A 229,787-nucleotide genomic window follows, 5' to 3' on the forward strand; every position below is an offset into this window, starting at 1 on the left:
CCACCTGCACCTTGCCTAATGGCCAGGAAATTGAAAGCTGGGAACTGTTCCGTCGTGACCACCCGGTGAAGAAATAAGCGCTCGGGTTAAAACTCACGATCGCTGATCGGCTGGAGCCGCACGCTGCCGTCCGTTTGCGTATTGAGCGGCAGCCGCCAGTCCAGATGGCTGCTGAGGGTGAAGGGCCTGGAACGGAAGTTACAGCCGCTTTTGATGTTTCTGATCTTCATGATGTATTCGCCGGCCGGATTGGTTTTGATATTGAAACTGCCGGCAGCGGGAATAAACACTTCAGCCAGCTGTTGTGGCTGGCCGGGCGTTTCCAGTTTGACCAGCACCGGAAAATCGTTGTTTTGATTGTCCAGTGTCAGCTGCTGCAAGCGACCGCTGTTTTTGTGCTCTGGTTGATGCAGGTAACCGGCCGACGCGGGCCAGGGTTGTCCGGCATTGTCATGCAGCGGGCCTCCGCACTGTTCGCGAGCCTCGCGCAGCGGCATTTCACGCTGGATGGCCCGGTTGTAATCCGTGGGGGTGATCGAGACAAACTCATCGTCATTTTGATGGGCACGCAGATAGCGCTTGGTGCTGAACACCCCAACGGCAATCAGCATAAAGAAGATAAAAATCGTCAGGCGACTCCTGAATATCCCGCCAAACAGCCTGCCCGGCAATTGAAACAGCCACTTCACTAATTTTGACAGCATCTTTTTCCCTTAGCGCCCAAGCCGTTACGTTCTGCGGTAACGTTGCCTGCCTCAGTATAGCCAAATCGTTCGCCAAGAGGTGAGCGTCTCATGAAATTCCCGTGTTTACCCGCTTCCTTCTTCCAGCAACAGCAGCAGTAAATGCCCACAACGACGGCAACCACAAAACTCAGCAGCCCAGCCCTGTTCTCGAATTATTTGTACGTTTTTGCACGTTTGTGTACATTGGTGATCACTTGTTCGCCAGCGAGAGGCAAAATGTCCAAACTGTTACCCAACCAACGTCATGAGGCGATCCTCACCACGCTGCAACAGCAGGGGCGTGTGCTGGCGGTTGAAATGGCGGAGCGTCTGAATACCACCGAAGCGACCATTCGGCGCGATCTGCGCCAGTTGGCGGCACAAAACCTGTGTAAACGCATCTATGGCGGAGCACTGGCCCCCACACCGGCAACCGGGCCGATCGGGGATCGGCTGCATTTGAGCGGTGATGAGAAACAGGCTTTGGCGCTGGCCGCACTGGCGCTAATCGAGGAAGGGCAGGTGATTTTCCTCGATGCCGGTAGCACCCATCTTTATCTGGCCGATCTGTTGCCCCCTGACCAGCGGCTGACGGTGGTGACTAACGCGCTGAGTATCGCCGCTAAAATGCTGGAAAGGCCGGGGATCCGCGCTATTTTAATTGGCGGTGAACTGGATGCCGACATCGGCGGCTGTGTCGATGCCAAAGCGGTGCAGGAAATTGACGGTTTTCATTTCGACATCGCTTTCACCGGCATCTGCGCTTACGACCCGGCCAGCGGTTTCTCGGCGTTGAATTATCAGGATGCCCAGTTCAAGAAACGCCTGTTGACGCGATCCGGTAACGTAGCGGTGCTCTGTACCGGCGACAAATTGAATACCTACGCCCCCTACAGCTTCCTGCCTGCCAACCGCGTCGATTATTTGGTGACGCCGCCTGGCCGACATCCACAGCTCGAACAGCAGGTGACCCACAGCGGTGGCAAGGTGCTGTACAGCGACTCATCAATTGGAGAGTGAAATGAAAATAGCCCATGTTGCCCTGTGGACCCGCGATATTGATGCCCAGGTGGCGTTCTGGCAGCGTTACTTTAACGGCGTGGCCGGAGAATTGTACGTTAGCAAAAACCGCCCGGGTTTTGTTTCCCGTTTTGTCAGCCTGGCTAGCGGTCCGACGCTGGAGATCATGGGTTTACCGGCGTTGCTACCGGCGGATCAGGCCGAGGAACGTGTGGGTTGGGCGCACATTGCGCTGTCGTTAGGCGACGAGGACCTTGTCGACCAGTTAGCGCAGCGTGCGCAGCAGGAGGGGATCCTGCAGGCGCCGCCGCGCTGGACCGGCGATGGTTTTTACGAAGCGATCATCCGCGATCCGGACGGCAACGCCATCGAAATCACCGGCTGATCACTCTTCTTCAATGATGGCGAACTGCTGCGCCAGATAGTCGAGCAGCAGCCGCACCGCCGGCAGTAACCCACGGCGTGACGGGTAAACCGCGTGCACCACGCCGCCCTGTGGCTGCCAGCCGGGTAACAGTTGCACCAGTTCCCCACGCAGGATGTTATCGCGCATCATCATCGAGGGCAGTTGCACAATACCGGCACCGGCAATCGCGGCAGTACGCAGCATCAGCATGTCGTCAGTCACCAGCCGTGGCGTGTGTTCCCACTCCACTTTTTCACCGTCCGGCCCGGTCAATTGCCACAGGTGCTGCGCGCGTGCGGGACCAAGATCGAGCGTGGGATATTTATGCAGATCCTCTGGCCGTTGTACCGGCCCGAGGGTGCGCACCAGTGCCGGGCTGGCAGCGACGCACCAGGTACGCTGCGCCAGGATCTTCAGCACCAGATCGCTGTCTTCCAGCGGCGGCGGCCGCACGCGGATCGCCAGATCCAACCCTTCTCCCACCACATCTACCCGGCGGTTGGTGGCATCCAGATGCACCGTGACTTTCGGGTAATCGGCCATAAAGGCCGCCACCATACTGCCGACCCGGGTATGCAAGATCGCTACAGGACAGGACATACGCACCGTACCGCAGGGTTCGGCGCGGGTTTGTTCGATCGCCTGCTGCGCCGCATCGGCTTCCACCAGCATCGCCTTACAGTGTGTGTAGTAGTTCTGGCCGACGTCAGTGACGGAGAAACGTCGCGTAGAGCGCTGGATCAGGCGCACACCCAGACGTTCTTCCAGCAGCGCCACGCGGCGGCTCAGTTTGGACTTCGGGATGCCCAGCGCACGACTGGCGGGGGCGAATCCCTGATGATCGACCACGCTGGCGAAATAAAACAGATCGTTCAAGTCGGTGAACATCGCCCGTCCTTATCGTTCTATAAATAGAACGCTGAGTGTACATCTTGCCTACTACTGCAGCAAATGGCGTTGGATTAAACTTCTGGCATCAACCTAAGGTCGTGAGACCTGAAACAGGAGTTCAAGATGAAAAAGATCCTCGGTATTTACAACAGCCCTGAAGCCCACTGGGTCGGCAACGGCTTCCTGGTGAATTCGCTGTTCTCCTATAACGATCTGGGGGCGGAAATGAGCCCGTTCCTGCTGTTGGATCATGCGGCGCCAACCAAGTTCCGCTCTGCTTCCGGCACCCGTGGCGTTGGCCAGCACCCGCATCGCGGGTTTGAAACGGTGACCATCGTCTACCAAGGGGAAGTCGAGCACCGCGATTCCACCGGCAGCGGCGGGGTGATTGGCCCTGGTGATGTGCAGTGGATGACCGCCGCCTCAGGTATTTTGCACGAAGAGTTCCATTCCCGGGATTTCTCGCGCAATGGCGGCACCATGGAAATGGTCCAGCTGTGGGTGAACCTGCCGGACAAGGACAAAATGGCTGAGCCGGGTTACCAGACGCTGTTGAATGCGGATATCCCGGTGGTTCCACTGGCAGACGGCGCAGGGCAGGTTCGGGTGATCGCCGGTAGCTTCGGCGATGCAGCCGGCCCGGCACGCACCTTCAGCCCGCTCAATGTCTGGGACATGAAGCTGAACGCCGGTCATACCACCACGTTGACAGTGCAAGAAGGCCATACGCTGGCGCTGGTAATGCTGCACGGGGCTATTCATGTTAACGGCGAGGAAGTGGTGCGTGAAACCCAAATGGTCAGGTTTGACCGGGCGGGGGATTCAATCACCATCGAAGCCAACAACGACGTCAGCTTGCTGGTACTGAGCGGTGAGCCAATCGACGAGCCTATCGTCGGCTATGGCCCGTTTGTCATGAACAGCGACGCGGAAATCCAGCAGGCTTTCCATGACTTCAACGGTGGCAAGTTCGGCAGCATGGCGGCAGAGCACGACGTCGGCTAAACCCATCCATACCCGAGAACCGATCCGGTAAAATAATGCCGGATCCGGTTCTACACTTTAAGACAACCTCTGCGCTCTGGCTTAACGGCCAAGGGCACTTTTAACCGCAATAATCAAAACCCCACAGGAGTAAACCATGACTGCAAATTACAAACGCCTCGACAAGGATCAGGCCGCCGTATTGCTGGTGGATCATCAGGCAGGGCTGCTTTCACTGGTACGAGATATCGATCCCGATCGTTTTAAAAATAACGTACTGGCACTGGGGGATTTAGCGAAGTATTTCAACCTGCCGACCATTCTGACCACCAGTTTTGAAGACGGCCCCAACGGCCCGCTGGTACCGGAGCTAAAAGCTCAATTCCCCGATGCGCCCTTTATTCCTCGCCCTGGACAGATTAATGCCTGGGACAACGATGACTTCGTCAAGGCAGTGAAAGCGACCGGGCGTAAGCAGTTGATTATTGCCGGGGTAGTCACCGAGGTGTGCGTGGCCTTCCCGGCGCTGTCTGCCCTCAGCGAAGGTTTTGAGGTGTTTGTAGTCACCGACGCCTCCGGCACCTTTAATGAACTGACGCGCCAATCCGCCTGGAGCCGCATGGAAGCCGAAGGCGCACAGCTGATGACCTGGTTCGGCGTCGCCTGCGAACTGCATCGCGACTGGCGCAATGATGTCGAAGGGCTGGGTGCACTGTTTGCCAACCATATCCCCGACTACCGCAACCTGATGACCAGCTACAGCACGCTGACCAGCGGTAAGTAATGCGATACAGGAAATACACGCCGATGAGTCTTTATATAATCCTTAAGTTTTCATCAGGTTAGCGGTGGGGTGTAAGCAAAGATCATCGGGGTGAAAAGGTCGTGAAAAGCGACTTTCTCATGTGCCGGGGGCGGGGTAGGTTAAGCCCAATCCCGGCCAGTACGGCCAAGCATTATGAAGTCCGCGTTTCGGTAGTGGCATTGCCGGATAAACCCCTGGCTCCTTCGGTGCCTTAAACGGGTCTGCTGGCTCTGAGGGGGAATGCGCGCTAGTCTGGTGGCATTCCCTCAGGAGGCCAAATGAATCGGTCAACGCTCCCCCCTTATCTGCGGCCTGGTGATCGGGTGTTGTTATTCGATGGCGAATGCAACCTGTGTCACGGGCTGGTGCGATTTTTGATCCGTGCCGATCGGCAGGGCAAGATCTTGCTGGCCACGGTGCAATCCGAGGAAGGGCAGGCGATCCTGCGTTGGCTGGCGTTACCCACCGACCGTTTTGACTCCATTGTTTACCTGCAACAAGACCAGCACTGGTTACGTTCAGCAGCATTTTTTCAGGCACTGCGCCAGCTTGGCTGGCCATTTCGCCTGCTGGCATGGGCCCGCTTTCTGCCGCAGCGGCTGGCGGACGCGCTTTACAATGCGGTTGCGAGCAACCGCTACCGATTGTTTGGCCGCAATCAGGGCACCGCCTTGCCCGGTGAGCATTTACCAGGGCGTTATTTGCATCATCGCAGTGAGTAAATCTGCTGAGCTTTACGCTTCTTTACCCTTTAATCGATTGAAATATCAGCACTCCGGCCCCATATAATGGAATGTTCAGTCAATCAGGAGAGGGTATGGGAATCAGTGAAGAAGAGCACATTCGCCGTTTAAGCCAGGAAAAGAATGCGGTGGGAAATACGGCGAAATGGGTGGCGATGGTGTCTGCCATTTACTTCGCCATGATGGTGTTTTATGGCCATCCGATTGGCGTACTGACTATGTCCGGGCTGATTTTTATCGTCGCCACCACCACCTGGCTGAAGAAGCGCCAAAAGGTGAGGTCCTATCGCCGGGAACTGGCGAAAATCAATGATGATCCGCCGTCTCAGCAGCTCTGATACTCGCTGCGCAGCAGGCTGTAAACCAGGCTTGGCCTATCGCCAGGCACGTCATCCAGGGTATCCACCAAACGTAAACCCGCTTTTTCCAGCACGCGGCACGAGGCCAGATTTTTTTCACGTACAATCGCGGAAATTTCTGCCAGCCGTAGCTGTTCAAAACCATATTCCAGTGAAGCTTGCGCCAGTTCCGTCGCCAATCCACGGCCCCAAACCTGCGTATCAAAGCGATAGCCCAGATTCACCGTGCGCTGTGCCCCCAGTGGCCGCCAGGAAATCCCGCCAAATCCAATAATCCACTCCGGCCGTTCATGTAATGCAATCGCCCAGGAACCATAGCCGTGCTGCTGCCAGTTTTCGATCCGTTCAGTCAGTGCCTGCCGTGCCAACTGTTCACTGGCGACAGGTCCGGCGGGGTTAAAGCGTTGAGTTTCCGGATCGCCAAAAATAGCGTAAAAGCGAGCAACATCGTCGGCCACCGGCGGACGCATCAGCATACGGGCGCTAACAAAAAGGGGCGTAGGGGGAATTTGCGGCATGGCTTCTCGTCACCTGCAGTCATTGGGCAGGGTTAACTGTAGACCAGGATGCGGGGAACAAGAAACACTAAACCCCTCCCCGGACGGAGAGGGGGGCTGCATCAGATAAACGAATCGTCGTCGTTGTAGTCGTCATCCGAGAAGTCGGTGTTATCGTCGTTTTGATAATCCGCGTTCTGGAAGCCGTTGTCCTGATTGAGGAAGCGACTATCGCCACCGTTGAAGGTGTCGAGGTTGTTGGAGGCGTCGAAATTATTCATCGCGCTTTCATCCACCGGTGTCACCGGTGCTGCTGGGGTCTCGTCGATGATGTTCACAATCTCTTGCGGCTGCGAATGGCGGAACATGCCGGTCAGCATATCGGCCAGCACCACACCGCCCGCCACGCCGGCTGCGGTCTGTAATGCCCCACCGAGGAACCCGCCGGCGCGTGAAGGTGCTGCCTGCTGAGGTTGACTGTAGGTCGGCTGCTGCTGTTGCTGTTGCGGAGCATAGCCCGGCTGCGGCTGATTGTTCCAGGCCGCGTTATTCTGCTGTTGTGCCTGATACTGCTCGCGCGGGCTTGGCGTACTGCGGTTACCGCCGCCGAACAGCCCGGCCAGAAAACCGCCGCTGCTTGGCGGGTTGGCACTATTTTGCTGCTGTTGGGCAATCTGGCTTTCCAGATCTTTCACCCGTTGGTCCAACTGCTTCAGTGCCGCTTCCTGAATGATCATCACCTGCGCCATGTAATAGGGGGCGGAAGGTTGTTCACGAATGTGCTGATTGATTTGCTGTTCTGCCTGGAGATCCCTCTGGCCCGTCTTGGTCTCGGCTTCTTTCAAGCGGCCAAACAGACCATCGATAAGACGTTGTTCTTCGGATTGCATAGGATTACCTCAAGGAGATTAATAACGTTACTGGATGATGACTATCATCGGTAACTATCACCCTAGCGCGTTTATATGAACCAATAAATAAATGGCAGGTAAACCTGTTCATGAATTTGTTACCAGTTACGGCAAAGGGATCAGCATCACCAGCTTCAGCCCGCTATTTTCCGCCGGATTAAACGTCAGTTGCCGATAGCGCAACGCCCCCTGCTGCAAATGGGTGAATGCTCGCTCGCCTCCCTCCCGCGCCAGCACGTCCTGCTGTTTCCACCAGTGGTGAAAGGCCTCGCTGTTGTGCGTCATGTTGCGCACGAAAGCGCGTATCTCTTCGGTGTTCTGGTGGTGGCTGGTTTCGGCACGGAACTCGGCGACCACGCGCCGTGCACGATCGTCCCAGTCGCTGACCAACGTTTTTGCCAACGGGTGGAAAAACATAAAGTGCAGCAGATTGGGGCTGCCGGCCTGATCCAGCCAGCCGCTGAACAGGCTCTCCGCCTGTGGGTTCCAGGCGACGACATTCCAGGTGATATCCAGCAGGTAGCAAGGCACGGTCACCTGGTGAACACTTTGCAAAACGGCACTGTTGGCCGTTTCCTGATGATGCTCCTGCTCGGGATCGGCTACGCGCGCCAGGGTAAACAGGTAGTGACGTTCGGCTGGCCCCAGCCGCAGTGCCTTGGCGATGCGAGCCAGCGTATGGGGTGATATGGAAACCTCGCGCCCCTGTTCTATCCAGGTATACCAGGTGGCGCTGATACCGCTGATTTGAGCCAGCTCTTCACGACGCAGGCCGCTGGTGCGACGGCGCGGGGCGCTGGGTAACCCCAGCATTTCCGGTGTGATACGTTCACGGTGCGCACGCAGGAAGGCACCCAGGGCTTTAGGGCCGGACAAGGCTTCTGATTGCATAGACTGGTACCTTCTGATACTAGGATAACTGCTTATATTGTACCCGTATAATAAGGCGATTATAGTCATTAAAAGCCATCCGGCACAGGCGAAAGCCATACAATAATAAGGGAGCACCTATGAGCATCAGCAATAGCCATAAAAATGCGGTTGACCGTCAGTTTGGTGAGCAAGCCAGCGCCTATCTGACTAGCGCAGTGCATGCACAGGGAAAGGATTTACAGCGGCTGGCACGATTGTTGGAACCTCACACCAACGCCAGATTACTGGATCTGGGTTGCGGCGCTGGGCACGCCAGCTTTACCGCAGCAGCCAAAGTGGCGCAGGTGGTAGCCTATGATTTGTCGGCGCAGATGCTGGCAGTGGTAAGCCAGGCGGCGATAGATAAAGGTTTCAACAACATTCAGGTACAGCAGGGCGTGGCGGAATCCTTGCCGTTTGACGATGCGAGCTTTGATCTGGTGATCAGCCGCTACTCGGCACACCATTGGCATGACGTCGGCCAGGCATTGCGTGAAGTTCGACGGGTGCTGAAACCGGGTGGCAGAGCGATTTTTATGGATGTGGTTTCACCGGGGCATCCGCTGCTGGATATCTATCTGCAAACCGTTGAGGTGCTTCGCGATACTTCACATGTGCGTGACTATGCGCCGGGTGAATGGTTGGGCCTGCTGACCGAAGCCGGTCTGCTGGTACAGGAAGTGACGTCGGACCGGCTGCATCTGAAGTTCAGCAGTTGGGTAGAGCGGATGCGTACGCCGGAGCATTTCGTTACCGCGATCCGTGCTTATCAGCAGGGGGTTTCTGAAGAGGTGATACAGCATTTTGCCATCGAACCGGACGGAACATTCACCAGCGATATTATGATGTTTGAGGTAGTCAGAGGATAAATAACATCAGGGCAGTCAATAGACCCTTTATTTTTCCGATTGCAGCGGGTTGGCTGCAATCGGAAATTCATGGGATATAGCGACTGCCCTGACCGATCATTACCGGATAGAAATTACTTTTTGTCTTCCAGCAGGCAGCGATAAATCAGGCCGCCGATAACACCGCCCACTAATGGCACCAGCCAGAATACCCAAAGCTGTTGCAATGCCCAGGTTCCCTGGAATATTGCCACGCCGGTACTGCGCGCCGGGTTAACGGAAGTATTGGTTACCGGAATACTGATCAGGTGAATCAGGGTTAACGTCAAACCAATGGCCAGCGGAGCAAAGCCCGCAGGCGCACGTTTATCGGTCACACCATGAATAACGATCAGGAAGAATGCGGTCAGCACCAGTTCAATTACGATAGCCGACTGCAGAGAATAGCCACCCGGCGAGTGCTCGCCGTAACCGTTGGAGGCAAAGCCGCCGCCGGTAGCGTCAAAACCAGCTTTACCGCTGGCGATCAAATACAACACCGCTGCTGCAGCGATCCCGCCAATAACCTGAGCAATCACATAGGGAATCACGTCTTTGGCAGCGAAACGGCCACCGGCAAATAATCCTACGGTAATGGCCGGGTTAAAGTGCCCGCCAGAAATATGGCCAACGGCATAAGCCATGGTGACCACGGTCAGACCAAAAGCGAGTGCCACACCAAGAAAACCAATACCCAGCTGTGGAAATGCTGCTGCTAATACTGCGCTACCACAACCACCAAACACCAACCAAAATGTGCCAAAAAATTCGGCAAAAAGTCGCTTTGACATAGACTCCATCCTACGGAAAATACTAACGGGCGTTAGCACTAAAAACTATAGAACACCTTTTTCATTTAATGCAGGTTTCTATCAGGATTATTCTTAATGCAGCTTGAATAACAGCAGATATTAAATCCCCGTCAATTAACTTTGTCTATGCGAATACGGCTATATTTGGGGTGTTGCGGTGTGTTTGCTGGTTTTTTTATCGCTGTTATAAGAATTTACCCTAAGCTTAGCGGTATAAGTATTTCTGGCGGGAAATAGCTACGGTTAAATTCAATTTTTCATATGATTTTCCCATTCGATTTGTCCGTGTTAATTGTTAATTCCTATTTGCCATATTTAATTTTCACGAAAATTCAGAGTATTAGACCGGTTTGTCATCAAACTGTCATGCCGGGCTAATACCTTAGCAAGCTGCCAACTTCACACCCTTAACTCTGAGCCATAATCATGAAAATAAAATCGGTTTCGCTGTTAATCAGTTCGTTGTTTCCTCTGTTCTCCTATGCTGCCACTGACGTTGAGGTGGCGCGCTATGTGGTCAGCTTTCCCGGCGGCGAACATGTAAGTTATCAGGGCGCTTTTGCCAAGAATTTCCCACAGGGATTGCCGGTGGGTATTGGTTCTGGCCTGGTATTCAATGGCCGTGAAGGCAATGATCTGCTGTTGACTACCCTGACCGATCGCGGCCCCAATGCCGATGCGCCTGCGGTCGGTGAACAGGAAGCGAAAATCTTCGCCAACCCTGAGTTTGTTCCGCTGTTGATGGATATTCGCGTCGGCGGTGGCAAAGCGGTCGCCAGCAATTCACGCCCGCTGCATGACCAGCAAGGGCCGATCAGCGGGTTGCCGTTGCCAGCAGGCCTGATTGGTTCAACCAACGAAGTGGCGCTGAGCGATACGCTGAAAACGTTACAGGGCGATCGCCGTGGGTTGGATACCGAAGGCATTACGGCGGATGGTAAGGGTGGCTACTGGCTGTGTGACGAATACGGCCCGTTCCTGATCCACATCGACAACCAGGGCAAGATCCTCGCCAAATACGGCCCAACGCCGGAGCAGGGCGAGCAGGCGGTGGCCGGTGGGTTGCCGAATATAATCAAGTGGCGTCAGCCGAACCGGGGTTTTGAAGGCATCACCCGTTTGCCGGACGGACGCATTCTGGCAGCGGTGCAGAGCACGCTCGACGTTGAGGGTAAAAGCAAGAACAAGGCGCAGTTCACCCGTCTGGTCAGTTTTGATCCGGCCAGCGGAAAAACGGCAATGTACGGCTATCCGATCGATATCGACAGCTATAAAAAGGCTAAAGACGCCAAGGTGGGCGACATCGTGGCGGTGGACAATCAACACATCCTGCTGGTCGAACAGGGTAGCGATAAAGACAAGCAGATGATCAACAAGATCTACCTGGTTGATCTCAGCCAGGCGACCGATCTGACGGCCTTTGACGGTAAGGGAAAAGCGCTGGAGTTTGATGATGCAAAAGATCTCGCTAAACGCGGCGTGAAGCTGGCGCAGAAGCGGGAAGTGGTGGATCTGCGTAAATTAGGCTGGCAGCAGGAGAAGGTCGAAGGTCTGTCGCTGATTGACGATCGCACGTTGGCGGTGATTAACGATAACGATTTTGGTCTGCAGGCCAAGCTGGTGGACGCACAACCGAAGGCGAAGAAAGTCGGCGATTACCAGTTGGATCAACAGGGTAACCTGAGCCTGGAGGGCAAAGCCGTATCGACTCGTATCGAACTGCGCCCGCTGGATAAACCGGAATCGCTCAGCGAGCTGTGGGTACTGACGCTGCCACAACCGCTGAAGTAAGCATCACGGCCGGGGGCGTGGCCCCCGGTCTCCCTTCTTTATTTATTAGATGGCCTCACTGTTGGCTTGCGGCGCTCTGCCGCGCGAAATGCTCTCCCACACGGCCACTGCCACCATAATCAGGGTGGTCAGGGCATTTACCATCAGCAAATCGGTGAGAAAAGCGATCGGTGCCAGCACCGCCAGCGCGATCAGCCCCAATAAATGCGACAGCGGGAAACGGCGATATACCAGCCGCTTGTACAGCGCATTGGCGAGCAGATAAATCGCCGGGCCGAGCAGCAGCACCGCCGCTGTCACGTTGTTGATATGGCCGTCAGGGTGGGCGATCACCAGCTCATTGGCGACGGCGCAGACGATGATCGCGCCAACCAGTACCACATGAACATAATGGAAGTTGGCACCCAGTTGGCCAGGGTTTTCCGCCTGGCTGATGGCATGGCTACCGGCTTTGCTGCTGGTATCGAAATACACCCACCACATCGCCAGGCTGCCGAGAAAGGCCACCAACGATGCAATCAGTACCGGCGCGCGCCAGGACTCCATTTCGCTGAGGGTGGAGCCGGTGATCAGAATGGTTTCCCCCAATGCCACTATCACGAACAGTTGGCAGCGTTCCGCCAGATGGTGGCCTTCGATGGTCCATTCACTGCTGCTGTCGGAGCGACCAAGCACCGGCAGGCGGAAACCGAACATCGGTGAAACATATTCGCACAGCACCGCGATGGCCCACAGCAACAGCCGGTGATGGCCTTCCGCCAGCCCGCCGAGGATCCAGAACACCGCCGAAATGCACATCCAGCCGAGAATGCGCCGAAAGTTTTGTTTCAGTGGATGGTGGGCGGGGAGCAGCTTCAGCACCACCAGCGAGCGGCCAACCTGAATGGCTACATAGAACAGCGCGAACATCAGCCCGCGTTCACCAAACGCCTGGGGTAGCGCGGAGGAGGCGAATAGCCCCAGCAGCATGATGGCGAAGAGCAGGATACGGATAGGGCGGGTATCCGGGTTAAACCAGTTGGTGACCCAGGCGGTGTATTGCCACGCCAGCCAGACCGCAAACCACAACAACAGGGTTTCCAGCGCACCGCTCAGCGTCAGATGGTGCAGCAGGTAATGGGACAGTTGGGTCACGGCAAAAACGTAGATCAGGTCGAATAACAGTTCCGAGAACGAAACCGAGGCGCCACGACCATCACGCACACGAAGCAAGGTTTGCGACATAGGGGATCCTTCCAAAATGATAACCTTCAGCAATAGCGTAGTTCAGCCACCTGCGGGTGGGAGAGAAATCTTAAAAGTGAGGATTTTTATCTTTCCCTGGCCAAACGGACTTTTAATTGTCATCTGCCGGGAGTAGAGTCACTGCGTAGCCCGCTATTATTCCCTGTAAGACATATCTGCATGCACCTCCTCCTTATTTTCATCACAATGATTGATGTTCTTTACATTGGATTACGTCTATTTTCATTGCCTGGCGGATAATTAACTCCATTGATACGAGAAAATAAACAAAAACACCTGGAGTTAATCATGAAACTATTACCTGGCATCGCAGCAGTTCTATTGGCAGCCGCTTCGTTCTCTTCCTTTGCAGCGCCGCTGTCGTCGGTAAAACAGGTCAGCACAGAGCAGGCCAGCGGCCTACAGAGCCTTGGCGTAGTATCGGTTTCCGGCGTCAGTGGTTCACCGGGTGATGCGGTTCACGCGCTGAAAGAAAAAGCTCAGGCCGATGGTGCCAGCCACCTGCGTATTATCGGGCTGGACACCCCAGGAGATTCCAGCAACTGGCGTGGTAATGCGGAAATATACCGCTAATAATCCGGCAATAAATACAATTCGGCCACTGTAACAGGTGGCCGATAAAATAAACGGTTGTGGATAATAATCTGACCGGTAATGCCATTCCTGGCTTACCCGATGATGATGACCACAACCTTTTTTTTGCCTGTGGTCAGTCGCATTTTATTACAACTGTGTCGGTGGTTTTAGGAAACATGTTAATGAATACTTAAGGAATTGAGTTCAGATTGGTGGCTACTCAACCTAAGGAGGCCCCCAATGTTAAATGCGACACGGCTGCAACTGAAGAACCACTTTTCCTACCTCCAGCAGTTTATGGCTTCGCCGCGAACCATTGGCACACTGGCGCCTTCTTCTCCCTGGCTGTGCCAGGCGATGCTCAATCAGATTGAATGGACCGGCGCGCTGTCGATCGCGGAGCTGGGTGCGGCGGACGGCGTGTTGACCAAGCGGATACTGGGGCGCATGCGTGCCGATGCTTCGCTTGAGGCCTTCGAAATCCAATCCCATTTTGTTCATCAGCTGCGGAAAATTGACGATCGTCGCCTGCAGGTGATGGACCGTTCGGCGGAACAGATGGCCCGTGATTACGACGTGGTGTTTTCCTGCCTGCCGCTGCTGTCGATCCCGCTTAAAATCAGCATGCGTATTTTGCAGCAGGCGCAGCAATGCTTGCGTGCACGCAACGGGACCCTGGTGTTGTTCCAGTACAGCCATCTGTCGGAAAAGCTGCTGTCCCGCTATTTCCACTGGAAACGGCTGCGGGTGGTGCGTAACTTCCCGCCGGCGCTGGTGTATGTCTGTACGCCGCGTTAGCTAAAGCCTTTTTTCCATCACCACCACTTGATCCTCATATTGCTGCCGACGTTCGATGGTTTGCCAGCCCCAGCCCGTATACAGCGCCTCGGATTGATCGGTGATCAGGTGTAATACCGGGTGGTTGCGTTGGCGCGCCAATTGTACGATGGCGGCCTCCAGGCGCTGTGCAATCCCCTGACGACGGTGGTCAGGATGAACAAACACCCCCGCCAGCCAGGGGGAAAGGTCCATCCGGTGATGATCATCGCTCGGCCACAGGCTGGCCATTCCCAGTGGGCGCTCACCCTCAAGCATCAACAACGTGGTGTAGTCTTCACTCGGCTGGGTACACAGCGCAAAGCGCTGACGCGTGCGTTCCAGCGAACCACCGCGTTGCGAGCCCCATTGCCCAAATGCCCATGCGGCACAGACGTCGCTGAACTCTGGGCACTCCGTCAGGGGAATAATACGTTGGGTCATCTCTGTACCTCCTGAATCTTCAGCCAATCTGGCTGTTCCATAATCGGGTTATCGACCAAATTTTTAACTTTATAAAACCGTATTTACAGCGGTTTTGCACGCATCAGCGTCGAAATAGCGCAATTCAGCGGATTTGACCCGCTCCGAGCGTGTTGGGATTGAAAGTGTTAATGAGAGTGATTATCATGCGCGCATAATTTAGCTAATCCGGCTTACTGATGCGCAATTCCCTCATTTTTCTGCTGCTTTCCCTGCTACTCGGCGCTTTTGGCGTTCAGGCTAAAATGGTCACCGACATCATTGGCCGTCAGGTGAAAGTGCCAGACAACCCACAGCGCATCGTGCTGGGCGAGAGCCGAATGTTGTATACCCTGGCGCTGCTGGAGCCGGGTAACCCTGCCCAACGTATCGTCGGCTGGCCGGAAGACATGGCGCGTTTCGATGCGCAAAGCTGGCAGCTCTATACGCAGAAATTCCCACAGATCACAGCGATACCTTCTATCAGCAAGGGCAATTTTCGCCAGGTTAATATTGAAAACCTGATCCGGTTGAAGCCGGATCTGGTGATCCTTGCGCGCTATGCACGGGAAGAGGGCGACAGCGATCTGGTGCTGAGCACGTTGAGCAAGGCCGGCATTGCGGTGATCTACGTCGATTTGCGGGTCGATTTGCTGAATAACACCGTGCCGAGCGTCCGCCTGTTGGGTGAGGTGCTTAACCGTCAGCAGCGTGCAGAGCAATTCATCAGCTTCTATCAGCAGCATATGACGGTGATCCAGCAGCGGCTGGCTGGCTACCAGGGGCCGAAACCCAAGGTGATGCTGCACCTGCACCTCGGGCGGCGCGAAACCTGCTGCACCACGGCGGCCCATGGCAACCTCGGCGACCTGCTGGCCTTTGCCGGCGGCGACAATATTGCCAGCGCCAGCATCAAGGGCGTCTACGGTGAGCTGAACCCGGAAACCATCCTGACCGCCAATCCTGACATCTACATTGCCACCGGCATGGCCGGGCCGCAGGGCAAGCATTTCTCCGATCTACGCCTTGGGCCACTGGTCACCCAGCAGGAAGCCGATGAGAGCTTCCGTAGGGTTATGCAAAAACAGCCGATGCTCGCCAACCTGAAAGCAATAAAAAACCACCAGGCCTGGAGCATCTGGCACAACTTCTATCTCAGCCCTTACCACGTGGTGGCGGTTGAGATGTTCGCCAAAGCCTTCTATCCGGATCTGTTTGCAGACATCAACCCGCAGCAGACCTTTAAGCAGTTATATCAACAATTTTTGCCGTTACCTTTTTCAGGGACCTATTGGAGTCAGTTAAATAATGAATAACACTCAGCGTGGCTGGTGGTGTGCACTGCCTTTGGCAGCCTGTGCTTCTGCACCGGCGATCGGTGCCGACAAAACCGCACAGAAGGGCGAGACCCTGGTGGTGGTCGGCCAGGCGCAGACCGATGGCGTGCAAAGCTATCAGCCGCTGACCAGCGTGACCGGTACCCGCACGGAAACCAGCTTGCTGAACGTGCCGCAGGCTATCGACGTGGTGCCGCAGCAGGTGATTACCGATCAGGCGGTCAGCAGCCTGGATGAGGCTTTGTATAACGTCAGCGGTATCACCCAGGCGAATACCTTGGGCGGAACTCAGGACGCGGTGATGAAGCGTGGCTTTGGCGATAACCGCGACGGCTCAATTCTGCGTGACGGTGTGCGCTCGGTGCAGGCACACAACTTTACCCCCACCACCGAACGGGTTGAGGTGCTGAAAGGCCCGGCCTCGATGTTGTACGGCATGGGTGAGCCGGGCGGGATGATCAATATGATCACCAAGAAACCGCAGTTGCAGCAACACACCCATGTGGAAGGCTGGGGCAGCAGTTTCAAGGGCGGTGGCGGCCAGTTGGACGTTACCGGACCGTTGGGGACTTCCGGATTCGCCTATCGGATGATTGTCGATCATGACGAAACCGACTACTGGCGCAACTTCGGGCGTAATCGCCAGACGGTGATCGCGCCGTCGTTGATGTGGTACGGCGAGAGCACCACGGTGCGCGTTGCCTACGAGCATATGGAATATCTGGTGCCGTTCGATCGCGGCACCATCATCGATTCGCGTACCGGCAAGCCGGTGAATACGCCGCGCGACCGCCGCTTCGACGAAGGTTATAACGCCACGCGTGGCGATCAGGATAGCGTTACTTTACAGGTCGATCAGGTGCTAAATGAGAGCTGGAAAAGCTCGCTGACTTACGCCTACAGCCGCAACAGCTACAGTGACAATCAGGCGCGTGCGCTGGCTTTGGATCCTGAAACCGGCGTGCTGTCGCGGCAGGCCGACTCCACCGCCCACGCCGTTAGCCATGCCAATGCGGTGCAGCTGACGCTCAACGGTGACGTCGATTGGGGCAGTATCAACCACCAGATGCTGTTCGGCTTTGATTTTGAAGATAACCGCACCTACCGTGGCGATATGATCCGCGGTAAAAAGAACAGCGATTTCAATATCTACAATCCGGTGTACGGCCAGATGCCCACCTCGAACGCCGTCAGTGCCAAAGACAGCGATCAGCGTGAAAACCTCACCAGCTACGGCTGGTTTATGCAGGACTCCGTGCAACTGACCGATAAATGGCTGGTGATGGGCGGATTGCGCTACGACGCTTTTGACGTGTTTGCCGGCAAGGGGCGCCCGTTTGTCACTAATACCGACAGTTCCGACGGCAAACTGGTACCGCGTGCCGGGGTGGTTTACAAGCTGACGCCGTATGTGTCGCTGTACAGCAGCTACACCGAGTCTTTCAAGCCGAACTCTTCCATCGCCAGCCAGATTGGTTCGTTGCCGCCGGAACAGGGCAAGGCCTGGGAAGTGGGCAGCAAGCTTGAGTTGCCGAATGGCATTACCGGTACGCTGGCGCTGTTTGACATCACCAAACGCAACGTGATGGTCAGCGAGTTGGTGAATGGGGAAACCGTCACCCGCACCGCTGGGCGTGTGCGCTCGCAGGGTGTGGAGTTGGATGTCGCCGGAAATCTTACCGACTCCCTGAGCCTGATCGGGTCTTACGCCTATACCGATGCGCGGGTGGTGGATGATCCTGACAACAAAGGCAAAGAAATGACCAACGTAGCGCGTCATTCTGCCTCATTGTTCCTGACGCAGGATCTGGGTTCCCCAGGATTGTACAGCGGGGACCACGTGCGAATGGGGGCCGGTGCGCGTTACGTAGGGCGCCGTCCGGGTGATGCTGCCAACAGCTTTAATCTTGATAACTACACCGTCGCCGACGCCTTTGCCGCTTACACCATGCCGGTGAATGGTTACCGGGTGAAATGGCAGTTGAATGTAAAAAACCTGTTCGACAAAACCTATTACCCCTCCAGCGGCGGCAATTTACGTGTGGCGGTGGGGGAACCGCGGGAAGTGGTGCTGCGTGCCAGCGTTGATTTCTGATTTGGCGGTTAAAAAGCTGGCCCGGTGGCAGGTATCTGCCGCCGGGGAAATTTGGTTAAATACCCGGCCCTGTTGTTGAGGAGAACCCGATGAGCCTGAAGATCCGTCTGGCGCAGCCACAGGATATTGCTCAGTTGATTGCCGTTGAACGATCGGCGGCGCAACTGTTCCATCAATATCCGGCCTGGCGTTATATCGCCGAAGGTCCGGTGATGAGCTCAGAGCAGCATGCCGATTTTATTCAGCGGCAGGGAGAATGGCTGGCGGAGAGCGCCGCGGGTGAGGCGGTCGGATTTATCGCCGTGGTGCCGCAACCGCAGGATTGGCATATCGCCGAACTGTCGGTTGCTGCCGACTGGCAACGCCTGGGGATTGGGCGTCGATTGATCGCCGAAGTGGCCGCTCAGGCCCGATTGCAAGGGGTGCAGCGCCTGACGCTGACCACCTTTATTGATGTGCCCTGGAATGCACCTTATTACCAACGGCTGGGGTTCCGGCCGGTAGCCGTCGAACGGCTCAGTGCGTCACTGAGCCATCACCTGGCGGAAGAACGGGTACAGGGCTTTGCCGCAGGCAGTCGCTGTGCCATGGAATTTACACTATCGTAAATATTGAAATACAGGCGGATGGCGGTATGATGCAGCAACCACGCCATCGCAGGATCTGCACGCCGGTTTCTGGCGGGCAAAAATGTATTCAAGTCACCGTATAAGGGACAACCCGTAATGACACAAACCATTTTCATGGTAGGCGCGCGCGGAGCCGGTAAAACCACGGTGGGTAGCGCACTGGCGTTGGCGCTGGGCTATCAATTTATCGATACCGATCTGTTTATGCAGCAGACTACGCAGATGAGCGTGGCGGAAATGGTCGAAAAAGAAGGCTGGCTGGGATTCCGCCGCCGTGAAAGCATTGCGCTGCAAACGGTGACTCAACCGTCAACTGTAGTTGCCACCGGTGGTGGCGCGATCCTGGCGGAAGAGAACCGCCGCTTTATGCGTCAGCACGGCACCGTTATTTATCTGCGCTCCCCGGCCGAAGTGTTGGCACAGCGGCTGGAAGAGTACCCACAAGACACGCAGCGCCCCACGTTGACCGGCCGTCCGATTACCGAAGAGATGCTGGAAGTGCTGGCGGCGCGCGAAGCCTTGTATCAGGAGGCCGCACACTACGTGATGGACGGCACCGGCAACCCGCAGCAGGTGGTAGAGCAGATCCTGGCCGCCCTGCAGTTGGAAACGGTAAAGTAACCCGCCTTTTGCTTTTCCTTCGGGCACCGCCACTGGTGCCCGAATCTCTGCTATTGCTCTCTTTTTTCCTCACTCTCGATAGATTGCCCCGTAGCCGTGCTGCCCCTCGGTGATTTTTTGGATGAAGGTCATCATCTATTGAGCGCCGTTCGGGGATGGCCTAAGATGGTGTCTGATTGATAAGGGGAAACGCCATGGCACGGGTATCAAAGCAACAGATGGAGCGCAATCGCGAGGCGATTGAGCAGGTGTCCTCACAACTGTTTCGCGAACGCGGCCTGAATGGCGTCAGCGTCAACGATCTGATGGCGGCTGTGGGGCTGACACACGGTGGTTTCTATGGCCATTTTGCCTCCAAGGACGAATTGGCCGCGGTAGCCAGTCGCAGGGCGGCAGAAGAGTCCGCTCAGCGCTGGGAAGCGATGAGCCGTCAACCTGGTCAACACAATTTGCAGGCCCTGATTGACGGCTATCTGAATGTTAAGCATCGCGACTGCCCGGCCGAAGGCTGTGTGGTGACTGCCCTGGCCAGCGATGTGGCGCGAGAGGGCGTGGATAAACCGGTACATCAGGCTTACCTGAATGGCGTGAAATCCATGCTGGCGCGGCTGGAGTCGCTGTCCGCGGTGGAAGATGAGCAACAACGGCAGCAGCAGGCACTGGCGCAGATGGCGATGCTGGTGGGCGCGCTAACGCTGGCGAGGGCAACCCAGGGTGATGCTGTGTCGGAACAGTTTCTCAACGCGGCGCGTCAGGCATTGCTGCCGGCGGACGCTGAGTAAAATACAGCCCTGGGGTAGTGCCAAAGCGCTGGCGGAAAGCGGCAATATAGGCGCTGACATTGTCATAACCACAGTCACCGGCAATCTGATTGACGGCTTCACCGCGTGATAGCGGCTCCAGCGAGCGGATCACCCGGGCTTGCTGGCGCCAGCGGGCGAAAGTCACGCCGGTTTCGCTGAGAAAATGCCGGCTCAGGGTGCGGACGCTCAACCCGGCCCAGGCGGCCCATTCACTCTGGCTGCGTTTGCTGGCCGGCTCATTGAGTAGCGCCCGGGCGATTTTCAGCAGTCGGGCATCCTGCGGCAACGGCAGTTGCAACGGCGTGTTTTCCTGCGCGCGCATCTCATCCAACAATACTTGTAGTAGTCGCCGTTGCGGCGCGTTCAGCCTTTGGCCTGCGAATTGTGCAATGCGTTCCATTAACGCCAGAATCAACCCGGATGCGCTGCTCAGATGCGGCTGTTCCGGCAGCGCTGCACATTGGGATCCGGGCAGATACAGGCTCCAGCCGGCGACGTTGCCACAGGCCAATGCCTGGTGCGCGCAGTTCGGTGGCAGCCAGCCGATGCTACCGGCGGTCATAGCCCATTGCTGCTCCTGGGTTTCCAGCGCGATCATGCCGTGGGTTAATAAATAGACCTGTCCGCTGGCGTGTTGATGCCAGGGCGTTAAGTGTTTTTTCTCATGCCAAAGTCGCTCGCTTTGCAGGATCATGATGATTGGCCGATTTTCCGTATAGAAAGTCCAGTTGCGGTTATTATGCCACCTTCTGCCTGATCTATGATCTCCACATCATTCAATTTTGGAGATAAATGATGAGCCTGAAAACCCCAACCGCCCTCGTGCTCGAGGCCTTGCAACGGGTCGTCGCGGCACCTCAACACCAGCCGGTGCTGATCGCTGAGTTTTTCAGTGAGGATTACCAGCAGCAGGTGGACGGCAATACGCTGGATTACGTCCATTTTATCCAGCATATGGCGTTACTGAAACAACTCACCCGCAGCATGACGTTGGAGATCGTCGCCGTGGCCGGGCAGGGAGATTCGGTACTGACCCACCACCGGGTACGGGTGGAAAAACGTGACGGTGCCCGCAGCCTGATCAAGGTGTTGGCGCATTTCACCGTACGCGACGGCAAGATCTGCGCCTGCGATGAGCTGACGCAACTGCTGGAAGGTGAGCACGACGATCGTGATTTGGGGTCGCGCGTGTCGGTATAAATACCGCTGCTATACTTAACTCTGTGTAAACGACAGGGGAGATCAGCATGCGCGAAAATAATCGGCCTGGCTATCCGAGAACTGCCCGAGTGGTCGCCGTTGACCGGGGCGATCCGAGCTTGAATATGCACCGTTTTGAGGTGCGCACCGATGACATTGAGCCCAATACGCTACTCAGTGAACACCCTACCGAGCAGGAAGCGCTCGATGCCAAGCACCGCTATGAAGATCCGGCGCTGGAAGATTAATTAGCTCGCCTCAGAAACCGGCGTCAGGTCGGTTTCTTTATTTATTCCGCTTACCACTTTCACTAATTACCTCGCAACGCCGTGCCAAATTAGCATGACATGCTGGTTTATAACGGTACAGTCGAATAACCACGCGGTAATTGACCTGTTTTATCAGCGTTCTCTGTTGTATTTAATTTAGCGAAGCATCATCCGCTGCTATTAACCTACAGGATAGAAAATAAACTGCTTGACGATAAGTTGTACGAGTTTTAGTTTCTTATTATCAAACAGGAACTAAGTTCCATATAGTGGAACAAGGCGCATCATGACAACACTGGAAAATGCTGCTGCGGTATTAAAGTTATTTTCACAACAGCGAATGATGCACGGCCAGTCCGGTATTTCATTCAGTGATGTGGTGAATCAATTGGCGTTGCCAAAAAGCACCGCATCACGCCTGCTGCAGACTATGGAAATCCAGGGCATGCTGGAACGGGATGCTGACAGCAAGCTGTATAAAATTGGCCGTTTGTTGTTATCAGTCTCCAGTCACTATCTGTCGACGCCGTTGGTCGACAGCGTGGCAGCCAACATGGTGCAGCTCAGTCAACAGACCCACTGCACGGGTTATGTCTCGGTGCTGGAGGCGCAGGAAATCATGGTGATGCGCATGTTCCCTGGCCGCCATTTCCTCCAGGTGGTGACGCCGGCAGGCAGCCGTTCACCGGTGGCGGAAACCTCGGTGGGCCGGGCGATATTGGCGCGTGACAGCGATGAACAGGTGATAGCGCGTTTTACGGCCGGCTACCGTGCGGCTTCACCTAACGCTCCGCAAACGCTGGAGGCGTTATTGAATAAGCTGGCGCAGATCCGGCGGCAGGGCTGGTCCCTGGCGCGCAACGAAACCCTGCAGGGCATCAGTTCGCTGGCGACTGCGGTGACCAACAAACACCGCAATGAAACGGTCGGTCTGTGCTTGTCTTTCCCCACGCAGGCGGAAGAACAGCCGTATTCACCCGGCGTGCTGGAGGCATTAATGACAGTATCCCGGCAATTGGCGGAAAAACTCGGTGATGATTATTGGCAACAGATCAAATAACACACCGAAACAGTTCGTCAGCACCCGATAATTAAAGAAAACCAACACCAGGGAATTTCTTAATTATCTCACTTAGCGTTATGGGTAATAACTCTTTAATTTCATTCGCAGTTCCAATATTTGGAACTGCGATGGCCGCTTTATGCCGAAATTAACGTGGTCAAACGCCAGGGAATATTCAGGGGAATTAAAACGATGAAACCAAATAGCAGCATCAATCCGTTGAAAGATATTGGCACCCTGCTGGTGATGGTGCTGCTGTCCATCGTCGGCGCAATTATCGGCGTGCAGTTGATCACCACGCTGGGGGTTACGCCCAACACGTCGATCATTGGCGCGTTACTCGCCATGTTGTTGGCGCGTATTCCGCTGCAAATGTTCCAGCGTTACCGCTCGGTGCATACGCAAAACCTGGCGCAGACGGTGATCTCCTCCGCTACCTTTGGCGCTGCCAACTCATTACTGATGCCGATTGCCGTGCCTTATGTGATGGGACAACCGCAGTTGATCCTGCCGATGTTTTGCGGGGTGGCTGCGGCGATGTTGCTGGACGCCTACCTGCTGTATCGCATGTTTGACACCAAAATCTTTCCTGCGGCCAATGCCTGGCCACCGGGCGTCGCGGCGGCGGAAGCCATTAAGGCCGGTGACCGGGGCGGTAAACAGGCCTGGCTGTTGGTGGTAGGCGTGGCGGTAGGTATCGCCGGTTCGATGCTTAAAATCCCGATGGCGGCGTTTGGTACCGCGTTTATCGGCAATATCTGGGCATTGGGTATGTTTGGTGTTGGCCTGTTGTTGCGAGCCTACGCAGAACCGATGGCGGGTTTCGACATCAATGCGAATTTCATCCCTCACGGAGTGATGGTCGGTGCCGGGCTGGTGGCGTTGATCCAGGTGGTGCAGGTGATCCGCAGCAAACGCACGGACACCGCCGGTTTCAGCCGGGACGACAACGAAGTCCGCAAGGCGCTGGGGTTGGGCGCGGTGGGTTATATCGTTATTGCCGCGCTGCTGGCATTGGCCGCTGGGCTGTACAGCGAGATGTCGCTGGGCATGCTGGTGTTGTTTGTGATTTACGCCGCGTTTGCCGCCTTCGTGCATGAGTTGATCGTCGGCATTGCCGCGATGCATTCCGGCTGGTTCCCGGCCTTTGCGGTGGCGCTGATTACCCTGATTATCGGCATTCTGATTGGTTTCCCACCGCTGGCGCTGTGCGTGCTGACCGGGTTTACCGCCGCCACCGGCCCGGCGTTTGCCGACATGGGTTTTGATCTGAAAGCCGGCTTCATTCTGCGCGGCTACGGCAAAGACCTGCAGCAGGAGCTGCTGGGACGTCGCATTCAGTTGTTTGCCGCATTGATCGCCTTTGTCGTCGCCATCCCGGTGGTGTACTTCGCTTACACCAGCTACTTCCTGCAGGACCTGATCCCGCCGGTTGCACGGGTGTATGCCAAAACCATCGAGGCGGGTGCCCAGCCGGGCATTGCCTACAGCCTGCTTATCTGGGCGATCCCCGGAGCCATCGTACAGTGGATTGGCGGACCCAAGCGTCAGCTCGGTGTGCTGTTGGCCACCGGCCTGTTGATCAATAACGCGTTGGCGGGTTGGGCCGTGCTCGTCGGTATTGCGCTGCGCATCCTGATTATTCGCCGCTGGGGTGACAAGGGCCGCACGCCGATGGAGATCATGGCAGCCGGTTTTATCGCCGGTGACGCGCTGTACAGCTTCTTCAATTCCATTTTTTCCAGCAAAGGGAAATAACCCATGCCCAAGATAATTGGAGTTGCATCGCGGCGGCAAGTTTGTAAGTCCCCAGGAGCATAGTCCGCTATGTAACTGGGGCGAGCAAATGCCGCCAACAAAGATGCAGCTTCAAGTATGAAGGGGATACTCGGTTAAATTGTGAGGTCAACCCATTATGAGTTTGCAACAAACGCTGCAGGTCTTTGAATTAATTGATAGTGCTTACGCGAGCGGTCAGGAGGTCGTCGATCTGTTCACGTCATATCCCGGTATCCGCGCCATCACGCTGCGCGCCAGCGGGCCGAAAGGTGCGACCGACTTCGTGCGCATTGAGATCCCCGGCAGCGCCGGTAAAAGTCAGGGTGGCGATGCGCCGACGTTGGGCATCATCGGCCGATTGGGTGGTATCGGTGCGAGGCCAACGCGTATTGGCCTGGTATCCGACGGTGACGGGGCGATCGCTGCGATTGCCAGTGCGCTAAAACTGGCGGAAATGCAGCGCAAGGGCGATGTGCTGGCGGGCGATGTGATCATTACCACCCATATTTGTCCAGATGCGCCCACCCGTCCGCATGATCCGGTCGATTTTATGGATTCACCGATCGATGACGTGACGATGAACGATAATGAAGTGGTGGCGGAGGTCGATGCGATTTTGTCCATCGACACCACCAAGGGCAATCGCATCATCAACCACAAAGGTTATGCGTTGTCGCCGACGGTGAAGGAAGGCTACATCCTGCGGGTGGCGGAAGATCTGCTGCGGATTATGGAGATGACCAGCGGTCGCCCGGCGGTGACCTTCCCGATCACCACTCAGGACATTACGCCGTACGGCAACGGGGTGCACCATCTGAACAGCATTCTGCAGCCTTCTACCGCGACCTCTGCACCGGTGGTTGGCGTGGCGATTTGTACCGAGTCGGTGGTGCCGGGCTGCGGTACCGGTGCCAGCCATGAAGTGGATATTGCGCTAACCGTTAAGTTTGCGGTGGAAGTGGCGAAAGAGTTCGGGCGTGGTACCTGTCATTTTTATCAGGCCGACGAATATGCGCAGCTGCTGGCGCTGTACGGCAGCCTGAGCCACCTGCAAAAAAGGAAATAACCGGATGAATGCCTCATTTGCCACGCTGACTATCGGCCAGGCGCCGCGCAACGACATCATGCCGTTGCTGTCTGCCTATCTGCCCGCGGAGCAGGTGAGGCACGTTGGGTTGCTGGACGGGCTGAATACCCGCCAGATTGATGAAGGTTACGCACCGCAGGCCGGAGAGAAGGTGTTGGTTTCACGCCTGCTGGACGGCACACAGGTGAGATTGGCGGCCTCGCGGGTTGAGCAGGGGTTGCAGCAGAAAATCAATGTGCTGGAAGCGGAGGGTTGCGAGGTGATCCTGCTGTTGTGCACCGGAGAGTTTGGTCAGTTGCATGCAGAACAGGCGCTGTTACTGGAGCCGGATCGCATTATTCCACCGCTGATTTCTGCCATCGTCAGCCAGCATCGGGTTGGCATTGTGGTGCCGGTGGCGGAGCAAATCAGCCAGCAGGCAGGCAAGTGGCAGTTACTGGCGACGCCGCCCTGTTTCGCCGTTGCCAGCCCTTATCTGGCGGATGACGCGGTACTGGAGTTGGCCGCGTGCGAGCTGCAGCGGCAGGGGGCGCAGGTAGTGGTGCTCGACTGTATCGGTTATCACCGCCAGCATCGTGATTTCCTGCAGGCACGGCTTGAAATACCGGTGCTGTTGTCCAACGCGCTGGTGGCCAAGCTGGCTGCAGAGCTAATCGACTGATTAAAAAAGCTAATAAAATCTTATCTCGCGGTCCGTCGGGGGCGCCGCTGCGTGCTTTTGGCCGTGGATCCAGAACGGCGGGCTGACGGTCAACTGCTCGGCAGAGTTTTACTCTGCGCCACGATCGCATTTCGTGAGAAAAACCAGTGACAGATCAACCGCAATCCCCCAATATGGATTTCCCATAAAGTTGATTACGCGGGTGTCAGTCTATGCTGAAAGTGAACGAGTATTTTGCCGGAAAAGTGAAGTCTATCGGTTTCGATAGTAGCAGCATCGGCCTTACCAGCGTCGGTGTTATGGAAGAGGGAGAGTACACCTTTACCACCGCCCAGCCGGAAGAAATGACCGTGATTACCGGAGCGTTGAAAGTGTTGCTGCCGGGCTCGCCGGACTGGCAGGTGTTTATGCCGGGTGAGAAATTCTTCGTGCCGGCCCACAGTGAGTTCAACCTGCAGGTGGCTGACGCTACCGCCTACCTGTGCCGTTACTTAAGTAAATAATTTTCACCCTTCGGTGATAAATCAGGGCTCTGCATGCAGAGCCCTTGGTGCCATATTTCAGGCCAGGAAAACCATTCTATTTTCCCGCCAATGCTATTTTCTGAATAACTGCTAGCCGTTTTTAATTATCTTTTCTCAACACGTATTGAGACCATTTATAAATAGCATTAAAAATAATTTCATATTTATACTAATTAAATCATGAAAAGGAATTGTTTATGATGCAGGAAGATAGATTACAATCTCTCAGACTACTGTCAAAGCTTGTTATTAGGGAGAGCGTGCCGAAGGGGTCGTAGCGGCTTGCCCGCCGGAGTGCCCCTCGGTGCGCTAGGCCCGAGTATCTCGGGTTCAAAGGCAACTTTGCCATCAAACTCAGAGATTGCAATATCTCCGCTTAAGCAAAAGGAGTGAGTTGTGAAACAGGAAAGAATAAAACGATTAATGTTCGTTTCAGGAGTTTCTTTTTCAACCTACTTAATCGTACACATAAGAGAACTTTCCTTCCCAAGCTCGTTAATCAAAGCTTTTTTAGCGTCTATTATCTTCACATTGATTTATGCATTTCTTTCCAGCCGCTTCTGGAAAAAGTATGTTCTAAAAATAAAAGATGAAGAATAACCCTGGGGTTCAGCACCACGTTGTACCCAATATCCCAGGTCGCAAATGTCTGAGGGCTCTGCATGCAGAGCCCTTGGTATTTTCAGGCAGGATTAACGTTGGGCTTCGCCACCCAGGGCTTCGATGGTGTTCTTGATTAACGCCGCCAGTTCGCTGGTCATCAGGATAAAGTCGGCGTCAAAACGCTGGGCGAAGTCGTCACGATCGATATCGTCATTCTGTTCACGCAAGGTATCGGCGAACTTCAAACGCTTCAGTGAGCCGTCATCTGCCAGCACCAGCTGAATACGCTCTTGCCAGTCCACTGCCAGCTTGGTCACCAGCTTGCCGGCTTCGATATGCACCGCAATCTCATCGCTGATCAGGTTCTGTTTTTTGCAGCGGATCACGCCGCCGTCTTCCAGAATTGCTTTCAACTCTGCTTCGTCCTGAATGATAAAACCGGCCGGCAGTTCGCCGGAACGCACCCATTCGGTCAGCGTCAGTTCGATTGGGCTTTCCATGGTCAACGGCACCACCGGCAGTGAGCCCAGGCTCTTGCGCAGCAGCGCCAGAGTGTCTTCCGCGCGTTTGGCGCTGGCGGCATCAACCATGATCAGATCGTTAACCGTGTCGATCCACATAAAGGTCTGGTTAAAGCGGCTGAAGGCGCGTGGCAACAGGCTGTGCAGCACTTCATCTTTCAGCGCATCTTTCTCGGTTTTCTTCAGCTTGCGGTGCTGTTCGCCTTCCAGGCGTTCAATCTTGGCCTGCAACTCTTGTTTGATGACCGGCGACGGCAGGATTTTTTCTTCCTTGCGCGCGCAGATAACGATCTGGCCGTTAACCGCATGCGTCAGTGACTCGCTGTGTGAGCCCATCGGGGAAACCCAGCCGGTTTTCGCCATGTCCTGGCTGCCGCACGGGGTGAAAGCAAAAGCGCTGAGCTGTTTTTCCATTTCATCCGCGTTTAACGCCACTTCGCGGCTCAAACGGTAAACCATCAAATTCTTAAACCACAGCATAATGTTATCCCTGGCTGGGCGTGCGTCTGGCACGCTGATTCATCAAAAGCAGGGCGGCATAATAACGAATCAGAGGCGAAAAATCGCCTCATTCCCTCCTAATTGCGTCGCCGGCCGCGTTTGAATGGCGTGCCCGTTGCAGTGCCAGCGCCAGTTGCCGCTGGCTGAAAGGCTTGCGCAGCAGTTCCACATTGGGCAGTGTGTCTTCGTGGTGGCGGCGTATATCCTGACCGCTGATCAGCAGCGCGGTGATATGCGGATTAATCTCCCGCGCCAGGCCAATCACCTGCACGCCATCCAGTTCACCCGGCAACATCAGATCGCTGATCAATACCCCAATATCCGGCGTCTGGCGCAGCAGGGCCAGCGCCTCATGGCTCTCCGCGCAGTCCAGCGTCAGGTAGCCGAGCTGGTGCAGGTGCTCACACAGCGTATGACGCACGTCGTTTTCATCTTCCAGCACCAGCACCAGATTGTCGGTGCCGTCGTTTTCCTCTGGCGGTAGTGTTGGCGCTTGCGCGACGGCCGGTGTAGGGGCTCGCGGCAGTTGCAGACGCACCAGCGTACCTTCGCCCGGAGCGGTCTCAATCTGCACCCGACCGCCGGACTGGCGGACAAAACCGTACACCATCGACAACCCCAGCCCGCTGCCACTGCCGACGGCCTTGGTGGTGAAGAAAGGCTCGAACACCTGTGCCTTCACCTCTTCCGACATACCGCAGCCGGTGTCGATCACCTCCAGCGCCACCATGTCCTGCTTTTTGCCGCCGCTGCGTTGTACCCGCTGGTTGTAGATGCGGATCTTCACCACGCCGCTACGGCCTTCCATGGCATCCCGGGCGTTGACCACCAGGTTGATCAGCGCGTTTTCCAACTGATTGGCATCGACCCACGCCGGCCAGCCGGGCCGCTGAGACTCAATGCTCAGCGACAGCGTGGTAGGCAGAGAGTGACGCAGCAGCTCCTGCAGATTCTCCACCAGTGACTGCAGCGTGACGGCCTGCGGGTGCAGTGCCTGTTTACGCGAGAAGGCCAGTAACCGCTGGGTAAGCTGTGCACCGCGTTCGGCGGCCTTCAGCGCGCGGGCGATGCGCTGCTCGGTCTGCGCATCCTGAGTCTGTTGGGTGGTCAGTTCCAGGCTGCCGATGATCACCGCCAGCAGGTTGTTAAAATCATGCGCCAGACCGCCGGTGAGCTGGCCGACCGCCTTCATTTTTTGGCTGTGCAGCAGCGCCTCTTCCAGCGCCTTGCGCTCGGTGCGCTCCAGCACCACGTTGACCACCCCACGGTTAGGCACCGGGCTGAAGCGCAGTTCGACGGTGCGGCCATCGCTCAGGCGCAGCTCCTGTGGCTGCGGCAGTTCGCTGGACAGGTTAGCCAGTACCGCTTCCCAACGCTGGCCCGCCGGTGGCGTCACGTGTTGCAGCAACTCACGGTAGTGCTGACCACGGTGTAACTGGTGTTCGTTGAGCCCCAGCAACAACGGATACTGCGGGTTCCACACCACCAATTGGCCGTCGTTATCGAACAGCGCAAAGCCGTCGCGCATCGCCAAAAAGGTGGTTTCAAGTTGGGTGCTTTTCTCTTTCAGCAGGCGGGAGGTCTGTTCCAGCGAAGCGGTGTTGCGCGCAAAGACGTTGAATGCTCGCGCCAATTCGCCCAGTTCGTCACGCCGTTGCAACGCCGGTACGCTGACGTCACGCTCACCGCGCGCCAGCCGCGTCATGGCACCGGCGATCGCCGTCAGGTTCGAACCGAGGTTGCGGTAGATATACAGCCCGGCGAAGCCGGTAATCACCAGCGCCAACAGTGCGAACAGACCGATAAACCAGCTGATGGAGCTGAGTTCACGATGCGTTTGGTGGGTGCGCAGCTCCGACTCGTCCGCCACCTTCTGCACGTAAAGGTTGATGTCGTCGTTGAGCATCGCCACCAGGGCTTTGATATGGTAGGTGTAATAGGCCAGCGCCAGATCGCTTTGCTCCAGCTCCAGCGTTTCGGGCAGCAGGCGCTGCTCACTGTCGCGAAACTGCCGCATTTTCTCGTCTACCAGGGCATCCGGGCTGCGCTGCGGCCAGTAGGCCATCACGCTGTCGAGCTGTTGGGCGGCGGCCTTGGGCGTTGGGGTTTGAATGGCGATCGCCAGCAGTCGGTCAATCTGGCTCAGCAGCGGCAGCGAAGGCTGGTCCAGGTTATTACGCTGATTGAGGCTGGCGATATGCCGCAGTGTGCTCTGTGACTGATACAGCCCACTGAGCAGGATATTGCGTTGCAGATGCCGCGCATGGCCGAGATCCAGCATACGGGTCACGCTGGTTTCCAGCGCGTTGCTGCGGCTGATGATGCGCTGGACCAGTTCCGGCTCGCTGTGTGCCAACGGAGCGTCCGCCAGTCGGCTGAGCGAGGCCTGCAGCGCCAACTGGGTCTGCTTCAGGCGGGCCGATTCGCTCTGGTACTCCAGCGCGCCCACCACCTGCGAAAGCCGGATGGCGGCGGTCGCTACGTTCGAAGTATCCCGGCTCAGCGCCATGCTGCCGTTCATCTCTTTCAGCGTCTGCGCCTGCACCTGTTCCTGCAGCTTGCCCGCATGGTTAAAACCGACGATCGCCACGCCGCTGACCATCAGCGTCACTGCCACCACCAGCAGGTTGAACATCAGCAGGCGCCCACGTGCACCGGCAAGGAAAGGCAGTCTGCGCATCGTATCCCCCGTAACTGACTGTTCGCAGTATAAATCCTCGTTCCATTAACAATATGACAAAGATGAACGGCCGCTGACATTTTGCATTTATTTATGCGTGGTTAACTGCACTCAATCCGAACCGCAACCTGAGGTATGACGATGAGCGCAACCCCGATTCTGGAAATGCACAACATCGCCAAGAGTTTTGGTCAGTTCTATGCGCTGAAAGGCGTCAACCTGACGGTTTATAGCGGTGAGATCCACGCGCTGATGGGTGAAAACGGCGCGGGTAAAAGCACGTTAATGAAAATATTGGCCGGCGCTTATATCGCCAGCAGCGGGGAAATTTTTATCGATGGGCAGCCGTTTGCCATTAAAGGGCCAAAAGATGCCCTGGCCGCAGGCATCACGCTGATTTACCAGGAAATGAATCTGGCGCCGAATCTGACGGTGGCGGAAAACATTTTTCTGGGCAGCGAGATCCAGCGCGGTGGCCTGGTGAAGCGCCAGCAGATGTTGCTGGAAGCACAGAAGGTGATCGATCGTTTGGGCGCGCAGTTCAGCGCCGGCGATCGGGTGATGAAATTAACCATCGCCGAACAGCAGCAGGTGGAAATCGCCCGCGCGCTGCACCGCAACAGCCGTATTCTGGTGATGGACGAACCGACGGCGGCGCTCTCTTCGCGTGAGACACATCGGCTGTTTGAGTTGATCAAACGTCTGCGCGATGAGGGGATGGCGATCATTTACATCAGTCACCGCATGGCGGAAGTGTACGAGCTGTCGGATCGCGTTAGCGTGCTGCGCGACGGCCAGTACGTCGGCAGCCTGATGCGCGACAAACTGTCTGCCAGCGAATTGGTGCGCATGATGGTGGGCCGTCCACTGAGCGATTTGTTCAACAAGGAACAAGGTATTGCCGTGGGTGAGCCGCGCCTGACGCTACACGGGCTGACCGACGGCAAGAAAGTGAAACCGGTCAGCCTGCAGGTCCGTGCCGGAGAGATCGTCGGTCTTGCCGGGCTGGTGGGGGCAGGGCGTTCCGAACTGGCGCAGTTGATTTTCGGCGTGCGCAAGCCGATCGGCGGTACGGTAGAAATTGACGGCAAACCGGCCAATATCCATTCACCGCGCGACGCCATTGCGCTGGGCATCGGTTTTCTCACCGAAAACCGCAAAGAGCAGGGCTTGTTCCTCGATCTGGCGGCGCATGAAAATATCGTTATGGCGACGCTGGAGCGCGACGGGCGCTATGGCCTGCTTAATCGCCGCAAGGCACAGCGTATTTCCAGCGATGCCATCGGCCTGCTGAATATCCGCGTGCCGCATGCTCAGGTACGGGCCGGTGGGCTGTCCGGCGGCAACCAGCAAAAGCTGCTGATTTCACGCTGGGTGGCGATCGGCCCGCGAATTCTGATCCTCGATGAACCGACACGCGGCGTTGACGTCGGCGCCAAAAGCGAAATTTACCGCATTATGAGCCAGATGGCGCAGCAGGGAGTGGCGATCCTGATGATATCCAGTGAACTGCCCGAGGTGGTCGGCATGAGTGACCGGGTCTACGTGATGCACGAAGGCAGCATTGCCGGGGAGCTGAGCGGCGGCGAGATCAGTCAGGAGAGCATTATGACGCTGGCTACCGGCGTCGAACCTGTTCTGGAGGCGGCCAGCCATGAATAATTCTATCCCTACGCTCAAGGAGCCTGTCATGACTTCAAATCCGCTGCCACCGGCCGCAAAAAATCCGACGCTGAAACGGGCATTTTTGGGCGATATGATGCAAACCGTCGGGATCTTGCCGATCTTGATCCTGATCGTCGCGGTTTTCGGCTTTGTCGCGCCCAATTTCTTTACCGACGCCAACCTGCTGAATATTGCCCGGCAGGCGTCGATTAACATCGTATTGGCGGCGGGTATGACCTTCATCATCCTGACCGGCGGTATCGATCTCTCGGTGGGCTCGATGCTGGGTACCACCGCGGTGGTGGCGATGGCGGTCTCACTGATGCCGGGCCTGGCCGGGTTGTCGATCCCCCTGGCGCTGCTGGCCGGTTTGGGCATGGGGCTGTTTAACGGTTTTCTGGTGGCCTATGCCGGGCTGCCGCCGTTTATTGTCACGCTGGGGACCTATACCGCCCTGCGCGGTGCGGCTTATTTGCTGGCCGACGGTACCACCATCATCAATTCCGATATCAGTTTTGAATGGATCGGCAACTCTTATCTGGGACCGATCCCCTGGCTGGTGATTATCGCTTTCGCGGTGATCGCGCTGTGCTGGTTCATCCTGCGCCGCACTACCCTGGGCGTCCATATCTATGCGGTGGGCGGTAATATCCAGGCGGCGCGCCTGACCGGGATCAAGGTCGGTGCGGTACTGCTGTTCGTCTACGGCATGAGCGGCTTGTTGTCAGGGTTGGGGGGGATAATGAGTGCCTCACGCTTGTACAGCGCCAACGGCAACCTCGGCATGGGCTATGAACTGGACGCGATCGCTGCGGTGATCCTGGGCGGCACCAGCTTTGTCGGCGGCATTGGCACCATTACCGGCACGCTGGTGGGGGCGCTGATTATCGCCACCCTGAACAACGGCATGACGCTGATGGGCGTCTCATACTTCTGGCAATTGGTGATCAAGGGGGCGGTGATCATCATAGCTGTGCTGATAGACAAGTACCGCACCCGCAATTACCAGCACTAGCTTACCCGTCGTCTTTCAAGCCGCAGCGTTGTTACCTGCACTAGCCCACTCCAGTTACTTACTCAAGTAAGCGCCTGGGGATGAACTAGCTGGCCGCCTGGCTGCAATTTGAAATCCATAGGGTAGGTTGGGTGATAAAGAAAGGTTGGTTGGCGCCCACCGGGGCAGATTTTTCGTAGATCGGAAAATAATGAGGAAAACACTATGCGTTTCAAGCCATTGATTACCGCGTTACTGGTTACCGCCGCGCTCGGCAGTGCCTCGTTGGTGCAGGCAAAAGAGTTGAAATCGATTGGGGTGACGGTAGGCGATTTGGCCAACCCGTTCTTTGTCCAGATCACCAAGGGTGCGGAAATGAAAGCGCGTGAGTTGGCCGGCGACAAGGTCAACGTGACGCTGGTGTCGAGCGGTTACGATCTTGGCCAGCAGGTGGCGCAGATCGACAACTTTATCGCTGCCAAGGTCGATATGATCATCCTGAACGCCGCAGACTCCAAGGGCATCGGCCCGGCGGTAAAACGCGCCAAGGATGCCGGTATCGTGGTGGTGGCGGTTGACGTGGCGGCCGAAGGGGCCGATGCCACGATCACCTCGGACAACACCCAGGCCGGGGCGATGGCCTGTAAATACATCAGCGATCGCCTGAAAGAGAAAGGCAACGTGGTGATCATCAACGGGCCGCCGGTGTCTGCCGTGCAAAACCGGGTAGAAGGTTGCATGACCGAGCTGAAGAAACACCCGGAGATCAAACTGCTGTCTTATAACCAAAACGCCAAGGGCAGCCGTGAAGGTGGGCTGGAGATCATGACCGCGCTGTTGGCGGCCAATCCGAAGATCGACGGCGTGTTCGCGATTAACGATCCTACGGCGATCGGTGCCGATCTGGCCGCCAAGCAGGCGCAGCGTAGCGAATTCTTTATCGTTGGCGTAGATGGATCGCCGGACGGTGAAGAGGCGCTCAAACGCGGCGGAAAATCGCTGTTTGTCGCGACGCCGGCGCAGGATCCTCAGGTGATGGCGGCCAAGGCGGTCGAGATCGGTTACGACATTCTGCAGGGTAAACCCGCGCCAACCGGCCCGGTGCTGATCCCGGTAACCATGATCGATAAAAACAATATCGGCAGCTACAAAGGCTGGACGGTGAAATAACCTGTTATCGGCGGGGCCTGCCCGATCGGGCCCCTCATTCCCTTACTGCTTCCGGAGGCACCATGAACCGTTCCGCCGTGAACCAAATCCTGCAGCAAACCCAGCATTTTTTTGCCCGCTTCGACGTCCATCTGCCGCCGTTTGCCCATTTTAGCCCAGCGGTCTGGCAGCAGCTCGATCGCCAGCCTTGGCAGGAAGTGTTTGACCTGAAACTGGGTTGGGACGTCACGGCATTTGGCGACGATGATTTCGCCCGCAAAGGGTTAACGCTATTTACCCTGCGTAACGGTTCACCCGGTGGGCAACCTTACGCCAAAGGCTACGCGGAGAAAATCATGCATTGTCGCGAAGCGCAGGTGACGCCGATGCATTTCCACTGGCGCAAGCGGGAAGACATTATCAACCGTGGTGGTGGCAACCTGATCGTCGAGCTGTATAACGCAGACCTTCAGGAAGGGCTGGCCGATAGCGCGGTGACCGTGACGCTGGATGGCTGCCGACAGACCCACGCCGCCGGTTCGCGCCTGCGGCTGGCACCGGGAGAAAGCATCTGCCTGACGCCGGGTATCTATCACAGCTTCTGGGGCGAGGAGGGGTTTGGTGACGTATTGGTGGGCGAGGTGTCGACGGTAAACGATGACGACAACGACAACCGTTTCCTGCTGCCGCTCAGTCGTTTTAGCCAGCTTGAAGAAGACCAGCCGCCACAGTGGTTGCTGTGTCACGAATACTTGCGCTTTATCGCTTAAGGAGAACCAGCATGGCATTGATTTCACTGGCGCAGGGGTTGGCGCAGGCACGTCAGCACGGCTATGCGCTGGGCGCGTTCAACGTGCTCGACAGCCACTTTCTGCGTGCCTTGTTTGCCGCGGCGCAGGCGGCGCGATCGCCCTTTATTATCAATATTGCCGAAGTGCACTTTAAGTACGTCTCGCTGGAATCCCTGGTGGCGGCGATTAAAAGTGAAGTGGCGCAGCACGATATTCCGGTGGTGTTGAACCTGGATCACGGCCTGCATTTCGAAGCGGTGGTGCAGGCGCTGCGACTGGGGTTCAGCTCGGTGATGTTCGACGGCTCCGGCCTGAGCTACGAAGAGAACGTACGTCAGACGCAGGAAGTGGTACGCATGTGCCACGCGGTCGGCGTCTCGGTGGAGGCGGAACTGGGGGCGGTCGGCGGTGACGAAGGGGGAGCGCTGTACGGCGAGGCGGACAGCAACAAATTTACCGATCCGCAGCGGGCGCGCGAGTTTGTCGAATTGACCGGCATTGATGCGCTGGCGGTGGCGATTGGCAATGCGCATGGCAAATACAAAGGCGAGCCGAAGCTCGATTTTGAGCGGCTGGCGGCGATCCAGCAGCAGGCCGGTATCCCGCTGGTGCTGCACGGCGGGTCCGGCATCAGCGATGCCGATTTCAAACGTGCGATCGGCCTGGGCATTCACAAAATCAACTTCTATACCGGCATGTCGCAGGCAGCGCTGGGGGCGGTTGAACAGCGCATCACGCAGCGCCACGCGATTTACGATGAATTTGCCGAAGTGCTGCTGGCGGTGGAGCAGTCGATCAGCGAAGTGGTGCAGCAGCAGATGCATATTTTCGGCAGCGCCGGACGGTTGTGATGACCCGACGTGGCATTGTTTCGGCCGGCAATATGCTGGTGGATCATGTGCATCAAATTGCTCACTGGCCGCAGCCGGGCTGGTTGGTGGAGATTGAGCACAGCCAACGGGCCACCGGCGGTGCCCCACTGAATGTGCTGCTGACATTGGCACGCATGGAGACCGGGTTGCCGCTGGCGGCGCTCGGGTTGATCGGCTGCGATGCGGATGGTGACTACATCCTGCAGATGCTGGCGCAGCATCGGGTCGACAGTGACCTGGTGCGGCGCAGCGAAACGGCCATGACCGCCATGTCGCAGGTGATGACCGAACCGGGCGGGCAACGGACGTTCTTTCACGCACCGGGTGCCAATCGCTGTCTGGATCTGACCGATTTTGACGGACTGGACAGCGAGCATAAAATTTTCCATCTGGGTTATCTGCTGCTGCTCGACAGCCTGGATCGCCCGGATGAGGAATTCGGCACTCGCAGCGCGCGCCTGCTGGCACAGATGCAGCAGCGCGGTTACCAGACTTCATTGGATCTGGTGTCGCGCCAGGGGGATCCACGCTATCGCCCGCTGGTGTTACCGGCACTGCGCTGGCTGGATTATCTGGTGATCAACGAACTGGAGGCCGGTGAGTTTACCGGGCTGGCATTGCGTGCGGCTAATGGTGAGGTGCAGCCGCAGTTGATGGCCGAGGCGGCAGAACAGTTATTGCAGGCCGGTGTGCGGCGACGAGTGGTGATCCACTGCCCGGAAGGCGCATACGGTGTCGAGCAAGGGGGAGAGGCGCGCTGGCAGCCGTCTTGGCGTGTCAGTGAAAGCGAAATTGTCGGCAGCGTCGGTGCCGGGGATGCTTTCTGCGCCGGTGTGTTGTACGCCAGCCATGAAGACTGGCCGTTGGTAGCGACGTTGCAGTTGGCACATGCCTGTGCGCGGTTCAATTTACTGTGCGCCAACGCGATCGATGGCGCACGATCCTTGCCGGAACTGCAGGATTATATCAGGCGACAGCCACCGGTTGGCTGACGTCGGCGGCAAAAACATAGCCCAGCCCGCGAATGGTACGGATCAATTCGGGCTGATGCGGATTGCTCTCGATCTTGCGTCGTAACCGCATGATCAGCACGTCGATGGTGCGATCGAACACCTCCAGCGTTTCGCTGTGGGTTAGTTCCAACAGGCGGTCGCGGGTCAGTACTTTGCGCGCATGTTGCACCAGCGCCAGCAGCAGGCCGTATTCGCCCTGGGTCAGATCGACCGGTTGTCGCTGCGGGTTGTGCAAGGTGCAGCGGGCAGTATCCAGACACCAGCCGTTAAACTGCCAGCCTTCGGGTTTGTTGTGACCGGCGGCGGCCGGTTCCAGCGCCAAGGCACCGGTACGACGTAATACCGCCTTGGCGCGGGCGACCACCACGCGTGGGTTAAAGGGTTTGGCGATGTAGTCGTCGGCTCCCATCTCCAGACCGACCACGACGTCGGACTCGGAACCCAGGCCGGTCAACATCACCACCGGCAGATCCGGTCGTAGCCGGTGGATCTGCTGCAACACCAGCAGGCCGTTGGTGTCCGGCAGGATCAGATCAAGCAGCACCAGCGCAATGTCAGGCTGCTGGTTGAGTAGTGTCAGCGCCTCGCTGCCCCGGTGGCAGGCATGCACGGTAAATACGTGCTCATTGAGCACGTCGCAGAGCAGATCACAGATAGCGGGGTCGTCATCGACAATCAATATGGCAGGTTTCATCGCTGCTCTCCGGATTTTATGATGCGGAAAATGTTATCAATAAGTTAACTGGCTAACTGCAGTGTACCCGATGGCTAATTAATAAACGGTAGTCGGTGTGGATCTGATGCGGAAATTGCCATCACCGTCACACTCGGCGCTGATTGAGTGATCCTGGCAACTGAATATATTAGGCTGTGGCAACGTTGTGGTGCATTGAGGAGAAAAATCGTGCGCATTGGTATCGACCTGGGTGGCACCAAAATTGAAGTGATCGCGTTGGCTAACGATGGGCAGGAACTGTTCCGCCATCGTATCGCCACGCCGCGCCATGACTACCAGCAAACGCTGGATGCGATTACCGGTCTGGTGAAGTTGGCAGAAGAAAATACCGGCCAGCAGGGCTCGGTCGGCGTGGGCATTCCCGGCACGCTGTCGCCCTATACCGGGCTGGTCAAAAACGCCAACTCGGTGTGGCTCAACGGCCAACCGCTGGATAAAGACCTGTCAGCGATGCTGGCGCGTGAAGTCCGTATTGCCAACGATGCCAACTGTCTGGCGGTATCGGAAGCCACCGATGGCGCTGCCGCCGGCAAGCAAACCGTGTTTGCGGTGATTATCGGCACCGGCTGCGGTGCTGGAGTGGCGATCAACGGCCAGGTACACTCGGGCGGGAATGGGATCTCTGGCGAGTGGGGGCATAACCCGCTGCCGTGGTTGGATGAGGACGAGCTGCGTTTTCGCGCAGAGGTCCCTTGTTACTGTGGGAAGCAGGGCTGCATTGAAACCTTTATCTCCGGTACCGGTTTTGCCACCGACTATGCACGTTTGAGCGGCAACCCGCTGAAAGGGCATGAAATCATGACGTTGGTGGGGCAAGGGGACAGGTTGGCGGAGCAAGCCATCAGCCGTTACGAGCTGCGGTTGGCGAAGTCGCTGGCGCACGTGATCAATATTTTTGATCCGGACGTGGTGGTGTTGGGCGGCGGGATGAGCAATGTGGATCGTCTGTATCAGCGGGTACCGCAGTTAGTGAAATCCTGGGTATTCGGCGGCGAATGTGAAACCCCGATCCGCAAGGCCGTCCACGGCGACTCCAGCGGCGTGCGCGGCGCGGCCTGGTTGTGGCCACAGCTGTAACTGTTGCAAAAAAGCGCGGGCCCGCTCGCGCTTTAATCAATTATCTGTACAAAAATTAGACTCCCCTCTATGCTTTAGCTAACTTAGCTAAGGAGATCGCGTATGCCTATCCAGGCCAATATGCACGAAGCCAAATCCAACCTGAGCCAACTGGCGGATAAAGCCGCACAGGGAGAGACCGTGATTATAGCGAAAGCAGGGAAGCCGTATGTTCAACTGATAGCCATCAAGGGGCAAACCCGTAAGCCTGGTGCCGCCAAGGGCAAATTTACCGTGCCGGACAATTTTAATGATGGCGATGCAGATATCACCGCGCTGTTTGAGGGCGATGAATGAAACGTCTGCTGCTGGATACCCATGCGTTGCTGTGGTGGCTGATCGATGACGCCAGCCTGGGGGAGAACGCCAGAAGGCAGATCGCCGATCCCGGTAATGTGGTGTACGTCAGCGCGGCCAGCATTTGGGAGATTTCGATTAAGCGGGCGTTGGGCAAGCTGGCGCTGCCGGAGGACATTTTCGAGGTAATTGATGCCGAAGATTTTCTGCCGTTGCCGATGGCCGCCTTTCATGGTCAGCAGGCGGGCCAATTGCCGCCGCATCATCAGGATCCTTTTGATCGCATGCTGATCGCCCAGGCGCAGGCCGAAGGGCTGACGTTGATTTCCGCCGATGCCGCTTTCCCGCAGTATGGCATCCGGGTGTTTGACGCCCGGCGCTAGATCTATTTCACTTCGCTCTCGCTGCGTACCCGTTCGATATGAATAGTCAGGAACATCATTTCTTCGCTGGTGAGCTGGTGCTGGTAATTTTTTTCGATGTGTTGGTTAATCTTGCCTGAGCAGGCGAAGGACTCGCGGTACTTTTCTTTCACTACCTGATAGAGCGAATCGTCGTCGCTGTCGACGTAGTTTTTCCCCAGCAGGCGCTGCGCGAAGAACTTCAGATGGGTGACAAAACGGTGATAGCTCAGGGCTTCTTCGTTGTAGTCAAAACGGAAGTGATATTTGACGATGTTCAGGATCTCCTGCATCACCCGGGTGATGTGCAGGGTGTTGTGCATTTCGTCATTCAGTTGGGCGTTGACCAGGTGCAGAGCGATAAACCCGGCCTCATCTTCCGGCAGGGCGGTGCCCAGTCGTTGAGCGATTAGCGCCAGCGCTTCCAGCCCGACGGCAAACTCCGCCGGGTAGAGTTTTTTGATTTCCCACAGCAACACGTTTTTAATGTCTAGCCCTTGCGCGTGGCGCTGCAGCGCAAAGTGGATATGATCGGTCAGCGTGATATAGACGATGTTGTGCAACTTACCCGGCAGACGCTGGCGGGCAAGGGTGATGATCTTGTCGGCGGTGGTCACGCAGGCCAACGGGATCTCCGACAGCAGCGTTTTAAAGCGCTCGGCCATTTCGCTGCCGTTCAGGGTGAAGATCTTCTCGATCAGGCTTTCGTCCAGCGGATCGCCAGCCTTCTTTTTAAAACCAATACCTTTCCCCATGACGACCGTTTCTTCCTGACGATCGTCCAGCGTAATCACCACGTTATTATTGAGTATTTTTTCGATCTTCATGGCTATTCCCGGATGTTTCAGCATGCTGAAAACGAAAAAACCTGACGCACAGGAGCGATCCCGTGCGTCAGGTTTTGCCTGTATTTAAATATCTCTACCCTATGAATTTCAAGCTGCGGCTAGGCGGCCAACTCGCTCATCCCCAGGCGCTTACTTGAGTAAGTAACTGGGGTGAGCGAGTGCAGGTAACAACGCTGCGGCTTGAAAGGCGACGGGTATACAGTAACAATCCTGTTATCAGCCGCATCATAACCCTTGCTAGCGTTGGCTCAATGCTTTTAGCCGGGGACTGCCGCCGCGGTCACATTTCTTAGTCAGTGCAGCATTATTCCAGGCGGAACTGCGGCTCCAGCCGGCTGATGCCGAGACCGTTAACCTTTTTCACCTTAATCTGCACCGGAATGCGTTCTTTCATGGCTTCAACATGGCTGATTACGCCAATGGTTTTCCCGGAGGCGTTCAGGCTGTCGAGCGCGTCCAGCGCGGTATCCAGGGTTTCTGCATCCAGCGTGCCAAAGCCTTCGTCGAGGAACAGCGAGTCGATGCTGGTCTTGTGGCTGACCAGATCGGACAGCGCCAATGCCAGCGCCAGGCTCACCAGGAAGCTTTCACCGCCGGACAGGGTGCGGGTATCGCGCAGCGCATCCGCCTGCCAGGTGTCCACCACCTGCAGCTCCAGCGCGTCGCTGGTTTTGCGTTGCAGCAGGTAACGCCCATGCAGCCGCCCAAGCTGGTTATTTGCCAGATACACCAGATGATCGAGCGTCAGCCCCTGGGCAAACTTGCGGAATTTGTCCCCCTCTTTGGAGCCGATGAGCTGGTTGAGATAGCTCCAGTCGTCGTACTGGCTCTGGCTTTGACTGATTTGCTCAAACAGCGACTGCTGATTGATGCGGCGTGCGGCATCGCTTTCTAACTGATTGCGCACCTCACCCTGGCGTAGCTGCAGGGTTTTTAACTGCTGTGCCAGCGCTTCCAGACTCTGGCTCAGGGTCTGGGGATCGACCTGACTCTCATCCAGCCCTTCAGGGCGCTGTTGTTGGTGCTGCTGCAGGCTATCTGTGGCCTGGGCCAGCAGGGCGCTGGCTTCAACCTGATGCTGTTGCAACTGCTCTTTACGCTGTTGCAATTGCTGGCGCTGGTGGTCATCCAACAGCGCGGCGCTAAAGGCGGCCTCGTCGCTGAATTCACTGGCGGCCAGCGCCTGTAGCCACTCTCGCTCTGCCTGCTGCAACCGCTCGGCCTGTTGCAGCAGTTGCTGCTGTAGTACGGCCAACTGGCCGCTCAGACGATCGCGTTGTTCCTGGGCTTTCTGCCATTGTTCGGCAGCCTGCTGGCTGGCCTGCTCACAGGCCGTCTGGCGGGTGCGCAACTGTTCGCGCACCTGCGTGATTTGCTGTTCACCAAACAGGGCCAGTCGCTGCGCACGTTGCTCACCAAGGGCTTGTTCACCCTCCTGCCACTGCTGCTGCAAGCGCTGCTGTTGCAACTGGGCTTCGGTGTGGTTTCTCTCCAGCAGGGTGAAACGCTCGTCCAGCCGCGCCTTGTCTTGTTGCGCCTGCTGCTGCTGTGTTTGCAGTGCGGCCAATTGGTCCTTGGCCTGTTGTACGGCGTGCGACGCCTGCTCGTGTTGCAGCAGAGCGGCCTGACCCAGACGTTCTTCACTGTCGCAGGCGTTCAGCCACTGGCTCAGACGTTCGGCATCCTGCAGGGCAAAATCAAACGCCAGCGGTGTGCTGAGTGTTTGCCACTGCTGCAGGTGTGCGGCCAGCTGCTGCTCGTCTTGCGCGATGAGTTGCTGTTGGCGCTGTTGCTGTTGTTGCAGGCTATCGTAGCGTGCCCGTAATTCGACGCCTTTCTTTTGTAATGCTTCGGTCTGGATTTTCATTTCTTCCAGACGCTGTGAGGTTTCTGACAGCTTTACCGCTTGGTATTGCTCAACTGCCGGATGCGCATTTGAGCCGCACAACGGGCAAGGCTCACCGGGTTGCAGACGCGCTCGGTCGGCTTCCAACCCCACGATCCGTTTTTCCAGCTCTTCTGTTTTTTCAACGTCGGCTTGATGGGCTTTTTGTTGTTTATATTGTTGACGAGCCAGTTCCAATTGTGGCTCTAACTGAGTTAGCTCGTTTTGGCCGACGTTTAACTCTTGCCACTGCTGCTCCAGCCGTTTGGCAATCTGTTGAGACAGCGAGGAGAGGGCGAATAACTGCTGGCGCACCGGACGCAGCTCGGCCAATTCGGTCTGACGCTGACGCAGCGCCGCCAGCGGGGACTGGGCTTCCAGCGCATTTTGCCGCTGTTGCTGCGTTGCCAGCGCGGCGGTGAGGCCGTTAAGCTTTTCCTGATGCTGTCCGGCCTGTACGGTTAACTGGGCTCGCTGAAGCTCGAGCTTTTCCAGCTCCGCTTTTTGCAGTGCGTATTGCTGGATGGCGTTAGTGCAGGCCTGTTGCAGTTCGGCCTGCGTTTTTTGCCACTGGGCGATCTGGTTATCCAGCGGAACCACTTGCTCGTCGATCACACGCTGCTGAGTCTGCTGGTATTCAACATGCGCCTGCAGTTGCGCGCGCGCTTGTTCTACCGCCTGTTGCAACGGCGCCATCTGGGCAAGCTGTTGCGCCTGCTGCTGCGTCAACTGTGCGATCTGTTGTTGCAGCGCCTGTTGATCGTGGCGGCAGCGGTTACGTTCGTTAAGCAGCGGTCGCAGTTTTTCTGCAGGTTCGCTGCGCGCTAACTGCTGCAGTTGCGGTTCGGCCGCGGCCTGTTCCTGCTGTGCCGCGTTCAGTTGGCGTTGGTATTCCTGCTGCTTGTGCTGCGTCTGTTGCCACTGCTGTAACCAGTTCAGCGCCTGCTGCTGCTGGCGGGTCTGTCCGCTAAGGGTATTTTCCTGCGTCCCCAGTTCAACCAACTGATTTTCCAGTTGCTGACGCTGTTCGTCATTCAGCAGTTCAATGCCGCTGGCACGTTGGTGCAGTGCATCCAGGTCGGCCTTGGCCTGCTTATGCTGTTCGAAAACCCGCTCGGAAAGCTGGCCGTAGATCTCGGTACCGGTCAGCTCTTCCAGCAGTTCGGCGCGATCGTTGGCGTCGGCATTGAGGAAGGCGGCGAACTGCCCCTGGGACAGCATCATCGATTTGGTAAAGCGGCCGAAATCCAAGCCGGTGATCGCGGCGGTCATATCCAGCTTGTCGCGCACTTTGTCTGCCAGGATCTTGCCGTCTTCACGCAGCGCCAGTTCGACCTTTGGTGCCTGCAAATTGCCGTCCGGGGCGTTTTTGGCGCGTCGTTGGCTCCAGAAAGCACGGTAGCCGACGCCTTTAACTTCAAATTCGACCTCAGCCAGCGATTCGGCGGTGTGGCGCGTCATCAGCTCGTTTTGGCTTGGCGTAACGTTAAGGCGCGGCGTTTGGTGGTACAGCGCCAGACAGATGGCGTCCAGCAGGGTAGTTTTGCCCGCGCCGGTGGGCCCGGTGATGGCGAACAACCCATTACTGGCAAAGGGTTCGGCGGTGAAGTCGATCTTCCATTCGCCCTGCAATGAATTGAGGTTCTTTAATCTCAGGCTGAGAATTTTCATTGGCTCGGCTCCTGGTCGTTATGCTGAACGGCCGCGACCACCTGCTGGAACATTTGGCTCATTCGTTGCCGACGTTCTTCAGCCATTTCAGGCTCCTGCGCCAGCCGCCGTTCGAACACCTCATTAACACTCAGTTCGTTTAGCGTTTCTTTGTCCTGCTGTTCAATCGCCTGGCGGCGTTGTTCTTTGCTGCGGCGCAACAGCACCACTTCTACCGGCAGCTGATCGGCCAGGAGCTGGATGCGGCGCTGAATGTCGCTAAGGTAATCCTGCGTTGCCACTTCGATATCCAGCCACACCGGTAATTCACCCTGATAATCGGCGAACTGCTGCAATTGTTGCTCGATCTGCGCCAAATCGCCCTTGATAAGCTGCATGGGCTGGAAGCTGGGGATCTCCAGCGTGCTGACCTGTTGCAGGGCACCCGCGCTGAAATCCACCATAAACACGCTTTTGGCCTTGCCCAACTCGTCAAAACTGAGGGGGATCGGCGAGCCGCTGTAGCGAATATGTTCGGATTTGGCGACGTTTTGTGCACGGTGAATATGCCCCAGCGCGATGTAGTCGGCCGGTGGGAAGGCCTGCGCCGGAAAGGCGTCCAGCGTACCAATATAGATATCGCGCACCGAGTCGGAGGTGGTGACGCCTACGGTGGTCAGGTGGCCGGTGGCAACAATCGGCAGGGGCAAGCCCAGCGCGTCACGGCGTGCACAGGCCGCCTGATACAGCGTTTGATAATGGTCGGCGATGGCCTCTTGCAGCGCCTGCTGTTTTTGTACCCCGGATTCTCCGGCGCGGCTGGTGAGCAAATCGCGCGGGCGCAGGAACGGGATGGCGCACAGCACCGCGCCCGGCTGGCCGTCGCGCTGATTCAGCACCAGGATTTGCTGTTCGGTTTCGCTCTGTGCGTTGGCAATCACGGTGGTATTCAGGCAGGAAAGCAATTCACGCGATTCATTTAAGGTTGCCACAGAGTCGTGATTGCCGCCCAACACCACCAATTGGCAGCCGGTGCGCTGCAGCTCGACTACAAAACGGTTATACAGCTCGCGGGCATAACTTGGCGGCGAGCCGGTATCGAACAGATCCCCGGCGACGATCAGCGCATCCACCTGCTGTTGTTCGATCTGCTCGATCAACCAGCGCAGAAAAGCCTGATGTTCGGCGGCGCGGCTTTTGGTGAAAAAATACTGGCCAAGATGCCAGTCAGAGGTGTGGATCAGGCGCATGACACTCCCAGGGCGATAGAGTAATGGCAGGGATTATAAAGGGAATATGATGTTTCTGCGTGACTAGAAATAATCGCTATGCTTACTGCCTACAACAGGCAGGTTTTTTCATGGCTATTTATTTCATAAATCTGTCACAAAACTGACGCATAATGGCGACCGCAATCAACTGTGATCGCTAACACATTGGCAGGATTGACGATGGCAAGACGCATACTGGTGGTGGAAGACGAAGCGCCGATCCGTGAGATGGTGTGCTTTGTGTTGGAACAGAATGGTTACCAACCGTTGGAAGCTGAGGATTATGACAGCGCAGTGACGCGCCTGTCTGAGCCGTTCCCTGATTTAGTGTTGCTCGACTGGATGTTACCCGGAGGCTCCGGCATTCAGTTTATCAAACATATGAAGCGTGAAGCGCTGACCCGAGATATTCCGGTGATGATGCTGACTGCCCGCGGTGAAGAAGAAGACCGGGTACGTGGTCTGGAAGTCGGGGCGGATGATTACATCACCAAACCCTTCTCGCCAAAGGAACTGGTGGCACGCATCAAGGCGGTCATGCGCCGTATTTCACCGATGGCGGTGGAAGAAGTGATTGAAATGCAAGGGCTGAGCCTGGATCCTTCTTCACACCGGGTGATGGCCAACGAACAGGCGCTGGATATGGGGCCGACCGAGTTCAAATTACTGCACTTCTTTATGACCCATCCTGAGCGTGTTTATAGCCGCGAGCAGTTGCTTAATCACGTCTGGGGCACTAACGTTTATGTGGAAGACCGCACCGTTGACGTGCATATCCGTCGACTCCGTAAGGCGTTAGAGACCAGTGGTCATGACAAAATGGTTCAAACCGTTCGGGGCACCGGCTACCGATTCTCAACGCGCTACTGATCGCGCCGCGCTGGAGAATATGCCGTGCTAGAACGTCTATCCTGGAAGAGGCTGGCCCTGGAGCTGGCCCTTTTCTGCCTGCCTGCCTTACTGCTGGGGCTGATTTTCGGCTATCTGCCCTGGCTGCTGCTGGCCTCCGTGCTGGCGGCGCTGGTATGGAATTTCTACAACCAACTCAAACTTTCCCACTGGCTATGGGTCGATCGCAGCATGACGCCCCCCCCTGGCCGCTGGAGCTGGGAACCGCTGTTTTACGGCCTGTACCAGATGCAGCAGCGCAACCGTCGCCGGCGTCGTGAGCTGGCGCTGTTGATCAAACGTTTCCGCAGCGGGGCGGAATCGCTGCCCGATGCGGTGGTGATGACCACCGTCGAAGGCAATATCTTCTGGTGTAACGGTTTGGCGCAGCATCTGTTGGGTTTCCGCTGGCCGGAAGACAATGGTCAGCACATCCTTAACCTGCTGCGTTACCCGGAGTTCAGCCACTATCTGCAACAGCAGGAGTTCTCCCGGCCGTTAACCTTGCAGTTGAACAATGAACATTACGTCGAATTTCGTGTGATGCCTTATTCCGAAGGGCAGTTGCTGATGGTGGCGCGTGATGTCACCCAGATGCGCCAACTGGAAGGTGCGCGACGCAACTTCTTCGCTAACGTCAGCCACGAGCTTCGCACTCCGTTGACGGTGTTGCAGGGCTATCTGGAGATGATGAGCGACGAAGAGCTGGATGGCTCGCTGCGCGGCAAGGCGCTGGGCACCATGCAGGAGCAGACCCGACGAATGGACGGGCTGGTCAAGCAGTTGCTGACGCTGTCGCGGATTGAGGCAGCGCCTAATGTCGAAATGAACGAACGGGTCGATATCCCGCTGATGCTACGGGTGCTGCAACGCGAAGCTCAGTCGCTGAGCGGGGGCAACCATGAGATTACTTTCCGGGTGAACGAGCAGCTCAAGGTCTTCGGTAACGACGACCAACTGCGCAGTGCGGTATCAAACCTGGTGTATAACGCCGTCAATCATACGCCGAACGGCACCAATATTGAGGTGAGCTGGCAGCAGACGCCAAATGGAGCGCAGTTCCAGGTCAGTGATAATGGGCCGGGCATCGCTGCCGAGCATATTCCGCGCCTGACCGAACGCTTCTATCGCGTCGACAAGGCCCGTTCACGCCAGACCGGCGGCAGTGGGTTGGGGCTGGCGATCGTCAAGCATGCTCTCAGCCACCACGACGCGCGGCTGGAGATCCTCAGTGAGCAGGGCATCGGCACCCGATTCATCTTTACCTTGCCTAACCGGTTGATTGTTCCCGCAGCTTTGTCAGAGAATGCGGTGAAAAATTAACGCGGAGAGGCTGGTATGAACCGAATGACCCGAGGGCTGTTGCTTTGCCTGGCGCTGCTGGCGAGCCGTGGCGCGTTAGCGCAGCCGGATGGCATGCTGTCCGGCAACCTGTCGAGCGTCGGTTCCGATACGCTGGCCAATCTGATGGCGCTGTGGGCGCAGGACTTCAGTCAGCATTACCCCAACGTTAATTTGCAGATCCAGGCCGCAGGTTCCTCGACCGCGCCTACCGCATTGGCGGCAGGTGCCGCGCAGCTTGGCCCCATGAGCCGCCCGATGAAAGCGGCGGAGGTGTCGGCTTTCGAACACCGTTATGGCTATGCACCGCTGGCAGTACCGGTTGCGGTGGATGCGCTGGTGGTGCTGGTGCATCAGGACAACCCGCTGCGTGGTCTTAACCTGCAACAGCTTGACCGGATTTTCTCCGCGACTCTACGCTGTGGCGAAAACCGACCGTTGACGCGCTGGGGAGAACTGGGGCTGAGCGGCGATTGGCAGCAGCGCACTCTACAGCGCTTTGGTCGCAATTCGGCATCCGGTACCTACGGCTATTTCAAACTGCGTGCGCTGTGTGGTGGTGACTTTATGCCACGGGTCAATGAATTGCCCGGCTCGGCCTCGGTGGTACAGGCGGTGGCCGGTTCGTTGAACAGTATCGGCTACGCCAGCATCGGTTTTCGTGCCAGCGGCGTGCGGCTGTTGCCCCTGGCGGAGTCCGGCGAAAACTATGTCATCCCCAATGACACCAACGTGCGCAACGGCAGCTACCCGCTGTCACGCTATCTGTACATTTACATCAACAAAGCCCCCAACCAGCCGTTGGAGCCGCTGACCGCCGCATTTCTCGATCGCGTGCTGTCCGATACCGGACAAAACCTGGTGAACCACGACGGCTATCTGCCGCTGCCGTCGGCCACCCTGAAGAAAACCCGCCTGGCATTAGGCCTGAAATAAACTTCTCCCGGGGTGCGGCCACGCGCCCAACATGAATTTCTCTCACTACCGATGAAATTTCTTCTATTGCTGCCCGGCAGTCGATATGACAGCATGCTGTTTATTGGATTTCTAGACGTCTGGATGTCTATCGTAACCCAGCGTAATAGTTCACACCGTAAATTACTGAGGCAAAGGCCCGATCTTTTGCCTGCCACCGGGAGTCATAAATATGTGCGATTGCAATCACGCTTTTCACGCTGACGTTGTCGGCAGCCTGTTGCGCCCTGAGGCGCTGAAAACTGCTCGCCAACAGTTCCAGCGGGATGAAATTAATGCTGACCAACTGCGTGCGGTTGAAGACGAGCAGATCCGTCTGGCGGTGGCCAAACAGAAAGATCTTGGCCTGGCGGTGGTGACCGACGGCGAATTTCGTCGGGCGTGGTGGCATTTTGATTTTCTGGAAGGGCTGGACGGCGTGGAGGGTTATGACGCGGAGCAGGGGATCCAGTTCAACGGCGTGCAAACCCGGGCGCGCAGTATCAAGGTGGTCGGCAAGCTGGGTTTTAACCCGCAGCACCCGATGCTGGCAGATTTTCGCTTCCTGAAGGCGACCGCCGGTGATGCGGTGCCGAAAATGACCATTCCCAGCCCGAGCGTGCTGCACTTTCGCGGCGGGCGCAAGGCCATAGACAGCCAGGTTTACCCGGATCAGAACGCCTATTTTGACGATCTGGCGCAGACCTACCGCGACGCGATCAAGGCGTTTTATGACGCCGGCTGCCGCTACCTGCAACTGGATGACACCGTTTGGGCCTATCTGTGCTCGGACGATCAACGGCGGCAGATCCGCGAGCGCGGAGAAGATCCTGATCGTCTGGCGCGTATTTACGCGGATGTGTTGAATGCAGCGATCGCCGACAAGCCGGACGATCTGATCATTGGTTTACACGTTTGCCGCGGCAATTTCCGCTCCACCTGGATCTCCGAAGGCGGCTATGAGCCGGTGGCGGAGATCTTGTTTGGTCAGGTGAATATCGATGCCTTCTTCCTGGAGTACGACAATGAGCGCTCCGGCGGGTTCGAGCCGTTACGTTTTATCAAACCGGGTAAACAGCAGGTGGTGCTGGGGTTGATCACCACCAAAAACGGCGAGCTGGAAAATCCTGAACAGGTGAAACAGCGTCTTGAGGAGGCTGCGCAATTTGTCGATCGCCGCCAACTTTGCCTCAGCACCCAGTGCGGTTTTGCCTCGACCGAAGAGGGCAACAGCCTGAGTGAATCACAGCAGTGGAATAAACTGCAAAGCGTGGTGAACATTGCCCGACAGGTTTGGTAGCGGCGAAAATCCCGTCCAGACCGCGCGGAAATTGGCTGTTTATTGGCGTTTTCGCGCGGTCATTCGCTTTAGGCTTCACGTTTTGTGAATGTGTCGCTCAAAAATGATACAAATCATGTATTGTATATTTATTGATAGCCACTATGATCGACTGGCCCTGAAAGATTATCTGGTCTATAACTCTGCTTTTTGTCATGCGCCTTGCCTTTCAACGCTATAAACGTTTAACTTAGCCTCCGTTGTCGGACTAAACCTCCATTTATAACTCTTAAAACTCTGCCCATCATCATGAGTGGTCACTTTCGAATAAGGACAAAACGCCGGACGTTATGCGTTTTCTGCTCTTATTGGTCTCGCGATGAAATGGCAAGCCGGCAACCGGGTGGGGCATAACGCCACCACGTATCGGGCACTTTTTTTCATTTGAACAGGCAACACGACATCGTATGAGTCATCGTTTAACGTCAAAAGATATTATCGCATTGGGTTTTATGACCTTTGCCTTATTCGTCGGCGCCGGGAATATCATTTTCCCGCCGATGGTCGGTTTACAGTCCGGTGATCACGTCTGGACCGCAGCTATCGGCTTCCTGATCACCGCTGTCGGTCTGCCGGTGATGACCGTGATTGCGCTGGCACGCGTCGGTGGCGGTATTGACGCCCTGAGCACGCCGATTGGCCGCCGCGCCGGTCTGCTGCTGGCGACCGTCTGTTATCTGGCTGTTGGCCCGCTGTTCGCTACCCCGCGTACCGCGACCGTCTCCTTCGAAGTGGGGATTGCACCGCTGACCGGTGATGGCGCCATGCCGCTGTTTATTTACAGCCTGGTGTACTTCGCCCTGGTGATCGCCATTTCTCTGTATCCGGGCCGCCTGCTCGATACCGTGGGTCACGTATTGGCACCGCTGAAAATTGTTGCGCTGGGCGCGCTCGGCATCGCCGCGCTGGCCTGGCCTGCAGGTACGCCAATTCCGGCGACCGAGATTTATCAGAACGTTCCATTCTCTACCGGCTTCGTTAACGGCTATCTGACCATGGATACGCTGGGTGCGCTGGTATTCGGCATCGTCATTGTTAACGCCGCGCGTTCCCGTGGCGTGAAGGATGCCAAATTGCTGACGCGTTACACCATTCTGGCGGGATTGATCGCCGGTGTGGGCCTGACGCTGGTTTACCTGAGCCTGTTCAAGCTGGGTTCCGGCAGCGGCGTATTGGTGCCTGATGCAACCAACGGCGCGGTGATCCTGCATGCTTACGTACAGAATACTTTCGGTGGGCTGGGCAGCTTCTTCCTGGCGGCGCTGATCTTCATCGCCTGTATGGTAACTGCGGTCGGCCTGACTTGCGCCTGTGCCGAGTTCTTTGCCCAATACCTGCCGTTCTCTTACAAGACGCTGGTGTTCATCCTTGGGCTGTTCTCGATGCTGGTTTCCAACCTGGGCCTGAGCCATCTGATCCAGATCTCCATCCCGGTGCTGACCGCGATTTATCCGCCGTGCATCGTGCTGGTGGTGCTGAGTTTCACCCTGCGTTGGTGGAACAGCGCACCGCGTATCATTGCGCCGGTGATGTTAGTCAGCCTGTTGTTTGGTATCCTTGACGCGGTGAAAGCGTCTACCTTCCAGCACTTCTTGCCGGAGTGGACCAATCACCTGCCATTGGCGGATCAGGGACTGGCATGGTTGCCGCCGTCGCTGTTGATGCTGGTGCTGGTCGCGATTTATGACCGGGTTTGTACGCGCTCCGAAGTGACCGCGCACTCCTGATCCCCCGGCTAAATTTTGGGCCACGGACTTGTCCGTGGCTTTTTTACGTTTAAAAACCACGGGTTATTTTCATGCAACAACAGTCACCCGCCGCCCCCGCGGCCAATAAGCTGAAACGCGGTCTCAGCACGCGTCACATTCGCTTTATGGCTCTGGGTTCGGCTATCGGCACCGGTCTGTTCTACGGCTCGGCGGACGCGATTAAAATGGCCGGTCCAAGCGTTTTGCTGGCGTACCTGATTGGCGGCATCGTCGCCTTTATCATCATGCGTGCGCTGGGTGAGATGTCGGTCAACAACCCGCAGGCCAGTTCGTTTTCACGCTACGCGCAGGACTACCTTGGCCCGATGGCCGGCTATATCACCGGCTGGACCTACTGTTTTGAGATCCTGATTGTCGCCATTGCCGATGTGACCGCCTTTGGTATCTATATGGGCGTCTGGTTCCCTGAGGTACCGCACTGGATTTGGGTGCTGAGCGTGGTGCTGGTGATTGGTGCCATTAACCTGATGAGCGTGAAGGTGTTCGGTGAGCTGGAGTTCTGGTTCTCGTTCTTTAAAGTGGCCACCATCATCATCATGATTGCTGCCGGTATCGGCATCATCATTTGGGGGATTGGCAACGGCGGTCAGCCGACCGGTATCCATAACCTGTGGTCTAACGGCGGCTTCTTCAGTAACGGCTTTATCGGCATGATCCTGTCGCTGCAGTTGGTGATGTTTGCCTACGGCGGTATCGAAATTATCGGTATCACCGCCGGCGAAGCCAAGGATCCGAAAACCTCGATTCCCAAGGCCATCAACTCAGTACCCTGGCGTATCCTGGTGTTCTACGTCGGTACGCTGTTCGTCATCATGTCGATTTACCCGTGGAACCAGGTGGGCACTAGCGGCAGTCCGTTCGTGCTGACCTTCCAGCACATGGGCATTACCGTGGCGGCGGGTATCCTTAACTTTGTGGTGATTACCGCGTCACTGTCCGCGATTAACAGCGATGTATTTGGCGTTGGCCGCATGCTGCACGGCATGGCCGAACAGGGCCACGCGCCGAAGATATTCAGCAAGGTCTCCAAACGCGGTATTCCGTGGGTCACGGTAGTGGTGATGATGCTGGCACTGCTGCTGGCGGTGTATCTCAACTACATCATGCCGGAAAACGTGTTCCTGGTGATTGCGTCTCTGGCGACCTTCGCCACCGTGTGGGTATGGATCATGATCCTGTTCTCACAGATTGCCTTCCGTCGCAGCCTGAGCAAAGAGCAGGTGAAAAACCTGGCCTTCCCGCTGCGCGGCGGCGTATTTACCTCGGTGGTGGCGATCATCTTCCTGGTGTTTATCATCGGTCTGATTGGCTACTTCCCAACCACCCGCGTATCACTGTACGCCGGTCTGGTCTGGGTCGTGGTGTTGCTGGCGGGTTACTACTTCAAGCTTAACCACCAGAAGAAGCTGGCGGTGCTGGCGCAGCAGCAGGATTAAAAATAAAAACACCGGCCATGCGCCGGTGTTTTTTTATCGTAAGTTCAATCGTGCCCGTTACGCAAAATCCAGCTTACGTAGTTTTGATACATCGATAGTTTGCCTGGCGTGCCAAAGGTCGTAAGCATCCTGCATTCCCATCCATACCCGTTCTGAACTGCCAATGACTATCGACAAACGGATAGCCATCTCTGGGGAAATATCTGATTTGCCGGTAATAAGGCGCTGTACCGTTGATGGCGCTACGTCCAGCGCTTTAGCCAGACCACGAGCGCTGAGGTTTAATGTCTCCATGGTTTCTTTTATCAGCTCTCCGGGATGCGGCGGGTTAAACATTTGAGTCATTAATGGTAATCCTCATAGTTAACGATATAGACCCGTCATCTTTCAAGCCGCAGCGTTGTTACCTGCACTCGCTCACCCCAGTTACTTACTCGAGTAAGCGCCTGGGGATGAGCGAGCTTGGCGCCTAGCTGCAACTTGAAAGCTATAGGGTATAAACGTCACCTTCGAACCATAATCAACTGCTGAGCAGGGCGCAACGATTGTGATTTATTTTCAACCAATGACGTTTAACGTTTTTCCTCGGGCTCATCGTCGCCGGAAGCTCGGGCTTCGATGCGCAGGCTGCCGTCATTCAACTGGTCTTCCTTCTCTTCACCTGCTGCGCGCGCCAGCATCTCGCGGATATCCTGCATGTTGCGGCTCAGGGTACTCAGTGCCGGCTGCAAGGTTTGGCTCATACGGCTTTCGTCCACAGAAGCATTGTGCAAGCAGCCGACAAACATCAGGGCGGCCAACAGGGCGAACAGCCGGTGGCGTAATGGTTTCAGCAATCCTCTTTTCCTTCAGCGAGCGATAATCAATGCATTAACGCTGTTTTTAGGCCGAAAGAAAAGCGGGCCGAGACATCCGTTGCCCCTGGGTTGATAGTCATTACCGGCTGAAACAGTTACGTCAGCCTGCGTCAGGAAATCTCCGCCGTTTGTCGCATTTGGCTAAGCATGCTGCGCATGTCGTTGCCAGTTGGCGTTTGGTGCACCCGCAGATCGAATTCATTAATCACCGCCAGAATATGGTCAAAAATATCCGATTGAATACTTTCGTATTCAGCCCAGACCGTGGTGTTGGTGAAGGCGTAAATCTCCAGTGGCAATCCTTCCGGCAGCGGTGCCAGCTGGCGCACCATCAGCGTCATATTCTGATGAATATTCGGGTGGGCGCGCAGATATGCCACCAGATAAGCGCGCAACGTACCGAGGTTGGTCAGGCGGCGGCCGTTGAGAGGGGAACTGAGATCGACGGCAATCTGCTGGTTATGTTGGCTTAACTCCTGCGTTTTATCGTTCAGATAGCGTTGCAGCAGCGGGTTGCGGTTCAGCCGTTGCTGCTCTTCATCCGACAAGAAATGCACGCTGGTGGTGTCGATATTGATGCTGCGCTTGATGCGACGTCCGCCGGATTCGGACATTGAGCGCCAGTTCTTAAAGGAGTCGGAGATCAGCGCGTAGGTCGGGATGGTGGTGACGGTATTATCCCAGTTGCGTACTTTTACCGTGGTCAGGCCGATGTCGGTGACCGCACCGTCCGCGCCGTATTTCGGCATCTCCAGCCAGTCGCCAATGGTCAACATATCGTTGGCGGAAAGCTGAATGCCGGCCACCAGACCGAGGATCGGATCTTTAAACACCAACATCAGTACGGCGGTCATCGCACCCAGGCCGCTGAGCAGCAGCAGGGGTGACTTACCCATCAGCAGGGAGACGATCATGATGCCAATCAGAATGGCCGCGACCAGCTTCAGCCCCTGGAAAATCCCGCGCAACGGCAACTGGTTTGAAATCGGGCTTTGGCGCAGCATCGCCAACAGCGTATCCAGCAGGGAAAATAACGACAGCAGGGCGAAGCCCATGATCCACACCTGGGCGGCGGTGACGATAATTGCCTGGGTTTGACCGCCGGCGTGCAACCACAGCACCGCCTGCAGATTAATGATCACCCCTTGCAGTAACAGCGCCATGCGCTGGAACAGCTTGTACTGAGTGATTGCCTGTTGCCATACGCGCTGCGATTGCTGACCACGACGTTGGATCGCCTTCAGTACCACGCGGTGCAGCACCAGATGGATCACCACCGAAATCAGGACGATCAGCCCCAGCACCATCAGCAGGGACATCACCCCGCTAAATTCCAGCCCGAACTTCTCCAGCCACAGGGTTATCTGTTGTTGCATTACCGCTCCTTTAAAAAATGTGCAAAAAATATCCAATACACTCAAAACAGGTTAGCCTAATGGCTGCGGGCCATAATGTGCGTCTTTTTACCCTTTTTTACATAGGCTTGCCGCTGACCGACTATCTCCACCCCCCGGCTCCTCCCCGAGTTTACCGGCCAGAGAGGAGGGGGACTGGCACTCAACGTGGCATTGTTCGTGGCATTGAATAACGTCGTCGATTTCGTTTTGTACAGCAGGAGGAAAGTCATGCTTAACGCCTGGCACCAACCGGTCCCGCCCTTCGTGGTGAAGAAGGGGCAGCGCCTTGATATCACGCTGTGGTTACAGGGGGATGATTTACCCGAACGGGTATTTTTACGTGCCGAACCGGATAACGAAGAATGGCTGCTGACGATGAAAGTGCAGCAGATTGACGGGCTGCATCGCTATCAGGCCAGCCTGACGCTGAATGAGGGGGAGCCGAGCCGCCGTTACTGCTTCAAGCTGGTTTGGGCCGAGCGTCAGCAATGGTTCGGCCCCCTGGGCTGGTCGGTGACGCCGCCGGGGCAACTGACACAGTTTGCTGTCGATATGCCCGACAGCAGCCCAGCCTGGGTGGCGGATCAGGTTTTCTATCAAATTTTCCCCGATCGCTTTGCCAGTAGCGGGGGGGAACATGGCATTCAGAGCGGCAGCTATCGTCATCATGCGGCCGGTTGCGATGTAGTGCGCCACGATTGGCAGCATCCGCTGGAAGACCACCATGCCGCGTCCACCTTCTACGGTGGCGATTTGGAGGGGATTAGCCAAAAACTGCCTTATCTACAGCAGCTGGGCGTGACGGCGCTGTATCTGAATCCGATTTTCACCGCACCCAGCGTGCATAAATACGATACCGAAGACTATTACCAGGTCGATCCCTATCTCGGCGGTAACGCCGCCCTGCAGCGTTTGCGAGTGAGTACTCACAAGGTGGGAATGAAACTGGTGCTGGATGGGGTGTTTAACCATACCGGTGATTCGCATCCGTGGTTTGACCGCCACCAGCAAGGTGATAACGGTGCTTGCCATCACCCGGATTCACCGTACCGCGGCTGGTTCAATTTCTACCCCGATGGCCGCGCGCTCGACTGGAAGGGCAATGCCAGCCTGCCGAAGCTCAATTTTGCCGAGCCGCAGGTGGCGGAGGCGATTTATCGCGGCGACGATAGCGTGGTGCGTCACTGGCTGCGGCCGCCGTACAGCATTGACGGTTGGCGGCTGGACGTGGTGCATATGCTGGGTGAAAACGGCGGCGCCACCGGCAACCTGCAACATCTGGCGGGCATTTATCAGGCGGTTAAACAGGAAAACCCGCAGGCTTACGTGCTGGGCGAGCATTTTGGCGATGCGCGTCGTTGGCTGCATGCCGGTGTGGAAGATGGCGCGATGAACTACATGGGCTTCGCTCTGCCGGTGCGGGGATTCCTCGCCGGGCTGGACGTGGCGCACCACCCGGTGCAGATGGATGCGGCGGACTGTGCCCAATGGATGGACGACTACCGGGCCGGGTTGCCGCATGGCCGCCAGTTGATTCAGTTCAACCAGCTGGACAGTCATGACACTGCGCGCTTTCTGACACTGCTGCAGGGCAATCAGGCGCGGATGCGCATGGCGGCGGTGTGGCTGATGAGCTGGATCGGCGTGCCTTGCTTATATTACGGCGACGAGATTGGCCTGGATGGTGCCAACGATCCGTTCTGCCGCAAGCCTTTCCCGTGGGACGAAAGCCAGTGGGATCACAGCCTGTTGGCCCTGTGCCAGCGCATGGCAGCACTGCGTAAACAGAGTCTGGCACTGCGTCGCGGCGGCTGTCAGGTGCTGTATGCTGCGGCAGAAACACTGATATTTGTGCGTCTCTATCAGCAGGAACAGGTGTTGGTGGCGTTACAACGTGGCGGGAGCGGCAAAGTGACGTTGCCGCACAGCCCGCTGCTGGCGGCAGGCCAATGGCAACGTCTGGAAGGGGACGGTGAGTTGAATAATGAGCTGAGCGCGATCTCGCTGCAGTTGGGCGAGGAATCGGTGAGCCTGTGGCGGCGGGTAGGGTAAGGCTGACAGGGGCCGATTTTCCGGCCCCTGGATAAGTTAGTGGGCGTTCACACGCCCAGTCAGATCAATAACCTACGGCGGAACCGGCCGGGCGACGAACGTCGTTGGCACCGTACAGGTAGCCTTCGCGCACCTTGCCGGACACCGCAGAGTCATTGCCTGAGTTAGCCGGGCTGACGCCTGCCGCACCTGGCAGGCCAACCAGAATCAGTTCGGCTGCGCCCCAGGGGGTTTGTTCAACCATTTTGTAACCCATACCGCTGAGGATTTTCAACGTATCGGCAGAAACCCCGCGCTGTTCGTAGTAAACCTCATCCGGCAACCATTGATGGTGAATGCGCGGCGCATCGACAGCTTCCTGCGGTGCCATGCCGTGGTCGATCACGTTCAGTGCGGTCTGCAGCGTGATGGTGATGATGCGTGACCCGCCCGGCGAGCCGAGTACCATAAAGATTTTATTGTCTTTGGTCACCAGCGTCGGGCTCATTGACGATAGTGGGCGCTTACCGGGGGCAATGCTGTTGGCGGTTCCCTGCACCAGCCCGTAGAGGTTTTTCTCACCCACTTTGACGGTAAAGTCGTCCATTTCATCGTTGAGGAAGAAACCTGTGCCTGGGGCGATCACTACCGCGCCAAAACGACCGTTGACGGTATAGGTGGTGGAGACGGCATTACCCTGATGATCGACAATCGAGTAGTGGGTGGTTTCCGGCTTCTCGTGGGGTTCCATGCCGGGCTGCACGTTCTCAGACGGCGTGGCCTTGTCCGCAACGATTTTCTTGCGGATCTCTTCGGCATAGCTCTTGCTGACCAGCCTGTCGATCGGGTTCTTGATGAACTCCGGGTCGCCGAGGTAGGTATTACGGTCCATATAGGCGTGGCGCATGGCTTCGGTCATGGTGTGGATGGCCGCCGCCGAATTAAAGCCCATGCTCTTCAGGTCATAACCTTCAACCACGTTGAGAATTTCGCACAGCGTCACGCCGCCGGAGCTGGGTGGCGGGGCCGAGACAAATTTATAACCGCGATAGCTGCAGGTAATCGGTGGGGTTTCGGTGACTTTGTAATTGGCGAAATCGGCTGCGGTCAGGATGCCGCCGCCCTGTTTGGCGGCTGCCTCAACCGCCTGTGGAATTTTGCCTTTATAGAAGGCATCCGGGCCGTCTTTGGCGATGGCCTCCAGCGTATTGGCCAGGTCGCTCTGCACCAGGCGATCGCCCGGCTGCAACGGCGTGCCGTCCGGGCGCAGGAAGATCCGGGCAGATTCAGGATCCTGTTTAAAGCGTGCGATGGTGGTATCGAGAATATCGGTATCGGCACGGGTCAAAACAAAGCCCTCGCGTGCCAGTTTGATTGCTGGCTCCATCACCTGCTCGCGGCTCAGTTTGCCGTATTTTTTGCGTGCGGTTTCCATGCCCAACACGGTGCCCGGCACGCCCGCAGCCAGATAGCCGTACAGGCTGGCGCCTTTCTTCACGTTGCCTGCGGCATCCAGATACATATTGGCACTGGCCGCTGCCGGCGCGGTTTCACGGAAGTTGATAAAGGTGTCGGTGCCGTCGGCCAGGTGCACCGTCATAAAACCACCGCCGCCAATGTTGCCGCAGCAAGGGTTAACTACTGCCTGTGCATAGCCGACGGCTACGGCGGCATCAATTGCATTGCCGCCCAGTTTCAATATATCCACGCCGACCTGCGAGGCCAGATGTTGCGATGTCACTACCATGCCGTTTTTGGCTTCGACCGCCGGATTGGATGCGGCATACAGGCTGCTGCTGACCAGCAGCGCCGCCATGGTCAGCGGTTTGCTCCATTTTTGTAAAAACATAGTTATTCCTACCCTGTCAGTTTTCTTATTGTGTTTGGCTTGCCTCTCCAGCTGTGCAAAGAGCGGGCCAGCGTTATTGATACTAGTCAGAGTTCAGGGATAGCGCGGAGAACAGCCGGGTAAATGTGAGCGGAAACAAGGAAATGAAGCACACAATGGAGGCGGCTGCCCTAAAAAAGGGCAAAAAAAAACCGGCCGCGAGGGCCGGTTGATACACTTGCAGGCTGAAATTACAGCTTGGAAGCGTTCTCAGACAGGTACTTAGCTACGCCGTCCGGAGATGCGCCCATACCTGCTTTGCCTTTTTCCCACTGAGCCGGGCAAACTTCGCCGTGTTGCTCGTGGAATTGCAGCGCGTCAACGGTACGGATCATTTCGTCGATGTTACGGCCGATTGGCAGGTCGTTAACAACCTGAGCACGAACCACACCGTCTTTGTCGATCAGGAAAGAACCACGCAGGGCAACGCCTGCTTCTGGGTGCTCGATGCCGTAAGCTTTCTGAATTTCACGCTTGATGTCAGCAACCATTGCGTATTTCACTTCCCCGATGCCGCCATTCTCGACTGGGGTTTTACGCCATGCGTTGTGGACAAATTCTGAGTCGAATGAAACGCCAACCACTTCAACGCCACGCTTCTGGAATTCTTCATAGCGGTGATCGAAAGCGATCAGCTCAGAAGGACATACGAAGGTGAAGTCCATCGGCCAGAAGAACAGGACGGCTGGTTTGCCGTTCAGGTGCTTCTTGAAGTTGAAGTTTTCTACGATTTCGCCACTGCCGAGTACGGCAGCTGCAGTGAAGTCAGGGGCTTGACGAGTTACCAGGACCATAATTACTCCTGTAATAGGTGTTAAGGGGTTGATGTAAAAGCAAGGGCCAGTATAGGGGCCACGACTTGGTGAAGAAAGGGTAAAAGACCAATCAATGAGATAGCTTTCACCTATCAAAGTCGATGATTAAATTTAGCAGTCTTTAAAAATAACCTTTTCCCATAAAAGGGCAAGGCTTAAAAAGCAATTTCTTGTAAAGCATCGCATTTTCAATGGCTTTGGCTTGACCTTACAGCTTCTTGTCTTTGGCCTGCTCCATCATCTGCGGGTAAAACTGCCAGAATTGTGTTTCAAGCTGATGATAGTTGCGTTCCACGTCGGCGAAAGAACCGGCCAGTGCGGCAAGGCGCGGACGACGGCTGGCCATGCCTGCCAGCACGTTGCCGATAAACGGCAGCTCGGCGTAGCGCTCCAGCCAGCGTTCCGGCCATAAATAGCCGTTCAAATTCTGAAAACGCGGTGGCGTCAGCGCTAAATGCGGCACGATCTGGCTGCGGGCGTGCTGGGTAAACCCCTGCAGGCTGAGAGAGGGCTCCAGTTGTTGCCAATGGCGCGCCAGGAAGTGATCCCACACCACGTCCAGCGTGATGGGGGCCACGCGCCGGTGCTCATCAGAGAAATACGCGCGGCAGGCCTTTACCTGCGGCAGACTGTCGGTCAGAACATCGATGCGGCGGTGCATCATAATGCCGGCCACCACGGCGGGATCGTACTCGCCTGCGGGGTTGCCGCGCACGAAGTCGGCCAACAGATTGCCCAACAACGAGCTTTCCGCCAGTGAGGCTAAATGGAGATGAGCGAGAAAATTCATCCGGCAACTATACCTGAAGTCATGCAAATCCTCCTTATTTCTTGCCGCTGACCGCCCGCAGCTTTAGACTAGGCCGCCTGTTTTTTACCAACCCGTCCTATATTGAAGAAGTGAATAGAGCCATGCGCGTCGCCGATTTTTCGTTTGAACTTCCCGAGTCCCTGATTGCCCACTACCCTCAACCTGAGCGCAGCGCTTGCCGTCTGCTGCAGTTGGACGGGCCGAGCGGGGAGCTTAAGCATGGCGTATTCACCGATTTGCTGGATAACCTGGAAGCCGGCGATCTGCTGGTGTTCAACAACACCCGGGTGATCCCGGCGCGCATATTTGGCCGCAAGGTCAGCGGCGGCAAGATTGAAGTGCTGGTTGAGCGGGTGCTGGACGATCACCGGGTGCTGGCGCATGTACGCGCCTCGAAGGCTCCCAAGCCGGGCACCGACTTGCTGTTGGGTGACGACGAAAGCATCGCCGCGACTATGGTCGCGCGCCACGATACGCTGTTCGAACTGCGCTTTAATGATGAGCGCGACGTATTCACTATCCTTAATGCCGTCGGCCATATGCCACTGCCACCGTATATCGACCGTCCGGACGAAGACGCCGACCGTGAGCTTTATCAGACGGTCTACAGCGAGAAACCGGGCGCCGTGGCGGCACCGACCGCCGGGCTGCACTTCGATGAGCCGCTGCTGGCTGCACTGCGTGAGAAGGGCATTGAGATGGCGTTTGTCACCCTGCACGTGGGCGCGGGCACCTTCCAGCCGGTACGGGTGGAAACTATCGAAGAACACGTCATGCATGCCGAGTACGCAGAGGTGCCGCAGGACGTGGTTGACGCAGTATTGGCCTGCAAAGCGCGTGGCAAGCGTGTGGTAGCAGTCGGCACCACCTCGGTGCGATCGCTGGAAAGCGCCGCCAACGCCAGCAAAGAGGCATTAATTGCCCCGTTCTTCGGCGATACCAGCATCTTTATTTTCCCGGGTTACCACTATCAGGTGATCGACGCGCTGGTGACCAATTTCCACCTGCCGGAGTCGACGCTGATTATGTTGGTTTCCGCTTTTGCCGGTTATAAAAACACCATGCATGCCTATCAGCAGGCGGTGGCCGAGCAGTACCGTTTCTTTAGCTATGGCGATGCGATGTTCATCAGCCGTAACCCGCAGGCGGAGCAAGAGTCCGTCGGCGCCTGATTTCCTGGGCTGCGCATCTGGCGCAACCCTGTTTTAACGACATCAGACTGTTTCTCTGATGCTGGAGGCTTTGTGAAGTACGAATTAGACACAACCGATGGCCGCGCCCGCCGTGGCCGCCTGATCTTTGAACGTGGCGTGGTGGAAACCCCAGCCTTTATGCCGGTCGGCACCTACGGCACGGTAAAGGGCATGACGCCGGAAGAAGTGAAAGAGACCGGTGCGCAGATCCTGCTGGGCAACACCTTCCACCTGTGGCTGCGCCCAGGGCAGGAGATCATGAAGCTGCATGGCGATCTGCATGATTTCATGCAGTGGCATGGCCCGATCCTCACCGACTCCGGCGGCTTCCAGGTGTTCAGCCTGGGCGCGATGCGCAAGATTAAAGAAGAAGGCGTTCATTTCCGTAATCCGATTAACGGCGATAAAGTGTTCCTCAGCCCGGAAAAATCGATGGAAATCCAGTATGACCTGGGTTCCGACATCGTCATGATCTTCGACGAATGTACGCCGTACCCGGCAGACTGGGACTACGCCAAGAGCTCGATGGAAATGTCCCTGCGCTGGGCGCAGCGCAGCCGTCAGCGTTTTGACGAACTGAATAATAAGAACGCTTTATTCGGCATTATTCAGGGCGGTGTTTACGAAGATTTACGTGATGTATCAGTAAAAGGGCTGGTGGATATCGGTTTTGATGGTTACGCTGTGGGCGGCTTGGCAGTCGGTGAGCCAAAAGAGGATATGCATCGCATTCTTGAACATGTTTGCCCGCAAATTCCGGAAGATAAGCCACGCTACCTGATGGGCGTGGGCAAACCGGAAGATCTGGTTGAAGGCGTGCGTCGCGGTATCGATATGTTCGACTGTGTGATGCCAACGCGTAATGCCCGTAACGGTCATCTGTTCGTGACTGACGGTGTGGTAAAAATCCGTAATGCCAAGCACAAGGATGATACTTCTCCGCTGGATAAAGACTGTGATTGCTACACGTGTCGCAATTACAGCCGCGCCTACTTGCATCATCTCGATCGTTGCAACGAAATACTGGGTGCCCGATTGAACACCATTCATAACCTGCGTCACTACCAACGCCTGATGGCGGGTTTACGCGAGGCCATTGAACAGGGTAAATTAGAGCTGTTTGTTGCGGATTTCTACGGTCGGATCGGTAAACCGATTCCACCTTTAAACGCTTGAATTAATAATTGATAACTTAATGAGGGAATTTCAATGAGCTTTTTCATTTCTGACGCCGTCGCATCCGCAGGAGCTCCGTCTCAGGGAAGCCCGTACTCTCTGATCATTATGCTGGTGGTTTTTGGCCTGATTTTCTATTTCATGATCCTGCGTCCACAGCAGAAACGCGCTAAAGAGCACAAGAAACTGATGGACTCGATCGGCAAGGGTGATGAAGTGCTGACCACCGGTGGCCTGATTGGCCGCGTGACCAAAGTGGCTGACACCGGCATTATCGCTATTGCGCTGAACGACACCACGGAAGTGATGATCAAGCGTGACTTCGTGGCGGCCGTTCTGCCGAAAGGTACCATGAAGGCCCTGTAATTTTGTTTTCCCGAAGGGAATTGCCGTGCTAAACCGTTATCCTTTGTGGAAGTATCTGATGCTGATCGTCGTGATCCTCGTCGGTCTGCTTTATGCGCTTCCCAACCTCTATGGTGAGGATCCGGCTGTACAAATCACTGGCGCGCGCGGTGTCGCCGCCAGTGAAACTACGCTGGACCAAGTCCGTACCGTATTAGAAAAAGACAAGATCGCGAGCAAGTCGATTGCGCTGGAAAATGGCGCCATCCTGGCTCGCTTTAGCAATCCTGATATTCAGCTGCGCGCCCGTGAAGCCTTGATGGCAGAACTGGGCGACAAGTTCGTGGTGGCACTGAACCTGGCCCCGGCAACGCCGACCTGGTTGGCCATGCTGGGCGCCGAACCGATGAAACTCGGTCTGGATCTGCGTGGCGGTGTGCACTTCCTGATGGAAGTGGACATGGACACTGCGCTGAGCAAGCTGCAGGAACAGACCATGGACACCCTGCGCAGTGAACTGCGTGAAAAGGGCATTCCTTATGCGTCTATCCGCAAGCTGGACAACAACGGCGTGGAAGTGCGTTTCCGTGACGATGCTGCCCGCGATCAGGCCATCAGCTACATCAGCTCGCGCCAGCGCGATATGGTGCTCTCGGCCAATGGCACCAATACTCTGAAAGCCAGCTTGACGGATGCCCGCCTGAGCGAAGCGCGTGAGTATGCGGTGCAGCAGAACATCACTATCCTGCGTAACCGCGTTAACCAGCTCGGCGTTGCCGAACCGCTGGTACAACGCCAGGGTTCTGACCGCATCGTGGTCGAACTGCCGGGTATTCAGGATACCGCACGCGCCAAAGAGATCCTGGGTGCCACTGCGACTCTGGAATTCCGTTTGGTTAACACCAACGCGGATACCACTGCGGCAGCCAACGGCCGCGTGCCGGGCGACTCCGAAGTAAAAGACACCCGTGAAGGCCAGCCGGTTGTGCTGTACAAGCGAGTGATCCTGACCGGTGACCACATTACCGACTCCACCTCCAGCACCGACGAATATAACCAGCCGCAGGTTAATATCTCGCTGGACAGTGCCGGCGGTACCGCAATGTCCAACTTCACCAAGGACAATATCGGCAAGCCGATGGCGACCCTGTTTGTGGAGTATAAGGACAGCGGCAAGAAAGACGCTAACGGCCGTGCAGTCCTGGTGAAACAGGAAGAAGTGATCAACGTGGCGAACATTCAGTCGCGTCTGGGCAACAGCTTCCGTATTACCGGTATCGGCAACCCGAACGAAGCACGCCAGCTCTCGCTGCTGCTGCGCGCCGGTGCGCTGATTGCGCCTATCCAGATCGTGGAAGAGCGTACTATCGGTCCGACCCTGGGACAACAGAACATCACCCAAGGTCTGGAAGCCTGCCTGTGGGGCCTGGTGGCATCCATCGTGTTTATGGTGGTTTGGTACCGTAAGTTCGGCATGATCGCGACCACGGCGCTGGTCGCCAACCTGGTGCTGATTGTCGGCGTGATGTCCCTGCTGCCGGGGGCGACGCTGACCATGCCGGGTATTGCCGGTATCGTGCTGACGCTGGCGGTGGCGGTCGACGCCAACGTACTGATCAATGAACGTATCAAGGAAGAGCTGAAGAACGGACGTTCCGTTCAGCAGGCGATCCATGAGGGCTATAAAGGCGCGTTCTCCAGTATCGTTGATGCCAACATCACCACCCTGATCACCGCGATTATTCTGTACGCAGTGGGCACCGGTTCGATCAAAGGCTTTGCGATTACCACCGCAATCGGTGTGGCGACGTCCATGTTCACCGCGATTGTCGGTACCCGTGCCATCGTCAACCTGCTTTACGGCGGCAAACGCATTAACAAGCTGTCTATCTGAGGAGTGCGTTGTGGCACAGGATTATACTGTTGAACAACTCAACTACGGCCGTAAAGTCTATGACTTTATGCGCTGGGATTACGTGGCCTTCGGCATCTCGCTGGTGCTGCTGATCGCGTCAATCGCCATTATGTCGGTGCGTGGTTTTAACTGGGGTCTGGACTTCACTGGCGGTACCGTCATTGAAATCAGCCTGGAACAACCGGCCAACCTCGATCTGATGCGCGATACGCTGGAAAAAGCCGGGTTCCAGGACCCGGTTATTCAGAACTTTGGCAGCAGCCGTGACGTGATGGTGCGTATGCCACCGGCGATCGGCACCGCAGGCCAGGAACTGGGTAACAAAGTGATCGGCGTGATCAACGACTCGGTGGATAAAAACGCCACCGTGAAGAGGATTGAGTTCGTCGGCCCGAGCGTGGGCACCGAACTGGCGCAAAACGGCGGCATGGCGCTGCTGGTGGCGTTGATCTGTATTCTGATCTACGTCGGTTTCCGCTTCGAATGGCGCCTGGCGCTGGGGGCGGTTATCGCGTTGGCGCACGACGTGATTATCACCATGGGCGTGCTGTCGTTGTTCCGTATCGAGATTGACCTGACCATCGTCGCATCATTGATGTCGGTTATCGGTTACTCGTTGAACGACAGCATCGTGGTTTCCGACCGTATTCGTGAGAACTTCCGCAAGATCCGCCGCGGGACGCCTTACGAAATCATGAACGTGTCGTTGACCCAGACGCTGAGCCGTACCTTGATGACTTCCGGTACCACCCTGATGGTGGTTCTGATGCTGTACATCTTCGGCGGCGCGATGCTGCACGGCTTCTCTCTGGCTATGCTGATTGGTGTGTCTATCGGTACCATATCTTCTATCTACGTGGCGTCCGCGCTGGCGTTGAAACTGGGTATGAAACGCGAACACATGCTGCAGCAGAAAGTGGAAAAAGAGGGCGCAGATCAGCCTTCGATTATGCCGTGATTTGCCCGTGAGTTGAAAATATCATGCCGGTCGGTTTATCCCGACCGGCATTTTTTTTGCCTATAGGCGGCTGACTCCGCTCTCCGGGCGCTCGGTTAACGTCAATTGGTTGAGTGAGTTCACCAGCTCCGCCAGGCTGGCGGCCTGCATTTTTTCCATCACTCTGGCCCGATGTACCTCAACGGTACGCACCGCAATGAAGTGACGATCGGCAATCAGCTTATTGGTCATTCCGGCGGCCACGGCGCGTGCTATCTCGCGTTCACGCGGCGTCAGCGCACTGAAACGCTGCTGCAACTGGTAGCGTTCCAATCGGTCTTGAGAATGGGCGATCCCGCGCTCCAATGCTTCGATCAGCGGCGCGGCGGCAATAGGTTTTTGCAAGAAATCCACGGCTCCCAGCTTCATCTCTGCCACGGCCATGGCAATATCGCCGTGACCGGTGACAATCACCACCGCCAGCGTACTTTCCTGTCGGCGCAGTTGCTGATGAACCTGTTGTCCGTCCATTCCCGGCATCCGAATATCCAGCATCACCACACCGCATTGATAAAGACTGACTTGATCGACGAACCTTTGGCTGTCGTGCCAAATCTGCACCCGATAGTTAAGTCCCTCGAGTAAGAAACGACAGGCGTCGGTAACGGCTAAGTCGTCATCGACCAGATGTATTAGCGCCATGGCGGGTTTCCTTTTGGATCACGGGGAAGTGCAGAGTCACGCGCAGCCCCTGTCGTTGAGTGGTGGAAAAGTAATTTTCCAGTGTCAGTTCACCCCCCTGGTTTTTCAGCAGCCGCTGGCAGATCACCAGCCCCAGGCCGAGGCCTTCCTGCTTGCTGCTGCGAAAGGGCACGAACGGCAGTGTCAGTTGTTCGGTGCTCAGACCGCCGCCGTCATCTTCAACCATCAGCCGTTGCTGATGGGAGTCGGTTTCCAGCCGCAGGGTGATGTGTAGGGCACCCGCTTGCAGACTGTTACTCAGTAAATTGGCGAGCACCTGCTCCAATAACGTGGTCTGGCTATACAACTGACTTTGGTCCGGGATAGCCAGGGTTATCTGGCACTGCGGATACTGTTGTTCTATCTGCATCAGTTTAACCAGGTGTTCCACCAGCGGTCGCAATAACAGGGGCTGCGCGTTTTCTTGGTGTGGAGTCTTGCTGGCCCAGCGGCGTAAATTAACAATGCTTTCCGCGCCACGCTGCGCCTGCTGACCAATCTGTTCGAGGATCGGCAGCAGTTCATGCTGTCGATCGCTGCGCTCAAGACGAATGCGGCAGCCCTCCGCATAATGCCGGATCGCCGCCAGCGGTTGGTTGAGTTCATGAGCAAAGCCGGAAGCCATCTCCCCCAGGGTACTGAGGCGTTGCGCCTGGGCCAGAGCGGTTTCCCTGGCGCGCAGCGTCTGATGCATCTGTTCGAGCTGACGCCCGCGACGGCGGACCAGATGACCAATCCACAGATGGTTAGCGCCAAGCAGCAGCATTCCGCCGAAGATGGCACCGAGCAACAACCGGTGTTGCTGCGCCCAAAGGAATACGTCTTGCCAGAGCGATCGCTGGGTTGGGTGGATATTCAAATCGCTCAGTAATTGATTAACCTGGCGGGATGACGCCGGGGCGCCCCAAACCGGCAGGCCGGGAGCCTTTATCTGCAGTAACTGGCGGGTTAACTCATCTGCCAGCCGGTCCGGGACGTGGTTTAAGGCGGCAAATGACCAATTGGGATACAGCTCGGTGCTGGTCAGGCAGCGCTGGTCACTGTGCTTCGCCAACAGGGCGCGGTAATCGCTGGCCTGTAGCAAGCCTTCCGCCTGCATTTTCTCCAACAGACAAACCGGTACTATCACCGCATCCAGCGCCCGATCGCGCAACTGATAAAGCAGGGCATCCGCCGGATAACCGCTGAAGTGCAGTTGCAGGTCTTTCTCCGGCTGCAGGCCGGCACCAAGCAGTTCTTTATACCCCAGCAGGTAGCCGCCAAAGGCGTCAGCGGCGACGGCACCGACCTTTTTACCGAGTAGCTGGCTGGCCGTGGTAATGGGACTGTCGTGGCGCACCAGTATGACGCTGCCGACCACGTTGCCTGAGGCCTGTTGCGGCTGTTGGGCGGATCGCAGTGAAACCAGCCAGCGCAACGGGTAGCGGTTATCCAACTGAACATATTGCGCCGGGTTGGTGAGCAAAAAATCCACGCGTTGGTTACGGACCGCGTCATCCATGCCGGTCAGGCTGAGCGGCGACAGTTGGAAATGGTCGTCGGGAAACTGGCGATTGAGGTGGTCGACGAGGGGTTGCCACTGGGCCAGTGCATGGGCATCGCCGCGCAGCGCCAGCACCGCAATGGTCCATTGTCCTGCCCAGGCCGTATTTAACCAACCGCCCAGCAACAGAATTAGCACTGCTCTTTTCACATCGTCTCCGCTTTTATGATCCACATCACCGGGTTGAATTGTCCTGGATCAAGCCGCCGTCGGGAATGTGGTAAACCACAATATTGGCGGTCGGTCGTCGTTTTTACACTCCTTTGTATCAGTTCCCCGGCGGATACTTATTGGGAGAAATCAATGGACAGTGGGAAACGGCAGTTTTTACAACGACTCGGTGCGCTGACCGCCGGTGCCGCTTTGGTGCCACTGGCGCAGTCAGGGTGGCAGTTGCAACCGGCCCGGCGGGAAGGTGACAGCAAAAAGCGCATGGCGATGTTGATCGACCTGCGCCGTTGCATCGGTTGTCAGGCTTGTACGGTCAGCTGCGCGGTGGAAAACCGGCTGCCACAGGGGCAATTCCGTACCAGTGTACAGCAATATCAGGTCAGCCTGACGGGACAGGATTCGACCACCAACGTGTTGTTACCCCGGCTGTGCAACCACTGTGACAATCCGCCCTGCGTACCGGTCTGCCCGGTGCAGGCGACTTTTCAGCGTCAGGACGGCATCGTGGTGATCGACAACACCCGCTGCGTCGGCTGCGCCTATTGCGTGCAGGCCTGCCCTTATGAGGCGCGGTTTATCAACCACGAAACCCAGACCGCCGACAAATGCACTTTCTGCGTGCACCGGCTGGATGCCGGGCTGCTGCCCGCCTGTGTTGAATCCTGTGTTGGTGGCGCTCGGATGATCGGCGATCTCAACGATCGGCAAGGTGCATTAAGGCGCGCTTTGGATGAGCATCAGGCGCAGCTCAAGGTATTGAAACCCGAACAGGGAACCCACCCTCAGGTGTTCTATCTGGGGCTGGATGAGGCTTTTGTCAGTCACGTCCGGGGACAACCGGCGCTGTGGCAGGAGGTACACTCATGATCCGCGAAATTATAGCCCGCCCGCAGGAGATCGCCTGGTTGCCCTGGGCGGTGCAGTATTTTTTCTTTATCGGTCTGGCCTGCGGCAGCATCATGATCGCCGTTTGGCTGCGCTGGCGCGATCCGCAGAATACGTCACGGCTGGAACTGGCCGCCGTCTCGTTGGCGCTGGTGAGCGGCACCGTGGCACCGATGGCCCTGAGCGCAGATTTACATCAGCCCGCTCGTATCTGGCATTTCTACGCCTACTTTACCCCCTGGTCGTGGATGTCGCTCGGCTCACTGTTTTTACCGCTGTTTACCCTGCTGGTGGTCAGCTATTTCGTCCTGCTGTTACGGGGGCAACTACGCACGAAAAGCCTGCCGTTGTGGGCTCGTTGGCTACAGTTCCGGCCGGCATGGCGTGAAGATAAATGGCTGCGCGGGGTGGCATTGGCCACTTTGCTTTCGGCGTTCAGCATCCTGCTCTATACCGGGCGTGAGGTTTCGGTGCTGCGGGCGCAGCCGCTGTGGTACAGCCTCTGGTTACCCTGGCTATTGTTATTGACCGCTATCCAGGCCGTTGCGCCGCTGTTGGCTTATTGGCTGCGTCAGGAGCCGCAATGGCAGCGGCGCCTGGCTCGCTATCAGGTCATCAGCCTGCTGTTGCTGTGTGTCTCGGCTCTTGGCTGGTGGCTGGATGGCAGCAGGTCTTCCGTCGCATTGCACTCGCTGGCGACTCAGGGGGCCGTCTGGCTCTGGGCAGGTGTCACTTTTGTCGGCTTGACCCTGTTGCTGGTGGCGCTGGCATGGCGAGCACGCACTCAGGCGTTGGGCTCGAATGGGCTACGGGTGCAGTGTGCCGCAGCGCTGCTGCTGTGCTGGGGCGTGCGCTGGATGTTGCTGATGCAAACCCAGACGCTGCCCAAGTTCAACGTATTGACCAATCCTTATGTGTTACCCCTCGGCAGCGAAGGGCTATTGGCGATCCTTGGCACCCTGGGCTTGTGGATAGCTTTAATCATTGGAATTCGTGAACTACAGCATGGGCTGATGGAGAAAAAACACTATGGCTAAGTCAACGCGGCGTCAGTGGTTGAAGGGTGGGCTCGCGCTGGGCGGATTGACCCTGTTTGGTGCCAGTTACAGTGAGATGGTGCAGAAAGTGTTTACCGGCCTGCGCGACGGCAGCAGCGGCAAACTGACGCTCGATCGGATCAGCGCCAACTCGTTACCGACAGAAGGCCGTCGGCACCCGGATGGCTGGCAGGCCAATCCACAGCAGGCGGTCTCCATGACCCAATGTTTTGGCTGCTGGACGCTTTGCGGCCTGCGGGTCAGGGTGGATCGCGACAGCAATCAGATCTTGCGCGTGGCGGGCAACCCTTATCATCCGCTGTCTCACGACCACCACTTTCCCTACTCTTTACCGGTGAGTGATGCACTCAACCGGCTGGGGGGCGATGAAGGTCTTGAACAGCGTTCCACCGCCTGCGCCCGTGGGGCGACCTTGCTGGAAGGGCTGACCAGCCCCTATCGCGTGCTGGAGCCGATGAAGCGGGTAGGGCCACGCGGCAGCGGGCAGTGGCAGCGCATCAGTTTTGAACAGTTGATCCACGAAGTGGTCGAGGGCGGCGATCTGTTTGGCGAGGGGCCGGTTGAGGGGCTGCGAGCGATCCGCGATCTCGAAACGCCGCTCGATCCTGAGCAACCTTCGCTGGGGCCAAAGGCCAATCAGTTGCTGGTCACCAACGCCGGTGATGAAGGGCGGGACGCTTTTATCAAACGTTTTGCGCAAAACGCCTTTGGGACACGTAACTTCGGCCATCATGGCGCTTATTGCGGGCTGGCTTACCGGGCGGGCTCCGGGGCATTAATGGGCGATTTGGAAACCAATGCGCACGTTAAACCGGATTGGGACCATTTACGCTTTGGACTGTTTCTCGGTACCTCGCCGGCGCAGTCCGGCAATCCGTTCAAACGCCAGGGGCGTCAGTTGGCCAACGCCCGTCTGCGCGATGAATTCCGTTACGTGGTAGTGGCTCCGGCATTGCCATTAACCACCACGCTGGCCAACGATCACAACCGTTGGGTCCCGGTGTTGCCGGGTACCGATTCCGCGCTGGTGATGGGCATGATCCGTTGGATCATCGAGCAGGAGCGTTATAACGCTGACTACCTGGCGCTGCCCGGCGAGACGGCCATGCAGGCGGCCGGTGAAAAGAGCTGGACCAATGCCACACATCTGGTGGTGATGAATGACGATCATCCGTTGTGCGGCCAGTTTTTGCGCCAGGTACATTTGGACGGCGGCACAACCGGAGAGGCCGAAAGTCCGCCTTTGGTCTGGGATACGCAGCGGGCTGAACCGGTGTCGGCCAACCAGGCGCTACAGGGCGCGTTGCGGGTGGAGCAACAGCTGCGGCTGGCCGACGGTTCACAGGTCCAGGTTCGTTCGAGCTTTCTCTGTCTGCAGCGGGCGGCTGAGCGCTTCACGCTGGCTGAGTACAGTACCCGCTGTGGCGTCAGTGCCGAGACCATTGCCGCGCTGGCCAGGGAGTTTACTTCCTATCAGCGGCAAGCGGCGGTGATCGCCCATGGCGGCATGATGAGCGGCAATGGCTTCTATAACAGTTGGGCGGTGATGATGCTCAATGCGCTGATCGGTAACCTGAACCTTAAGGGCGGCGTCTCGGTCGGTGGCGGTAAGTTCAAAGAGTTTGCCGATGGGCCTCGCTATAACCTGAAGAGTTTCCCCGGCATGGTGAAACCGAAAGGACTGGTGCTGTCGCGCAGCAAACAGGCGTACGAGCAATCGGACGAATATCGCCGCAAACTTGAGCAAGGTGAAAAACCTTATCCGGCGCGCGGGCCCTGGTACCCGTTTGTCGCGGGGCAATTCACCGAGCAACTGGCTCCGGCGCTGATGGGATACCCCTACCCGCTGAAGGCCTGGATCAGCCATATGGGCAACCCGCTGTACGGCGTTGCCGGTCTGCGCGAGGTAGTTGAAAGCCGGCTGAAAGATCCCCGCCAATTACCGTTGTTTATCGCGATCGACGCTTTTATTAACGAAACCAGCGCTCTGGCGGATTATATCGTGCCGGACACCCATAACTTCGAGAGCTGGGGCTTTACCGCGCCCTGGTCCGGCGTGATGGTGCGGGCAAGCACTGCACGCTGGCCAGTGGTTCCGTCGCGGACTGCGACCACGGCGGACGGTCAGCCGGTGGCACTGGAAAGCTTTGTTATTGCGTTGTCGAAGGCGATGCAGTTGCCGGGGTTTGGCGATGCCGCCTTGCAGGATGCGCAGGGGAATGCCTGCGGCTTGCACAACGCCGAAGATTATTATCTGCGTGCTGCGGCTAACGTGGCCTTTGCCAGTGAGCCATTGCCGGAAGCGACGGAAAGCGAGCTGCGGCTGACCGGGGTGGATCGCCTGCAACCGGCGTTGGATAGGGTCTTGAAAACGGATGAGCGGTTGCGGGTCGGCTATATGCTGGCGCGTGGTGGGCGTTTCGCGCCTTATGAACAGGGCTGGCGAGGACATGAAACCGGGCCGCAGTGGAAGAAAGGGCTGAATATCTGGAACGAAGAGGTGGCGCGCCATCGCCATGCGATGACCGGAGAACGTTATAGCGGCTGTCCGACCTATTATCCGCCACGCTTTGCCGACGGGTCCGACGTTGGGGAACACTATCCAGAGGAGGCATGGCCGTTCCGCCTGATGTCGTTTAAGTCGCACCTGATGAGCAGTTCAACGGCGCCGATCGATCGTCTGCGCGCGGTGAAGCCGGTCAATCTGGTGGCGCTTAATCCGGCCGATGCTGAGCGTTATGCTCTACAGCATGGCGATCGGGTGCGGTTGCAGACCCCGGGCGGCAGCGTTGAGGCGCAGATCAGCTTGCTGGATGGCGTGATGCCCGGCGTGATTGCTATCGAGCATGGTTATGGTCATCGCGAGATGGGGGCGCGAACGCATATGCTGGATGGTCAGCCGCTGGCAGCCGATGCGCGCATTGCCTCCGGCATCAACTTAAACGATCTCGGGTTGCCCGATCCGACCAGAGAAATCAGCAATAGCTGGCTTGACTGGGTCAGCGGGGCGGCGGTGCGCCAGGGGCTACCGGCCAGGCTGCAACGGCTGGGTTAAGCTGATGGCCCACTCTCGCGAAGGGTTGAGTGTGGGCCGGGCCTGGTTAGTTTGCTGCGGCTGCCGCTGCAGTGGGTTCTACGCTGTGCAGTCGAACATAGCCCAGTTGATCTGGCGTCAGGCCACTGAAACGCAGCTCAAAACTGTGCTCCGTTTTGGGTAGCAGCGAGTCCGCACTGGCGATCGGCTGAGAAAGCGCATCGGCCGTCAGTGGCTTGCCGGTGGCCGCATCCAGTTGGCCCCATTCCACTGTGGCCTTGAATGCCGGCAGCGACGCCTGCGAAAGCGTGCGGACGTGCAGCATGGCCTGGGTGCCGTTAGCCTCGCTCTTCACGTGGCTGAGTGACACGCTCAGTTCACCGAGACTGCTGTGCAGGCGAGCGCCGTTATTGGCCGCCGGCAGCAGGTAAACGCCGCTGGTGGAGTTTTGGTTCAACTGGTTTTGCTGTTCCAGCGCCGTGGCCTGGTTAGTCAGGGTGGTTAATTGCTGATTCAGTGCAACCACCTGATTATGCAGTTTTGGCACTTCGCGAGTTTGCGCGCAGCCTGACAGCAGCACCAGTGTGCCGAGCAGGAAAATCTTGGGGTAACGGGTTGTCATGGCGGGGATTTCCTATTCAACTTCTCCTGTTATCAGCTTAGTCCGCCTGGCCGGGAAAGTCATGTTAACCCTCGTTTTGACTGCCGTTGATAACGGGTCTTCGCAACAAATAACCGACGGCCTTTGTTGTAACCGCACTTCGGGGTAAACTGTTCTTAACTATGAAAACGTTTATCAGGACGTGTTATGCATTGCCCTTTCTGCGCCGCCGTTGATACCAAAGTCATTGATTCCCGCCTGGTGGGTGATGGTTCGCAGGTGCGCCGTCGCCGCCAATGTTTGGTTTGTAATGAACGCTTCACCACTTTTGAAGTGGCTGAGCTGGTGATGCCGCGGGTAATCAAAAGCGACGAAGTCCGTGAGCCTTTCAACGAAGACAAGCTGCGTCGCGGCATGCTGAAGGCGTTGGAAAAACGCCCGGTCAGCTCTGACGACGTGGAGAACGCGATCAACCACATTAAATCCCAGCTGCGCGCCACCGGTGAGCGTGAAGTGCCGACTAAACTGGTCGGCAACCTGGTGATGGACGCGTTGAAAAAGTTGGATAAAGTGGCCTATATTCGCTTTGCTTCGGTCTACCGCAGCTTTGAAGATATCCGTGAATTCGGCGAAGAGATCGCCCGTCTGCAGGACTAAGGGACCTTTGATGCATAACGACGAATTGTATATGGCACGTGCTTTTGAACTGGCGCGATTGGGCCGTTTCACTACCGCACCGAATCCCAATGTCGGCTGCGTTATCGTGCGCGATGGCGAAATCGTCGGAGAAGGTTACCATCTGCGCGCCGGTGAACCCCATGCGGAAGTGCATGCGCTGCGCATGGCGGGCGAAAAGGCGCGTGGTGCCACCGCTTATGTCACGCTGGAACCCTGCAGCCATCATGGCCGCACGCCACCCTGTGCCGATGCGCTGGTGGCTGCCAGCGTAGCCCGGGTTGTGGCGGCGATGCAGGATCCCAACCCGGAAGTTGCCGGTCGTGGGCTGTACAAATTGCAGCAGGCGGGGTTGGATGTCCGCCACGGTTTTATGCTGGCGGAGGCCGAAGCGGTGAATCTGGGTTTCCTCAAACGGATGCGCACCGGCTTTCCTTATGTACAACTCAAGCTCGGCGCTTCACTGGATGGCCGCACGGCGATGGCTTCCGGCGAAAGCCAATGGATCACCTCTCCGCAGGCGCGTCAGGATGTACAGCGCCTGCGGGCGCAAAGCGCCGCGATCCTCAGCTCCAGCGCTACCGTGCTGGCGGACGATCCGTCACTGACGGTGCGTTGGGATGAGCTGGACGCCGAGACGCAAAGCATTTACCCGCGTGAAAACCTGCGGCAACCGTTGCGTATTATTCTGGATAGCCAAAATCGTGTCACCCCGCAGCATCGGGTGGTGCAACAGCCGGGGCCTACCTGGCTGGCACGCCTGCAGCCGGATCGGCAAACCTGGCCGCAGGATGTCGAGCAACTGATCTTCCCGGCGCACGGCGGTGGGGTCGATCTGGTGGTGATGATGATGCAACTGGCGAAACGTCAGGTGAATTCCATCTGGGTCGAGGCCGGCGCGCAGTTGGCCGGTGCCTTGCTGCAGGCCGGGTTGGTCGATGAGCTCATTTTGTATATCGCGCCAAAATTGTTGGGTGATAATGGCCGCGGCCTGTGTCACCTGCCGGGCCTCGAGCGCCTGGCTGATACACCGGAGTTCGTCTTCAGCGAAGTACGGCAAATCGGCCCTGATTTACGGCTGCGATTGAAGGCAAAATACTGAATGTAACGTCCGCTTGCCGGGACGGTTGTCGTTTTACAAAACCGCCCGCGCAGGCTGATAAAGAATGTGATAGAATCCGCCCCCCTGCGGGGTATTGAACCCATTTTTAAGGAAAGCCCATGAAAGTTATCGAAGGTGTTGTTGCTACTCCAAATGCCCGTGTGGCGATTGCAATTGCACGTTTTAACAATTTCATCAATGACAGCCTGTTGCAAGGTGCCATCGACGCACTGAAGCGCATTGGTCAGGTTGCTGACGACAACATCACCGTTGTCTGGGTCCCGGGCGCTTACGAGTTGCCGCTGACTGCACGCGTGCTGGCTAACACCGGCAAATACGATGCAGTGATCGCACTGGGCACGGTTATCCGTGGGGGCACCGCGCACTTCGAATTTGTCGCGGGCGAAGCCAGCTCCGGCCTGGGCAGTGTTTCTCTGAACACTGAAATCCCGGTTGCCTTTGGCGTGCTGACGACCGAAAGCATCGAACAGGCTATCGAGCGTGCCGGCACCAAAGCAGGCAACAAAGGTGCTGAAGCGGCTCTGACCGCACTTGAAATGATTAATGTTATCAAAGCTATTAAAGCCTGAATTTAGTTAAGGGGAATTCCGTGAAACCTGCTGCTCGTCGCCGCGCTCGTGAGTGCGCTGTTCAAGCGCTTTACTCTTGGCAGTTGTCTAAAAATGACATTGCCGATGTTGAACACCAGTTCCTGTCGGAGCAAGATGTCAAAGATGCAGACATCGCCTATTTTCGGGAGCTGCTGTCCGGCGTGGCGGTGAATGCAGGTCTGCTGGATAGCCTGATGGCACCTGTCCTGTCGCGTCAGCTCGAAGAGCTGGGCCAGGTAGAAAGGGCCGTTCTGCGCATTGCGCTGTACGAGCTGAAAATGCGTGAGGATGTACCTTACAAGGTGGCAATCAACGAAGCGATCGAGCTGGCGAAAACCTTCGGCGCTGAAGACAGCCACAAGTTTGTGAATGGCGTGCTGGATAAAGTGGCACCAAGCATCCGCAAGAAAAAATAAAAAATTAAGGCCGGTATCCCCGGCCTTAATTTCTTCTATTGGAATATCGACCATGGCATGTGGCGAATTTGACCTCATTGCCCGCTATTTTGACCGGTTTAAGAGTCTGCGCCGGGATGTACAGTTGGGCATTGGAGATGACTGCGCACTTCTGACAGTGGCAGAAAAACAGCTTTTGGCCGTCAGTACCGACACTCTCGTTTCGGGCGTTCACTTCTTGGCGGATATCGATCCCGCCGATCTCGGCTACAAAGCACTGGCAGTTAACCTGAGCGACCTGGCGGCCATGGGCGCCGATCCCGCCTGGCTTTCATTGGCACTAACCCTGCCGGACGTGAATGAGCCCTGGCTGAAGGCGTTCAGCGACAGCCTGTTCGAACAACTTAATTATTACGGCATGCAGTTGATTGGCGGCGATACTACTCGCGGTCCGTTAAGCATGACGTTAACCATTCACGGCCTGATCCCGGCCGGTCGGGCATTGACCCGCAGCGGCGCGCGCATCGGTGACTGGATCTACACCACAGGTACGCTGGGTGACAGCGCCGCGGGCCTGGCTGTGCTGCAGGACCGTTTGCAGGTGACAGATACCGAAGCACGCAATTACCTGCTTGGTCGCCATCTGCGGCCACAGCCACGGGTGTTGCAAGGGCAGGCGTTGCGCGATCTGGCCAGTTCGGCGATTGATATTTCGGATGGCCTGATTTCCGATCTGAAGCACGTGCTGAAAGCTTCTGATTGCGGGGCGCGCATCAATCTGGATGAGCTGCCGTTGTCGCAGGCGTTAAGCAGCCATACGGACGCTGATCAGGCACTGCGCTGGGCGTTGACCGGCGGTGAGGATTACGAACTGTGCTTCACCGTGCCGGAAATCAACCGCGGCGCGCTGGAAGTGGCGTTGAGCCATCTGGGCGCTGACTACACTTGCATCGGCCAAATTGGCCCGCTGTCCGAAGGCATCAAGTTCTACCGCAACGATGAAGTGGTGGAACTGCCATGGCAGGGGTTCGATCACTTCAGTGAAGGGCAGGCGTAACATGGATGAAGCTAAACGCCGCTTGCGGATGAGCAATCCGTGGCACCTGTTGGCCACCGGCTTCGGTAGCGGTTTGTCGCCGGTGATGCCGGGCACCATGGGGTCATTGGCAGCGATCCCGTTCTGGCTGCTGCTGATCCAATTGCCATGGCAACTGTACTCGCTGTTGGTGATGTTCAGCATCTGCATTGGCGTCTACCTGTGCCACCAGACCGCCAAAGACATGAAGGTACACGACCACGGCAGCATCGTCTGGGACGAATTTGTCGGTATGTGGATCACGCTGATGGCGCTGCCGGTCAATGACTGGCAGTGGGTTGCGGCGGGCTTCGTGATTTTCCGTGTTTTGGATATCTGGAAGCCATGGCCAATCCGCTGGTTTGATCGCAACGTGCACGGCGGCATGGGGATCATGGTCGACGACATTGTCGCCGGGGTGTTTTCCGCCGGTATTATCTACCTGGTTGGCCACCACTGGCCGCTTGGGTTGCTCTGATCTTGAGGGCGTAGTTCAATGCTACGCCCTTGAACCCTCTGCGTTATTCAAATCCTGTCACATGGTGCGGTACATAAGCCGTTTCCAGTTCGGCAATCTCTTCCGGTGTTAACTCAAGATCGACGGCGGCGACGGCGTCTTCCAGATGATCATGGCGTGATGCGCCGATAATCGGTGCGCTGACAACCGGCTTGCTCAACAGCCACGCCAGTGCGACTTGCGCACGCGTCACACCGCGTTCTTCAGCAATACTGGCTACGCGTTCGGCAATGATGGCATCGATGCCTTCGGTTTCATCGTACAGATTTTTACCGACCTGATCGGAGACCAGCCGCGCGGTGGTTTCGCCCCAGGGGCGGGTTAATCGACCCCGTGCCAGCGGGCTCCACGGCAGCACCGCAATGCCCTCGGCGGCACACAGTGGCAGCATTTCCCGCTCCTCTTCACGCTGGATCAGGTTGTACTGGTCCTGCATGCTGACGAAGCGCGTCCAACCGTGCAGATCGGCGGTGTACAGCGCCTTGGCGAACTGCCAGGCGTACATTGAGGATGCGCCGATGTAGCGTGCCTTACCGGCTTTCACCACCTCATGCAGCGCTTCCAGTGTTTCCTCCAGCGGCGTTTCATAATCCCAGCGGTGGATCTGCAGCAGGTCAACGTAATCGGTGCCCAGGCGGCGCAGGCTGTCGTCGATGGACTGCATGATTTTGGCGCGCGACAGGCCGCGTTCCAGATTGCTCAGGGGGAAATAGACTTTGGTAGCGATCACCACCTGGTCGCGGCGGGCATAATCGCGCAGTGCCCGGCCGACGATCTCCTCACTGCTGCCATCTGAGTAGCTGTTGGCGGTGTCGAAGAAGTTGATACCGGCATCCAGCGCCTGTTTCAGCAGTGGTCGGCTGCTTTCATCCGGTAACGTCCAGGCATGGTTGCCACGGCTGGGCTCACCGTAGGTCATACAGCCCAGACAGATGCGTGAGACGTTCAGGTCGGTGTTACCCAATTTCAGATACTTCATGCTTGCCTCCCGGTGTCAGCACAGAACTTTAACTGTAGCGGATTTTCGGACGGCAGAAACAAAAACGCCCCCGCAAAGCGGAGGCGTTGATCAACCCGGCGCGAGGATTATTGCGCCAGCCAGGTCTCAATTTGTCGTTGTATACCGGCAGCGTCCAGACCCAGATCGCTACGGACTTCTTCCTGACTACCCTGGGAGACAAAGTAGTCCGGCAGGCCGATATTCAGCACCGGAACTACGCGGCGCTTGGCCATCAGCAGCTCGTTCACGCCACTGCCGGCACCCCCCATAATGGCGTTTTCTTCCAGCGTGACCAGCGTGCCGTGGCTGGCGGCCAGTTCAAGTACCAACTGTTCATCCAGTGGCTTCACGAAGCGCATATCCACCAGCGTGGCGTTGAGGTTTTCTGCTACCTGCGCGGCTTCCGGCAACAGCGTGCCGAAGTTCAGGATCGCCAGCTTTTCGCCTTCACGACGGACAACACCTTTACCGATCGGTAGCGCACTGAGAGGTTCCAGCGACGCCCCGGTACCGTTACCACGCGGATAGCGTACGGCGCTTGGGCCTTCGTTATAGTGATAGCCGGTGTACAGCATTTGGCGGCACTCGTTCTCATCGCTTGGCGTCATGATCACCATGGTTGGGATGCAACGCATGAATGACAGATCGAAGGCTCCCTGGTGAGTCTGGCCGTCAGCGCCGACAATACCGCCGCGATCGATGGCAAACATCACCGGCAGTTTTTGGATGGCGACATCGTGGATCAACTGATCGTAAGCGCGCTGCAGGAAGGTGGAGTAAATTGCTACCACCGGCTTGTAGCCGCCAATCGCCAGGCCGGCGGCAAAGGTCACCGCATGCTGTTCGGCAATCGCCACGTCAAAATACTGCTGTGGATAGTCGCGGGAGAACTGCACCATGCCCGAGCCTTCACGCATGGCCGGGGTGATGGCCATCAGCGAGCTGTCTTTGGCGGCGGTTTCACACAGCCAGTCGCCAAAGATTTTTGAATAGGTCGGCAGACCACCGGCGCTTTTTGGCAGTGTACCGCTGGCCGGATCGAATTTTGGCACCGCGTGGAAGCTGATCGGGTCTTTTTCCGCCGGGGCGTAACCACGGCCTTTTTTGGTCATGATGTGCAGCAGTTGCGGGCCTTTCAGATCACGCATATTTTTCAGCGTGGCGACCAGCCCCTGGACATCGTGGCCGTCGACCGGACCGATGTAGTTAAAGCCCAGCTCTTCGAACAGCGTGCCCGGTACCACCATGCCTTTCAGGTGCTCTTCGGTGCGCTTGACCAACTCTTTGATTGGCGGCAGGCCGGACAACACTTTTTTACCGCCCTCACGCAGGGTGGAGTAGAGCTTGCCGGACAGCAGTTGCGCCAGATGGTTGTTCAGAGCGCCGACGTTTTCCGAAATCGACATTTCGTTATCGTTCAGCACCACCAGCATATCCGGATCGATGTCACCGGCGTGGTTCATGGCTTCAAACGCCATACCGGCGGTGATGGCGCCATCGCCAATCACGCAGACCGTGCGGCGATTTTTGCCTTCACGCGCTGCGGCTACGGCCATGCCGAGACCGGCACTGATCGAGGTGGATGAGTGGCCAACCGACAGAACGTCATATTCACTTTCCGCACGCCACGGGAAAGGGTGCAGGCCATTTTTTTGGCGAATGGTGGCGATTTTATCGCGACGCCCGGTCAGGATTTTATGCGGGTAAGCCTGGTGGCCAACGTCCCAGACCAGATGATCGAAGGGGGTTTGGTACACATAGTGCAACGCCACCGTCAGTTCGACGGTACCCAGCCCGGAGGCAAAGTGGCCGCTGGAGCGGCTAACGCTGTCCAGCAGGTATTGCCGAAGTTCGTCACACAGCTTCGGTAGGCTCTCTTTTGGCAGCGAACGGAGTTCATCGGGATTTTCCGCTAGCGCCAGGGTCGGGTATTTGGCTATATCAAGACTCATTCGATACTCATATCAGAGGAGTTAACGTCACACGTTAATTGTCGCGTTCAATAATGAAGCTGGCTAACGCTTGCAATGGCGCTGTGTTATAAGATTGTGCTGCCAAAGTGTCTAATGCAGCTAAAGCTTCCTGATAGAGATCCCACGCTTTTGCTTTCGCGCTGTCAAGCCCGAGCAAAGCTGGATAGGTACTCTTTCCGTGTTGCTGGTCCGCCCCCTGGCGTTTACCGATTTTTTCGGTTTCGCCGACCACGTCCAAAATATCATCCTGCACCTGGAACGCCAGGCCAATCGCAGCGGCGTAGCGGTCAAGCTGCACCAGTGCGGCACGGCCAGGTTCACCGGCGGCTAACGCTCCCAGACGAACGGCTGCGCGAATTAACGCGCCAGTCTTATGGCGATGGATCTGCTCCAGCGCTTCCAGACCAATCTGCTGGCCCTCGGCTTCGAGATCCAACGACTGGCCGCCACACATGCCGGCAACACCGCTGGCGGTTGCCAGTTCGGAGACCATCGCCAGCCGATCGCGCAGCGCCACGTCGGGCATCTCGGCATCGGCCAGAATGGAAAATGCCAGCGTCTGCAGTGCATCGCCGGCCAAAATGGCGTTGGCCTCACCAAATTTGATGTGGCAGGTCGGCTGACCGCGACGCAGGTCGTCGTCGTCCATGGCCGGCAAGTCGTCATGGATCAGTGAATAGGCGTGAATGCATTCTACCGCAGCGGCGGGCGCATCCAAATTATTCAGTGATACGCCAAACATCTGCCCGGTGGTGTACACCAGGAACGGACGCAGGCGTTTACCGCCCAGCACAGCGCCGTGACGCATTGCCGCCACCATATTGCCATCGTTGAACGGCAGCGGCGCGATAAAATCCAGCAGCGTGCGGTCGGCCCGCTGGCGCAAGGCCTGCAACTGGTCAGAAAAAGCGGTCTGTTGGACAGTTTCGGACATGGTAATTACTCGGCATCCGGTGTGAAAGGCGCCAGCGCGGCATCATCGGCGCTGTCGTTAAGCAAAATCTGTACGCGTTGCTCCGCCTGCTGCAATTTCTGCTGGCCCTGACGCGCCAACTGTACGCCGCGTTCGAATTCATTCAGCGCGTCTTCCAGCGGTAGCTCACCCGATTCCAGACGCGTCACGATGTTTTCCAACTCGCTGAGGGAGTTTTCAAAGCTGACGCTTTGCTCTGTACTGTCTGATTGTGCAGGTTTTTTTGGCATAATTTTCTTTTTACATCATCATGTGAACAGTGGCGCCAGAGCCTATCCTAGCGGATCTTGATTAGCAAATCATGGCGTACCTGTGTGGTTTTGTGCACCGAGCCCCACCAGATAGTGGTATACTCTGCGCCGCAAATGCGATTGATAAAACATTCGGCAACCCCGTTGGTTTTATCAATCGCATATACATTGTAAATCCTTTTCCCTCGTAATTCTGACAATAAAGACCGCCATGAAGTTTATCATTAAATTGTTCCCGGAAATCACCATCAAGAGCCAATCTGTGCGCTTGCGCTTTATCAAGATCCTCTCGACCAGTATTCGCAACGTCCTGAAGCAGTATGATGAAACACTGGCGGTTGTCCGTCACTGGGATCATATCGAAGTTCGCGCCAAAGATGAAAACCAGCGGCCTGTGATTGCCGATGCGCTGACGCGCATTCCTGGCATTCACCACATCCTGGAAGTGGAAGATCGCGACTATACCGATATGCACCACATTTTTGAGCAGACGCTGGAAGCCTATCGCGAGCAACTGGAAGGCAAAACCTTCTGCGTGCGCGTTAAGCGCCGCGGCAAGCAGGACTTCAATTCGCAGGACGTAGAACGTTACGTTGGCGGCGGTCTGAACCAGCACATTGCCAGCGCTCGCGTTAAGCTGTCGCATCCGCAGGTGACGGTCAATCTGGAGATCGAAGACGACAAGTTGATGCTGGTTAAAGCTCGCCGTGAAGGCATCGGCGGTTATCCGGTCGGGACTCAGGAAGACGTGCTGTCGCTGATTTCCGGTGGTTTCGACTCGGGCGTTTCCAGCTATATGCTGATGCGTCGTGGTTGCCGCGTGCATTATTGCTTCTTTAATCTGGGCGGTGCCGCGCATGAAATTGGCGTGCGGCAGGTGGCTCATTACCTGTGGAACCGCTTTGCCAGTTCGCACAAGGTGCGCTTTATCGCTATCGATTTTGAACCTGTGGTTGGCGAGATCCTGGAAAAGGTCGAAGACGGTCAGATGGGCGTGGTGCTTAAACGCATGATGGTACGTGCCGCTTCACAGATAGCCGAACGTTATGGCGTGCAGGCACTGGTGACCGGTGAGGCGTTGGGGCAGGTCTCCAGCCAGACGCTGACTAACCTGCGCTTGATCGACAACGCGTCCGATACGCTGATCCTGCGTCCGCTGATCTCTCACGACAAAGAGCACATCATCAAAGTGGCGCGTGAGATTGGCACCGAAGACTTTGCCAAGACCATGCCGGAATACTGCGGTGTGATCTCGAAAAGCCCGACGGTGAAGGCGATTAAAGCCAAGATCGAAGAGGAAGAAGGGCACTTTGATTTCAGCATTCTTGATCGCGTGGTTAGCGAAGCCAAGAACGTGGATATCCGCACCATCGCCGAACAGGCGCAGGAGCAGGTTGCCGAAGTGGAAACCGTGGCAGAGTTTGACGCTGATCAGGTGATCCTGGATATTCGTTCTAACGATGAGCAGGAAGACAAGCCGCTGAAGCTGGAGCAGGTTGAGGTGAAACCGCTGCCGTTCTACAAGCTCAGCAGCCAGTTTGGCGATTTGGATCAGAGCAAAACCTACCTGCTGTACTGTGAGCGTGGCGTGATGAGCCGCCTGCAGGCGCTATATTTGCTGGAGCAGGGCTATACTAACGTGAAGGTCTACCGCCCATAATTAATCCAGGGGGCGCAGTGCCGCCCCCGTGATTTAATCGCGGAAATCGTACATTCCCGGTATCAACACCAACTGAGCGGCGATCTCCGCCGCTTTGGCTTTACCCAGCAGCAAATCAATCAGCTTCAGCGCAAATTCCATCGAGGTCCCCGGCCCCTGGCTGGTGAGCAGGGTAACGCGCGGATCAAACACCACACGTTTTTCTATCCATTTGTCGGCCGGGATCTGTTCTTTCAGCCCCGGGAACCCGGTCATATTGCCGATGGGGAACAGATCGTGGTGTTGTAGCACCAGCGCCGGTGCTGCGCAGATGGCGGCGACGATATTGCCCTGCAGGTGCATCTGACGTACTTTCTCCACCAGCAGCGGGCTGTCACGGAAGCACTCGGCGCCTTTCAGACCGCCGGGCAGCACGATGGCGTCAAAATGATCGTCCACAATCGACACCAGCGGTGCGTCGGCCAGCAGCTTTACCCCGCGTGAACAGACGATAGTCAGGTCGCCATCGCCGGCAACGCTGGCAGTGGTGACTTTGACACCCGCCCGCACCAGCAGATCGATGGTGGTGACGGCTTCGGTTTCTTCGCTACCAGGTGCCAGGCAGACCAGCGCCGATACGCTCATATTCATTTTCCTTTCGCTTAATCAATTCAAACAGTCGTGCGTTCTCTGGCAGAGTCACGCCGTGGCTACGCGCGCGGCGCAGCAGGTAGCCGGTAATGTAATCGATCTCGGTGTGCCGCTGGGTGCGGATGTCCTGCAGCATCGAAGAGATGTTGTCTGCGGTGCTTTGGATCACCTCCATGACATATTGCTGCAAGGCTTCGCATGAGGTGTGGTAGCCCTCCATTTCCATGATGCTGGCGACCTCGCGGCAGAGGGTCTCGATTTGCTCCGGATAGCGTTGTAAATCGCCATTACGGCAATTATACAGCGCCGTTAGTGGGTTGATCACGCAGTTGACCGCCAGCTTGCGCCAGTTCGCCGAGGCAATGTTGTTGTGCCAGGCGACGTCAGGCAGGGCCTGATGCAGCACTTCCGCCAGGTGGCTAAGGGATTGCGCCGCCGGAGAGGTCGGGCCGATATGGGTGGTGCCACCGGCGACATGGATAATAGTGCTGCCGTCATGGCGCGCCGCATGGGTGGTGGTACCCTGCAGTATCGGTTGGTTGTTCGGCGGCAATTCATCCTGGGTGCCCATGCCGTTATGCAGCAGCAGGATGGCGCAACGCGGGTTCAGCTTTGGCAGCAGCGTGCTGACCGCGCTGGACACCTGCCAGGCCTTCAACGTGACCAGCAGCAGTTCGCTCTGGGCTAAATGTTCGGGATCGTTGGTGGGCAAATTACGGTTGAACGAAGCGCCTTCCGGCTCAATCACGTTCACTGCGCAGAAGGGCTGTGGCACTCGTAGCCACCCCTGAACATCGTGACCCTGCTGATAAAGCCGGGAGAGCCACAGTTGTCCGAGCGCACCGCAACCAAGAATAGTTATTTTCATCCAGACTCCTGGGGGTAACGGGAATATCGCTCAATGACTGTCGTATAATTATAGACTTTTCTGCTGTTCGACGGCTTATTTGCCGGTAGCTTCAGCCGATTTTGCCTGCGACGCTAAAGCGGTTATCATGCTCGGCATCGAAATCGCCTATCGCATTAGGCTCTCATTCAGGAGGAAGAAGTATGCCATCTTTCGACATTGTTTCCGAAATTGATATGCAGGAAGTGCGTAACGCCGTCGAGAACGCCACGCGCGATCTTGGCACCCGTTGGGATTTCCGTAATGTGCCGGCCAGTTTTGAGCTGAACGAAAAAGATGAAAGCATTAAAGTGGCCAGCGAGTCTGATTTTCAGGTGCAGCAGTTGCTCGATATTCTGCGTGAAAAGCTCAGTAAACGCAGCATCGAAGGCAGCGCGCTCGAGATCCCGGACGAACTGACTCACAGCGGTAAAACCTACAGTGTGGACGCCAAGCTGAAGCAGGGGATTGAAAGCGCCCAGGCGAAGAAACTCGTCAAGCTGATCAAAGACAGCAAGCTGAAGGTCCAGGTACAGATTCAGGGTGATGAAGTGCGGGTAACCGGCAAGTCACGCGACGATCTGCAGGGCGTGATGGCGCTGGTGCGCGGTGCCGATCTGGGACAGCCTTTCCAGTTCAAGAACTTCCGCGATTAAGGTTTATCTAACTACTGACAAAGCCAGTTATTAGGGAGAGCGTGCCGAAGGGGTCGTAGCAACTTTAGTTGCCGGAGCGCCCCTCGGTGCGCTAGGCCCGGGTATCGCGGGCTAAAAACAACTTTGTTATCAAACGTGGGCCAGCTTGCTGGCCCTTTTCTTTACAGTGAATTCACCAGCGCTTCCAATTGGCCGCGGTTGGTTTGTTTTGTATCGACCTTGACGTAGGCACTGCGCTCTTCCGGCACCACTATCGCTTCTGCCACGCCCGGCTGGGCTTTTAGGCGGCTTTCCAACGCCGAATCTTTCACCGCCAGTTCCGACAGCGTAATACGCAGGCTGCTGACGTAAGGCGGTTCTTGCATGGTGCTGCTGACCAGGAACCATACGGCAGCTAGTACCGCCCCGGCGATAAACACCAGTCCTGCCCCCTGCAGACCATACAGCAAGCCACCCAGGCTGCCGCCGATCGCCACGCCGATAAACTGACTGGTGGAGTAAACCCCCATCGCCGTCCCTTTGTAGCCGGCCGGAGACTCTTTACTGATCAGCGAAGGCAGTATTGCTTCCATCACGTTAAACGCCATAAAGAACAGCTGCACGCCGGCAATGATGCCCCACAGGTGTGCGCCAGACAGCCACAACAGCACCTCAGCGCAGAACAACACCGCTACGCAACCCATAAAGACCTGCTTCATGCGGCGCTTTTTCTCGGCATAAATGATAAACGGCACCACGGCGGCAAAAGAAACCAGCATAGTGACCAGATAGACAATCCAGTGCTCGCTCGGGGCCAAACCGGCTTTCTCCATCGCCAGCGGCAACGCCACGAAGCTGGACATCAGCAGGATATGCAGACACATGATGCCGAAATTCAGCTTTAGCAGGCGGGAATTGCTCAACACCTTACTGAAGCTGCCGCGCACGATGCTGGATTCACGGTTCAACACGTGGTGGCTGGCGGAAGGGACTACCGCCAGAGTGATCACGATGCCGGCCAATGCCAGTACCGCAATCATCCAAAACAGCGCATGCAGGCCAAAGGCGTGAGTGACGATCGGGCCCACCACCATGGCAATGGCGAAGGTAATACCGAAGCTGACGCCGATAAACGCCATCGCCTTGGTGCGGTTCTGTTCGCGGGTCAGGTCGGACAGCAGCGCCATCACCGCCGCGGCAATAGCGCCAGAGCCCTGTAATGCCCGGCCGAGGATCACGCCCCAGATGGAGTCGGTCGCGGCGGCAATCACGCTACCCAGCGCAAAGATCAGCAGGCCGCCGACAATCAGCGGCTTGCGGCCGATACGATCGGAGATCAGGCCGAAGGGGATCTGGAATACCGCCTGCGCCAGGCCATAAATACCGATGGCGATACCGATCAGCGTTTCGCTGGCGCCGTTCAACGCCATACCGTAGGTGGTCAGTACCGGCAGCACCATAAACATGCCCAGCATGCGCAGTGAGAATACGGTTCCTAATCCCCAGGTCGCTCGTCGTTCCAGCGGGGTCATTGCATTATCGTTCATTAAAACCTCATTAAAAGCCATTCCGTCAGGCTATCGGTGATAGCGCCTGAGGGGATAGCTTCTGTCAAAGCTGCGTCATTTTAGTGTGAAGGGCAGGGGGGGTAAATCTAATGTTGTTTAACAGATATTACAGTTCGTCGGCTTTTTGGCGAGACAAATAAAATGGGCCGCGAAAGCGGCCCATTCACAGACGATTTGGCTTACCAGACGTACGTCATCAGCGCTTCCGGTGCGGCTGTCGCACTGAAGTCGATAGACATCATTACGCTCAGCGAAGTGATGGCAACAATCGAGAACACAAACAGCTTACGTGCCCAGACGCTGTCATTTTCGGTTTTGTAACCACGCAGCGCCATGCCCAGCCACCATACGCTTACTGCCGCAGCGACAATCAGGTATTTGTAGCCGGCGTAGCCGCCCAGGGTCAACATCAGGGTGGCAATCATAAACGCCACAATGTAGACCGTGATGTGGTTCTTCGCCACCGAAATGCCTTTCACAACCGGCAGGACCGGAATGTTGGCTGCCTGGTAATCTTTAAAGCGGAAGATGGCAATCGCATAGGAATGCGGCATCTGCCACAGGCTAAAGATAGCCAGCAGGATCAACGCACCGGCATCGAACTCGTTGGTGACTGCGCAATAACCGATAACCGGTGGCGCAGCGCCCGACAAGCTGCCGATCAGCGTGCCATAGACCGAGTGGCGTTTCATGTACAGGCTGTAGACGCCGACATAAACCACAAAGCCCATCACCGCCAGCCACATGGCCAGCGGGTTGGCGCCGATATACAGCAACGCAAAGCCCGCAATACCCAGAGCGGTAGCGTAAACCAGGCTTACACTCGGCGCGATCAGGCCCTTAACCAGCACCCGATTCTTCGTTCTCTCCATTTTCTTGTCGATGTCGCGGTCAATGTAGTTGTTAAATACACAGCCCGAAGCGACAACCAACGAGACACCCACCAGGGTGGCGAGAAACAGGGGATAGTCGATGCTCCCTTTAGAGGCGAGCAGGAATCCCCCGACGACAGAAATTAAATTGCCGAAAATAATTCCTGGTTTAGTTACTTGCAGGTATTGCTTAATCATCACGTCCAGCTCTGCTCTTAATCGACCATCATATTGATGTTGAGGTTGTACATAATCCAGAGTGAACCCACAACAACGATACCGATGATCATAGCGGTGAACAGCAATGCCACCAGGTTCCAGCGCTCTTCCGATGAGGTATTCATGTGCAGGAAGTAAATCAGGTGAACAACCACCTGAATGACCGCCATGCCGACTACAACCGCCAGGATAGTTGAATGAGAGGCGGTGCCGCTCATCACCATCGCAAATGGAATCACCGTCAGGATGATCGACAGAATAAAGCCGATCAGATAGGTCTTGACGCTACCGTGGCTTGCGCCGCCGTGAGAAGTTTCATGGGATGAATGACTCATGACATAACCCCCAGCAGGTAAACAACGGTGAATACGCAGATCCAAACCACGTCCAGGAAGTGCCAGAACAGGCTCAGGCACATCAGACGGGTTTTATTGGTTGAAGTCAGGCCGCGCTTGCTGACCTGAATCATCATGATAACGATCCAAACCAGACCGGTAGTCACGTGCAGACCGTGGGTAGCAACCAGTGCGAAGAAGCCGGACAGGAACGCACTGCGATCCGGGCCATAGCCTTCAACGATCAGGTGATGGAACTCATAGATTTCCATCGCTACGAAGCCCAGACCAAACAGGAAGGTCAGGAACAGCCAGGTATTCACGCTGCCAACCTTGCCTTTGTTCATGCCGATCATCGCCATACCGTAGGTGATGGAGCTGAACAACAGCAGGAAGGTCTCAACCAGAACAAACTTCAGATCGAAGATGTCTTTGCCAGAGGGACCGCCAGCGGTCCCGTTCACCAGTACTGCATAAGTCGCGAACAAGCTCGCAAACAAAATACAGTCGCTCATCAGGTAGATCCAGAATCCGAAGACTTTGGTCTCTCCTGCGTCGTGGTGCCCATGCTCTGCATGGGCTGCATCATGGTTAGTCAGAGTATCAGTTGACATGTTTCACGCCTGCTTTGCTGATTTGTTCATAGTGTTGGTTTTCAATGCGCTCGATTTCATCAACCTGCACATAGTAATCAACATCTTGATCGAAGCTCTTGGCAATCCAGGTCACGATCATACCTACGAAGGCAGCGATCGCCATCCACCAGATGTCCCAGATCATCGCGAAACCAAATACCAGGCTGAAGCCAGCAATAATCACACCGGCACCGGTATTTTTCGGCATATGAATCGGCTCGTATTTCGCCGGTTTCTTATAAGCGTTGCCTTTTTCTTTCATGTCCCAGAATTCATCACGGTCATGAATCTGTGGCACTACGGCAAAGTTATAGAACGGCGGTGGAGACGAAGTAGACCACTCCAGCGTACGAGCGCCCCATGGGTCACCGGTCAGATCACGGTTCTGCTCACGGTCACGCACACTGACGTAGATCTGAATCAGTTGGCACAGGATACCGCAGGCAATCAGAGCCGCGCCGCCAGCCGCTACCAGCAGCAGTGGGTGGAACTCTGGGTTGATGTTCTGGCTGATACGACGAGTCATACCCATAAAGCCCAGAGCATACAGTGGCATAAAGGCCACGAAGAAACCGATGATCCAGAACCAGAACGCACGGATACCCCAGGTTTCGTTCAGCGTGAAGCCGAAGGATTTAGGGAACCAGTAGGTCAGGCCGGCGAAGCAACCAAACACCACACCACCGATAATCACGTTATGGAAGTGGGCAATCAGGAACAGACTGTTGTGCAGCACGAAGTTCGCGCCCGGTACTGCCAGCAGAACGCCGGTCATCCCACCCACGGAGAAGGTGATGATGAAGCCGATGGTCCACAGCATTGCGGAGTTGAGCTGAATGCGGCCCTGGTACATGGTGAACAGCCAGTTGAAGATTTTCACCCCGGTAGGGATGGAAATGATCATGGTGGCGATACCGAAGAAGGCGTTAACGTTCGCGCCGGACCCCATGGTAAAGAAGTGGTGCAGCCATACGATGAACGACAGAACGGTAATCGCGATGGTTGCCCATACCAGTGAGGTATAGCCGAACAGGCGTTTTCTTGAGAAGGTCGCGGTGACTTCAGAGAACACACCAAACACTGGCAGAACCAGGATATACACCTCTGGGTGACCCCAGGCCCAAATCAGGTTGATGTACATCATCATGTTGCCGCCCATATCATTGGTAAAGAAATGGAAGCCCAGGTAGCGATCCAGGGTCAGCAACGCGATGGTAACAGTCAGAATTGGGAAAGAAACGATGATCAGGACGTTAGTACACAGCGCCGCCCAGGTGAACACCGGCATCTTCATCAGAGGCATGCCAGGAGCACGCATCTTCATGATGGTGGCGAAGAAGTTCACACCGGTCAACAGGGTACCCAGACCGGAAATCTGCAGACTCCAGATCCAGTAATCGACCCCGACGCCAGGACTGTATTCCTTGCCCGACAGCGGCGGATACGCCAACCAACCGGTCTGCGCAAACTCACCGACACCCAGAGAGATGTTGATCAGTACGACACCTACCACGAAGAACCAGAAACTCAGGGAGTTCAGGAACGGGAAGGCAACGTCACGTGCACCGATTTGCAAGGGTACAACCACGTTCATCAGGCCGACCACGAAAGGCATCGCCATGAAGAAGATCATGATTACGCCGTGGGCGGTAAAGATCTGGTCGTAGTGGTGCGGCGGCAGGAATCCGGCCTCGCCGGCGGACGCAAGCGCCTGCTGGCTACGCATCATGATGGCATCGGCAAAACCACGCAGCAACATAACCATTGCCACGATGATGTACATGATACCAATTTTTTTATGGTCGACCGAAGTCAGCCAATCGCTCCATAGCCATTTCCACTTGCCGAAATAGGTTATCAGCGCCAGCAGAGCCAGGCCCCCGATAACAATTGCAGCAACGGTGACCATGATGATCGGTTCGTGGTACGGAACCGCATCAATCGTTAATTTTCCCAACATCAGTTTATTCCTCGGCTCCGGCGTGAGCAGCATGTTCACCCATGTCCATACCCTGGCTCATGTCCATACCTTCGTGCGTGGTAGCGCCCTTGTGCATGTTCATATCGCCCATGAATTTGCCAATAGTTTCTTTGAACAAATTAGGTTTGACACTGGAGAAGTACTCGACCGGGTTATTTTCACTCGGCTCTGCCAGTTTGTTAAAGTCGCTGGTGGCGTTAAGGTTAGTCGACGATGCTTTCACCTTGGCAACCCACTGATCGAAGTCGCCTTCGGTTGGGGTGACAATGGCGGTGAATTTCATGCCGGAGAACCCGCGACCGCTGAAGCTGCTGGAAATACCGTCGTATTTGCCGGCTTCATTGCCGATCAGGTGCAGTTTGGTCTGCATCCCGGCCATCGCATAAATCTGCCCACCTAACTGAGGAATAAAGAACGAGTTCATTACCGAGTTAGAGGTGATTTTGAATTCAACTGGAACATCTTTCGGGAAAGCCAGTTCATTAACCGTTGCGATGCCTTGTTCCGGGTAGATAAACAGCCATTTCCAGTCAAGCGACACCACTTCGATCGTCATCGGCTTCTTGTCAGTGACAATCGGCTTGAACGGATCCAGCTCGTGGGTAGTCTTCCAGGTAATGGTGCCAAGGATGGCGATGATAATGATAGGAATGGTCCAGACGACCGCTTCGATTTTGTTGGAGTGTGACCAGTTCGGACTGTATTTGGCATCTTTGTTGGAAGCACGGTACTTCCAGGCAAAGGCGAACGCCATAAAGATGACTGGTACCACCACGATCAACATCAAGGCGATTGCAGTGATAATCAGTGTCCGTTGCTCAACACCAATTGCTCCTTTGGGATTCATCAATACCATATTGCAACCGCTGAGCATTACAGTGGAAGCAATTAATGACAACATCCCAATACTTTTATTGTATTTCTTAAGTCTCATCTAACGACCCCAATTACAAAGGCTCTATATTGTCGTTTCATGTGTGCGGGCATTTTACGGGAAGGTTGCAGTACTGTAAACATGCTTAAGGGAGTGTCAGCGCCTTGTTGACACTTTCTGTTAAGGGGGTCACAGATGTCACGTTGCGTGACAATTTACTAATGGCAACAAAGCGTTGGCTCGCTGAATCGTGGCGAGCAGACTCTATGTTAAGGAAAACTAAAGGTATGCTGAGTTTGGCAGATTTAGCTGTCGTTTTTAAATACGCAGGAAAGGTTTATTTAATGTAAAATAATTGTGTATTTAAAGTGAATTTAATTTTATTTCCGAGTGCCTTAGTCGGATAAAAAAATAATTCCTCCGCCATTTATGTTCTTTTATCCGAAATAAACTCATCACGCTGATGCATTTTTGCCGACCGGTGTGATCACCGGCCGACGATATCAGGCAAGTTTAGTGCGGCGCAGTGCCAGATAGTCCAGCAAACTGCCCATCACAATACCGACCAGACTTAGCGCGGCACCCAACTGCAACAACCGATCGGCCAGGTTCGGCAAGGCACTCCAGTCGAGCGCGTTGGTGATCAGCAGAATCAGCCACAGCCCCAGCAGTGAACAACCCAGGGTCAGCATACGTAGCGCCCAGCGGTAAAACTGGCGAAATTCAGTGCGTGGCATGAAGTTATCGGTGCGCTGCGTGTATTCCAGCGTCTGTCGGCACAGGCGCAGCAACAGCAGGCCGGGCAAGGCCGCGGCGATCGAGAATAGATAGAACAGCGGCCAGCCGTGTGCTTCGACAAACCAGCCGGCAATGGGGCCAACATAGACGCGACCGACCGCCGACAGCGCTGACAGCAGGGCAAACTGAGTGGCGGAAAATGACCGGTTGCACAGCGTCATCAGCAGCGCGACGAAGGCGGCGGTACCCATGCCGCCGCACAGGTTTTCCAGGAAGATCGCACTGCCCATGGTCATGATGTTTTTATCGGTGACCGCCAGTATCCAGTAACCGAGATTGGAAACCGCCTGCAGGATGCCAAACAGCATCAGGGCACGGAACAGGCTAAGGCGCTGCATCAGCACGCCGCCAAACAGTGCACCGATGATGGTGGCGAACAGGCCGAGGGTTTTATTCACCAGCCCGACTTCCCCAGCATCGAAGCCGACACCGCGGATCAGGAAGGTGGTACTCAGGCTACCGGCAAAGGCATCGCCCATCTTGTACATCACGATCAACAGTAAAATCAGCCAGGCGTTGTTACGCGCGAAGAAATCACGCAGCGGGGCGACAACTGCTTCTTCCATGGTGCGCGGCGCAGGAATGCTGTTGTCCGGCTCCGGTGCCAATAGGGTGGCGACGATACCGATCAGCATCAGCCCGGCCATCAGCCAGTAGGTAGACTGCCAGCCGAAATAGCGATCCGCCAGCCACAGTGCCAGCCCGCCGGACACCAGCATCGCCAGCCGGTAACCCAGAACCGAGACCGCAGCGCCAGTGCCACGTTCTTCAGCGCTCAACAGATCGGTTTTATAGGCGTCGAAAACAATATCCTGCGACGCAGAACAGAACGCCACCAGTACCGCCAGTGCTGCCAACCACCACAGATGCTGTGCCGGTTGCATAAAGCCCATCGCCACAATCGACACCACCAGCAGCAGTTGGCTGATCAGCAACCAGCCGCGCCGCCGCCCAAGGAATGGCGGGGTGTAGCGATCCATGAAGGGTGACCACAGGAATTTGAACACATAGGCCTGACCGACCAGCGAAAAGATGCCGATGGTTTTCAGATCGATGTTTTCGACGGTCATCCAGGCTTGCAGCGTGCCGGAGGTCAATGCCAACGGCAGACCCGACGCAAAGCCCAGCAGCAGGAGGATGGCGGAGTTACGCTGGGTGAAGATATTCAGATAGTTTTTCGACATGAGTTCCCTGTCTGCACCGCCCGATGGTTTGGGCGGCACAAGGCGTTCGTGGCTTAACGCGCGTTTTGCTTGATAAAATCGTTGACGCTGGTGTCTTGTGCCATATCGGCAATGACGTCGCCGAGCACGGTGTTGACCGCGTTGGTGATTTTCTCGTTGGTCGCCGTGAAGGCGCCCTGCACGTTATAGGTTGAGCGGTAGTTTTTCACCTGCTTGTTGCCGTTCTTCGCCTGGGCGGTGATAGAGATATCGGCCTTGGTGGTGATGTTGTAGCGCAGGTTGCCTTCGGAGACGTCTGCATACAGGTTATTGACCACGATTTGCAGGTCAACGGCACCGTCAGCACCGATCATATAGCCGCGCGCGCCCATTTGTTTCTCCAGCACTTCCTGCAGCAGGAAGCGCAGATCGCGGGATGGGGTAAGGGTCACCAACTGACCGTCGCGGTTCACTTTCGCCAGTGCCTGGTCCTGGCGCTGATCCGCACCGTTAATGCTGATGGTCACACCTTGCAGCGTCGGATCCTGTTGTGGCAAGACGATCTTTGGCGTGACGTTCAGGGTGTTGCTGCTGGTAGCACAGCCAGCCAGCAGCAGTGCGGCCAACAGTGGAAGGCAAAGTTTCTTTAACATAGTTACTGTCTCATTCTCGATGGATTTTAAGCCGACGCAAACAGCCCATGACAGAGAGGCCGATTTGAGCAAGCTTTCTGTAATAATCAGAGCGGGATAGCCAACAACAAATTGTCGACATCATAGCATCGCCGCCGGCCGGAGGAAGCGCAGAACGCACCGGAGTGACAAATTTTTACCTGCCGTTGATAAAAACATGCTTTTTTGACCGTCTCAATCAGAAAAACCTCAAGCGACGGCGGATGTTGGCCGTTTTTTGCCCGCAAAGAAGAGAAATTTAGCTGAGGAATGGTCTAAACGGGAAGAAAGCGGCTAATATTGAAATAGATGGGGACGGTCCTCTGCCGGTGTAGTAAGGAGATCCTATGATTCGCGAGCAAATAGAAGCAAAGTTAAGGGCGGCATTTGAGCCCGCGTATCTGGAAGTCGTTGATGAAAGCTATCGTCATAACGTTCCGGCGGGCTCAGAAAGCCATTTCAAGGTGGTGTTGGTCAGCGATCGCTTCGTCGGCGAACGTTTCTTGACGCGGCATCGCTCGATTTACGGCGTTCTGTCGGAAGAGTTATCCGATGGCGTGCATGCGCTGGCACTGCACACCTATACCCTGAAAGAGTGGGAAGGGTTGCAGGATACCGTGCCGGCTTCTCCCCCTTGTCGTGGGGCTGGTACCCTGGCCTGACGGCTAAATTTGCGGTATCAGTGGAACTTTGACCACGATTTGGGGTATTACTACAGACGAATTTTGGAACGGCCTGCGGGCCGTTTCTGTTTTTGACGACGACACAGCCGATGCGCAATGCAGCCAAGGCCGGGTCGGCTTCGGCGGCCTTTTGGCGATCAAATCGGCAAAAGTGTGAGTTTTAGCGCGCCGCCGCCGCCTTGCTTTCCTCGACTCGCTCCGCATGCGCCGCTATAATGTCGCGTCTTATTTTTCCGGAATGGTTTCGGGACGCTTCTGTCATCAGGAAACTCGGTTCTGTAATGTAGCCGTCCTGGTTCTTGGAACGGAGTTGACCGAGCACTGTGATTTTTTTGAGGTAACAAGATGCAAGTTTCAGTAGAAACCACTCAAGGCCTTGGGCGCCGTCTCTCTATTACTGTACCCGCTGATACAATCAAGCAGGCTATTAAAAAAGAGCTGATCAACGCTGCAAAAAGCGTTCGTATCGATGGCTTCCGTAAAGGCCATGTACCGATGAACATCGTTGAGCAACGTTATGGCGCTTCCGTTCGTCAGGACGTACTGGGCGATGCGATGCAACGCAGCTTCGTTGATGCGATCATCAAAGAAAAGATCAATCCGGCTGGCGCACCAAACTACGTGCCGGGCGAGTACAAAGAAGGTGAAGATTTCACTTTCACCGTTGAGTTCGAAGTGTATCCGGAAGTTGAGCTGAAAGGCCTGGATGGCATCGAAGTTGAGAAGCCAGTGGTTGAAGTTAACGACGCTGACGTTGATACCATGCTGGACACCCTGCGCAAGCAGCAGGCGACCTGGAAAGAGACCGACCGCGCAGCTCAGGCTGAAGACCGCGTGACCGTTGACTTCTCAGGCTCTATCGACGGTGAAGAATTCGAAGGCGGCAAAGCCTCTGATTTCGTACTGGCCATGGGCCAGGGCCGCATGATCCCAGGCTTCGAAGAAGGTCTGGTCGGTCATAAAGCCGGTGAAGAATTCGCTATCGACGTTAACTTCCCAGAAGATTATCACGCTGAAAATCTGAAGGGCAAAGCGGCTAAGTTCGACATCGTTCTGAAGAAAGTGGAAGAGCGTGAACTGCCAGAGCTGACTGAAGAATTCATCAAACGTTTCGGCGTGGCTGATGGTTCTACCGAAGGCCTGCGTGCTGAAGTGCGTAAAAACATGGAGCGCGAGCTGAAAGGCGCAGTGCGTAACCGCATCAAGACTCAGGCAATCGACGGCCTGGTCAGCGCTAACGAAATCGACGTTCCTGCTGCGCTGATCGACGGCGAAGTTGACGTTCTGCGCCGTCAGGCTGCACAGCGTTTCGGCGGCAACGAGAAGCAAGCGCTGGAACTGCCACGCGAACTGTTCGAAGAGCAGGCTAAGCGTCGCGTCGTTGTCGGTCTGCTGCTGGGCGAAGTGATCAGCACCAACGATCTGAAAGCTGACGAAGATCGCGTTAAAACGCTGATCGAAGAAATGGCCTCCGCTTACGAAGATCCAAGTGAAGTTGTTGAGTTCTACAGCAAAAACAAAGAGCTGATGAACAACATGCGCAACGTTGCTCTGGAAGAACAAGCGGTTGAAGCCCTGCTGGCAAAAGCGAAAGTGACTGAGAAAGCCACTACCTTCAGCGAGCTGATGAACCAGACTCAACAGGCGTAATGTCTGTACGCCAGGGCGCAACTCGTTGCGCTCTCGGGGCCGCCTGGTCGGTCCCGGCGTTAAAAAAGCCCGTAACCTTCGGTTGCGGGCTTTTCTTTTTGCCACGTTGCTGATTAATCTCAGGTTAAGCGTGACAATATGCACTATATTTACACTGTTGATCTTGCAACAGTCTGGCATGATGGTTATCACCCGCAGCGAAGGTGTGCAGGATAACCGCTAAAAATACGCCGCCGGGCTTGAAATTCTGACAGTGGCCCCAATCTGTAAAATGTATATATTTAGGCTGTTTGCCAGAGTGCGCGGGATGAAAAAAAACCGTCGGGTACGTGTGGCGTGGGTCGAATGCTTGAGCATAGTCATCATGACCGTTCTCAAGTAGAATCGGTGTAATAGGGTGTAACCCTGGCCGCCAAGGCAATTTCTATTAGGAGACGGTAATGTCATACAGTGGCGAACGAGATCAATTTGCACCTAACATGGCCCTGGTGCCGATGGTGGTAGAGCAGACTTCACGCGGGGAGCGTTCTTACGACATTTATTCCCGCCTGCTGAAAGAGCGCATTATTTTCCTGACCGGCCAGGTCGAAGATCACATGGCCAACCTGATTGTGGCGCAGATGCTGTTCCTCGAAGCAGAAAGCCCGGAAAAAGACATTTTCCTCTACATTAACTCCCCGGGTGGCGTGATCACCGCAGGCATGTCAATCTATGACACCATGAAGTTCATCAAGCCGGACGTCAGCACCATTTGTATGGGTCAGGCGTGCTCGATGGGCTCCTTCCTGCTGACTGCCGGTGCCAAGGGCAAGCGCTTCTGTCTGCCGAATTCACGCGTGATGATCCACCAGCCGCTGGGCGGTTATCAGGGCCAGGCGACGGATATCGAAATCCATGCGCGCGAAATCCTGAAGGTGAAGGCGCGTATGAATGAGCTGATGGCAGAACATACCGGCCAGACACTGGAGCAGATCGAACGCGATACCGAGCGCGATCGCTTTATGACCGCGGAAGAAGCGGTAGAATATGGTCTGGTTGACGGTATTCTGACGCACCGCAAGTAACACCACGCGGCTGGCGAGATAATTGTGCGAGCCGATAGACTATAGTAATCAGAGCGGGCGTGGCTCGCTCTGGTGAGCATTATCGGCATTCCCGGTATGAATTCGGGGCGCACGGCCGCCGTGATTTTCCTGCGGGACAAAGACTAAAGAAGAGGTTTACTGATGACAGATAAGCGCAAAGACGGTTCAGGAAAGCTGCTGTACTGCTCTTTCTGCGGCAAAAGCCAGCATGAAGTGCGTAAGCTGATTGCCGGTCCGTCAGTGTATATCTGCGATGAATGTGTTGACCTGTGTAACGACATTATTCGCGAAGAGATTAAAGAAGTTTCACCGCATCGTGAGCGCAGTGCGCTGCCGACGCCGCACGAGATCCGCCATCACCTGGATGACTACGTCATCGGTCAGGAACCGGCGAAAAAAGTGCTGGCAGTCGCGGTGTATAACCACTACAAACGCCTGCGCAACGGCGATACCAGCAACGGTATCGAGTTGGGCAAAAGCAACATTCTGCTGATTGGTCCTACCGGTAGCGGTAAAACCCTGCTGGCGGAAACGCTGGCACGCTTCCTGGATGTGCCTTTCACCATGGCCGATGCCACCACGCTGACCGAAGCCGGTTATGTGGGTGAGGACGTGGAAAACATTATCCAGAAGCTGCTGCAGAAGTGTGACTACGACGTGCAGAAAGCTCAGCGCGGCATCGTCTACATCGATGAAATCGATAAGATTTCTCGTAAGTCAGACAACCCGTCGATTACCCGTGACGTTTCGGGTGAAGGCGTGCAGCAGGCGCTGTTGAAGCTGATCGAAGGCACCATTGCCGCCGTTCCGCCGCAGGGCGGCCGTAAGCATCCGCAGCAGGAATTCCTGCAGGTTGATACCTCGAAAATCCTGTTTATCTGTGGCGGCGCCTTTGCCGGCCTGGATAAGGTGATCGGTCAGCGCGTGAATACCGGTTCCGGTATTGGTTTTGGCGCCACCGTGAAGGGTGAGGCTGAGAAAGCGACCGAAGGCGAACTGCTGCTGCAGGCTGAGCCGGAAGATCTGATCAAGTTTGGTCTGATCCCTGAGTTCATCGGTCGTCTGCCGGTGGTGGCTACGCTGAGTGAGCTGAGCGAAGATGCGCTGATCCAGATCCTGAAAGAGCCGAAAAATGCCCTGACCAAGCAGTATCAGGCATTGTTCAATCTGGAAGGTGTGGAACTGGAATTCCGTGAAGAAGCACTGAACGCCATCGCCAAGAAGGCCATGAAGCGTAAAACCGGTGCTCGCGGTCTGCGTTCCATCGTGGAAGCCGCGCTGCTGGACACCATGTACGACCTGCCATCAATGGACAGCGTCGACAAAGTGGTGATCGACGAGTCGGTCATCGCCGGCCAGTCCAAACCCTTGCTGATTTACGGTAAACCGGAAGCACAGGCTTCAGGCGAATAATTCGCCAGTCAAACCAGAAAGTTAATGTCAAAATGGGGGATTTTATCCCCCATTTTTATTTCCTGCATTCTGCCGTTGAATGTAAGAGATTCATCCCCATATACTCATTAACCAGATTTTATGAAACGTTTGATGCTTGCGTCTCATGAGATTCCCCCTCAACCTGGCGGAAGTTAAACTTAAGAGAGAGCTCTATGAACCCTGAGCGTTCCGAACGCATAGAAATCCCCGTCTTGCCGTTGCGCGACGTGGTGGTTTATCCGCACATGGTGATCCCGTTATTTGTTGGCCGGGAAAAATCAATTCGGTGCCTCGAAGCAGCAATGGATCATGATAAGAAGATCATGCTGGTGGCACAGAAAGAGGCCTCAACGGATGAACCTGGTATTAATGATTTGTTCTCTGTCGGCACCGTAGCGTCGATCCTGCAAATGCTGAAATTGCCTGATGGCACGGTAAAAGTGCTGGTCGAAGGTCTGCAGCGGGCGCGTATTACTACGCTTTCCGACAGCGGAGAGCATTTTGCTGCCCAGGCCGAATATCTTGAGTCACCTGCGATTGATGAGCGTGAACAAGAAGTGCTGGTGCGCACTGCAATCAATCAGTTTGAAGGCTACATCAAACTGAACAAGAAAATTCCACCGGAGGTGCTGACGTCATTGAACAGCATCGACGATGCTGCACGCCTGGCGGATACCATCGCTGCGCACATGCCGCTGAAACTCAGCGACAAGCAGTCGGTACTGGAGATGTTCGATATCACTGAACGTCTTGAATACCTGATGGCGATGATGGAATCGGAAATCGACCTGCTGCAGGTTGAAAAACGCATCCGTAACCGCGTCAAAAAACAGATGGAAAAAAGTCAACGCGAGTACTATCTGAATGAGCAGATGAAGGCGATTCAGAAAGAACTGGGCGAGATGGACGATGCGCCAGACGAGCATGAAGCGCTGAAGCGCAAGATCGAAGCGGCGAAAATGCCGAAAGACGCGCGTGAAAAAACCGAAGCGGAACTGCAAAAGCTGAAAATGATGTCGCCAATGTCTGCGGAAGCCACCGTGGTACGCGGCTACATCGACTGGATGCTGCAGGTGCCGTGGAATGCGCGCAGCAAGGTTAAGAAAGACCTGCTCAAGGCGCAGGAAGTGCTCGATATCGATCACTACGGCCTGGAGCGCGTCAAAGACCGTATTCTTGAGTATCTCGCAGTACAGAGCCGCGTCAGCAAAATCAAAGGGCCTATCCTGTGTCTGGTAGGGCCTCCTGGCGTAGGTAAAACCTCGTTGGGTCAGTCGATCGCCAAAGCGACCGGTCGCCAGTACGTGCGTATGGCGTTGGGTGGCGTGCGTGACGAAGCGGAAATTCGCGGTCACCGTCGTACCTATATCGGTTCCATGCCGGGCAAGCTGATCCAGAAAATGGCCAAGGTTGGGGTGAAAAACCCACTGTTCCTGCTGGACGAGATCGACAAGATGTCTTCCGACATGCGCGGTGACCCAGCCTCTGCACTGCTTGAGGTACTGGATCCGGAACAGAACGTGGCGTTTAACGATCACTATCTGGAAGTGGATTACGATCTGTCCGACGTGATGTTCGTGGCTACCTCGAACTCGATGAACATTCCTGCGCCGCTGCTGGACCGTATGGAAGTGATCCGCCTGTCCGGATACACCGAGGACGAGAAGCTCAACATTGCCAAGCAGCACCTGTTGCCGAAGCAGCTCGAGCGTAACGCCCTGAAGAAAGGTGAGCTGACGGTCGACGATAGCGCCATCACCGGCATTATCCGCTTCTACACCCGTGAAGCTGGGGTGCGTAGCCTGGAGCGTGAAATCTCCAAGTTGTGCCGTAAAGCGGTGAAAACGCTGCTGATGGACAAGAAGATCAAGCATATTGAGATCAACGGCGACAACCTGAAAGACTACCTGGGCGTACAGCGTGTCGACTACGGCCGTGCGGATACCGAAAACCGCGTGGGTGAGGTTACCGGCCTGGCGTGGACGGAAGTGGGTGGCGATCTGCTGACCATCGAAACCGCCTGCGTACCGGGCAAGGGTAAGCTGACCTACACCGGCTCGCTCGGTGAAGTGATGCAGGAGTCGATTCAGGCTGCACTGACCGTAGTGCGTGCGCGCGCGGATAAATTGGGGATTAACCCTGATTTTTACGAGAAGCGTGACATCCACGTGCACGTGCCGGAAGGCGCTACACCGAAGGATGGCCCGAGCGCCGGTATTGCGATGTGTACCGCGCTGGTTTCCTGCCTGACGGGCAACCCGGTTCGCGCCGATGTGGCGATGACCGGCGAGATCACGCTGCGTGGTCAGGTACTGCCGATTGGTGGCCTGAAAGAGAAATTGCTGGCGGCCCATCGCGGCGGTATCAAAACCGTGCTGATCCCGTATGAGAACAAGCGCGATCTGGAAGAGATCCCGGCGAATGTTATCGCCGATCTGGATATTCATCCGGTGCAACGAATTGATGAAGTTTTGGACCTTGCGTTGCTGAATCCGGCCTTCGGTGCACTGCCGGTAGCGGCAAAATAGTGACGTATCGCAAAAACCATTGATAAAACTTATGCTGGCAAGTCATTTCGGACTTGCCAGTCTTTTTTTGTACCGCTAAGTTAGACAGCTGTCGGCCTGCGTTTTGTCACGCTTTCGGTGGCTTGCCAAGGCACGATGGGATTGATATAACAGCTGCGCTGTCGCGCCGTAGGGATTTTTCGGTGCGACGATTGAATTCTAGAGGGGATGATAGAGTGAATAAGTCACAACTGATCGACAAAATTGCCGCAGGTGCTGATATTTCCAAAGCGGCAGCTGGGCGTGCTTTAGATGCAGTGATTGCATCTGTTACTGAATCCTTGAAGGAAGGGGATGATGTGGCCCTGGTAGGTTTCGGTTCCTTCACCGTGCGTGAGCGTTCGGCCCGTACTGGCCGTAATCCGCAAACCGGTAAAGAGATCGCCATCGCGGCAGCCAAAGTTCCGGCCTTCCGTGCAGGGAAAGCGCTGAAAGACGCAGTAAACTGATTGTTTGCGTCTAACCGTTTAGCGTTACAGGGCTTTGTAATAAACAATCACCTGACGCAACGGTGCTGGTAAGGTAAGATATAAGGCGCATCAGATTGATGCGCTTTTTTTATTTTTGTCGCAGGGAACGCGCCTGCGCAAGGGTGTTTTTAATCCACATCACAGCGGAGTGTTGTCACACTATGATGGACAATTTACGCGCGGCAGCTAATAACGTCGTGCTCAAAATCATCCTGGCCCTGATCATCTTGTCATTTATTTTGACCGGGGTGGGTAACTACCTGATCGGCGGTTCCGGCGATTATGCAGCGAAAGTAAATGGTCAGGTGATCGAGCGCGCTCAGCTGGAACAGGCTTTCCAAAGCGAACGCAGCCGCATGCAGCAACAGCTGGGTGACCAGTTCTCCGCACTGGCGGGCAACGAAGGCTATATGCAGCAGATGCGCCACCAGGCATTGTCACAGTTGATCGACAACATGCTGCTGGACCAATATGCCAAGAAATTAGGCCTGAGCGTCAGCGACGATCAGGTAAAAGACGCTATCCGCAAGGCGCCTTACTTCCAGACTGACGGCCAGTTCGATAACGCCAAATATCTCGATCTGATTAGCCGCATGGGTTACACCGCCGATAACTTTGCGCAGTCCATGCGTCAGCAACTGGTTAACCAGCAGGTGATCCAGGCCTTTGGCGATTCAGGCTTCATTCTGCCTGCCGAAGCTCAGGACATGACGGCACTGGTGCTGCAACAGCGCGATGTGCGTCTGGCGACGCTGGATCTGAAAGCGTTGCAGGCCAAGCAGACCGTGACCGACGACGAGCTGAAAGACTACTACAGCCAGAACAAGAACAGCTTCATTGCGCCAGAACAGGTCAAAGTAAGCTACATCCCAATGGATGCCGCTTCCATGCAGGACAAGGTAACGGTAGCCGATGCGGATATCAGCGCCTACTACGACCAGCACAAAAGCAGCTACGGCCAGCCTGAGCGCAAGAACTACAGCGTGATCCAGCTGAAAACCGAGGCGGAAGCCAATGCGGTACTGGACGAACTGAAAAAAGGCGGTGATTTCGCCACGCTGGCGAAAGACAAATCCACCGACATCATCTCACGCCGTACTGGCGGTGAGCTGGGCTGGCTGGAGCCGGACACCACGGCAGACGAACTGAAGCAGGCTAACCTGACCGAAAAAGGCCAGCTTTCCGGCGTCGTGAAGTCCTCAGTAGGGTATCTGGTGATCCGTCTGAACGACATTCAGCCGGAGAAAGTGAAGCCGTTGAGCGAAGTGCGTGACGCCATCGCCAAGCAGGTTAAGCAGGAGAAAGCCGTAGACGCTTATTACGCGCTGCAGCAGAAGGTCAGTGAAGCGGCTACCAGCGATAACGAGTCTCTGGCATCAGCCGAAGAAGCGGCTGGTGTGAAAGCGGCACATACCGACTGGTTTACCCGCGACAATATTCCGGCAGCGCTGAACTTCAAACCGGTCATTCAGTCGATTTTCGACGGCACACTGATTGGCGAGGGCGGTTCTCCGGGCAGCAACTCCGACGTGATCACCGTTGATGGCGACCGTGCCTTCGTGATCCGCGTGTCTGGCCACAAGCCGGAAGGCATTGAACCCTTCGACCAGGTGAAAGATCGCGTGGCGGAGCTGGTCAAACGCAACAAAGCGGAACAGGAAGCGAAACTGCAGGGCGAGAAACTGCTGGTTGAGCTGAAACAGGGTAAGGGCGACGAGGCGATGAAAGCGGCCGGCCTGAGCTTTGGCAGCGTGCAGAAGATGGCTCGTGCACCGGAAGACAGCCAGTTGGTGCAGAGCGTGTTCGCGTTGCCGCATCCGCAGGAAGGCAAGCCGGTTTATGGCATGTCGCAGGATCGTCAGGACAACGTGGTGCTGATTGCGCTGGATGCAGTCAACCCTGGCACCTTGCCGGCAGAAGAAATGAAAACCTTCGTCAGCAAAATGGAAGAAGGTTCGACCGGTGTGTCCTTTGACTCTTTGTTGGCCAGCCTGCGCAAAGAAGCCAAGATCACCATGGGCGCCGCTGAGCAGCAGCAACCTCAGTAAAGCGCCGCAGTTTTCTGCAACGCAATGTAATCCTCAAAGGCCGCTTTCGCGGCCTTTTCCATATCTGAAATCCGCCAATTGCTGAAGTTTGCCCACTGCGGCAAGGTGAGCTTGCTGTTAAACACAAGGAGGACACAGCATGCAACTTACAGAAATAAAAGCGGTAAAGGCTTTCAGCTTCAAAGCGTTGCTGACCGTAGCACTGCTCTCCCTGGCCGGGCTATCGGTGGCCGCGGAAGAGAAAGTGGGGGCTGGGCAACCGGTGCTGTCCGTGCCGGCGGGTAATGCAGGACAAGGTGCAGAGGCCGGAGCGGCTGCCAATGATGAGGCGTCGGTCAGTATCAATCAGGCCGATGCCGAACAACTGGCCAGCATGCTCAAAGGGGTAGGGTTGAAGAAAGCGGAGAGCATTGTGCGCTACCGTGAGCAGAACGGCCCCTTTACGCAGATTGAGCAACTTCAGGAAGTACCGGGCATTGGGCCTGCACTGTTTGAAAGGAATCGCACGCGGCTCAAAATGTGATTTCGATCACGGCTGCGTGGCAAAGTGATAATGCAGCCCTTTTTCCTCTGCTACATTTTACAGGTCTTACCAGTTTGGCATCTTGACCAAATGGGTGAAGGAGTCGCTTGCGGCTCCTTCTTTCTGTAATCACCAGGCAGGAGTGGCCGTTTCCTATGCACCAGACTTTTATCAAAGTTCGTGGTTATCATCTTGATGTTTATCAGCACGTGAATAACGCCCGCTATCTGGAGTTTCTGGAAGAGGCGCGTTGGGATTGGCTGGAGAATCAGGAAGGCTTCCGCTGGATGACGGAAAATAACATCGCTTTCATCGTGGTGAACATCAACATTAACTATCGCACCCCGGCAGTATTGGGCGACAAGCTACGTATTGACAGCCAGATGGTGCAGCTAAACGGCAAAAGTGGCGTGTTGAGCCAGAAGGTATTGCAGGATGCCACGGGGGCTCAGGTGGCGGATGCGCTGCTGACCTTCGTTTGTGTCGATCTGAAAACCCAACGGGCCTTGCCGATTGAGGGACAACTGCGCGAACACCTGCAGGTGCTCACGCCGCCAGAAGATCAGTAAAGCAACGAGCGGCAGCCCGTGCCGCCGTTAACCCCGTCATACTTCAAGCCGCATCCTTGTTGGCCGCACTCACTTACCCGAATCATTTACTTGAGTAAACTCATCGGGATGCGTTTACTTGCCGCCTCGATGCAACTTGAATTATTTAGGGGGATCAATCAGACCAGACCGGTCTTTTGCTTCAGGCTCGCCATCACTTCGGCCTTGTTGATTTGGTATTGCTTCAGCCCGTTGGCGCGCAGATGGCAGGCCGCACATTCACCGCAGCCGTCACCCTTAATACCGTTGTAGCAGGTCAGGGTGTCCTGTTGCACCAGATCCAACTGATGGTAGTAATCCGCCAGTGCCCAGGTTTCTGCCTTGTTCAGCCACATCAGTGGCGTTTCAAAGCGGATATCGCGGGCGATGCCCAGCACTATTGCCTGGTTCAGCGCTTTGACAAACTCGTCACGGCAGTCAGGGTAGCCGGAGAAGTCAGTCTCACAGACGCCGGTGATCACCGCTTCAGCTTCGACCTGATAGGCATAAATCGCTGCCAGCGTCAGGAACAAAATGTTGCGACCTGGCACAAAGGTGCTCGGTAACCCATTGCTCTGCGTGCTGTCGTAGGCGGGAACCGGAATGTTATCACGGGTCAGGCTGCTGATCGCCAGCTCATTGAGCAGGCCTACGTCCAGCAGCTTATGCGCCTTGGCTCCCAGGGCCACCGACAGTTCCTGAGCCACCTCAATCTCGGCACGATGGCGCTGGCCGTAGTCAAAGGTGACGCAGTGAACTTCATCATACTGTTTCAATGCCTGAATCAAGCAGGTCGTGGAATCTTGTCCACCGCTGAAAACGACAACCGCGCGCTTCATAAAATAACCTCAAATTATTGCTGAGACCCTACCCGATACACATTCGGGCGGTAGGATAAAAATGCGTTGCGGCAACAATGGTAGCAGAAATGTCTGGTTACCGCAGAGCCAGCCAGACTTAGTTTGTCGCAGGGGATCCCATGGTGTCCACCGGCGGTGGTAGCCAGGCCTGACAGAAATCGAACCAACCGTGGGCGGTCAGGGTAACGCCATGAATGCGCGGCGGCGCGCTGATTTGATACTGATAGTGAAACAGCGGAGTGATGATCGCTGCCGCCATCAGTTGCTGATAATAGTCTTTCAATTGCTGATATCGCGGCGGCTGTGCCGGGAGCTGCTGGATCTGTTGCAGCGTTTGTTGCTGATGCTGCCAGCGAGCGTCGGGCAGGATACCCCGCCACAGCGTATCCTGCCGCAGCCAGCTTTCCAGCGTCGCTTCCGGTGATTCCCCGATCAGGTTATCCGCCAGTAGCAGATCGGCCTGTTCTATTTGTTCGGTACTCTGCCAACGTTTGCCCGCGTAGTAGCGTAGCTCCAGCTCGCAGCCATGTTGCGCCAACAGTTGCTGCAAGGCCACTGTGACCGTTTCCAGCTCCACCGGTGGCCGATACAACAGCGTCAATTTGGCGGGCAGGGCAATATCCTCGTCGGCCTGATGCTGTGGGATTGCCCAGCCGGGCAGCATTTCGTGGCTGGGGGTGATGACGCTGTTGGGCACCGGCAGATTGGCCAGCAGACCGGATCGCTGGATCAGCATCAGCAGTTTTTTCCCCTGCGCTTCACTGAGTACGCCGTGCTTCAAATTCACCGCCAGATAGCACCAGCCCAGGCTCATGCTGCGCTGTACCGGGCGGGCCAACGCCATCTCTTCCTGCTGACCAAGGGTAATGCGTACCGGATGCTGGCAACTGGTATAAGCATCGCCAACATTCAGTTCGGGAGTGATCCAATACTCAATGCTCTCCAGATAGGGATGCTGCAAATGGTAAAACGGGTGTTGTTCCAGCCGGACCAGGTGCGGTTGGTTCAGCGTCAATTTAAACGGGCCGGCACCCATGCCTGAAGCATCCGGGTGGGTCAGCAGGCAAGGCAACTCCGCCAGCCGGTGCGCCAGCCAGTAGTCCGGATGCTGCAAATCAAACTGCAGGCACAGCGGATGGGGCAGACTGAGGCTGGCAACGTTTGCCAGGCTGGGTTGACTGCGAGGATGCTGCTGCAGTTTTTCCAGAGTTTGCAGCAGTTGCTGGCCGGTCAGTGGTTCACCGTTGTGCCAGCGTAGTTGGCTGCGCAGAAAGAACTGCCAGCGCAGGCCGTCATCGCTGATTTGCCAATGGTGGGCCAGATCTGATTGTGGCTCGGGATTACCGGTAATAAACCGCGTTAACCCGGCATGCAGGGTGGCAACCAAATGCTGTTCGGCGCGGCCGGTAAGGGTCAGCGGATCCAGCGATTCGAGCGTGCGGTAGTAGGGGATACGCAGCGTTGGGCTGCCGGCTTGCCATTGACCACCAAGATGTGGGCTAAGCAGTTCCTGTAAATGTTGCGGATCCAACTGCGCCATTTCCAGCGCACCCTGATGATCGCCCTCCTGCAGTAGCCTCTGAAGATGGGCAGCCCGCAGCTCGTCCGGCGTTTTCAGACAGTGCAAACGCGCACGTTTACCGCGCCCGGGCTGTGACTGCCAGCTCAGCCAACCCTGATCTTGCAGTTGTTGTACCAGAGTGCGGGCGTGGCGCTCGCTGCAATAGAACATCGCTGCCAGCTCACCAATGGTGATGGCGACCGGTGCGCTACCGAGTTGCAGGTACAGGCGTTGATACTGGCTGAGGCGGTGGGTCAGGCGCATGTCAGTAAATCCGGAACAGTTTTCCAGAATTGTTCACTATTACTTCCGCAAATACCATCCCATACTGCAGGGACTGTAATCGCGTTCACATTCACGAGGTCTTTATGTATCGCCTGGCGGCTTTTGATATGGACGGCACGTTGTTGACACCGGATCACCGGGTCGGGCCGGAAACTCTGGCGGTGCTAAAGCAACTCCTCGAGCGGGAGATGATCGTCACTTTCGCCACTGGGCGGCACTACCTTGATGCGCAGCCGATCATGGCGCAGTTAGGCCTGCAGGGCTACCTGATTACCGGTAACGGTACGCGGGTCTATGATAATCAGGGGCAGCAACTGCACGCCACCGACTTGCCGGCCGATATTGCCGAAGAGGTGCTGCATACCCACTGGCAAACCGACGCCAGCATGCACGTCTTCCGTGATGAAGGCTGGATGACCGGGTTTGCGCTGCCGGAGGAAATGTTGCTGGCCCACCATCTGAGCGGCTTCCATTACCAGCTTACCGAACTGCGGCGTTTACCGGCGTTCGGCAACAGCAAGGTTTGTTTTGTTGGTCCGCACGAGGAATTGCTGAAACTTCAGGTGCAGCTGCGCCAGCACTTTACTGCGCGTGTCGATCTTTGTTTCTCGGCCTATGAATGCCTGGAAGTATTGCCACTGGGCTGCAACAAGGGGTCGGCGCTGAATATGCTGAGCCGCCATCTGGGGCTGGAGATGGCGGATTGTATGGCGTTTGGTGATGCGATGAACGACAAGGAAATGCTGGCGGCGGTAGGGCACGGGGTGGTGATGGGCAATGCTCTGCCACAGTTGAAGTCGCTGTTGCCACAGCTACAGGTTATCGGTCACTGCGAACAGCAGGCGGTGGCTCACTATTTGCAACATTGGCTGCGTTCACCTTACCTCACCTATTCCCCCGAATTATGAGGCTTTATTGGCAGCCGCCGGGTAAGACTTACCCGGCTTTTTTTCGTCTGAACCTGCCGATTACAAATCCGCCAGCTGCGCCAGATACGGCGTCAGATCACCGATATTGTTGCTGACCCATTCTGGGTTGTAATAGGTGTCCAGGTAGCGCTCACCGCTGTCGCACAGCAGAGTGACGATGGAACCCTGCTCGCCGTTTTCCCGCATTTGCTTCGCCAACTGCAGCGCGCCCCATACGTTGGTGCCGGTAGAGGCCCCCACCTTGCGCCCGAGAACTGTCTCCAGCCAATGGATGGTGGCGACGCTGGCGGCATCAGGCACGCGGATCATACTGTCGACCACCGACGGGATAAACGAGGGCTCGGCGCGTGGGCGGCCAATGCCCTCGATACGGCTGCCGCAACTACCGATGAGGGTACGGTCGCGCTGGTGGAAGCAATCATAGAACACCGAGTTTTCTGGATCGACCACCGTCAGGCGGGTGTCGTGCCCCTGATAGCGGATATAGCGCCCCAGAGTCGCGGAGGTGCCGCCAGTGCCGGCGCTCATCACGATATGTTTTGGCACCGGGAAGGGTTCACGCGCCATCTGCCGGAAGATGCTGTCGGCGATATTGTTATTGCCGCGCCAGTCGGTTGCCCGCTCGGCGTAGGTGAACTGATCCATATAGTGGCCGTTCAGCTCTTGCGCCAACTGTTCGGAGACGGCGTAAATCTGCGCCGCATGGTCGACGAAGTGGCAACGACCGCCGTAGAACGCGATCTGCTCAACCTTGCGGCGTGCGGTGCAGGAAGGCATTACGGCAATAAACGGCAGGCCAATCAGCCGGGCGAAGTAGGCTTCGGACACCGCCGTACTGCCGGAGGAGGCCTCGATAATCGTGGTGTTTTCGGTGATCCAGCCGTTACACAGGCCGTACAGGAACAGTGAACGCGCCAAGCGGTGCTTCAGGCTGCCGGTCGGGTGAGTGCTTTCGTCTTTCAGGTACAGGCAGATACCGGGAAATTCCGGCAGGTTCAGGCGGATCAGGTGGGTATCGGCGGAGCGTTGAAAATCCGCTTCTATTTCGCCGATAGCATATTTTACCCAAGAATTTGTCATCATCTGGCCTCAGAATAGGGGGCTTGTTTGATGCATAATATAGCCTGCTGTGGGGAAAAAAGGATTGCCATTTTCCCTGTTTAATCGCCTAATGAGAGAAAATTATTCTCCTGGTTGACGATATGCTAGATAAAACAGACCGTAAATTACTGTGCATGCTGCAACAGGACTGTACGCAGCCGCTGCAGGTGCTGGCCGACGCGGTCAATCTGACGTCGACACCCTGTTGGAAAAGGCTCAAGCGACTGGAAGAAGACGGTTATATCCGGGGGCGAGTCGCGCTGCTGGATAACGAAAAGCTCGGCCTGGGCCTGACGGCATTTGTGCTGATCAAAACCCAGCAGCACAGCAGCGAGTGGTATCAACAGTTTGTGCAACTGACCAAGCAGATGCCGGAGGTTCTGGCGTTCTATCGCATGGCCGGAGAATACGACTACCTGATGCAGGTGGAAGTGGCGGATATGAAGAGCTACGACAGCTTTTACAAGCGTCTGGTGAACGGCGTACCGGGGCTGATCGACGTCACTTCCAGCTTCGCAATGGAAAAAATCAAATACACCACTGCACTGCCGATCCCTGAGTGAAAAGTTCACCAAATTGGCAAAGTAACGGTGGTATCCTACTCTGCTGAGGCAGAACAAGAGACAAAACCATTACATCCTGGAATAAAACTGCGTGAGACTATTTGCTCAAATCGGCTGGTATTTCCGCCGCGAGTGGCGTCGCTACCTCGGGGCGGTGGTGCTGCTGATCATCATTGCCATACTGCAACTGTTGCCGCCCAAGCTGGTGGGGATCATTGTGGATGGCGTCACCGAAAAACAGATGTCCGGCGGCGTGCTGATGGCATGGCTGGGGCTGATGCTCGGTACCGCCGTGGTTGTCTACCTGCTGCGCTACGTGTGGCGGGTGCTGTTGTTTGGGGCGTCCTACCAGCTTGCCGTCGAACTGCGTGAAAACTTCTACCGCCAGCTTAGCCGTCAGAATCCGGCCTTCTATTTGCGTCACCGTACCGGTGATCTGATGGCGCGCGCTACCAACGATGTCGATCGGGTGGTTTTCGCCGCCGGTGAAGGGGTGCTGACGCTGGTGGATTCGCTGGTGATGGGATTGGCGGTGCTGGTGGTGATGAGCACCCAAATTAGTTGGCAGCTAACCCTGCTGTCGCTGATCCCGATGCCAATCATGGCGATCGTCATCAAGTACTACGGCGACCAGTTACACCAGCGTTTTAAATCGGCGCAGGCGGCGTTTTCCAGCCTGAACGATCAGGCGCAGGAAAGCATGACCAGCATCCGTATGATCAAGGCGTTCGGTCTGGAAGATCATCAGTCTAATCAGTTTGCCGAAGTCGCTGCCCAGACCGGTGCCAAAAACATGCACGTGGCGCGGGTGGATGCTCGTTTCGACCCAACGATTTATATCGCCATCGGTACCGCCAATCTGCTGGCGATCGGCGGTGGCAGTTGGATGGTGGTGAACGGAACCATGACGCTGGGCCAACTGACCAGCTTCGTGATGTACCTCGGCCTGATGATTTGGCCGATGCTGGCGTTGGCCTGGATGTTCAATATCGTTGAACGCGGCAGCGCGGCCTATAGCCGTATTCGCAGCCTGCTGGATGAAGCCCCGGCAGTGACCGACGGTGAGCAATCGCTGCCGGCCGGGCGTGGCAATCTGGCGGTCGATATCCGCGCATTCCACTACCCGGGCAATAGTCAGCCGACGCTGCATGATGTGGTGCTGAAGCTGGAACCAGGGCAAATGCTCGGCCTGTGTGGCCCGACCGGCGCCGGTAAATCGACGCTGTTGTCACTGATCCAGCGCCAATTTGATGTTGATGACGGCCAGATCAGCTATCAGGGGCTGCCGTTGACCCAGGTCAAACTCGACGATTGGCGCTCACGGCTGTCCGTGGTCAGCCAGACACCGTTCTTGTTCTCGGACAGCGTGGCGAACAACATCGCGCTGGGAAATCCGGGGGCGACGCAGGAACAGATTGAGCGCGCGGCCCGCCTGGCCAGTGTGCATGAGGATATTTTGCGCCTGCCGCAGGGTTATGAAACCGAGGTGGGCGAGCGTGGCGTGATGCTCTCTGGGGGGCAGAAGCAACGTATCTCCATTGCCCGCGCCCTGTTACTGGATGCAGAAATCCTGATCCTCGACGACGCGTTGTCGGCGGTGGATGGCCGTACCGAACACCAGATCCTGCATAACCTGCGCAGCTGGGGGCAAAACCGCACGGTGATTATCAGCGCGCACCGGCTTTCGGCACTGACCGAAGCCAGCGAAATTCTGGTGATCCAGCACGGCGCTGTGGCACAGCGTGGCCAGCATGCGTCCCTGGCCGCTCAACCCGGCTGGTATCGCGATATGTATCGCTATCAGCAACTGGAGGCGGCATTGGATGAGGCCCCGGAAAGCGGCGAGGAGAGTGAAGCCAATGAATAAGATGCAAAAGCTGTGGCCGACGCTGAAGCGCTTGCTGGCTTATGGATCGCCGTACCGAAAGCCGCTGGGGCTGGCGGTAGTGATGCTGTGGGTCGCCGCGGCGGCGGAAGTCGCCGGGCCGATCCTGGTCAGTTATTTTATCGATAACTACGTTGCCAAGGGCCAGTTACCGCTGACTATCGTCTGCGGGCTGGCAGCAGCCTATATCCTGCTGGAGCTGTTGGCGGCGGCGCTGCACTATTTTCAGGCGTTGTTGTTCAACCAGGCGGCGGTCGGGGTGGTTCAACGTCTGCGAACTGACGTGATGGACGCTGCGTTGCGCCAACCACTTAGCGCCTTTGATACCCAACCCGTCGGGCAGTTGATCTCGCGGGTGACCAATGACACCGAGGTGATCAAAGATCTGTACGTGATGGTGGTGTCCACGGTGCTGAAAAGCGCGGCGCTGATCGGTGCCATGCTGGTGGCGATGTTCAGCCTTGACTGGCGTATGGCGCTGGTGGCGATCTGCATCTTCCCGGCGGTATTTGTGGTGATGGGCATTTATCAGTACTACAGCATCCCTATTGTGCGCCGGGTACGTAGCTATCTGGCGGACATCAACGACGGCTTTAACGAAGTGATTAACGGCATGGGCGTGATCCAGCAGTTCCGCCAGCAGATCCGCTTCGGGGAGCGCATGAGCGCCGCCAGCCGTTCCCACTATACCGCGCGTATGCAGACGCTGCGGTTGGACGGTTTCTTGCTGCGTCCGCTGCTCAGCCTGTTCTCGGCGCTGGTACTGTGCGGTCTGCTGATGTTGTTCGGCTTCAGCGGTGAGGGGGCGATCGGCGTTGGTGTGCTGTATGCCTTTATCAACTATCTGGGCCGTCTGAATGAGCCGCTGATTGAGCTGACATCGCAGCAGTCTATCCTGCAGCAGGCGGTGGTGGCCGGTGAGCGTATTTTCGAACTGATGGATCGCAAACAGCAGAGCTACGGGGCGGACGATCGCCCACTGGAGAGCGGCCGTATTGATATTGACGACCTGAGTTTTGCCTACCGTGATGACAAAAAGGTACTGCAGCATATTTCGCTGTCGGTCCCTTCGCGTGGCTTTGTGGCGCTGGTCGGCCATACCGGCAGTGGTAAGAGCACGCTGGCCAACCTGCTGATGGGCTATTACCCGGTTGATCAGGGTGAAGTGCGTCTCGACGGACGTCCCCTGGCCAGCCTTTCACACCGGACTCTGCGCCAGGGTGTCGCGATGGTGCAGCAGGACCCGGTGGTGATCGCCGAGTCAGTGCTGGCCAACGTCACGCTGGGACGCAATATCAGCGAAGAGGCGGTTTGGCAGGCATTGAAAACGGTACAACTGGCCGAGTTGGTGCGCAGTTTCCCGCAGGGCATTCATACCCGGCTGGGCGAACAGGGCAATAATCTGTCGGTGGGCCAGAAGCAGCTATTGGCGATGGCCAGGGTGCTGGTACAGGCACCGCAGATCCTGATCCTCGATGAGGCCACCGCCAACATTGACTCAGGCACGGAACAAGCGATTCAGCGGGCGCTGCGTTTGATCCGCGAACACACCACGCTGGTGGTGATCGCTCACCGTTTGTCGACCATTGTGGATGCCGATTCGATTCTGGTGTTGCACCGGGGTCAGGCGGTCGAGCAGGGCAACCATCAGCAACTGCTGGCGCAGCAGGGGCGTTACTACCAGATGTATCAACTGCAACTGGTGGGTGAAGAGCTGGCTGCCGCAAACCGCGAAGAAACACAAACTGCATAATGTCAGAGGCCGCTTTAGCGGCCTGAGTTTGACGATAAAGCTGTCTTTGAGCCTGAGATACCCGGGCCTAGCGCACCGAGGGGCGCTCCGGCGGACAAGCCGCTACGACCCCTTCGGCACGCTCTCCCTAATAACGGGCTTTGTCAGCGGCCTCTTTCTTTTCCACCACGCACCACAAACTGGCATCGCCGCGTTTTAAATCCCTTTCTCTGCACTTTTTCGACGCGTCACGCACCAAAATAGTGCGCAATATTTAATCAATTCCCTGTGCGATAGCGCGTCGTTGGCTCATCGCAGTGCACCCGATTGCCGTCCTGCCGGTTAATTTGCTGAATTAGCGTACAAAACCATTTGTGGCATAGCCTTTGCTTTATAAGACTCGTACCAGGGGTGAGTTTGGGCTTAATTCGTGGAGGGGCAATATGAAGCTGGTGACCGTGGTGATTAAACCATTCAAGCTGGAGGACGTGCGTGAAGCCCTATCCTCTGTAGGTATTCAGGGGCTGACCGTAAGCGAAGTAAAAGGCTTTGGTCGCCAGAAGGGACATGCTGAGCTCTATCGCGGAGCTGAATACAGCGTCAACTTCTTACCTAAAGTAAAAATCGACATTGCTATCGCTGACGATCAGTTAGATGAAGTGGTTGATGTCATTAGTAAAGCGGCCTACACCGGCAAAATCGGTGACGGCAAAATTTTCGTTGCCGAATTGCAACGTGTCATTCGCATTCGCACCGGCGAAACAGACGAAGCAGCACTGTAATCACTGGCTCAGTAAAGTAATGGGGATGGATTGATAATGAAAAAACTTTTATCCATGTTGGGCCTGAGTACGGTAACCATGGTTCCTTCTTTGGCACTGGCCGCTCCGGCGGTCGCAGACAAGGCGGATAACGCCTTCATGATGATTTGCACCGCTTTGGTGCTGTTCATGACCCTGCCGGGTGTCGCGTTGTTTTACGGTGGTTTGCTACGTTCCAAAAACGTGCTCTCCATGTTGACCCAGGTGACCGTCACCTTTGCACTGGTGTGCGTACTCTGGGTGCTTTATGGCTACAGCCTGGCCTTCAGCGAAGGCAATGCGTTCTTCGGCGGTTTCCAGACGGCGATGCTGAAAGGCATTGGTATCGATAGTGTCACCGGAACCTTTAGCCAGATGATCCACGTGGCGTTCCAGTGTTCATTCGCCTGTATTACCGTGGCGCTGGTCGTGGGCGGCTTTGCCGAGCGCATCCGCTTCTCTGCGGTGGTGATCTTCGCGGCCATCTGGTTCACCATCTCTTACCTGCCGATTGCCCACATGGTGTGGGGCGGCGGCTTCCTGGCCGCTGATGGCGCGCTGGACTTTGCCGGCGGCACCGTTGTGCATATCAACGCCGCAAGCGCCGGTCTGGTGGGGGCTTACCTGTTGGGCAAACGGGCCGGTTTCGGTAAAGAAGCGTTCAAACCGCACAACCTGCCAATGGTGTTTACCGGGGCTTCCATTCTGTACATTGGCTGGTTTGGCTTTAACGCCGGTTCTGCCAGCGCGGCTAACGGCATTGCGGCACTGGCGTTCCTGAACACCGTGGTGGCGACTGCGGGTGCTATCCTCTCCTGGACCTTTGCCGAGTGGATTGTTCGTGGCAAACCTTCACTGTTGGGCGCCTGTTCCGGCATGATCGCCGGGCTGGTTGCCATCACGCCGGCGGCAGGCACCGTGGGCGTGGGCGGGGCGTTGATTATCGGCCTGATTGGCGGTATTGCCGGTCTGTGGGGCGTGGTTACGCTGAAGAAATGGCTGAAGGTAGATGATACCTGTGACGTGTTCGGTGTACATGGCGTGTGCGGTATCGTCGGTTGCTTGCTGACCGGGGTATTCACCTCCACTTCACTGGGTGGCACGGGGTATGCTGAGGGTGTCACCATGGGGCATCAGGTGTGGATCCAGCTGTTAAGCGTGGTAACCACGCTGGTGTGGTCTGGTGTGGCCGCCTTCATTGCCTTCAAAGTGGCGGGCGCCATCGTTGGTCTGCGCGTACCGGAAGAACAGGAACGCGAAGGTCTGGACGTCAACAGCCATGGCGAGAGTGCCTATAACCAATAGGCCTGAAGAAGGGCAGTGCGCTAAATAATTCGAAAAATAATGATGATAGAAAGGGCGATGGAGACATCGCCCTTTTTCTTTGGCTGGCGTTTAAGCTTCGCGCTGGCGGATCACGCCTTCCTGTACCGTGGTGGCAACCAGTACGCCTTCACGGGTATAGAATTGGCCGCGTACAAATCCACGAGCACCGGAAGCGGAAGTGCTTTCCACCACGTATAGCAGCCAGTCATCCATGCGGAATGGGCGGTGGAACCACATTGAGTGATCGATGGTGGCTACCTGCATACCGGGCTCCAGGAAACCGACGCCGTGTGGTTGCAACGCCGTCGGCAGGAAGTTGAAATCAGACGCATAACCCAGCAAATATTGATGGATGCGCAGATCGTCCGGCATGGTACCGTTGGCGCGGAACCACACGTAGCGGTGCGGATCTTCCACACTGCCTTTCAGCGGATTGTGGAATTTGACCGGACGCATCTCAATCGGCTTCTGGCCGATAAACTTCTCACGTACCTTGTCCGGCAGCATATGCGACAGCTTCTGGGCAATGTCTGACTCAGACATCAGACCTTCTGGCGGTGGCACGTCCGGCATGGTGTTCTGATGTTCAAAACCTTCTTCCGGGCTTTGGAAGGACGCGGTCATATAGAAAATGGGTTTGCCGTGCTGAATGGCACTGATGCGTCGGGCACTAAAGCTGTTGCCGTCACGCAGGATTTCCACGTCATAAACAATCGGCTTGCTGCTGTCACCCGGACGCAGAAAATAGCTGTGGAACGAGTGAACGCTGCGCTCCGCCGGTACCGATTGTTTGGCGGCATACAGCGCCTGACCCACCACCTGACCACCGAATACCTGGCGTAACCCCAGATCTTCACTTTGCCCGCGGTACAGCCCTTCTTCAATTTTCTCCAGATCCAGCAGATCGAGGAGGTTTTTCAGTGCCTGGCTCATAAAGTTACTACCCTTTTAATAATCATTTTGCGCAGTGTGCGGAATATCACGGCAAGCCGTCAATATATTGCGTTATGGCACAGAGAAAATTGACTGAATGCTGAGTGTTATTAGAGGGGTAAGTGATTAATAGGCAGGACTAAATGGATTTTTCAGTGTTTTGTGCTAAGTTTAATAGGTGCGGTGGTGAAAGCCACCAACGTGTTGATAATAAAAAAGGAGACCGATCCATGAAACTCTGGCAAATCGTAGGTGGAGCAGCAGCGTTAACCGTTACCCTGGCGGGTTGTGCCCAAAAGAGTGCGGACGTGCCTGTTCCGACAGCGGGAAACCCGGCGATTGCGCAAACGCAGATTCAGGGCCCGGCGGTGACTGGTTCGGTTAACATTCGCCAGCGCATTGCGCTACCACCGGATGCGGTACTGACCGTCACGCTCTCTGATGCCTCGTTGGCGGATGCTCCGTCTAAAGTGATCGCCCAGCGTGCGGTTCGCACCGAGGGCAAGCAGGCGCCGTTTAATTTTGTCCTGCCGTACAATCCGGCCGATATTCAGCCTAATGCACGCATTATCCTGAGTGCGGCAATTACGGTAAATGGTCAGATGACCTTTATTACCGACACTATCCAGGAAGTGGTGAACCGTAACGGCACCCGTGCCGATCTGGTGATGGTTCCGGTGCAGGGTGTTGCCGTTCAGGCCGCCCCGGCGACCATGCCTTAAGCCGGTAACCCTTAAGCAGTAAACCCTTAACAGCCTTTGCGCTCCGGCCAAAGGCTGTTTTGTTGTTACCAGCGCCAACCATAAACCAACAGGTCAACCGTGCTGTGCGTACCGAAGATAATCCCTTCTTCAAGCAATGCCTGCCGCTGGCGTTGGAAGTCCTCCCCCTGCTGCGAAATTTGTCCGTGCCGGTTAATCACCCGATGCCAGGGCAGGCTGCTGCCTTCCGGCAGGCGCCTTAATACGCCACCGACCTGACGCGCGGCGCGCGGTGAACCGGCCAGTTTCGCTATTTCGCCATAGGTCGTGACCTTGCCATAGGGAATGGCGGCCACCACGTGGAACACGCGCTGGCTGAATGAGGCGTCTTCTGGTTCCATTTCTGTTTTCCTGCTGCAGCAAAAACCAATAAGGGAAGTGTGCCACAGCCAAGGTGGGTAAGAAAACAGCGGTTGGCCCCGGTTGGCTTGCTATTTGGTTGGCCATCACCGATACTAGCCACCGCTTCGCAGTCATGTGAAGCCGTCAATGGGGGCCCTGTTGGTTCTCCCGCAACACTAACTTGTGAACTCGGTCAGATCCGGAAGGAAGCAGCCGCAGCAGGTGACGTGTGTGCCGGGATGTAGCTGGCAGGGCCTCCACCAATTTCAGTCACTGAGCAATCTCGGCTCGTCCCCCCCAAGACATTTGCTATCCCTCGATAAAACTAAATCCTTAAATTACCCACTGCAGGCTAAAAGCAAAGCGCAAGGGCAGCATGCCGGCGAATTTCATGATGCCAGAAAGAGACGATGGGCTGTCGGAGGGTTTTAAATGTGGCAGGGCGACAGGGCAATATGCGAACCGTTGGTATTGGCCGGATTTACCCTGCGACGTAGAAAGCCGCAGGGTATTGGGGTTACGGAGTTACAATATTGAACCAGAATTCAAAGTTATCCATATAGCCTAACATTTCGTCCATTTTTGCAGCGTTACCCGTCACCTTCACTTCTCCCTTATCCTCCGCCTGTTTTAGCGTTTCTTCCTTGAGGATAATTTTATTCAAGGTGTCGCGGTTAAGCGTGAGAGTGGCATCGGCATCTTTGGCTTCGGCATTGGCGGTGTGGTTGAGTACTCCATTTTCCAGTTCCAGCTTGTACTTGCCGCCATCGCTGCCCAGATCAATGTTAAACACGGCTTTGGCCTTGCCCGCTTTTTCACCGTTGATATGTACAGCCAGGAAGTCAAAGAACATCTCAGGCGTCATCGCCCGCACGGTATCTGGGCTGGCGGTATTCGGGGTTGGCCCTTTCACCACGCCGTTACGTAGCTCCTGAGCACCGGTGAGATAGAAATTACGCCATGGGCCAGATTCAGCCTGATAGCCCAGTTGTTCCAGCGCATCAGCCTCAAGGTTGCGTGCATCCTGATTGTTCGGATCGGCAAAGACTATTTTGCTGACGACCTGAGCAACCCAACGGTAATTGCCCTGATCAAAGTCGGTTTTGGCTTTCTTGAGGATCGCATCGGCACCGCCCATGTAATCGACAAATTTCTTCGCGGCTTCTTCCGGTGGCAGTTCATCCAGCGTGGCCGGATTGCCGTCAAACCAGCCGAGATAGAGCACATAAGTTGCTTTGACATCATGACTTACAGAACCGTAATAACCCCGGTTGGCCCAGGTTTTCGCCAGGCTGTCCGGCAGTTTGAACTTCGCCGCTATTTCATCACGGGTCAGGCCTTCATTCGCCATTCTCAGAGTCTGGTCGTTAATATAGCGGTAAAGATCACGCTGACTCTTGAGAAGGTTAACGACGTTTTCGTTGCCCCAGGTTGGCCAGTGGTGCTGAGCCATAATGATTTCCGCTTTGTCGCCCCAGCGAACTATCGCTTCGTTGATATATTTTGACCAAGGGAGCGGCTCACGAATTTTTGCGCCACGCAGGGAATAAGTATTATGCAGCGTATGGGTCACATCTTCTGCCGCTTCGATGAGTTTCTTCTCTTCGATAAACCACAGCATTTCTGATGGTGCTTCAGAGCCTGGCGCCAGCATGAAATCATAAGTAAGGCCGTCGATGACCTCTTTTTGACCATCTTTCTCAATGATGTTGGTTGGGGCAATCAGGGTGACGGTACCTGCCGACGTGGTGGTACCCAGGCCTGCACCAACCTGACCTTTGGTTTCTGGTTTCAACAGGTTGCCGTACATGTAGCTGGCGCGGCGACTCATGACGTTACCCGCCATGATATTTTCTGCCACGGCCGCTTCCATAAAGCCGGCGGGCGCATAAACTTTCACTTTACCCGATTTAACATCAGCTTCATCGACTACACCTCGTACGCCACCGTAGTGGTCTACGTGGCTATGAGTGTAGATAACAGCGACAACCGGTTTTTTCCCCCGGTTTTTAAAATAGAGATCCATGCCCACTTTGGCGGTTTCGGCTGAAACCAGAGGGTCAACCACAGTCACACCCTCTTTGCCCTCAATGATGGTCATGTTGGACAGATCCAGGTTACGGATCTGGTAAACACCATCTGTGACCTCAAACAGGCCGCTGATGTTAATCAACTGCGACTGACGCCACAGGCTCGGGTTGACGGTATCCGGCGCTTTCTCGCCTTCCTTGATAAAGGAATACTGCTGTGGGTTCCAAATGACATTACCTTGCTCACCTTTGATAATTTCGGTTGGCAAGGCAGCTATGAAACCTTTATGCGCGTTGGCAAAATCGGTGTTATCTGAGAAAGGGAGCTGATCGTACAGTGCATCATTGGCTTGTTTGGTTGCGGGGGCCGCTTCTTTCGGTGCAACCTCTGCCCAGGATGGAATTGCGAAGGTAGTTAGCACTCCCGCTAACGCTAACCCTCTCATGATGGGTGTTAATTTCATTGGAATCCTCGCTGGATTTTAGATGGCGAAGTTAGGTAGCTTTTACTTCCGTTGTAACGAGTTGTAACTCAAATACTAAATGTAATAGAAGATTGGTATTGAGCAAGTTTAAATAAAAAATATTAAATCACTGGAATCAGACTGAATAGAAATTATCCGAAGTCGATATTGTTAATATAAAACAGCAATCACATCTATTTTTTGACGGTTAAATAGTGGGTTTTAGACGTTAGCGGTGTGTTTATGTCTTTGTTTTTATTGATTTTTTAATTAAATAATGGTGGTGGTGTTTTCTGGGTGATATTTATGAAAAAGTTTATACTTTGTGGTTGGATAATTTAAAATAGCGGAGAGTAAATCATAGCAGAGGATTTGGTGAGTGGAGGTTTTATCGTGAAATATTGTGATTTGTGTTTGTTATCGAATGACTGAAGTGTTGCGCCGACATGTTATCAGCGCAACACTTGCAGATTAATGCCTTACCAAGGTGGCGAAATAGTATGCCAGTGGGATCGCCAGAAAATAGAGGCCGACCGGCACTTCACGCCATTTGCCAGCAATCACTTTGATAATGATGTAGAACAGCAGCCCGCCGGCGATGCCGGTACCGAAGCTGTTGGCGATCAGCGTGATCATGACCATCATCAGCACCGGCAGGCCGTCGGTGAAGTTGGCTAAATCAACTTTGCGCAGTCCGCTAAACATATTCAGGCCGATCAGGATCAGCGCCGGGGCAGTGGCTTCTTTCGGGATCATCAGGGCAATCGGTGTGAACAGCAGCATCAGTAAAAACATTACCGCGGCCGCCAATGCGGTTAACCCGGTTTTACCTCCGGCTTCGGCCGCCGCAGAGGATTCAATCAGCGCGGTGGCGGCAGGAATACCGACTATAGGGCCCAGCGCAGCAGCGATAGAGTCCACCATAAAGGGGCGGTTGATGTGCGGCATATTGCCGTGTTCGTCCAGCAGCCCGGCTTCACCGCCTACGGCCAGCGTAGTGCCCATGGTGGAGAAGAACTCCGAGGCGAAAAAGACGAACAAATAAGGCAGAAAGGCGATATTCAGTGCACCGATCAGATCAACATGGCCGAGCACCGGGGCCAATGAATGCGGCATTGCCATCAGGCTGTCCGGCAGGTGGGTAACGCCGAACGGGATACCCACCAGAGTCGCAAACAGGATCGCCCACAAAATGGCGCCGGGAATGCGTCGGGCTTGCAAGGCAATCGCCAAAAACAGGCCGCACAGGGCGATCAACGCACCGGGTGCGGTGAAATCACCCAGCATCAATGCATTGGATTTAGCGTTGGCCAGCACCAGTCCGGCGTTGCGGAAACCCAGTATCGCCACAAACAGCCCGATAGAGGCCGTCAGCCCCAGCTTGATCGATTGCGGCACCGAGCGGGTCACCACCTCGCGCAGCCCGAGCCGGGTCAGGGCGAAAAACAGAATGCCGGACCAGCAGGCGATGCCCAGACCAATCTGCCAACTGATACCTTCGCTGCCCGCCAACGTGACGCCGACCAGCACCGAACCGCCAATGCCCGGCCCGACGATAAACGGCAGGTTGCCGTAAAACGCCATCAGCAAGGTCCCCAGCACAAACACCAGAATGGTACCTGTAGTCACTGCGCCCTTATCCATGCCGCCGACAGCCAGTAATCCGGGGATCACCACCAGCAGGTAGGCCGCCGCCAGAAAACCGGTGATACCGGCCAGACATTCGGTTTTGACATTACTTTGCCGCGCATGCAGTTGAAAACGCCGTTGCAGCCAGCTCCCTGGTGTAGGAACCGACGCTGAATTATCAGCCATATCAATTATCTCCGTCGCTACCCGTCATATTTCAAGCCGCAGCGTTGTTGGCGGCACTCACTCACCCCAGTAACTTACTTGAGTAAGCGCCTGGGGTGAGTGAGCTGGCCTGCCTAGCCGCAACGTGAAATCCATTGGGTACATATTGTTATTATGATTATTTTTATACCGGGGTTTCCCAGCAGGCGATCAGCGGATCGACAATCTGGCGCGTTGTGCCGTCGGTCAGGCCGAGATCGGTCAGGTGCGGCCCGGCGTTACACGCCAGACAGGTGCCTTCAATGGCCTTGAAAACCCGGTAGGGCGGTTCCCAGTCGGCGATTCGTGCGCTCAGATCGCGCAGGTTTTTAAACTGTCGTGCCAGTTCGGCGGCGGGCAGGTCGGAAAGCATACCGGCTATTGGCATTGCCACCTGCGCCAGGATGGCCCCGTTTTGGCTTAAAGCCATACCTCCGCCACTGGCAATCAGGGCGTTGGCGGCCAGCGCCATGTCTGCGGCATCCCGGCCTAACACCACCAGGTTGTGCGAGTCATGTGAGTAGCTGGTAGCGATAGCGCCCCGGAGTTCACCCCAACCTTCCAGTAGCGCCAGTTGTGGTGTGGCCTGGTGACGGCCATGACGGTGTTGCACCCAGATCAGGCTGAAGCCTGGCGGGATCTGCACTTCGCCATTACGCACCTCGACCGTAGTCTCGTTCCACTGGGTAAAGCGTGCGCCCTTAATGTGGCGCAGAGTGGCTTTGCCGTGGCAGATAGCCGGCACCTTCAATACGAAATCCCCGGCGACCAGGGGTTGCAACTGCAGGGTATCGCGCGGAGCCGTCACGTTCGGGTTAGCGCTGAGCGGTGCCAGCATTTTGCCTTGCTGTGCCACCAGTTTCCCGGCGACGTAGACCTGCTGTGCATTAAGTTGAGTCAGCGAATCAAACACCACCAGATCGGCGATGCGACCTGCGGCAATCAGCCCAAGATCGTTGCGTTGCAAGCGGATGGCGGCATTGAGCGTGGCCATGCGCAGCACGTCAGTCGCCGGCAGCCCCTGTTCGATCAGCATATTGAGTAACGCCACAATCCCGCCTTTTTCCAGCAGCATGTCTGGGGGGACATCGTCGGTGCAGACGGTGATTTGTGATGACAGGTGCGGCAGTGTTTTCAGTGCTGCGACGATTTCCGGCAGCAGGTAAGGGTGGGAACCTCTGATCTCCAGCGTCAGACCGGCGCGTAATTTCTCCAGCGCATCGGCTCCGGAGGTCAGTTCATGGTCAGAGGTGACTCCCGCCGCCAGATAAGCCTGCAGATCGGCACCGCTCAGGCCGCGTGCGTGGCCTTCGATCAACTTGCCGCTGTTCAGCCCGGCATTGAGGATCTCCAGCATGCGTTCGCTGCCGTTCAACACGCCGTGCATGTCCATCACCTCGGCGACGCCGCCGACTTCCGGCCAGGCCAACATGGTTTCCATTTCCTGACCGGCAAAATCGGCACCGGACATTTCCAGTCCCGGCGTGGAGGGGACGCTCGAGGGCGCGGCACAGATCACTCTGAGTGGCAAGCCACGGCTGGCGTCTACCGCATAGCGCACGCCGGCTACGCCGAGTACGTTGGCCAGTTCGTGCGGATCCCAGAAAATGGTGGTGGTGCCTTGAGCGACGACGATCTCGGCATAGCGTTCCGGTGGCAGGTGTGAACTTTCAACATGGACGTGGGTGTCGATCAGTCCGGGGCTCAGATAGGCACCGGCCAGGTCCTGCGTCTGCAGGGCTTCGTTCAGGGCACCACAGGGATGAACGCTGGCGATCAGTGCGCCAACGATGCCGACATCGGCGCTCCGGACTTCACCGGTTGCCATGTCAATCAACGCGGCGTTAGTCAGCAGCAAATCAAAAGGAAGTTGGCCCAGTGCGGCCTTCACCGCACGCTGGCGTTCGCCCGTGCTGATGCAATGAGTGGTCATGGTAATTACCCGGCATGATGACAGGGTTGTTACTCTAGGGGCCCCGGCAGGCTTTGCACAGATGATTTAATTTATCGCCTGATAAGAAACGTTTATGCTGTCGCAAACGTTTACTTTTTAGCGGACGGAAAGCTGATATGTCTGAACCCTGGCGCCGATTGCCGGCGCTTTCTCTTAAGCAGATCCAATATTTCGTCACTCTGGCGCAGCTTCGGCATTTTACCGACACCGCGAACCGTCTGGCGATCAGTCAACCCGCGTTGAGTAGCGCATTGCGGCAGATAGAGTCGGTGCTGGGTGGCAAACTGGTGAACCGTACCGCCTCTGCGGTGACGCTGACGGAGCAGGGCGCCGCTATCTTGCCGCATGCTGAACGGCTGCTGAATGTGGCACAGGTGGCTTTTGACGATATGCAACGTATTATGCTGGCGGGCGGAGACGGCACTTTGCGTATCGGGCTGGTGCCTTCGGTCAGCGGGCTGTTATTTCCTGCCGTGCCGCAATTGCTGGCGGCGAATTTTCCGCGCTTGCGCATAGAATTTCACGATCAAACCAATGACTCGTTGTTATTACAATTAGAGAACGGCCTGATTGATTTTGGCATTGGTGCGCTCGACAGTTCGGTACCGGAGTCACTGGAAATATATCCGCTGCAAGAGGACCCGTTCGTGGTAGTGATGCGCCGTGACGATCCGATGGCTGAATCTCACCATCTGCCATGGCGACAATTAACCCGGAGAGATATCGCGGTTTTTTCCAAGGGGAATATCAGTCGGTTGGTATTGGCATTGGCGGAAAGTCATCGTCTGAATTTAACCGCACGCTACCAGGTGGATTTTCTGGAGACGTTATATGGTTTGGTGCGTTCGAAATTAGCGGTGGCTATTTTACCGCAACTTTATACTACCCATTTGAATGATGATGAATTAACCGTGGTTCAACTGCAGCAACCCATGCTTAGCCGCACCGTGGCGTTAATGCGCAGCGCGCATCGGAACCATCCGGCGTTAATTGAAGATTGTTTCCAATTGCTATTGCAGGATTTTCAGCAGCGAATGAAAGTGTAGTAAGTCAATGAGATAAATACGGGGGCAGGATAAACATTGAGGCCGACGAATGTATCGGCTCAACGCAGTTTAGTCGGAATTATCTTACGAATTTCCAAACGGCCGTTGGGATTTTATCGTACAGCTTATTCATGGTGAGCTCGGCAAGGCGGTGGTCGGCTGCAGAGTAAAACAGCTCCAGCTCGTCATCTGAAAGCTCGTACTTGTTTTTTTCAATAACGCGTTCCAGTGTCTCAATTGTGGTGCATTTACGTAAACGCATCAGATAATCAATTTTAGTCATGATAGCCTTTGGTGTTATAAACCGTAGAATGGAATAAATTGGGGATAATTATCCCCTAAGTTTTCATTGTCGTACAGATGTCCTCTCCTGAGAACATTCTGAATAATCGCGCCTTGGTCTTTTGCCAGCGACGCAGATCGGAATCATTGATACCGTAACTGCTGAACAGCGTGTAGGTATCATCGAGATACTCTTCGACCAGTTCCGATAAATCACTTTCGTCCATGTATTTAATTTTATAACTCATCACAAACGAAGCAATATGTTCTATCAACTCATTAAGCTGGAGGTTGACGGAAGACGTCGGATCGTTCACCCAGCCGTGGTGGCTGTCGCCCAGCGTGGCAATGCCTTCATCATACAGGTTTTCACACAAGAATTTCAGCTGAGCAATATCGTGCCTTTTAGGCGAATACTCATCCATATCATCCCCTCCGTAAGTCTTAATTTCGGTGTTGATAACACTCTGTGAGTAAGCTGATTTACATCATGGCCAGAGGTAGCTTAATGATGATGATAAAATAAACTTTCTGTATAATGAATATAAATCATTTCTCCGCATCTGGCCTGCTGTTATTACGTAAACTTACAATTCATCTGCGGTAGATGGACGGGAGTTATCAATGATGTCAAAGATGAGCCCTGCTTCGGCCAGGCTAAATGTGACACTATCGCTGATGTATTCCTCGGCGCTGATATCCAGACAGGCATTGAAAATTGTCCATTTATAGCGGTAACTCATTGAATAATGGCCGTTGCTCATTTCTTGAATATCAAGTATTTCTAATGAACCTTCAGCATAACGCGCGCTTTCAGAATAAAAACTCAGGCCACTGGTCAATGCCGGTGCCAACTCTGATATTTTTTCGTTAATCACTTTCTTTAGTTTTTTAACAGAAAGTGCTTCCGTCATTGTGTCGCAGCGAAGAGTTACTTGCATTTAATGCCTGACCATATCGCGATCCTATCTATTAATCTTACTCCTTTTTTATCAATTCGTCGGTAAACTTTTCGTTTGTTACCGGCTTTTTTACCCTATCTCAACGTTGTTTACTGATTAATAACCCTGATATTTCTCAGTCTATCTCCAACGGGGTAGTGCCAGCGTTCTGAAGCCGGGGAATAGTCAGTGAAGCATGACGTGCATTGTTACGTTCAGTTGCATTAATCGTTGGGGCAGAGGCTTGAGTCATTGAAGTGTTTGTGATGTTATATTATAACATTTAAATCTCCTTTCGTTTGGCCATGAAACTGACACCGACACCTCAAGATGACGCTGTACCGTCATTAAACTCATTGTTCACCGCCTCTGCAGGGTTGCGCTGCGGTATCGCCGTGATGCTACTGGTCCTACTCTGGCTGGGCATTCACTGGGCGGTAGCACTGCCATGATCACTCTGCAGCAGGCCGTCCTGGGCTACGGCGGGGAGCCCCTTTTTCCCCCACTCAACGGTCACTTTGCCGCGGGTTCTCTGACGGCGGTGGTCGGCGTGAATGGTGCTGGCAAGTCCACATTGTTGAAAGCTTTGGCCGGACTTTTACCGCTGCAAAGTGGCAAGCTGTCTTTCAGCGGTAATAAACCGCCCCGAATGGCTTATTTACCGCAGCAGGCCGAGTTGGATCGCCAGTTCCCGATCGTGGTGAGCGATCTGGTGGCGATGGGCAGTTGGCTGCAGATGGGGATGTTCGGTGGACTGAGCAAGCGCACAGCGCAGCATATTGCCGAGGCGCTGGCTGCCGTCGGTATGACCTCAATGGCCCACAGTCCGGTCGGTGAGCTTTCCGGCGGCCAGCTGCAGCGGGTGCTGTTTGCCCGCCTGCTGGTCCAGCAGGCACCGCTGATTTTATTGGATGAACCCTTTACCGGCATCGACAGCGCGACCACCCAGTTATTGTTGCAAGTGATCGCTCAGTTGCATAAACAGGGGCAGACGGTGATTGCTGTGCTCCATGACATGTCGATGGTAGAGAGGCATTTTCCGCAGGCCTTGTTATTGACGCCGCAGTGCTGCCACTGGGGAGCCGCCGATCGGGTGCTGGACCACATTCCCGCGTTGAATATTGCCAACCCGCCGCTGTGCCGTAGGGCGGTGGCGCAATGATGCTGCTTGAGCCCCTCATCGATCCCTTTGCCTCTTTCGGTTTCATGCGCCGTGCGCTGGTTGCCTGTTTTGCACTGTCGCTCAGTGCTGCGCCGCTGGGGGTTTTTCTGTTGTTACGCCGCATGAGCCTGGTGGGTGATGCGCTGTCCCATGCGGTGCTGCCTGGTGCCGCGATAGGCTATCTGATCTCCGGCATGTCGATGGTGGCAATGGGCGTCGGCGGCTTTATCGCCGGGCTGGCGGTAGCGATGTTATCTGGGCTGGTCAGTCGTCGGACGCCGCTGAAAGAAGACGCCAGTTTCGCCGGTTTTTATCTGGGGTCGCTGGCGCTGGGGGTGACCCTGGTTTCGCTGCGCGGTTCCAGCGTTGATTTGCTGCATGTGCTGTTCGGCTCGATTCTGGCGGTGGATACACACGCCATTGTGATGGTGGGGGCGATAACCAGTTTTTCTCTCCTAGCGTTGGCCGCACTGTACCGTGCCCTGGTGATTGAATCTTTCGACGCCACTTTTTTACGTGTCGGTGCGCCGCGCTGGCTGGCGGTAATACACGGGTTGTTTCTGGCGTTGGTGGTAATCAATCTGGTCGCCGGTTTTCAAATTCTCGGCACCCTGATGTCGGTCGGGCTGATGATGCTGCCGGCCGCCAGCGCACGTTTCTGGGCACGTAATCTGCCGCAAACGCTGGCGGTGGCTATGGGCATCGGCATGCTGTCCAGCCTGATTGGGCTGGAGTGGTCGTACTACGCTTCGTTGCCCGCCGGCCCGGCAATTGTGCTCAGCGCCAGCGTGATCTTCTTTGTATCAATTTTGTTTGGGACGCGTGGGGGGATTTATTCCCTGGCGCGCCGTTGAGAAGTGCTATATGCAAGGAGAAAGTATGAAACGTTTACCTTTATCGCTGGCGGTCGCTGCTCTGCTGTCCAGCCCATTGGCCATGGCCAAGACCGTGGATGCCGTCGCCAGTTTTTCCATCCTCGGCGATATCGTCAAGCAGGTGGGGGGAGAACATGTCAATGTCTCTACGCTGGTAGGGCCGGATGGCGATCCCCACAGCTTCGAGCCTTCACCGAAAGACAGTAAGTTGTTGTCGCAGGCTGATGTGGTGTTCGTTAGCGGCCTGGGGCTGGAAGGATGGATCGATCGCCTGGTCAGTGCGTCGGGTTACAAAGGGCCGGTTATTACCGCTTCGCAAGGGGTTAACTTGCGTCAGATGAACGACGACGGCAAAGAAATCACCGATCCCCATGCCTGGAATAGCATGAAGAATGGCGTGCAGTACGCCACCAACGTGATGAACGCGCTGATTGTCGCCGACCCTGAAGATGCCAACTATTTCCGCCAGCGGGGTGCCGAGTATATTCAGCAGCTGCAGAAGTTGGATCTGTGGGCCAAAACGCAGTTTGCCGCAGTGCCACAGCAAAAACGTAAGGTGCTGACCAGCCACGATGCTTTTGGCTACTTTGGACAAGAATATGGCGTCACCTTCCTTTCCCCGGTCGGCTTCTCTACTGAGGCTGAGGCGAGTGCCAGCGACGTGGCTGGGCTGATCAAACAGATCAAGCAGGAGAAGGTTAATGCTTACTTTATTGAGAACCAAACCGATCCGCGCCTGGTGAAGCAAATTGCCGCGGCTACCGGTGCTAAAGCCGGCGGTGAACTGTACCCAGAGGCGTTGTCCAAACCGCAAGGACCGGCGGCCAGCTATGTGCAGGCATTCAAACACAATGTCGATACCTTGCTGGGTAGCATGAAGTAAACCGTAGCGGCCCTGTCATCATGATGGGGCCACTGTGGGCGTTTCAGTTTCTCCATAAAAAAAGCCCCGTTGAGCAGCAACGGGGCTTTGCGACAGACAGATGGCACTGCTGTTTACTTAACGCTTTTTCTTACGTCCCTGTACCGCTTTGAAGCGTGGGTTAGCTTTACAGATCACATAGATGCGGCCTTTACGGCGCACAATCTTGCAATCCGGATGGCGTTTCTTCGCCGAACGCAATGAACTCAAAACCTGCATGTAGATCCCCTGTTACTTATTGCCAGTAAAGAAGCGACCAAAACGCTGCTGGAAGCGCGCCGTGCTGCCTTCTTTTGAGAAATCTTTCTGCTTGCCGGTGTAATACGGATGCGAAGCGGAAGAGATGTCGAGCGTGACATACGGCCAGTTCTCACCTTCAAGCTCAATGGTGCGATCGGTCTTAATGGTCGATCCCACTTTAAAGTAGGTATCGGCACTCAGATCGTGGAACACCACGGTACGGTAGTCAGGATGGATGCCTGCTTTCATGATGCACTCCAATGTAATGTTATACTATAACAATAATTATGCGCCGCACGGTAGGGCGGATCAAGTACAAAATGCATTTGCAGAGGAATTAATGAGAGTGGTTTGTATTAAGCCGCTGAAGCCAAAGAAAAAGGCCGCATAAGCGGCCTAAGATTACTGACGAAGTTACTTGGGGTTAAAGCAACGACTTGATAGCTACCAGAACCAAAGGATGCTGTCTCTGGTTTAGCCCAAACATCCGAAAACCACGTTTTTCGGGTGTTTGTCGATAAGTTAAAGGCCGCATAAGCGGCCTTTGTATTCAGGGAGAAGCAGTCACTGAGTTATCAGTGATGATCAACCGGATGGCTGTGTTCTACATCGTCAGACTTCTTACTGAAGCGGCGGCGAACCACCACAAAGAAGACCGGAACGAAGAAGATGGCCAAGACGGTCGCGGTAATCATCCCGCCCATAACGCCGGTACCTACCGCGTTCTGTGCGCCGGAGCCTGCACCGCTGCTGATAACCAGCGGCAGAACCCCGAGGATGAATGCCAGAGAAGTCATCAGAATTGGACGCAGACGCATACGGACCGCTTCCAACGTGGCTTCGATCAGACCCTTGCCTTCTTTATCCATCAGGTCCTTGGCGAATTCCACAATCAATATGGCGTTCTTCGCCGACAGGCCGATGGTGGTCAACAGCCCCACCTGGAAGTAAACGTCGTTGTTAAGGCCGCGCATGGTGGCCGCCAATAACGCACCGATAACCCCCAGTGGCAGAACCAGCATGACCGAGAACGGAATTGACCAGCTCTCGTACAATGCTGCCAGACACAGGAATACCACCAGAATCGAGATGGCATACAGTGCTGGAGCCTGGTTACCGGACAGACGTTCCTGATAGGACATACCGGTCCAGTCGTAACCAATGCCGCTCGGCAGCTTGGAGGCCAGTTCTTCCATCAGGTTCATGGCTTCACCGGTACTCTTGCCTGGCGTTGCCTGGCCCAGAATTTCCATCGAAGGCAGACCGTTATAACGTTCCAGACGTGGTGAGCCGTATTCCCATTTCGCCGAGGCGAAGGAGGAGAACGGAACCATCTGGCCGCTGGTGCCGCGGACAAACCATTTATTGATGTCTTCCGGCAACATACGGAACGGCGCATCAGCCTGCACGTACACTTTCTTCACACGGCCGCGGTCGATGAAGTCGTTAACGTACGAGCCACCCAACGCGGTGCTCAGCGTGCTGTTAATGGTGGTAATGCTGACACCCAGCGCCTTGGCTTTTTCCTGGTCGATAATCAGCTTGAACTGCGGCGTATCTTCCAGACCGTTAGGGCGCATGCCCACCAGCAAGTCCGGATGCTTGGCAGCCATGCCCAGCAACTGGTTACGTGCATCGGTCAGTTTTTCATGCCCCAGGCCACCCTGGTCGATCAGCTGGAAGTCAAAACCGGTCGCGGTACCCAATTCGATAATCGCCGGCAGGTTGAACGGGAATACCATGCCGTCTTTAATCTTCGAGAACGCGCCCATTGCACGGCCTGCGATCGCCGGCACTTTATTCTCTTCGCCTTTACGCTCAGACCAGTCTTTCAGGCTGACGAACGACAGGCCGTTGTTCTGGCCATTACCGTTAAAGCCGAAGCCCGCAACGGTAAACACCGAAACCACGTTGTCTTTTTCTTTGGTCATGAAGTAGTCGGTGACTTCTTCCAGAACCTTAGAGGTACGAGCTTCGGTAGCCCCCGCAGGCAACTGCACCATGGTCAGCAAAATGCCCTGGTCTTCGTCCGGCAGGAACGAGGAAGGCAAGCGCAGGAACAACAGCGCCATGCCGACAACGATCAGCAGGTAGATCACCAGATAACGACCGGTACTGCGCAGAATATTGGCTACGCTGTCGGTGTAGTGGTGGGTGCTCTTTTCGAACATGCGGTTAAACCAACCGAAGAAGCCGGTTTTAACCCCGTGGTCGCCTTTTTTCACTGGTTTGAGCATGGTGGCGCACAGCGCCGGCGTCAGAATCAACGCCACCAGTACCGACAGCGCCATCGCGGAAACGATGGTGATGGAGAACTGACGATAGATGGCACCGGTCGAGCCGCCGAAGAACGCCATCGGTACGAATACCGCTGACAGCACCATGGCAATACCGACCAGCGCACCCTGGATCTGTTCCATCGATTTCTTGGTGGCTTCTTTCGGCGGCAGTCCCTCTTCGGACATCACACGCTCGACGTTTTCCACCACCACGATGGCATCATCCACCAACAAGCCTATCGCCAGCACCATGCCGAACATCGTCAGGGTGTTTATCGAGAAGCCGAAGGCCGCCAGAATGGCAAAGGTCCCCAGCAACACTACCGGCACCGCAATGGTTGGGATCAAGGTTGCGCGGAAGTTCTGCAGGAACAAATACATCACCAGGAATACCAGGATGATGGCTTCGATCAGCGTTTTCACCACTTCGTTAATCGAGATCTTAACGAACGGGGTGGTGTCGTACGGATAAACCACTTTCATCCCTTGCGGGAAGAATGGTTGCATCTTGGTCAGCGCGTCTTTAACCCCTTGCGCGGTGTTCAGGGCGTTGGCGCCGGTCGCCAGTTTGATACCCAGACCCGCTGCCGGTTTACCGTTATAACGTGCGGTTACCGCATAGCTTTCAGCACCGCGCTCAATATGAGCCACGTCGCTCAGGCGAACCTGAGAACCGTCCGCATTCACCTTCAGCAGGATCTTGCCGAACTCTTCAGGCGAGGTCAGACGGGTCTGCGCGATGATTGAGGCGTTAAGTTGTTGACCCGGTACCGGTGGCATCCCACCCAATTGCCCTGCGGCGATCTGGTTGTTCTGCTCGGTGATGGCGGACGTCACGTCCGTCGTGGTCAACTGGAAATTGTTCAGCTTGTTCGGATCCAGCCAGACACGCATTGCGTACTGGGCACCAAACAGTTGCACCTCACCCACACCGGATGAACGGCTGATCGGGTCCTTGATGTTGGAGGCCACATAGTCCGCGATATCATCCTGAGTCATGCTCGGGTCATCGGAAATGAAGCCGGCCACCATCAGGAAGCTGCTGCTGGACTTTTCAACTTTCAGGCCCTGTTGCTGCACTTCTTGCGGCAGTAACGGCGTAGCCAATGACAGTTTGTTCTGGACCTGAACCTGAGCGATGTCTGGGTCAGTGCCGGAGTTAAAGGTCAGTGTAATGGTGACGCTACCAGAGGAGTCACTGGTGGAGGACATGTACATCAGATTATCGATACCGTTCATGTTCTGTTCGATAATCTGAGTGACGGTATCCTGCACCGTTTTAGCATCTGCGCCCGGATAGTTTGCGGAAATACTTACCGCCGGTGGTGCAATAGTTGGATACTGCGCAATCGGCAGTTTCATTATTGACAGCACACCCGCCAACATGACGATGATGGCGATTACCCAGGCGAAAATAGGGCGATCTATAAAGAACTTAGCCATGTCTTACCGGCTCCTTTTTATGACTTCTGCGCTTCAGACTGCGGCTGCTTTTGCGCCTGAGTGTCAACTTCCTGCACTTTTACCTGAGCGCCTGGGTGGGCTTTCATCAGGCCGGTGACAATCACGCGGTCGCCGGTTTTCAAGCCGTCGGTAACCAGCCATTTGTCGCCAATAGCCAGATCCGCTTTCAGCGTGCGCAATTCGACTTTGTCGTCAGCACCCACCACCAATGCGGTAGCTTCACCACGCGGGTTACGTGTCACACCCTGTTGTGGCACCAGCAAGGCATCGCTACGCACGCCTTCGTCCAGACGGGCGCGAACGAACATGCCCGGCAACAGCGTATCGTTCGGGTTCGGGAACACCGCACGAATAGTGATGGAACCGGTGGTTTCATCAACGGTGACGTCAGAGAACTCCAGCGTACCTTCCTGAGCGTACTGCGTGCCGTTTTCCAGCAGCAGTGTCACCTTGGCCTTGCCGTTTTCCTGTTTCAGCGCACCGCTGGCCAGTTCTTGTTTCAGGCGCAGGAAATCGTTGCTCGACTGAGTCACGTCGACGTACATCGGATCCAACTGCTGCACGGTGGACAGAGCAGTAGTCTGGCCGTTGGTAACCAGCGCACCTTCAGTCACGGCAGATTTGCCGATGCGACCGGAGATCGGTGAAGTCACTTTGGTGTAAGCCAGGTTGATACGCGCGGTTTCCACTGCGGCTTTAGAGGCCACTACTGCGGCTTCTGCCTGTTGCAGCGTGGAGACAGCAGTATCGTAATCCTGCTTACTGATGTAGCTGGTACCCAGCAATGGTTTGTAGCGGTTTACCGTGACGCGCGCGATCGAGGCACTTGCCTGGGATTTAGCCAGGTCGCCTTTGGCGCTGTCATAGCTTGCCTGATAAGTAGCAGGATCGATCTGATACAGGGAAGACCCTGCCTTGATATCACTGCCTTCAACAAAGTTGCGTTTCAGGATAATACCGCTGACCTGAGGGCGAACTTCGGCGATACGATACGCAGCGGTACGGCCAGGAAGATCGGTAGTCATATTGAGAGGCTCGGCCTTCAACGTCACTACACCCACTTCGGGAGCCGGTGGTTGGGCGCCTTGCTGTTGGGTTTCTTTATCGTTACATCCTGTAAGCATTAAGCTGCCTGAAAGCATCAGAACTGCCGCCAGAGGCGTTAACCCTCTGTTTTTGTTCATAGAAAAACCTCAAGTGTCCGATTTCAAAATGATCAATGGATCACAAGCTTTAAAACCCATTGCTGCGTTAATTATATGTGCGTGCTATGGTACATACATACGCGAATGTATGTAAATCACACTCCCCCGAAAAAACAACGCCATGGCACGAAAAACCAAACAGCAGGCGCTAGAAACTCGACAGCACATACTTGATGCTGCGGTGCAAGAATTTTCTGAACGTGGCGTTTCTGCAACCTCACTGACAGATATTGCCACGGCTGCCGGAGTTACGCGTGGTGCAATTTATTGGCACTTCAAGAACAAGGTAGACCTGTTTAACGAAGTTTGGGAATTATCAGAGTCAAAAATTGGCGATCTCGAACTAGAGTATCAGGCAAAGTACCCCGAGAATCCACTGCGTATTTTACGAGAAATTCTGATTTACATTCTGACGGCTACGGTCGATGACAGCCGTCGGCGAGCCCTGATGGAAATCGTTTTTCACAAGTGCGAATTCGTTGGTGAGATGATGCCGCTGCATGAAGCGCGTAAAGTCTTGTACCTGGCAGGTTACGAACGTATTGAGTCGGTGCTGCGCGACTGTATAGCCCATGGCCAATTGCCCGCTGATTTACATACCCGTCGCTCGGCAATCATTATGCATGCCTATATTACCGGCCTGATGGAAAACTGGCTGTTTATGCCGGAGAGCTTTGATCTGAAAGCCGAAGCGCCGGTGTTGATCGATTCTTTCCTCGAAATGGCCCAATTCAGTCCCACGTTGCGGCTCAGGCCGGAAGAGCTGGCGGCGCAGCCGTGCAGTGTCGAAAGTCATCCTTTATAAGGAGAAATACCATGTCATCGTCCTCCGTTGTGTTGATTGCCAATGGCGCCGCCTATGGTCACGAATCCCTGTTTAACGCCTTGCGTCTGGCGATTACCCTGAAAGAGCAGCAAAGCGATCTCGACCTGAAACTGTTTCTGATGTCCGACGCGGTCGTCGCCGGTCTGGCTGGGCAACAGCCGCGAGAGGGTTATCATTTGCAGCAGATGCTGGAAATTCTCACTGCGCAACAGGTGCCGGTAAAACTGTGCAAGACCTGCGCCGACGCGCGTGGCATCAGTCAACTGCCGCTGGCGGATGGGGTGGAGATTGGTACTCTGGTAGAGTTGGCGCAGTGGACGCTGGCGACCGGGAAAGTGCTGACGTTCTGATCCCGCGATCTCTCTGTACATCACCAGCAACGCTTTTCTTATTCTGTGGCTATCTGCGATCGTGATAATCTTGACGCTTCTTTATTGATTCGAAGCCAAATCATGCATCGCAGGTTAGCTAAACGTTCTTTTCTGGCGTTACCCTCGTTCTTCGGTGTGGGCCTCTCCCGCGCCCTTGCCCTGTTTTTACTGATCGCGGTTTGCGCGGTCTGCCAACCTGCGGCCTATGCGTCCCTGAATGGCGATCTGCCGTCACGCAGCGAAATCCAAAGCCAGCTTGAAGCGCTGAACAAGCAAAAGACGCTGACGCCGGTCAATAAACTCACCCAACAAGATTTGACCCGCACGCTTGAGCTGCTGGATGCCATCGAACGCACCAAACAGGACGGCGCTCAGCTTAAGCAGCAGTTGCAGTTGGCTCCGGGGAAACTGCGTCAGGTCACCGCCGATCTGGATGCGCTGAAGACGCCGGTCGACAGCGCAGCCGCCAGAGCCGAACTGCTGCCGCTTTCCCTGCGTCAGTTGGAAACCCGGCTTTATCAGACACTCGACGATCTGCAAACCGCACAGGAAAACCTGTCGACTTATAACAGCCAACTGGTTTCGCTGCAGACCCAGCCGGAGCGGGTACAGAGCAGCATGTATACCGCTTCGCAGCGCCTGCAGGAGATCCGCAACCAGATCAACGATCAGACACCGGGCCAAAACTCACTGCGCGACAGCCAGTTAGTGATGCTGGCGACTGAACAGACGCTGCTCAATGCGCAAATTGACCTGCAGCGCAAGAGCCTGGAGGCTAACACCACTTTGCAGGATCTGCTGCAAAAGCAGCGTGATTACACCACCGGGCACATTGATGCGCTGGACCACAACGTGCAGTTGCTGCAAGAGGTGGTCAACAGCAAGCGCCTGACGCTGTCGGAAAAAACCGCCAAAGAGGCACAGAACCCGGAAGACGCCACGGATATCCAGCACGATCAGTTGGTCAGTAAAGAGCTGGACGTTAACCGCCAGCTCAGCCAGCGGCTGATTGCCGCCACCGAAGAGAGCAACGTGTTGTTCCAGCAGAATATTCGGGTGAAGAACTGGCTCGATCGCGGCCTGCAGGCGGAACGCAATTTGAAAGAACAAATCCAGGTGCTGAAAGGCAGTCTGGTGCTGTCGCGCATTTTGTATCAGCAACAGCAAAGCCTGCCGCAGGGCACGCTGGTGGCGGACATGGGCACGCGAATCGCCGATCTGCGTCTGGAACAGTTTGATATCAATCAACAGCGCGACGACCTGTTCAAAGGTGACGACTACATCAATAAGCTGGTTGCCGACAGTAAAGAAAAAGCCAGCACGGACGTGCTGGATGCTTTGAGCGAAATCGTCGATATGCGACGTGAACTGCTGGATCAGTTAAACAAACAGCTGAGTAATCAGTTGGCACAGTCGATCAGTCTGCAGATCAACCAACAGCAGCTGACCAGCGTTAACAGCTCGCTACGGGATACGCTGACTCAGCAGATTTTCTGGGTCAACAGCAACAAGCCGGTTGATCTGGCGTGGCTGAAAGCTTTGCCGGGCGCGCTCAGGGATCAGATTGCCACTCTCGACTTCAAGTTAGACATCGGCAAAATGGTGCAGGGCGGGCTGAATTCACTGGTCATCCTGATCCCGTTGCTGCTGTTGCTCGGCCTGCTGCGCTGGCGCTACAAGTTGATCGACAGCCATTTGCAGAAACTGGCTAACGATGTTGGGCAGTTAAAGCGTGATGGCCAACTGCACACGCCAAAGGCCATCATACTGACCTTGCTGAAGGTATTGCCAGGCTCAGCGTTGCTGCTGGGTGCCGGTTTCTGGTGCTATCGTGCTGAAATTGGCCTCAGTGATTTTATTTGGGCGCTGTCGCAACAATTGGCGCTGTTTTGGCTGATTTTCGGTTTCACCTATCGCACCCTGGCGGTGGGGGGCGTTTGCGAGCGGCACTTCAATTTCACTCCTGAGCTTTGTGCACACTACCGCCGGCAGACGGTGCGTCTGGGCTTGGCGCTGCTGCCGTTGATCTTCTGGTCGGTATTGGGCGAGAAAGCGCCGCTGCGGCTGGTGGAGGATGTCATCGGTCAGGTGGTGGTGATGCTGACGTTGGCGCTGCTGGCCGTACTGGTGTTCCCGATGTGCCGTGACAGCTGGCGTGAGAAAGGCTCGCACGCAGTGCGATTGGTGATTGTTACCGCGATTGCCGCCACGCCGCTGATCCTGCTGGGGCTGATGTTTGCCGGTTACTTCTACACCACGCTGCGGCTAGCCGGTCGCTGGATCGACAGCCTGTATCTGTTCTTCCTGTGGAACATTGTTTATCTGACGGCTATTCGCGGCCTGAGCGTGGCGGCGCGGCGTTTGGCCTATCGTCGTGCGTTGGCCCGTCGCCAAAGCCTGGCGAAAGAAAAAGAGGGGGCCGAAGGGCTGGAACCGGTCGAAGAGCCGCCTTTGGCGCTTGACCAGATCAACCAGCAGTCGCTGCGTCTGACCACCATGGCCCTGTTTATTATCTTTGCCAGCGCCTTCTATGCCATTTGGTCCGATCTGGTGACGGTGATTTCGTATCTGGACAGCATCACGCTGTGGCATTACACCAGCACCGTCGCCGGCAGCAGCGTGGCGCAGGCGGTGACGTTGGGCAACATGATGGTGGCGATTGCTGCGGTTATTGTCGCCTACGTCATGACGCGCAACCTGCCGGGCTTACTGGAGGTGGTTGTGCTGTCGCGGTTGCAGTTGCGGCAGGGCACCTCTTACGCCATCACCACCATACTGACCTATCTGATCACCACCGTGGGTGCAGTGACTGCGCTCGGATCGCTGGGCGTATCCTGGGATAAGCTGCAATGGCTGGCCGCCGGTTTGACCGTGGGGCTGGGCTTCGGACTGCAGGAGATTTTCGCCAACTTTGTCTCCGGCCTGATTATCCTGTTTGAACGGCCGATCCGCATCGGCGATACCATTACTATTGGCACTTTCTCCGGCTCGGTCAGTAAAATTCGTATTCGCGCCACCACCATCACCGACTTTGACCGCAAAGAGGTGATCATCCCGAACAAGGCGTTTGTCACCGAGCGGCTGATTAACTGGTCGCTGTCAGACACCATCACCCGCGTATTGATCAAGGTTGGCGTGGCCTACGGCTCCGATCTGGACAAGGTGAAAGCGGTGTTGCTGCAGGCAGCGCGTGATAACCCGCGGGTGATGACCGATCCTGAGCCGCAGGTGTTCTTCCTGAATTTCGGCGCCAGCACGCTGGATCACGAACTGCGCCTGTACGTGCGTGAGTTGCGTGACCGTAGCTATACCGTTGACGAACTGAACCGCTCGATCGAACGCCTGTGCCGCGAGAACGATATCAATATTGCCTTCAACCAGCTTGAGGTGTACTTGCACAATCAGCAGGGCAACGAGGTGCAGGAAGTGAAACGGACGCTATCACCGGATGAAGGCGGCATGTCGGCAGGCTAATGGGATAAGGGTAAGGGTTCAGCGCAGGCTGAACCCTTTTTACTGGTCGACAGGCAGGTAAGGGGAGGTCACACCGTTGCGTTGCAATTTTTCCTGATAGTCCCGTTTGACAATATCCAGCGCCGCCAGCGCGGTAACCGGATCGATCTCATTACATTCCAGCAGATAAATCAGATCTACTGCCAGTTGCAATTCTGCTGAGGCATTTTCCAGAGACATAAAACCCACGTTTAAATTGAGATGAATGAGTGATGCTTCGCTTCGGCTGAGTATAGTGAACAAGATCCGCGGAGGGGAATAATCATTAAAATATTGTGATAAATATTCAAAAACCGTTTTCTTTACGTTCGATACTGCGCTCAATACGGGCCAGCGCCTGACGGCAACGCATCAGTCGACCTTCCAGCGCCGCCAGCTCATGCTGCAGTTTTTGCTGCGCCGCCAGCGTGGTCTGCCTGCCTAACAGACTTTCCCGATCCTGGATCATCGAAATGATCCGACGTTCATAATCCTGATGTTCAGCCAGCTTGTGATACAAATCTACGGCCGTCACTTGCTTGGGCTGATTTTTCCGACGCAACGCCTGGGTCGCCAATTCGCGCTGCAGGGCGGTGATTTGCGCCACCAGTCTCTCGGCCAGAAAGGCCACCTGGGTAGTGCGGCTATCGTTGGCTGCGGTTTGCAACTGGGCAAAGTTCTTTTGTACTTCTGTCAGGTAATCACGCAGCCGGGTACCACGGTTGGAAAATAACGCAGCGTCAAAGCGTGCCTGAGGGATCGGGGCGTCGCCTTGCGGCGTGATTTCACCGGCTAACACGGTGATCTGTTGTTCTAACACTTGTAAAAGACGCTGAGTACTCACGTTGGCTCCATGGCGATGATATTGGGCTCAGCTTGCCTTCGATCACGCCATGAAACAAGCGCTGTGCACATATTCCGGCCGTTGCGGCTGGTGGCGCAGGGGAGGCCGATGATAAAGTGACGGCAGACAGGTTGATGGACAAGGACTCGCATGACGCGTTGGTTATTGATAATCCTCGGTTGGTTAGCGGTGGTGCTGGCGACGCTGGGCGTGGTATTGCCCCTGCTGCCCACCACGCCGTTTCTGCTGTTGGCCGCCTGGTGCTTTGCCCGTTCATCGCCGCGATTCCACGCCTGGCTGCTGTACCGCTCCTGGTTTGGCTCCTATCTGCGCCACTGGCAACAGCACCGGGCATTACCGCCTGGGGCCAAATGGAAGGCGGTGTTGATGATTGTGCTGACGTTTGCGGTTTCTCTGTGGTTGGTGAAAATCTGGTGGGTGCGCGGCTTACTGTTAGTGATGCTGGCCATTCTGCTGATCTTTATGTTGCGTCTGCCGGTTGTTGACCTGTCGCAACAAAAACAGCGTTGATCGCACACCGCCGGTTGCATTTGTCCGCCAGTTTGCATAAATTTGAGCGTTTTCGTGCGCGGGTTGCAGACGACCTGTGCGCAAGTCATCAGGCAGTTTTATCAGGCAACAATTATGACCGCTACTGCGCAGCAGCTTCAGTTTATTAAAGACAGTATCAAAACCATCCCGGATTACCCTAAGCCGGGCATACTGTTCCGTGACGTCACCAGCCTGCTGGAAAACCCGCTGGCCTATGCCGCCAGCATTGAATTACTGGTTGAGCGCTTCCGTGAAGCGGGCGTCACCAAAGTGGTTGGCACCGAAGCGCGCGGCTTCCTGTTTGGCGCTCCGGTTGCGTTGGCACTGGGCGTAGGCTTTGTACCGGTACGTAAACCGGGCAAGCTGCCGCGTGAAACCCTCAGCGAAAGCTATGAGCTGGAATACGGCACCGACCGACTGGAAATCCATACCGACGCTATCAGCGCCGGCGATAAAGTGCTGGTGGTGGACGATCTGCTGGCTACCGGCGGCACCATCGAAGCCACCGCAAAACTGATCCGCCGTCTGGGCGGTGAAGTCACCGACGCCGCCTTTATTATCAACCTGCCGGATCTCGGCGGTGAAGCGCGTTTAAACACCCTGGGTATTGAATGCTACAGCCTGGTCAACTTCTCCGGCCACTGATCTGCATTACCACAACGGCCTCGCGGATTGCCGCGGGGCTGTGTTAGCATGACCCTCCAGATTACTCGACTTTTCCGGTATTAATGAGCTATCAGGTTCTTGCCCGTAAGTGGCGCCCTCAAACGTTTGCAGATGTTGTCGGACAGGAACATGTCCTGACTGCACTGGCTAACGGCCTCTCGCTGGGGCGGATCCATCACGCCTATCTGTTCTCGGGCACGCGTGGCGTGGGTAAAACCACCATTGCGCGCCTGCTGGCCAAAGGCCTGAACTGTGAAACCGGCATCACCGCCACACCGTGCGGTCAATGTGACAACTGCCGCGAGATTGAGCAGGGACGTTTTGTCGATCTGATCGAGATCGACGCCGCGTCCAGAACCAAGGTGGAAGATACCCGCGATTTGCTGGATAACGTCCAGTACGCTCCCGCCCGCGGCCGCTTCAAGGTTTACCTGATTGACGAAGTGCACATGCTTTCGCGTCACAGCTTTAATGCGCTGTTGAAAACGCTGGAAGAGCCGCCTTCGCACGTCAAATTCCTGCTGGCAACCACCGATCCGCAAAAGCTGCCGGTGACCATTCTGTCACGCTGTCTGCAATTTCATCTCAAGGCGCTGGACGTCGATCAGATCCGTGGCCAACTGGAAACGGTGCTGCAGGCGGAACAGATCACCAGCGATCAGCGAGCGTTGCAGCTATTGGCGCGAGCCGCCGATGGCAGCATGCGTGATGCACTGAGCCTTACTGACCAGGCGATTGCCATGGGCCAGGGGCAGGTAACTACCGCCACCGTCAGCCAAATGCTTGGCACGCTTGACGACGAACAGCCGTTGGCGATCCTCGAAGCGCTGGTCAGTGCCGATGGCGAAAAGGTGATGGCGCAGGTTGCGCAGGCCGCTTCGCGCGGTGTCGATTGGGAAAATCTGCTGGTCGAGACGCTGGCGTTGCTGCACCGGATTGCGATGGTGCAACTGCTGCCGTCGGTGTTGGACAATCATTACGCCGCCATTGAACAACGGCTGCGTGAACTGGCGCGTACCTTGCCGCCGACTGACGTACAGCTCTATTACCAAACGCTGTTGGTTGGACGCAAAGAGCTGTCCTTTGCGCCAGATCGCCGCATGGGGGTTGAAATGACTCTGCTGCGCGCGCTGGCGTTTCACCCGAAAGCGGTGATCCCGGAGCCGGTGGCGATGGTGCAAACCGCGATGGCTCAGCCACAGGCTCAAGCGGCCCAGCCGTCACAGTTTCAGGACGCGCCCCCGCCGTTAGGGCAGGTTGCGCCGCAGAACAATCAGCAAGCGAATTTACCGGATGCCACCGCGCAATTATTAAAGGCGCGAACCCAACTGCTGAGGCAGCAGGGAGCATCCACACCAAAAAAGAGTGAACCGGCGGCGCCTGGAAAAGCGCGGCCGGCAAACTCAGCACTGGAGCGGTTAGCTTCCGTGACTGAGCGCAGCCAGCAGCGCCAGGCGGAAAAGATCGTGCAGGAAAAACCGGCCAAGCCGGAGGCTTATCGCTGGCGTGCACTGACCGAGCCGGTGGCCGAACCAGAGCCGCTGGCCACGCCGAAAGCGCAGCGTACCGCGCTCGAGCATGAGAAAACCCCCGAGCTGTCGGCCAAGCTGGTGGTTGAATCGCTGGAACGCGATGCCTGGGCGGCGGAAATCGATAAGCTGAAAATACCGAAACTGGTGCAGCAGTTGGCATTAAACGCGGTTAAACAGCTGCTGGAACCCGGTAAGATTTGTCTCCATCTGCGGTCGTCGCAGCGTCACCTGAACTCGCCTTCGGCGCAGAAGGTGCTGACCGAGGCGCTCAGCGAGCTGTATGGCAGCCCGGTTGAGTTGACCGTGGTGGAAGACGATAATCCGGCGGAGCGGACTCCGCTGGAATGGCGACAAGCCATTTACGAAGAAAAACTGGCGCAGGCGCGCCAGTCGATCGTTGCGGATACCCATATTCAGACGCTGCGCCGGTTCTTCGACGCGGATCTGGATGAAGACAGTATTCGCCCCATTTAAACGCCGCGTAAAGTGCGCGGCCCTAGCGACGAGAGACGACTATGTTTGGTAAAGGCGGTCTGGGCAACCTGATGAAGCAAGCCCAGCAAATGCAAGAAAAAATGCAGCAGATGCAGGAAGAAGTCGCCAAATTGGAAGTGACTGGCGAATCCGGTGCCGGCCTGGTGAAAGTCACCATCAACGGCGCGCACAACTGCCGTCGTGTGGAGATCGATCCGAGCTTGATGGAAGACGATAAAGATATGCTGGAAGATCTGATCGCTGCTGCGATCAACGACGCAGCACGTCGCATCGACGAAACCCAGAAAGAGAAGATGGCGTCTGTGTCCAATGGCATGCAACTGCCACCTGGCTTTAAGATGCCGTTCTGATGCAAACCAGCCCGCTCCTTGAAACATTGATGGAGGCGTTGCGTTGCCTGCCGGGCGTTGGCCCGAAGTCGGCGCAGCGCATGGCATTCCAACTGTTGCAGCGCGATCGCAGCGGTGGCATGCGTTTGGCGCAGGCGCTGACCCGCGCCATGTCGGAAATCGGCCACTGTGCCGATTGCCGCACCTTCACCGAGCAGGACATCTGCACCATCTGCGCCAATCCGCGCCGTCAACAAAACGGCCAGATCTGCGTGGTGGAAAGTCCGGCTGATATTCACGCCATCGAGCAGACCGGCCAGTTCGCCGGGCGCTACTTTGTGCTGATGGGCCACCTGTCGCCGATGGACGGCATTGGCCCTGGTGATATCGGTCTGGATCGGCTGGAGCAACGGCTGGAAAAAGAAAGCGTTACCGAAGTGATCCTGGCAACCAACCCGACGGTGGAAGGCGACGCAACCGCCAACTACATCGCCGAAATGTGTGGTCAGTATGGCGTAGTGGCCAGCCGCATTGCCCACGGCGTGCCGGTGGGTGGTGAGCTGGAGATGGTTGACGGCACCACGCTGTCACATTCCCTGGCCGGTCGCCACGTTATCAAGTTCTGATGCTTTTCTCTGACGGGGCTATCCGGCCCCGTCAGTTATTCTGCAAAAATTTCCCTCCACTCGCTTGAAAAACAATACCCTGACCCCCACTTGATCCTCATTGTCCGATTTTGGTAGTTATTGTCTTTGAGGTAATCAATGAGTATGAAAGGTCAAGAAACCCGTGGTTTCCAGTCTGAAGTAAAACAACTGCTTCATTTGATGATTCATTCGCTGTACTCCAATAAAGAAATTTTCCTGCGCGAGCTGATCTCCAACGCCTCGGACGCCGCCGACAAGCTGCGTTTCCGCGCGCTGTCCACGCCTGAGCTGTATGAAGGTGACGGCGAGCTGCGTGTGCGTCTTTCTTTCGATAAAGACCAGCGTACGCTGACCATTGCCGATAACGGCATTGGCATGAGCCGTGAAGAAGTGATTGAAAACCTCGGTACCATCGCGAAATCAGGGACCAAATCATTCCTGGAATCTATCGGTTCCGATCAGGCCAAAGACAGCCAACTGATCGGCCAGTTCGGCGTGGGCTTCTACTCCGCGTTCATCGTGGCGGATAAAGTCACCGTGCGTACCCGTGCTGCCGGTGCAGCCGCCGATCAGGGCGTGTTCTGGGAATCTGTCGGCGAAGGCGATTACACCATTGCCGATGTCAGCAAAGAAGATCGCGGTACTGAAATCACTCTGCATCTGCGCGAAGGCGAGGATGAATATCTCGACGCCTGGCGTCTGCGTTCGGTGATCGGTAAATACTCCGACCACATCGCACTGCCGGTTGAGATTGAAAGCAAAAACGAAGAAGACGGCACCGTTACCTGGGAAAAAATCAACAAGGCGCAGGCCCTGTGGACCCGTAGCAAGGCCGACGTCACCGACGAAGAATACAAAGAGTTCTACAAGCACATCGCTCACGATTTTACCGATCCGCTGAGCTGGAGCCACAACCGGGTGGAAGGCAAGCAGGAATACACCAGCCTGCTGTATATCCCGGCGCAGGCTCCCTGGGATATGTGGAACCGCGATCACAAGCACGGTCTGAAACTGTATGTACAACGCGTGTTCATCATGGACGACGCTGAACAGTTCATGCCGAACTACCTGCGTTTCGTGCGCGGCCTGATAGATTCCAACGATCTGCCGCTGAACGTCTCGCGTGAAATTCTGCAGGACAGCCGTGTGACGCAAAACCTGCGCGGCGCGCTGACCAAGCGTGTGTTGCAGATGCTGGAAAAACTGGCCAAAGACGACGCGGAAGGCTACCAGAAGTTCTGGCAGCAGTTCGGCCTGGTGTTGAAAGAAGGCCCGGCGGAAGACGCGAACAACAAAGAAACCATTGCCAAGCTGCTGCGTTTCGCTTCTACCCAGAGTGACAGCTCGGCGCAAACCGTCTCGCTGGAAGAGTACGTTGGCCGCATGGCGGAAGGGCAGGAGAAGATTTATTACATCACTGCCGACAGCTATGCCGCCGCCAAGAGCAGTCCGCACCTGGAGCTGTTCCGTAAGAAAGGCATCGAAGTGTTGCTGCTTTCCGATCGCATCGACGAATGGATGATGAGCTATCTGACCGAGTTTGACGACAAGCCGTTCCAGTCGGTCAGCAAGGCGGACGACGCGCTGGACAAGCTGGCGGACGAGACCGAAGAACAGAAGGCCGCAGAGAAGCAACTGGAGCCGTTTGTTGACCGCGTGAAGACCCTGCTGGGCGATCGGGTGAAGGACGTGCGCCTGACGCACCGCCTGACCGATACGCCGGCTATCGTCATCACCGACGCCGATGAAATGAGCACCCAGATGGCGAAACTGTTTGCCGCTGCGGGCCAGGAAGCGCCGGCCGTGCAATACATTTTCGAACTGAATCCGGAGCATGCGCTGGTCAAACGCGCATCCGATGTGGGCGATAACGAACAATTCGCCGAATGGATTGACCTGTTATTGGATCAGGCGCTGCTGGCTGAACGCGGCACGCTGGAAGACCCAAATCAGTTTATCCGCCGCATGAATAAGCTGTTGTCCGCATAACAGTGACTCTATACGCCCCTGGCCTAAAGGTTGGGGGCGTATTTTTTTGCTTTTCTCACTGATTTTCCATGTTTTATCCTCTTTTATGTCCCTTCTGCTCCGCAATCGATTTCCTCGCGTACCTTGAGCCAGCCCCCCCTGAAATGGTATGGTTGAGCGTTTTCGCAATTTTATAAAAACTACATAGCAAGGGGATTTACGCAATGCGTATCATTCTGCTGGGCGCTCCGGGCGCTGGTAAAGGTACTCAGGCTCAATTCATCATGGAGAAATACGGTATTCCGCAAATCTCTACGGGTGATATGTTGCGCGCAGCCGTGAAGGCCGGCAGTGAACTGGGCAAGCAGGCGAAAGAAATCATGGACGCCGGCAAGCTGGTGACCGATGAGCTGGTTATTGCACTGGTTAAAGAACGCATCACTCAGGAAGACTGCCGTAAGGGCTTCCTGCTGGACGGTTTCCCACGCACTATTCCACAGGCTGATGCAATGAAAGAAGCCGGCATCAACGTGGATTACGTGCTGGAATTTGCCGTGCCGGACGAACTGATCGTTGATCGCATCGTTGGTCGTCGCGTACATGCGCCGTCTGGCCGCGTGTATCACGTGAAATTCAATCCGCCGAAGGTGGAAGGCAAAGACGACGCGACCGGTGAAGAACTGACGACTCGTAAAGACGATCAGGAAGAAACCGTGCGTAAGCGTCTGGTGGAATACCATCAGATGACGGCACCACTGATTTCCTACTACAGCAAAGAAGCTGCAGCAGGCAACACCCAATACCGTAAAATCGACGGCACCCGTAAAGTGACCGAAGTGAGCGCTGAACTGGCAACCATCCTCGGCTGATCGGTTTTTCATTGCGGTGTATAGCGCCAGGCCCTATCGGTCTGGCGTTTTTTTTCGCCATTTTCCAGCCGAACTGTGATCGCCGTGGCTTGTTGCGCCCGTGTGCTTTAATCATCTGCGATAAATGGCGTATAACTGCCCCCATGTAACCCTCGGGGATCATCCTCATGCTCAGACCCACCAATTTGCTGGCAGAATCCACCGCGCGCCAGATCGTGCAGCGGGCGATGGGTATCATCAATCATTCCGTCAACGTGATGGACAGCAATGGCGTCATCATCGCCTCCGGCAACCCCTCACGGCTGTTCCAGCGCCATGAGGGCGCGGTACTGGCGCTGACCGAAAATCGGGTGGTGGAAATCGATGCGGTCACCGCTGCGCACCTGAAGGGCGTGCGTCCAGGTATCAATCTGCCGTTCAGTTTTCGTAGCCAGCAGGTAGGGGTGATCGGCATTTCCGGTGAGCCAACCCAAGTGCGCGCCTATGCCGAGCTGGTAAAAATGGCGGCTGAGCTGATGGTGGAGCAGGCGGCACTGCTGAGCCAAAACCAGTGGGAAAAGCGCTACCGCGAGGAGCTGGCAAACCAGTTGCTGCAGCCGCAGCCGGCATCGGCCTCACTGGAGGCCATGGCCGCTTATCTGGGACTGGATCTGCAACTGCCGCGCATTGTTTGGATCGTGGAGTTGCAGGAGCCGCAACCGCATTTGCTGCGTGAACTGCTGACGGAGCTGGAACACACCCAGCGCGAAGCGCTGCTCACCATCACCGGCTTCAACGAAATGATCCTGCTGCGGCCCGCTAGCCTGGTGCAGGGGGAGTGGAGTTTGAAGCAGGAACGCAAGCAGGCACAGCAGTTGCAAAGCCAGCTGCAGTCTCGTTTCAACCTGCGTTTGATTATTGGCGGTTTTTTTAGTGGTGAAACGGGACTGCATCGCTCAAACCTGACCGCCCGCGCCACGCAGGCGATGGCGCAGCGGCTGAAACTGCGTCACAAGACGCTGTTCTATCAAGATTATCCTCTGCCCTCATTGCTGTGTGATTTGGGTGAGGACTGGCGGGCACAGGAACTGTCTCGCCCCTGGCAGACTCTGGAGGCCAGCGATGAAAAAGGGGTACTGCGCAGCACCCTGCGACACTATTTTTCGCGGAATTGTGATCAGACGCAGACCGCCGCCGAGCTTCATATCCACGTCAACACCCTGCGTTATCGCCTGCAGCGTATTGAGGTCATTACCGGATTGAAAATCAACCAGTTAACTGATGCATTGCAGTTGTATATCGGCATGCTGATGCACGACTGAATTGTGTGAAACCACAACTTTCCGGCGTACCGCCCGACGGGTTTTTGTGGCTTCCTCTCACGCTAATGTTCGGCGCTCAGGATATGTTTTCCCCACACCAACAACGGGGAAAATAATAATGATAACGGTATCTACATTGGGGGCGCTGGTGGCATTGGTCGTCGCTATCGTTCTGATTTTACGCAAGGTCCCGCCGGCTTACGGCATGATTGCCGGTGCACTGGCCGGTGGATTATGCGGCGGCGCCGATCTGGTACAGACCGTGACGCTGATGATCACCGGCGCTCAGGGCATCACCAACGCCGTGATGCGCATTCTGGCGGCGGGGGTGCTGGCTGGGGTGTTGATTGAGTCTGGCGCGGCACACACCATTGCTGAAACCATTGTCCGCAAGGTCGGGGAAACCCGAGCGCTGCTGGCGCTGGCGATAGCTACACTGATCCTGACGGCGGTTGGGGTATTTATCGACGTGGCGGTGATCACCGTGGCGCCTATTGCACTCTCCATTGCCCAGAAGGCCGGGATCTCAAGGGGGGCCATCCTGTTGGCGATGATCGGCGGCGGCAAGGCCGGTAACGTGATGTCGCCCAACCCGAACACCATTGCCGCTGCCGACAACTTCCATGTGCCGCTGACCTCGGTGATGATGGCCGGTATCGTGCCCGGCCTGTGTGGGTTGGTGGTGGCCTATCTGCTGGCCCGTCGCCTGAGTAACAAGGGTGAAAAGGTGATGGCAGAGGAACTGACTCAGCATGCCGAAGGATCTCGTCCAGGTTTTGCGGCGGCGATCAGCGCGCCGTTGGTTGCCATTGTGCTGCTGTCGCTGCGACCGATCGCCGGTATCGCAGTTGATCCGCTGATTGCATTACCGGCTGGCGGATTGGTCGGGGCCCTGTTGATGGGGCGTATTCGCCAGTGTAATCAATTTATGGTTTCTGGCCTGAGCCGTATGGCACCGGTGGCCATTATGCTGCTCGGCACGGGTACGCTGGCAGGTATTATCGCCAACTCGGCGTTGAAGGACGCATTGATTAACGGATTGACCCACACCGGGATGCCGGCCTGGCTGCTGGCACCGCTCTCGGGGGCGCTGATGTCGATGGCGACGGCCTCGACCACTGCCGGCACCGCCGTGGCATCCGGGGTATTCAGCAGTACCTTGCTGGAGCTGGGCGTCAGCGGGTTGGCCGGTGCGGCGATGATCCATGCCGGTGCGACGGTGCTGGATCACCTGCCACACGGCAGCTTCTTCCACGCTACCGGTGGCAGCGTCAATATGGCAGTCCATCAACGGCTGAAGCTATTGCCGTATGAAACCCTGATCGGCTTTACCATCGCGGCCGTCTCGGCGCTGATGTTTGGCGTATTTAATCTGGCGGGATAAGGAATACTGATGAAAACGCTGAAAAAAGTGGTTATTGCTCCAGACTCGTTTAAAGAGAGCCTGAGTGCGATGGAGGTGGCCGAGGCCATCGAGCGCGGATTCCGCCAGATTTACCCGCAGGTGCAGTATGTGAAGTTGCCGATGGCGGACGGCGGCGAAGGGACGGTGGACTCGATGGTGGCGGCTACCGGCGGAGAAATCGTCAGCGTTGAGGTGACTGGCCCGCTGGGCCAGCCGGTATCTGCCTTTTACGGCTTGCTGGGGGAGGGGAGAACCGCCGTGATTGAGATGGCGGCCGCTTCCGGCCTGCATCTGGCGCCTAATGGTCGACGCGATCCGCGCATTACCACCAGTTACGGTACCGGTGAATTGATCCTGGCGGCGCTGGAGCGCGGCGTGAAGGCGATTATTCTGGGCATCGGCGGCAGCGCTACCAACGATGGTGGTGCCGGTATGATGCAGGCGCTGGGCGCCAGGCTGCTGGATGACAACCAGCAGCCGCTGGCACCGGGGGGCGCGGCGCTGGCCCGGTTGGCGCAAATTGACCTTTCTGGGGTGGACCCACGCCTGCAGCAGGTGAGCGTGACGGCCGCCTGTGACGTGGATAATCCTTTGTGTGGCCCGCATGGTGCCTCGGCGGTGTTTGGCCCACAGAAGGGCGCCACGCCGGAGATGGTGACGCAGTTGGATGCGGCACTGAGCCATTTCGGCCGCTTGCTGGAGCAGGCTACCGGCCGTCAGGTGCTCAATGCGCCGGGTGCCGGTGCGGCGGGCGGAATGGGGGCGGCATTGCTCGGCATGCTCAACGCCCGCCTGCGACCGGGAATTGAGATCGTGATTGAAACCTTACGGCTGGAAGAGGCGCTGCGTGATGCCGATCTGGTGATCACCGGAGAAGGGCGGCTGGACAGCCAGTCGATCCACGGTAAAACGCCGATTGGCGTGGCACGGATAGCCAAACGCTACGGCCTGCCGGTGATCGGCATTGCGGGCAGCCTGTCGAAAGATTATCAGGTGGTGCACCAACATGGCATTGACGCGGCCTTTTCGGTGCTCGATCGCGTCGTCACGCTGGAAGAGGCCCTGACGGATGCGGCCACTAACCTGGAGGTGACGGCACGTAACGTGGCGGCGGTCTGGCGGCTGGCACAAGGCTGAGGTCAACCTCTTTTACCATGGGCACTACCTGTTGCTGATATCGGTTCCGATGAGGCGCTTTTCCGTTACAATAGGCGCCATTAATCGAGGTTAATCCCCTGACCCAGAACGGGGGGTTAGCTTGCAAGGAATCAAGGGGAACTGAGATGAAGCAAGAGAAACACGGAGTATTGCTGGTGAACCTGGGCACACCAGATGCTCCGACCTCGTCGGCGGTAAAACGCTATCTGAAGGAATTTCTTAGTGACGACCGTGTGGTGGATACTGCCCCTCTAATCTGGTGGCCGATCCTCAACGGAGCGATCCTGCCGATCCGCTCACCGCGGGTTGCCAAGCTGTATCAGTCGGTATGGATGGACGAAGGTTCACCGTTGCTGGTTTACAGCCGCCGTCAGCAGCGTGCACTGGCCGCACGCATGCCGAACACGCCGGTTGAACTGGGTATGAGCTACGGCTCCCCGAGCCTGGCCGAGGCGATCGACAAGCTGCTGGCACAAGGGGTGACTAACCTGGTGGTGCTGCCGTTGTATCCGCAATACTCCTGTTCGACCAGCGCTGCGGTGTGGGACGGGGTGGCGCGCATACTGAAAGGCTACCGCCGTCTGCCGTCAGTCAGCTTTATCCGCGATTATGCCGAGCACCCGGCCTACATTGCCGCGCTGCGCCAGAGCGTTGAGCATTCGTTCGCTGAGCATGGTCAGCCGGATCGTTTGGTGCTGTCATTCCACGGCATCCCCAAGCGCTATGCGCGCCTCGGTGACGATTATCCGCAGCGTTGTGAAGACACGTTACGTGCTCTGACGGCGACATTACCGCTGGCGCCGGATCGGGTGATGATGACCTATCAGTCGCGCTTTGGCCGTGAGCCCTGGCTGACGCCTTACACCGACGAAACCCTGAAAGGCCTGCCGGCTCAGGGCGTTAAGCATATTCAGCTGATCTGTCCCGGCTTCTCGGCGGACTGCCTGGAAACGCTGGAAGAGATCAAAGAGCAGAACCGTGAGATTTTCCTCAAGGCCGGCGGTGAGAAGTTCGAGTACATTTCTGCGCTGAACGACGAGCCGGCGCACATTGATATGATGCAGCAACTGGTGGCGCAACGCTTCTGATCCTCAGCATGCAAAATGGTGACAGCCATCATCAATCAGGCAGGAATGTGCTAACATTCTCTGCCTGTTAACTGCCACTGCCGCCAATTAAATGAAATTTCCTGGTAAACGTAAGTCCAAACACTATTTTCCGGTGAACGCCCGCGATCCGCTCTTGCAGCAAGCTCAGCCCGAAAATGAAATCAGCACCTCCTATGTCGTCGGTATTGACCAGACGCTGGTGGATATCGAAGCAAAAGTGGATGACAGCTTCGTCCAGCGCTATGGCCTGAGTCTGGGGCATTCCCTGGTGATCGAAGATGACGTCGCCGAGGCGTTGTATCAGGAATTGATCGACAAAAATTTAATCACCCATCAGTTTGCCGGCGGCACTATCGGCAATACCCTGCACAACTATTCAGTGCTGGCGGACGACCGCTCGGTACTGCTCGGCGTGATGTGCAGCAATATCAAGATTGGCAGCTACGCCTACCGCTACCTGTGCAATACCTCCAGCCGTACCGATCTTAACTATCTGCAGGCCGTTGACGGTGCCATTGGCCGCTGCTTCACGCTGATCGGTGAAAGCGGTGAGCGAACCTTCGCCATCAGCCCGGGACAGATGAACCAACTGCGGCCGGAAAGCGTCACGGAAGAAGTGATTGCCGGCGCTTCGGCGTTGGTACTGACGTCCTACCTGGTGCGTTGCAAGGAAGGGGAACCGATGCCGGCGGCCACCATGCAGGCGATCGCGTTTGCCAAAAAGCACGACGTGCCGGTGGTTCTGACGCTCGGCACCAAGTACGTGATTGCCGATAACCCGCAGTGGTGGCGCGACTTCCTGAAACAGCACGTGTCGATCCTGGCGATGAACGAAGATGAAGCGCTGGAACTGACCGGGCTGAGCGATCCGTTGACCGCCTCGGATATGGCGCTGGAATGGGTCGATCTGGTGCTGTGCACCGCCGGGCCAAACGGCCTGTATATGGCGGGTTACACCGAAGAGTCCAACAAGCGGGAAACCCAGCATCCGCTGCTGCCGGGGCATATCGCCGAATTCAACCGCTATGAGTTCAGCCGCGCGATGCGCCGTGAAAGCTGTGAGAGCCCGTTCCGCATCTATTCGCACATTGCGCCATACATGGGTGGGCCTGAGAAAATCATGAACACCAACGGTGCCGGTGATGGCGCGCTGTCGGCGCTGCTGCATGATATTGCCGCCAACGGTTTTCACCGTAATAACGTGCCGAACTCCAGCAAGCACGTTCGCAGTTACCTGACTTACTCCTCGCTGGCGCAGGTGTGTAAATACGCCAACCGCGTCAGCTATCAGGTGCTGAACCAGCATTCACCGCGCCTGACGCGCGGCTTGCCGGAGCGGGAAGACAGTCTGGAAGAGTCTTACTGGGAACGGTAAAAAACAAAAGGTCCGGCGAGCCGGACCTTTTTTACATCGCTTGTCACATCAGATCGGGCAACCGCCCATTTTCTCTTCTTCAGTCAGCGTATCCAGTTTAAGGATATTCAGCATGCTGTTGGCGATTTCCCGTTCGCCCATCACCACCTGATCCGCGCCGCGATCGGAGATATACGACACTTCGTCATCGTAGTGCGCCCGGGCAATAATCTCGATATTAGGCCGCTTGGTTCGCGCAGAGGCTACGATCTCACCGGCCTCGTAACCGTTGGGTATGGTCAACAACAGCCAGCGAGCGCAGTCTAGTCGCGCCAGATCCATCACTTCCGGATTGGCGGCATTGCCCAATACCGTTTTGATGCCCTGTTCACGCAGCGCCTCAACCCGTGGACGGGAATTCTCGATCACCACCAGCGGAACGCCGGCCTCGGCCAACTTGGCCCCCAGCAGGCTGCCTACGCGGCCATAGCCGACTACCAGCGCATGGTTGCACATATTGACCGGGATCTGCTTCTCGTCTTCTACCGCTTCTTCCAGGATTTGGTCTTCTATGGTCTCCGTCTTGGCCAGATAACGCTCGAGCAGGGTGAACAGCAGCGGGTTAAGCATGATCGACAAGATAGCCCCAGCCAGCACCAGATTGCGACCGTGCTCCGACATCATGCCCAGCGTGATCCCCAGCCCTGCCAAAATGAAGGCGAACTCGCCAATTTGCGCCAGGCTGGCGGAGATGGTCAACGCGGTGCGCTTGGAGTGACCGAACATTTTCACCAGCAGGAACGCCGCGGCTGATTTACCGAACACGATAATCGCCAGCGTTGCCAGCACCGCCAGCGGTTCGCGGATTAGGATCATCGGATCAAACAGCATGCCGACCGAGACAAAGAACAGTACGGCAAACGCATCGCGTAGCGGCAGCGTGTCGTGGGCGGCGCGGTGGCTCAGCTCCGACTCGTTCAGCACCATACCGGCGAAGAAGGCCCCCAGGGCAAAGGAAACGTCAAAGAAGCCGACAGCGCCGTAGGCAATGCCCAGCGCCAGCGCCAGCACCGCCAGGGTAAACAGCTCGCGTGAGCCGGTACTGGCGGTTTTCGCCAGGATCCACGGCACCAGACGGCGACCAACCACAATCATCAGTGCCATAAAGGCGATAACCTTGCCGATGGTAATGGCCAGCTCGATCAGCAACTGACTGCTGCTGGCGTTGTCGTTACCCAGCATGTTGGCAAAGGCCGGTAACAGTACCAGCGCCAGCACCATCGCCAGGTCTTCCACAATCAGCCAGCCAATGGCAATTTGCCCGCGTTGGCTATCAATCAACTGGCGTTCTTCCAGCGCGCGCAACAGCACCACGGTACTGGCGGTGGACAGACAGAGCCCGAACACCAGGCCGGAAATCAAATCCCAACCCAATAGCTTTGACAGCCCCATACCGAGCAGGGTGGCGACGGCAATTTGCGCGACGGCACCGGGAATGGCGATATGTTTTACTGCGAGGAGGTCTTTAAGGGAGAAATGCAGGCCAACACCGAACATCAACAGGATCACACCGATTTCCGCCAGTTCTGGAGCCAACGAGGTATCGGCAACAAAACCGGGAGTAAACGGGCCGGCGAGTACGCCTGCGGCAAGGTATCCCACCAGTGGGGAGATGCGCAGGCGATTTGCCAGCATACCGAAGAGGAAGGCGAGTACTAACCCTCCGACAATGGTGGAGATTAGCGGTGTTGAATTATGCATCCAGACTCCTTCTAGTTATGCATCGCAGCAGAGAGGGAAACGCAACAGAGTTACGAAAAGATACATTTAGTTTATTGCATTTGTTCGCGCCTTGCTTAGCTAAATATAGCTATTTTGCGAAAAAGCAGAGGATTCCGCTTTTGGCACGCCAGTAAGGGGATTTAACACTTAATAAGTCAAATAACATGGGATTGTGTGGGAGATGACCCGGTTGAACGATGGATTACAACCGGGGTTTCAACAGGGTTATTTGGCGTTATGGTCCGTATTTGGCAGTAGAGCAGTGATAATGCCGATCAACGGCAGGAAAGCACAGATTTGGTAGACCAGCTCGATGCTGGTCAAATCTGCGACATAACCAAGAACTGCCGCGCCTAACCCGCCCATACCAAAAGCAAAACCGAAGAATAAGCCGGAAACCATACCCACTTTGCCGGGGATCAGTTCCTGGGCATAAACCAGAATGGCGGAAAACGCTGAAGCGAGAATTACCCCGATAAATACCGTTAAAATGCCAGTCCAGTACAGAGATGCATAGGGTAAAACAAGGGTAAATGGGGCTGCGCCAAGAATAGAGCCCCAAATAACACGTTTCCTTCCTATCTTGTCGCCAAGAGGCCCGCCAATAATGGTGCCTGCGGCTACGGCAAACAGGAACGCAAACAGGTGAAATTGGGCATTCTGCACGGATACACCGAACTTGTGCATCAAATAAAAGGTGTAATAGCTGCTAATGCTCGCCAGGTAGAAGTATTTGGAGAAAATCAACACCAGCAGGATGCCAATCGCATAGGTAACGGTACGTTTTGGCAGCGGTTTCACCATCGAAGCCACTTTAGGCTGGCCTTTTGTCGCACGATGCTGCTGTTGATACCATTTACTGACCTGCAACAACACCACGATGGCCAGCAGAGCCGCCAGTGAGAACCAGGCGACATTGCCCTTGCCATAAGGAGCGATAATCAGTGCCGCCAGCAGTGGCCCGAGGGAACTGCCAAAGTTGCCTCCCACCTGAAACAGCGATTGTGCCAGGCCATGTCGGCCACCGGACGCCATACGCGCTACGCGAGAGGATTCTGGGTGGAATACCGACGAGCCGGTGCCGACCAACGCAGCAGCCAGTAGCACCAGTGGGAAGGTATTGGCCACGGACAGCAGCAGCAGACCGCACAGGGTAAAGCCCATGCCGATCGGCAGCGAATAAGGCTGCGGGTGTTTATCCGTGTAGTAACCAATCAGCGGCTGCAATAAGGACGCCGTGAGCTGATAGGTCAGAGTAATCATGCCGATTTGCACGAAGCTGAGGCTGAAGTCAGCCTGCAGGATCGGGTAAATCGCCAGGATCAGCGATTGAATCATGTCATTGAGCAGGTGAGAGACGCTGATGGCTCCGAGGATCGAGAAAGCCGTCCCTTTAACCGCACTGCTCTTGGCCGGTGGCAGGGCAGTTTCGCTACGGTCGGTCATTTTATTATTAGCCTGGTAAGTTTTAGAGGACAGAGCAGATATCTTAGGCAAGTTGTTCACTATTTACCATATCCGACATAATTTGACGCATATCGCAAAAATTTGAAATTTGTTACCTTCGTTTCGCGCTACAATTTCGTCCACCTCAAAAAAACAGTTAATTATCATATGGAGTTCGCCATGCGCTTTTCGTTAAAAACCACCGCATGTGCCCTGGCCGTATCCCTGACTTTCCTGTCGGGAGCCGCCAGCGCCTGGGAAAAGGATAAGACCTACGACATTACCATTCTGCACACCAACGATCACCACGGTCATTTTTGGCAGAACGACCACGGTGAATATGGTCTGGGCGCACAAAAAACGCTGGTGGACAGCATCCGTCAGGACGTTGCGGCCAAGGGCGGCAGCCTGTTGCTGCTGTCGGGTGGCGACATCAATACTGGCGTGCCGGAATCCGACTTGCAGGATGCCGAGCCGGACTTCCGTGGCATGAATCTGGTGGGCTATGACGCGATGGCGATCGGCAACCATGAATTCGACAATCCGCTCAGCGTGCTGCGCCAGCAGGAGAAGTGGGCCACCTTCCCGCTGTTGTCGGCCAACATCTATCAGAAAAGCACCCAGCAGCGTCTGTTCAAGCCTTATGCCTTGTTCGATAAACAGGGCATCAAAATTGCGGTGATCGGCCTGACCACCGATGACACCTCCAAGATTGGCAACCCGGAATATTTCACCGACATCGAGTTCCACGTGCCGGCGCAGGAAGCCAAACAGGTAGTAGAGCAACTTCGTAAGGACGAGAAGCCTGACGTGATCATCGCCGCGACTCATATGGGCCATTATGATGACGGCAACCACGGCTCTAACGCACCCGGTGATGTCGAAATGGCGCGCAGCCTACCTGCCGGTTATCTGGACATGATCGTCGGTGGCCACTCGCAGGATCCGGTTTGTATGGCTGGTGAAAACCACAAGCAGGTGGATTATGTGCCGGGCACCCCGTGCTCGCCGGATCGTCAGAACGGTACCTGGATCGTGCAGGCGCACGAGTGGGGCAAGTATGTCGGCCGTGCCGATTTCCAGTTCCGTAACGGTGAACTGAAGCTGGTGCATTATCAGCTGATCCCGGTCAATCTGAAGAAGAAGGTGGAGAAAGCCGACGGCACCAGCGAGCGCGTGTATTACACCCAGCAGATCGCGGAAGATGCGTCGATGATGAAACTGCTGACGCCGTTCCAGGAAAAGGGCAAGGCGCAGTTGGACGTAAAAATTGGCAGCGTCAACGGCAAGCTGGAAGGCGATCGCAGCAAGGTGCGCTTTGTTCAGACCAACCTGTCGCGCGTGCTGTTGGCAGCGCAGATGGAACGTGCCGAGGCCGACTTCGCCGTAATGAGCGGGGGCGGGGTACGTGACTCGATTGAAGGCGGCGACATTACCTATAAAAACGTGCTGAAGGTACAACCGTTCGGCAATACGCTGGTTTACGTCGAAATGAAAGGCAGCGAGGTGGAAAAATACCTGGCGGTAGTCGCCAACATGAAGGTGGATTCCGGTGCCTACGCGCAGTTTGCCAACGTTAGCCTGACGGCGGACGGTCAGCAGGGTGTCAGCAATGTCAAAATCAAAGGCGAGCCGCTACAGGCGGATAAGACTTACCGTATGGCAACGCTGAACTTCAATGCGCTGGGCGGGGACGGTTATCCGAAGCTGGATACTCTGCCAAGCTACGTCAATACCGGCTTTATCGATGCCGAAGTGTTGAAACAGTACATTGAGAAGCACTCACCGCTGGATGCGGCGGCCTATGAGCCGAAGGGCGAGATCGTTTATCAGTAGCTAAATATAAAGGCGGCTTTTTTTGCTTTAATTTAAGGCTGGCCGCCTATTTTTGTTACCTTCAAGTACTCTCAGTATAACGGTGCAAAAAATAAGCAATATTACACTGCAATAACAGCCTAAAATGCCTTCCTTCGATTTTGTCAGCTTTGTCACGTACGATTAGCAATTGGCTTATTTTCACTTGTTCCTATTATTATTTGCAGCGAGAAAATTCCCAGTCACCAGAGATTTATAGCGCTTGTTAGTTTTTTATTCTGATATAAGTATCGTTGGTTAAAGGCTCTCAAACGGCCCTGGCAGAGTGAGTGTCGATGATTGCTGGATTTCACGGTTGCTTGAGATACCGGCGTGTTGAGCCCTCCCTCCTCAATATGTAGGTAACTATAGACAAGAAAGCAAAGTGGCAATTTTACCTCTCAAATCATTATCTTTGAGAAATATCTGAATGTAAAAACATGATTTATGTTATGTACTATCATTAAATTGTTGATTATATTCGGTGATTATTAATGAAAGTAAACTTAACAGGTGCGATTGGCGGCGAAAATTTTGGTGATGAATTTATATTAAATGCGTGTATGGACGAGTATTTAAAACTTTTCCCTTGTGACTTTATCTTTAGCGGCTTTGCGGAAAATATAGTCTTGAGAAAAGGTAAAGTTGTAGAAAATGATGGCATCAATTTCTTTGACTGTATGAATGAATTAAAAGTACTAAAAGAGAAAAATGGAAATATTACAGAAAATGATGCTTTTACTATTTTTGATAGGTATTCAAAATCAGATATCATTCATTTTATCGGGGGGGGGTATGTAAATAATTTATGGCCGTCAAACTATGCATTGGTCGCTATTGCATATTTGTATGGTGTCTATTATGATGTACCTGTTATTGGTACGGGTCTGGGGCTATATCCTGCTGATATTACTCCTAAATTGGTTGATTTACTTCAAAGCTTAGATTTTATTGATGTCAGGGATGAATGCTCTCACAAACTAATCCCATCCTCAACATATACAGGGGATGATGCGTTGTTGGAATATGATAATTTGAATTCTTTGATACAAAATCGTGAAAAACCTTTTTTGGCCATGTCTGTACAAAATCATTTATTTAGTGGGGGGCATATTATTGATTATATTTTCTCTAAAAAATTCCTTAGAAATCTTAACGAAAATGGAATTAATGAAATCATAGTCATTGAAGCTGCGCCTGAGGATACTGTGCCATTTAGCAGAGAGAATTTAAAAAACGCATCTGAGCTTGATTTTCATATCAGTTTTATTACTGGAAATGAACTAATCAAGAGCGGAATACCCTACCACCCGAACAGTAAGGTAATATCATCTCGTTATCATATAAACTTACTTTACTCTATGCTTGGATTAGAGGGAGTGGCAATAGTTGAAAATGATTATTATGATAATAAACATAATTCAATTGTTAGTATTGGAGGAAAGTGGCCCATCTTTAATAAAAATGATTTTTTTAGTAAAATAAATCTCGTGGATATTTTTAGTGGTCATTATGTGGCTGATTTTAACACTTTGTTGAAATACCAAAGAGAAAAGAAAGCGTTATTCGGAAAAATAAGTAATATTAACGCAAAGACACACAAAAAAATTGCTACCGAAGTAGCAATTAGTATTGTCTGTGACTATATCGATTAAGCGATATCAGTTTCAATAGGCGTTAATGAGGTCGCTTTCAATCTATGACTCCAACCATCGTGATCTTCATACTCTGAGTATCGATCATTAATACCGCTGATGGCTTTATCTAAATAATCCTGGCGTAAATGTTCGTCTAATCGACCAAGTACCCAATTATGGGTGCCAATCTCAACTTGTCTCATTTGTTTCATTATGGCCATCGAGGCCCATGGTCTGGCTTGTTTATACAACCAAGAAAATATTTCGAAATTTACAAATAGCTTTTCATCTGTGACTGAAACATCTTGCCCTGGTCTATTAAGTCTATAAGCATAGTAGCAGTCAGGAATAACGCTGAGTCTCTTAGCTCGCGATATAGTCAGAAATGCAAATGGAAGATCATCATATCTTCTAATATGTTCTGGGAATTCAATGCGGTGCTCATTGAGGAAACTCTTCTTATAAATCCTACGCCAGATAGAAGGCATAAGAGTAAGGTACTCAAGCGTATTTCTTACTAAACCAGAGGTCCCGTTTTGACCGTCGGCTCCCCACGCGGTAGGATGGAAAATCTTGGTTTCGCTACTATAAAATTCGTAAAACCCACATTGGGAGATATCTGAATTGTGCAATGCAGCGGATTCAAATAAATCTTCGTACATTTGTTTCTCTACCCAGTCGTCGCCGTCAACGAAAGCAACGAATTCCCCTTTGGCTTCTTTAAGGCCAGTAAGCCTTGCTGAAGCACAGCCACCATTTTCTTTATGTATCACTCTTATGATTTCTGGGAATCTTTTTTCCCATTCATCGGCTTTTTTCCCTGTACCGTCAACAGAACCATCGTCAATTATCAGGATTTCAATATTTTTAAGTGTTTGTTGTGCAATAGAACCAATACATTCATCAAGATATTTCTCAACGCCATACGCGGCTACTATAACCGAGACTTCTGGATGTTCGGCTGTCTTTTTTAGCCCAGAAATTTTATAATTTTGCCCTTTGACGTTAAAGAAAAAATTATTCGATTTTAATCTACACTCTCTATAAAGATTGATAGGTCTACATTGTGTTTCATCGGTTTCACCGCACAAAGAACCTATTGTGTGTTTTTTAAGCAATTCCAGTACGGCAGTGTAGTCGAAGTGATCTCTATCAATTCTAACAAGGTCTATATTTTGTGTGTCTGCCGCGAGGAAAAAATCAGCAAATGATTCGAATGAAAGTATATTATCAAATGGTAGTGTTTTTAGTTTTTCTCGTTTATTTTTGTTTTTTTCAATAACATATATTTTGGTGTTTTTATTATTATGTGCAGAAAGTATTATTTCTAAACCAGAGCGAGAGCCGACAAAAAGAACAGTATCTTTATAAATAAGATGGTTGCAGGACTTCCCATAATAAGAATTTCTGATTTTAATATAGTCGTCAGAGAGTGCTTTATCATCAAGAATAAACTCACCAAACACTCTTGATACTTCTTCAAATTCCATAAAATTCAACATGTTATTTCCCCCAATTCACTGCTGTTTTAATTTTTCCTTTGATTCTCGAAAGAATAACCTTGTTCCTTAATAGAGCATCTATTTTTGAATTGATAACATTAAATCTATCATGGGCCCATCCGTCACGTTGTTGTGAAATAAGTTGCTCAAGTTTGTCATTAATTACATTCAAATTAACTTGAACGTTACTGCTGAAGTTATTCTCTTTTGTTATGTGAGGGAACCCACCTTCAGCTGCCACATACAGTACTTCTTTATCATTATTCAAGTATGCAAGACAAACATTATATTCTAACTCACTATAGCAGTACTCATTCATGTAAGTTGCTATTATCTCCTTAGGAAGCCGATTAAACAGAGTAATTGATCGGTCTACAAAGTTTTTCTTGTCTTCGTATGCGCAGTTTTCGCTACACCAAACAGTCATTCTTAATAGTAAACCAGTTAAATTAGCCCAAACATTATCGGCAACTTCTTTTTTATTATATTCATTGATAACTTGATCTAAAACATGAAGAATGTCTTCTCTTTTTTTTCCAAAAGAGTTTGTTATTTGGCCACTTCTGTTTACTCTATACATCAAAAGCGTTTTATTTATAAATGCAATTTTTTTCGATTTCAATATGCATTTAGCATGAAATAAGGCGTCTTCGAAATATAGTCCTTCAGGAAAAGTCAATGAGTTACCAACCAAAAAGTCACGACGAAATACCCGGACTACTGCACTTGGTTCAAGGCGAGCTATTCTTGGTTCTTGATGCGCGGTGAGTATTTTAAAATCAGAGTTTCCCATGATTTTTTCCCAAACATAGTAATCAGGGAATTCATATGTTTCTTGTGTCTTGTGATCGAATGAAACGCCTCTGGATACAGAGAAATCAACATCATATGTATTCATAATATGTAGGGTTTCATGATACAAAGAAGAAATGGCTATATCATCACTGTCAAAGAAAGTTATAAACTCACCGTTTGCCTCTTTAATTCCCATGTTCCGTGTGGCCGACAGGCCTTCATTTTTTTTGCTGAAGACTCGACAAGAAACCTTGTTGTTGCTTGCAACCCATTCCTCAGCTTTTTTTAGTGTGTTATCTGTACTGCCATCATCAATAAGAAGTAGTTCTATGTTAAAGTTAGCGACCCCTTTCATTGAATCTAAGGTTTCAATGATATAGTCTTCAATATTATACATTGGTATAATAATTGACAGGTCAATAGGTTCGTTATTCATTGTAGATATGATTTCCATTTGATTATTCCTAAACGGTGCTGCAATAAACCTCAATTGCATATGTTTAATGATGGCTTTTCTCAGACTGACATTTTTTCATAGCTTGCTTTCAGTATAGCATCGCCTGCACCTAGGCGGTGTTAATACAAGTATATGATTATTTTTGCGTAATATATTAATTATGTATATCAGCCGGAGGTATGAGCTTATCACTGCTGTCGCCAAATTTTTCATCGTGGGGTTGACATCCTTGCCATGGTTCTCGATTGGGTTTGTTATCTTTCTTGTACTATTTTGGTAATAAAGTCCATTGGAAATTGGAGGGAAACGATATCTCAAAGAAGATAGGATGTATGTAATTTTCTTGTTAATCATCATTTCAACGCAAAGGGCAGCCCCAACCAAGTTGCCACTAGTATTTCATATGGTGCAAATCCTTTCAATCGCGCTTGGCGATATCGGCGAAGCTACCTGCCAACAATCGGCAAAGATCTGCTGCTGCCAGCTCAATGTCCAGCCCGCGTTTGCCGCCGGAAACGTAAATGGTGGCGAACTGCTTTGCCGGGCTGTCGATCACCGTAGGCAGGCGTTTTTTCTGCCCCAACGGGCTGATGCCCCCCACCAGATAACCAGTGACGCGTTGCGCCAGCAGCGGATCGGCCATTTCTGCTTTTTTAGCCCCCAGTGCACGGGCGACCTTTTTCAAATCCAACTGAGTGGCGACCGGCGTGACCGCTACCGCCAGATGTTTGGCATCACCGTTCAGTGCCACCAGCAGCGTCTTATAAACGCGGTCGGCATCCAGTCCAAGTTTCTTCACCGCTTCATCACCGAAGTGGGTTTCTGCACTGTCGTGATGATAAGGGTGAAGGGTAAAGGCGACTTTTTGTTTCTCAAGCAGGATCACTGCGGGCGTCATGGGTTTTCCTATTTCTCCCGACGCACAAGGGTGCAACGGGTTGCAACAAAACGACAAAAATATAACGGTAACAGCAACCTGAGCAACGGCAACATAAAGCGGGTTGCCAAGATGTTCACTCGGTTGCTACCCTGTGTGTTGTAACCGTTAACACGGTTGCTATGCGTATAACTAAAATACAAGAAATTCCTCTTTGACTGGCCAGTAGCGATATTGGCCACTTTTTTTACTGCTCCTGCAGCATCGCCGGCAGATTATCCTCGCCGTACAGATGCAGCGCACCCACCGCCACTACGTAATTGCCTGCCGGTAACGCCTCCAGTTTTTGTCGCCAGTCGCGGTTGCGCTGATGCATCAACACGTCGTATAGATCGGCACTGAAAGTCGCGGGCAGGGTTTCCAGCATGCCGTTGGGTTTCGCGTCCAGCCACCAGCTCACCATAGTTTGCAGCAATCGTGCGTTGGTATGCCAGTGCTCCAGCGTATCACGCAGCAGCGCCATGCCTCCTTCCGGTAACTGTTCCAGCATCGTCATCTGCTGTTCAGCACCTTCCAGCTCGATCACCTTTTTATGCTGTGCCCTGGCGGCCTGCAACAACTGATAATCCACGCCGTATTCGGCGCGCAGCCCCAGCCGCTGAGCCTGACGGGCCTGCATCATCAGTGCCACCTGCCAGCCGGGCAGGGTTGAAAAGGTCTCGGCATCGGTCCCCAGCTCCTGGCACAGCGTCAACAACTGCTGAAATTCGGGTTCGGAGAGCCGTTGATCCAGCTCTGCCTGCTGCGAGATGTGGTCAAAGGGGGAGGCGGAGCCGGTGATATCGGCCTCCACGATCAAGGCATCTGCCTGCTTCAGGCGTGCGGCCAGTTTGGCCGGCAGCGGTGACATATCCACCGTCCCCATATGAATACTGCCCACCAGATGGAACTGACGATCGCCGGGCAGTCGAATATCCAGTGCCGGATAGGCGTAGGTGATGGGGGAGATCAGGCCGAGAAAGGCGGCGATGCGGCGTAACAGTTGACCCATACAGCGTGGCTCCTGAATAACTTGTTCGCCTTTCAGCTTGAAAGGTGAGGGGCGTAACATTTACCCCATGCTAAACGCTATCTGGCATACAAGAAAGTCTGAAGAGTGAAGGAATTATCCCAAAGGAAATGGGGCGAGATGAATGAACTGCGCCCCGTGGTCTTGGTTCAGTCTATGGGGGGTTAGGCAAGAGTGGCGTGATAACCGGCCTGTTCCACTGCGTTAATCAGCGTTTGTGGGTCGGCATCGCCAGTCACTTTGGCGCTATCAATAGCCACATCCACGGCGGTAACGCCAGGCACGGCTTCCAGGGCTTTACGTGTGCTGCCAACACAATGCATGCAGGAAAGTCCCTGCAATGCCAGTACGGTAGTTTGTGACATGGTTTGATTCCTCGCTCAAGTGCGGTGTTTAAAGGTTGACCGCTTGACCTGTTTTCACTAAGAATGAAGGATAAACCTTCCAGCAAGGGGAAGGTCAAGGAGTGAAAATGAATATCAGCGACGTGGCGAAAAAAACCGGTTTAACCAGCAAGGCAATCCGCTTTTATGAAGAGAAAGGGCTGGTGACCGCGCCGATCCGCACCGATAACGGTTACCGCAGCTATAACCCAAAGCACATTGAAGAACTGACGCTGCTGCGCCAGGCTCGGCAGGTGGGGTTTAATCTGGATGAATGCCGTGAGCTGGTGGCGCTGTTTAACGATCCGGCCCGCCATAGCGCCGATGTGAAAGCGCGCACGCTGCAAAAAGTGGCTGATATTGAAAAGCACATCACTGAACTGGGTGAGATGCGCCAGCGTTTGCTGACGCTGGCGGATCAGTGCCCGGGCGATGACGGAGCCGAGTGCCCGATCATTAACAATCTGGCGGGTTGTTGCCATAATCACTAACGGGTGGTAGCCCGGATCACCAGAGTGATGCCTTCGACGGCGATCACTTCGACCTCGGTACCCACCGCCAGATCTTCACTGGCCTGGGCACGCCAACTGCTGTCGCCGATGTTAATGCGCCCCATACCGTTATGCATAGGTTCAGTCAGCGTGGCGCGGGTGCCAATCAACTGGCGGTTGCGCTGGTTCAGCACCTGCGAACCGCTGGAAGCCGCAGCCGGGCGCTGGCGCAGCCAGTACCACCACAGGTAGGCCACTATCACGGTCAGTACGGCAAAAATCACCCCCTGCCATTCCCAGCCCAACTGCGGCAACAGCCAGACGATGGCGCCGACCACCACCGCCGATACGCCACTCCACAACAGGTAGCCGCTGGCACCGAGCATTTCTGCCGCCAGCAGCAGCCCGCCGAGGGAAAGCCAAAACCAGTGCGGGTTTGCAGCAATTTGTTCGAGCATGATTACTTGCCTTTGTTGTCTTTCAACAGTTCGGCAATGCCACCAATTGAACCTAGCAGGCTGCTGGCGTCCAGCGGCATCATGATGACTTTACTGTTGTTGGCGGAGCCGATTTTCTGCAGCGCATCGGTGTATTTCTGCGCCACAAAGTAGTTCACTGCCTGGATATTGCCGCTGGCAATAGCGTCGGATACCAGTTGAGTGGCTCGCGCCTCTGCTTCAGCGGCACGCTCACGGGCTTCTGCCTGCAGGAACGCCGACTGACGTTCACCCTCTGCCTTGAGGATTTGCGACTGTTTGTCACCTTCGGCACGCAGGATGGCAGCCTGACGCACGCCTTCGGCCTCCAGAATATCTGCACGCTTGGTTCGCTCGGCCTTCATCTGGGCGTTCATTGCCGAGATTAATTCTGCCGGCGGACGTACGTCTCGGATCTCAATGCGGGTGATTTTAATGCCCCACGGATTGGTTGCTTCGTCGACGATATGCAGCAGGCGACTGTTGATGCTGTCACGTTGCGAGAGGATTTCGTCCAGCTCCATGGAACCGAGCACGGTACGGAAGTTGGTCATGGTCAGGTTGACGATTGCCAGCTCAAGATTACTCACTTCATAAGCGGCACGCGCCGGATCGACCACCTGGATAAAGCATACCGCATCGATGGCCACGTTGGCGTTGTCGCGCGAGATGATTTCCTGTGAAGGGATATCCAGCACCTGCTCCATCATATTAATTTTTCTGCCGATGCGGTCCATAAACGGCACCACCAGGTTTAAACCGGGCATCAGCGTTTTGGTGTAGCGGCCGAAGCGTTCCACCGTCCATTGGAACCCTTGCGGAACAATTTTGACGCCGGCAAATACGATGATCAGTGCGACGACAATCACGATGGGAATAAGGGTGAACATGGCAAACCTCCTGTCAGACATATGTAAACAGATATTACGCCAGCCGCAGTGTAAAGACTAATAAATCAGGGGCGCTGGGCCATTAACATTCCAAATTGGCATGTTTCCAATAATTTTAATTCATTTCATGACGTTGTCCGTGTTGGCTACAGTAAAAAGCATTGCCGCTTTTCACTTCGAATATTTGTCATTTTTATTTGCGACTATGCTTTTTGAAATGACATTTCTCCAAGGATTGTTATGGACTCAATCAGTGTTGATGAACTCGCCCCAAAAAAAGATCGTTGGTATCGCATTGTGGAGGAATTACTGTCCGCCGCCGGTATCGCCATCAATGGTAACCGTGCCTGCGATATCAAGGTGCATAACCCGGCGCTGTTTAAACGCATTTTGCAGGAAGGTTCGCTTGGGTTCGGCGAAAGTTACATGGACGGCTGGTGGGACTGCGATCGGCTGGATGGGTTATTCACCCGCATTTTACAGGCCGGTGTCGATGAGCGCTTGCCAAAAAATCTGAGCGACATTGCGCGCATTGCCTACACCCGATTGTTCAACCTTCAGTCACGCAAACGTGCCTGGCAGGTGGGCAAAGAGCATTATGACATTGGCAACGATCTGTTCCGCGCGATGCTCGATCCCTATATGCAATACTCCTGTGGTTACTGGAAGGAGGCCGAAACGCTGGAACAGGCGCAGTTGGCCAAGCTGAAAATGATCTGCGAAAAGCTGCAGTTAAAACCGGGCATGTCGTTGCTGGATATCGGCTGCGGCTGGGGTGGGCTGGCGCAGTATGCGGCGGAAAACTACGGGGTCTCGGTGTACGGTGTGACCATTTCCGCCGAGCAGCAAAAGCTGGCGCAGGAGCGCTGTGCCGGTCTTGAGGTCGAGATCCTGCTGCAGGACTATCGTGACTTGAACCTGCAGTTTGACCGCATCGTTTCAGTCGGTATGTTTGAACATGTGGGGCCGAAAAACTATGACACTTATTTCCGTGTCGCAGCGCGTAATCTCAAACCCGATGGCCTGTTCCTGCTGCACACCATTGGTGCCAACCAAACAAATCTTCACGTCGACGCCTGGATAGACAAGTACATCTTCCCCAATGGCTGTCTGCCTTCGGTGCGTCATATCTCCGAAGCCAGCGAAGGGCGTTTTGTGATGGAGGATTGGCACAATATCGGTGCCGATTATGATCGCACGCTGATGGCCTGGTATGAGAATTTCAAACAGGCCTGGCCGATGCTGTCCGAGGGCTATTCTGAACGTTTTGAACGGATGTTTACCTATTACCTGAACGCCTGTGCCGGCGCATTCCGTTCGCGTGATATTCAGCTCTGGCAGGTGTTGTTCAGCCCGAAAGGCGTTGAAGGAGGTATTCGGGCTTACCGCTAATATCCCCGTCATATTTCAAGCTGCATCTGTGTTGGCTGCGTTTGTGCGCCCCAGTCACTTACTTGAGTAAGCTCCTGGGGACTTACAAACTTGCCGCCTGGATGCAACTTGAACTATTTAGGGGATATTTCTTATTTGCTTTGGAATAGATACCCAATGGATTTCCAGTTGCATCTAGGCGGCAAACGCGAGAAACCCCAGGAGCTTAGATAACTAAGTGACTGGGGTTCGAGCGAGCAGCCAACAACAATGCGGCTGGAAAGACGAAGGGTATTTAGTAGAGCAGTGAATACAGCTGACGACGGTACTTGGCGGCCAGCGCGTCGCCGGTGCCCAGTGCGGCCAGAATATCCATCAATGTTTTACGCGCGCTGCCGTTGGCGGCGGCGAGATCTTTCTTCAGATGCCCGAACAACAGCTCCAGCGCCTCTTCATTACGCCCAACCTGATGCAGTTGCAGCGCCAGTTGCACGGCCAAGTCGACGTTTTCCGGCTGCTGCTCCACCTGCTGTTGCAACAGCTGAATTTCCGGCGTGTCGGCGGCCTGTTTCAGCAGTTCAATTTGCGCCACCAGGCCCTGATAACGGGTATCTCGATCCTGTAACGGGATAGTCGCCAGCACGGCTTCGGCATCTTCAGTGCGGTTCAGCGCGATCTGGGTTTCTGCCAGTGTCAGGCCGATATCACTACGTTGCTGGCTGGCTTGCCAGGCGTCTTTCAACAGGGGCAGCGCCTCTGCGGCTTTGTCTTCGGCCAGCAGCTCGGTCGCCTGCGCCAGTTTCAGATCTTCTTCCTTCGGCAGGAAACGCTGCAGGAATTCACGGATCATTTCTTCCGGCTGTGGGCCCTGGAAACCGTCGACGGGCTGACCATCTTTGAACAGATACACCGTCGGCAGCGAGCGCAAGCCAAACTGGGCAGCGATGGCCTGTTCTGCGTCACAATCGACCTTTGCCAGCAGGAACTGACCGGCATATTCCGCCGCCAGCTTATCGAGTATCGGGGTGAGTTGCAGACAGTGCTGGCTGCGATCCGACCAGAAGTAGAACACCACCGGCATGGACATTGACTGTTCCAGCGTCTGGTGCAGGTTTGTTTCGTTAATATCAACAACAGCTTGAGCTAGCATGTAATTTTCTCTCTGATCTTGCGGAGCCATTGGCTTTTAGATGGGGGCGGAGCGCCATTCTTCAACCCCGGTGGCCAAATTAACCGTTGCTGCGTAATACCCAGTCCAGACAGCGGCCGGGCAGGATGCGACGTAAGACGCTCAGCGCATGCGCCAGCAGGGTCACCGGGTAACGCAGTTTGGCCCTTGGGCTTTCCAGCGCGTGGCGCAGTTTGGGTAAAATGGCCTCCGGCGGCAGCGTCAGACGCTTGGCAATGCCGGGGTTATGCACCGGTTTATCGCTCTGCGCCTGATTGACGTTCTGGGTAAAGTGGGTGGAGATTGGGCCGGGTTCAATCAGGCTGACCTGAACGCCGGTGCCGTGCAATTCCATTCGCAGCGCGTCGGACCAGGCTTCCAGTGCAAACTTGCTGGCGGCATAGGCACCACGTCCGGCGCTGGACACCAGCCCCATCACCGAACTGGTCTGAATAATGCGCCCTTCACCGTGCGGTAACATCGCCGGCAACAGCAGCTGGGTGAGTTGATGGGTACCGAACAGGTTGGTGGCGAACTGCCGTTCCAACTGCTGGCGGGAAATGCTGCTCAGCGGGCCGTAAACGCCAAAACCGCCGTTATTGAACAGGCCATACAGGCGGCCGCCGGTCAGTTCGATTACCTGCGCGGCGGCGCGTTCGACGCTGGCGCTGTCGTCCAGATCCAGCTCAATGCCTTCCAGCCCAAGCTGAAGCATATTCTCTACGTCCTGCTGCTTGCGACAGGCGGCCAGTACCCGGTAGCCACGGTTACGCAGATCCTGCGCGGCAATCAATCCAATCCCGCTGGAACAGCCGGTTATCAACACTGCTTTTTGCATAACTTTACCTAGTGTACAACCCTATTTAGTTAGACTCATGTTTTACTAGAGGTTCCAGGCGTTCCGCCATCCAGGTGGCGATAAACGGTTGGGCATCCTTATTGGGATGCAATCCGTCATCCTGCATCCATTCCGCTTTTACCACCACCTGTTCCATGTAGAACGGCAGCAGTGGAATGTCGAACTGTTTGGCCAACTGCGGATAAATTGCGCTGAAGGCCTCGGTATAGCGGCGGCCATAGTTGGGGGGAATACGGATTTGCATCAGCAGCGGCTGTGCACCGGCCTGCTGCACCAGCGTGATGATTTGGCTGAGGTCGCGCTGCAGGTCCTGCGCCGGGAAACCGCGCAGGCCATCGTTGGCACCCAGTTCAATCAGTACCCAGCGTGGCTGGTGTTGTTTCAGCAACTCGGGCAGGCGTGCCAGCCCCTGTGCGGCGGTGTCACCGCTGATGCTGGCGTTGACCAGCTGCGGTTCACCCGGTTTTTTCTGCCATTGGTCGGCCAGCAGCGTCGGCCAGGCCTGCGCCACCGGCAAGCGGTAGCCGGCACTTAAACTGTCGCCCAATATCAATAAGGTATCGGCGGCGACAGCGCGTAAACTGAATAATCCCAACAGCAAAAGGAAGGGAAGATGCCAGCGGAAAACGTTCTTGAAGTTCATCATCTTAGTAAACACGTTGGTCAGGGTGAGCATCAGCTCTCCATCCTTACCGGAGTCGAGCTGGTTGTCAAACCCGCGCAGACAATTGCCCTGATTGGCGAGTCCGGTTCGGGCAAGTCAACGCTGCTGGGGATCCTCGCCGGGCTGGACGACGGCAGTGAAGGGGAGGTGCATTTGTTGGGCGAGTCACTGACCGCGCTGGATGAAGAAGGCCGTGCCGCCCTGCGCGCCAAAAATGTCGGCTTTGTATTCCAATCATTTATGCTGGTACCGACGCTCAACGCGCTGGAAAACGTACAGTTGCCGGCGTTGCTGCGTGGCGAAAGCGATCGCCAGAGCCGCGAACAGGCGGTGCAACTGTTGGAGCAACTGGGGTTGGGCAAGCGCCTTGACCACTTGCCGGCACAGCTTTCTGGCGGTGAGCAACAGCGCGTAGCACTGGCACGGGCGTTCAGTGGCCGACCACGGGTCCTGTTTGCCGATGAGCCCACCGGCAACCTCGATCGCCAGACCGGTGAACGCATCGCCGATTTACTGTTTTCCCTCAACCGCGATTTTTCCACCACGCTCATTCTGGTCACCCATGACGAAACCCTGGCGGCACGCTGCCAGCGGCGGCTACGCCTGCGTGAAGGCAAGCTGTGGGAGGAAGCATGATCTGGCGCTGGTTTTGGCGCGAGTGGCGTTCGCCGTCACTGCTGATCGTCTGGCTGGCGCTGACGCTGTCGATGGCCTGCGTGCTGGCCTTGGGCAGCATCAGCGACCGTATGGACAAAGGCCTGAGTCAGCAGAGCCGCGATTTTATTGCCGGTGATCGGGTGTTGCGCAGCGCCCGGCCGGTACCGGAAGGCTGGCTGCTGGACGCACAGCAACAGGGGCTGAAAGTCAGCCGACAGCTGTCGTTCACCACCATGACCTATGCCGGCGATCGGCCTCAATTGGCGGATGTGAAGGCCACCGATCTGGCCTATCCGCTGTACGGCAAGCTGGAGACACGCCCGGCCAACGTCAAACTGGATCCGGGGAGCGTGCTGGTGGCACCGCGTCTGCTGGCGCTGTTGAACGTGAAGGTGGGGGATCAACTGGACGTGGGCGATACCCGCTTACGCATCGCCGGAGAAATCATTCAGGAGCCGGATTCCGGTTTCAACCCGTTCCAGACGGCACCGCGCATCATGATTAATCTGGCGGACGTGGACAAAACCGGGGCAGTGCAGCCGGGCAGCCGCCTGACCTACCGTTATATGTTTGCCGGTACTCCTCAGGATATCCAGCGTTACGAAGATCGCCTGACGCCGCAGTTGGGGCCTGACCAGCGCTGGTTTGGGCTGCAGGAGTCCGGCAGCGCCCTGGGGAAATCATTGCAGCGTTCTCAGCAGTTCCTGCTGTTGTCGGCGTTACTGACCCTGTTGCTGTCGATTGCCGCCGTGGCGGTGGCGATGAGCCACTATTGCCGCAGCCGTTACGACTTGATCGCGGTGCTGAAAACCCTGGGGGCCGGTCGCAGCGCGTTGCGAAAGCTAATCGTCGGCCAGTGGTTGGCGGTGATCCTGCTGGCGGCGGTGTGTGGCGGCATTATCGGGCTGGGGTTTGAAGCGGTGTTGATCCGCCTGTTGGCACCGGTGTTGCCGGCGGAGTTGCTCGCAGCCGGAGCCTGGCCGTGGTTGTGGGCGATCGGCGCATTGCTGATGATTTCGCTGCTGGTGGGGCTGCGGCCATACCGGCAGTTGCTGGCGACCCAGCCGCTGCGGGTACTGCGTCGTGACGTGGTGGCCAATGTCTGGCCGCTACGCTATTTCCTGCCGGTGACGGCGGTGATTGTGGTGGCGCTGTTGACGGCATTGATGGGGGCCAGCACGCTGCTGTGGTCGATCCTCGCCGGCATTCTGGTGCTGGCACTGCTGTTGGGCTGTATCGGTTGGGGTAGCCTGCTGTTGCTGCGCCGTATTACGCTTAAAAACCTGGCGCTGCGGCTGGCGGTTAATCGTCTGCTGCATCAACCCTGGGTCACTGTCAGCCAACTGGCGGCGTTCTCGCTGTCATTTATGCTGTTGGCGTTATTATTGGTGCTGCGTGGCGATCTGCTCGAGCGTTGGCAGCAGCAGTTGCCGCCGGACAGCCCGAACTACTTCCTGTTGAACCTGACCGAAGCGCAGGTGCCTCAGGTGAAAACCTTCCTGCAACAGCATCAAATCAAGCCGGAAACTTATTACCCGATTGTCCGCGTACGCCTGACCGAGATTAACCAGCAGGTGGCGACCGAGCGGGTGCATGAGGACGATCCGGGTGGCGAGGCGGTGAATCGTGAGCTGAACCTGACCTGGCTGGCAGATCTGCCTGCGCATAATCCGCTGCTGGCTGGCAGTTGGCCGCCGAAAGTCGGCGAGGTGTCGATGGATCAGGGCATTGCCGGGCGGCTCAAGATCAAACTGGGTGATACGCTGACCTTCAGCGGCGATACTCAGTCGTTCAGCGCCAAGGTCACCAGCCTGCGTCAGGTGGATTGGGAAAGCCTGAAGCCGAACTTTTACTTCATCTTCCCGCCGGGTGCGCTGGACGGTCAGCCGCAAACCTGGCTCACCAGTTTTCGCTACGACGGGGATGGTCAGATGTTGACCCAGCTTAATCGTCAGTTCCCGACGCTCAGCCTGCTGGACATAGGTTCGATCCTCAAACAGGTGGGGGGTGTACTGCAACAGGTGAGTCGCGCACTGGAAGTGATGGTGGTGCTGGTGGTGCTCTGTGGCGGCCTGTTGCTGATGGCGCAGGTGCAGGTGGGTATGCGTCAGCGGCGTCAGGAACTGGTGGTGTATCGCACGCTGGGTGCCAGCAAGCGCCTGTTGCGCAGCACGCTGTGGTGTGAGTTTGCCCTGCTGGGGCTGGTGGCGGGCATTGCCGCCGCGGTGGGCGCGGAAGCGGCGCTGTGGTTGCTGCAGAGTCAGGTGTTTGACTTCCCATGGGCGCCTACGCCGGTACTGTGGTGGGCACTGCCGTTACTCAGCGCGCTGTTGTTGTCACTGTGTGGCGGTTGGCTGGGCGTGCGCTTGCTGCGCGGGCAGGCGCTGTTCCGCAGCTACGAGGGTTAACTCACCGTAATATCAGGCCGGCCCAAGTGACAGGGCCGGCCATAACCACAATAAACACTGCCCTCACGCGTTCCAGTTCTTCGCTTACCCCCGTATTTATCCCCAACTCCAGCGCTTTCGGCCAGGGCATTTCGACGTTCTGAGTGTGAAATCGGTTACACTTAATGTTCGATTTACTAAAACAGACATCAAAAATGAGGGTAAAGGGATGTTACCAATATCGTCATTTCAACTCCACGATCTGGCAAATTATCACATTAAATCAATGTATTTAAGTCTGTTTAGGATTGTGGTTTGTATTTTTTCGTGATAATTAAATTATGTAATCGTTTCCACTAATGTGATCGCACTCACTTCTCTCCGGCGGATTGCCTCCTATCATAACGGCAACTTAAGAACGTTATCGATTGGAGGCAGTATGAGTACTACCGTCAAAGTGTCGGCGGCTGAGAAAAGCCAAAGCAATGCAGGCATGACTTTTTTCGTCTGTTTTTTAGCCGCACTGGCCGGGCTGCTGTTTGGTCTGGATATCGGCGTTATTGCGGGGGCTCTGCCGTTTATCACTGATTCGTTTCATATGACCAGTTCCCAGCAGGAGTGGGTGGTCAGCTCAATGATGTTTGGGGCCGCGGTCGGTGCCGTGGGCAGCGGTTGGATGAACTTCCGTATCGGGCGTAAATACAGCCTGATGATTGGCGCAGTGCTGTTCGTGCTGGGCTCGTTGTGCTCAGCGGCGGCACCTAACGTTGAAGTCTTGCTGCTGTCGCGCATTCTGCTCGGGCTGGCGGTGGGGGTCGCATCCTATACGGCGCCCATTTATCTGTCTGAAATCGCGCCGGAAAAAATTCGCGGCAGCATGATTTCGATGTATCAGCTGATGATTACCATCGGCATTCTGGCGGCCTACCTGTCGGATACCGCATTCAGTTACACCGGCGCCTGGCGTTGGATGCTGGGGGTGATTACCATTCCAGCCGTACTGCTGCTGGTCGGGGTGTTTTTCCTGCCGGATAGCCCACGCTGGCTGGCTTCGCGTAACCGTCATGAACAGGCGCGTCAGGTCTTGGAGAAACTGCGTGATAGCAGTGCTCAGGCGCAGCATGAACTGAACGAAATTCGTGAAAGTCTCAAGCTGAAACAAAGTGGCTGGTCACTGTTTAAAGACAATAAGAACTTCCGCCGTGCCGTTTTTCTCGGCGTCCTGCTACAGGTGATGCAACAGTTCACCGGCATGAACGTTATCATGTATTACGCACCGAAGATCTTTGGTCTGGCGGGCTTTGCCAGTACCGCCCAGCAGATGTGGGGGACGGTGATTGTGGGTTTGGTCAACGTACTGGCCACCTTTATCGCGATTGGCCTGGTTGACCGCTGGGGCCGCAAACCGACGCTGACGCTGGGCTTTATCGTCATGGCAGTGGGCATGGGGGCGCTGGGGACGATGATGCATGTGGGGATGAACTCACCGACCGAGCAATACTTCGCCATTATCATGCTGCTGATGTTTATTGTCGGTTTTGCCATGAGTGCCGGTCCGCTGATTTGGGTGCTGTGTTCCGAGATCCAACCGCTGAAAGGTCGTGACTTTGGCATCACCTGTTCCACCGCCACCAACTGGATCGCCAATATGATCGTCGGGGCGACGTTCCTGACCATGCTGAATTCGCTGGGCAGCGCTTATACCTTCTGGGTCTACGCGGCGCTCAACCTGGTGTTTATCTTCATCACGCTGGCGTTGATCCCGGAAACGAAAAATATCTCTCTGGAACATATCGAACGCAATCTGATGGCCGGCAAACCGTTACGCAACATTGGTTCACGCTGAGCGGTTAACCAGGTACACGAGACCCGCTGATACGGCGGGTTTTCGCTCCTGATACTGAATAAGGGGAAGTGAAGTTATGACGATTCTGGTAACCGGCGGCGCGGGCTACATTGGTTCACATACGGTACTGGCGCTGCTGGAACGTGGTGAAGATGTGGTGGTGCTGGATAATTTGGTCAATGCGTCCGAAGAGTCTTTACGGCGCGTGGAACAACTGACGGGCAAAGCCGCGACGTTTTATCAGGGAGATGTGCAGGATGCCGGTTGCCTGAAGCGCATCTTTGAGGAAAACAAAGTTGCCTCGGTGATCCACTTTGCCGGTCTGAAGGCGGTGGGGGAATCTACCCAAAAACCGCTGGAGTATTATCAGAACAACGTGGCGGGGACGCTGGTGTTGCTGGAGGCGATGCGCGAGGCGGGAGTCCATCAGTTTATCTTCAGCTCCTCCGCCACGGTGTACGGAGAACATGCCCCGGTGCCTTACCGGGAAGATATGCCGATCGGTGGCACCACCAGTCCCTACGGTACTTCCAAATGGATGGTCGAACAGATCCTGCAGGATTTTGCCAGGGCCGAACCGGCATTTTCGATTATCGCGCTGCGCTACTTTAATCCGGTGGGTGCCCACGAATCTGGCCTGATTGGCGAAGATCCGAGCGGCATCCCCAATAACCTGCTGCCTTATATCGCGCAGGTGGCCATCGGCCAGCGGGAAAACCTGAGCGTGTTCGGCGGTGACTACCCAACCAAAGACGGCACGGGTGTACGTGATTATATTCACGTGATGGACGTGGCGCAGGGCCATTTGGCGGCGATGGATCATTTAGCTAAGATCGTCGGTTTTAAAGCCTATAACCTGGGTTCTGGGGTTGGCTATTCGGTGCTGGAAATGGTGCAGGCGTTTGAAAAAGCCTCGGGCGTCGCCATTCCTTATCAGATCCTACCGCGCCGCGCAGGCGACTTGCCTGCCTTCTGGGCCGATGCCGGGTTGGCGAAACAGGAACTGGGTTGGCAGGTGCAACGCGGGCTCGACGTGATGATGCGCGATACCTGGAACTGGCAGAGTAAAAATCCGCAAGGCTATACCCGCTAGATTTTCATCGGCAATAAAAAAGGGTTCAGCTCTGTGAGTTGAACCCTTTGTTTTGGCGCGGCGTAACGCTTAAGCCAGCTTTTGCTGTGCCCAGGCCAGACCGCTTTGGTATTCGGTTGGTAGCAAAGGTGCCAATGCCTGTAACGTCTGCTGCAATGCCGCGGCGTCAGGATCGTTCAGGTTCAGGTGCCCGACCTTACGGCCTTCACGCACCTCTTTCTCGTACCAGTGCAGATGCACCAGCGGCAGCGCCAGCCACTGCGGATCCACTGCGGTACCGATCAGGTTGACCATCACCGACGGGGTGCTCACTACCGGCTTCGGCAGCGGCAGGGCGAGAATAGCGCGCAGATGCAGTTCGAACTGGCTGATGGAAGCACCGTTCTGCGTCCAGTGACCGCTGTTGTGCACCCGGGGGGCCAGCTCGTTAATCAACAGACGATCGCCAACGATAAAGCACTCCATCGCCATTACGCCGATGTAGTTTAGCTCATCAAGGATGGCCGTCAGCATTTGCTCCGCCTGCTGTTGCAGCGCAGGGTTGGGCTGCGGTAATGCCACGCTGGTGCGCAGAATGCCTTCTTCATGCAGGTTATGGGTCAGCGGATAGAACACCGATTGGCCATCATGCCCGCGTGCACCGACCAGCGAGACCTCACCGGAGAAGTTAATGCCCTGTTCGACGATACATTCGCCATAGGCATCGGCCGGCAGTTCGGTTTCCTGGCCTGGACGCAGACGCCATTGGCCGCGGCCGTCATACCCGCCAACACGGCGTTTAACGATCGCCAGTTCGCCAAGGGCAGCAAACACCTGCGGCCATTCGGCGGCATCGGCCAGCAACTGCCACGGCGCGGTGGCCAGGCCAAGCTGATCGAGCAACTGTTTTTGCGTCAGGCGGTCCGCCAGACGTGGGAAGATATCGCGGTTGACGAAGCTGTTATGGGTCGCCAGTTCGCGCGTCAGCGCGGTTTCCGGCCAGCGTTCGATTTCAGCGGTGATCACGCTGTTCTGGTAGGGCACGGCTTCCGGTTCGGCGTCGAGGCCAACCGGATACACGGCGATGCCCAGCGGCTCACCGGCCTGGCGTAACATGCGCCCTAACTGGCCGTTGCCCAGTACGCAAACCGGCTTCATGCTTCCTCCCGCGGATCCGGGTTGTTCAGCACGTCGTCAGTCTGTGCCTGACGCCAGTCGGCCAGGCGTTGTGCCAGCGCGGTGTCGTGCAGCGCCAGAATTTGCGCCGCCAGCAGTGCGGCATTGGCAGCACCCGCTTTGCCGATCGCCAAAGTACCGACGGGAATGCCACGCGGCATTTGCACGATCGAATACAGGCTGTCTACACCGCTCAGGGCGGCGCTTTGGACCGGAACACCCAGCACCGGAACCAGCGTTTTCGCCGCCAGCATGCCTGGCAGATGCGCAGCACCACCCGCACCGGCAATGATCACGTCAAAACCGTTTGCCGTCGCCTGTTCGGCGAAGCTGAACAGCTTGTCTGGCGTGCGATGAGCGGAAACGACTTCGACATGGAACGGGACATCGAGCGAGGTCAGGACGTCGGCCGCAAACTGCATGGTGGCCCAGTCACTTTTCGATCCCATTACAATTGCGATTTTGACCCCAGCGTGGGTGGCTGAAGCGGCGTTGGCTCCCATGGGTGTAAGGCTCCTGTGATTGTACAAACGACGGCCGGTTGCCTGCGGCGGGAGGCCGAATGAGGGCGTAGAGCATACCATGAGCGCACGGCGAGGAAAACGGTTGCGTCGCCGGTTTTCATCGTCAAAAGGGTGAATTTTTTTACCTGTGCGACAAGTCAGGAACTTAGAATGGGAACTGGATCAGTTCGACGGCGTCGGCGCTGACTTTGATCATTGAGCCTTCGACGTGCCAGGCACCCAGCACCACGCGGTGGGCCTTGCCGTTGCTCAATGCCAATTCATGCACCGCCGGGCGGTGAGTGTGGCCGTGGATCATCCAGTGAACCTGGTGGCGCAGCATTGCCTGCTCAACCGCTTGCGGGTTGACGTCCATAATCGATTCCGACTTGTACTGGTTGCTCTGCTGGCTGCGGGCCCGCATTTTGGCAGCGATCTTCAGTCGCCAGCGTAGCGGCATCGCCAGAAACAGTTTTTGGATCAGGGGATTGTGCACTTTGCGACGGAACTGTTGGTAGGCCTGATCGTCGGTACACAGCGTGTCGCCATGCAGGATCAGGATTTTTCGGCCATACAGATCCAGCACTTTTTCTTCCGGCAGCAGTTGCATGCCGCTGGCGCGGGCAAAGCGTTTGCCGACCAGAAAATCACGGTTGCCGTGGATAAAGTAGCAGGGGACGCCAGTCTGTTGCAGCGCCTTCAGGGCCGCGGCGATTTCGCCGTGTAGCGGTTCGGGATCGTCATCACCGATCCAGGCTTCAAACAGGTCGCCAAGAATGTACAGGGCGTCGGCGTGGGGAGCATCTTGCCGCAAAAAACGCAGAAAACCGGCAGTGATTGCCGGTTCCTGTGCGCTTAAATGCAGATCTGCGATGAACAGCGTGTTCATGCAGCCGCGATTACTCGCTGACGGTAACGCTAGTGACGATCACGTCTTCTACCGGTACGTCCTGGTGCATGCCGCTACGGCCAGTTTTCACCGCTTTGATCTTGTTAACCACGTCCATGCCTTCAGACACTTCAGCAAATACGCAGTAGCCCCAGCCCTGCGCGTTTTCGCCGCGGAAGTTCAGGAAGTCGTTGTCAGCCACGTTGATGAAGAACTGTGCGGTCGCAGAGTGTGGATCGTTGGTACGAGCCATTGCCAGGGTGCCGATGGTGTTTTTCAGACCGTTGTTGGCTTCGTTCTTGATGGTCGCTTTGGTGTCTTTCTGGGTCATGCCAGGTTCGAAACCGCCGCCCTGAACCATAAAGCCATTGATAACACGGTGGAAAATGGTGTTATCGTAGAAACCTGCACGGCAATAGTTCAGGAAGTTTTCAACGGTAACCGGCGCTTTGTCAGCAAAGGTGTTGATAACGATATCGCCGTGATTAGTGTGGAAAGTAACCATAGTTTTAGTCCTAACAAGATGAATTGAGATGTCACAGGGATCGAGTGAACAATCAGACCGCCGTTATAACATATCTCCTTTAATCAGTCAGCAGCGGCTAAACCGCATGCCGACTGTGGTAAAACGACAGTTGTTATATTATAACGTTGAAGGCGATCGCTGATTTCTCACCGTTTTCCACCTCCCAGCTTAGCAAACCGCGGCCTTAACCTTGCATTAGATCAGGCTTCGGGTTTCAATACGCTGCTGGGTGAATCGCCTAATTACTATTTTTGTTATCACGCACACCACGGAATGTCCCGATGCTAAAGATTTTTAATACCCTGAGTCGTCAAAAAGAGGAATTTAAACCCATTCATGCCGGTAAAGTGGGCATGTACGTGTGCGGGGTAACCATCTATGACCTGTGTCATATCGGCCACGGGCGTACCTTTGTTGCTTTCGACGTAGTGGCGCGTTATTTACGCTACCTCGGCTATTCGCTGAACTACGTGCGTAACGTTACCGACGTTGACGATAAAATTATCCGCCGCGCGACAGAGAATGGCGAAAGCTGCGATCAACTGACCACGCGCATGCTGGCAGAGATGCACGCCGATTTCGACTCCCTGCTGATTGAACGCCCGGACATCGAACCGCGTGCTACCCAGCATATTGCCGAGATCATTGAGATCACCCAGCGCCTGATCGATCGCGATCACGCTTACGTGGCCAGCAACGGCGATGTGATGTTCTCCATCGACAGCGATCCACAATACGGCTTGTTGTCACGCCAGGATCTGGATCAGTTGCAGGCCGGTGCACGCGTAGAAATCGACGACGTGAAACGCAACCCGATGGATTTCGTGCTGTGGAAAATGTCCAAGCCGGGCGAACCGAGCTGGGAATCGCCATGGGGCGCAGGCCGTCCGGGTTGGCACATTGAATGTTCTGCCATGAACTGCAAGCAATTGGGCACTCATTTTGACATCCACGGCGGCGGTTCCGATCTGATGTTCCCGCACCACGAGAACGAAATTGCCCAGTCGAGCTGTGCGCACGATGGCCCTTACGTCAACTACTGGATGCACTCCGGTATGGTGATGATCGACAAAGAAAAAATGTCGAAATCGCTGGATAACTTCTTCACCATCCGCGACGTGCTGGGCTACTACGACGCCGAAACTGTGCGTTACTTCCTGATGTCTGGCCACTATCGTAGCCAACTGAACTACAGCGAAGAGAACCTGAAGCAGGCGCGTACTGCCCTGGAACGTCTGTACACCGCGCTGCGTGGTACCGACGTCAACGCTCAACCGGCCGGTGGCGAAGTGTTCGAAGCCCGCTTCCGCGAGGCAATGGACGACGACTTCAATACGCCAGAAGCTTACTCAGCGCTGTTTGATTTGGCGCGTGAGGTTAACCGCCTGAAGGCTGAAGATCTGACGGCAGCCAGCGGGCTGGCGGCGGAATTGCGCAAGCTGGCGAAGGTGTTGGGCTTGTTGCAGCAAGAACCGGAGCTGTTCCTGCAGGGCGGCGCACAGGCTGATGACGGTGAAGTGGCGGAGATCGAAGCCTTGATCAAACAGCGCAACGACGCGCGCAAAGCTAAAGATTGGGCGCTGGCGGATGCCGCGCGCGACCGCTTGAACGAGATGAACATCGTGCTGGAAGATGGCCCACAGGGGACCACCTGGCGCCGTAAGTAATTCGCTTTAGGCTGACAAACAAAAAAGGCGCTGAGTTAACCCTCAGCGCCTTTTTCTATGGAGCACGGCTTACGGCTTAACGACAACCTTGCCGCCGTTATACTCGACTACCTGATCGGCAACGATTTTGCAGCGCTTACGCGTTTCTACTTTGCCGTTCACTTTCACCTGCCCATCGGCGATGACTTCTTTGGCGCCGCCGCCGCTTTCACACCAGCCCTGGAATTTGAGCAGGTCGCACAGTTCGACGTGCGGGTGATTATCCAGATTAAAAGTTTCCATACTGCCTTACTTATTTAGGTTGAACGTCGTGATAAACCTCGCAGGCCTGCAAGGTATTTTGGATCAGTGTAGCAACGGTCATTGGGCCAACGCCACCCGGAACCGGAGTAATGTAGGCTGCGCGCTCGCTGGCGGCTTCAAAATCTACGTCGCCGACTACTTTACCACTTTCCAGGCGGTTAATGCCGACATCCACCACGATCGCACCCGGTTTGATCCAATCACCCGGAATAAAGCCCGGTTTACCGACCGCAACCACCAGCAGATCGGCGTTTTCGACGTGATGACGAAGATTTTTGGTGAACCGGTGGGTCACGGTGGTGGTGCAACCGGCCAGCAGCAGCTCCATGCTCATCGGGCGGCCGACGATGTTGGACGCGCCAACCACGACGGCATTCAGGCCATAGGTATCGATGTTATAACGCTCGAGCAGGGTGACGATGCCGCGCGGGGTGCAGGGACGCAGTTTAGGCGAGCGCTGGCACAGGCGACCGACGTTGTATGGATGGAAACCGTCGACGTCTTTATCCGGATGAATACGTTCCAGCACTTTGACGTTATCGATGCCGGCAGGCAGCGGCAACTGCACTAAAATACCGTCGATCTCGCCGTCGGTATTCAGTTGATCGATCAGCGCCAGCAGTTCGGCCTCACTGGTGGTGGCAGGCAAATCATAGGAGCGGGAGAGGAAACCCACTTCATCACAGGCGCGGCGTTTGCTGGCGACATAAATCTGTGAGGCCGGGTTTTCGCCAACCAGTACGACTGCCAGGCCCGGCGCGCGTTTACCGGCAGCCAGACGTTGTTTAACTTGCTCAGCCACTTCGTTTCTAACCTGCTGCGCAATCGTTTTACCATCAATAATCTTTGCTGACATCAGTGAGGAAATCCATCAATTAAGAAAAGCGGGGATGGTGCTATTTTGTCAGAAGCGGAGCGCGCTGTCAGGCGCTGAATCGTGTTCGACGCCGTTTGCCTGGCATGATTTACGTTTTTTTATGCCAACAGAATGATCCGCTACACCTTTTTACCGCCCGGTACCGAGCCGAACTCAAGATAAATAACGATGTTAACTTCATAGCGATATCTGTAATGGCTGAAAAAACACCATAAAGCACGGCTACAGCCGTAACGTCATGAAAAGGCATTGACTCAGTAACCCCTGACCGTATAATCCCCTCCCGCAACCCTCGGTTGCCGCATCCCAATGCGCCCTTAGCTCAGTTGGATAGAGCAACGGCCTTCTAAGCCGTAGGTCACAGGTTCGAGCCCTGTAGGGCGTACCATTTAGATTCAACGAATTAAGCTTCTTCCTCAACAGCTACATTTTCCAAAAGTGCCAGATTAGTGACATTGTCCGCCAAGACTTCGTCAATTTTTTCTCGTAGGTTCGGTTAAATGATATGGGGAAACGAGGCAGCTCTCCAAAAGTAGCAATCAGCAGACCTGAAACTGGGGGACGGAAAAGTCTGGGAATATCCCCCTAAAAGAGAAAGTCAGGGATGCAAGTAATGTTTCAAAAAAGTCACCCCATCTTTTAATCCAGCCATGCCTGCCGGATGGGTGGTGGTATCTTTAAAGAATTGAATAAAGCCATGCTCAGCATTTTTATACACGTTAACCAGGGTTGTTACTCCCGCATGGTTTAAAACATCGCCCAACTGTATACATCCATCGTAAAGTGGATCATTGTCACCTACGGATATAAGTGTCGGGGAAAGGTGATGGTGATTTCCATATAATGGTGAAACGAGCGGATCGTTTATTGCCATCCCTTCAGGGAGGTAACAACTTGCCACAAATTTCATAATGTCAGTAGTAGGGAAATTAGTTTCACCAAATGCGGCGAAGGATGGCGTGTCAAAATCGAAACTGGCACTGGGATACATCAACCACTGTGCACAAATGGGAGGACCTTTACGATCACGGGTGAGGGCATTCACCACTATAGCTATTGTCGCTCCCGCGCTGTCGCCGGTTACTGCAATAGCATTGCGGTCGATCTGCAACGCCTCTGCCTGCTGATGTAACCATTGTAAGGCTGCATAGCTATCTTCAATCCCTATTGGGGCGGGAAACTCTGGGGCTAGACGGTAGTCAATTGCCAGCACGACAGCACCGAATTTATTGGCCAGGGCGCGGCAAAGTACATCATGAGTATCTAAATCGCCCGAGACCCAGCCACCACCATGAATAAACAGAATTGCAGGTTTAAGTGTATTTTCTTTTTGTGCAGGGACATACAATCGTGCAGGCATATCATATTCAGGTGAGGTGGGAATAACTATTTCTGACAGGGTTTCTACCCAATCTGGCTCACCGGCAGTCGGGATCAGTTGACGATAATCACTCCGCATTTCTAAAACTCGTTCGATTTTCTTGTCCATTAAATGGCTACTCCTGTCCGTTTATCGAAACGTCCCTAAAAAAGGAATGTTGTCTTTTGCCGATTATTTTTTCCCTACCTGAAATGCTGCCACATCGGTTCTGTTCTGGATAACCCACTCACCACTGGCACGGAATGATGCCGCAGAGGCATAAGTATCTTCCATGAACTGAAAATATACGATTTTACTGTTTTCTACTTTAGCCTTGATCGAAAAGGGGGAGGTAAACTGGTGGCCCAGAGCGACAGAGGTGTAAGTAAATTGCCCAAATACGGCCACTGTATCGCCCTCTGCAAGGATATCTGTGATATCAAAGGCATCAACATTCCAGTAGGTCCCAACATTGACGAAGGTATCAATATACACTTGACGCCCTTGGGAGGTACCCGCCCAAGGCTCAATCTGTTTTAACTCAGGGTTGTTAAAATTGAGCGAGACATAGGTAGCATTAATATCTACTAATTGATTAGCGGCATTTTCAACTTTATCCTTAGCGGTATTTTCTAAGAATGCCTTTACAATATCTTTGGGTTGTCGCGTTTTTAATGCTTGTTCAATCGACATGATATCTCCTTCGTTAATGTTTTTGGTCCAGGTTTGAGAAACTGTGCAGATTCACGTTTGGACTCTGCGCTGAAATTCTTTCTTTTTACTGGGTCACCTTGCGTTGTTCTGAGGTGAGATATGACCCCAGTTAAGCTGCTCAAATTCAGTAAACCACTGCATTCTGGCACGATAGAGGGCACTGTAGTGCCCTCTGTTTCCTCTGCCTCACTCATATGCGACATGAGGGAATTTGCAGCGAGTATTACTTACATATATTTCTACTTTACTGATATTTATCGAGATTTGTCTCTGGACCATCCTTGACGACAGCCTGGGCTTTACTAAAGCTTTCCATCAGGCACTTGTACTCAGGGCACACATGCTCAGAAAGTATTTCAGCAAAGCGTGAACCTTCAGCACGGTTCCAGGTTCGCATTAACTCAGCAACGATAGCGAAGGTATCAGTAGGGATCGCGCCAGCTTGCGTGACTCGAGCGATAGTGGTGTCAGTTGCCAACTTACTCCAGTTTCCTGAAGCATCGACGACACAATAAACATTGTAGCCCTCTTGTCTCGCACTCACCGCAGGGAAGGCCATACAAACGCTTGTAAGCGTGCCGGCGATGATCAGTGTCTTCCGACCCGTCTTCTTAATCTCTTCCACAAATAAAGGATTGTCCCACGTGTTTATCTGCCCTGTGCGCGGCACATATATTGCATGGGGTGCATACTGATGTATTTCTGGGATCAGTGGGCCATTGGGACCATCTGGTACAGAAGCAGTAGTGATCACCGGAATATTCAGCAATGTTGCTGTCTTCGCGATCGCTGTAACGTAATTGCGAAGATCAGGAATGGATACGTCACGAACCGTATTGAACAGCCCACTCTGGTGATCGATAAGTAAAATAACCGAATCATCTGGGTCTAGCATTCCATTGGTAGCAGCCATATTGTTCCTCTTAATATCCAATTTTTACGACGATGTACATCACCAGTTCGGTGAAAGTACTTGAGTCGGGCAATGATAAAATATATCTTGCACATCCAAACCACAACTACTTACATTTATGTTACTAGTTTCCAAAATGATACTGAGAACCTGAAATGTCTATAGCTAATAAAAAGGCAAACTGTCCCGTCGAAATCACGTTGAAAGTCATTGGGGGGAAGTGGAAGGTACTGATCATTCATTTTCTTCTCGAGGGTACCAAAAGATTTGGTGAGCTGACGAGATGCCTTGGACCCATATCGCCAAAAATTCTCGCTCAGCAACTGCGCGAATTAGAGGAGGATGGTCTTGTCATTAGAAAGGATTTTGGGGAAATACCTCCGAGGGTCGAGTACGCGATGTCTTCGCTTGGTAACACCCTCTCACCTATCTTGTATGCAATGGCGGACTGGGGCGATTTTTTTGAAGCCAGGCAAGAAACTGAAAAGCCAGAAATGGATATATGATGAAGAAGAGGTTGTTCTGTGGGTATGGAATGATTTTCGCAAATTTTAGCAGGGAAAAGTCATTTCCAGCTACAGAATGAAATTATTGAAAAATTATTCCTCCCTGGCATTAACAGCCTGATTTACACCTTTTACCACTCTGAATGACACCTTTCCCGCGTGCTTGTCTTTGAAATAGAGGTGTTGATGCTAGATTTACTAGCTGATCATTGTAATATACAGATTAGTGAGGTGCAGGGGGAACTGATTAATGGAAATTACAGAAATTAATTTCTAAATAGGTAAGGTAATGGCAGGCCATGGATATTATATTGTCAAGTTAAGGCTACTGTCATGAACGTATTAATTGGAACGCATGCTGATGTTACTCGATGGAAAACTCATTCCTGATAACCGTGCAGATATTGCTCGTCGTCTCAGCGATCATATTAGCGAGCAGAAAACCTCTGACCGCTACGAAGACGAACTGTTTAAGATAAAGTACTTTCAAAAGGGGACCGGGAATATCGTATTCAAACGCCTAGATCTAGTAGAAAAGATGAACGACATCATTGCTAAAAATTATCCCAGCATGCTGGCTCGTCGATAATTGGCTGTATTTTCTAACAAATTTATCTGTTGGTATAAATGTTGGTGCGAATTTTATCGAACACAGTTTTATTCATATTAAATATATATAATTAGCGTGTTCGAATCCTGTAGGGTAACAGCTTACGAAATTCTTAATCCTGCCTGATTTTCTTCTTTTGTCGTTAACACTCAATAATATGTCAATTTTTCGTGCATGTTCTGTCAAAGGGTTAGGTGCCAAATGTGCGTAACCGGTTTGCTTCTTAGCGGGTCAACCAGCAAATTCGTTCAACAGCCGGGTAGTGCCTACCAGGTAGCCGGGAGCTAGGTAAGCTGAGACGCATAAGGCAAGCACACCGAACCAGACGATTTGATTGAATGACATGATCGCTTCGGTACGCCCCGTGGGCGCGATGAGGGTTGGCTGACTAACGCCGTTTTGGCTTATTCAATTTGCACAGCAGTTCTAGCGTTAAGTTCAAGTTGCTGAATGCGATGAACGTCCTGCGATAACTTCGCGTTGATGTGTTTCAAGTCTTCGTTTTTAATCTGGTAACTATCTGTTATATAGATATAAATAGTGGAATTCAGGCAACAAAAAAGGCCGCCTTAGCGACCTATATTGCGTGCAGTAATTATTGCTTTTTTTTCTTTTCCCAATCCCATTCTGCATGAGCCCATATGCCAAGCATTAGCAACTCGATGATAATTTCCATTGAGTTAATTGGTGATTTAAGTTCGAATAAAATTAAAACCAGAAAAGTTAAAGACATCAATGCTGCTAATCTAATAATCGCTTTATATAGTATGTTTAGAATCATCTTTTCATCCCTGCTGAATAGATGGGTAAAGCGTATCAGATTAGCAATAGGAGATCTCTTATTGATTGCCGCTCAATTTCTCTTGATGACGCATGGTGATTGCTTCGCTCACCTTTGGACATATCATCTGCTCTTTGTTTAAGGTACATCGTGTAACTCTCCGTTGTACTAGTTATTCCTCCCACAGTGGTGTCGTTTGCTAAACATTCGCTTGGCCAGAACTGCTTTCTGCCGCTGCGCTTTATGTTCCCCACATCCGTCATTATTGAAGCTGATAAATGAGAGGGTAGGGGCGCGGGGAACCACTATGGCTGCAGGAGGAACCGATACGGATCTGCAATCTGTCTGTACCTGGTGTGGTCATCTAATCAAGTAACAGATTACTCTAGGGAGGAACATTGAGTAATGGTCGCTGTGGTGGGCATTGGAGATGTGTCGTAGGTGCTCGTAGAATACCCAAAGGGGATCCTCACGAGAGAGGATAAATGCGGAGAGGATCCTCCGCATTCGGCTACAGCTCAAAAGTTAAGCGCCGCTTTTACCAGCAGACAAAACCACCATCGACGACCAGATCAACACCGGTACAGAACGACGCGGCATCACTGGCGAGGAAGAGTGCCGGGCCAGCCATCTCCTCCACTTTTGCCATTCGCTGAATCGGCGTCTGGCTTTCAAATTCGCGGGTCTGATGGATCATCTCAGGGCGTGTGTTCATTGGCGTAGCGGTGTATCCCGGGCTGATGGAGTTGACGCGGATCCCTTTGCTGACCCATTCCATTGCGAGGCTTTTGGATAGGTGAATAACACCCGCTTTGGAGCTGTTGTAATGTGCCTGCTCAAGACCGCGATTAACAATAATGCCGGACATGGAGGCAATATTAATAATCGAGCCACCGCCTAATTCCTGCATCAGTTCGGCTTCCGCTTTACAGGAGTTCCACACGCCGGTGAGGTTAATATCGATAACCCGCTGCCATTGTTCGGTTTCCATCTCAAGTGCCGGGTTGGCGTTGGCGATACCGGCCGCGTTAACGGCGATATTGAGGCGGCCGAAGCGGCTTTTGGCCAAGGCGACGCCAGCACGCAGATCGCTGAGTTGACGCACGTCCCCGGTATAAAAGCAGGCCTGCCCGCCAATCGATTCGATATTTTTAACGGTTTCGGCAAGGCCACCGTCTTCGCGTAGATCAAAACAAACCACCCGAGCGCCCGCGCTGGCGAGTCCGTAAGCAATCATCTGACCGATGCCGCTGCCTGCACCGGTCACGAAGGCCACGCGGTCCTGCAGACTAAACAGCTGTTGAGAAAAATTTTTTGTGATCATAGCCATCACTCTCTGAATTAATATCCCGTGGCGCAATACGGCGTAAACCGACGGGTAGGAGTATCCCGGGTTACGACTAACGCCTTCCGGGCCACTATTCTGGTTTTGTCGTCCCTGACGGGCATTACGACATAATCAGGCCGCCGTCGATGTTGATGGTTTGCCCGGTAAGGTAGCGTGCATCGTCGGATGCGAGGAAGGCCACCAGTCCGGCGACATCTTCCGGCTTACCCGCGCGCTTCATCGGAATACCTTCGACCCATTCCGCCATCAGTTCACCTTTGCCATAGCGTTTTTGTTCGGTACTCAGGGCTTCGCCCCACACCCGGTCGTTGTAATCCCACATTTCGCTTTCGATAATGCCTGGGCAGAAGGCGTTGACGGTGATATTCCACGGCGCCAGTTCGTGGGCCAGGCTTTGCGTAATGCCTATAACGCCCATTTTGCTGGCAGCGTAATGCGGAGTGTAGATAAAGCCCTGACGACCCTGGCCTGAAGACGTATTAATCAGGCTGCCGTGCTTTTGTTTCACCATGTATTTGGCGGCCTCGCGGCAGCAGAGCCAGACGCCGGTGGTGTTAACCGCCAGCACTTTCTCAAAATCAGATTTCGGCATGCGATCGTAATAATCGATGGTGATCACGCCAGCGTTCTGGATAGAAACATCGATAGTGCCGAAACGGGCTGCGGCTTGCTCGTACAACGATTGCACCTGCGCTTCATCAGTGACATCGACCTGCAATGACAGGATCTCGGCCTGGTAACTTTTGCGCAAGGTTTCTGCCGTTTCGTGAACACGCTCGGCGTTGGAGACCATCACCAGGTTTGCACCATCGCGAGCAAAGCGCTCAGCAATACCAGCACCAATCCCACGGCATGCGCCGGTGATAACGACCGTTTTGTTATGGAAATTTCTTTGCATGTTTTTTCCCTTGTATAGGCCGGACGCAAGCGCGTGCGGCGGGGTAATGAAAGCGTATTAACTGGCGGCCTGGGCCGTGGCAAGTTTTTCCTCATGGCGACGCATCAGGATGACTTTGTTCTGTAATTTCTGCTGGAATTGGTCGACGACGACGGCGGTGACAATAACCACGCCCTTAATGACCATTTGCCAGAAATCGCTGACTCCCATCATCACCATGCCGTCAGCAAGGAAGACGATGACGAAAGCACCAATAATTGAGCCCGTAACCCGCCCACGCCCACCTGCCAGCGCGGTTCCGCCCAGCACGGTGGCACCGATGGCGTCCATTTCGAACATATTGCCGGTCATTGGATGGGCCGTTTGCAGCTGTGAAGCGACGATCAGGCCAACAAATGCGGAACACAGGCCGGAGAAGGCGTAAACGAATATTTTTGCTTTAACGATCGGGACACCAGCCAGACGAGCAGCGGATTCGTTACCACCAATAGCGTAGATATAGCGGCCAAGTGGCGTTTTGGTCGTCAGCCAGTAACCCAGCAGCAGGAAACCAATCATCAACCAGATAGGCAGATAAATACCCATCAGCGTACCGGAGCCCAGAGTAGCGAAACCGGTATTGCCCAGCGCTTCTATACCGTTGAGGTTGGGGTAGGTGCTGCCGTCGTTGAACAGCAAGGCAGAGCCCCTGGCGACATACATCATGCCCAGCGTACAGATAAAGGGTGCCACGCCGAAACGGGTGATCACGGCACCGTTAATAAAGCCAACAACGATGCCGAAAATGGCCACGCAAAGAATAACTTCGGGGACGTTGAAGAAGATGACGCTGCCGTTCCATAAGGGCAGGCCGTTGGTCAATAATGCCCCGGCGACCATTCCGCAGATCCCGGCGACGGCACCGACAGAAAGGTCGATCCCTCCGGTCAGGATTACCAGCGTCATGCCGATGGCCAGCAGGCCGGTGATGGCCACGTGCTGAGTCATAATCAGCAGGTTAGATGTGGTCAGGAAATTCGGTACCATCACGCTGAAGAACGCGATAACCAGCAGCAGAGCGATAAAGGTTCTGGCCTTCAGCAGGTACATATAAATCATATATTTCTGGTTCATGATGGATTCCAGCCTGATTAATCTTGAGGTGTTGAAGCCGCGATTAATTTTTCGCGGGTAACCGCATGACGCGGTAAATCGGCGGTAATTCGGCCATCGGCCATCACCAAAATTCGATCCGCCAGCGCCATGACTTCATCCAGTTCCGATGAAGAGAACATCACTGCCAGACCCTGTTGGGCCATTTTGCCTATCAGGTGATAAACGTCAGTTTTGGCACCGACGTCGATACCGCGAGTGGGTTCATCGAGAAAAACAACCTGTGGACGTGTCATTAGGGCTTTGCCTAACACCACTTTTTGTTGATTGCCACCGCTTAAGGACGTAATCGGCAGTTCAGGGTCGCTGACTTTGATAGCGAGCTCGCGGATCATCTCTTTGACGCTGGCGTGTTCTTTTTGCGGGTTGAGCCATTTCCATGCCTGGCGAAAACCTTTCAGGCTAAAATCCGATAAGGTCATATTCGATTGAATCGACATAATCTGTACCACGCCTTCGCCCTGTCGGTCCTCGGGAACTAACGCCAGGCCTTTTTTAAGTCGGGCCTGAAACTGGGCTTTGCCAATATTTTCGCCATTAAGATGGACGCTGCCCTTCTGGCAAGGCATCAGTCCTATCAGACCTTTAAACAGCTCCGTGCGCCCGGCACCCAGCAGACCGTAAATACCGATCACTTCCCCTTTACTCAGCGTGAAGCTCACATCGTTGAGCTTATATCCGCCGCTGTGGTGTAGCGCTGTCAGACCTTCAACGGCAAGTACCGTCTCGCCTTTCTGCGCGGGCTGATAGTCGAAATGTTTTTTCTTATCACCGACCATCTGTTCGATAATCCAGGGAATGCTGGCATCGCTGACATTACGTTCACTGATAAAGCGTCCATCGCGGAAAATGGTAATGTGATCGCCAATTTCCATCAGTTCTTCCAGTCGATGGGAAATATAAATAATGGTGACGCCGCGACGTTTAAGCTGCTCAATAACGTTAAACAGGATTTTAACTTCCGACTGGCTTAGTGCAGAAGTAGGTTCATCCATGATTAGTACGCGAGTGTCCTTCGACAGTGCACGTGCAATTTCGACCAACTGCTGGTGGCCGATACCTAATTCACCAAGTTGCGTATAGGGATCGACATTGAGCTCCAGTCTTTCCAGTAATTTTTTGGCTAACTCATATTGATATTTTTCGTTGATTTTCCCTTTCTGAAAAAACTCGTTAGCCATGAAGATATTATCCATGATGTTCATGTTCGGGAATAAATTTAATTCCTGAAAAATGATGCTGATTCCCTTCTTTTCGGCCTGGTGAGTCGAGCTAAGGGAAACCGGGGTACCATCAAGAATAATTTGACCGGAGGAAGGGGTTTCAACGCCAGCAAGCATTTTCATCATGGTGGATTTACCCGCACCATTCTCTCCGATCAGAACGTTTACTTTATTTCGATAGACCCGGTAGCTCACGTTATCTAAGGCCACGACCCCTGGATAGACGCGGGATAACTCACGGGTTTCGATAATAACTTCAGATTCGACTGGTTGGGGAGTGACGAGTTCTTGCTGTGGCATTTTATTTCCCTCCCAAACGAACAATTTTCGCTGGCGTAATATCAGGAATGGTTTGCGGAATATCCCAGGCCGAGAATACGCCATACACTTGCGTAGCTTCGCCCGTTTTAACTTGTGCCGCTTGAATCATTTTTACCGCATGTTCGTTAATGGCCTGGCCATATTCGCCAAACAGAACCTGGTCGTTAAAGTCCTGATAACTGGTACCCTGGTAGGCGTCGCGTAACAGCGTGCCGCGCAGCGTTGGGCCAATTTGCACCACAACATTGCTGCCGCCGGTATCCTGAATCGTCATTTTTCCGCTACGGGAAGTCGAGTCAATATGGGTGATATTGCCTTCAACCTTGACGTAAAAAATGCACGGATTCTCATCCTGAGCGCGATAGCCTAATGTTTTGCAAGCGCTATCAATATCTTTAGCCGCGCGTAAGGCTGTCATTAACTCGGCAACGGGACGGGCCTGAGAAACGATCTGTGGAACCACTTTGTCTTGCCACGTCTGATCGATATTCGCCATATGCGGATTGGGCGGGGATTTAAGATCGGCCAGCTCTTGCTGAGAGACTATACGACAGCCTCCAAGCGCAAGAACGGCCAGTGCCAGCCAGGTTTTTTTATACATAAACTCTCCTATACGCCCCCGAAGGGGCGCAACAACCCGAACTCAGGACTTGATGTTGAAGTCCTGAACTTTGTCTGCATTGTCTTTGGTGATCAGAATGCCGCGGAACATAACGCGTTGTTTTGCCGGTTTTTCACCTTTTTGCAGGTAGTTATCGAGGTCGGTAACACCCTGAGCAGCAATCGCCTGAGCCTGGAGCATCACCGTGGCTTGCAGGGTTCCGGCTTTAACGGCATCGCGTTCATCGTTGCTGCCATCAATACCGACAACCACAACATCGGTGCGATTCGCGGCTTTCAGCGCGGCAATAACGCCCAGTGCGACAGGGCCGTTGCCGCAAATTACGCCTTTCACGTCAGGATGCGCCTGCAGAATGCTGTCCATAATGCGTTTGCCGTCGATTAACGTCCCTTTGGCATCTTGTTTCGCGACGCTGACCATATCCGGGTATTGGTCGATGACCTGATGGAAAGATTTAGAACGGGTAACGCAGTTATTGTCAGCAAGGTTACAGGTCAGTTCGGCATATTTTCCTTTTTCCGTCATCTTCTCAACAAATACGTTGGCGACTTCAGAACCAGCCTGGAAGTTATTATGGGTGATTTGTTCAAGCGCGACGTCATCAACAGGAATTTCCCTGTTGATTAAGATCACCGGAATACCTGCTTTCTTTGCTTTCTCAATTGCCGCGACGCTGGCGGTTGAGTCGGCATTATCAAGGATAATCCCCTGAACTTTTTTACCGATGGCTGTATCAATCAGTTCATTCTGTTTTTTTACATCTTCACCATGCGACAGAATTGTGGTTTGGTATCCCAGTTCTTTTGCTTTCTCGCTGGCACCTTTGGCTTCAGAAGCGTAATACGGATTATCCAGCGAATTTACCATGATCATAATGGTGCCTTTTTCCACTGCCTGGGCAGTAAAAGAAAAAGCGGTCAGGGTAGCAACAGTTAAAAGCGTTAAACGTAATTTCATGACAATGTTCTCTCTTGGTTGTTATTGTCGGGTACGGTGAAACAACGTAAGGCCTGAATATCAAGTTTATGGGTGAGGGGCTCCTTTGGTTGATGATTAAGGTTCGTCGCACACGAAGATTCCCTGGTGGGTGTCAGGTGGACGATGCCGGTTTCCATAATGTTCTGTTCACCGCATGGCGCCACTCCTGCCATCTTTTTTGCAGGCGCTGGTGGCGGGCCATGTCGGGAATAAATTCACTGTGTTCGGTTAAAAAGCCCTTCAGGTCGGTAATCGATCCTGGCGTGAGGGCTTTGCGGGCGAGTAGGGCGGCACCAATCGCCGAAAGTTCGGCAACATTGCTGCGCATCACCGGGCAACCCAGCAGGTCTGCCTGGTACTGCATTAACCAGTCGTTTTTCGTTGGGCCACCGTCGACCATTAATGCTGTTAAGTGAAAGTCATCCTGCTGGCGCATGGCGACAACCACATCGGCGATTTGATAGGTAATTGACTCCAGTGCAGCACGAATCAGATGCGCGCGTTTGACACCACGGCTCAGGCCGCAAATCACGCCGCGAGCGCTGTCATCCCACCACGGCGCGCCAAGGCCGGTTAATGCAGGCACAAAATAGACGCCCAACGTAGATTCCACGGAGGCGGGCAGGGTATTGAGTTCGTGAGCCAGTTCGGCATCGGAAAGCTCGCTTAAGCCCGTGCTGTCAGCCATCCACGCAACGGCATCACCGGTATGGGGGATATTGCCCTCCAGCCCATAGGTGATGCGATCGCCATCGTGCCAGGCAATGGTGGTGGCCAGCGCGTCAATGTCGCATTTTGCCGATTGCACCGGTGCCATCACCGAGGAGCCTGTCCCATAGGTGGCTTTAACGCAGCCCAGTTCGCCGAGGGCGTGACCAAACAGCGCGGCATGGGAGTCTCCCACCATCGCCATCACCGGAATACCATCCGGGATCGCGTTTAGCCCGCGGGTATAACCAAATAATCCGCTGGAAGGTTTAATCTCCGGCAGTGCGGCAAGAGGGATCTGGAACAGCGCCAGCATCTCGTTGTCCCACTGCCCGGTTTGCAGGTTCAGCAACTGGGTGCGTGCGGCATTGGAGTGATCGCAATAGAACGCCTCACCCTGGGTTAAATTCCACAGCAGCCAGCTATCGATGGTGCCAAGGCAGATTTCTCCGCGTTCTGCGAGCTGGCGGCCTTCAGGAAGAGACTCCAGCAACCAGCGCATTTTTGAGGCAGAGAACAGGGGGGCGATCGGCAGTCCGGTGGCGGTTTTAATTTGCTGTTCTTTGTTCTCGCAACGCAGTTCATCGCAAAAAGCGGCGCTGCGGGTACACTGCCAGGAGATGGCGGCGTTAATCGGTTTACCGCTCTGGCGATACCAGCCAATGGCGGTCTCGCGCTGATTGCTGACAGCTAATGCAGCAACGTTTTCTGCGCCAACGTATTCAACGGCTTTAGCGATAACGTCGAGTGAGGCTTCAACCAATAGCTCGCCCGACTGCTCGACCCAGCCGTCGCGCGGCGTTTGAATTGCCAGCGGCTGAGAGAATTTCACCACAATGTGGCCGCGGCTATCGAGTACGACGGCTTTGGCGTTAGTGGTGCCTTCGTCCAGTGCAATGATGAACTCTTTACGTGTTGCCTGCATTAGGTCGTCTCCTGAGTCACACTTTGTCCTGGCGCGGAGGGGGAAGGGGAGGCATTCCTCGTTCTCGCACTGCTGCCTGGCAGGCCATGATGTGACAATTCGTTTTCACTTATTCAATCACTGAATATATATTCGATAGTGATTATTTATTTAATACCTTAGCCAGAAAGTTACCGTCGGGCTACAGGAAAAGTTATCAATTGTGCTGGCAATCACACTTATCCGATCGATGACGCTTGCGGATGTGGGTGAAAGAGAGTGAAGGTGGGGGTGATTATGTCATTGAAATATATGTGTTTATTTTCTATGCCTTTACGCTCGGGATAAAGCGTAAAGGTTTTGAGAAAGTGTTTGGCTGGGAAGTTAACCGGCGACAAGCAGGCGCGCGGTTGGGTAATCCGTGATTAAAACATCGATGTAACCACCCGAGAGCGCGCCTTTGATAGCGGCAACCTTATCGGCGCCACCGGCAAGGGCAACCACATTAGGGCACTTTTTCACTTTCTCCAGCGCCATGCCGATAACAGGATCTTCATCATCGCGTAACACAGCCTGGCCGTTCTTATCGTAGTAGTGCAAACAGATGTCGCCGACCGCTCCACGTTCCGCCAACACCTGAAGCATATCTTCGTGGTAGTAGTTTCCTGAAGTTTTGAGCAGTTGCGAGGGTTCGAGGATGCCAATACCGACGATGGCAATATCGACTTCATCGAAGCGAGCAATCACATTGGCGACATCTTTACTGGCAACGAGACGATTTTTTTCCTCCGTCGAACCTTCAATGCTCTGGGAGGGCAGCAGCCAGGCATCACAGTTCAGATGTTGCGCCAGGGTTTGGGTGAGGATGGTAGCCTGCACGTTACCGTTAGGCCCCACGCCGCCCAGTAGTTGAATAACACCGTTAGCCTTCAGGTTTTGGGCGTGAACCTCATCGACCATGGCGCGGATTGTTGAGCTCCAGGAAGAGACGCCAATCAGATCTTTCGGCCGTAATCGCGTTTCCAGATAGTGGGCGGCGGCAGAACCGATGGCGCGCTTGATGGTGTGATCGTTGGCATCCTCTTCGGTATCCACCACGATGGCTTGTTTAATTCCGTAGCGATCCTCAAGACCTTTTTCAAGATTCAGAAAAATATTCGATGGCTGAACAACGCTAATTTTGACCACGCCTTCCTTTTGGCAACGCGTAATTGCTCGGGAGATAAATGACTGAGAAAGCGAGAGAAGTTGAGCAATATCGGACTGTTTTTGTCCTTCAAGATAGTAAAGCGTGGCAATCTTAACTAATAGCCGTTGTTCATCCTGCTTAGCCATATATTTCCCCGAAAATCATTTACGTGCAGCCATTATGTTAGAGCTCTTTATCATACGCGAAAAGAAAAGACATTTAAGTGTGATGAATATCTAACTTTCACCAATACTCAAAATCAGCTATGGACAAAAACAGAACAGTGATTGCATAATTGAATAAAGAATCGTTATTGAATATATATTCATTGGTGATTCCAGGTCAACTGAAAAAGTATCCAGGTGCAGATAAGCCTGGTGGTAAGGAGGCAGAATGTTCCTGAGTATGATGCAGCGGCGGAAGCCTTGCGATGCCTTGTCTGGGGATATCTGGTTTTTTTAGTCCCTGACGGAATAAATATTCCAAGTTGAAAATAAATTCAGAGGTATTAAATGAATCCCTATAGCTATGATGTCCCGGCACTTGAGCGTAAAGCCCGCGCCATACGTCGCCATATCGTCAGATTGAATGCCAACAGCCCTGCCGGTGGGCATACCGGAGCCGACCTGTCTCAGGTTGAACTGATCACTGCACTCTACTTTCGCATTCTAAATGTTGCGCCAGAACGTATTGCTGACGACCAGCGCGATATTTACATCCAGTCCAAAGGCCACGCGGTGGGATGCTACTACTGTGTGTTGGCCGAAGCGGGTTTCTTCCCCGTTGACTGGCTGGAGACCTATCAGCATCCGAACTCCCATCTTCCTGGCCACCCGGTTCGGCAGAAAACCCCAGGTATCGAACTCAACACCGGCGCGCTGGGCCACGGCTTGCCGGTTGCCGTGGGGCTGGCGCTGGCTGCGAAAAAAAATAATAGCCCCCGCCGCATCTTTTTAATTACCGGCGATGGCGAGTTGACTGAAGGCAGTAACTGGGAGGCGGCCTTGGCTGCAGCACACTACGGGCTCGATAACCTGGTTATCATTAATGACAAGAACAATCTCCAGTTGGCAGGGCCGACCCACGAAATTATGAACACCGATCCGCTGGCCGATAAATGGAAAGCCTTCGGCATGACGGTGACCGAGTGCCAGGGAAATGACATGGCGTCGGTGGTTGCGACGTTGGAAGGACTGAAACAGGAAGGTAAACCCAACGTTATTATCGCCAATACCACGAAAGGTGCCGGTATCTCCTTTATCCAGGGGCGCCCGGAATGGCATCACCGGGTACCGAAAGGCGAAGAAATTGCACTGGCACTGGAGGAACTGAAAGATGAGTAATGCAGAACACCTGGCGAGCGTAATGGTTCAAGCGTTTATTGATGCAGTTGAAAGCGGTATTGATCTGGTACCGGTGGTGGCTGACTCAACGTCAACGGCAAAGATTGCCCCTTTTATTAAACAATTCCCAGGCCGCCTGGTTAACGTAGGGATCGCCGAGCAGAGCATGGTCGGAACGGCGGCCGGGCTGGCGCTGGGCGGGAAAGTGGCGGTGACCTGTAATGCCGCACCCTTCCTGATCTCTCGCGCCAATGAGCAAATTAAAGTCGACGTTTGCTACAACAATACTAACGTCAAACTGTTCGGTCTCAACGCAGGGGCCAGCTATGGCCCGCTGGCGAGTACCCACCACGCGATTGACGATCTGGCAGTGATGCGCGGCTTCGGCAATATTCAGATTTTCGCGCCCTCTTCACCGCGAGAATGTCGGCAGATTATCGATTATGCCATTCGCTATCAGGGGCCGGTTTATATTCGCCTCGATGGCAAGGCGCTGCCGGAACTGCATGATGAAAATTATCAGTTTGTGCCGGGGGCCGTGGTGACGCTGCGCGAAGGTGAAGATATTGCGCTGGTAGCAACCGGATCGACGGTACATGAAGTTGTCGATGCTGCGCAAAGGCTTGCTGACGCGGGGATTCAGGCCAAAGTGGTCAGCGTCCCTTCAATTCGTCCTTGCGATACGGCAGCGTTGCTGCTGGCACTGAAACCATGCAAAGCGGTGATCACGGTTGAAGAACATAACGTGAATGGCGGGTTGGGAAGCCTGGTTGCGGAAGTGCTGGCCGAAGCGGGTGTCGGCATTCCGCTCAAGCGTTTGGGGATCCCTGATGGAGAATATGCGGCGGCGGCCGATCGCGGCTGGCTGCGTCAGCACCACGGTTTTGATGCAGCCGCTATTGCTGTACTGGCGCAGAAGATGCACTAATTTTGCTATAACAACCTGCGCGGGCAACCGCGCGGTTTTTTGCGTTTATGACGTGCAGAGTGTCCTCACAAGGTCGTCGATCTTAGCCGGTCATCGAACCAAAAAGCGCCCCGACGCCTGATGAAACCCCCATTGCCAGGGCGCTCCAGAAAGTAATGCGAATAATGCCGGGGCCTATCGGCGCCCCGCCGGCTTTAGCGGCAATACCGCCAAGAATGGCCAGAGAAACCAATGCGGAAAGGGCAATGGCGGGGATTGCCCACTGGATCGTGACCATCGCTGCGACCAACAGAGGCAGTATTGCCCCAACCGAGAAACTCATGGCTGAGGTCAACGCGGCCTGCAAGGGGCGGGCGGTAGTGATTTCCGATATGCCCAACTCCTCACGCGCGTGTGCGGCCAAAGCGTCATGGCTCATCAGTTTTTCTGCCACTTGCTTCGCCAGCGCGACGTCCAGGCCACGATGGACATAAATTGACGTTAACTCGCGGAATTCCCCCTGAAAATCGGCATCCAGCTCGGCCTGTTCTTCTGCCAGAGCGGCTTTCTCGGTGTCTGACTGAGAAGACACCGAGACATATTCACCGGTTGCCATCGACATTGCGCCCGCGACCAAACCGGCAATGCCGGTCAACAGAATACTTTGGTGGGTGACATTGGCGGATGCCACTCCCAGCAGTAAGCTTGCAGTAGAAACAATCCCATCGTTCGCGCCAAGGACAGCCGCTCTGAGCCAGCCTATCTTTTCTATACTGTGTCGTTCTCTGTGCGTCATGGCGCTCCCATTTTATATCCTGCTGATTCAACCGGTCTGTTTTGAGGAGCTCAGGGGGTTGGTCAGCAAGCAAAGTTCGGAAACTCTGGTTTAGCCTGCCACGGTTTTTCGGACGATTAATGCCTGGAGAGTGGTCGCATTAATTCCAGCACTTTTAATGGTGGTGGGTTTTAGTTGCGTCTAATTGTGGTTCACCCCGTCAGATAAGTGGATGACGCCAACGATACCACTCAATTTTCGCATTAACGGCGGCCAGGCGTTGAGGCACTACTTTTCGTCAGGAAGGAAATAGTGGCCGCATTTGGGGCAAATCAGGGTGATGTTTTTACGCACTTTACGGCTATTTTGTTCAAAAGCGTGAGCGCATTCTGGACAAGTGACTTTTACCGTTGTGCTGCTGAACATCTTAAGGGCATCAAAGATAGACATATCTTTCACCGGGTAGATGTAGGGAACATCATTCTAGCATTCGGCACCCTTAATAGCCCTTTATTGATTGTTTATTAATCATTTTTGTGAGCGCGGCGGGGGGATTGTGGTGCAGCCTGCGCAAGCGGGCATAGGGTAAAAATGTCACATTTCCATCGGGCGTTACATCTGCCAGAGCAAACTTACTCAGGGATGACAGTTCTATACATTGGGATTGGTAGTGTAGTCCTACCCGATGATGTTGTGTGTTATCCATTCCCTGTAGTGTATTACCCCATCCCTGTTAAGTTTATCCCGCCTGGTGCGGGATTTTTTTTATCTGCGCTCAATCGTCAAACCGCCAAACATAATGTCGTGTGTAGCTTGTAGCGCCAGAAAATCATGGGGGAAACCCAGTTCAATAGCGCTTGCCGTTTCCAGGCGTTGCCACTGCTCTTCTGTCAGCCTGACCTCCAGCGCCCCCAGGTTATCTTCCAGCTGTGCCAGCGTGCGTGCACCGATGATCGGGGCCGTCACTGCCGGATTGCGGAGTGTCCAGGCCAGGGCCACTTGAGAAGGGCTAAAACCCGCCTCCCTGGCCAGCGCCAATACCGTTTCGGCAATGGTAATATTGCGCTCGGTCAGCATCCCCTTGTTGCGAACCATGGCACGTCGGGTGCCGCTCTCTTCCCCCTGCGCTTGCAAATCCTGCCGACTGTATTTTCCGCTCAATATGCCACCGGACAGCGGTGACCATGGAATGACGCCAAGGCCCAGCGCTTGCGCCATCGGGACCAGTTCGCGCTCTACGGTACGTTCCAACAGGCTGTATTCAATCTGCAGGCCAATCAACGGCGACCAACCGCGCAAATCCGCCAGCGTCTGCATTCTGGCGGCCTGCCAGGCGGGCAGATCCGAAACGGCCAGATATAACACTTTGCCGGTACGCACCAGATCGTCCATGGCGCGCATGATCTCCTCCGCCGGGGTGGTGGCGTCCCAGGCGTGCAGATACAGCAGGTCGATATAATCGGTATTCAGGCGTCGCAGGCTTTCCTCCACTGAGCGCACCATGCTTTTACGGTGGTTGCCACCAGAATTTGGATTATCGGGCTGCATGGGGAGCGTGTATTTGGTGGCGATCACCAGACGGTCGCGGCGCCCGGTGGCAAATTCTCCAATAAATCGTTCAGAACTGCCTTCGGTATAGCGGTTAGCGGTATCAATAAAATTGCCGCCACGTTCGACATAAACGTCGAACAGCCGACGAGCTTCCGCTTGTTCTGCACCCCAGCCCCAATCGGTGCCGAAGGTCATGGTGCCGAGCGCCAGCGGCGAAACGCGCAGGCCAGAGCGGCCCAGCAGGCGGTAATGGTTCAGGGCCAGTGATGTCAGCATGGGTATTTCCTCTGTGGTTTTGTTCAAGCATAGGCCCCACCGGGAGTGTATTGAATACGCTATAATCTTCATGAATTATTAAGTGCAGGAGACATAATGAGAGGAAGTGACTTCGCGGAGTTGCGCGCTTTTACCGCCATTGTTGAACATGGCAGTTTTACCCGTGCCGCAGCGCAATTGGGCATGTCCGCCTCTGCACTCAGCCAGACGCAGCGCAATCTGGAAACCCGGTTGGGCGTGCGCCTGCTGAATCGCACCACGCGAAGTGTCGCGCTGACCCAAGCGGGGGAGTTGTTGTTGGCGCGTCTCTCACCGGCGATGGCGGAGATTGAGGCCGCCGTGACGCAGACCGCCGCGTTGCGTTTGCAGCCGGCGGGCACCCTGCGGCTTAATGCTTCCAGTCTGGCGGCGATCCAGTATTTGGCTCCGCTGTTGGCCCCGTTCAATGCACATTATCCCGATATTGTGGTGGATCTGAGTGTGGAGGATCGGCTGGTAGATATGGTGTCCGCGGGTTTTGACGCGGGCGTGCGGCTGCATGAGCGACTGGAGAAAGATATGGTGGCCGTCGCGCTGGGGGGCGAGCAACGAATGTGCGTGGTCGCCTCGCCAGCCTATTTGGCGCGTTATGGTTCGCCGCAAACTCCCGATGCGCTACGTCAGCACCGTTGCCTGAATACTCGCTGGCCAACCAACGGCAGTCTTTATCGTTGGGAATTCGAGCGCGGTGGCGAAAAGCTGGAGATCGCGGTGGAGGGACCGCTAATTGTGAACGAGCCGCAGGTGTTGGTGCGTGCCGCCACGGATGGGCTGGGGATTGCCTATTTGTTTGAGAGTCAGGTGGCAGATGCACTGAGCGACGGCCGTTTGCTGCCGTTGCTGGCGGCCTGGACGCCACCGTTTCCCGGTTTCTATCTTTATTACCCCGCCAACCGGCAAATGCCGCGGCCGCTGCGCGCGTTTATTGATTTCGCCCGGCAGCAGGGTCCGCAGGCCATGGGCGCATGATCTGTGCCCGGTTTTTTTGAATAACTCTGTCAGATAAATTTGGTATTCACCCCAAGGCCAGTTGATTAGATTGGATCAGAGTATCCTCGGGTGCCGTGGGCACCCTACTGCAACGATCAGGGAGTTCCTTATGGCGAAGACAGTGGTAATTTTTCATTCCGGCTACGGCCACACCGAGCGTTTGGCAAAGGTTGTTGCCGAGGGCGCTGAAGCGGAACTGATCGCTATCGATCAGGAAGGCAATATCAGCGACGAAGCCTGGCAGAAACTGGACGAGGCGGATGCCATCATTTTTGGCTCACCGACCTATATGGGCGGTCCGTCCTGGCAATTCAAAAAGTTTGCCGATGCCAGTTCGAAAGCCTGGTTTAGCCGTAAATGGCAGGACAAGGTTTTCGGTGGGTTTACCAACAGTGCCAGCCTGAACGGCGATAAGCAGGTCACGCTGATCGCTCTGCAAACCCTGGCCTCGCAGCATGGCGGCCTGTGGGTCAGTCTGGGACTGATGCCGGCGAACACCAAATCGGCGCAGCGTACCGATATAAACAATCTGGGGGGCTCGGTAGGGCTGCTGGTACAGACGCCTGCCGACGCTGGCGTGGATGAAATGTTGTCTGGCGATTTGGAAACTGCCAGCCTATACGGCCAACGTGTCGCGGGCTTTGCTGCCAAACTGGCTTAATCAGTATTGCTCTTTCGCTCATTTTTTCTACACAATTGCCGCGTAAAGTGGCGAATGTTATTAGCCTGCTTGGGCTAACACTGCATTTCGTACAAATATTCCCGGTTCCTAGACCGGGTTTTTTGTTGCTAAGGTGGGCTTAAGCTTCCGGCGATACAATGAGCAGCAGCACAGGCATGCAATGGCTGTGTCGTAACTGTCAATTAGCTGCTCTTCAAGCGAGCCCGCACTGTGCGGGCTTTTTTTATATTTTCATTTTTAATTGCTGTCGGGAGTATCTTGCTGGAAAATAATAGCCAACAGAATAGTTTGTGCGACAAGTAAATACCCTTTTTATTATTATGGTTTTTACGGTGTGCTGATTAACGATGGTTTAGGCTATGCTGATAGATATCTTTGAACATTATTTCCGGAGGGATGAAAATTCGTTCCGTAGTAAACGATGCCGGTGAGGGGTTGAGTTAAGAACATTCCGTTAAATAGCCGTGAATGTATCTTTGTGACTGATCTGCCTGTATTTTTTAAGTCTGCTTTTGTTTTTCATGTCATTCGCATCATGCCGGGCGAGGGAATATGCATAGAATTGCTCTGGTTATTATAAATACATGGGTTAGACGATGAACGCCAGAATAAGCGACAGACATGGCTTGCCTGCTGCTATCCCGTTGATTACGCTTTTTCTACTGGCATTTTTGCTTTCCCTACTGGGTATTTTTACCCGGCCAATAGGATCACTTTCCCTGTTTTGGCCGGTGAATGCGATTTTACTCGGTTTGCTATTACGTAAACCCGCCTATGCTACGCCGGCTGGTTGGTTGATCACTTATATTGGGATGATCGCTGCCGATTTAGCCAACGGCGAGAGCCTGTCGCTGGCGATGTGGCTGAATGCCTGCAATATGTCCCTGATTGCCACCGGTTACGGCGTGATGTTGCTGCTGCCAAAGTCGCAGCGCAGGATGGGCAAGCCCCAGACGATCCTTTATATGTTTACCGCCAGCCTGAGCAGCGCGGCGGTGGCGTCGACCTTATCGATACTGCGCAGTGAAAGCCTGTATAACAACACGGCCGTTATCGCCTGGCTGGCGTGGTTCAGTGAACAGTTCTCGACCAACCTGTTGTTGTTGCCGGTATTGCTGGCTGCCCCGCGTCTCAAACAGCTGTTGCGAATGCAGATCAACTGGCAACTGCGTGCCAGTATGCCGCTGCTGGCGCTGTTATTCTCACTGGTGTTTAGTGTCTATATCGGTGGACCGGGGGCGATTGCCTTCCCGATCCCGGCATTGCTGTGGTGCGCGGTGCGTTATCAGCTGTTCACGGTGACCTTGTTGACGCTGCTGACCGGCATGACCGAGATCAGCAGTATTTCCGCCAATTTGATGCTGTATGAAACGCCGAACAACCACAATGCCTTCCTCGATACGCTGATGTCGGCGCGTCTGGGGATCGCCATGCTGGTAATGGGGCCGCTGATCCTTGCCAGTTCAATTGCCGTTAACCGTAAGCTGCTGCGGCGGCTGGAGCACAGTGCCAATCACGACTTTCTGACCGGCGTACTGGCACGCAACGCGCTGACGCGTAAGGCCGGCGAGTTGCTGGAGCATAAGCATAAATCGAAAGAGGCGGTGTCGCTGCTGCTGATCGATATTGACCATTTTAAACAGATCAACGACACCCACGGCCACCTGGTGGGCGATGAGGTGTTGGCTTCATTCGCCCATATCGTGCGGCGCGAGTTACGTCACGATCAGCTATTTGGCCGTTTGGGGGGGGAGGAATTCGCGATTATTCTGCCAAGAGCGCTAGCGGCGCAGGGCGTGGCACTGGCAGAACATTTACGGCAATTGGTACAAAAAGCCGATTTGCACCCTGGCGGTAAGGCACCGTTGAATATCACTATCAGCGTTGGCGTCGCCAGTCTGGCGATGAATGAAGTGAAATCGTGGGAACAGCTGATGAATATGGCGGATATCGCGCTTTATCGCGCCAAGTCGCAGGGGCGTAACCGGGTGGAGTCGTTTAACGTGGTGAGCGGCAACAGCGTCGGGCACATCATGTTCAAATAAGCGGCTTCAGTTCTGCTTGGGTTCAAACTCGGTGCCGCAGTTTGGGCAGATCAGCATGACATTTTGCCGCAGCGTCGCGCATTTTTGGGTGGTGACGTAGGCGCATTTGGGGCAGGCGATTTTGGTAGAGCGGTTGATAAAGCCTTTAACACTGCTGGTATCAGACATAATAAAATGGCCTGTGTCAGGTGAAAGCCCACGCTAACACAGGTGGTATCAAATTGCTTAGAATGTTTTTTATACGCCTGAAAAGGGTTTACAGGCTTTTCAGCACTTTCAGCGTTTCATCCATGTCGATCTCATGTTCCGAGAAGGTATGGGTATCGTTCTGGAAGGTGGTGATGGTCAGCATGCGCAGCGTTTGCATGGTCTGCGGCGCTTCTTCGGACTGTGGGCGAATGCGGTTCATCAACAGGCCGACCGACAGCACGGTATTTTCTTTATCCACATCCGCTTTCACCGGCACTTCTTTGGTGAAGGTGTTGAAGGATTTGATGCTGGTGATCTTGATTCTTTCGTTGGCGATGATGATGTACTTGCTCGACGCCAGCACCTTGACCGCAAACGCCGACGGGCCTTTGGTGTTGTTGGTCGGTTCGAAAGTCACCGCCGCGTTTTTCTTAATCAGCTCCGGGTTCTGTACTTTAATCACGTGAAAATAACGATTTTCCCCGTTCTCATCGGTAATAAAGCCGAAGCCTTTGTCTTCAAAAAAAGTCGTTATCTTGCCGTTCATCATCATTCTCATAAAGTCGCTCAATACAGTGCTTATGATAGCGCGGAATGCCTTGCAGTGACAGATTGCGTGCCCGGCATTTGATAATGCGATTACGGCATTTAGCGGGTTTGTGGCCACATGCTATTTTCTTTCTTACTTTATTCAATTCTGAAAGGGAAAATCGATGGGCATTAAACGGCTTAACCATGCGGTGCTGTATGTCAGCGACGTGCAGCAGAGTGCGGATTTTTATCATCAGGTGTTGGGATTTAAGCTCAAACCCTCCAACAGTCCGGATAAAGCGGTGTTTACCCAGGCGGCCGATTCGGATAACGATCACGATTTGGCGTTGTTCAGCAAGAATCTGGGGCAGCAACGGGCCGGGGTGTTTCGTGCCAACGGTGAGCCGCCGGCGGAAAACGAGCCACCGGCCGGGTTGTACCATTTGGCCTGGGAAGTCGACAGCCTGGACGAACTTGAACGCATTCGCGACCAGTTGGCGCAGCGTGGCATTCTTGGGCTGGAAGAAGATCATGGCGTGCACAAGAGCATTTATGGCCACGATCCGGATGGGCTACTGTTTGAAGTCACCTGGTTTATTCCTCCGGCGTTACTGACCGAGCAGGATCGCAATCAGCGTGGCATCAAACCGCTGGATTTTGCCGCCGAAAAACGCCGGTTCGCGTTGGTCTAACGGAGCGGGGCGCAGGCTGGCGCCCCGTCGGTCACAGCACTTTATTGAGGAAGTTGATGGTACGATGGTGTTGCGGATGGTTCAGCACCCGGCGGGCGTCGCCCTGCTCGACGATTTGCCCATCGACCATGAACACAATCTGATCCGCAGCCTCGCGCGCAAAGCCAATTTCATGAGTGACTACCACCAGCGTTACCCCCAGATCCGCCAGCCCCTTGATCACGTCCAACACTTCGCCGACCAGTTCCGGATCCAGTGCTGAAGTCGGTTCATCAAACAAAATCACCTTCGGGTTCAGCGCCAAAGCGCGGGCAATGGCGATGCGTTGTTGCTGGCCGCCGGACAGATGGCGCGGGTAGGCGTCTGCCTTGTGACGCAGGCCGACGGTATCCAACAGCTGATAGGCCACCTCTTTGGCCTCGGCCCGCGAGTAAATCTTATGCACCACCGGTGCTTCAATGATGTTCTCCAGCACCGTCAGGTGAGGGAACAGATTGAAGTTCTGGAACACATAGCCGACGTTGATACGCTGCTTGAGAATGGCATTCTCTTTGAGCTCATACAGTTTGTCCCCCTTGCGCCGGTAGCCCACATAGTCGCCGTCGATACGGATAAAACCTTCGTCGACACGCTCCAGGTGATTGATGGTTCGCAGCAGGGTAGACTTACCGGAACCGGAAGGCCCGAGGATCACCGTAACGGTACCCGGCTGTAGCGTCAGGCTGACGTCGTCCAGTGCCTTGTGTTTACCGAAAAACTTGCTCACGTTGCTGATTTCAATCAGGCCACGCGCCGGTACCGGAACGATGCTGTGCACCGGCGCTTCGCGCAGGGCATAATAATCAATGGCTTCGGACATGGGATCCTCCTAACGTTTTAACCAGCCGGCCAGTTTCTGCCATGGCGTGAGTGGCAATTCGCGCAACGCGCCCCGGGCGAAATAGCGCTCAATGTAATACTGAATGACCGACAGCGCGGTGGTGATGAACAGGTACCAGACCGTGGCGACCATCAGCAGCGGTATCACCTGCTGGGTGCGGTTGTAGATCACCTGAATGGTATAAAACAGTTCCGGCAGCGCCAGCACGTAGACAATCGAGGTCCCCTTCGCCAGACTGATGATTTCATTGAAGCCGGTTGGGATGATGGAGCGCAGCGCCTGCGGCAAAATAATGCGGAAAGTGCGGCGATAGCCCGGCAACCCGAGTGCCGCCGCTGCCTCATGTTGACCGTACTCGACCCCAATAATGCCGCCACGGATAATTTCTGCGGTGTAGGCCGACTGCACCAACGTCAGTCCCAGCACCGCGACCGAGAACTGGCTGAGAATATCAATGGTCGGATAGCTGGCGAACACCAGTGAGGTAAAGGGAATGCCCAGTGAAATGGAGTCGTACAGATAAGAGAAGTTATACAGAATGATCAGCACCAGGATCAGCGGCAGCGAACGGAACAGCCAGATATAACCCCATGCCAGCGACGTCAGCAGGTAAGAACGCGATAGCCGCGCCAGTGCCAGCAGCGTACCGAAGATAATACTGAACAGCGTGCCGAGCAGCGTCAGCAGCAGGGTTTGCCCCAGCCCCGACAGGACTGCGGGCGCAAAGAACCATTCGGCGAAGACACCCCATTCCCAGCGCTCGTTGGCCGCCACCGACTGGACTATTGCCGCCAGAATAAACACCGAAAACAACGCGCCCACCAGCCGAAGCGGGTAGCGGGCGGGAACCACTTTTAATACTTCTTGCTTGGACATGACCATTCTCCTGAAACAGATAAAGGGGGTTAACAAGGGGACGGGCCCCTAGGCAATCTTCCTTTCCGGTGCACAACAGAGTGCGTCCGCTGTTATCAGGCTTTTGCGAAATGGCAGCCTGCCATCGTAGGGCGGGCGGCTGTAAACTTCACTGTCGACGCTGGGATCGAACTGTGGCTGGTAACCGTTGCTCAAATACAGGCCCACCGCCTCCGGCTGACGAAAGCCGGTGGTCAGATAGAGCTGGTGGTAACCCTGTTCCTGCGCCAGCGTTTCCAACTGCTGCAATACCCGTTGTGCCAGACCCTGACGACGCAGATCGGTCCGTGTCCAGATGCGCTTCAACTCGGCAGTCTGTAAATCGTAGCGTTTGAAGGCCCCCATGGCGATCGGCTCCCCGGCGCGCAGCAGCACGATAAAGGCGCCTTGCGGCGGGGCGTACAAATCCAGCGCTTCCTGTTCCTGGTCACCAAAATAGTCGCCGTAGCGTTGGCGATATTCACCGAATAGCCCTGCGATCACCGGCTGGACCAGCGGATCGTTCGGCAGCGTTTGGATAAAAACGTCGTTTGCCATCTGTGTGCTCCTAATCGCCCAGGTCGTTGCGTTTGGCGGGCAGGACGCTAAAGGTTGTTCGCATAGCGGATATCCTTGAAGAAATATTATTGTTATTGAGTAAATTGGTTTGGCGGCAGCTTCAGGCCAAGGTGGTCACGCAAGGTGTTGCCGCTGTAATCGCTGCGGAACAGGCCGCGCTGCTGCAGGATCGGCACCACGCGATCGACAAAATGACCGAATGAATTTGGCGTGCCACCGCTAATGATGAAACCGTCGGCAGCCTGGGTGTCGAACCAGTTTTGCAGGCCGTCTGCCACCGCTTCCGGCGTGCCGCCAAATACCGGGCGTGGGGAGGCGGCTTCCAGCGCCACTTCGCGCAGCGTCAGATTGCGTTCGCGGGCATTGCGCTTAATGGCGTCGGTGGTGCTGCGGAAACTGTTTTGTCCCAGTTCGCCGACGTCCGGGAAGGGCTCATCCAGCGGATGGCGGGCGAAGTCATAGTGTTCAAAGTAACGGCCAAGGTAGTTGAGGGCGTTTTCGATACTGACCAGGCGCGCGGTTTCCCAATACTGACGTTCCACGTCTTCATTGTCGTCACCGACAATCACACTGACACCCTGGAAGATCCGCAGGTCATCCGGTTCACGGCCCTGTTCCACCAACTGTTTTTTGACGTCCTGATAAAACACCTGCGCCTGTTGCTGGCTTTCATGGTGGGTGAAAATGGCATCCGCGTGTTTGGCTGCCAGCTGCTTGCCGTCTTCCGAGGCGCCGGCCTGGAACAGAATCGGCCGCCCTTGTGGTGTACGGCCAATATTCAGTGGCCCCTGTACCGAGAAGAACTCCCCCTGGTGATTCAGGGTATGCAATTTACCGGCGCTGAAAAACTCACCGCTGTTCTTGTTGCGTACAAAGGCATCGCTTTCCCACGAGTCCCATAACCCTTTGGTGACGTCGAGGTATTCGCTGGCAATGCGGTAGCGCAGGCTGTGTTCCGGGTGCTCGGTGCGCGAGAAGTTCTTTGCCGAGCCTTCCAGCGGTGAGGTCACTACGTTCCAGCCGGCTCGACCTTTGCTGAGGTGATCGAGGCTGGCGAACTGGCGCGCTACGGTAAAGGGATCGCTGTAGGAGGTGGATAACGTGCCCACCAGCCCGATTTTATCGGTGGCGGCGGACAGCGCGGCGAGCAAGGTTAGCGGTTCAAAACGATTGAGAAAATGTGGAATGGATTTCTCATTGATATATAAACCGTCGGCCACAAACACGAAATCCAATTTACCCTGTTCGGCTTTTTTTGCCGTGGCAATATTAAAATCAAGATTAATACTGGCATCGGCAGTGGCATCCGGATGTCGCCAGGCAGACATATTTCCCGATGCGCCATGCAAAATGGCGCCAAGGCGCAATTGTCGTTGTTCTTTCGCACTGTTGCTCATTGCTTTCACCCTGTTAAGTGCCGGTGTGGCGCTATCTTTAGAGCCCCACTATTGACGAGCACTCTCAGGATGTAAAACAACAAAACAGCATATTCAAATGTTGAAATTAGCAAATATAACCAAAGGGGAAATAATAACTCGCAGCGCAGAATTCACTGCGCCGCGAAATAATAGCCGGGTGATTTTTAAGCCTTGCTGGTGGCTTTTTCCGGGGCGGTGGCTAATTGCTGCAGCGTGCGTTCTGCCAACAGATCAAAATATTGTGAGGCCGGGAAAATCGCCTGTTCATCCGGGTTGAAGCGCGGGTGGTGCAGGCCGAACTCACTCGCCGAGCCGATGCTGACAAACACCCCCGGTACGTGGTGCAGATAAAGCGCAAAGTCTTCTCCGCCCATCTGCAGTTCCGCTTCTTCCACCCGGTAGCCGGCTTCGGCGGCGACGGTTTTACTGAAGGCGGCCCAGCGTGCGTCATTGACCACCGCCGGTGGCCCGGCCTGCCAGCGCAGTTCTGCCTGTGCGCCCAGCGAAGCGGCTACGCCGTTAATCACCTGACGGATTTTATCCGGCACCTGGCGACGGACCTGATCGCTATGGGTACGTACCGTGCCTTCCAGCTCCACGGTCTGTGGCAGGACATTCCAGGTATTCCCCCCCTCGATGCGCGTAATACTGACCACCAACGACTCCAGTGAACTGAAGCTGCGGCTGGGCAGGGTTTGCAACGCGTTGACAATCTGGCTGGCGGTGACGATGGTGTCCACCCCTTGCTCCGGCTTGGCGGCATGGGCACCTTTGCCGGTGATCAGGATTTGGAAACGATCGACGTTGGCGTAAAACGCGCCGGCGCGGGTGGCAAAAGTACCGGTGGGCAGTTCCGGCGCGTTGTGCAGACCGAAGACCGCAGCCACGTTATCCAGCGCCCCGGCGTCGATCAGGTGCTGGGCACCGTTGAAGGTTTCCTCCGCCGGCTGGAAGAATATACGCACCGTGCCGGGCAGGGAGGCCTCACGGGCTTTCAATAAATGCGCGGCCCCCAACATCACCGAGGTATGAAAGTCATGTCCGCAGGCGTGCATCACGCCGCTGTTTTGCGAAGTGAATGGCACACCGGAAATTTCTTCTATCGGCAGGGCATCAATATCCCCACGCAACGCAATGATCGGCCCTTTGCCACTGCCGATTTCAGCCACCACGCCGGTTTTCAGCCCCAGCGGCAGAATACGGATACCGGCCTCTTCCAGCCAGCGGGTCAGGCGGGCGGTAGTGGCAAATTCGTGGTTGGACAGCTCAGGGTTCTGATGCAGTTCACGGCGGTAGGCGACGATTTTTTCGGCCAGTTGGCTGGTCATAGTCTTGGCTCACAGTGGTTAGTAAGCTCTAACCCTAGTGCAGGGCGGCCGGAAGCAAAAAGACTATCTGGTTATATTTCATAGCGATTGTGTCTGCATCGCGTCGTCAATGCGCGTTGACGGTAGATGAAACAGGCGTTCGACCGCTGTTCGCCGGGGTTTAAAGAGGATTGGACTGCCCGGGAGCCGATGACCCAGAGGGTGAGCGCTTTACAACGGAGGCGGCGGACTTTTTCACTTTTTATCGTTTTTATGTGATCCAGGTTGTGGACAAAAACCCGTCTAATTGCTGTACTGTATTGGACACACGTTTTGTGTCTTTCATTCACGTTAAAGGTAAGTTTGATGTCTAAGATTAAAGGTAGCGTTAAGTGGTTTAATGAATCCAAGGGCTTCGGCTTCATTACTCCGGAAGATGGTAGCAAGGACGTTTTCGTTCACTTCTCTGCCATCGCTAGCAATGGTTTCAAAACTCTTGCTGAAGGCCAGCGTGTAGAATTTGAAATCACGAACGGTGCCAAAGGCCCATCTGCTGCTAACGTTATCGCTATCTAATGCTACAGCCGAAATTCTTAAAACCCGCTCACTGAGCGGGTTTTTTATTGCCTTTTTTAGCGTCGTTCTATGCCTGCGTTTTGCGTACCAGCAGGGTAAACAGCGTAATGGCGACGGCGTAACAGCCGACAATGGTCAGCGCCATCGATACGCTGGAAGTGCCCCCCAGACCGGTGAGCGGCACGCTGCAGGCGCCTAGAGCAAACATGCTCACGCCAATCAGCGCAGAGGCGCTACCTGCTTTGTCGCCCTGGCTTTGCATCGCCAAAGACGAAGCGGTAGGGCCGACAATACCGATCACCGCCACCGAGAAGAACAGCGGTACCATCAACAGCGCCAACGGCGCGTGCAGACCGGCGGCCAGCAGCAACAGCAGCGAAGAAACCGCCGCCAGGGTTAATCCCCCTTTCAGTACCTTCCTTTCGCCAAAATGGATGCTCAGGCGGCTGGCGATCTGCGCCGAGATAATCAGCCCGACGCCGTTAATGGCGAAGCACAGGCTGAACATCTGCGGGCTGAGGCCATAAATCTGCTGAAGCACAAAGGGAGAGGCGCCGATATAGGCGAACATCCCGGCCATCACAAACCCTTGCGTCAGGCACAGGCCCATAAACTGGCGCTGGGTCAGTAACCCGCCCAATGACCGCAGCATGGCCAAAATGCCGCCCTGGCTACGGCGCTCTGCGGGCAGTGATTCGTGTAGCTTCAGGCTGGCGAGAGTAAACAGCAGCACTGCAATGGCTGCCAGTACGCCGAAAATCCCACGCCAGTCCATAAACTGCAACATGGCGCCACCCAGCACCGGTGCAATGATCGGTGCCAGACCGTTGACCAACATCAGCAGGGCGAAGAAGCGCGTCAGTTCGTGTCCGGAATAAAGGTCACGGGCAATCGCACGAGAAATAACTGCACCGCCGGCACCGGCCAACCCTTGCAACAGGCGAGCGATCAGTAATTGGTCGATGTTCGGCGCCAGTGCGCACCACAGCGAGGCGAACAGCAACAGCGCCAGTGACAGCAGCAGTGGGCGCATACGGCCGAGCTTGTCGCTGTAGGGGCCGAAAATCAGCTGACCGACGCCCAGCCCGAGCAGGCCCGCAGTCAGGCTGAGCTGTGCAGTGGCAGTAGAGGTATTCAGCTCACCGGCCATTTCCGGCAGGGCGGGCAGGTAGAGATCGATGCACAGCGGGCCCAGTGAGGCGAGCAGGCCAAGCACCAGCGCGTACACCAGACGTTGTCTGGCGAGTTGTTTGGTCATGAGGATTAAGGTTTCCTGAACAGGTGAGAGATAGCTTGTTGGTATAAGCCGTTCAGCAGGCTGACGTCGGCTTTTTGTGTGGTGAGTATGCGATAACCGGTGCCTTCGCTTAACACGGCGATAAACTCCACTCTGGCAGCGATTTCCTGCTCGCTGAAGTGCGGGTAGATCCGCCGCAGGCTTTGGCAAACATGGTGGAATAACCGGGTTTCGGCATCGCTGAGCATTTTTGCCACTGTTGGGTTGCGGGTGGCTTCGGCGGTGACCTCCAGCATCAGCATATGGTCGGTTTCGCTTTCTCCGGGCTGTTGAAACAGGGTGCGCGCCGCCAGGGTGCCGGCGATCAGGTTGATATGATCGCCAAGATCTTCCAGCCGCCGCATTTTACTGGCGATGATGCGGTTAACGATCTCTTCGATAATCGCATCTTTGTTGTCGAAATAGCGGTAGATCTGACCAACGCTAAGCTGAGAACCCTGTGCGATTTCCGCCATGCTGGCGGCGTGAAAACCGTGCTGGCGAAAACAGAGTTTTGCGGCTTCGACAATCTGATCGCGGCGGGCCTGTACTTTGGCCTGCCTGCTGTCGCTGGTGGATATCATGTCCCGGTCCTTTGCCAAATGAAATGCGGTTCGCTTTCTGGGTGCGAACGTTCATTCTCAATTGTAATGCAACCATGGCAATAGGCAAGAGCGCAACTGTAAAGGTGGGTTTTGCGGGGCCGAACTTAGGCGAACAGATAAACCTTGATGAAGGCACCCATAATCAGCAGGCACAGCAGAGTGGCGGTCACTTCAGCGGCAGTTTTCGGCAGGCTAAACATCTGAGTTCTCATCCAGTGGGGATACTGGATGAGATTATGCTCAGTGCAGATTAAGGAAACATTAAGAAGTCGAAATTAATTATTGCCCGTTAATCCAGACCACCAGCATAAACGCCAGCAGGGTCATCGCCAGCGAGCCCGCCAGATTCAGCAGCATGTTGGTCAGCGCCCAGGCGAAGCGGCCATCCTGCAGTAAATACACCACCTCCAGAGAAAAGGTGGAAAAGGTGGTCAACCCGCCGCAGAAACCGGTGGTGATCAGCAACTTCCAGGTGGGATCCAGGTGTGTCATACGGGTGAAGATGGCGATAGCCAAACCAATAATAAAACCGCCCAGCAGATTCACCGCCAGCGTCCCCAGCGGGATGTGCGCGTTAAGCGGATTCATCTTCATGCTTATGGCCCAGCGCAGGACGCTACCCAAACCGCCGCCAATAAAAACTGCCAGTAAAGAACTCAACATGGTTGAAACTGCCTTTCATTAATTAGGGAGTCAAACTCAGAAAGGTTCAGGCGCAATGCTACGCACCTCTCTGAGAGGTTACGTAGACATCATCAGCCTGTGAAGGCGGTTATGGAGGAATGTCATCTCCGTCGATCGGCGCTGCTGTTTGCCGCGCAGGCGGGATCTTACACCCGGTGCCGTCTGTTTTGTAGTATCAAAAGTGACGAGACAGCAGAAATTGTCACTCCTGGCCTCAGTGGCCGGGCACGGCCAGCTCCAGGCGGTTGCGACCGTTGTTCTTCGCCCGGTACAGCGCGTTGTCGGCGGCTTTTAACCAGTCCAGATAGCCGTTCATATCGCCGTGATAATCCGCAATGCCGGCACTGATGTTCAGTTTTAGCTGTGGCGCTTCGCGGAAAATAATGTCGTTTAGCCGTTCCTGAATACGCAACAGCGCAATGCTGGCCTGTTCGGCGCTGGTGTTCGGCAACACGGCACCAAACTCGTCGCCGCCGTAGCGTCCGACAATATCCACGGCGCGCAGGCCAATTAGCAACTCCTCCGCCAGTACCGCCAGTGCCTCGTCACCCAGCGCATGGCCGAAGGTGTCGTTGATGGTTTTAAAGCGATCGATATCCATCAGGATCAGGGTCGCGCTGTGCTGATAGCGGCGACAGCTGTCAAATTGGTGATGCAGCAAATGTTCCCAATGGCGGCGGTTGTACAGCCCGGTCAGGCCATCACGCATACTGATACGCAGCAATTCCTGCTTTTTCTCCGCCAGGCGCTTGGCGGTGCGGTAGGTCACTAATCCCAATAGGGTCGGATAGAGATAGATCATGGGCAGACATAGATAAATCTGCAGCGGCGTGCTTTGTGGCTGAAAAGGGAAACCCAGCAGGGCGCTGATTGCCAGCGCACTGACGGCTTGAACAATCAATCCTTTAAAGAACAAAGATTTGCCGGCGGAAGCGATATTGTTCATGCCCATCATCGACAGGATGACCACCGACGGTAAGGCATTGAAGGCCATTGTCGCCACCCACAGCCCACCGAAAAACGAATCGATCAGCAGGTTACGGATTTCAGCCTTGAAGGGCATGGCGGAACGGCGTGCCCATTGGTAGGCGAGGTGCGGCCAGACAAAACCGTGGAAAATCAGCAGCCCCCACAGCCAGGGTGCGGTCTGCTGTGAGGAGAGCACCGAGAACACGCAGATAAAACCGACCCCCAGGCCGACGATGCGTGGCAGGTAAGTGCGTCTGGCGAAGCTGAGGCCGGAACGTCTGGTATCAATGACTGATGGCGTATACATCCGGCAACTCCATAATGAGCAGGAGGACAGCGTACCATGCAGCCGGAAAACTCAGAATAGTCTGAAGCGCGTGCGACGTATTTAACCTTGCTTATTGGCGCAGGATCTCACTCTGTTACATGTTGCTGTTGTTTTGGCACAGGGAAAGTAGGTAAATATCCTCAGGCAAGGTTTGTTTTCTCGCTGCGTCCGCAGCGCTATATGAATAAGAAGGTGAGTATGGAAGGGATCAGTATTACCAAACTTCTGGTGATTGCGGTGTTGATCGTTTTGCTGTTCGGTACCAGCAAACTGCGTACTTTGGGCGCTGATTTGGGTGCTGCACTGAAGGGCTTCAAAAAGGCCGTGGGCGATGACACGACTCCGCCAGCGGCAACCACGGCTGAAAGTCAGTCCAACCCGCAGAGCGTCGAAAAGAAAGACGTTTAATTTCGTCTTCTGCCAGGCAATAAAAAACGGATGCCGCATGGACATCCGTTTTTTGCCGTTCCCGTCGTTGAAAACGTAACAAATAATTACTTCACTTCCATCCCTTTTGCCTGCAAGTCGGCATGGTAGGACGAACGGACAAACGGGCCGCAGGCGGCATGGGTAAAGCCCATCGCCATCGCTTCTTCTTTCATTTCATCAAATTCGGCCGGGCTGACGTAACGCTGTACCGGCAGGTGATGGCGGCTTGGTTGCAGATACTGGCCCAGAGTCAGCATGGTAACGCCGTGGCGACGCAGATCGCGCATCACTTCAACGATTTCCGCATTGGTTTCCCCCAGACCGACCATCAGGCCTGACTTGGTTGGAATGTGCGGATGTGCTTCTTTAAACCGCTCCAGCAGCTTCAATGACCACTCGTAGTTAGCTCCAGGGCGAACCTGACGGTAAACACGCGGTACGTTTTCCAGGTTGTGGTTGAACACATCCGGTGGCGTTTCGGTCAGGATTTCCAGTGCACGATCCATACGGCCGCGGAAGTCTGGTACCAGCGTTTCAATCTTGATGGTCGGGTTCTTGACGCGGATAGCCGCGATACAGTCGGCAAAGTGCTGGGCACCGCCGTCGCGCAGATCGTCGCGGTCAACCGAGGTGATCACCACATAACGCAGGCCCATATCGGCGATGGTCTGAGCCAGTTTTTCCGGCTCGTTGGCATCTGGCGCCACCGGGCGGCCGTGGGCCACGTCGCAGAACGGGCAGCGGCGGGTACAGATAGCGCCCAGGATCATAAAGGTGGCGGTACCGTGGTTGAAGCACTCAGACAGGTTCGGACAGGAAGCTTCTTCGCACACCGAATGCAGACCGTTTTTACGCATTGCGGCTTTAATGCCCTGAATGCGCGTAGAGTCGGCAGGGAGTTTGATTTTCATCCACTCGGGTTTACGTAACAGCTCCTGCCGTTCTGTGACCACCGTTTTTACCGGGATCAACGCCATTTTGTCTGCATCGCGGTATTTGACGCCGCGTTCCATCTGAATTGGTTTACTCATAATCGTGCAGGTTCCAGTTACGAAGCTCGACCTTCGGGTAGCCGAGTAAATGAACAAATTCCTGTACCAGGACTGGGTGTACGTCTTCTATGCCAACACCGGGCACCAGCGCGCTGACCTGCGCCATCTGCATACCGGCGTAACCGCAAGGGTTGATACGCTGGAAGGGGGTGAGATCCATGGCCACATTCAGGGCCAGGCCGTGGAATGAACTGCCTTTACGGATCCGCAAACCCAACGAACAGATTTTTTGCTCCCCCACATAAACACCGGGCGCATCAGGACGGGCACGCGATTCAATGTGAAAGTAGGCGAGGGTATTGATAACGGTATCTTCGATAGCCGTGACCAGTTGGCGAACGCCAACCTTGTTGCGTTTCAGATCGACCATCACATACATCACCTGCTGGCCCGGCCCGTGATAGGTCACCTGGCCACCGCGATCGCTCTGGATCACCGGAATATCGCCCGGCATCAACAGATGCTCCGCTTTCCCGGCCTGGCCCTGGGTAAACACGGGCTGATGCTGAACCAGCCACAGCTCATCGGGCGTGGTTTCGGTGCGGCGATCGGTGAAGTTGTGCATGGCTTGGGATACAGGCTCATAGGGCTGCAACCCCAGCTGACGCAAAATGATCTTGTCTGGTTGCAAAAGAGTCATCGTCAGGTTACAGAAGTGGTGTTGCCATTATACCGGGCGCTCTGGCCGGCGACCAGCGTTTCGCTGACCAAAAATGCGCAACCCGGGCAGAGAATGCTCTGTCCCGGGCTGAAATGCAGGGGTTTGTGCTGGAATTACAGCACCATGCGGACAATTTCAATGTTGCCCAACTCATCATATAAGGTTTCCACCTGGTCGATATGGGTGGCGGTGATGGTGATGGACACGGAGTGGTAATTGCCTTTGCTGCTAGGTTTAACCTGCGGGTTGTAATCCCCGGGAGCATGGCGCTGCACCACTTCAACCACCTGGTCTACCAGCTCGGGTTGTGCCAGGCCCATTACCTTGTAGGTAAATGAGCAAGGGAATTCGAGCAGTTCGTTCAGTTTAGTTTTCATGTGCGCTCCAGAGTGCGGCTATCGATATAGCGATTCTATAAATTATAACTCCCGCCGGAGCGGGAGTTAATGTTAATCAGTATATGGGGGCGATTTCGCCCATTTCAACTGTTAACCGAACCAGTGGTGGAACATCAGTTTGATGTAATCCACGATACGGCTGAAGAAACCGCCTTCTTTCACTTCGTTCATCACCACCAGTGGGCGCTGATCTATGGTTTTGCCATCCAGCTGGAAGTTGATGCTGCCGACAACCTGGTTTTTCGCCAGTGGTGCATGAATTTCCGGGGTGTTCAACACGTAGCTGGCTTTGAGATCTTTCATCCGGCCGCGTGGGATAGTCAGGTAAACGTCTTTGTCTACGCCCAGCTCAACGCGATCCGCATCGCCGAACCATACCGGCTCAGACGCAAACTCTTTGCCCACTTTCAATGGCGCAACGGTTTCGAAGAAGCGGAAGCCCCAGGTCAGCAGTTTCTTGCTCTCGGTTTCACGGCCTTTATAAGTACGACCGCCCAGCACCGCAGAGATCAGACGCATCTGGCCTTCGGTGGCAGATGCGACCAGGTTGTAGCCTGCTGCATCGGTATGACCGGTTTTGATGCCGTCGACGTTCAGGCTGGTATCCCACAGCAGACCGTTACGGTTCATCTGGCGGATATTGTTGAAGGTGAATTCTTTTTCTTTATAAATTGCGTACTCGTCCGGCACGTCGCGGATCAGCGCCTGGCCGATCAACGCCATATCGCGCGCCGAGCTGTACTGACCCTGTGCATCCAGGCCATGTACCGTCTGGAAGTGGGTGTTCTGCAGGCCCAGCTTACTGACGTAGGTGTTCATCAGGTTAACGAACGCGTCCTGGCTGCCGGCCACATAGTCGGCCATCGCCACACAGGCGTCGTTACCGGACTGCAGGTTGATACCGCGGGTCAGCTTGGAGACCGGCACGCGGTCGCCTGGCTTCAGGAACATCAGTGAAGAACCCTTGAATACCGGGTTGCCGGTTGCCCAGGCATCTTGTCCAACGGTAACCAGATCTTCCTGACCGATCTTGCCTGCTTTCAGTGCCTGGCCGATGACGTAACTGGTCATCATTTTGGTCAGGCTGGCAGGATCGCGGCGGGCGTCGGCGTTCATTTCCGCCAAAACTTTACCGGAGTTGTAATCAATCAGGACGTAGGCTTCCGCATCGATCTGCGGTACCCCTGGGATCATGGTTTTGATATTAACGTCATCGGCATGCGCAACGGAGGTTGCACTCATCGCGATAACGGTGCCGAGCGCTATGCTCTTGATTAAGCTGAAAGAGGTTACTTGTTTCATGATCGAGACTACAACATCCATGAGGGTAAAATTAAAAACGAGCCACACTATAACAGATGAGATCCCGGCAGGCATTAGCCAATCCTCTGACTAATCGCGCTTTATTGGCTTTAGCTGAAAGAAAATGTTTCAGCTATAGGAACGCTTATCAACCGCGTTCGCCTGCCGGAGAGTTGTTTTAAGGTGCGGCAGTGACAAAAGATTGTTGCTGCGCTTCGCTGGCCAGACGCTGCTGAAGTTCGGCAGCTTGCTGACGGCTGCTGAACGGGCCTAACTGCACGCGGTAAACGCTGCCGTTGGCGGCGACTTTACCCGGTACGCCAAACTTTTGGCTCAGGCTTTGTTGCCAGCTTTGGGCGCGTTCGGCACTGCTCAATGCGCCAACCTGTACCACATAGCTGCCACCCGTAGAAGCATTGGCGGCGACGGCGGCGGTCGCTGCAACCGGTGCGGCAATGGCTGCGGCACTGACGGCAGGTTCAGGCTCTGAGCCCTCCAGTACGCCGACCGGGACCGCGCTTGGCGCACCCAGGAAACCGCTACGGCTATTGCCGGCAGTGGCGGCCGGGGCGTTGTCGCCGGTGTTCAGGCTGCTGTTGTCAATCGGGTGTACTGCAGCACCGTTGGGAACCGGAACATCCTGTTGCATCGGGGTTCCCATGCTGCTGGCTCCGAGTTCCGGGCGTGCGGGCAGGGCATAGCTTTGTTTGGCGACGGTAGTTCCAATGGTGCCTGGGCCGCTCAGAGTTCCGTCCGGTGCCACGTTGATGAAATCAACCTTGACCTTGGTGTTGTTGGACAGGTTCAGACGGTCGGCGACGGCTTTCGACAGATCGATAATGCGGCCCTGGGTGTACGGCCCGCGATCGTTAACCCGCACCACCAGTTGGCGGCCGTTGGCCAGGTTGGTCACACGCACGTAACTAGGAATTGGCAACGTCGGGTGTGCGGCCGTCAGGCCGTTAGGATCGAACTGTTCCCCTAGCGCAGTGGTGTTGCCCCGGGCTTCTTCACCATAGGAGCTGGCCAGACCGGTCTGTGAGAAGTTCTGCGGATCTTTGACGATGCGGTAAGTGTCGCCATTAACCTTATAATCCTGCATGTTACTAGGGTTATAGGGTTCATATTGAGGCTCAACGCCACCGATTTCCACCACCGGCCCGTTATACGGCTGCTGCGGTGGTGCTTGCTGTTCCGTGGTCGGGGCGGTACAGGCGGAAAGCAATACCGCGACGACGCCGACCCAAAGCCATTCCTTACGCATTACTCACCCCTTATAAACTCTTGGACATCATTTTTCGATGCGTGTGGATCGACATGATAATGCCGAACCCAGCCATAAGCACAATCAGCGCCGAACCCCCGTAGCTGACCAGAGGCAAAGGTACGCCAACTACCGGCAAAATACCACTGACCATACCAATGTTAACAAACACATAAACGAACAAAATCAGCATCAGACCGCCGACCATAACCCGGCCGAAGGTGGTTTGTGCCTTGGCGGCGATCATCAGCCCGCGGATAATCACCAGCAGGTATAGCGCCAATAACACCAGCACCCCGATCAGCCCCAGCTCTTCGGCCAATACCGCGAAGATAAAGTCGGTGTGACGTTCCGGCAGGAATTCCAACTGTGACTGGGTGCCGTGCAGCCAGCCTTTGCCGGACAGGCCGCCGGAGCCGATGGCGATTTTTGACTGAATAATATGGTAACCGGCACCAAGCGGGTCGGTTTCCGGGTCGAGTAGCATCATGACGCGGTCGCGCTGATAGCCGTGCATCAGGAAGAACCACAGCACCGGGATAAAGGCCGCCAACAGTACGGCGGCCACGGCGATCAGCTTCCAGCTCATACCGGACAGGAACAGCACGAACAGGCCGGAGGCGGCGATCAGAATCGAGGTCCCCAGATCCGGCTGTGCGGCCACCAGCAGGGTCGGCAGGAAAATCAGCACCAGTGCAATGGCGGTATTCTTCAGTGAAGGTGGGCAGACGTCGCGGTTCATAAAGCGCGCCACCATCAGCGGCACGGCGATTTTAGCGATCTCGGACGGCTGGAAGCGCACAAAGCCAAGATCCAGCCAGCGCTGTGCGCCTTTACTGATCTGGCCGAAAGCGTCCACCAAAATCAGCAGGATCACGCAGAAAATATATAAATACGGTGCCCAGCTTTCATAAACTCGCGGTGGGATCTGTGCCATCACGGCCATCACGATCAGCCCCATCACGATCTGGCCGATCTTGCGCTCCATCATGCCGATATCCTGACCGCTGGCGCTCCACATCACGAACGCGCTGTAGACCAGCAGGGCCAGAATTAATACCAGGAATGTGGGGTCGATATGGATTTTGGTCCAGATCGAGCCCTTTTGTTGGCTTTCAGTCATGTTCTACCTTAATCACCTTCTACACCAGGCGGCAGTGGGGCCGCATCCGGTAATTGCGTATTGTTGTCGCCCAGCAAAATATGGTCGAGGATCTGACGAGTAATCGTCCCGACCGCCGGACCTGCGCCGCCGTTTTCCAGAATGATGGCGACCGAGACCGTCGGATTATCGTAAGGTGCGAAGGCCGTCATCAGTTTATGGTCACGCAGGTGCTCTGCGAGTTTGTGGGCGTTATAGGTTTCGTAACCGAATACCTGTGCGGTACCCGATTTCGCCGCGGCTTTATATGGCGTACCTGCAAAGTACTTGCGTGCCGTGCCGTTCGGACGGTTGGCCACGCCATACATGCCATCTTTGGCAATTTCCCAGAAGCCGGAATGAATATCGCCGATCTGCTTGCTTTCTTCCTGAATGAAAGGCACCAGCGCACCATTGATTCTGGTGCTCTGCAGCAGGTGCGGCGTTTTGACATTACCGTCGTTAATCAGTGTGGTCAGTGCCTTGGCCATCTGGATCGGTGTTGCGGTCCAGTAGCCCTGGCCGATGCCCACAGGAATGGTGTCGCCCTGATACCAGGGTTTTTTATAGCGCTTGAATTTCCAGTCGCGGGTCGGCATCAGGCCTGAACGCTCTTCGGACAGATCAATGCCGGTATATTCGCCATACCCGAACTTGGTCAGCCAGGTCGACAGGCGATCGATACCCATATCGTAGGCGACCTGATAGAAGAAGGTATCCGCTGACTCTTCCAGGGCTTTGGTGACGTTCAGGCGGCCATGGCCCCACTTTTTCCAGTCACGGAAGCGTTTTTCCGAGCCGGGCAATTGCCACCAGCCGGGATCGAACAGGGTGGTATTTTTGGTGATCACCCCGGCGCTGAGCGCCGAGACGGAAATGTAGGGTTTCACCGTTGAGGCCGGTGGGTATAGCCCCTGCGTGGCGCGGTTAATCAACGGCCGGTTCGGATCGTTGAGCAGCCCCTGATAGTCTTTACTGGAGATGCCATCGACGAACAGGTTCGGATCATAGCTGGGGTTGGACACCATCGCCAGAATGCCGCCGGTGCGCGGATCGCTCACCACCACTGCCGCGCGACTGCCGACCAGCAACTGCTCGATATAGCGTTGCAGGTTGAGATCCAGCGTCAGGTAAACGTCCTGACCGGCGGACGGGGGTTGTTCATGCAGTTGGCGGATCACCCGGCCGCGGTTGTTGACTTCAACCTCTTCGTAGCCGGTTTTGCCGTGCAGGGTATCTTCGTAATAACGTTCGATACCCAGCTTGCCGATATCGTGGGTGGCGGCGTAGTTGGCCAGCTTGCTCTCTTTATCCAGGCGTTCGACATCGCGGTCGTTGATCTTCGACACGTAGCCGATCACGTGGGTCAGGGCTGAGCCATACGGGTAGTAGCGACGCTGGTAGCCTTTGACCTCGACGCCGGGGAAGCGGAACTGGTTAACCGCAAACCGTGCTACCTGAACTTCATTCAGGGCGGTTTTCACCGGAATGGAGACGAAACGGCGCGAGCGCTTGCGCTCTTTCTCGAAGTTGGTGATGTCTTCGTCGGTCAGATCGACCACCGGACGCAGTGCCTGCAGCGTGGCCTTCAGGTCATCGACCTTTTCCGGCATCAGCTCCAGTTGGTAAATGGTGCGGTTGAGCGCCAGCGGAGTGCCGTTGCGATCATAGATAATGCCGCGACTGGGCGCGATCGGCACCAGTTTGATGCGGTTTTCGTTGGAACGGGTGCGGTAATCCTCAAAGCGGACGATTTGCAGGTTATACAGATTGGCGATGAGGGTGCCGGTCAGCACCAGGATGACAAAGAACGCCACCAGGGCGCGGCGTACAAACAGGGCGGATTCAGCCGTATAGTCGCGAAAAGGGTTACGTTCTATTTTCATCCCGCTGCTTTATTTCACTCTGTCACGGTTACCACCGGTTATTCCCGGTGGTAAGGATGATTTGTTGTAATACTCCAGGCGCGATAGAGGCTTTCAGCCACCAGAACGCGCACTAAAGGATGCGGCAATGTCAACGGTGAGAGCGACCAACTTTGTTCTGCTGCGGCCTTGCACGCCGGTGCCAGCCCTTCCGGGCCGCCAATCAGCAGGCTGACGTTGCGGCCGTCCTGCTTCCAGCGTTCGAGCTGCTGCGCTAACTGCGGCGTTTCCCACGGCGTACCGGGGATATCCAGCGTGACAATGCGATTGCCTTTGCCTACCGCCGCCAGCATCTGTTCGCCTTCCTTTTCCAGAATGCGTTTGATATCGGCATTCTTGCCGCGCTTGCCCGCCGGGATTTCGGTCAGCTCAAACGGCATATCTTTCGGAAAGCGATGCAGATAATCCATAAAGCCGGTCTGCACCCAGTCTGGCATTTTAGTGCCGACCGCTACCAGTTGCAGTTTCACCGCTTAGCTCCAGAGTTTTTCCAGCTCGTACAGACGACGGCTTTCTTCTTGCATTACGTGGACGATCACTTCGCCCAGGTCAACCACTATCCAGTCGGAAGCTTCCTGGCCTTTCATGCCAAACAGTTCCATACCCGCAGAACGGGATTCTTGTACCAGATGGTTGGCGATCGACATCACGTGACGGGTAGAAGTACCGGTGCAGATGATCATGCAATCAGTGATGCTGGATTTACCCTGTACATCCAGAGCGATAATGTCTTGGCCTTTCAGGTCATCAATTTTATCGATGACGAAATCTTGGAGCGCTTTACCTTGCAAAGGTTCCCCCTCGGGAGTGTTCTGTTCATTCGACTGCGGCGGGCAACTGCCCGTTTTGCGGCCTGAATCAATGATAAGTCGGCAGGATGCCGCTGAAAGCCAGCTGGTGACTGCCCGGCCAGCTAAGGTTTCCGGGGTTTTCAGCGAATACCTGAAAAATAGCGGCGCAGTATATCATGCGGCTCTCGCTAGCGATATAAACCCTGTAACTCGATATAGCGCTGTACCGAACGCGGCAACAGGTCGTCGCAGTCGAGGCCCCGATGGCGGCGCTGGCGGATTTCCGTCGCTGAAATTTCCAGCTGCGGCGTATCGGCCAGGTAGATATAGCCCTGTGGTTGCAGGCTCAGCAGCGCAGCATTGGTCACCTGATGCTGTTCCAGCCACTGTTGTAGTTCCGGTGTGTCCATCCGGTCGTTGTAGCCAGGGCGCGCCAGCACCAGCAGGTGACAGGTCTCCAGCAGCGATTGCCAGCGGTGCCACTTGTGCAACGTCAACAGCGAGTCCTGGCCAATAATAAACGCCAGCGGCAATGCAGCGCCACGTTCTTTACGAATGGCTTCCAGCGTCTCTATGGTGTAGGACGGCGTGGTGCGGTGCAGTTCGCGATCGTCAACCGCAAACAGCGGGTTGCCGGCGATCGCCAGTTCAACCATCTTTAACCGTTGCTGAGCGTTAGCCTCGGGCTGAGGGCGGTGCGGCGGCACGTGGTTGGGCAGCAGTGTGACCCGGTTCAGGCCAACCTCGGCGGCCAGCGCTTCCACCGGCCGCAGATGGCCGTAATGAATCGGGTCAAAGGTGCCGCCAAACAGGGCGTGCAGGACGGTGGTGTCTTGCGGATTAGTGGGCATCTGAAAAACTCGTGGCCAGAGGTTTGCCGCACAGCAGCATCGACAGGGTTTCCAGTTCCGACCACACCGACTGGCCGTAATCCTGCTTAAGGGTAATTTCAATCTGCGCCAGCAGATGAACCGCTTGCCGCAGCTGGGCAGCGGATAACCGTTGTAATGCCTGGGTGACCAGGTTACGGCGGTTTTGCCAGACCTTGTACTGGTCAAACAGCGTACGCAGCGGCACTGACGCCATGCGCCGTTGCAGGTTCAGTAACTGCAGCAATTCACGCTGCAGGGTGCGCAGCAGGATCACCGGTTCGACATCTTCCTGCTGCAT

General features: G+C 55.1%; 218 protein-coding genes, 1 tRNA gene, 1 other RNA gene, 2 pseudogenes, 1 riboswitch and 1 other annotated feature (2 of these 224 running past the window's edge). Of the genes and pseudogenes, 112 read left to right on the top strand and 110 right to left on the bottom strand.

Annotated elements, in window-relative coordinates; genetic code table 11:
• Nucleotides 1–77 carry the end of a putative hemolysin gene (locus tag QOT07_RS04755; RefSeq protein WP_085115377.1) on the top strand. The gene continues 187 nt to the left of window position 1, outside the view, so 77 of the gene's 264 nt are visible here — the last part of the coding sequence; its start codon lies off the left edge, out of view; it ends in the stop codon at nt 75–77.
• Nucleotides 78–86: 9 nt separating this feature from the next.
• Here the strand turns inward: QOT07_RS04755 and QOT07_RS04760 are convergent, their stop codons facing one another.
• On the bottom strand, nt 87–704 hold the full coding sequence (locus tag QOT07_RS04760; protein ID WP_283602643.1) for a hypothetical protein: 618 nt from the start codon (nt 702–704) through the stop codon (nt 87–89).
• 258 nt (nt 705–962) lie between these two features.
• On the opposite strand from QOT07_RS04760, the gene QOT07_RS04765 reads away from it, so the two are divergent.
• Together QOT07_RS04765 and QOT07_RS04770 are read left to right on the top strand one after the other, a co-directional pair.
• Nucleotides 963–1,745, top strand: coding sequence for a DeoR/GlpR family DNA-binding transcription regulator (locus tag QOT07_RS04765; RefSeq protein ID WP_283602644.1), 783 nt, complete (start codon nt 963–965; stop codon nt 1,743–1,745).
• 1 nt (nt 1,746) lies between these two features.
• Nucleotides 1,747–2,130, top strand: a complete 384-nt coding sequence (locus QOT07_RS04770) for a VOC family protein (protein ID WP_099064886.1) — start codon at nt 1,747–1,749, stop codon at nt 2,128–2,130.
• On the opposite strand, the gene QOT07_RS04775 is transcribed toward QOT07_RS04770, so the two are convergent.
• A complete protein-coding gene (locus QOT07_RS04775) occupies nt 2,131–3,039 on the bottom strand; it encodes a LysR family transcriptional regulator (protein WP_261427450.1) in 909 nt (302 codons plus the stop codon).
• A 126-nt stretch (nt 3,040–3,165) separates the two neighbouring features.
• On the opposite strand from QOT07_RS04775, the gene QOT07_RS04780 reads away from it, so the two are divergent.
• The 4 genes from QOT07_RS04780 to QOT07_RS04795 all read left to right on the top strand — a co-directional run bounded on the left by QOT07_RS04780 (nt 3,166) and on the right by QOT07_RS04795 (nt 5,912).
• Nucleotides 3,166–4,047, top strand: coding sequence for a pirin family protein (locus tag QOT07_RS04780; RefSeq protein ID WP_283602645.1), 882 nt, complete (start codon nt 3,166–3,168; stop codon nt 4,045–4,047).
• A 136-nt stretch (nt 4,048–4,183) separates the two neighbouring features.
• Nucleotides 4,184–4,810: an isochorismate family cysteine hydrolase YcaC gene (ycaC, locus tag QOT07_RS04785; protein ID WP_012005442.1), complete on the top strand. Its 627-nt coding sequence runs from the start codon at nt 4,184–4,186 to the stop codon at nt 4,808–4,810.
• 299 nt (nt 4,811–5,109) lie between these two features.
• On the top strand, nt 5,110–5,553 hold the full coding sequence (locus QOT07_RS04790) for a thiol-disulfide oxidoreductase DCC family protein (RefSeq protein ID WP_099064884.1): 444 nt from the start codon (nt 5,110–5,112) through the stop codon (nt 5,551–5,553).
• Nucleotides 5,554–5,648: 95 nt separating this feature from the next.
• Nucleotides 5,649–5,912, top strand: a complete 264-nt coding sequence (locus tag QOT07_RS04795; RefSeq protein ID WP_099064883.1) for a hypothetical protein — start codon at nt 5,649–5,651, stop codon at nt 5,910–5,912.
• Here QOT07_RS04795 and QOT07_RS04800 read toward each other — a convergent pair.
• The 3 genes from QOT07_RS04800 to QOT07_RS04810 form a co-directional block, all read right to left on the bottom strand.
• Nucleotides 5,900–6,451 carry a GNAT family N-acetyltransferase gene (locus tag QOT07_RS04800; protein ID WP_283602646.1) on the bottom strand — a complete coding sequence of 184 codons (552 nt, stop codon included), beginning with the start codon at nt 6,449–6,451 and terminating at the stop codon, nt 5,900–5,902. The genes QOT07_RS04795 and QOT07_RS04800 overlap by 13 nt on opposite strands.
• A gap of 101 nt (nt 6,452–6,552) precedes the next feature.
• On the bottom strand, nt 6,553–7,320 hold the full coding sequence (locus QOT07_RS04805; protein WP_283602647.1) for a DUF2076 domain-containing protein: 768 nt from the start codon (nt 7,318–7,320) through the stop codon (nt 6,553–6,555).
• Nucleotides 7,321–7,446: 126 nt separating this feature from the next.
• Nucleotides 7,447–8,232, bottom strand: coding sequence for a helix-turn-helix transcriptional regulator (locus tag QOT07_RS04810; protein ID WP_099064880.1), 786 nt, complete (start codon nt 8,230–8,232; stop codon nt 7,447–7,449).
• A gap of 119 nt (nt 8,233–8,351) precedes the next feature.
• On the opposite strand from QOT07_RS04810, the gene QOT07_RS04815 reads away from it, so the two are divergent.
• Complete coding sequence (locus tag QOT07_RS04815) at nt 8,352–9,122, top strand: class I SAM-dependent methyltransferase (RefSeq protein WP_283602648.1); 771 nt, start codon at nt 8,352–8,354, stop codon at nt 9,120–9,122.
• Nucleotides 9,123–9,235: 113 nt separating this feature from the next.
• On the opposite strand, the gene aqpZ is transcribed toward QOT07_RS04815, so the two are convergent.
• Nucleotides 9,236–9,931: an aquaporin Z gene (aqpZ, locus tag QOT07_RS04820; protein WP_012005450.1), complete on the bottom strand. Its 696-nt coding sequence runs from the start codon at nt 9,929–9,931 to the stop codon at nt 9,236–9,238.
• Between the two features lie 447 nt (nt 9,932–10,378).
• On the opposite strand from aqpZ, the gene QOT07_RS04825 reads away from it, so the two are divergent.
• Nucleotides 10,379–11,743 carry an esterase-like activity of phytase family protein gene (locus QOT07_RS04825; protein WP_207976318.1) on the top strand — a complete coding sequence of 455 codons (1,365 nt, stop codon included), beginning with the start codon at nt 10,379–10,381 and terminating at the stop codon, nt 11,741–11,743.
• Between the two features lie 45 nt (nt 11,744–11,788).
• Here the strand turns inward: QOT07_RS04825 and QOT07_RS04830 are convergent, their stop codons facing one another.
• A complete protein-coding gene (locus tag QOT07_RS04830; RefSeq protein ID WP_283602649.1) occupies nt 11,789–12,967 on the bottom strand; it encodes a low temperature requirement protein A in 1,179 nt (392 codons plus the stop codon).
• Between the two features lie 309 nt (nt 12,968–13,276).
• Here QOT07_RS04830 and QOT07_RS04835 point away from each other — a divergent pair, with 309 nt between their 5' ends.
• Together QOT07_RS04835 and QOT07_RS04840 are read left to right on the top strand one after the other, a co-directional pair.
• Nucleotides 13,277–13,561, top strand: coding sequence for a YdgH/BhsA/McbA family protein (locus QOT07_RS04835; RefSeq protein ID WP_099064876.1), 285 nt, complete (start codon nt 13,277–13,279; stop codon nt 13,559–13,561).
• A 243-nt stretch (nt 13,562–13,804) separates the two neighbouring features.
• Nucleotides 13,805–14,362, top strand: coding sequence for a class I SAM-dependent methyltransferase (locus QOT07_RS04840; RefSeq protein WP_219015506.1), 558 nt, complete (start codon nt 13,805–13,807; stop codon nt 14,360–14,362).
• Here QOT07_RS04840 and QOT07_RS04845 read toward each other — a convergent pair whose 3' ends face one another.
• Nucleotides 14,363–14,824 (bottom strand): GNAT family N-acetyltransferase, encoded by a 462-nt coding sequence (locus QOT07_RS04845; RefSeq protein ID WP_283602650.1) that lies wholly within the window; start codon nt 14,822–14,824, stop codon nt 14,363–14,365.
• A 218-nt stretch (nt 14,825–15,042) separates the two neighbouring features.
• On the opposite strand from QOT07_RS04845, the gene QOT07_RS04850 reads away from it, so the two are divergent.
• The 5 genes from QOT07_RS04850 to QOT07_RS04870 all read left to right on the top strand — a co-directional run bounded on the left by QOT07_RS04850 (nt 15,043) and on the right by QOT07_RS04870 (nt 20,306).
• A complete protein-coding gene (locus QOT07_RS04850) occupies nt 15,043–16,158 on the top strand; it encodes an ABC transporter substrate-binding protein (RefSeq protein ID WP_207976314.1) in 1,116 nt (371 codons plus the stop codon).
• On the top strand, nt 16,151–18,274 hold the full coding sequence (locus tag QOT07_RS04855; protein ID WP_283602651.1) for a TonB-dependent siderophore receptor: 2,124 nt from the start codon (nt 16,151–16,153) through the stop codon (nt 18,272–18,274). The genes QOT07_RS04850 and QOT07_RS04855 overlap by 8 nt, the downstream gene beginning before the upstream one ends.
• A gap of 89 nt (nt 18,275–18,363) precedes the next feature.
• Nucleotides 18,364–18,882: a GNAT family N-acetyltransferase gene (locus tag QOT07_RS04860; RefSeq protein WP_207976310.1), complete on the top strand. Its 519-nt coding sequence runs from the start codon at nt 18,364–18,366 to the stop codon at nt 18,880–18,882.
• A 117-nt stretch (nt 18,883–18,999) separates the two neighbouring features.
• Nucleotides 19,000–19,524 carry a shikimate kinase AroL gene (aroL, locus tag QOT07_RS04865; protein WP_112347741.1) on the top strand — a complete coding sequence of 175 codons (525 nt, stop codon included), beginning with the start codon at nt 19,000–19,002 and terminating at the stop codon, nt 19,522–19,524.
• 194 nt (nt 19,525–19,718) lie between these two features.
• The gene (locus QOT07_RS04870; protein WP_219015510.1) at nt 19,719–20,306 is read left to right on the top strand and encodes a TetR/AcrR family transcriptional regulator; all 588 of its coding nucleotides are present in this window, start codon (nt 19,719–19,721) and stop codon (nt 20,304–20,306) included.
• Here QOT07_RS04870 and QOT07_RS04875 read toward each other — a convergent pair.
• Nucleotides 20,263–21,021 (bottom strand): helix-turn-helix domain-containing protein, encoded by a 759-nt coding sequence (locus QOT07_RS04875; RefSeq protein WP_430523268.1) that lies wholly within the window; start codon nt 21,019–21,021, stop codon nt 20,263–20,265. The genes QOT07_RS04870 and QOT07_RS04875 overlap by 44 nt on opposite strands.
• Nucleotides 21,022–21,122: 101 nt before the next feature.
• Here QOT07_RS04875 and QOT07_RS04880 point away from each other — a divergent pair, with 101 nt between their 5' ends.
• From QOT07_RS04880 to QOT07_RS04915, 8 genes are all read left to right on the top strand, one after another.
• Complete coding sequence (locus tag QOT07_RS04880) at nt 21,123–21,527, top strand: nuclear transport factor 2 family protein (RefSeq protein ID WP_283604301.1); 405 nt, start codon at nt 21,123–21,125, stop codon at nt 21,525–21,527.
• A gap of 47 nt (nt 21,528–21,574) precedes the next feature.
• Nucleotides 21,575–21,775, top strand: coding sequence for a YaiA family protein (locus QOT07_RS04885; protein WP_099064866.1), 201 nt, complete (start codon nt 21,575–21,577; stop codon nt 21,773–21,775).
• A gap of 307 nt (nt 21,776–22,082) precedes the next feature.
• A complete protein-coding gene (locus tag QOT07_RS04890) occupies nt 22,083–22,856 on the top strand; it encodes an IclR family transcriptional regulator (RefSeq protein WP_099062334.1) in 774 nt (257 codons plus the stop codon).
• Between the two features lie 195 nt (nt 22,857–23,051).
• Entirely contained in the window at nt 23,052–24,617 is a 1,566-nt protein-coding gene (locus QOT07_RS04895) for an OPT/YSL family transporter (protein ID WP_283602653.1), read from the top strand.
• Between the two features lie 157 nt (nt 24,618–24,774).
• Nucleotides 24,775–25,704, top strand: a complete 930-nt coding sequence (locus tag QOT07_RS04900; RefSeq protein ID WP_283602654.1) for a DUF1177 domain-containing protein — start codon at nt 24,775–24,777, stop codon at nt 25,702–25,704.
• Between the two features lie 4 nt (nt 25,705–25,708).
• Nucleotides 25,709–26,386, top strand: a complete 678-nt coding sequence (locus tag QOT07_RS04905; protein ID WP_262261343.1) for an AroM family protein — start codon at nt 25,709–25,711, stop codon at nt 26,384–26,386.
• Nucleotides 26,387–26,598: 212 nt separating this feature from the next.
• Nucleotides 26,599–26,889 (top strand): pyrimidine/purine nucleoside phosphorylase, encoded by a 291-nt coding sequence (gene ppnP, locus QOT07_RS04910; RefSeq protein WP_099062330.1) that lies wholly within the window; start codon nt 26,599–26,601, stop codon nt 26,887–26,889.
• A gap of 417 nt (nt 26,890–27,306) precedes the next feature.
• Complete coding sequence (locus tag QOT07_RS04915; protein WP_099062329.1) at nt 27,307–27,510, top strand: hypothetical protein; 204 nt, start codon at nt 27,307–27,309, stop codon at nt 27,508–27,510.
• Between the two features lie 92 nt (nt 27,511–27,602).
• Here the strand turns inward: QOT07_RS04915 and rdgC are convergent, their stop codons facing one another.
• A complete protein-coding gene (rdgC, locus tag QOT07_RS04920; RefSeq protein ID WP_012005468.1) occupies nt 27,603–28,514 on the bottom strand; it encodes a recombination-associated protein RdgC in 912 nt (303 codons plus the stop codon).
• Nucleotides 28,515–28,602: 88 nt separating this feature from the next.
• On the bottom strand, nt 28,603–31,215 hold the full coding sequence (locus QOT07_RS04925) for an ATP-binding protein (protein ID WP_262261342.1): 2,613 nt from the start codon (nt 31,213–31,215) through the stop codon (nt 28,603–28,605).
• Nucleotides 31,216–31,356: 141 nt separating this feature from the next.
• Here QOT07_RS04925 and QOT07_RS04930 point away from each other — a divergent pair, with 141 nt between their 5' ends.
• The 6 genes from QOT07_RS04930 (at nt 31,357) to QOT07_RS04955 (ending at nt 37,678) form a co-directional block, all read left to right on the top strand.
• The gene (locus QOT07_RS04930) at nt 31,357–32,877 is read left to right on the top strand and encodes a sugar ABC transporter ATP-binding protein (protein WP_207976295.1); all 1,521 of its coding nucleotides are present in this window, start codon (nt 31,357–31,359) and stop codon (nt 32,875–32,877) included.
• 28 nt (nt 32,878–32,905) lie between these two features.
• Nucleotides 32,906–33,895 carry an ABC transporter permease subunit gene (locus QOT07_RS04935; protein WP_099062326.1) on the top strand — a complete coding sequence of 330 codons (990 nt, stop codon included), beginning with the start codon at nt 32,906–32,908 and terminating at the stop codon, nt 33,893–33,895.
• Nucleotides 33,896–34,099: 204 nt separating this feature from the next.
• Complete coding sequence (locus QOT07_RS04940; RefSeq protein WP_085115406.1) at nt 34,100–35,044, top strand: ABC transporter substrate-binding protein; 945 nt, start codon at nt 34,100–34,102, stop codon at nt 35,042–35,044.
• Between the two features lie 62 nt (nt 35,045–35,106).
• Entirely contained in the window at nt 35,107–35,793 is a 687-nt protein-coding gene (locus QOT07_RS04945) for a D-lyxose/D-mannose isomerase (RefSeq protein ID WP_207976292.1), read from the top strand.
• Between the two features lie 11 nt (nt 35,794–35,804).
• Entirely contained in the window at nt 35,805–36,665 is an 861-nt protein-coding gene (locus tag QOT07_RS04950; protein WP_012005474.1) for a ketose 1,6-bisphosphate aldolase, read from the top strand.
• Nucleotides 36,665–37,678: a carbohydrate kinase family protein gene (locus QOT07_RS04955; protein WP_283602655.1), complete on the top strand. Its 1,014-nt coding sequence runs from the start codon at nt 36,665–36,667 to the stop codon at nt 37,676–37,678. The genes QOT07_RS04950 and QOT07_RS04955 overlap by 1 nt, the downstream gene beginning before the upstream one ends.
• Here QOT07_RS04955 and QOT07_RS04960 read toward each other — a convergent pair.
• A complete protein-coding gene (locus QOT07_RS04960; RefSeq protein ID WP_112347729.1) occupies nt 37,653–38,393 on the bottom strand; it encodes a response regulator in 741 nt (246 codons plus the stop codon). The genes QOT07_RS04955 and QOT07_RS04960 overlap by 26 nt on opposite strands.
• Before the next feature lie 210 nt (nt 38,394–38,603).
• Here QOT07_RS04960 and mak point away from each other — a divergent pair, with 210 nt between their 5' ends.
• From mak to QOT07_RS04975, 3 genes are all read left to right on the top strand, one after another.
• The gene (gene mak, locus QOT07_RS04965) at nt 38,604–39,512 is read left to right on the top strand and encodes a fructokinase (RefSeq protein WP_283602656.1); all 909 of its coding nucleotides are present in this window, start codon (nt 38,604–38,606) and stop codon (nt 39,510–39,512) included.
• Nucleotides 39,513–39,614: 102 nt separating this feature from the next.
• Entirely contained in the window at nt 39,615–39,848 is a 234-nt protein-coding gene (locus tag QOT07_RS04970) for a type II toxin-antitoxin system Phd/YefM family antitoxin (RefSeq protein ID WP_283602657.1), read from the top strand.
• On the top strand, nt 39,845–40,231 hold the full coding sequence (locus tag QOT07_RS04975; protein WP_085115413.1) for a type II toxin-antitoxin system VapC family toxin: 387 nt from the start codon (nt 39,845–39,847) through the stop codon (nt 40,229–40,231). Before QOT07_RS04970 ends, QOT07_RS04975 begins: the two co-directional genes overlap by 4 nt.
• A 2-nt stretch (nt 40,232–40,233) precedes the next feature.
• Here QOT07_RS04975 and licT read toward each other — a convergent pair whose 3' ends face one another.
• The 3 genes from licT to sbcD form a co-directional block, all read right to left on the bottom strand.
• Complete coding sequence (licT, locus tag QOT07_RS04980; RefSeq protein ID WP_099062319.1) at nt 40,234–41,076, bottom strand: BglG family transcription antiterminator LicT; 843 nt, start codon at nt 41,074–41,076, stop codon at nt 40,234–40,236.
• Nucleotides 41,077–41,401: 325 nt separating this feature from the next.
• A complete protein-coding gene (gene sbcC / locus QOT07_RS04985) occupies nt 41,402–44,653 on the bottom strand; it encodes an exonuclease subunit SbcC (RefSeq protein ID WP_283602658.1) in 3,252 nt (1,083 codons plus the stop codon).
• The gene (gene sbcD / locus QOT07_RS04990; RefSeq protein WP_283602659.1) at nt 44,650–45,882 is read right to left on the bottom strand and encodes an exonuclease subunit SbcD; all 1,233 of its coding nucleotides are present in this window, start codon (nt 45,880–45,882) and stop codon (nt 44,650–44,652) included. The genes sbcC and sbcD overlap by 4 nt, the downstream gene beginning before the upstream one ends.
• A gap of 201 nt (nt 45,883–46,083) precedes the next feature.
• Here sbcD and phoB point away from each other — a divergent pair, with 201 nt between their 5' ends.
• The 6 genes from phoB (at nt 46,084) to proY (ending at nt 53,630) form a co-directional block, all read left to right on the top strand.
• Complete coding sequence (gene phoB / locus QOT07_RS04995) at nt 46,084–46,773, top strand: phosphate response regulator transcription factor PhoB (protein WP_020825449.1); 690 nt, start codon at nt 46,084–46,086, stop codon at nt 46,771–46,773.
• A 24-nt stretch (nt 46,774–46,797) separates the two neighbouring features.
• Entirely contained in the window at nt 46,798–48,114 is a 1,317-nt protein-coding gene (gene phoR / locus QOT07_RS05000) for a phosphate regulon sensor histidine kinase PhoR (protein WP_085115417.1), read from the top strand.
• Nucleotides 48,115–48,129: 15 nt separating this feature from the next.
• Nucleotides 48,130–49,068, top strand: a complete 939-nt coding sequence (locus QOT07_RS05005; protein ID WP_099062316.1) for a PstS family phosphate ABC transporter substrate-binding protein — start codon at nt 48,130–48,132, stop codon at nt 49,066–49,068.
• A gap of 211 nt (nt 49,069–49,279) precedes the next feature.
• The gene (locus QOT07_RS05010; protein ID WP_283602660.1) at nt 49,280–50,386 is read left to right on the top strand and encodes a cobalamin-independent methionine synthase II family protein; all 1,107 of its coding nucleotides are present in this window, start codon (nt 49,280–49,282) and stop codon (nt 50,384–50,386) included.
• Nucleotides 50,387–50,832: 446 nt separating this feature from the next.
• A complete protein-coding gene (gene brnQ, locus QOT07_RS05015; RefSeq protein ID WP_261415394.1) occupies nt 50,833–52,152 on the top strand; it encodes a branched-chain amino acid transport system II carrier protein in 1,320 nt (439 codons plus the stop codon).
• 71 nt (nt 52,153–52,223) lie between these two features.
• Complete coding sequence (proY, locus tag QOT07_RS05020; protein WP_099062313.1) at nt 52,224–53,630, top strand: proline-specific permease ProY; 1,407 nt, start codon at nt 52,224–52,226, stop codon at nt 53,628–53,630.
• Between the two features lie 57 nt (nt 53,631–53,687).
• Here the strand turns inward: proY and QOT07_RS05025 are convergent, their stop codons facing one another.
• The 3 genes from QOT07_RS05025 to QOT07_RS05035 form a co-directional block, all read right to left on the bottom strand.
• A complete protein-coding gene (locus QOT07_RS05025) occupies nt 53,688–53,975 on the bottom strand; it encodes a HigA family addiction module antitoxin (RefSeq protein ID WP_085115422.1) in 288 nt (95 codons plus the stop codon).
• Between the two features lie 227 nt (nt 53,976–54,202).
• Nucleotides 54,203–54,466: a hypothetical protein gene (locus QOT07_RS05030; RefSeq protein ID WP_099062310.1), complete on the bottom strand. Its 264-nt coding sequence runs from the start codon at nt 54,464–54,466 to the stop codon at nt 54,203–54,205.
• A 131-nt stretch (nt 54,467–54,597) separates the two neighbouring features.
• Nucleotides 54,598–55,863 carry a mechanosensitive ion channel family protein gene (locus QOT07_RS05035; protein ID WP_099062309.1) on the bottom strand — a complete coding sequence of 422 codons (1,266 nt, stop codon included), beginning with the start codon at nt 55,861–55,863 and terminating at the stop codon, nt 54,598–54,600.
• A gap of 249 nt (nt 55,864–56,112) precedes the next feature.
• Between QOT07_RS05035 and malZ the strand changes: the two genes are divergently transcribed.
• Nucleotides 56,113–57,936: a maltodextrin glucosidase gene (malZ, locus tag QOT07_RS05040; RefSeq protein WP_283602661.1), complete on the top strand. Its 1,824-nt coding sequence runs from the start codon at nt 56,113–56,115 to the stop codon at nt 57,934–57,936.
• A gap of 64 nt (nt 57,937–58,000) precedes the next feature.
• On the opposite strand, the gene ggt is transcribed toward malZ, so the two are convergent.
• The 3 genes from ggt to QOT07_RS05055 all read right to left on the bottom strand — a co-directional run bounded on the left by ggt (nt 58,001) and on the right by QOT07_RS05055 (nt 61,408).
• Nucleotides 58,001–59,764, bottom strand: coding sequence for a gamma-glutamyltransferase (ggt, locus tag QOT07_RS05045; RefSeq protein WP_283602662.1), 1,764 nt, complete (start codon nt 59,762–59,764; stop codon nt 58,001–58,003).
• A 230-nt stretch (nt 59,765–59,994) separates the two neighbouring features.
• Nucleotides 59,995–60,597: a peroxiredoxin C gene (locus tag QOT07_RS05050; protein ID WP_012005499.1), complete on the bottom strand. Its 603-nt coding sequence runs from the start codon at nt 60,595–60,597 to the stop codon at nt 59,995–59,997.
• 229 nt (nt 60,598–60,826) lie between these two features.
• Complete coding sequence (locus QOT07_RS05055; protein ID WP_099062305.1) at nt 60,827–61,408, bottom strand: ACP phosphodiesterase; 582 nt, start codon at nt 61,406–61,408, stop codon at nt 60,827–60,829.
• Between the two features lie 122 nt (nt 61,409–61,530).
• Here QOT07_RS05055 and queA point away from each other — a divergent pair, with 122 nt between their 5' ends.
• The 5 genes from queA (at nt 61,531) to secF (ending at nt 67,016) form a co-directional block, all read left to right on the top strand.
• The gene (gene queA / locus QOT07_RS05060; RefSeq protein WP_207976272.1) at nt 61,531–62,601 is read left to right on the top strand and encodes a tRNA preQ1(34) S-adenosylmethionine ribosyltransferase-isomerase QueA; all 1,071 of its coding nucleotides are present in this window, start codon (nt 61,531–61,533) and stop codon (nt 62,599–62,601) included.
• Between the two features lie 72 nt (nt 62,602–62,673).
• A complete protein-coding gene (gene tgt, locus QOT07_RS05065) occupies nt 62,674–63,798 on the top strand; it encodes a tRNA guanosine(34) transglycosylase Tgt (protein ID WP_085115431.1) in 1,125 nt (374 codons plus the stop codon).
• 33 nt (nt 63,799–63,831) lie between these two features.
• Complete coding sequence (gene yajC, locus QOT07_RS05070) at nt 63,832–64,164, top strand: preprotein translocase subunit YajC (protein WP_012005503.1); 333 nt, start codon at nt 63,832–63,834, stop codon at nt 64,162–64,164.
• Nucleotides 64,165–64,189: 25 nt separating this feature from the next.
• Nucleotides 64,190–66,037 (top strand): protein translocase subunit SecD, encoded by a 1,848-nt coding sequence (gene secD, locus QOT07_RS05075; protein WP_099062304.1) that lies wholly within the window; start codon nt 64,190–64,192, stop codon nt 66,035–66,037.
• Nucleotides 66,038–66,047: 10 nt separating this feature from the next.
• Nucleotides 66,048–67,016 carry a protein translocase subunit SecF gene (secF, locus tag QOT07_RS05080; protein ID WP_099062303.1) on the top strand — a complete coding sequence of 323 codons (969 nt, stop codon included), beginning with the start codon at nt 66,048–66,050 and terminating at the stop codon, nt 67,014–67,016.
• Between the two features lie 60 nt (nt 67,017–67,076).
• On the opposite strand, the gene ttrR is transcribed toward secF, so the two are convergent.
• On the bottom strand, nt 67,077–67,697 hold the full coding sequence (gene ttrR, locus QOT07_RS05085) for a tetrathionate respiration response regulator TtrR (protein ID WP_262261326.1): 621 nt from the start codon (nt 67,695–67,697) through the stop codon (nt 67,077–67,079).
• Nucleotides 67,672–69,429: a tetrathionate respiration histidine kinase TtrS gene (gene ttrS / locus QOT07_RS05090; RefSeq protein WP_283602663.1), complete on the bottom strand. Its 1,758-nt coding sequence runs from the start codon at nt 69,427–69,429 to the stop codon at nt 67,672–67,674. Before ttrS ends, ttrR begins: the two co-directional genes overlap by 26 nt.
• 153 nt (nt 69,430–69,582) lie before the next feature.
• On the opposite strand from ttrS, the gene ttrB reads away from it, so the two are divergent.
• The 3 genes from ttrB to ttrA are packed head-to-tail and all read left to right on the top strand — an operon-like array spanning nt 69,583 to nt 74,448.
• Nucleotides 69,583–70,317, top strand: coding sequence for a tetrathionate reductase subunit TtrB (gene ttrB / locus QOT07_RS05095; protein WP_283602664.1), 735 nt, complete (start codon nt 69,583–69,585; stop codon nt 70,315–70,317).
• On the top strand, nt 70,314–71,372 hold the full coding sequence (gene ttrC / locus QOT07_RS05100) for a tetrathionate reductase subunit TtrC (RefSeq protein ID WP_283602665.1): 1,059 nt from the start codon (nt 70,314–70,316) through the stop codon (nt 71,370–71,372). Before ttrB ends, ttrC begins: the two co-directional genes overlap by 4 nt.
• On the top strand, nt 71,365–74,448 hold the full coding sequence (ttrA, locus tag QOT07_RS05105) for a tetrathionate reductase subunit TtrA (protein ID WP_283602666.1): 3,084 nt from the start codon (nt 71,365–71,367) through the stop codon (nt 74,446–74,448). Before ttrC ends, ttrA begins: the two co-directional genes overlap by 8 nt.
• Before the next feature lie 46 nt (nt 74,449–74,494).
• On the opposite strand, the gene QOT07_RS05110 is transcribed toward ttrA, so the two are convergent.
• Entirely contained in the window at nt 74,495–75,049 is a 555-nt protein-coding gene (locus QOT07_RS05110) for a SadB/YajI family lipoprotein (RefSeq protein ID WP_283602667.1), read from the bottom strand.
• Nucleotides 75,050–75,235: 186 nt separating this feature from the next.
• Here QOT07_RS05110 and nrdR point away from each other — a divergent pair, with 186 nt between their 5' ends.
• From nrdR to pgpA, 6 genes are all read left to right on the top strand, one after another.
• The gene (nrdR, locus tag QOT07_RS05115) at nt 75,236–75,685 is read left to right on the top strand and encodes a transcriptional regulator NrdR (RefSeq protein WP_004949256.1); all 450 of its coding nucleotides are present in this window, start codon (nt 75,236–75,238) and stop codon (nt 75,683–75,685) included.
• Nucleotides 75,686–75,695: 10 nt separating this feature from the next.
• Nucleotides 75,696–76,805 carry a bifunctional diaminohydroxyphosphoribosylaminopyrimidine deaminase/5-amino-6-(5-phosphoribosylamino)uracil reductase RibD gene (gene ribD / locus QOT07_RS05120; protein WP_283602668.1) on the top strand — a complete coding sequence of 370 codons (1,110 nt, stop codon included), beginning with the start codon at nt 75,696–75,698 and terminating at the stop codon, nt 76,803–76,805.
• Nucleotides 76,806–76,924: 119 nt separating this feature from the next.
• A complete protein-coding gene (ribH, locus tag QOT07_RS05125; protein ID WP_099062296.1) occupies nt 76,925–77,395 on the top strand; it encodes a 6,7-dimethyl-8-ribityllumazine synthase in 471 nt (156 codons plus the stop codon).
• 20 nt (nt 77,396–77,415) lie between these two features.
• A complete protein-coding gene (nusB, locus tag QOT07_RS05130; RefSeq protein ID WP_085115442.1) occupies nt 77,416–77,832 on the top strand; it encodes a transcription antitermination factor NusB in 417 nt (138 codons plus the stop codon).
• Nucleotides 77,833–77,884: 52 nt separating this feature from the next.
• Nucleotides 77,885–78,868: a thiamine-phosphate kinase gene (gene thiL / locus QOT07_RS05135; protein ID WP_099062295.1), complete on the top strand. Its 984-nt coding sequence runs from the start codon at nt 77,885–77,887 to the stop codon at nt 78,866–78,868.
• Nucleotides 78,810–79,364 carry a phosphatidylglycerophosphatase A gene (gene pgpA, locus QOT07_RS05140; protein ID WP_283602669.1) on the top strand — a complete coding sequence of 185 codons (555 nt, stop codon included), beginning with the start codon at nt 78,810–78,812 and terminating at the stop codon, nt 79,362–79,364. Before thiL ends, pgpA begins: the two co-directional genes overlap by 59 nt.
• A 43-nt stretch (nt 79,365–79,407) precedes the next feature.
• Here pgpA and QOT07_RS05145 read toward each other — a convergent pair whose 3' ends face one another.
• The 4 genes from QOT07_RS05145 to xseB all read right to left on the bottom strand — a co-directional run bounded on the left by QOT07_RS05145 (nt 79,408) and on the right by xseB (nt 83,579).
• Complete coding sequence (locus tag QOT07_RS05145) at nt 79,408–80,382, bottom strand: aldo/keto reductase (protein WP_283602670.1); 975 nt, start codon at nt 80,380–80,382, stop codon at nt 79,408–79,410.
• Between the two features lie 107 nt (nt 80,383–80,489).
• Entirely contained in the window at nt 80,490–82,355 is a 1,866-nt protein-coding gene (gene dxs, locus QOT07_RS05150; RefSeq protein WP_099062292.1) for a 1-deoxy-D-xylulose-5-phosphate synthase, read from the bottom strand.
• Nucleotides 82,356–82,389: 34 nt separating this feature from the next.
• Entirely contained in the window at nt 82,390–83,310 is a 921-nt protein-coding gene (ispA, locus tag QOT07_RS05155; protein WP_099062291.1) for a (2E,6E)-farnesyl diphosphate synthase, read from the bottom strand.
• 5 nt (nt 83,311–83,315) lie between these two features.
• Complete coding sequence (xseB, locus tag QOT07_RS05160) at nt 83,316–83,579, bottom strand: exodeoxyribonuclease VII small subunit (RefSeq protein ID WP_099062290.1); 264 nt, start codon at nt 83,577–83,579, stop codon at nt 83,316–83,318.
• A gap of 232 nt (nt 83,580–83,811) precedes the next feature.
• On the opposite strand from xseB, the gene thiI reads away from it, so the two are divergent.
• Nucleotides 83,812–85,260 (top strand): tRNA uracil 4-sulfurtransferase ThiI, encoded by a 1,449-nt coding sequence (gene thiI, locus QOT07_RS05165; protein WP_112347702.1) that lies wholly within the window; start codon nt 83,812–83,814, stop codon nt 85,258–85,260.
• A gap of 33 nt (nt 85,261–85,293) precedes the next feature.
• On the opposite strand, the gene yajL is transcribed toward thiI, so the two are convergent.
• Together yajL and panE are read right to left on the bottom strand one after the other, a co-directional pair.
• The gene (gene yajL / locus QOT07_RS05170; protein WP_283602672.1) at nt 85,294–85,884 is read right to left on the bottom strand and encodes a protein deglycase YajL; all 591 of its coding nucleotides are present in this window, start codon (nt 85,882–85,884) and stop codon (nt 85,294–85,296) included.
• Complete coding sequence (gene panE, locus QOT07_RS05175; RefSeq protein ID WP_283602673.1) at nt 85,847–86,758, bottom strand: 2-dehydropantoate 2-reductase; 912 nt, start codon at nt 86,756–86,758, stop codon at nt 85,847–85,849. Before panE ends, yajL begins: the two co-directional genes overlap by 38 nt.
• Nucleotides 86,759–86,940: 182 nt before the next feature.
• Between panE and QOT07_RS05180 the strand changes: the two genes are divergently transcribed.
• Nucleotides 86,941–87,432, top strand: a complete 492-nt coding sequence (locus QOT07_RS05180; RefSeq protein WP_085115451.1) for a YajQ family cyclic di-GMP-binding protein — start codon at nt 86,941–86,943, stop codon at nt 87,430–87,432.
• A gap of 161 nt (nt 87,433–87,593) precedes the next feature.
• On the opposite strand, the gene QOT07_RS05185 is transcribed toward QOT07_RS05180, so the two are convergent.
• From QOT07_RS05185 to QOT07_RS05220, 8 genes are all read right to left on the bottom strand, one after another.
• Nucleotides 87,594–88,958 (bottom strand): MFS transporter, encoded by a 1,365-nt coding sequence (locus QOT07_RS05185; RefSeq protein WP_112347699.1) that lies wholly within the window; start codon nt 88,956–88,958, stop codon nt 87,594–87,596.
• A 200-nt stretch (nt 88,959–89,158) separates the two neighbouring features.
• Nucleotides 89,159–90,049: a heme o synthase gene (gene cyoE, locus QOT07_RS05190; protein ID WP_012005526.1), complete on the bottom strand. Its 891-nt coding sequence runs from the start codon at nt 90,047–90,049 to the stop codon at nt 89,159–89,161.
• 17 nt (nt 90,050–90,066) lie between these two features.
• A complete protein-coding gene (locus QOT07_RS05195) occupies nt 90,067–90,405 on the bottom strand; it encodes a cytochrome o ubiquinol oxidase subunit IV (RefSeq protein WP_012005527.1) in 339 nt (112 codons plus the stop codon).
• Complete coding sequence (locus tag QOT07_RS05200) at nt 90,402–91,019, bottom strand: cytochrome o ubiquinol oxidase subunit III (protein WP_012005528.1); 618 nt, start codon at nt 91,017–91,019, stop codon at nt 90,402–90,404. The genes QOT07_RS05195 and QOT07_RS05200 overlap by 4 nt, the downstream gene beginning before the upstream one ends.
• Nucleotides 91,009–93,000 (bottom strand): cytochrome o ubiquinol oxidase subunit I, encoded by a 1,992-nt coding sequence (gene cyoB / locus QOT07_RS05205; RefSeq protein ID WP_085115455.1) that lies wholly within the window; start codon nt 92,998–93,000, stop codon nt 91,009–91,011. Before cyoB ends, QOT07_RS05200 begins: the two co-directional genes overlap by 11 nt.
• Before the next feature lie 4 nt (nt 93,001–93,004).
• Nucleotides 93,005–93,955 (bottom strand): cytochrome o ubiquinol oxidase subunit II, encoded by a 951-nt coding sequence (cyoA, locus tag QOT07_RS05210; protein ID WP_037424327.1) that lies wholly within the window; start codon nt 93,953–93,955, stop codon nt 93,005–93,007.
• Nucleotides 93,956–94,398: 443 nt separating this feature from the next.
• On the bottom strand, nt 94,399–95,877 hold the full coding sequence (gene ampG, locus QOT07_RS05215; RefSeq protein WP_283602674.1) for a muropeptide MFS transporter AmpG: 1,479 nt from the start codon (nt 95,875–95,877) through the stop codon (nt 94,399–94,401).
• 53 nt (nt 95,878–95,930) lie between these two features.
• Complete coding sequence (locus QOT07_RS05220; RefSeq protein WP_099062285.1) at nt 95,931–96,509, bottom strand: lipoprotein; 579 nt, start codon at nt 96,507–96,509, stop codon at nt 95,931–95,933.
• Nucleotides 96,510–96,874: 365 nt separating this feature from the next.
• Between QOT07_RS05220 and bolA the strand changes: the two genes are divergently transcribed.
• The 9 genes from bolA to QOT07_RS05265 all read left to right on the top strand — a co-directional run bounded on the left by bolA (nt 96,875) and on the right by QOT07_RS05265 (nt 107,556).
• Nucleotides 96,875–97,189, top strand: coding sequence for a transcriptional regulator BolA (gene bolA / locus QOT07_RS05225; RefSeq protein WP_012005533.1), 315 nt, complete (start codon nt 96,875–96,877; stop codon nt 97,187–97,189).
• A 366-nt stretch (nt 97,190–97,555) separates the two neighbouring features.
• On the top strand, nt 97,556–98,860 hold the full coding sequence (tig, locus tag QOT07_RS05230) for a trigger factor (protein ID WP_099062283.1): 1,305 nt from the start codon (nt 97,556–97,558) through the stop codon (nt 98,858–98,860).
• 440 nt (nt 98,861–99,300) lie between these two features.
• Nucleotides 99,301–99,924, top strand: coding sequence for an ATP-dependent Clp endopeptidase proteolytic subunit ClpP (clpP, locus tag QOT07_RS05235; protein ID WP_012005535.1), 624 nt, complete (start codon nt 99,301–99,303; stop codon nt 99,922–99,924).
• Nucleotides 99,925–100,086: 162 nt separating this feature from the next.
• A complete protein-coding gene (clpX, locus tag QOT07_RS05240; protein WP_085115460.1) occupies nt 100,087–101,358 on the top strand; it encodes an ATP-dependent protease ATP-binding subunit ClpX in 1,272 nt (423 codons plus the stop codon).
• A gap of 194 nt (nt 101,359–101,552) precedes the next feature.
• Nucleotides 101,553–103,907, top strand: coding sequence for an endopeptidase La (gene lon, locus QOT07_RS05245; RefSeq protein ID WP_112347696.1), 2,355 nt, complete (start codon nt 101,553–101,555; stop codon nt 103,905–103,907).
• 215 nt (nt 103,908–104,122) lie between these two features.
• Nucleotides 104,123–104,395 (top strand): nucleoid-associated protein HU-beta, encoded by a 273-nt coding sequence (gene hupB, locus QOT07_RS05250; RefSeq protein WP_085115462.1) that lies wholly within the window; start codon nt 104,123–104,125, stop codon nt 104,393–104,395.
• Between the two features lie 182 nt (nt 104,396–104,577).
• Nucleotides 104,578–106,464 carry a peptidylprolyl isomerase gene (gene ppiD, locus QOT07_RS05255; protein ID WP_099062281.1) on the top strand — a complete coding sequence of 629 codons (1,887 nt, stop codon included), beginning with the start codon at nt 104,578–104,580 and terminating at the stop codon, nt 106,462–106,464.
• 139 nt (nt 106,465–106,603) lie between these two features.
• Nucleotides 106,604–106,987 carry a ComEA family DNA-binding protein gene (locus tag QOT07_RS05260; protein ID WP_207976248.1) on the top strand — a complete coding sequence of 128 codons (384 nt, stop codon included), beginning with the start codon at nt 106,604–106,606 and terminating at the stop codon, nt 106,985–106,987.
• A gap of 155 nt (nt 106,988–107,142) precedes the next feature.
• Nucleotides 107,143–107,556 (top strand): acyl-CoA thioesterase, encoded by a 414-nt coding sequence (locus QOT07_RS05265; protein ID WP_085115465.1) that lies wholly within the window; start codon nt 107,143–107,145, stop codon nt 107,554–107,556.
• A gap of 158 nt (nt 107,557–107,714) precedes the next feature.
• Here QOT07_RS05265 and queC read toward each other — a convergent pair whose 3' ends face one another.
• The gene (gene queC, locus QOT07_RS05270) at nt 107,715–108,413 is read right to left on the bottom strand and encodes a 7-cyano-7-deazaguanine synthase QueC (RefSeq protein ID WP_099062278.1); all 699 of its coding nucleotides are present in this window, start codon (nt 108,411–108,413) and stop codon (nt 107,715–107,717) included.
• A 118-nt stretch (nt 108,414–108,531) separates the two neighbouring features.
• Nucleotides 108,532–110,259: an SgrR family transcriptional regulator gene (locus QOT07_RS05275; protein ID WP_219015548.1), complete on the bottom strand. Its 1,728-nt coding sequence runs from the start codon at nt 110,257–110,259 to the stop codon at nt 108,532–108,534.
• Nucleotides 110,260–110,363: 104 nt separating this feature from the next.
• Here QOT07_RS05275 and cof point away from each other — a divergent pair, with 104 nt between their 5' ends.
• Nucleotides 110,364–111,188, top strand: a complete 825-nt coding sequence (gene cof, locus QOT07_RS05280) for an HMP-PP phosphatase (RefSeq protein WP_283602675.1) — start codon at nt 110,364–110,366, stop codon at nt 111,186–111,188.
• A gap of 60 nt (nt 111,189–111,248) precedes the next feature.
• Here the strand turns inward: cof and QOT07_RS05285 are convergent, their stop codons facing one another.
• The gene (locus tag QOT07_RS05285) at nt 111,249–112,289 is read right to left on the bottom strand and encodes a PLP-dependent cysteine synthase family protein (protein WP_085115535.1); all 1,041 of its coding nucleotides are present in this window, start codon (nt 112,287–112,289) and stop codon (nt 111,249–111,251) included.
• A gap of 122 nt (nt 112,290–112,411) precedes the next feature.
• On the opposite strand from QOT07_RS05285, the gene QOT07_RS05290 reads away from it, so the two are divergent.
• From QOT07_RS05290 to amtB, 5 genes are all read left to right on the top strand, one after another.
• The gene (locus QOT07_RS05290) at nt 112,412–112,873 is read left to right on the top strand and encodes an Lrp/AsnC family transcriptional regulator (protein ID WP_085115469.1); all 462 of its coding nucleotides are present in this window, start codon (nt 112,412–112,414) and stop codon (nt 112,871–112,873) included.
• Between the two features lie 91 nt (nt 112,874–112,964).
• Nucleotides 112,965–114,740 (top strand): SmdA family multidrug ABC transporter permease/ATP-binding protein, encoded by a 1,776-nt coding sequence (locus QOT07_RS05295; RefSeq protein WP_283602676.1) that lies wholly within the window; start codon nt 112,965–112,967, stop codon nt 114,738–114,740.
• The gene (gene smdB / locus QOT07_RS05300; RefSeq protein WP_099062274.1) at nt 114,733–116,511 is read left to right on the top strand and encodes a multidrug efflux ABC transporter permease/ATP-binding subunit SmdB; all 1,779 of its coding nucleotides are present in this window, start codon (nt 114,733–114,735) and stop codon (nt 116,509–116,511) included. The genes QOT07_RS05295 and smdB overlap by 8 nt, the downstream gene beginning before the upstream one ends.
• A gap of 422 nt (nt 116,512–116,933) precedes the next feature.
• Nucleotides 116,934–117,272 (top strand): P-II family nitrogen regulator, encoded by a 339-nt coding sequence (glnK, locus tag QOT07_RS05305; protein WP_012005549.1) that lies wholly within the window; start codon nt 116,934–116,936, stop codon nt 117,270–117,272.
• 36 nt (nt 117,273–117,308) lie between these two features.
• Nucleotides 117,309–118,595, top strand: a complete 1,287-nt coding sequence (amtB, locus tag QOT07_RS05310; RefSeq protein ID WP_157765418.1) for an ammonium transporter AmtB — start codon at nt 117,309–117,311, stop codon at nt 118,593–118,595.
• A gap of 90 nt (nt 118,596–118,685) precedes the next feature.
• On the opposite strand, the gene tesB is transcribed toward amtB, so the two are convergent.
• Nucleotides 118,686–119,549, bottom strand: a complete 864-nt coding sequence (gene tesB, locus QOT07_RS05315; protein ID WP_283602677.1) for an acyl-CoA thioesterase II — start codon at nt 119,547–119,549, stop codon at nt 118,686–118,688.
• A 230-nt stretch (nt 119,550–119,779) separates the two neighbouring features.
• Between tesB and QOT07_RS05320 the strand changes: the two genes are divergently transcribed.
• Nucleotides 119,780–120,271, top strand: coding sequence for a YbaY family lipoprotein (locus tag QOT07_RS05320; protein ID WP_099065379.1), 492 nt, complete (start codon nt 119,780–119,782; stop codon nt 120,269–120,271).
• A gap of 65 nt (nt 120,272–120,336) precedes the next feature.
• Here QOT07_RS05320 and QOT07_RS05325 read toward each other — a convergent pair whose 3' ends face one another.
• Nucleotides 120,337–120,651 carry an MGMT family protein gene (locus tag QOT07_RS05325; protein WP_099065378.1) on the bottom strand — a complete coding sequence of 105 codons (315 nt, stop codon included), beginning with the start codon at nt 120,649–120,651 and terminating at the stop codon, nt 120,337–120,339.
• Between the two features lie 158 nt (nt 120,652–120,809).
• Between QOT07_RS05325 and ffs the strand changes: the two genes are divergently transcribed.
• Nucleotides 120,810–120,906, top strand: an RNA gene (gene ffs, locus QOT07_RS05330) — signal recognition particle sRNA small type.
• Between the two features lie 263 nt (nt 120,907–121,169).
• Here ffs and QOT07_RS05335 read toward each other — a convergent pair.
• The 3 genes from QOT07_RS05335 to QOT07_RS05345 all read right to left on the bottom strand — a co-directional run bounded on the left by QOT07_RS05335 (nt 121,170) and on the right by QOT07_RS05345 (nt 126,912).
• Entirely contained in the window at nt 121,170–123,146 is a 1,977-nt protein-coding gene (locus tag QOT07_RS05335; protein ID WP_283602678.1) for an alkyl/aryl-sulfatase, read from the bottom strand.
• Nucleotides 123,147–123,617: 471 nt separating this feature from the next.
• Nucleotides 123,618–124,961, bottom strand: a complete 1,344-nt coding sequence (locus QOT07_RS05340; protein WP_219015551.1) for an NCS2 family permease — start codon at nt 124,959–124,961, stop codon at nt 123,618–123,620.
• Between the two features lie 163 nt (nt 124,962–125,124).
• Nucleotides 125,125–126,912, bottom strand: coding sequence for an adenine deaminase (locus QOT07_RS05345; RefSeq protein ID WP_099065376.1), 1,788 nt, complete (start codon nt 126,910–126,912; stop codon nt 125,125–125,127).
• Between the two features lie 137 nt (nt 126,913–127,049).
• Here QOT07_RS05345 and QOT07_RS05350 point away from each other — a divergent pair, with 137 nt between their 5' ends.
• The gene (locus QOT07_RS05350; protein WP_099065375.1) at nt 127,050–127,979 is read left to right on the top strand and encodes a LysR family transcriptional regulator; all 930 of its coding nucleotides are present in this window, start codon (nt 127,050–127,052) and stop codon (nt 127,977–127,979) included.
• Between the two features lie 79 nt (nt 127,980–128,058).
• On the opposite strand, the gene QOT07_RS05355 is transcribed toward QOT07_RS05350, so the two are convergent.
• The 3 genes from QOT07_RS05355 to QOT07_RS05365 form a co-directional block, all read right to left on the bottom strand.
• Complete coding sequence (locus QOT07_RS05355; RefSeq protein WP_012005558.1) at nt 128,059–128,262, bottom strand: HHA domain-containing protein; 204 nt, start codon at nt 128,260–128,262, stop codon at nt 128,059–128,061.
• A gap of 55 nt (nt 128,263–128,317) precedes the next feature.
• Nucleotides 128,318–128,686 (bottom strand): Hha toxicity modulator TomB, encoded by a 369-nt coding sequence (gene tomB, locus QOT07_RS05360; protein ID WP_004940312.1) that lies wholly within the window; start codon nt 128,684–128,686, stop codon nt 128,318–128,320.
• Nucleotides 128,687–128,848: 162 nt separating this feature from the next.
• Complete coding sequence (locus tag QOT07_RS05365) at nt 128,849–129,202, bottom strand: hypothetical protein (protein ID WP_232519151.1); 354 nt, start codon at nt 129,200–129,202, stop codon at nt 128,849–128,851.
• A 448-nt stretch (nt 129,203–129,650) separates the two neighbouring features.
• Here QOT07_RS05365 and QOT07_RS05370 point away from each other — a divergent pair, with 448 nt between their 5' ends.
• From QOT07_RS05370 to QOT07_RS05380, 3 genes are read left to right on the top strand one after another with little or no spacing between them, the layout of a single operon-like run.
• Entirely contained in the window at nt 129,651–130,364 is a 714-nt protein-coding gene (locus QOT07_RS05370; RefSeq protein WP_283602679.1) for a metal ABC transporter ATP-binding protein, read from the top strand.
• Nucleotides 130,361–131,218: a metal ABC transporter permease gene (locus tag QOT07_RS05375; protein WP_112347678.1), complete on the top strand. Its 858-nt coding sequence runs from the start codon at nt 130,361–130,363 to the stop codon at nt 131,216–131,218. The genes QOT07_RS05370 and QOT07_RS05375 overlap by 4 nt, the downstream gene beginning before the upstream one ends.
• A gap of 25 nt (nt 131,219–131,243) precedes the next feature.
• Nucleotides 131,244–132,122, top strand: coding sequence for a metal ABC transporter substrate-binding protein (locus tag QOT07_RS05380; protein WP_283602680.1), 879 nt, complete (start codon nt 131,244–131,246; stop codon nt 132,120–132,122).
• A 117-nt stretch (nt 132,123–132,239) separates the two neighbouring features.
• On the opposite strand, the gene ykgO is transcribed toward QOT07_RS05380, so the two are convergent.
• The 4 genes from ykgO to sdeX all read right to left on the bottom strand — a co-directional run bounded on the left by ykgO (nt 132,240) and on the right by sdeX (nt 137,328).
• Complete coding sequence (gene ykgO / locus QOT07_RS05385) at nt 132,240–132,380, bottom strand: type B 50S ribosomal protein L36 (protein ID WP_085115485.1); 141 nt, start codon at nt 132,378–132,380, stop codon at nt 132,240–132,242.
• 12 nt (nt 132,381–132,392) lie between these two features.
• Nucleotides 132,393–132,650 (bottom strand): type B 50S ribosomal protein L31, encoded by a 258-nt coding sequence (locus QOT07_RS05390; RefSeq protein ID WP_099065369.1) that lies wholly within the window; start codon nt 132,648–132,650, stop codon nt 132,393–132,395.
• A gap of 326 nt (nt 132,651–132,976) precedes the next feature.
• Entirely contained in the window at nt 132,977–136,123 is a 3,147-nt protein-coding gene (gene sdeY / locus QOT07_RS05395) for a multidrug efflux RND transporter permease subunit SdeY (protein WP_099065368.1), read from the bottom strand.
• Nucleotides 136,124–136,140: 17 nt separating this feature from the next.
• Nucleotides 136,141–137,328, bottom strand: a complete 1,188-nt coding sequence (gene sdeX, locus QOT07_RS05400; protein ID WP_261427400.1) for a multidrug efflux RND transporter periplasmic adaptor subunit SdeX — start codon at nt 137,326–137,328, stop codon at nt 136,141–136,143.
• A 142-nt stretch (nt 137,329–137,470) separates the two neighbouring features.
• On the opposite strand from sdeX, the gene acrR reads away from it, so the two are divergent.
• From acrR to mscK, 3 genes are all read left to right on the top strand, one after another.
• Nucleotides 137,471–138,154: a multidrug efflux transporter transcriptional repressor AcrR gene (acrR, locus tag QOT07_RS05405; RefSeq protein ID WP_261427399.1), complete on the top strand. Its 684-nt coding sequence runs from the start codon at nt 137,471–137,473 to the stop codon at nt 138,152–138,154.
• Between the two features lie 11 nt (nt 138,155–138,165).
• Entirely contained in the window at nt 138,166–138,525 is a 360-nt protein-coding gene (locus QOT07_RS05410) for a DsrE/DsrF/TusD sulfur relay family protein (protein ID WP_099065365.1), read from the top strand.
• 102 nt (nt 138,526–138,627) lie between these two features.
• On the top strand, nt 138,628–142,020 hold the full coding sequence (mscK, locus tag QOT07_RS05415; protein ID WP_099065364.1) for a mechanosensitive channel MscK: 3,393 nt from the start codon (nt 138,628–138,630) through the stop codon (nt 142,018–142,020).
• 39 nt (nt 142,021–142,059) lie between these two features.
• On the opposite strand, the gene rsmS is transcribed toward mscK, so the two are convergent.
• Both rsmS and priC read right to left on the bottom strand, forming a co-directional pair.
• Entirely contained in the window at nt 142,060–142,239 is a 180-nt protein-coding gene (gene rsmS, locus QOT07_RS05420; RefSeq protein ID WP_099065363.1) for a pleiotropic regulatory protein RsmS, read from the bottom strand.
• A 106-nt stretch (nt 142,240–142,345) separates the two neighbouring features.
• Nucleotides 142,346–142,882, bottom strand: a complete 537-nt coding sequence (gene priC / locus QOT07_RS05425; RefSeq protein WP_099065362.1) for a primosomal replication protein PriC — start codon at nt 142,880–142,882, stop codon at nt 142,346–142,348.
• 150 nt (nt 142,883–143,032) lie between these two features.
• Here priC and QOT07_RS05430 point away from each other — a divergent pair, with 150 nt between their 5' ends.
• The 12 genes from QOT07_RS05430 to QOT07_RS05485 all read left to right on the top strand — a co-directional run bounded on the left by QOT07_RS05430 (nt 143,033) and on the right by QOT07_RS05485 (nt 156,288).
• Nucleotides 143,033–143,413 carry a DUF454 family protein gene (locus tag QOT07_RS05430; RefSeq protein ID WP_261415433.1) on the top strand — a complete coding sequence of 127 codons (381 nt, stop codon included), beginning with the start codon at nt 143,033–143,035 and terminating at the stop codon, nt 143,411–143,413.
• A gap of 114 nt (nt 143,414–143,527) precedes the next feature.
• Nucleotides 143,528–144,079 carry an adenine phosphoribosyltransferase gene (gene apt, locus QOT07_RS05435; RefSeq protein WP_099065360.1) on the top strand — a complete coding sequence of 184 codons (552 nt, stop codon included), beginning with the start codon at nt 143,528–143,530 and terminating at the stop codon, nt 144,077–144,079.
• 83 nt (nt 144,080–144,162) lie between these two features.
• Entirely contained in the window at nt 144,163–146,106 is a 1,944-nt protein-coding gene (dnaX, locus tag QOT07_RS05440) for a DNA polymerase III subunit gamma/tau (protein ID WP_283602681.1), read from the top strand.
• Nucleotides 145,439–145,503, top strand: a sequence feature (DnaX frameshifting element). It overlaps the preceding gene by 65 nt.
• A 41-nt stretch (nt 146,107–146,147) precedes the next feature.
• The gene (locus QOT07_RS05445) at nt 146,148–146,477 is read left to right on the top strand and encodes a YbaB/EbfC family nucleoid-associated protein (RefSeq protein ID WP_012005575.1); all 330 of its coding nucleotides are present in this window, start codon (nt 146,148–146,150) and stop codon (nt 146,475–146,477) included.
• Entirely contained in the window at nt 146,477–147,082 is a 606-nt protein-coding gene (gene recR / locus QOT07_RS05450) for a recombination mediator RecR (protein WP_012005576.1), read from the top strand. The genes QOT07_RS05445 and recR overlap by 1 nt, the downstream gene beginning before the upstream one ends.
• Nucleotides 147,083–147,226: 144 nt before the next feature.
• Complete coding sequence (gene htpG, locus QOT07_RS05455) at nt 147,227–149,092, top strand: molecular chaperone HtpG (protein ID WP_283602682.1); 1,866 nt, start codon at nt 147,227–147,229, stop codon at nt 149,090–149,092.
• A gap of 203 nt (nt 149,093–149,295) precedes the next feature.
• Nucleotides 149,296–149,940, top strand: coding sequence for an adenylate kinase (gene adk / locus QOT07_RS05460; protein ID WP_112347668.1), 645 nt, complete (start codon nt 149,296–149,298; stop codon nt 149,938–149,940).
• A 167-nt stretch (nt 149,941–150,107) separates the two neighbouring features.
• Entirely contained in the window at nt 150,108–151,241 is a 1,134-nt protein-coding gene (locus QOT07_RS05465) for a sugar diacid recognition domain-containing protein (RefSeq protein WP_283602683.1), read from the top strand.
• A gap of 118 nt (nt 151,242–151,359) precedes the next feature.
• Entirely contained in the window at nt 151,360–152,625 is a 1,266-nt protein-coding gene (locus QOT07_RS05470) for a GntP family permease (protein WP_283602684.1), read from the top strand.
• Between the two features lie 9 nt (nt 152,626–152,634).
• The gene (locus tag QOT07_RS05475; RefSeq protein WP_283602685.1) at nt 152,635–153,783 is read left to right on the top strand and encodes a glycerate kinase; all 1,149 of its coding nucleotides are present in this window, start codon (nt 152,635–152,637) and stop codon (nt 153,781–153,783) included.
• Between the two features lie 146 nt (nt 153,784–153,929).
• On the top strand, nt 153,930–154,892 hold the full coding sequence (gene hemH, locus QOT07_RS05480; protein WP_099065353.1) for a ferrochelatase: 963 nt from the start codon (nt 153,930–153,932) through the stop codon (nt 154,890–154,892).
• A 91-nt stretch (nt 154,893–154,983) separates the two neighbouring features.
• Nucleotides 154,984–156,288, top strand: coding sequence for an inosine/guanosine kinase (locus QOT07_RS05485; protein ID WP_099065352.1), 1,305 nt, complete (start codon nt 154,984–154,986; stop codon nt 156,286–156,288).
• 48 nt (nt 156,289–156,336) lie between these two features.
• Here QOT07_RS05485 and ybaL read toward each other — a convergent pair whose 3' ends face one another.
• Together ybaL and QOT07_RS05495 are read right to left on the bottom strand one after the other, a co-directional pair.
• Nucleotides 156,337–158,028 (bottom strand): YbaL family putative K(+) efflux transporter, encoded by a 1,692-nt coding sequence (gene ybaL, locus QOT07_RS05490; protein WP_207976210.1) that lies wholly within the window; start codon nt 158,026–158,028, stop codon nt 156,337–156,339.
• A gap of 246 nt (nt 158,029–158,274) precedes the next feature.
• A complete protein-coding gene (locus QOT07_RS05495) occupies nt 158,275–159,495 on the bottom strand; it encodes an MFS transporter (protein WP_099065350.1) in 1,221 nt (406 codons plus the stop codon).
• A 180-nt stretch (nt 159,496–159,675) separates the two neighbouring features.
• Here QOT07_RS05495 and ushA point away from each other — a divergent pair, with 180 nt between their 5' ends.
• Nucleotides 159,676–161,331, top strand: a complete 1,656-nt coding sequence (gene ushA, locus QOT07_RS05500) for a bifunctional UDP-sugar hydrolase/5'-nucleotidase UshA (RefSeq protein WP_099065349.1) — start codon at nt 159,676–159,678, stop codon at nt 161,329–161,331.
• 512 nt (nt 161,332–161,843) lie between these two features.
• Complete coding sequence (locus QOT07_RS05505) at nt 161,844–163,004, top strand: hypothetical protein (RefSeq protein ID WP_283602686.1); 1,161 nt, start codon at nt 161,844–161,846, stop codon at nt 163,002–163,004.
• Here the strand turns inward: QOT07_RS05505 and QOT07_RS05510 are convergent.
• The 5 genes and pseudogenes from QOT07_RS05510 to QOT07_RS05530 form a co-directional block, all read right to left on the bottom strand.
• Nucleotides 163,001–164,488: a glycosyltransferase gene (locus QOT07_RS05510; RefSeq protein WP_261427390.1), complete on the bottom strand. Its 1,488-nt coding sequence runs from the start codon at nt 164,486–164,488 to the stop codon at nt 163,001–163,003. The genes QOT07_RS05505 and QOT07_RS05510 overlap by 4 nt on opposite strands.
• A gap of 1 nt (nt 164,489) precedes the next feature.
• Entirely contained in the window at nt 164,490–165,737 is a 1,248-nt protein-coding gene (locus tag QOT07_RS05515) for a glycosyltransferase family 2 protein (protein ID WP_283602687.1), read from the bottom strand.
• A gap of 421 nt (nt 165,738–166,158) precedes the next feature.
• Nucleotides 166,159–166,638 carry a Cys-tRNA(Pro)/Cys-tRNA(Cys) deacylase YbaK gene (gene ybaK / locus QOT07_RS05520; RefSeq protein WP_283602688.1) on the bottom strand — a complete coding sequence of 160 codons (480 nt, stop codon included), beginning with the start codon at nt 166,636–166,638 and terminating at the stop codon, nt 166,159–166,161.
• Nucleotides 166,639–166,864: 226 nt separating this feature from the next.
• The gene (locus tag QOT07_RS05525; protein ID WP_283602689.1) at nt 166,865–167,668 is read right to left on the bottom strand and encodes a TraB/GumN family protein; all 804 of its coding nucleotides are present in this window, start codon (nt 167,666–167,668) and stop codon (nt 166,865–166,867) included.
• A 185-nt stretch (nt 167,669–167,853) separates the two neighbouring features.
• Nucleotides 167,854–168,039, bottom strand: a pseudogene (locus tag QOT07_RS05530) (cation transporter); the annotation flags it as partial.
• Nucleotides 168,040–168,158: 119 nt separating this feature from the next.
• Here QOT07_RS05530 and cueR point away from each other — a divergent pair.
• Nucleotides 168,159–168,560: a Cu(I)-responsive transcriptional regulator gene (gene cueR, locus QOT07_RS05535; protein ID WP_219015561.1), complete on the top strand. Its 402-nt coding sequence runs from the start codon at nt 168,159–168,161 to the stop codon at nt 168,558–168,560.
• On the opposite strand, the gene QOT07_RS05540 is transcribed toward cueR, so the two are convergent.
• Both QOT07_RS05540 and QOT07_RS05545 read right to left on the bottom strand, forming a co-directional pair.
• Nucleotides 168,557–169,018, bottom strand: coding sequence for an NfeD family protein (locus QOT07_RS05540; protein ID WP_283602690.1), 462 nt, complete (start codon nt 169,016–169,018; stop codon nt 168,557–168,559). The two genes, cueR and QOT07_RS05540, sit on opposite strands and share 4 nt — an antisense overlap.
• A gap of 2 nt (nt 169,019–169,020) precedes the next feature.
• Nucleotides 169,021–169,926: an SPFH domain-containing protein gene (locus tag QOT07_RS05545; RefSeq protein ID WP_017891872.1), complete on the bottom strand. Its 906-nt coding sequence runs from the start codon at nt 169,924–169,926 to the stop codon at nt 169,021–169,023.
• A 240-nt stretch (nt 169,927–170,166) separates the two neighbouring features.
• Between QOT07_RS05545 and cfa the strand changes: the two genes are divergently transcribed.
• Complete coding sequence (gene cfa / locus QOT07_RS05550; RefSeq protein ID WP_261142133.1) at nt 170,167–171,318, top strand: cyclopropane fatty acyl phospholipid synthase; 1,152 nt, start codon at nt 170,167–170,169, stop codon at nt 171,316–171,318.
• 274 nt (nt 171,319–171,592) lie between these two features.
• Here cfa and QOT07_RS05555 read toward each other — a convergent pair whose 3' ends face one another.
• The 3 genes from QOT07_RS05555 to tesA all read right to left on the bottom strand — a co-directional run bounded on the left by QOT07_RS05555 (nt 171,593) and on the right by tesA (nt 173,967).
• Nucleotides 171,593–172,447 (bottom strand): co-chaperone YbbN, encoded by an 855-nt coding sequence (locus QOT07_RS05555; RefSeq protein WP_283602692.1) that lies wholly within the window; start codon nt 172,445–172,447, stop codon nt 171,593–171,595.
• Nucleotides 172,448–172,526: 79 nt separating this feature from the next.
• Complete coding sequence (locus QOT07_RS05560) at nt 172,527–173,303, bottom strand: SDR family oxidoreductase (protein WP_283602693.1); 777 nt, start codon at nt 173,301–173,303, stop codon at nt 172,527–172,529.
• Nucleotides 173,304–173,328: 25 nt separating this feature from the next.
• The gene (gene tesA / locus QOT07_RS05565) at nt 173,329–173,967 is read right to left on the bottom strand and encodes a multifunctional acyl-CoA thioesterase I/protease I/lysophospholipase L1 (protein ID WP_165366381.1); all 639 of its coding nucleotides are present in this window, start codon (nt 173,965–173,967) and stop codon (nt 173,329–173,331) included.
• Between tesA and ybbA the strand changes: the two genes are divergently transcribed.
• The 4 genes from ybbA (at nt 173,938) to galE (ending at nt 179,971) form a co-directional block, all read left to right on the top strand.
• Entirely contained in the window at nt 173,938–174,624 is a 687-nt protein-coding gene (gene ybbA, locus QOT07_RS05570) for a putative ABC transporter ATP-binding protein YbbA (protein WP_020825556.1), read from the top strand. The genes tesA and ybbA overlap by 30 nt on opposite strands.
• On the top strand, nt 174,621–177,053 hold the full coding sequence (ybbP, locus tag QOT07_RS05575) for a putative ABC transporter permease subunit YbbP (RefSeq protein ID WP_283602694.1): 2,433 nt from the start codon (nt 174,621–174,623) through the stop codon (nt 177,051–177,053). Before ybbA ends, ybbP begins: the two co-directional genes overlap by 4 nt.
• Before the next feature lie 418 nt (nt 177,054–177,471).
• A complete protein-coding gene (locus tag QOT07_RS05580) occupies nt 177,472–178,878 on the top strand; it encodes a sugar porter family MFS transporter (RefSeq protein WP_099065338.1) in 1,407 nt (468 codons plus the stop codon).
• A gap of 76 nt (nt 178,879–178,954) precedes the next feature.
• Nucleotides 178,955–179,971 carry a UDP-glucose 4-epimerase GalE gene (galE, locus tag QOT07_RS05585; protein WP_283602695.1) on the top strand — a complete coding sequence of 339 codons (1,017 nt, stop codon included), beginning with the start codon at nt 178,955–178,957 and terminating at the stop codon, nt 179,969–179,971.
• Between the two features lie 69 nt (nt 179,972–180,040).
• Here the strand turns inward: galE and purK are convergent, their stop codons facing one another.
• From purK to ppiB, 4 genes are all read right to left on the bottom strand, one after another.
• Nucleotides 180,041–181,108, bottom strand: coding sequence for a 5-(carboxyamino)imidazole ribonucleotide synthase (gene purK / locus QOT07_RS05590; protein ID WP_283602696.1), 1,068 nt, complete (start codon nt 181,106–181,108; stop codon nt 180,041–180,043).
• Nucleotides 181,105–181,629: a 5-(carboxyamino)imidazole ribonucleotide mutase gene (gene purE, locus QOT07_RS05595; RefSeq protein ID WP_099065335.1), complete on the bottom strand. Its 525-nt coding sequence runs from the start codon at nt 181,627–181,629 to the stop codon at nt 181,105–181,107. Before purE ends, purK begins: the two co-directional genes overlap by 4 nt.
• 166 nt (nt 181,630–181,795) lie before the next feature.
• On the bottom strand, nt 181,796–182,518 hold the full coding sequence (gene lpxH / locus QOT07_RS05600; RefSeq protein ID WP_129935868.1) for a UDP-2,3-diacylglucosamine diphosphatase: 723 nt from the start codon (nt 182,516–182,518) through the stop codon (nt 181,796–181,798).
• A 10-nt stretch (nt 182,519–182,528) separates the two neighbouring features.
• On the bottom strand, nt 182,529–183,023 hold the full coding sequence (gene ppiB / locus QOT07_RS05605) for a peptidylprolyl isomerase B (RefSeq protein WP_085115523.1): 495 nt from the start codon (nt 183,021–183,023) through the stop codon (nt 182,529–182,531).
• A 302-nt stretch (nt 183,024–183,325) separates the two neighbouring features.
• Between ppiB and cysS the strand changes: the two genes are divergently transcribed.
• Complete coding sequence (gene cysS, locus QOT07_RS05610) at nt 183,326–184,711, top strand: cysteine--tRNA ligase (RefSeq protein ID WP_283602697.1); 1,386 nt, start codon at nt 183,326–183,328, stop codon at nt 184,709–184,711.
• Nucleotides 184,712–184,780: 69 nt separating this feature from the next.
• Here the strand turns inward: cysS and ybcJ are convergent, their stop codons facing one another.
• Entirely contained in the window at nt 184,781–184,993 is a 213-nt protein-coding gene (gene ybcJ, locus QOT07_RS05615) for a ribosome-associated protein YbcJ (protein WP_085115525.1), read from the bottom strand.
• Between the two features lie 10 nt (nt 184,994–185,003).
• A complete protein-coding gene (gene folD / locus QOT07_RS05620) occupies nt 185,004–185,870 on the bottom strand; it encodes a bifunctional methylenetetrahydrofolate dehydrogenase/methenyltetrahydrofolate cyclohydrolase FolD (RefSeq protein WP_099065332.1) in 867 nt (288 codons plus the stop codon).
• A 332-nt stretch (nt 185,871–186,202) separates the two neighbouring features.
• Here folD and QOT07_RS05625 point away from each other — a divergent pair.
• Nucleotides 186,203–186,279, top strand: a tRNA-Arg gene (locus tag QOT07_RS05625).
• A gap of 210 nt (nt 186,280–186,489) precedes the next feature.
• Here QOT07_RS05625 and QOT07_RS05630 read toward each other — a convergent pair.
• The 3 genes from QOT07_RS05630 to QOT07_RS05640 all read right to left on the bottom strand — a co-directional run bounded on the left by QOT07_RS05630 (nt 186,490) and on the right by QOT07_RS05640 (nt 188,878).
• Nucleotides 186,490–187,380, bottom strand: coding sequence for an alpha/beta hydrolase (locus QOT07_RS05630; protein WP_283602698.1), 891 nt, complete (start codon nt 187,378–187,380; stop codon nt 186,490–186,492).
• Nucleotides 187,381–187,443: 63 nt separating this feature from the next.
• Entirely contained in the window at nt 187,444–187,944 is a 501-nt protein-coding gene (locus QOT07_RS05635) for a nuclear transport factor 2 family protein (RefSeq protein ID WP_261415449.1), read from the bottom strand.
• Nucleotides 187,945–188,209: 265 nt separating this feature from the next.
• Nucleotides 188,210–188,878: an isochorismatase family protein gene (locus QOT07_RS05640; protein ID WP_283602699.1), complete on the bottom strand. Its 669-nt coding sequence runs from the start codon at nt 188,876–188,878 to the stop codon at nt 188,210–188,212.
• Between the two features lie 155 nt (nt 188,879–189,033).
• On the opposite strand from QOT07_RS05640, the gene QOT07_RS05645 reads away from it, so the two are divergent.
• Nucleotides 189,034–189,384 carry a winged helix-turn-helix transcriptional regulator gene (locus QOT07_RS05645; protein WP_283602700.1) on the top strand — a complete coding sequence of 117 codons (351 nt, stop codon included), beginning with the start codon at nt 189,034–189,036 and terminating at the stop codon, nt 189,382–189,384.
• Nucleotides 189,385–189,730: 346 nt separating this feature from the next.
• Nucleotides 189,731–189,973, top strand: a pseudogene (locus QOT07_RS05650) (DUF4942 domain-containing protein); the annotation flags it as partial.
• A gap of 616 nt (nt 189,974–190,589) precedes the next feature.
• Here the strand turns inward: QOT07_RS05650 and QOT07_RS05655 are convergent.
• The 9 genes from QOT07_RS05655 to QOT07_RS05695 all read right to left on the bottom strand — a co-directional run bounded on the left by QOT07_RS05655 (nt 190,590) and on the right by QOT07_RS05695 (nt 200,264).
• Nucleotides 190,590–190,775 (bottom strand): hypothetical protein, encoded by a 186-nt coding sequence (locus QOT07_RS05655; RefSeq protein WP_283602701.1) that lies wholly within the window; start codon nt 190,773–190,775, stop codon nt 190,590–190,592.
• A gap of 538 nt (nt 190,776–191,313) precedes the next feature.
• Entirely contained in the window at nt 191,314–192,099 is a 786-nt protein-coding gene (locus QOT07_RS05660; RefSeq protein WP_099065385.1) for an SDR family oxidoreductase, read from the bottom strand.
• A gap of 124 nt (nt 192,100–192,223) precedes the next feature.
• Complete coding sequence (locus QOT07_RS05665) at nt 192,224–193,021, bottom strand: SDR family oxidoreductase (RefSeq protein WP_099065386.1); 798 nt, start codon at nt 193,019–193,021, stop codon at nt 192,224–192,226.
• A 57-nt stretch (nt 193,022–193,078) separates the two neighbouring features.
• On the bottom strand, nt 193,079–194,134 hold the full coding sequence (locus QOT07_RS05670; protein ID WP_261427346.1) for an ABC transporter permease: 1,056 nt from the start codon (nt 194,132–194,134) through the stop codon (nt 193,079–193,081).
• Between the two features lie 17 nt (nt 194,135–194,151).
• Nucleotides 194,152–195,696, bottom strand: a complete 1,545-nt coding sequence (locus QOT07_RS05675) for a sugar ABC transporter ATP-binding protein (RefSeq protein ID WP_283602702.1) — start codon at nt 195,694–195,696, stop codon at nt 194,152–194,154.
• A 1-nt stretch (nt 195,697) separates the two neighbouring features.
• On the bottom strand, nt 195,698–196,318 hold the full coding sequence (locus tag QOT07_RS05680) for a DUF2291 family protein (RefSeq protein WP_099065389.1): 621 nt from the start codon (nt 196,316–196,318) through the stop codon (nt 195,698–195,700).
• Nucleotides 196,319–196,360: 42 nt separating this feature from the next.
• Nucleotides 196,361–197,296, bottom strand: a complete 936-nt coding sequence (locus tag QOT07_RS05685; RefSeq protein WP_207976178.1) for a D-ribose ABC transporter substrate-binding protein — start codon at nt 197,294–197,296, stop codon at nt 196,361–196,363.
• A gap of 133 nt (nt 197,297–197,429) precedes the next feature.
• Nucleotides 197,430–198,950 carry an FGGY family carbohydrate kinase gene (locus QOT07_RS05690; protein WP_283602703.1) on the bottom strand — a complete coding sequence of 507 codons (1,521 nt, stop codon included), beginning with the start codon at nt 198,948–198,950 and terminating at the stop codon, nt 197,430–197,432.
• Between the two features lie 363 nt (nt 198,951–199,313).
• A complete protein-coding gene (locus tag QOT07_RS05695) occupies nt 199,314–200,264 on the bottom strand; it encodes a sugar-binding transcriptional regulator (RefSeq protein ID WP_129935844.1) in 951 nt (316 codons plus the stop codon).
• A 366-nt stretch (nt 200,265–200,630) separates the two neighbouring features.
• On the opposite strand from QOT07_RS05695, the gene QOT07_RS05700 reads away from it, so the two are divergent.
• Together QOT07_RS05700 and QOT07_RS05705 are read left to right on the top strand one after the other, a co-directional pair.
• Complete coding sequence (locus QOT07_RS05700) at nt 200,631–201,461, top strand: transketolase (RefSeq protein WP_283602704.1); 831 nt, start codon at nt 200,631–200,633, stop codon at nt 201,459–201,461.
• Nucleotides 201,454–202,389 carry a transketolase family protein gene (locus QOT07_RS05705; protein WP_099065394.1) on the top strand — a complete coding sequence of 312 codons (936 nt, stop codon included), beginning with the start codon at nt 201,454–201,456 and terminating at the stop codon, nt 202,387–202,389. Before QOT07_RS05700 ends, QOT07_RS05705 begins: the two co-directional genes overlap by 8 nt.
• A gap of 82 nt (nt 202,390–202,471) precedes the next feature.
• On the opposite strand, the gene QOT07_RS05710 is transcribed toward QOT07_RS05705, so the two are convergent.
• The 3 genes from QOT07_RS05710 to QOT07_RS05720 all read right to left on the bottom strand — a co-directional run bounded on the left by QOT07_RS05710 (nt 202,472) and on the right by QOT07_RS05720 (nt 204,970).
• Nucleotides 202,472–203,164 carry a VIT1/CCC1 transporter family protein gene (locus QOT07_RS05710; protein ID WP_283602705.1) on the bottom strand — a complete coding sequence of 231 codons (693 nt, stop codon included), beginning with the start codon at nt 203,162–203,164 and terminating at the stop codon, nt 202,472–202,474.
• 267 nt (nt 203,165–203,431) lie between these two features.
• Nucleotides 203,432–203,593, bottom strand: coding sequence for a YnfU family zinc-binding protein (locus QOT07_RS05715; protein WP_218165635.1), 162 nt, complete (start codon nt 203,591–203,593; stop codon nt 203,432–203,434).
• Between the two features lie 315 nt (nt 203,594–203,908).
• Nucleotides 203,909–204,970, bottom strand: coding sequence for an aldo/keto reductase (locus tag QOT07_RS05720; protein ID WP_283602706.1), 1,062 nt, complete (start codon nt 204,968–204,970; stop codon nt 203,909–203,911).
• A 96-nt stretch (nt 204,971–205,066) separates the two neighbouring features.
• Between QOT07_RS05720 and QOT07_RS05725 the strand changes: the two genes are divergently transcribed.
• The 3 genes from QOT07_RS05725 to QOT07_RS05735 all read left to right on the top strand — a co-directional run bounded on the left by QOT07_RS05725 (nt 205,067) and on the right by QOT07_RS05735 (nt 208,726).
• Nucleotides 205,067–205,978, top strand: a complete 912-nt coding sequence (locus QOT07_RS05725) for a LysR family transcriptional regulator (RefSeq protein WP_261415458.1) — start codon at nt 205,067–205,069, stop codon at nt 205,976–205,978.
• Nucleotides 205,979–206,108: 130 nt separating this feature from the next.
• Nucleotides 206,109–206,660, top strand: coding sequence for a flavodoxin family protein (locus QOT07_RS05730; protein ID WP_099065396.1), 552 nt, complete (start codon nt 206,109–206,111; stop codon nt 206,658–206,660).
• A gap of 617 nt (nt 206,661–207,277) precedes the next feature.
• Nucleotides 207,278–208,726, top strand: coding sequence for a GGDEF domain-containing protein (locus QOT07_RS05735; RefSeq protein ID WP_261427336.1), 1,449 nt, complete (start codon nt 207,278–207,280; stop codon nt 208,724–208,726).
• Between the two features lie 6 nt (nt 208,727–208,732).
• Here QOT07_RS05735 and QOT07_RS05740 read toward each other — a convergent pair whose 3' ends face one another.
• Both QOT07_RS05740 and QOT07_RS05745 read right to left on the bottom strand, forming a co-directional pair.
• Complete coding sequence (locus QOT07_RS05740; protein ID WP_165366374.1) at nt 208,733–208,894, bottom strand: YnfU family zinc-binding protein; 162 nt, start codon at nt 208,892–208,894, stop codon at nt 208,733–208,735.
• Between the two features lie 88 nt (nt 208,895–208,982).
• Nucleotides 208,983–209,462 (bottom strand): cold-shock protein, encoded by a 480-nt coding sequence (locus tag QOT07_RS05745; RefSeq protein WP_017891897.1) that lies wholly within the window; start codon nt 209,460–209,462, stop codon nt 208,983–208,985.
• 166 nt (nt 209,463–209,628) lie between these two features.
• On the opposite strand from QOT07_RS05745, the gene QOT07_RS05750 reads away from it, so the two are divergent.
• Nucleotides 209,629–210,138 (top strand): VOC family protein, encoded by a 510-nt coding sequence (locus QOT07_RS05750; protein ID WP_099065398.1) that lies wholly within the window; start codon nt 209,629–209,631, stop codon nt 210,136–210,138.
• 31 nt (nt 210,139–210,169) lie between these two features.
• On the opposite strand, the gene QOT07_RS05755 is transcribed toward QOT07_RS05750, so the two are convergent.
• The 5 genes from QOT07_RS05755 to QOT07_RS05775 form a co-directional block, all read right to left on the bottom strand.
• The gene (locus QOT07_RS05755) at nt 210,170–210,997 is read right to left on the bottom strand and encodes an amino acid ABC transporter ATP-binding protein (protein WP_272931547.1); all 828 of its coding nucleotides are present in this window, start codon (nt 210,995–210,997) and stop codon (nt 210,170–210,172) included.
• 9 nt (nt 210,998–211,006) lie between these two features.
• Complete coding sequence (locus QOT07_RS05760; protein WP_283602707.1) at nt 211,007–211,894, bottom strand: amino acid ABC transporter permease; 888 nt, start codon at nt 211,892–211,894, stop codon at nt 211,007–211,009.
• A gap of 48 nt (nt 211,895–211,942) precedes the next feature.
• Nucleotides 211,943–212,470 carry a GNAT family N-acetyltransferase gene (locus QOT07_RS05765; RefSeq protein WP_085115559.1) on the bottom strand — a complete coding sequence of 176 codons (528 nt, stop codon included), beginning with the start codon at nt 212,468–212,470 and terminating at the stop codon, nt 211,943–211,945.
• A 92-nt stretch (nt 212,471–212,562) separates the two neighbouring features.
• On the bottom strand, nt 212,563–213,888 hold the full coding sequence (locus QOT07_RS05770; RefSeq protein WP_207976169.1) for an LLM class flavin-dependent oxidoreductase: 1,326 nt from the start codon (nt 213,886–213,888) through the stop codon (nt 212,563–212,565).
• A 185-nt stretch (nt 213,889–214,073) separates the two neighbouring features.
• Nucleotides 214,074–215,237, bottom strand: coding sequence for a M20 peptidase aminoacylase family protein (locus QOT07_RS05775; protein WP_283602708.1), 1,164 nt, complete (start codon nt 215,235–215,237; stop codon nt 214,074–214,076).
• Between the two features lie 345 nt (nt 215,238–215,582).
• Between QOT07_RS05775 and cspE the strand changes: the two genes are divergently transcribed.
• On the top strand, nt 215,583–215,792 hold the full coding sequence (gene cspE / locus QOT07_RS05780) for a transcription antiterminator/RNA stability regulator CspE (protein WP_002210315.1): 210 nt from the start codon (nt 215,583–215,585) through the stop codon (nt 215,790–215,792).
• A gap of 67 nt (nt 215,793–215,859) precedes the next feature.
• On the opposite strand, the gene QOT07_RS05785 is transcribed toward cspE, so the two are convergent.
• The 4 genes from QOT07_RS05785 to QOT07_RS05800 form a co-directional block, all read right to left on the bottom strand.
• Nucleotides 215,860–217,050 carry a multidrug effflux MFS transporter gene (locus QOT07_RS05785; protein ID WP_207976165.1) on the bottom strand — a complete coding sequence of 397 codons (1,191 nt, stop codon included), beginning with the start codon at nt 217,048–217,050 and terminating at the stop codon, nt 215,860–215,862.
• A 5-nt stretch (nt 217,051–217,055) separates the two neighbouring features.
• Entirely contained in the window at nt 217,056–217,652 is a 597-nt protein-coding gene (locus QOT07_RS05790; protein ID WP_099065403.1) for a TetR/AcrR family transcriptional regulator, read from the bottom strand.
• Between the two features lie 300 nt (nt 217,653–217,952).
• Complete coding sequence (crcB, locus tag QOT07_RS05795; protein ID WP_099065404.1) at nt 217,953–218,336, bottom strand: fluoride efflux transporter CrcB; 384 nt, start codon at nt 218,334–218,336, stop codon at nt 217,953–217,955.
• Nucleotides 218,337–218,412: 76 nt separating this feature from the next.
• Nucleotides 218,413–218,475: riboswitch (Fluoride riboswitch) on the bottom strand.
• 96 nt (nt 218,476–218,571) lie between these two features.
• A complete protein-coding gene (locus QOT07_RS05800) occupies nt 218,572–219,633 on the bottom strand; it encodes a diguanylate cyclase (RefSeq protein ID WP_219015577.1) in 1,062 nt (353 codons plus the stop codon).
• Nucleotides 219,634–219,852: 219 nt separating this feature from the next.
• On the opposite strand from QOT07_RS05800, the gene tatA reads away from it, so the two are divergent.
• Nucleotides 219,853–220,062, top strand: coding sequence for a Sec-independent protein translocase subunit TatA (tatA, locus tag QOT07_RS05805; RefSeq protein WP_207976161.1), 210 nt, complete (start codon nt 219,853–219,855; stop codon nt 220,060–220,062).
• Between the two features lie 86 nt (nt 220,063–220,148).
• Here tatA and lipA read toward each other — a convergent pair whose 3' ends face one another.
• The 11 genes from lipA to holA form a co-directional block, all read right to left on the bottom strand.
• Nucleotides 220,149–221,114, bottom strand: a complete 966-nt coding sequence (gene lipA, locus QOT07_RS05810) for a lipoyl synthase (protein ID WP_062869912.1) — start codon at nt 221,112–221,114, stop codon at nt 220,149–220,151.
• Complete coding sequence (lipB, locus tag QOT07_RS05815) at nt 221,107–221,775, bottom strand: lipoyl(octanoyl) transferase LipB (RefSeq protein ID WP_283602710.1); 669 nt, start codon at nt 221,773–221,775, stop codon at nt 221,107–221,109. Before lipB ends, lipA begins: the two co-directional genes overlap by 8 nt.
• 134 nt (nt 221,776–221,909) lie before the next feature.
• Nucleotides 221,910–222,173, bottom strand: a complete 264-nt coding sequence (gene ybeD, locus QOT07_RS05820) for a DUF493 family protein YbeD (protein WP_009636895.1) — start codon at nt 222,171–222,173, stop codon at nt 221,910–221,912.
• 111 nt (nt 222,174–222,284) lie between these two features.
• Nucleotides 222,285–223,496, bottom strand: coding sequence for a D-alanyl-D-alanine carboxypeptidase DacA (gene dacA / locus QOT07_RS05825; protein ID WP_099065407.1), 1,212 nt, complete (start codon nt 223,494–223,496; stop codon nt 222,285–222,287).
• 178 nt (nt 223,497–223,674) lie between these two features.
• Entirely contained in the window at nt 223,675–224,760 is a 1,086-nt protein-coding gene (rlpA, locus tag QOT07_RS05830) for an endolytic peptidoglycan transglycosylase RlpA (protein WP_283602711.1), read from the bottom strand.
• 10 nt (nt 224,761–224,770) lie between these two features.
• On the bottom strand, nt 224,771–225,883 hold the full coding sequence (mrdB, locus tag QOT07_RS05835) for a peptidoglycan glycosyltransferase MrdB (protein ID WP_099065409.1): 1,113 nt from the start codon (nt 225,881–225,883) through the stop codon (nt 224,771–224,773).
• A gap of 8 nt (nt 225,884–225,891) precedes the next feature.
• Complete coding sequence (gene mrdA, locus QOT07_RS05840; protein ID WP_099065410.1) at nt 225,892–227,787, bottom strand: peptidoglycan DD-transpeptidase MrdA; 1,896 nt, start codon at nt 227,785–227,787, stop codon at nt 225,892–225,894.
• 38 nt (nt 227,788–227,825) lie between these two features.
• Nucleotides 227,826–228,296, bottom strand: a complete 471-nt coding sequence (gene rlmH, locus QOT07_RS05845; RefSeq protein WP_004949595.1) for a 23S rRNA (pseudouridine(1915)-N(3))-methyltransferase RlmH — start codon at nt 228,294–228,296, stop codon at nt 227,826–227,828.
• Between the two features lie 3 nt (nt 228,297–228,299).
• Entirely contained in the window at nt 228,300–228,617 is a 318-nt protein-coding gene (gene rsfS / locus QOT07_RS05850) for a ribosome silencing factor (RefSeq protein ID WP_085115571.1), read from the bottom strand.
• A 188-nt stretch (nt 228,618–228,805) separates the two neighbouring features.
• Complete coding sequence (nadD, locus tag QOT07_RS05855; protein ID WP_283602714.1) at nt 228,806–229,468, bottom strand: nicotinate-nucleotide adenylyltransferase; 663 nt, start codon at nt 229,466–229,468, stop codon at nt 228,806–228,808.
• Nucleotides 229,458–229,787 carry the 3' portion of a DNA polymerase III subunit delta gene (gene holA / locus QOT07_RS05860; RefSeq protein ID WP_099065412.1) on the bottom strand. The gene runs 705 nt beyond the window's last position, so the window shows 330 of its 1,035 coding nt (coding positions 706–1,035); the start codon falls outside the window, past its right edge; it ends in the stop codon at nt 229,458–229,460. The genes nadD and holA overlap by 11 nt, the downstream gene beginning before the upstream one ends.

It is taken from the genome of Serratia proteamaculans (assembly GCF_949794035.1).
GTDB classification, from domain to species: Bacteria; Pseudomonadota; Gammaproteobacteria; order Enterobacterales; family Enterobacteriaceae; genus Serratia; species Serratia proteamaculans.

Coding starts and splice junctions, on each gene's coding strand:
- htpG (WP_283602682.1), top strand. CDS start 147,227: ATGAAAGGTCAAGAAACCCGTGGTTTCCAGTCTGAAGTAAAACAACTG.
- QOT07_RS05745 (WP_017891897.1), bottom strand. CDS start 209,462: ATGAACGGCAAGATAACGACTTTTTTTGAAGACAAAGGCTTCGGCTTT.
- QOT07_RS04840 (WP_219015506.1), top strand. CDS start 13,805: ATGTTAAATGCGACACGGCTGCAACTGAAGAACCACTTTTCCTACCTC.
- QOT07_RS05365 (WP_232519151.1), bottom strand. CDS start 129,202: ATGCAAGTAACTCTTCGCTGCGACACAATGACGGAAGCACTTTCTGTT.
- cof (WP_283602675.1), top strand. CDS start 110,364: ATGTATCGCCTGGCGGCTTTTGATATGGACGGCACGTTGTTGACACCG.
- QOT07_RS05200 (WP_012005528.1), bottom strand. CDS start 91,019: ATGTCAACTGATACTCTGACTAACCATGATGCAGCCCATGCAGAGCAT.
- dnaX (WP_283602681.1), top strand. CDS start 144,163: ATGAGCTATCAGGTTCTTGCCCGTAAGTGGCGCCCTCAAACGTTTGCA.
- QOT07_RS04770 (WP_099064886.1), top strand. CDS start 1,747: ATGAAAATAGCCCATGTTGCCCTGTGGACCCGCGATATTGATGCCCAG.
- QOT07_RS05495 (WP_099065350.1), bottom strand. CDS start 159,495: ATGACCGACCGTAGCGAAACTGCCCTGCCACCGGCCAAGAGCAGTGCG.
- ampG (WP_283602674.1), bottom strand. CDS start 95,877: ATGTCGAAAAACTATCTGAATATCTTCACCCAGCGTAACTCCGCCATC.
- QOT07_RS05485 (WP_099065352.1), top strand. CDS start 154,984: ATGAAATTTCCTGGTAAACGTAAGTCCAAACACTATTTTCCGGTGAAC.
- tig (WP_099062283.1), top strand. CDS start 97,556: ATGCAAGTTTCAGTAGAAACCACTCAAGGCCTTGGGCGCCGTCTCTCT.
- QOT07_RS04760 (WP_283602643.1), bottom strand. CDS start 704: ATGCTGTCAAAATTAGTGAAGTGGCTGTTTCAATTGCCGGGCAGGCTG.
- cyoB (WP_085115455.1), bottom strand. CDS start 93,000: ATGTTGGGAAAATTAACGATTGATGCGGTTCCGTACCACGAACCGATC.
- QOT07_RS05645 (WP_283602700.1), top strand. CDS start 189,034: ATGTCTATAGCTAATAAAAAGGCAAACTGTCCCGTCGAAATCACGTTG.
- ybaL (WP_207976210.1), bottom strand. CDS start 158,028: ATGCATAATTCAACACCGCTAATCTCCACCATTGTCGGAGGGTTAGTA.
- QOT07_RS04855 (WP_283602651.1), top strand. CDS start 16,151: ATGAATAACACTCAGCGTGGCTGGTGGTGTGCACTGCCTTTGGCAGCC.
- cfa (WP_261142133.1), top strand. CDS start 170,167: ATGGACTCAATCAGTGTTGATGAACTCGCCCCAAAAAAAGATCGTTGG.
- tesA (WP_165366381.1), bottom strand. CDS start 173,967: ATGAACTTCAAGAACGTTTTCCGCTGGCATCTTCCCTTCCTTTTGCTG.
- ybaK (WP_283602688.1), bottom strand. CDS start 166,638: ATGACGCCCGCAGTGATCCTGCTTGAGAAACAAAAAGTCGCCTTTACC.
- aroL (WP_112347741.1), top strand. CDS start 19,000: ATGACACAAACCATTTTCATGGTAGGCGCGCGCGGAGCCGGTAAAACC.
- clpX (WP_085115460.1), top strand. CDS start 100,087: ATGACAGATAAGCGCAAAGACGGTTCAGGAAAGCTGCTGTACTGCTCT.
- QOT07_RS05685 (WP_207976178.1), bottom strand. CDS start 197,296: ATGAAATTACGTTTAACGCTTTTAACTGTTGCTACCCTGACCGCTTTT.
- cueR (WP_219015561.1), top strand. CDS start 168,159: ATGAATATCAGCGACGTGGCGAAAAAAACCGGTTTAACCAGCAAGGCA.
- QOT07_RS04950 (WP_012005474.1), top strand. CDS start 35,805: ATGGCATTGATTTCACTGGCGCAGGGGTTGGCGCAGGCACGTCAGCAC.
- folD (WP_099065332.1), bottom strand. CDS start 185,870: ATGTCAGCAAAGATTATTGATGGTAAAACGATTGCGCAGCAGGTTAGA.
- QOT07_RS05670 (WP_261427346.1), bottom strand. CDS start 194,134: ATGAACCAGAAATATATGATTTATATGTACCTGCTGAAGGCCAGAACC.
- brnQ (WP_261415394.1), top strand. CDS start 50,833: ATGAGTCATCGTTTAACGTCAAAAGATATTATCGCATTGGGTTTTATG.
- purE (WP_099065335.1), bottom strand. CDS start 181,629: ATGGGAGCCAACGCCGCTTCAGCCACCCACGCTGGGGTCAAAATCGCA.
- ybbP (WP_283602694.1), top strand. CDS start 174,621: ATGATCTGGCGCTGGTTTTGGCGCGAGTGGCGTTCGCCGTCACTGCTG.
- QOT07_RS05110 (WP_283602667.1), bottom strand. CDS start 75,049: ATGACAACCCGTTACCCCAAGATTTTCCTGCTCGGCACACTGGTGCTG.
- QOT07_RS05790 (WP_099065403.1), bottom strand. CDS start 217,652: ATGATATCCACCAGCGACAGCAGGCAGGCCAAAGTACAGGCCCGCCGC.
- sbcC (WP_283602658.1), bottom strand. CDS start 44,653: ATGAAAATTCTCAGCCTGAGATTAAAGAACCTCAATTCATTGCAGGGC.
- QOT07_RS05035 (WP_099062309.1), bottom strand. CDS start 55,863: ATGCAACAACAGATAACCCTGTGGCTGGAGAAGTTCGGGCTGGAATTT.
- QOT07_RS05700 (WP_283602704.1), top strand. CDS start 200,631: ATGAATCCCTATAGCTATGATGTCCCGGCACTTGAGCGTAAAGCCCGC.
- rlpA (WP_283602711.1), bottom strand. CDS start 224,760: ATGCGTAAGGAATGGCTTTGGGTCGGCGTCGTCGCGGTATTGCTTTCC.
- QOT07_RS05505 (WP_283602686.1), top strand. CDS start 161,844: ATGAAAGTAAACTTAACAGGTGCGATTGGCGGCGAAAATTTTGGTGAT.
- QOT07_RS05430 (WP_261415433.1), top strand. CDS start 143,033: ATGACGCGTTGGTTATTGATAATCCTCGGTTGGTTAGCGGTGGTGCTG.
- QOT07_RS04835 (WP_099064876.1), top strand. CDS start 13,277: ATGAAACTATTACCTGGCATCGCAGCAGTTCTATTGGCAGCCGCTTCG.
- QOT07_RS05335 (WP_283602678.1), bottom strand. CDS start 123,146: ATGAAATTAACACCCATCATGAGAGGGTTAGCGTTAGCGGGAGTGCTA.
- QOT07_RS05220 (WP_099062285.1), bottom strand. CDS start 96,509: ATGTTAAAGAAACTTTGCCTTCCACTGTTGGCCGCACTGCTGCTGGCT.
- rsmS (WP_099065363.1), bottom strand. CDS start 142,239: ATGTCTCTGGAAAATGCCTCAGCAGAATTGCAACTGGCAGTAGATCTG.
- QOT07_RS04795 (WP_099064883.1), top strand. CDS start 5,649: ATGGGAATCAGTGAAGAAGAGCACATTCGCCGTTTAAGCCAGGAAAAG.
- QOT07_RS05290 (WP_085115469.1), top strand. CDS start 112,412: ATGCTAGATAAAACAGACCGTAAATTACTGTGCATGCTGCAACAGGAC.
- hemH (WP_099065353.1), top strand. CDS start 153,930: ATGAAGCAAGAGAAACACGGAGTATTGCTGGTGAACCTGGGCACACCA.
- QOT07_RS05325 (WP_099065378.1), bottom strand. CDS start 120,651: ATGGAACCAGAAGACGCCTCATTCAGCCAGCGCGTGTTCCACGTGGTG.
- QOT07_RS04940 (WP_085115406.1), top strand. CDS start 34,100: ATGCGTTTCAAGCCATTGATTACCGCGTTACTGGTTACCGCCGCGCTC.
- QOT07_RS04955 (WP_283602655.1), top strand. CDS start 36,665: ATGACCCGACGTGGCATTGTTTCGGCCGGCAATATGCTGGTGGATCAT.
- adk (WP_112347668.1), top strand. CDS start 149,296: ATGCGTATCATTCTGCTGGGCGCTCCGGGCGCTGGTAAAGGTACTCAG.
- QOT07_RS05770 (WP_207976169.1), bottom strand. CDS start 213,888: ATGAGCAACAGTGCGAAAGAACAACGACAATTGCGCCTTGGCGCCATT.
- cyoE (WP_012005526.1), bottom strand. CDS start 90,049: ATGATTAAGCAATACCTGCAAGTAACTAAACCAGGAATTATTTTCGGC.
- purK (WP_283602696.1), bottom strand. CDS start 181,108: ATGAAGCCGGTTTGCGTACTGGGCAACGGCCAGTTAGGGCGCATGTTA.
- QOT07_RS05640 (WP_283602699.1), bottom strand. CDS start 188,878: ATGGCTGCTACCAATGGAATGCTAGACCCAGATGATTCGGTTATTTTA.
- QOT07_RS05375 (WP_112347678.1), top strand. CDS start 130,361: ATGATGCTGCTTGAGCCCCTCATCGATCCCTTTGCCTCTTTCGGTTTC.
- sbcD (WP_283602659.1), bottom strand. CDS start 45,882: ATGCGCCTGATCCACACCTCTGACTGGCATCTTGGCCAGTATTTTTTC.
- thiL (WP_099062295.1), top strand. CDS start 77,885: ATGGCATGTGGCGAATTTGACCTCATTGCCCGCTATTTTGACCGGTTT.
- QOT07_RS05785 (WP_207976165.1), bottom strand. CDS start 217,050: ATGACCAAACAACTCGCCAGACAACGTCTGGTGTACGCGCTGGTGCTT.
- ttrB (WP_283602664.1), top strand. CDS start 69,583: ATGGACAGTGGGAAACGGCAGTTTTTACAACGACTCGGTGCGCTGACC.
- QOT07_RS04825 (WP_207976318.1), top strand. CDS start 10,379: ATGAAAATAAAATCGGTTTCGCTGTTAATCAGTTCGTTGTTTCCTCTG.
- QOT07_RS04860 (WP_207976310.1), top strand. CDS start 18,364: ATGAGCCTGAAGATCCGTCTGGCGCAGCCACAGGATATTGCTCAGTTG.
- amtB (WP_157765418.1), top strand. CDS start 117,309: ATGAAAAAACTTTTATCCATGTTGGGCCTGAGTACGGTAACCATGGTT.
- QOT07_RS05275 (WP_219015548.1), bottom strand. CDS start 110,259: ATGCGCCTGACCCACCGCCTCAGCCAGTATCAACGCCTGTACCTGCAA.
- rdgC (WP_012005468.1), bottom strand. CDS start 28,514: ATGCTGTGGTTTAAGAATTTGATGGTTTACCGTTTGAGCCGCGAAGTG.
- QOT07_RS05580 (WP_099065338.1), top strand. CDS start 177,472: ATGAGTACTACCGTCAAAGTGTCGGCGGCTGAGAAAAGCCAAAGCAAT.
- ybeD (WP_009636895.1), bottom strand. CDS start 222,173: ATGAAAACTAAACTGAACGAACTGCTCGAATTCCCTTGCTCATTTACC.
- QOT07_RS04890 (WP_099062334.1), top strand. CDS start 22,083: ATGACAACACTGGAAAATGCTGCTGCGGTATTAAAGTTATTTTCACAA.
- QOT07_RS05715 (WP_218165635.1), bottom strand. CDS start 203,593: ATGTCTATCTTTGATGCCCTTAAGATGTTCAGCAGCACAACGGTAAAA.
- ppiB (WP_085115523.1), bottom strand. CDS start 183,023: ATGGTTACTTTCCACACTAATCACGGCGATATCGTTATCAACACCTTT.
- smdB (WP_099062274.1), top strand. CDS start 114,733: ATGAATAAGATGCAAAAGCTGTGGCCGACGCTGAAGCGCTTGCTGGCT.
- QOT07_RS04765 (WP_283602644.1), top strand. CDS start 963: ATGTCCAAACTGTTACCCAACCAACGTCATGAGGCGATCCTCACCACG.
- ribD (WP_283602668.1), top strand. CDS start 75,696: ATGCATAACGACGAATTGTATATGGCACGTGCTTTTGAACTGGCGCGA.
- QOT07_RS05540 (WP_283602690.1), bottom strand. CDS start 169,018: ATGCTCGAACAAATTGCTGCAAACCCGCACTGGTTTTGGCTTTCCCTC.
- QOT07_RS04960 (WP_112347729.1), bottom strand. CDS start 38,393: ATGAAACCTGCCATATTGATTGTCGATGACGACCCCGCTATCTGTGAT.
- QOT07_RS04970 (WP_283602657.1), top strand. CDS start 39,615: ATGCCTATCCAGGCCAATATGCACGAAGCCAAATCCAACCTGAGCCAA.
- dxs (WP_099062292.1), bottom strand. CDS start 82,355: ATGAGTCTTGATATAGCCAAATACCCGACCCTGGCGCTAGCGGAAAAT.
- QOT07_RS05180 (WP_085115451.1), top strand. CDS start 86,941: ATGCCATCTTTCGACATTGTTTCCGAAATTGATATGCAGGAAGTGCGT.
- sdeY (WP_099065368.1), bottom strand. CDS start 136,123: ATGGCTAAGTTCTTTATAGATCGCCCTATTTTCGCCTGGGTAATCGCC.
- QOT07_RS05720 (WP_283602706.1), bottom strand. CDS start 204,970: ATGCTGACATCACTGGCCCTGAACCATTACCGCCTGCTGGGCCGCTCT.
- QOT07_RS04935 (WP_099062326.1), top strand. CDS start 32,906: ATGACTTCAAATCCGCTGCCACCGGCCGCAAAAAATCCGACGCTGAAA.
- QOT07_RS05195 (WP_012005527.1), bottom strand. CDS start 90,405: ATGAGTCATTCATCCCATGAAACTTCTCACGGCGGCGCAAGCCACGGT.
- proY (WP_099062313.1), top strand. CDS start 52,224: ATGCAACAACAGTCACCCGCCGCCCCCGCGGCCAATAAGCTGAAACGC.
- galE (WP_283602695.1), top strand. CDS start 178,955: ATGACGATTCTGGTAACCGGCGGCGCGGGCTACATTGGTTCACATACG.
- QOT07_RS04845 (WP_283602650.1), bottom strand. CDS start 14,824: ATGACCCAACGTATTATTCCCCTGACGGAGTGCCCAGAGTTCAGCGAC.
- ispA (WP_099062291.1), bottom strand. CDS start 83,310: ATGTCCGAAACTGTCCAACAGACCGCTTTTTCTGACCAGTTGCAGGCC.
- QOT07_RS04830 (WP_283602649.1), bottom strand. CDS start 12,967: ATGTCGCAAACCTTGCTTCGTGTGCGTGATGGTCGTGGCGCCTCGGTT.
- queC (WP_099062278.1), bottom strand. CDS start 108,413: ATGAAGCGCGCGGTTGTCGTTTTCAGCGGTGGACAAGATTCCACGACC.
- QOT07_RS05010 (WP_283602660.1), top strand. CDS start 49,280: ATGTGCGATTGCAATCACGCTTTTCACGCTGACGTTGTCGGCAGCCTG.
- QOT07_RS04800 (WP_283602646.1), bottom strand. CDS start 6,451: ATGCCGCAAATTCCCCCTACGCCCCTTTTTGTTAGCGCCCGTATGCTG.
- mrdA (WP_099065410.1), bottom strand. CDS start 227,787: ATGAAAATAGAACGTAACCCTTTTCGCGACTATACGGCTGAATCCGCC.
- QOT07_RS05145 (WP_283602670.1), bottom strand. CDS start 80,382: ATGAAGTATCTGAAATTGGGTAACACCGACCTGAACGTCTCACGCATC.
- thiI (WP_112347702.1), top strand. CDS start 83,812: ATGAAGTTTATCATTAAATTGTTCCCGGAAATCACCATCAAGAGCCAA.
- QOT07_RS05705 (WP_099065394.1), top strand. CDS start 201,454: ATGAGTAATGCAGAACACCTGGCGAGCGTAATGGTTCAAGCGTTTATT.
- QOT07_RS04775 (WP_261427450.1), bottom strand. CDS start 3,039: ATGTTCACCGACTTGAACGATCTGTTTTATTTCGCCAGCGTGGTCGAT.
- recR (WP_012005576.1), top strand. CDS start 146,477: ATGCAAACCAGCCCGCTCCTTGAAACATTGATGGAGGCGTTGCGTTGC.
- yajC (WP_012005503.1), top strand. CDS start 63,832: ATGAGCTTTTTCATTTCTGACGCCGTCGCATCCGCAGGAGCTCCGTCT.
- QOT07_RS05560 (WP_283602693.1), bottom strand. CDS start 173,303: ATGCAAAAAGCAGTGTTGATAACCGGCTGTTCCAGCGGGATTGGATTG.
- tomB (WP_004940312.1), bottom strand. CDS start 128,686: ATGGATGAGTATTCGCCTAAAAGGCACGATATTGCTCAGCTGAAATTC.
- cyoA (WP_037424327.1), bottom strand. CDS start 93,955: ATGAGACTTAAGAAATACAATAAAAGTATTGGGATGTTGTCATTAATT.
- QOT07_RS05355 (WP_012005558.1), bottom strand. CDS start 128,262: ATGACTAAAATTGATTATCTGATGCGTTTACGTAAATGCACCACAATT.
- QOT07_RS04895 (WP_283602653.1), top strand. CDS start 23,052: ATGAAACCAAATAGCAGCATCAATCCGTTGAAAGATATTGGCACCCTG.
- QOT07_RS05390 (WP_099065369.1), bottom strand. CDS start 132,650: ATGAAAGCAGGCATCCATCCTGACTACCGTACCGTGGTGTTCCACGAT.
- QOT07_RS05675 (WP_283602702.1), bottom strand. CDS start 195,696: ATGCCACAGCAAGAACTCGTCACTCCCCAACCAGTCGAATCTGAAGTT.
- QOT07_RS05050 (WP_012005499.1), bottom strand. CDS start 60,597: ATGGTCCTGGTAACTCGTCAAGCCCCTGACTTCACTGCAGCTGCCGTA.
- QOT07_RS05545 (WP_017891872.1), bottom strand. CDS start 169,926: ATGTTCACCCTTATTCCCATCGTGATTGTCGTCGCACTGATCATCGTA.
- QOT07_RS05750 (WP_099065398.1), top strand. CDS start 209,629: ATGGGCATTAAACGGCTTAACCATGCGGTGCTGTATGTCAGCGACGTG.
- QOT07_RS05340 (WP_219015551.1), bottom strand. CDS start 124,961: ATGGCTGATAATTCAGCGTCGGTTCCTACACCAGGGAGCTGGCTGCAA.
- QOT07_RS04815 (WP_283602648.1), top strand. CDS start 8,352: ATGAGCATCAGCAATAGCCATAAAAATGCGGTTGACCGTCAGTTTGGT.
- QOT07_RS05380 (WP_283602680.1), top strand. CDS start 131,244: ATGAAACGTTTACCTTTATCGCTGGCGGTCGCTGCTCTGCTGTCCAGC.
- ybcJ (WP_085115525.1), bottom strand. CDS start 184,993: ATGGAAACTTTTAATCTGGATAATCACCCGCACGTCGAACTGTGCGAC.
- licT (WP_099062319.1), bottom strand. CDS start 41,076: ATGAAGATCGAAAAAATACTCAATAATAACGTGGTGATTACGCTGGAC.
- QOT07_RS04905 (WP_262261343.1), top strand. CDS start 25,709: ATGAATGCCTCATTTGCCACGCTGACTATCGGCCAGGCGCCGCGCAAC.
- QOT07_RS05635 (WP_261415449.1), bottom strand. CDS start 187,944: ATGTCGATTGAACAAGCATTAAAAACGCGACAACCCAAAGATATTGTA.
- QOT07_RS04875 (WP_430523268.1), bottom strand. CDS start 21,021: ATGATCCTGCAAAGCGAGCGACTTTGGCATGAGAAAAAACACTTAACG.
- QOT07_RS04885 (WP_099064866.1), top strand. CDS start 21,575: ATGCGCGAAAATAATCGGCCTGGCTATCCGAGAACTGCCCGAGTGGTC.
- QOT07_RS05760 (WP_283602707.1), bottom strand. CDS start 211,894: ATGTCCAAGCAAGAAGTATTAAAAGTGGTTCCCGCCCGCTACCCGCTT.
- ushA (WP_099065349.1), top strand. CDS start 159,676: ATGCGCTTTTCGTTAAAAACCACCGCATGTGCCCTGGCCGTATCCCTG.
- QOT07_RS05525 (WP_283602689.1), bottom strand. CDS start 167,668: ATGGGTCAACTGTTACGCCGCATCGCCGCCTTTCTCGGCCTGATCTCC.
- QOT07_RS05510 (WP_261427390.1), bottom strand. CDS start 164,488: ATGTTGAATTTTATGGAATTTGAAGAAGTATCAAGAGTGTTTGGTGAG.
- mrdB (WP_099065409.1), bottom strand. CDS start 225,883: ATGACTGAAAGCCAACAAAAGGGCTCGATCTGGACCAAAATCCATATC.
- QOT07_RS05630 (WP_283602698.1), bottom strand. CDS start 187,380: ATGGACAAGAAAATCGAACGAGTTTTAGAAATGCGGAGTGATTATCGT.
- QOT07_RS05680 (WP_099065389.1), bottom strand. CDS start 196,318: ATGTATAAAAAAACCTGGCTGGCACTGGCCGTTCTTGCGCTTGGAGGC.
- QOT07_RS05410 (WP_099065365.1), top strand. CDS start 138,166: ATGTCATCGTCCTCCGTTGTGTTGATTGCCAATGGCGCCGCCTATGGT.
- bolA (WP_012005533.1), top strand. CDS start 96,875: ATGATTCGCGAGCAAATAGAAGCAAAGTTAAGGGCGGCATTTGAGCCC.
- QOT07_RS05555 (WP_283602692.1), bottom strand. CDS start 172,447: ATGCTAGCTCAAGCTGTTGTTGATATTAACGAAACAAACCTGCACCAG.
- dacA (WP_099065407.1), bottom strand. CDS start 223,496: ATGAAACAAGTAACCTCTTTCAGCTTAATCAAGAGCATAGCGCTCGGC.
- pgpA (WP_283602669.1), top strand. CDS start 78,810: ATGAAGTGGTGGAACTGCCATGGCAGGGGTTCGATCACTTCAGTGAAG.
- QOT07_RS04925 (WP_262261342.1), bottom strand. CDS start 31,215: ATGCGCAGACTGCCTTTCCTTGCCGGTGCACGTGGGCGCCTGCTGATG.
- nadD (WP_283602714.1), bottom strand. CDS start 229,468: ATGCCCACTAATCCGCAAGACACCACCGTCCTGCACGCCCTGTTTGGC.
- QOT07_RS05735 (WP_261427336.1), top strand. CDS start 207,278: ATGAACGCCAGAATAAGCGACAGACATGGCTTGCCTGCTGCTATCCCG.
- lon (WP_112347696.1), top strand. CDS start 101,553: ATGAACCCTGAGCGTTCCGAACGCATAGAAATCCCCGTCTTGCCGTTG.
- QOT07_RS05265 (WP_085115465.1), top strand. CDS start 107,143: ATGCACCAGACTTTTATCAAAGTTCGTGGTTATCATCTTGATGTTTAT.
- nrdR (WP_004949256.1), top strand. CDS start 75,236: ATGCATTGCCCTTTCTGCGCCGCCGTTGATACCAAAGTCATTGATTCC.
- tesB (WP_283602677.1), bottom strand. CDS start 119,549: ATGAGCCAGGCACTGAAAAACCTCCTCGATCTGCTGGATCTGGAGAAA.
- lipB (WP_283602710.1), bottom strand. CDS start 221,775: ATGACTCTTTTGCAACCAGACAAGATCATTTTGCGTCAGCTGGGGTTG.
- QOT07_RS05755 (WP_272931547.1), bottom strand. CDS start 210,997: ATGTCCGAAGCCATTGATTATTATGCCCTGCGCGAAGCGCCGGTGCAC.
- clpP (WP_012005535.1), top strand. CDS start 99,301: ATGTCATACAGTGGCGAACGAGATCAATTTGCACCTAACATGGCCCTG.
- tatA (WP_207976161.1), top strand. CDS start 219,853: ATGGAAGGGATCAGTATTACCAAACTTCTGGTGATTGCGGTGTTGATC.
- QOT07_RS04930 (WP_207976295.1), top strand. CDS start 31,357: ATGAGCGCAACCCCGATTCTGGAAATGCACAACATCGCCAAGAGTTTT.
- QOT07_RS05470 (WP_283602684.1), top strand. CDS start 151,360: ATGATAACGGTATCTACATTGGGGGCGCTGGTGGCATTGGTCGTCGCT.
- QOT07_RS05710 (WP_283602705.1), bottom strand. CDS start 203,164: ATGACGCACAGAGAACGACACAGTATAGAAAAGATAGGCTGGCTCAGA.
- QOT07_RS05475 (WP_283602685.1), top strand. CDS start 152,635: ATGAAAACGCTGAAAAAAGTGGTTATTGCTCCAGACTCGTTTAAAGAG.
- malZ (WP_283602661.1), top strand. CDS start 56,113: ATGCTTAACGCCTGGCACCAACCGGTCCCGCCCTTCGTGGTGAAGAAG.
- mscK (WP_099065364.1), top strand. CDS start 138,628: ATGCATCGCAGGTTAGCTAAACGTTCTTTTCTGGCGTTACCCTCGTTC.
- QOT07_RS05690 (WP_283602703.1), bottom strand. CDS start 198,950: ATGCAGGCAACACGTAAAGAGTTCATCATTGCACTGGACGAAGGCACC.
- phoB (WP_020825449.1), top strand. CDS start 46,084: ATGGCAAGACGCATACTGGTGGTGGAAGACGAAGCGCCGATCCGTGAG.
- QOT07_RS05725 (WP_261415458.1), top strand. CDS start 205,067: ATGAGAGGAAGTGACTTCGCGGAGTTGCGCGCTTTTACCGCCATTGTT.
- QOT07_RS05025 (WP_085115422.1), bottom strand. CDS start 53,975: ATGACTCAAATGTTTAACCCGCCGCATCCCGGAGAGCTGATAAAAGAA.
- ykgO (WP_085115485.1), bottom strand. CDS start 132,380: ATGCAGGTTTTGAGTTCATTGCGTTCGGCGAAGAAACGCCATCCGGAT.
- QOT07_RS05370 (WP_283602679.1), top strand. CDS start 129,651: ATGATCACTCTGCAGCAGGCCGTCCTGGGCTACGGCGGGGAGCCCCTT.
- QOT07_RS05345 (WP_099065376.1), bottom strand. CDS start 126,912: ATGACCACTCATTGCATCAGCACGGGCGAACGCCAGCGTGCGGTGAAG.
- ycaC (WP_012005442.1), top strand. CDS start 4,184: ATGACTGCAAATTACAAACGCCTCGACAAGGATCAGGCCGCCGTATTG.
- QOT07_RS05515 (WP_283602687.1), bottom strand. CDS start 165,737: ATGGAAATCATATCTACAATGAATAACGAACCTATTGACCTGTCAATT.
- xseB (WP_099062290.1), bottom strand. CDS start 83,579: ATGCCAAAAAAACCTGCACAATCAGACAGTACAGAGCAAAGCGTCAGC.
- QOT07_RS05465 (WP_283602683.1), top strand. CDS start 150,108: ATGCTCAGACCCACCAATTTGCTGGCAGAATCCACCGCGCGCCAGATC.
- QOT07_RS05665 (WP_099065386.1), bottom strand. CDS start 193,021: ATGCAAAGAAATTTCCATAACAAAACGGTCGTTATCACCGGCGCATGC.
- QOT07_RS05655 (WP_283602701.1), bottom strand. CDS start 190,775: ATGATTCTAAACATACTATATAAAGCGATTATTAGATTAGCAGCATTG.
- QOT07_RS05055 (WP_099062305.1), bottom strand. CDS start 61,408: ATGAATTTTCTCGCTCATCTCCATTTAGCCTCACTGGCGGAAAGCTCG.
- sdeX (WP_261427400.1), bottom strand. CDS start 137,328: ATGAACAAAAACAGAGGGTTAACGCCTCTGGCGGCAGTTCTGATGCTT.
- queA (WP_207976272.1), top strand. CDS start 61,531: ATGCGCGTCGCCGATTTTTCGTTTGAACTTCCCGAGTCCCTGATTGCC.
- ybbA (WP_020825556.1), top strand. CDS start 173,938: ATGCCAGCGGAAAACGTTCTTGAAGTTCATCATCTTAGTAAACACGTT.
- QOT07_RS04870 (WP_219015510.1), top strand. CDS start 19,719: ATGGCACGGGTATCAAAGCAACAGATGGAGCGCAATCGCGAGGCGATT.
- QOT07_RS04900 (WP_283602654.1), top strand. CDS start 24,775: ATGAGTTTGCAACAAACGCTGCAGGTCTTTGAATTAATTGATAGTGCT.
- QOT07_RS05320 (WP_099065379.1), top strand. CDS start 119,780: ATGAAACTCTGGCAAATCGTAGGTGGAGCAGCAGCGTTAACCGTTACC.
- QOT07_RS05765 (WP_085115559.1), bottom strand. CDS start 212,470: ATGGCAAACGACGTTTTTATCCAAACGCTGCCGAACGATCCGCTGGTC.
- QOT07_RS05730 (WP_099065396.1), top strand. CDS start 206,109: ATGGCGAAGACAGTGGTAATTTTTCATTCCGGCTACGGCCACACCGAG.
- QOT07_RS04805 (WP_283602647.1), bottom strand. CDS start 7,320: ATGCAATCCGAAGAACAACGTCTTATCGATGGTCTGTTTGGCCGCTTG.
- cysS (WP_283602697.1), top strand. CDS start 183,326: ATGCTAAAGATTTTTAATACCCTGAGTCGTCAAAAAGAGGAATTTAAA.
- apt (WP_099065360.1), top strand. CDS start 143,528: ATGACCGCTACTGCGCAGCAGCTTCAGTTTATTAAAGACAGTATCAAA.
- ttrC (WP_283602665.1), top strand. CDS start 70,314: ATGATCCGCGAAATTATAGCCCGCCCGCAGGAGATCGCCTGGTTGCCC.
- QOT07_RS04810 (WP_099064880.1), bottom strand. CDS start 8,232: ATGCAATCAGAAGCCTTGTCCGGCCCTAAAGCCCTGGGTGCCTTCCTG.
- acrR (WP_261427399.1), top strand. CDS start 137,471: ATGGCACGAAAAACCAAACAGCAGGCGCTAGAAACTCGACAGCACATA.
- QOT07_RS05695 (WP_129935844.1), bottom strand. CDS start 200,264: ATGGCTAAGCAGGATGAACAACGGCTATTAGTTAAGATTGCCACGCTT.
- QOT07_RS04790 (WP_099064884.1), top strand. CDS start 5,110: ATGAATCGGTCAACGCTCCCCCCTTATCTGCGGCCTGGTGATCGGGTG.
- QOT07_RS05260 (WP_207976248.1), top strand. CDS start 106,604: ATGCAACTTACAGAAATAAAAGCGGTAAAGGCTTTCAGCTTCAAAGCG.
- ggt (WP_283602662.1), bottom strand. CDS start 59,764: ATGTTTTTACAAAAATGGAGCAAACCGCTGACCATGGCGGCGCTGCTG.
- yajL (WP_283602672.1), bottom strand. CDS start 85,884: ATGAGCGTATCGGCGCTGGTCTGCCTGGCACCTGGTAGCGAAGAAACC.
- QOT07_RS05660 (WP_099065385.1), bottom strand. CDS start 192,099: ATGATCACAAAAAATTTTTCTCAACAGCTGTTTAGTCTGCAGGACCGC.
- QOT07_RS05740 (WP_165366374.1), bottom strand. CDS start 208,894: ATGTCTGATACCAGCAGTGTTAAAGGCTTTATCAACCGCTCTACCAAA.
- QOT07_RS05350 (WP_099065375.1), top strand. CDS start 127,050: ATGTCTGAACCCTGGCGCCGATTGCCGGCGCTTTCTCTTAAGCAGATC.
- ppiD (WP_099062281.1), top strand. CDS start 104,578: ATGATGGACAATTTACGCGCGGCAGCTAATAACGTCGTGCTCAAAATC.
- ppnP (WP_099062330.1), top strand. CDS start 26,599: ATGCTGAAAGTGAACGAGTATTTTGCCGGAAAAGTGAAGTCTATCGGT.
- QOT07_RS05800 (WP_219015577.1), bottom strand. CDS start 219,633: ATGTATACGCCATCAGTCATTGATACCAGACGTTCCGGCCTCAGCTTC.
- QOT07_RS05285 (WP_085115535.1), bottom strand. CDS start 112,289: ATGACAAATTCTTGGGTAAAATATGCTATCGGCGAAATAGAAGCGGAT.
- QOT07_RS04850 (WP_207976314.1), top strand. CDS start 15,043: ATGCGCAATTCCCTCATTTTTCTGCTGCTTTCCCTGCTACTCGGCGCT.
- cspE (WP_002210315.1), top strand. CDS start 215,583: ATGTCTAAGATTAAAGGTAGCGTTAAGTGGTTTAATGAATCCAAGGGC.
- QOT07_RS04975 (WP_085115413.1), top strand. CDS start 39,845: ATGAAACGTCTGCTGCTGGATACCCATGCGTTGCTGTGGTGGCTGATC.
- QOT07_RS05005 (WP_099062316.1), top strand. CDS start 48,130: ATGAACCGAATGACCCGAGGGCTGTTGCTTTGCCTGGCGCTGCTGGCG.
- QOT07_RS05775 (WP_283602708.1), bottom strand. CDS start 215,237: ATGACCAGCCAACTGGCCGAAAAAATCGTCGCCTACCGCCGTGAACTG.
- lpxH (WP_129935868.1), bottom strand. CDS start 182,518: ATGAACACGCTGTTCATCGCAGATCTGCATTTAAGCGCACAGGAACCG.
- panE (WP_283602673.1), bottom strand. CDS start 86,758: ATGAAAATAACTATTCTTGGTTGCGGTGCGCTCGGACAACTGTGGCTC.
- ttrR (WP_262261326.1), bottom strand. CDS start 67,697: ATGGCGCTAATACATCTGGTCGATGACGACTTAGCCGTTACCGACGCC.
- QOT07_RS04780 (WP_283602645.1), top strand. CDS start 3,166: ATGAAAAAGATCCTCGGTATTTACAACAGCCCTGAAGCCCACTGGGTC.
- lipA (WP_062869912.1), bottom strand. CDS start 221,114: ATGAGTAAACCAATTCAGATGGAACGCGGCGTCAAATACCGCGATGCA.
- QOT07_RS04880 (WP_283604301.1), top strand. CDS start 21,123: ATGAGCCTGAAAACCCCAACCGCCCTCGTGCTCGAGGCCTTGCAACGG.
- QOT07_RS05185 (WP_112347699.1), bottom strand. CDS start 88,958: ATGAACGATAATGCAATGACCCCGCTGGAACGACGAGCGACCTGGGGA.
- ribH (WP_099062296.1), top strand. CDS start 76,925: ATGAAAGTTATCGAAGGTGTTGTTGCTACTCCAAATGCCCGTGTGGCG.
- ttrA (WP_283602666.1), top strand. CDS start 71,365: ATGGCTAAGTCAACGCGGCGTCAGTGGTTGAAGGGTGGGCTCGCGCTG.
- QOT07_RS04945 (WP_207976292.1), top strand. CDS start 35,107: ATGAACCGTTCCGCCGTGAACCAAATCCTGCAGCAAACCCAGCATTTT.
- glnK (WP_012005549.1), top strand. CDS start 116,934: ATGAAGCTGGTGACCGTGGTGATTAAACCATTCAAGCTGGAGGACGTG.
- aqpZ (WP_012005450.1), bottom strand. CDS start 9,931: ATGTCAAAGCGACTTTTTGCCGAATTTTTTGGCACATTTTGGTTGGTG.
- crcB (WP_099065404.1), bottom strand. CDS start 218,336: ATGTTGAGTTCTTTACTGGCAGTTTTTATTGGCGGCGGTTTGGGTAGC.
- QOT07_RS05445 (WP_012005575.1), top strand. CDS start 146,148: ATGTTTGGTAAAGGCGGTCTGGGCAACCTGATGAAGCAAGCCCAGCAA.